Annotated in this window: 197 protein-coding genes, 7 pseudogenes and 1 CRISPR repeat array (2 of these 205 only partly in view); of the genes and pseudogenes, 148 read left to right on the top strand and 56 right to left on the bottom strand. The window is 52.7% G+C overall.

What is annotated here, in order from left to right; all coding sequences use genetic code 11:
* The 3 genes in view from FD19_RS05175 to FD19_RS05165 are tightly spaced (at most 13 nt apart) and all read left to right on the top strand, a layout consistent with a single transcriptional unit that may run on beyond the window.
* A protein-coding gene (locus FD19_RS05175; RefSeq protein ID WP_056969277.1) for a hypothetical protein crosses the window boundary here: on the top strand, positions 1 to 260 show its final stretch. Its footprint begins 349 nt before the window's first position; the window shows 260 of its 609 coding nt (coding positions 350-609); its start codon lies beyond the left edge, outside the window; it ends in the stop codon at positions 258 to 260.
* 13 nt (positions 261 to 273) lie between these two features.
* Positions 274 to 621 carry a hypothetical protein gene (locus FD19_RS05170; protein WP_054750987.1) on the top strand — a complete coding sequence of 116 codons (348 nt, stop codon included), beginning with the start codon at positions 274 to 276 and terminating at the stop codon, positions 619 to 621.
* Between the two features lie 8 nt (positions 622 to 629).
* A complete protein-coding gene (locus FD19_RS05165; protein ID WP_056969276.1) occupies positions 630 to 1,064 on the top strand; it encodes a protein-export chaperone SecB in 435 nt (144 codons plus the stop codon).
* 199 nt (positions 1,065 to 1,263) lie between these two features.
* On the opposite strand, the gene FD19_RS05160 is transcribed toward FD19_RS05165, so the two are convergent.
* Together FD19_RS05160 and FD19_RS10055 are read right to left on the bottom strand one after the other, a co-directional pair.
* Positions 1,264 to 2,193 carry an ISL3 family transposase gene (locus FD19_RS05160; protein ID WP_082619508.1) on the bottom strand — a complete coding sequence of 310 codons (930 nt, stop codon included), beginning with the start codon at positions 2,191 to 2,193 and terminating at the stop codon, positions 1,264 to 1,266.
* Between the two features lie 18 nt (positions 2,194 to 2,211).
* The gene (locus FD19_RS10055) at positions 2,212 to 2,526 is read right to left on the bottom strand and encodes a transposase family protein (protein ID WP_162259462.1); all 315 of its coding nucleotides are present in this window, start codon (positions 2,524 to 2,526) and stop codon (positions 2,212 to 2,214) included.
* Positions 2,527 to 3,100: 574 nt separating this feature from the next.
* On the opposite strand from FD19_RS10055, the gene FD19_RS05155 reads away from it, so the two are divergent.
* The 3 genes and pseudogenes from FD19_RS05155 (at position 3,101) to FD19_RS05145 (ending at position 6,208) form a co-directional block, all read left to right on the top strand.
* Entirely contained in the window at positions 3,101 to 3,349 is a 249-nt protein-coding gene (locus FD19_RS05155; protein WP_054750990.1) for a hypothetical protein, read from the top strand.
* 972 nt (positions 3,350 to 4,321) lie between these two features.
* Positions 4,322 to 4,708: pseudogene (locus FD19_RS10050) on the top strand (hypothetical protein); the annotation flags it as partial.
* Positions 4,709 to 5,689: 981 nt separating this feature from the next.
* A complete protein-coding gene (locus FD19_RS05145) occupies positions 5,690 to 6,208 on the top strand; it encodes an LPXTG cell wall anchor domain-containing protein (protein ID WP_056969273.1) in 519 nt (172 codons plus the stop codon).
* Positions 6,209 to 7,058: 850 nt separating this feature from the next.
* On the opposite strand, the gene FD19_RS09715 is transcribed toward FD19_RS05145, so the two are convergent.
* The 4 genes from FD19_RS09715 to FD19_RS10035 all read right to left on the bottom strand — a co-directional run bounded on the left by FD19_RS09715 (position 7,059) and on the right by FD19_RS10035 (position 8,361).
* A complete protein-coding gene (locus FD19_RS09715; RefSeq protein ID WP_268872337.1) occupies positions 7,059 to 7,286 on the bottom strand; it encodes an IS3 family transposase in 228 nt (75 codons plus the stop codon).
* A gap of 110 nt (positions 7,287 to 7,396) precedes the next feature.
* Positions 7,397 to 7,747 carry an IS3 family transposase gene (locus tag FD19_RS10045; RefSeq protein WP_156639621.1) on the bottom strand — a complete coding sequence of 117 codons (351 nt, stop codon included), beginning with the start codon at positions 7,745 to 7,747 and terminating at the stop codon, positions 7,397 to 7,399.
* A 197-nt stretch (positions 7,748 to 7,944) separates the two neighbouring features.
* Entirely contained in the window at positions 7,945 to 8,142 is a 198-nt protein-coding gene (locus tag FD19_RS10040) for a helix-turn-helix domain-containing protein (RefSeq protein WP_156321850.1), read from the bottom strand.
* A 3-nt stretch (positions 8,143 to 8,145) separates the two neighbouring features.
* Positions 8,146 to 8,361, bottom strand: a complete 216-nt coding sequence (locus tag FD19_RS10035; RefSeq protein WP_156639619.1) for a helix-turn-helix domain-containing protein — start codon at positions 8,359 to 8,361, stop codon at positions 8,146 to 8,148.
* A gap of 335 nt (positions 8,362 to 8,696) precedes the next feature.
* Between FD19_RS10035 and FD19_RS05130 the strand changes: the two genes are divergently transcribed.
* The 8 genes from FD19_RS05130 to cas2e are packed head-to-tail and all read left to right on the top strand — an operon-like array spanning position 8,697 to position 18,144.
* Positions 8,697 to 11,477 carry a CRISPR-associated helicase/endonuclease Cas3 gene (locus FD19_RS05130; RefSeq protein WP_056969272.1) on the top strand — a complete coding sequence of 927 codons (2,781 nt, stop codon included), beginning with the start codon at positions 8,697 to 8,699 and terminating at the stop codon, positions 11,475 to 11,477.
* Positions 11,474 to 13,186 carry a type I-E CRISPR-associated protein Cse1/CasA gene (locus FD19_RS05125; protein WP_054749693.1) on the top strand — a complete coding sequence of 571 codons (1,713 nt, stop codon included), beginning with the start codon at positions 11,474 to 11,476 and terminating at the stop codon, positions 13,184 to 13,186. Before FD19_RS05130 ends, FD19_RS05125 begins: the two co-directional genes overlap by 4 nt.
* 3 nt (positions 13,187 to 13,189) lie before the next feature.
* Positions 13,190 to 13,828, top strand: a complete 639-nt coding sequence (gene casB / locus FD19_RS05120; RefSeq protein WP_054749694.1) for a type I-E CRISPR-associated protein Cse2/CasB — start codon at positions 13,190 to 13,192, stop codon at positions 13,826 to 13,828.
* Positions 13,821 to 14,891, top strand: coding sequence for a type I-E CRISPR-associated protein Cas7/Cse4/CasC (gene cas7e, locus FD19_RS05115; protein WP_056969271.1), 1,071 nt, complete (start codon positions 13,821 to 13,823; stop codon positions 14,889 to 14,891). The genes casB and cas7e overlap by 8 nt, the downstream gene beginning before the upstream one ends.
* Positions 14,872 to 15,582, top strand: a complete 711-nt coding sequence (cas5e, locus tag FD19_RS05110; RefSeq protein WP_056969270.1) for a type I-E CRISPR-associated protein Cas5/CasD — start codon at positions 14,872 to 14,874, stop codon at positions 15,580 to 15,582. The genes cas7e and cas5e overlap by 20 nt, the downstream gene beginning before the upstream one ends.
* 14 nt (positions 15,583 to 15,596) lie before the next feature.
* Positions 15,597 to 16,289 (top strand): type I-E CRISPR-associated protein Cas6/Cse3/CasE, encoded by a 693-nt coding sequence (gene cas6e, locus FD19_RS05105; RefSeq protein WP_054749698.1) that lies wholly within the window; start codon positions 15,597 to 15,599, stop codon positions 16,287 to 16,289.
* The gene (gene cas1e, locus FD19_RS05100; protein ID WP_054749700.1) at positions 16,289 to 17,254 is read left to right on the top strand and encodes a type I-E CRISPR-associated endonuclease Cas1e; all 966 of its coding nucleotides are present in this window, start codon (positions 16,289 to 16,291) and stop codon (positions 17,252 to 17,254) included. The genes cas6e and cas1e overlap by 1 nt, the downstream gene beginning before the upstream one ends.
* Positions 17,251 to 18,144, top strand: a complete 894-nt coding sequence (gene cas2e / locus FD19_RS05095; RefSeq protein ID WP_056969269.1) for a type I-E CRISPR-associated endoribonuclease Cas2e — start codon at positions 17,251 to 17,253, stop codon at positions 18,142 to 18,144. The genes cas1e and cas2e overlap by 4 nt, the downstream gene beginning before the upstream one ends.
* Before the next feature lie 29 nt (positions 18,145 to 18,173).
* Positions 18,174 to 22,589: a CRISPR direct-repeat array (repeat unit 28 nt; unit sequence GTGTTCCCCGCAGGTGCGGGGGTAATCC).
* A gap of 28 nt (positions 22,590 to 22,617) precedes the next feature.
* On the opposite strand, the gene FD19_RS10030 is transcribed toward cas2e, so the two are convergent.
* From FD19_RS10030 to dhaQ, 5 genes are all read right to left on the bottom strand, one after another.
* Entirely contained in the window at positions 22,618 to 22,812 is a 195-nt protein-coding gene (locus FD19_RS10030) for a hypothetical protein (protein WP_162205173.1), read from the bottom strand.
* A 135-nt stretch (positions 22,813 to 22,947) separates the two neighbouring features.
* Positions 22,948 to 23,187, bottom strand: a complete 240-nt coding sequence (locus FD19_RS05090; RefSeq protein ID WP_054749702.1) for a hypothetical protein — start codon at positions 23,185 to 23,187, stop codon at positions 22,948 to 22,950.
* Positions 23,188 to 23,563: 376 nt separating this feature from the next.
* Entirely contained in the window at positions 23,564 to 23,941 is a 378-nt protein-coding gene (locus FD19_RS05085) for a hypothetical protein (protein WP_056969268.1), read from the bottom strand.
* A 177-nt stretch (positions 23,942 to 24,118) separates the two neighbouring features.
* Complete coding sequence (locus FD19_RS05080; protein ID WP_054749706.1) at positions 24,119 to 24,649, bottom strand: TetR family transcriptional regulator; 531 nt, start codon at positions 24,647 to 24,649, stop codon at positions 24,119 to 24,121.
* Positions 24,650 to 24,658: 9 nt separating this feature from the next.
* Positions 24,659 to 25,651 carry a DhaKLM operon coactivator DhaQ gene (gene dhaQ / locus FD19_RS05075; protein ID WP_056969267.1) on the bottom strand — a complete coding sequence of 331 codons (993 nt, stop codon included), beginning with the start codon at positions 25,649 to 25,651 and terminating at the stop codon, positions 24,659 to 24,661.
* Positions 25,652 to 25,804: 153 nt separating this feature from the next.
* Between dhaQ and dhaK the strand changes: the two genes are divergently transcribed.
* Genes dhaK through FD19_RS05055 form a run of 4 tightly spaced genes read left to right on the top strand, consistent with a single transcriptional unit; the run spans position 25,805 to position 28,492 of the window.
* Entirely contained in the window at positions 25,805 to 26,800 is a 996-nt protein-coding gene (dhaK, locus tag FD19_RS05070; RefSeq protein ID WP_054749708.1) for a dihydroxyacetone kinase subunit DhaK, read from the top strand.
* A gap of 12 nt (positions 26,801 to 26,812) precedes the next feature.
* The gene (gene dhaL / locus FD19_RS05065) at positions 26,813 to 27,403 is read left to right on the top strand and encodes a dihydroxyacetone kinase subunit DhaL (protein WP_054749710.1); all 591 of its coding nucleotides are present in this window, start codon (positions 26,813 to 26,815) and stop codon (positions 27,401 to 27,403) included.
* Positions 27,400 to 27,768, top strand: coding sequence for a dihydroxyacetone kinase phosphoryl donor subunit DhaM (gene dhaM / locus FD19_RS05060; RefSeq protein WP_056969266.1), 369 nt, complete (start codon positions 27,400 to 27,402; stop codon positions 27,766 to 27,768). Before dhaL ends, dhaM begins: the two co-directional genes overlap by 4 nt.
* A gap of 13 nt (positions 27,769 to 27,781) precedes the next feature.
* Positions 27,782 to 28,492, top strand: coding sequence for an MIP/aquaporin family protein (locus FD19_RS05055; RefSeq protein ID WP_054749712.1), 711 nt, complete (start codon positions 27,782 to 27,784; stop codon positions 28,490 to 28,492).
* Between the two features lie 624 nt (positions 28,493 to 29,116).
* On the opposite strand, the gene FD19_RS05050 is transcribed toward FD19_RS05055, so the two are convergent.
* The gene (locus tag FD19_RS05050) at positions 29,117 to 30,109 is read right to left on the bottom strand and encodes a hypothetical protein (RefSeq protein WP_054749714.1); all 993 of its coding nucleotides are present in this window, start codon (positions 30,107 to 30,109) and stop codon (positions 29,117 to 29,119) included.
* 212 nt (positions 30,110 to 30,321) lie between these two features.
* Here FD19_RS05050 and FD19_RS05045 point away from each other — a divergent pair, with 212 nt between their 5' ends.
* The 7 genes from FD19_RS05045 to FD19_RS05015 all read left to right on the top strand — a co-directional run bounded on the left by FD19_RS05045 (position 30,322) and on the right by FD19_RS05015 (position 36,983).
* On the top strand, positions 30,322 to 30,936 hold the full coding sequence (locus FD19_RS05045; protein WP_056969265.1) for a LemA family protein: 615 nt from the start codon (positions 30,322 to 30,324) through the stop codon (positions 30,934 to 30,936).
* A gap of 10 nt (positions 30,937 to 30,946) precedes the next feature.
* Positions 30,947 to 31,792, top strand: coding sequence for a TPM domain-containing protein (locus tag FD19_RS05040; RefSeq protein ID WP_056969264.1), 846 nt, complete (start codon positions 30,947 to 30,949; stop codon positions 31,790 to 31,792).
* A gap of 270 nt (positions 31,793 to 32,062) precedes the next feature.
* The gene (gene asnB, locus FD19_RS05035; protein ID WP_056969263.1) at positions 32,063 to 33,961 is read left to right on the top strand and encodes an asparagine synthase (glutamine-hydrolyzing); all 1,899 of its coding nucleotides are present in this window, start codon (positions 32,063 to 32,065) and stop codon (positions 33,959 to 33,961) included.
* Between the two features lie 201 nt (positions 33,962 to 34,162).
* Positions 34,163 to 34,618 (top strand): universal stress protein, encoded by a 456-nt coding sequence (locus tag FD19_RS05030; RefSeq protein ID WP_056969262.1) that lies wholly within the window; start codon positions 34,163 to 34,165, stop codon positions 34,616 to 34,618.
* Between the two features lie 240 nt (positions 34,619 to 34,858).
* Positions 34,859 to 35,422, top strand: coding sequence for a DNA-3-methyladenine glycosylase I (locus FD19_RS05025; protein ID WP_054749722.1), 564 nt, complete (start codon positions 34,859 to 34,861; stop codon positions 35,420 to 35,422).
* Positions 35,423 to 35,476: 54 nt separating this feature from the next.
* On the top strand, positions 35,477 to 36,385 hold the full coding sequence (locus FD19_RS05020; protein WP_054749723.1) for a DMT family transporter: 909 nt from the start codon (positions 35,477 to 35,479) through the stop codon (positions 36,383 to 36,385).
* 100 nt (positions 36,386 to 36,485) lie between these two features.
* Entirely contained in the window at positions 36,486 to 36,983 is a 498-nt protein-coding gene (locus tag FD19_RS05015) for a hypothetical protein (RefSeq protein ID WP_054749725.1), read from the top strand.
* Positions 36,984 to 38,634: 1,651 nt separating this feature from the next.
* On the opposite strand, the gene FD19_RS05010 is transcribed toward FD19_RS05015, so the two are convergent.
* Together FD19_RS05010 and FD19_RS05005 are read right to left on the bottom strand one after the other, a co-directional pair.
* Positions 38,635 to 39,366 carry a DUF4811 domain-containing protein gene (locus FD19_RS05010; protein WP_054749727.1) on the bottom strand — a complete coding sequence of 244 codons (732 nt, stop codon included), beginning with the start codon at positions 39,364 to 39,366 and terminating at the stop codon, positions 38,635 to 38,637.
* Positions 39,366 to 40,853: an MDR family MFS transporter gene (locus FD19_RS05005; RefSeq protein WP_056969261.1), complete on the bottom strand. Its 1,488-nt coding sequence runs from the start codon at positions 40,851 to 40,853 to the stop codon at positions 39,366 to 39,368. The genes FD19_RS05010 and FD19_RS05005 overlap by 1 nt, the downstream gene beginning before the upstream one ends.
* A gap of 114 nt (positions 40,854 to 40,967) precedes the next feature.
* Here FD19_RS05005 and FD19_RS05000 point away from each other — a divergent pair, with 114 nt between their 5' ends.
* The 13 genes and pseudogenes from FD19_RS05000 to FD19_RS04940 all read left to right on the top strand — a co-directional run bounded on the left by FD19_RS05000 (position 40,968) and on the right by FD19_RS04940 (position 52,950).
* Positions 40,968 to 41,414, top strand: coding sequence for a MerR family transcriptional regulator (locus tag FD19_RS05000; RefSeq protein WP_054749729.1), 447 nt, complete (start codon positions 40,968 to 40,970; stop codon positions 41,412 to 41,414).
* 47 nt (positions 41,415 to 41,461) lie between these two features.
* Positions 41,462 to 42,064: a uracil-DNA glycosylase family protein gene (locus tag FD19_RS04995; RefSeq protein WP_056969302.1), complete on the top strand. Its 603-nt coding sequence runs from the start codon at positions 41,462 to 41,464 to the stop codon at positions 42,062 to 42,064.
* A 133-nt stretch (positions 42,065 to 42,197) separates the two neighbouring features.
* Positions 42,198 to 42,686: a hypothetical protein gene (locus FD19_RS04990; RefSeq protein WP_056969260.1), complete on the top strand. Its 489-nt coding sequence runs from the start codon at positions 42,198 to 42,200 to the stop codon at positions 42,684 to 42,686.
* Positions 42,687 to 42,689: 3 nt separating this feature from the next.
* Positions 42,690 to 43,013 (top strand): lysophospholipid acyltransferase family protein, encoded by a 324-nt coding sequence (locus FD19_RS04985; RefSeq protein WP_156639615.1) that lies wholly within the window; start codon positions 42,690 to 42,692, stop codon positions 43,011 to 43,013.
* Between the two features lies 1 nt (position 43,014).
* Complete coding sequence (locus FD19_RS04980) at positions 43,015 to 43,848, top strand: glycosyltransferase (RefSeq protein WP_054749734.1); 834 nt, start codon at positions 43,015 to 43,017, stop codon at positions 43,846 to 43,848.
* Entirely contained in the window at positions 43,848 to 44,807 is a 960-nt protein-coding gene (locus FD19_RS04975; RefSeq protein WP_056969258.1) for a glycosyltransferase family 8 protein, read from the top strand. Before FD19_RS04980 ends, FD19_RS04975 begins: the two co-directional genes overlap by 1 nt.
* Positions 44,804 to 45,673: a lysophospholipid acyltransferase family protein gene (locus tag FD19_RS04970; RefSeq protein WP_054749738.1), complete on the top strand. Its 870-nt coding sequence runs from the start codon at positions 44,804 to 44,806 to the stop codon at positions 45,671 to 45,673. Before FD19_RS04975 ends, FD19_RS04970 begins: the two co-directional genes overlap by 4 nt.
* A 315-nt stretch (positions 45,674 to 45,988) precedes the next feature.
* Positions 45,989 to 48,712 (top strand): glycoside hydrolase family 65 protein, encoded by a 2,724-nt coding sequence (locus FD19_RS04965; protein ID WP_056969257.1) that lies wholly within the window; start codon positions 45,989 to 45,991, stop codon positions 48,710 to 48,712.
* Between the two features lie 19 nt (positions 48,713 to 48,731).
* On the top strand, positions 48,732 to 49,421 hold the full coding sequence (pgmB, locus tag FD19_RS04960; protein ID WP_056969256.1) for a beta-phosphoglucomutase: 690 nt from the start codon (positions 48,732 to 48,734) through the stop codon (positions 49,419 to 49,421).
* Positions 49,422 to 49,734: 313 nt separating this feature from the next.
* The gene (locus FD19_RS04955; RefSeq protein ID WP_056969255.1) at positions 49,735 to 50,073 is read left to right on the top strand and encodes an EAL domain-containing protein; all 339 of its coding nucleotides are present in this window, start codon (positions 49,735 to 49,737) and stop codon (positions 50,071 to 50,073) included.
* Positions 50,074 to 50,097: 24 nt separating this feature from the next.
* Positions 50,098 to 50,424: pseudogene (locus FD19_RS04950) on the top strand (EAL domain-containing protein); the annotation flags it as partial.
* Between the two features lie 457 nt (positions 50,425 to 50,881).
* A complete protein-coding gene (locus FD19_RS04945) occupies positions 50,882 to 51,565 on the top strand; it encodes an EAL domain-containing protein (RefSeq protein WP_054749743.1) in 684 nt (227 codons plus the stop codon).
* Positions 51,566 to 51,603: 38 nt separating this feature from the next.
* Positions 51,604 to 52,950, top strand: coding sequence for an FAD-dependent oxidoreductase (locus FD19_RS04940; protein WP_056969254.1), 1,347 nt, complete (start codon positions 51,604 to 51,606; stop codon positions 52,948 to 52,950).
* 73 nt (positions 52,951 to 53,023) lie between these two features.
* Here FD19_RS04940 and FD19_RS04935 read toward each other — a convergent pair whose 3' ends face one another.
* Positions 53,024 to 53,791 (bottom strand): Cof-type HAD-IIB family hydrolase, encoded by a 768-nt coding sequence (locus FD19_RS04935; RefSeq protein ID WP_054749745.1) that lies wholly within the window; start codon positions 53,789 to 53,791, stop codon positions 53,024 to 53,026.
* A 265-nt stretch (positions 53,792 to 54,056) separates the two neighbouring features.
* On the opposite strand from FD19_RS04935, the gene ndk reads away from it, so the two are divergent.
* From ndk to FD19_RS04910, 5 genes are all read left to right on the top strand, one after another.
* A complete protein-coding gene (gene ndk, locus FD19_RS04930) occupies positions 54,057 to 54,482 on the top strand; it encodes a nucleoside-diphosphate kinase (protein ID WP_054749747.1) in 426 nt (141 codons plus the stop codon).
* Positions 54,483 to 54,519: 37 nt separating this feature from the next.
* Positions 54,520 to 54,873 (top strand): DUF1801 domain-containing protein, encoded by a 354-nt coding sequence (locus FD19_RS04925; RefSeq protein WP_054749749.1) that lies wholly within the window; start codon positions 54,520 to 54,522, stop codon positions 54,871 to 54,873.
* Positions 54,874 to 54,898: 25 nt separating this feature from the next.
* Positions 54,899 to 55,498, top strand: coding sequence for a TMEM175 family protein (locus FD19_RS04920; protein WP_054749751.1), 600 nt, complete (start codon positions 54,899 to 54,901; stop codon positions 55,496 to 55,498).
* Complete coding sequence (locus FD19_RS04915) at positions 55,495 to 56,148, top strand: SDR family oxidoreductase (RefSeq protein ID WP_082383797.1); 654 nt, start codon at positions 55,495 to 55,497, stop codon at positions 56,146 to 56,148. The genes FD19_RS04920 and FD19_RS04915 overlap by 4 nt, the downstream gene beginning before the upstream one ends.
* 399 nt (positions 56,149 to 56,547) lie before the next feature.
* The gene (locus FD19_RS04910) at positions 56,548 to 57,042 is read left to right on the top strand and encodes a GNAT family N-acetyltransferase (RefSeq protein WP_054749755.1); all 495 of its coding nucleotides are present in this window, start codon (positions 56,548 to 56,550) and stop codon (positions 57,040 to 57,042) included.
* Here FD19_RS04910 and FD19_RS04905 read toward each other — a convergent pair.
* Positions 57,034 to 57,564 (bottom strand): NADPH-dependent FMN reductase, encoded by a 531-nt coding sequence (locus FD19_RS04905; RefSeq protein WP_162259461.1) that lies wholly within the window; start codon positions 57,562 to 57,564, stop codon positions 57,034 to 57,036. The two genes, FD19_RS04910 and FD19_RS04905, sit on opposite strands and share 9 nt — an antisense overlap.
* 130 nt (positions 57,565 to 57,694) lie before the next feature.
* On the opposite strand from FD19_RS04905, the gene FD19_RS04900 reads away from it, so the two are divergent.
* From FD19_RS04900 to FD19_RS04835, 14 genes are all read left to right on the top strand, one after another.
* A complete protein-coding gene (locus FD19_RS04900; RefSeq protein ID WP_056969252.1) occupies positions 57,695 to 58,177 on the top strand; it encodes a MarR family transcriptional regulator in 483 nt (160 codons plus the stop codon).
* Positions 58,178 to 58,196: 19 nt separating this feature from the next.
* Positions 58,197 to 58,907, top strand: coding sequence for an MgtC/SapB family protein (locus tag FD19_RS04895; RefSeq protein ID WP_056969251.1), 711 nt, complete (start codon positions 58,197 to 58,199; stop codon positions 58,905 to 58,907).
* Between the two features lie 469 nt (positions 58,908 to 59,376).
* The gene (gene tyrS, locus FD19_RS04890; RefSeq protein ID WP_054749763.1) at positions 59,377 to 60,645 is read left to right on the top strand and encodes a tyrosine--tRNA ligase; all 1,269 of its coding nucleotides are present in this window, start codon (positions 59,377 to 59,379) and stop codon (positions 60,643 to 60,645) included.
* Between the two features lie 459 nt (positions 60,646 to 61,104).
* Entirely contained in the window at positions 61,105 to 62,346 is a 1,242-nt protein-coding gene (locus FD19_RS04885; protein ID WP_054749765.1) for a C40 family peptidase, read from the top strand.
* 242 nt (positions 62,347 to 62,588) lie between these two features.
* Positions 62,589 to 63,191, top strand: a complete 603-nt coding sequence (locus FD19_RS04880) for a guanylate kinase (protein WP_054749767.1) — start codon at positions 62,589 to 62,591, stop codon at positions 63,189 to 63,191.
* Positions 63,192 to 63,467: 276 nt separating this feature from the next.
* Entirely contained in the window at positions 63,468 to 63,965 is a 498-nt protein-coding gene (locus FD19_RS04875) for a hypothetical protein (RefSeq protein ID WP_054749769.1), read from the top strand.
* Positions 63,966 to 63,980: 15 nt separating this feature from the next.
* The gene (locus FD19_RS04870) at positions 63,981 to 64,790 is read left to right on the top strand and encodes a DUF6681 family protein (protein WP_054749771.1); all 810 of its coding nucleotides are present in this window, start codon (positions 63,981 to 63,983) and stop codon (positions 64,788 to 64,790) included.
* An 82-nt stretch (positions 64,791 to 64,872) separates the two neighbouring features.
* Positions 64,873 to 65,613: an amino acid ABC transporter ATP-binding protein gene (locus tag FD19_RS04865; protein ID WP_156321855.1), complete on the top strand. Its 741-nt coding sequence runs from the start codon at positions 64,873 to 64,875 to the stop codon at positions 65,611 to 65,613.
* A gap of 12 nt (positions 65,614 to 65,625) precedes the next feature.
* Positions 65,626 to 66,450 (top strand): glutamate ABC transporter substrate-binding protein, encoded by an 825-nt coding sequence (locus FD19_RS04860; RefSeq protein WP_054749774.1) that lies wholly within the window; start codon positions 65,626 to 65,628, stop codon positions 66,448 to 66,450.
* Positions 66,451 to 66,452: 2 nt separating this feature from the next.
* Complete coding sequence (locus FD19_RS04855; protein WP_054749776.1) at positions 66,453 to 67,097, top strand: amino acid ABC transporter permease; 645 nt, start codon at positions 66,453 to 66,455, stop codon at positions 67,095 to 67,097.
* A gap of 13 nt (positions 67,098 to 67,110) precedes the next feature.
* Positions 67,111 to 67,767 carry an amino acid ABC transporter permease gene (locus tag FD19_RS04850; RefSeq protein WP_056969250.1) on the top strand — a complete coding sequence of 219 codons (657 nt, stop codon included), beginning with the start codon at positions 67,111 to 67,113 and terminating at the stop codon, positions 67,765 to 67,767.
* 250 nt (positions 67,768 to 68,017) lie between these two features.
* A complete protein-coding gene (locus FD19_RS04845) occupies positions 68,018 to 68,761 on the top strand; it encodes an SDR family oxidoreductase (RefSeq protein WP_054749778.1) in 744 nt (247 codons plus the stop codon).
* 92 nt (positions 68,762 to 68,853) lie between these two features.
* Positions 68,854 to 69,720 carry a DUF3737 family protein gene (locus tag FD19_RS04840; RefSeq protein WP_054749780.1) on the top strand — a complete coding sequence of 289 codons (867 nt, stop codon included), beginning with the start codon at positions 68,854 to 68,856 and terminating at the stop codon, positions 69,718 to 69,720.
* Positions 69,720 to 70,892: a MalY/PatB family protein gene (locus FD19_RS04835; protein WP_054749782.1), complete on the top strand. Its 1,173-nt coding sequence runs from the start codon at positions 69,720 to 69,722 to the stop codon at positions 70,890 to 70,892. The genes FD19_RS04840 and FD19_RS04835 overlap by 1 nt, the downstream gene beginning before the upstream one ends.
* Before the next feature lie 202 nt (positions 70,893 to 71,094).
* Here the strand turns inward: FD19_RS04835 and FD19_RS09830 are convergent.
* Positions 71,095 to 71,376, bottom strand: a pseudogene (locus FD19_RS09830) (tyrosine-type recombinase/integrase); the annotation flags it as partial.
* 44 nt (positions 71,377 to 71,420) lie between these two features.
* The gene (locus tag FD19_RS04830; protein ID WP_056969249.1) at positions 71,421 to 71,762 is read right to left on the bottom strand and encodes a hypothetical protein; all 342 of its coding nucleotides are present in this window, start codon (positions 71,760 to 71,762) and stop codon (positions 71,421 to 71,423) included.
* Between the two features lie 120 nt (positions 71,763 to 71,882).
* On the opposite strand from FD19_RS04830, the gene FD19_RS04825 reads away from it, so the two are divergent.
* The 5 genes from FD19_RS04825 (at position 71,883) to FD19_RS09575 (ending at position 75,260) form a co-directional block, all read left to right on the top strand.
* Positions 71,883 to 72,332 carry a MarR family winged helix-turn-helix transcriptional regulator gene (locus FD19_RS04825; RefSeq protein ID WP_054749785.1) on the top strand — a complete coding sequence of 150 codons (450 nt, stop codon included), beginning with the start codon at positions 71,883 to 71,885 and terminating at the stop codon, positions 72,330 to 72,332.
* Positions 72,325 to 73,143 carry a TMEM175 family protein gene (locus FD19_RS04820; RefSeq protein WP_054749787.1) on the top strand — a complete coding sequence of 273 codons (819 nt, stop codon included), beginning with the start codon at positions 72,325 to 72,327 and terminating at the stop codon, positions 73,141 to 73,143. The genes FD19_RS04825 and FD19_RS04820 overlap by 8 nt, the downstream gene beginning before the upstream one ends.
* A gap of 82 nt (positions 73,144 to 73,225) precedes the next feature.
* A complete protein-coding gene (locus FD19_RS04815; RefSeq protein ID WP_054749789.1) occupies positions 73,226 to 73,597 on the top strand; it encodes a DUF805 domain-containing protein in 372 nt (123 codons plus the stop codon).
* Positions 73,598 to 73,781: 184 nt separating this feature from the next.
* Positions 73,782 to 74,486 carry an MFS transporter gene (locus FD19_RS09580; RefSeq protein WP_054749791.1) on the top strand — a complete coding sequence of 235 codons (705 nt, stop codon included), beginning with the start codon at positions 73,782 to 73,784 and terminating at the stop codon, positions 74,484 to 74,486.
* 42 nt (positions 74,487 to 74,528) lie between these two features.
* Positions 74,529 to 75,260 carry an MFS transporter gene (locus FD19_RS09575; protein ID WP_082619506.1) on the top strand — a complete coding sequence of 244 codons (732 nt, stop codon included), beginning with the start codon at positions 74,529 to 74,531 and terminating at the stop codon, positions 75,258 to 75,260.
* A gap of 523 nt (positions 75,261 to 75,783) precedes the next feature.
* Here FD19_RS09575 and FD19_RS04805 read toward each other — a convergent pair.
* Positions 75,784 to 76,686, bottom strand: coding sequence for a DMT family transporter (locus tag FD19_RS04805; RefSeq protein WP_082383799.1), 903 nt, complete (start codon positions 76,684 to 76,686; stop codon positions 75,784 to 75,786).
* A 181-nt stretch (positions 76,687 to 76,867) separates the two neighbouring features.
* Between FD19_RS04805 and FD19_RS04800 the strand changes: the two are divergent.
* The 3 genes and pseudogenes from FD19_RS04800 to FD19_RS04790 all read left to right on the top strand — a co-directional run.
* Positions 76,868 to 77,377 (top strand): annotated as a pseudogene (locus tag FD19_RS04800) (ABC transporter ATP-binding protein); the annotation flags it as partial.
* Between the two features lie 201 nt (positions 77,378 to 77,578).
* Complete coding sequence (locus FD19_RS04795) at positions 77,579 to 80,191, top strand: ABC transporter permease (RefSeq protein ID WP_056969248.1); 2,613 nt, start codon at positions 77,579 to 77,581, stop codon at positions 80,189 to 80,191.
* Between the two features lie 81 nt (positions 80,192 to 80,272).
* Positions 80,273 to 81,433 carry a DUF4767 domain-containing protein gene (locus tag FD19_RS04790; RefSeq protein ID WP_082383800.1) on the top strand — a complete coding sequence of 387 codons (1,161 nt, stop codon included), beginning with the start codon at positions 80,273 to 80,275 and terminating at the stop codon, positions 81,431 to 81,433.
* Positions 81,434 to 81,540: 107 nt separating this feature from the next.
* Here the strand turns inward: FD19_RS04790 and FD19_RS04785 are convergent, their stop codons facing one another.
* Positions 81,541 to 82,023 (bottom strand): YbhB/YbcL family Raf kinase inhibitor-like protein, encoded by a 483-nt coding sequence (locus FD19_RS04785; protein WP_054749805.1) that lies wholly within the window; start codon positions 82,021 to 82,023, stop codon positions 81,541 to 81,543.
* Positions 82,024 to 82,276: 253 nt separating this feature from the next.
* On the opposite strand from FD19_RS04785, the gene FD19_RS04780 reads away from it, so the two are divergent.
* Positions 82,277 to 82,855 carry a PadR family transcriptional regulator gene (locus FD19_RS04780; protein WP_082383839.1) on the top strand — a complete coding sequence of 193 codons (579 nt, stop codon included), beginning with the start codon at positions 82,277 to 82,279 and terminating at the stop codon, positions 82,853 to 82,855.
* Entirely contained in the window at positions 82,845 to 84,416 is a 1,572-nt protein-coding gene (locus tag FD19_RS04775) for an MFS transporter (RefSeq protein ID WP_056969247.1), read from the top strand. The genes FD19_RS04780 and FD19_RS04775 overlap by 11 nt, the downstream gene beginning before the upstream one ends.
* Before the next feature lie 342 nt (positions 84,417 to 84,758).
* Here FD19_RS04775 and FD19_RS04770 read toward each other — a convergent pair whose 3' ends face one another.
* Complete coding sequence (locus FD19_RS04770; protein ID WP_054749807.1) at positions 84,759 to 85,745, bottom strand: TMEM175 family protein; 987 nt, start codon at positions 85,743 to 85,745, stop codon at positions 84,759 to 84,761.
* Positions 85,746 to 86,068: 323 nt separating this feature from the next.
* Here FD19_RS04770 and FD19_RS04765 point away from each other — a divergent pair, with 323 nt between their 5' ends.
* The 3 genes from FD19_RS04765 to FD19_RS04755 all read left to right on the top strand — a co-directional run bounded on the left by FD19_RS04765 (position 86,069) and on the right by FD19_RS04755 (position 90,450).
* A complete protein-coding gene (locus tag FD19_RS04765; RefSeq protein WP_056969246.1) occupies positions 86,069 to 86,914 on the top strand; it encodes a PRD domain-containing protein in 846 nt (281 codons plus the stop codon).
* Between the two features lie 144 nt (positions 86,915 to 87,058).
* A complete protein-coding gene (locus tag FD19_RS04760) occupies positions 87,059 to 88,951 on the top strand; it encodes a beta-glucoside-specific PTS transporter subunit IIABC (RefSeq protein ID WP_056969245.1) in 1,893 nt (630 codons plus the stop codon).
* Positions 88,952 to 88,980: 29 nt separating this feature from the next.
* The gene (locus tag FD19_RS04755; protein ID WP_054749814.1) at positions 88,981 to 90,450 is read left to right on the top strand and encodes a glycoside hydrolase family 1 protein; all 1,470 of its coding nucleotides are present in this window, start codon (positions 88,981 to 88,983) and stop codon (positions 90,448 to 90,450) included.
* Positions 90,451 to 90,972: 522 nt separating this feature from the next.
* Here the strand turns inward: FD19_RS04755 and FD19_RS04750 are convergent.
* Positions 90,973 to 91,653, bottom strand: a complete 681-nt coding sequence (locus FD19_RS04750; protein WP_056969244.1) for an EAL domain-containing protein — start codon at positions 91,651 to 91,653, stop codon at positions 90,973 to 90,975.
* A gap of 293 nt (positions 91,654 to 91,946) precedes the next feature.
* Positions 91,947 to 93,359 (bottom strand): C69 family dipeptidase, encoded by a 1,413-nt coding sequence (locus FD19_RS04745; protein ID WP_054749818.1) that lies wholly within the window; start codon positions 93,357 to 93,359, stop codon positions 91,947 to 91,949.
* Positions 93,360 to 93,522: 163 nt separating this feature from the next.
* Here FD19_RS04745 and FD19_RS04740 point away from each other — a divergent pair, with 163 nt between their 5' ends.
* On the top strand, positions 93,523 to 95,154 hold the full coding sequence (locus tag FD19_RS04740; RefSeq protein WP_056969243.1) for a peptide ABC transporter substrate-binding protein: 1,632 nt from the start codon (positions 93,523 to 93,525) through the stop codon (positions 95,152 to 95,154).
* A 108-nt stretch (positions 95,155 to 95,262) separates the two neighbouring features.
* On the opposite strand, the gene rhaD is transcribed toward FD19_RS04740, so the two are convergent.
* Positions 95,263 to 96,147: a rhamnulose-1-phosphate aldolase gene (gene rhaD, locus FD19_RS04735; RefSeq protein WP_056969242.1), complete on the bottom strand. Its 885-nt coding sequence runs from the start codon at positions 96,145 to 96,147 to the stop codon at positions 95,263 to 95,265.
* A gap of 419 nt (positions 96,148 to 96,566) precedes the next feature.
* On the opposite strand from rhaD, the gene FD19_RS04730 reads away from it, so the two are divergent.
* Positions 96,567 to 97,346 carry a class II aldolase/adducin family protein gene (locus tag FD19_RS04730; protein ID WP_054749822.1) on the top strand — a complete coding sequence of 260 codons (780 nt, stop codon included), beginning with the start codon at positions 96,567 to 96,569 and terminating at the stop codon, positions 97,344 to 97,346.
* Positions 97,347 to 97,611: 265 nt separating this feature from the next.
* On the opposite strand, the gene FD19_RS04725 is transcribed toward FD19_RS04730, so the two are convergent.
* The 4 genes from FD19_RS04725 to FD19_RS04710 are packed head-to-tail and all read right to left on the bottom strand — an operon-like array spanning position 97,612 to position 100,235.
* On the bottom strand, positions 97,612 to 97,842 hold the full coding sequence (locus tag FD19_RS04725) for a hypothetical protein (RefSeq protein ID WP_054749824.1): 231 nt from the start codon (positions 97,840 to 97,842) through the stop codon (positions 97,612 to 97,614).
* A gap of 9 nt (positions 97,843 to 97,851) precedes the next feature.
* Positions 97,852 to 99,417, bottom strand: a complete 1,566-nt coding sequence (locus tag FD19_RS04720) for a PTS galactitol transporter subunit IIC (RefSeq protein ID WP_056969241.1) — start codon at positions 99,415 to 99,417, stop codon at positions 97,852 to 97,854.
* A 25-nt stretch (positions 99,418 to 99,442) separates the two neighbouring features.
* Positions 99,443 to 99,754 (bottom strand): PTS sugar transporter subunit IIB, encoded by a 312-nt coding sequence (locus tag FD19_RS04715; RefSeq protein WP_054749826.1) that lies wholly within the window; start codon positions 99,752 to 99,754, stop codon positions 99,443 to 99,445.
* A 22-nt stretch (positions 99,755 to 99,776) separates the two neighbouring features.
* Positions 99,777 to 100,235 carry a PTS sugar transporter subunit IIA gene (locus FD19_RS04710; protein ID WP_056969240.1) on the bottom strand — a complete coding sequence of 153 codons (459 nt, stop codon included), beginning with the start codon at positions 100,233 to 100,235 and terminating at the stop codon, positions 99,777 to 99,779.
* A gap of 200 nt (positions 100,236 to 100,435) precedes the next feature.
* Between FD19_RS04710 and FD19_RS04705 the strand changes: the two genes are divergently transcribed.
* Positions 100,436 to 101,206, top strand: a complete 771-nt coding sequence (locus FD19_RS04705) for a DeoR/GlpR family DNA-binding transcription regulator (RefSeq protein WP_054749828.1) — start codon at positions 100,436 to 100,438, stop codon at positions 101,204 to 101,206.
* Between the two features lie 92 nt (positions 101,207 to 101,298).
* Here FD19_RS04705 and FD19_RS04700 read toward each other — a convergent pair whose 3' ends face one another.
* Positions 101,299 to 102,030, bottom strand: coding sequence for a GntR family transcriptional regulator (locus FD19_RS04700; protein WP_056969239.1), 732 nt, complete (start codon positions 102,028 to 102,030; stop codon positions 101,299 to 101,301).
* Between the two features lie 168 nt (positions 102,031 to 102,198).
* Here FD19_RS04700 and FD19_RS04695 point away from each other — a divergent pair, with 168 nt between their 5' ends.
* The 10 genes from FD19_RS04695 (at position 102,199) to FD19_RS04650 (ending at position 112,885) form a co-directional block, all read left to right on the top strand.
* The gene (locus FD19_RS04695; protein ID WP_056969238.1) at positions 102,199 to 103,188 is read left to right on the top strand and encodes an SIS domain-containing protein; all 990 of its coding nucleotides are present in this window, start codon (positions 102,199 to 102,201) and stop codon (positions 103,186 to 103,188) included.
* A 127-nt stretch (positions 103,189 to 103,315) separates the two neighbouring features.
* Positions 103,316 to 106,060 carry a sigma 54-interacting transcriptional regulator gene (locus FD19_RS04690; RefSeq protein ID WP_056969237.1) on the top strand — a complete coding sequence of 915 codons (2,745 nt, stop codon included), beginning with the start codon at positions 103,316 to 103,318 and terminating at the stop codon, positions 106,058 to 106,060.
* 198 nt (positions 106,061 to 106,258) lie between these two features.
* A complete protein-coding gene (locus FD19_RS04685; RefSeq protein WP_054749838.1) occupies positions 106,259 to 106,678 on the top strand; it encodes a PTS sugar transporter subunit IIA in 420 nt (139 codons plus the stop codon).
* Positions 106,678 to 107,151, top strand: a complete 474-nt coding sequence (locus tag FD19_RS04680; RefSeq protein ID WP_054749840.1) for a PTS sugar transporter subunit IIB — start codon at positions 106,678 to 106,680, stop codon at positions 107,149 to 107,151. The genes FD19_RS04685 and FD19_RS04680 overlap by 1 nt, the downstream gene beginning before the upstream one ends.
* Positions 107,152 to 107,186: 35 nt before the next feature.
* The gene (locus FD19_RS04675) at positions 107,187 to 107,993 is read left to right on the top strand and encodes a PTS mannose/fructose/sorbose/N-acetylgalactosamine transporter subunit IIC (protein ID WP_054749842.1); all 807 of its coding nucleotides are present in this window, start codon (positions 107,187 to 107,189) and stop codon (positions 107,991 to 107,993) included.
* Positions 107,994 to 108,011: 18 nt separating this feature from the next.
* A complete protein-coding gene (locus FD19_RS04670; RefSeq protein WP_082383806.1) occupies positions 108,012 to 108,851 on the top strand; it encodes a PTS system mannose/fructose/sorbose family transporter subunit IID in 840 nt (279 codons plus the stop codon).
* Positions 108,852 to 108,916: 65 nt separating this feature from the next.
* Entirely contained in the window at positions 108,917 to 109,897 is a 981-nt protein-coding gene (locus tag FD19_RS04665; protein ID WP_202813245.1) for an SIS domain-containing protein, read from the top strand.
* A 124-nt stretch (positions 109,898 to 110,021) separates the two neighbouring features.
* Complete coding sequence (locus FD19_RS04660) at positions 110,022 to 110,678, top strand: HAD-IA family hydrolase (protein ID WP_082619503.1); 657 nt, start codon at positions 110,022 to 110,024, stop codon at positions 110,676 to 110,678.
* A gap of 21 nt (positions 110,679 to 110,699) precedes the next feature.
* A complete protein-coding gene (gene rpoN / locus FD19_RS04655; protein WP_056969236.1) occupies positions 110,700 to 111,959 on the top strand; it encodes an RNA polymerase factor sigma-54 in 1,260 nt (419 codons plus the stop codon).
* Positions 111,960 to 111,976: 17 nt separating this feature from the next.
* Entirely contained in the window at positions 111,977 to 112,885 is a 909-nt protein-coding gene (locus tag FD19_RS04650; RefSeq protein ID WP_082383842.1) for a YitT family protein, read from the top strand.
* 324 nt (positions 112,886 to 113,209) lie between these two features.
* On the opposite strand, the gene FD19_RS10025 is transcribed toward FD19_RS04650, so the two are convergent.
* On the bottom strand, positions 113,210 to 113,632 hold the full coding sequence (locus tag FD19_RS10025; RefSeq protein ID WP_082383807.1) for a transposase: 423 nt from the start codon (positions 113,630 to 113,632) through the stop codon (positions 113,210 to 113,212).
* A 497-nt stretch (positions 113,633 to 114,129) separates the two neighbouring features.
* Between FD19_RS10025 and FD19_RS04645 the strand changes: the two genes are divergently transcribed.
* From FD19_RS04645 to FD19_RS04610, 8 genes and pseudogenes are all read left to right on the top strand, one after another.
* Entirely contained in the window at positions 114,130 to 115,101 is a 972-nt protein-coding gene (locus tag FD19_RS04645) for an SIS domain-containing protein (RefSeq protein WP_056969235.1), read from the top strand.
* Positions 115,102 to 115,128: 27 nt separating this feature from the next.
* On the top strand, positions 115,129 to 115,839 hold the full coding sequence (locus tag FD19_RS04640; RefSeq protein WP_056969234.1) for a GntR family transcriptional regulator: 711 nt from the start codon (positions 115,129 to 115,131) through the stop codon (positions 115,837 to 115,839).
* An 18-nt stretch (positions 115,840 to 115,857) separates the two neighbouring features.
* Positions 115,858 to 116,325, top strand: coding sequence for a PTS sugar transporter subunit IIB (locus FD19_RS04635; protein WP_056969233.1), 468 nt, complete (start codon positions 115,858 to 115,860; stop codon positions 116,323 to 116,325).
* Between the two features lie 14 nt (positions 116,326 to 116,339).
* A complete protein-coding gene (locus FD19_RS04630) occupies positions 116,340 to 117,134 on the top strand; it encodes a PTS mannose/fructose/sorbose/N-acetylgalactosamine transporter subunit IIC (RefSeq protein ID WP_056969232.1) in 795 nt (264 codons plus the stop codon).
* Positions 117,106 to 117,939, top strand: coding sequence for a PTS system mannose/fructose/sorbose family transporter subunit IID (locus FD19_RS04625; protein WP_225353456.1), 834 nt, complete (start codon positions 117,106 to 117,108; stop codon positions 117,937 to 117,939). The genes FD19_RS04630 and FD19_RS04625 overlap by 29 nt, the downstream gene beginning before the upstream one ends.
* Before the next feature lie 1,052 nt (positions 117,940 to 118,991).
* Positions 118,992 to 119,567: a restriction endonuclease subunit S gene (locus FD19_RS04620; protein WP_082383809.1), complete on the top strand. Its 576-nt coding sequence runs from the start codon at positions 118,992 to 118,994 to the stop codon at positions 119,565 to 119,567.
* Positions 119,568 to 119,832: 265 nt separating this feature from the next.
* Positions 119,833 to 120,384 (top strand): annotated as a pseudogene (locus FD19_RS04615) (restriction endonuclease subunit S); the annotation flags it as partial.
* Positions 120,385 to 120,485: 101 nt separating this feature from the next.
* Complete coding sequence (locus FD19_RS04610) at positions 120,486 to 121,403, top strand: site-specific integrase (RefSeq protein ID WP_420836028.1); 918 nt, start codon at positions 120,486 to 120,488, stop codon at positions 121,401 to 121,403.
* A 73-nt stretch (positions 121,404 to 121,476) separates the two neighbouring features.
* On the opposite strand, the gene FD19_RS04605 is transcribed toward FD19_RS04610, so the two are convergent.
* Genes FD19_RS04605 through FD19_RS04595 form a run of 3 tightly spaced genes read right to left on the bottom strand, consistent with a single transcriptional unit; the run spans position 121,477 to position 127,384 of the window.
* Complete coding sequence (locus FD19_RS04605) at positions 121,477 to 122,697, bottom strand: restriction endonuclease subunit S (protein WP_056969230.1); 1,221 nt, start codon at positions 122,695 to 122,697, stop codon at positions 121,477 to 121,479.
* Complete coding sequence (locus FD19_RS04600) at positions 122,687 to 124,297, bottom strand: type I restriction-modification system subunit M (protein WP_056969229.1); 1,611 nt, start codon at positions 124,295 to 124,297, stop codon at positions 122,687 to 122,689. The genes FD19_RS04605 and FD19_RS04600 overlap by 11 nt, the downstream gene beginning before the upstream one ends.
* Before the next feature lie 18 nt (positions 124,298 to 124,315).
* Complete coding sequence (locus tag FD19_RS04595) at positions 124,316 to 127,384, bottom strand: type I restriction endonuclease subunit R (protein WP_056969228.1); 3,069 nt, start codon at positions 127,382 to 127,384, stop codon at positions 124,316 to 124,318.
* A 160-nt stretch (positions 127,385 to 127,544) separates the two neighbouring features.
* On the opposite strand from FD19_RS04595, the gene FD19_RS04590 reads away from it, so the two are divergent.
* The 5 genes from FD19_RS04590 (at position 127,545) to FD19_RS09815 (ending at position 130,930) form a co-directional block, all read left to right on the top strand.
* Positions 127,545 to 128,456, top strand: a complete 912-nt coding sequence (locus FD19_RS04590) for a restriction endonuclease (RefSeq protein ID WP_056969227.1) — start codon at positions 127,545 to 127,547, stop codon at positions 128,454 to 128,456.
* Between the two features lie 128 nt (positions 128,457 to 128,584).
* Positions 128,585 to 128,959, top strand: coding sequence for a nucleotide pyrophosphohydrolase (locus FD19_RS04585; RefSeq protein WP_082383812.1), 375 nt, complete (start codon positions 128,585 to 128,587; stop codon positions 128,957 to 128,959).
* Between the two features lie 30 nt (positions 128,960 to 128,989).
* On the top strand, positions 128,990 to 130,177 hold the full coding sequence (gene coaBC / locus FD19_RS04580; protein WP_056969226.1) for a bifunctional phosphopantothenoylcysteine decarboxylase/phosphopantothenate--cysteine ligase CoaBC: 1,188 nt from the start codon (positions 128,990 to 128,992) through the stop codon (positions 130,175 to 130,177).
* Between the two features lie 348 nt (positions 130,178 to 130,525).
* Positions 130,526 to 130,777, top strand: coding sequence for a GlsB/YeaQ/YmgE family stress response membrane protein (locus FD19_RS04575; RefSeq protein ID WP_054749861.1), 252 nt, complete (start codon positions 130,526 to 130,528; stop codon positions 130,775 to 130,777).
* Positions 130,778 to 130,789: 12 nt separating this feature from the next.
* Positions 130,790 to 130,930 (top strand): hypothetical protein, encoded by a 141-nt coding sequence (locus FD19_RS09815; RefSeq protein ID WP_156321858.1) that lies wholly within the window; start codon positions 130,790 to 130,792, stop codon positions 130,928 to 130,930.
* A gap of 111 nt (positions 130,931 to 131,041) precedes the next feature.
* Here FD19_RS09815 and FD19_RS04570 read toward each other — a convergent pair whose 3' ends face one another.
* Positions 131,042 to 131,602, bottom strand: a complete 561-nt coding sequence (locus FD19_RS04570) for a hypothetical protein (RefSeq protein WP_056969225.1) — start codon at positions 131,600 to 131,602, stop codon at positions 131,042 to 131,044.
* A 90-nt stretch (positions 131,603 to 131,692) separates the two neighbouring features.
* Between FD19_RS04570 and FD19_RS04565 the strand changes: the two genes are divergently transcribed.
* The 6 genes from FD19_RS04565 (at position 131,693) to FD19_RS04540 (ending at position 138,604) form a co-directional block, all read left to right on the top strand.
* Positions 131,693 to 132,334, top strand: a complete 642-nt coding sequence (locus FD19_RS04565) for a Crp/Fnr family transcriptional regulator (RefSeq protein ID WP_056969224.1) — start codon at positions 131,693 to 131,695, stop codon at positions 132,332 to 132,334.
* 350 nt (positions 132,335 to 132,684) lie between these two features.
* Entirely contained in the window at positions 132,685 to 134,439 is a 1,755-nt protein-coding gene (locus tag FD19_RS04560; protein WP_054749865.1) for a PTS lactose transporter subunit IIBC, read from the top strand.
* A 27-nt stretch (positions 134,440 to 134,466) separates the two neighbouring features.
* The gene (locus FD19_RS04555; protein ID WP_054749868.1) at positions 134,467 to 135,336 is read left to right on the top strand and encodes a PRD domain-containing protein; all 870 of its coding nucleotides are present in this window, start codon (positions 134,467 to 134,469) and stop codon (positions 135,334 to 135,336) included.
* 25 nt (positions 135,337 to 135,361) lie between these two features.
* The gene (locus tag FD19_RS04550; protein WP_056969223.1) at positions 135,362 to 135,712 is read left to right on the top strand and encodes a PTS lactose/cellobiose transporter subunit IIA; all 351 of its coding nucleotides are present in this window, start codon (positions 135,362 to 135,364) and stop codon (positions 135,710 to 135,712) included.
* A gap of 18 nt (positions 135,713 to 135,730) precedes the next feature.
* On the top strand, positions 135,731 to 137,155 hold the full coding sequence (gene lacG, locus FD19_RS04545) for a 6-phospho-beta-galactosidase (protein ID WP_056969222.1): 1,425 nt from the start codon (positions 135,731 to 135,733) through the stop codon (positions 137,153 to 137,155).
* 87 nt (positions 137,156 to 137,242) lie between these two features.
* Positions 137,243 to 138,604, top strand: coding sequence for a PTS transporter subunit IIC (locus FD19_RS04540; RefSeq protein ID WP_156321859.1), 1,362 nt, complete (start codon positions 137,243 to 137,245; stop codon positions 138,602 to 138,604).
* 128 nt (positions 138,605 to 138,732) lie between these two features.
* On the opposite strand, the gene FD19_RS04535 is transcribed toward FD19_RS04540, so the two are convergent.
* Positions 138,733 to 140,523, bottom strand: a complete 1,791-nt coding sequence (locus FD19_RS04535) for a diguanylate cyclase (protein ID WP_056969221.1) — start codon at positions 140,521 to 140,523, stop codon at positions 138,733 to 138,735.
* 359 nt (positions 140,524 to 140,882) lie between these two features.
* On the opposite strand from FD19_RS04535, the gene FD19_RS04530 reads away from it, so the two are divergent.
* The gene (locus FD19_RS04530) at positions 140,883 to 141,698 is read left to right on the top strand and encodes a Cof-type HAD-IIB family hydrolase (RefSeq protein ID WP_056969220.1); all 816 of its coding nucleotides are present in this window, start codon (positions 140,883 to 140,885) and stop codon (positions 141,696 to 141,698) included.
* 422 nt (positions 141,699 to 142,120) lie between these two features.
* On the top strand, positions 142,121 to 142,906 hold the full coding sequence (locus FD19_RS04525) for a hypothetical protein (RefSeq protein ID WP_054749876.1): 786 nt from the start codon (positions 142,121 to 142,123) through the stop codon (positions 142,904 to 142,906).
* A 1,440-nt stretch (positions 142,907 to 144,346) separates the two neighbouring features.
* Here FD19_RS04525 and FD19_RS04515 read toward each other — a convergent pair.
* Positions 144,347 to 145,018 (bottom strand): Crp/Fnr family transcriptional regulator, encoded by a 672-nt coding sequence (locus tag FD19_RS04515; protein ID WP_056969219.1) that lies wholly within the window; start codon positions 145,016 to 145,018, stop codon positions 144,347 to 144,349.
* Between the two features lie 196 nt (positions 145,019 to 145,214).
* Between FD19_RS04515 and FD19_RS09690 the strand changes: the two genes are divergently transcribed.
* Positions 145,215 to 145,397: a hypothetical protein gene (locus FD19_RS09690; protein WP_156639613.1), complete on the top strand. Its 183-nt coding sequence runs from the start codon at positions 145,215 to 145,217 to the stop codon at positions 145,395 to 145,397.
* Between the two features lie 151 nt (positions 145,398 to 145,548).
* Here the strand turns inward: FD19_RS09690 and FD19_RS04510 are convergent, their stop codons facing one another.
* Positions 145,549 to 146,478, bottom strand: coding sequence for a LysR family transcriptional regulator (locus FD19_RS04510; protein ID WP_054749884.1), 930 nt, complete (start codon positions 146,476 to 146,478; stop codon positions 145,549 to 145,551).
* Positions 146,479 to 146,768: 290 nt separating this feature from the next.
* On the opposite strand from FD19_RS04510, the gene msrB reads away from it, so the two are divergent.
* The 4 genes from msrB to FD19_RS04490 all read left to right on the top strand — a co-directional run bounded on the left by msrB (position 146,769) and on the right by FD19_RS04490 (position 150,059).
* Positions 146,769 to 147,200, top strand: coding sequence for a peptide-methionine (R)-S-oxide reductase MsrB (gene msrB, locus FD19_RS04505; protein ID WP_054749885.1), 432 nt, complete (start codon positions 146,769 to 146,771; stop codon positions 147,198 to 147,200).
* 92 nt (positions 147,201 to 147,292) lie between these two features.
* Positions 147,293 to 148,249, top strand: coding sequence for an aldo/keto reductase (locus tag FD19_RS04500; RefSeq protein WP_054749887.1), 957 nt, complete (start codon positions 147,293 to 147,295; stop codon positions 148,247 to 148,249).
* 368 nt (positions 148,250 to 148,617) lie between these two features.
* Positions 148,618 to 149,421 (top strand): HAD-IIB family hydrolase, encoded by an 804-nt coding sequence (locus tag FD19_RS04495; protein ID WP_056969218.1) that lies wholly within the window; start codon positions 148,618 to 148,620, stop codon positions 149,419 to 149,421.
* A gap of 11 nt (positions 149,422 to 149,432) precedes the next feature.
* Positions 149,433 to 150,059: a histidine phosphatase family protein gene (locus tag FD19_RS04490; RefSeq protein WP_054749895.1), complete on the top strand. Its 627-nt coding sequence runs from the start codon at positions 149,433 to 149,435 to the stop codon at positions 150,057 to 150,059.
* 108 nt (positions 150,060 to 150,167) lie between these two features.
* Here FD19_RS04490 and FD19_RS04485 read toward each other — a convergent pair whose 3' ends face one another.
* Together FD19_RS04485 and FD19_RS04480 are read right to left on the bottom strand one after the other, a co-directional pair.
* On the bottom strand, positions 150,168 to 150,995 hold the full coding sequence (locus tag FD19_RS04485) for a dihydrodipicolinate synthase family protein (RefSeq protein WP_054749897.1): 828 nt from the start codon (positions 150,993 to 150,995) through the stop codon (positions 150,168 to 150,170).
* Between the two features lie 18 nt (positions 150,996 to 151,013).
* Positions 151,014 to 151,904 carry a deoxyribonuclease IV gene (locus FD19_RS04480; RefSeq protein ID WP_054749900.1) on the bottom strand — a complete coding sequence of 297 codons (891 nt, stop codon included), beginning with the start codon at positions 151,902 to 151,904 and terminating at the stop codon, positions 151,014 to 151,016.
* Between the two features lie 143 nt (positions 151,905 to 152,047).
* Here FD19_RS04480 and FD19_RS04475 point away from each other — a divergent pair, with 143 nt between their 5' ends.
* Positions 152,048 to 153,610: a gluconokinase gene (locus tag FD19_RS04475; protein ID WP_056969217.1), complete on the top strand. Its 1,563-nt coding sequence runs from the start codon at positions 152,048 to 152,050 to the stop codon at positions 153,608 to 153,610.
* A gap of 68 nt (positions 153,611 to 153,678) precedes the next feature.
* On the opposite strand, the gene FD19_RS04470 is transcribed toward FD19_RS04475, so the two are convergent.
* From FD19_RS04470 to FD19_RS04460, 3 genes and pseudogenes are all read right to left on the bottom strand, one after another.
* Positions 153,679 to 155,640 carry a PTS fructose transporter subunit IIABC gene (locus tag FD19_RS04470; RefSeq protein WP_056969216.1) on the bottom strand — a complete coding sequence of 654 codons (1,962 nt, stop codon included), beginning with the start codon at positions 155,638 to 155,640 and terminating at the stop codon, positions 153,679 to 153,681.
* A gap of 24 nt (positions 155,641 to 155,664) precedes the next feature.
* Entirely contained in the window at positions 155,665 to 156,579 is a 915-nt protein-coding gene (gene pfkB, locus FD19_RS04465) for a 1-phosphofructokinase (RefSeq protein WP_056969215.1), read from the bottom strand.
* Between the two features lie 18 nt (positions 156,580 to 156,597).
* Positions 156,598 to 157,270: pseudogene (locus FD19_RS04460) on the bottom strand (DeoR/GlpR family DNA-binding transcription regulator).
* Between the two features lie 384 nt (positions 157,271 to 157,654).
* Between FD19_RS04460 and FD19_RS04455 the strand changes: the two are divergent.
* Both FD19_RS04455 and FD19_RS04450 read left to right on the top strand, forming a co-directional pair.
* The gene (locus tag FD19_RS04455) at positions 157,655 to 157,933 is read left to right on the top strand and encodes an autorepressor SdpR family transcription factor (protein WP_054749905.1); all 279 of its coding nucleotides are present in this window, start codon (positions 157,655 to 157,657) and stop codon (positions 157,931 to 157,933) included.
* Positions 157,920 to 158,558, top strand: coding sequence for a DUF1648 domain-containing protein (locus tag FD19_RS04450; RefSeq protein WP_054749907.1), 639 nt, complete (start codon positions 157,920 to 157,922; stop codon positions 158,556 to 158,558). The genes FD19_RS04455 and FD19_RS04450 overlap by 14 nt, the downstream gene beginning before the upstream one ends.
* A 125-nt stretch (positions 158,559 to 158,683) precedes the next feature.
* On the opposite strand, the gene FD19_RS04445 is transcribed toward FD19_RS04450, so the two are convergent.
* The gene (locus FD19_RS04445) at positions 158,684 to 159,484 is read right to left on the bottom strand and encodes a hypothetical protein (protein WP_054749909.1); all 801 of its coding nucleotides are present in this window, start codon (positions 159,482 to 159,484) and stop codon (positions 158,684 to 158,686) included.
* Between the two features lie 320 nt (positions 159,485 to 159,804).
* Entirely contained in the window at positions 159,805 to 161,091 is a 1,287-nt protein-coding gene (hflX, locus tag FD19_RS04440; protein ID WP_056969214.1) for a GTPase HflX, read from the bottom strand.
* Positions 161,092 to 161,899: 808 nt separating this feature from the next.
* Between hflX and licT the strand changes: the two genes are divergently transcribed.
* The 14 genes from licT to FD19_RS04370 all read left to right on the top strand — a co-directional run bounded on the left by licT (position 161,900) and on the right by FD19_RS04370 (position 187,598).
* Positions 161,900 to 162,754, top strand: a complete 855-nt coding sequence (gene licT, locus FD19_RS04435; RefSeq protein WP_054749910.1) for a BglG family transcription antiterminator LicT — start codon at positions 161,900 to 161,902, stop codon at positions 162,752 to 162,754.
* Positions 162,755 to 162,871: 117 nt separating this feature from the next.
* Positions 162,872 to 164,788: a beta-glucoside-specific PTS transporter subunit IIABC gene (locus tag FD19_RS04430; RefSeq protein WP_056969213.1), complete on the top strand. Its 1,917-nt coding sequence runs from the start codon at positions 162,872 to 162,874 to the stop codon at positions 164,786 to 164,788.
* Positions 164,763 to 166,235 carry a glycoside hydrolase family 1 protein gene (locus tag FD19_RS04425; protein ID WP_054749912.1) on the top strand — a complete coding sequence of 491 codons (1,473 nt, stop codon included), beginning with the start codon at positions 164,763 to 164,765 and terminating at the stop codon, positions 166,233 to 166,235. Before FD19_RS04430 ends, FD19_RS04425 begins: the two co-directional genes overlap by 26 nt.
* A 337-nt stretch (positions 166,236 to 166,572) precedes the next feature.
* Positions 166,573 to 168,234 carry an APC family permease gene (locus FD19_RS04420; protein ID WP_054749914.1) on the top strand — a complete coding sequence of 554 codons (1,662 nt, stop codon included), beginning with the start codon at positions 166,573 to 166,575 and terminating at the stop codon, positions 168,232 to 168,234.
* A 157-nt stretch (positions 168,235 to 168,391) separates the two neighbouring features.
* Complete coding sequence (locus tag FD19_RS04415; protein ID WP_056969212.1) at positions 168,392 to 169,150, top strand: ABC transporter ATP-binding protein; 759 nt, start codon at positions 168,392 to 168,394, stop codon at positions 169,148 to 169,150.
* 12 nt (positions 169,151 to 169,162) lie between these two features.
* Positions 169,163 to 170,971, top strand: coding sequence for an FtsX-like permease family protein (locus tag FD19_RS04410; protein WP_056969211.1), 1,809 nt, complete (start codon positions 169,163 to 169,165; stop codon positions 170,969 to 170,971).
* A gap of 397 nt (positions 170,972 to 171,368) precedes the next feature.
* Positions 171,369 to 172,415, top strand: coding sequence for a BMP family lipoprotein (locus tag FD19_RS04405; protein ID WP_054749920.1), 1,047 nt, complete (start codon positions 171,369 to 171,371; stop codon positions 172,413 to 172,415).
* A gap of 431 nt (positions 172,416 to 172,846) precedes the next feature.
* Positions 172,847 to 174,388 carry an ABC transporter ATP-binding protein gene (locus FD19_RS04400; protein ID WP_056969210.1) on the top strand — a complete coding sequence of 514 codons (1,542 nt, stop codon included), beginning with the start codon at positions 172,847 to 172,849 and terminating at the stop codon, positions 174,386 to 174,388.
* Positions 174,378 to 175,619 (top strand): ABC transporter permease, encoded by a 1,242-nt coding sequence (locus tag FD19_RS04395; protein ID WP_082383823.1) that lies wholly within the window; start codon positions 174,378 to 174,380, stop codon positions 175,617 to 175,619. The genes FD19_RS04400 and FD19_RS04395 overlap by 11 nt, the downstream gene beginning before the upstream one ends.
* Complete coding sequence (locus FD19_RS04390; RefSeq protein WP_054749922.1) at positions 175,620 to 176,579, top strand: ABC transporter permease; 960 nt, start codon at positions 175,620 to 175,622, stop codon at positions 176,577 to 176,579.
* Positions 176,580 to 176,830: 251 nt separating this feature from the next.
* Positions 176,831 to 177,496, top strand: coding sequence for a histidine phosphatase family protein (locus tag FD19_RS04385; protein WP_054749924.1), 666 nt, complete (start codon positions 176,831 to 176,833; stop codon positions 177,494 to 177,496).
* A gap of 134 nt (positions 177,497 to 177,630) precedes the next feature.
* Positions 177,631 to 178,881 (top strand): MFS transporter, encoded by a 1,251-nt coding sequence (locus FD19_RS04380; RefSeq protein ID WP_056969209.1) that lies wholly within the window; start codon positions 177,631 to 177,633, stop codon positions 178,879 to 178,881.
* An 86-nt stretch (positions 178,882 to 178,967) separates the two neighbouring features.
* Positions 178,968 to 179,786, top strand: a complete 819-nt coding sequence (locus FD19_RS04375; protein WP_054749926.1) for a Cof-type HAD-IIB family hydrolase — start codon at positions 178,968 to 178,970, stop codon at positions 179,784 to 179,786.
* A 282-nt stretch (positions 179,787 to 180,068) separates the two neighbouring features.
* The gene (locus tag FD19_RS04370; protein ID WP_056969208.1) at positions 180,069 to 187,598 is read left to right on the top strand and encodes an LPXTG cell wall anchor domain-containing protein; all 7,530 of its coding nucleotides are present in this window, start codon (positions 180,069 to 180,071) and stop codon (positions 187,596 to 187,598) included.
* Between the two features lie 69 nt (positions 187,599 to 187,667).
* Here the strand turns inward: FD19_RS04370 and FD19_RS04365 are convergent, their stop codons facing one another.
* Together FD19_RS04365 and FD19_RS04360 are read right to left on the bottom strand one after the other, a co-directional pair.
* Positions 187,668 to 189,077 (bottom strand): MFS transporter, encoded by a 1,410-nt coding sequence (locus FD19_RS04365; protein WP_056969207.1) that lies wholly within the window; start codon positions 189,075 to 189,077, stop codon positions 187,668 to 187,670.
* Between the two features lie 214 nt (positions 189,078 to 189,291).
* Complete coding sequence (locus FD19_RS04360; protein ID WP_054749934.1) at positions 189,292 to 190,197, bottom strand: proline-specific peptidase family protein; 906 nt, start codon at positions 190,195 to 190,197, stop codon at positions 189,292 to 189,294.
* Between the two features lie 292 nt (positions 190,198 to 190,489).
* Between FD19_RS04360 and helD the strand changes: the two genes are divergently transcribed.
* The 3 genes from helD to guaA all read left to right on the top strand — a co-directional run bounded on the left by helD (position 190,490) and on the right by guaA (position 195,514).
* Positions 190,490 to 192,790 (top strand): RNA polymerase recycling motor HelD, encoded by a 2,301-nt coding sequence (helD, locus tag FD19_RS04355; protein WP_056969206.1) that lies wholly within the window; start codon positions 190,490 to 190,492, stop codon positions 192,788 to 192,790.
* A gap of 167 nt (positions 192,791 to 192,957) precedes the next feature.
* Complete coding sequence (gene coaA, locus FD19_RS04350; protein ID WP_082619499.1) at positions 192,958 to 193,881, top strand: type I pantothenate kinase; 924 nt, start codon at positions 192,958 to 192,960, stop codon at positions 193,879 to 193,881.
* Between the two features lie 76 nt (positions 193,882 to 193,957).
* Positions 193,958 to 195,514 carry a glutamine-hydrolyzing GMP synthase gene (guaA, locus tag FD19_RS04345; protein WP_156639629.1) on the top strand — a complete coding sequence of 519 codons (1,557 nt, stop codon included), beginning with the start codon at positions 193,958 to 193,960 and terminating at the stop codon, positions 195,512 to 195,514.
* 28 nt (positions 195,515 to 195,542) lie between these two features.
* Here guaA and FD19_RS04340 read toward each other — a convergent pair whose 3' ends face one another.
* On the bottom strand, positions 195,543 to 196,508 hold the full coding sequence (locus FD19_RS04340; protein ID WP_082619498.1) for a site-specific integrase: 966 nt from the start codon (positions 196,506 to 196,508) through the stop codon (positions 195,543 to 195,545).
* Between the two features lie 189 nt (positions 196,509 to 196,697).
* On the bottom strand, positions 196,698 to 197,351 hold the full coding sequence (locus FD19_RS04335) for a TetR/AcrR family transcriptional regulator (protein WP_054749936.1): 654 nt from the start codon (positions 197,349 to 197,351) through the stop codon (positions 196,698 to 196,700).
* 131 nt (positions 197,352 to 197,482) lie between these two features.
* Between FD19_RS04335 and FD19_RS09875 the strand changes: the two genes are divergently transcribed.
* The 5 genes and pseudogenes from FD19_RS09875 to FD19_RS04315 all read left to right on the top strand — a co-directional run bounded on the left by FD19_RS09875 (position 197,483) and on the right by FD19_RS04315 (position 201,919).
* A complete protein-coding gene (locus FD19_RS09875; RefSeq protein ID WP_338034387.1) occupies positions 197,483 to 197,695 on the top strand; it encodes a DUF2255 family protein in 213 nt (70 codons plus the stop codon).
* Between the two features lie 211 nt (positions 197,696 to 197,906).
* Positions 197,907 to 198,656, top strand: a complete 750-nt coding sequence (locus FD19_RS04330; protein ID WP_056969204.1) for an SDR family oxidoreductase — start codon at positions 197,907 to 197,909, stop codon at positions 198,654 to 198,656.
* A 349-nt stretch (positions 198,657 to 199,005) separates the two neighbouring features.
* Positions 199,006 to 199,200 (top strand): annotated as a pseudogene (locus FD19_RS04325) (maltose acetyltransferase domain-containing protein); the annotation flags it as partial.
* Between the two features lie 646 nt (positions 199,201 to 199,846).
* On the top strand, positions 199,847 to 200,827 hold the full coding sequence (locus tag FD19_RS04320) for an alpha/beta hydrolase (RefSeq protein ID WP_054749944.1): 981 nt from the start codon (positions 199,847 to 199,849) through the stop codon (positions 200,825 to 200,827).
* Positions 200,828 to 200,935: 108 nt separating this feature from the next.
* A complete protein-coding gene (locus FD19_RS04315) occupies positions 200,936 to 201,919 on the top strand; it encodes a zinc-binding dehydrogenase (protein ID WP_235804141.1) in 984 nt (327 codons plus the stop codon).
* 241 nt (positions 201,920 to 202,160) lie between these two features.
* Here the strand turns inward: FD19_RS04315 and FD19_RS04310 are convergent, their stop codons facing one another.
* Entirely contained in the window at positions 202,161 to 202,856 is a 696-nt protein-coding gene (locus FD19_RS04310; protein WP_056969202.1) for an NmrA family NAD(P)-binding protein, read from the bottom strand.
* Positions 202,857 to 202,932: 76 nt separating this feature from the next.
* On the opposite strand from FD19_RS04310, the gene FD19_RS04305 reads away from it, so the two are divergent.
* Entirely contained in the window at positions 202,933 to 203,499 is a 567-nt protein-coding gene (locus FD19_RS04305) for a TetR/AcrR family transcriptional regulator C-terminal domain-containing protein (RefSeq protein ID WP_156321861.1), read from the top strand.
* A 134-nt stretch (positions 203,500 to 203,633) separates the two neighbouring features.
* On the opposite strand, the gene FD19_RS04300 is transcribed toward FD19_RS04305, so the two are convergent.
* Together FD19_RS04300 and FD19_RS04295 are read right to left on the bottom strand one after the other, a co-directional pair.
* Positions 203,634 to 204,494: an aldo/keto reductase gene (locus FD19_RS04300; protein ID WP_054749948.1), complete on the bottom strand. Its 861-nt coding sequence runs from the start codon at positions 204,492 to 204,494 to the stop codon at positions 203,634 to 203,636.
* A 1-nt stretch (position 204,495) separates the two neighbouring features.
* Complete coding sequence (locus FD19_RS04295; protein ID WP_054749950.1) at positions 204,496 to 205,374, bottom strand: aldo/keto reductase; 879 nt, start codon at positions 205,372 to 205,374, stop codon at positions 204,496 to 204,498.
* A gap of 109 nt (positions 205,375 to 205,483) precedes the next feature.
* On the opposite strand from FD19_RS04295, the gene FD19_RS04290 reads away from it, so the two are divergent.
* The 6 genes from FD19_RS04290 to FD19_RS04265 all read left to right on the top strand — a co-directional run bounded on the left by FD19_RS04290 (position 205,484) and on the right by FD19_RS04265 (position 216,027).
* Positions 205,484 to 206,335: a LysR family transcriptional regulator gene (locus FD19_RS04290; RefSeq protein ID WP_054749952.1), complete on the top strand. Its 852-nt coding sequence runs from the start codon at positions 205,484 to 205,486 to the stop codon at positions 206,333 to 206,335.
* Between the two features lie 238 nt (positions 206,336 to 206,573).
* The gene (locus FD19_RS04285; protein ID WP_056969298.1) at positions 206,574 to 208,727 is read left to right on the top strand and encodes a Tex family protein; all 2,154 of its coding nucleotides are present in this window, start codon (positions 206,574 to 206,576) and stop codon (positions 208,725 to 208,727) included.
* 238 nt (positions 208,728 to 208,965) lie between these two features.
* Positions 208,966 to 210,909: a hypothetical protein gene (locus FD19_RS04280; RefSeq protein WP_056969201.1), complete on the top strand. Its 1,944-nt coding sequence runs from the start codon at positions 208,966 to 208,968 to the stop codon at positions 210,907 to 210,909.
* A gap of 184 nt (positions 210,910 to 211,093) precedes the next feature.
* Positions 211,094 to 211,498 (top strand): hypothetical protein, encoded by a 405-nt coding sequence (locus FD19_RS04275; protein WP_054749956.1) that lies wholly within the window; start codon positions 211,094 to 211,096, stop codon positions 211,496 to 211,498.
* 40 nt (positions 211,499 to 211,538) lie between these two features.
* Entirely contained in the window at positions 211,539 to 212,546 is a 1,008-nt protein-coding gene (locus tag FD19_RS04270) for an aldo/keto reductase (RefSeq protein WP_054749958.1), read from the top strand.
* Positions 212,547 to 212,838: 292 nt separating this feature from the next.
* Entirely contained in the window at positions 212,839 to 216,027 is a 3,189-nt protein-coding gene (locus FD19_RS04265; RefSeq protein ID WP_056969200.1) for a Cna B-type domain-containing protein, read from the top strand.
* A gap of 60 nt (positions 216,028 to 216,087) precedes the next feature.
* Here FD19_RS04265 and FD19_RS04260 read toward each other — a convergent pair whose 3' ends face one another.
* Positions 216,088 to 216,624, bottom strand: coding sequence for a DUF1697 domain-containing protein (locus FD19_RS04260; RefSeq protein ID WP_054749966.1), 537 nt, complete (start codon positions 216,622 to 216,624; stop codon positions 216,088 to 216,090).
* 342 nt (positions 216,625 to 216,966) lie between these two features.
* Between FD19_RS04260 and FD19_RS04255 the strand changes: the two genes are divergently transcribed.
* Positions 216,967 to 217,509 (top strand): helix-turn-helix domain-containing protein, encoded by a 543-nt coding sequence (locus FD19_RS04255; protein WP_054749968.1) that lies wholly within the window; start codon positions 216,967 to 216,969, stop codon positions 217,507 to 217,509.
* Between the two features lie 30 nt (positions 217,510 to 217,539).
* Positions 217,540 to 218,778: a helix-turn-helix domain-containing protein gene (locus FD19_RS04250; RefSeq protein ID WP_056969199.1), complete on the top strand. Its 1,239-nt coding sequence runs from the start codon at positions 217,540 to 217,542 to the stop codon at positions 218,776 to 218,778.
* Between the two features lie 321 nt (positions 218,779 to 219,099).
* Here FD19_RS04250 and FD19_RS04245 read toward each other — a convergent pair whose 3' ends face one another.
* The gene (locus FD19_RS04245) at positions 219,100 to 220,017 is read right to left on the bottom strand and encodes a class C sortase (RefSeq protein WP_054749975.1); all 918 of its coding nucleotides are present in this window, start codon (positions 220,015 to 220,017) and stop codon (positions 219,100 to 219,102) included.
* 533 nt (positions 220,018 to 220,550) lie between these two features.
* On the opposite strand from FD19_RS04245, the gene FD19_RS04240 reads away from it, so the two are divergent.
* Entirely contained in the window at positions 220,551 to 221,462 is a 912-nt protein-coding gene (locus FD19_RS04240) for a helix-turn-helix domain-containing protein (protein WP_156321862.1), read from the top strand.
* A gap of 97 nt (positions 221,463 to 221,559) precedes the next feature.
* Here the strand turns inward: FD19_RS04240 and FD19_RS04235 are convergent, their stop codons facing one another.
* Positions 221,560 to 222,360, bottom strand: a complete 801-nt coding sequence (locus FD19_RS04235) for a class A sortase (protein WP_054749979.1) — start codon at positions 222,358 to 222,360, stop codon at positions 221,560 to 221,562.
* Between the two features lie 2 nt (positions 222,361 to 222,362).
* Positions 222,363 to 223,193 carry a class C sortase gene (locus tag FD19_RS04230; RefSeq protein ID WP_054749981.1) on the bottom strand — a complete coding sequence of 277 codons (831 nt, stop codon included), beginning with the start codon at positions 223,191 to 223,193 and terminating at the stop codon, positions 222,363 to 222,365.
* A gap of 179 nt (positions 223,194 to 223,372) precedes the next feature.
* Here FD19_RS04230 and FD19_RS04225 point away from each other — a divergent pair, with 179 nt between their 5' ends.
* The 4 genes from FD19_RS04225 (at position 223,373) to FD19_RS04210 (ending at position 229,638) form a co-directional block, all read left to right on the top strand.
* Positions 223,373 to 225,022, top strand: coding sequence for a SpaH/EbpB family LPXTG-anchored major pilin (locus tag FD19_RS04225; protein ID WP_056969198.1), 1,650 nt, complete (start codon positions 223,373 to 223,375; stop codon positions 225,020 to 225,022).
* Between the two features lie 250 nt (positions 225,023 to 225,272).
* Entirely contained in the window at positions 225,273 to 226,913 is a 1,641-nt protein-coding gene (locus tag FD19_RS04220) for a SpaH/EbpB family LPXTG-anchored major pilin (RefSeq protein WP_056969197.1), read from the top strand.
* A 91-nt stretch (positions 226,914 to 227,004) separates the two neighbouring features.
* On the top strand, positions 227,005 to 228,939 hold the full coding sequence (locus FD19_RS04215; RefSeq protein WP_056969196.1) for a BspA family leucine-rich repeat surface protein: 1,935 nt from the start codon (positions 227,005 to 227,007) through the stop codon (positions 228,937 to 228,939).
* 48 nt (positions 228,940 to 228,987) lie between these two features.
* Positions 228,988 to 229,638 (top strand): hypothetical protein, encoded by a 651-nt coding sequence (locus tag FD19_RS04210; protein WP_054749998.1) that lies wholly within the window; start codon positions 228,988 to 228,990, stop codon positions 229,636 to 229,638.
* A gap of 103 nt (positions 229,639 to 229,741) precedes the next feature.
* On the opposite strand, the gene FD19_RS04205 is transcribed toward FD19_RS04210, so the two are convergent.
* Positions 229,742 to 230,686: the 3' portion of a dihydrolipoyl dehydrogenase family protein gene (locus FD19_RS04205; RefSeq protein WP_056969195.1), read on the bottom strand. It continues 384 nt past the right edge of the window; 945 of the gene's 1,329 nt are visible here — the last part of the coding sequence; its start codon lies off the right edge, out of view — the gene reads right to left on this strand; it ends in the stop codon at positions 229,742 to 229,744.

Below are 230,686 nucleotides of genomic sequence, written 5' to 3'. Positions count from 1 at the left end.
ATGCCATAAAAAATAAAATTTTCGACGGTGAAATGATACGTCAGTATCGTACTATATGTGTACAGTTCGCAGATTACTTGGTTGATCTGGCAGATTCCAGTGCGGATTTGGAGGACTATCCATATATTTTCGCCTACTCATTATGGATTATCCAGCAGTTTTCAAACGAAAACATTCAGGTAGTAGCCAGAACGTTTGGTAATGAACCTAAATATTTTTGTATACAGGATGATTCAGTAATTCAAAGCATTGCAGTTTAGGGAGGATCAAATTATGCGGCTAGAAACACTTACGGTTGAAGAATTTAACCGTTATTTGCAAAAGTCTGATTTTCACCCAACCGCTGAGTATGAGACTGAATTCAGAAAGCGTGTCTTTCGGAAGCTTATGACAAGTATGGTTAATGCTGCCTTCAAAAAGTTTTTCGAAAAATCAACCATTAAGCTCGATGTAACAATTGGCGATACTAAAGTGTCTGATAAAAATGAAGCAACATTAAATTTTAAAATTGAGACTAATGAACCTAGAAATGATTATAGTGACCACTTTCATGAAATTGACGTAAGCAAAACGTCTAAAATCACGAGTAATACTTCTCTTGATTTTGATCGTGCTGCATAGGTGAAGCGATGACAAAAGAAAATACTCCAATTATCAAGCTGAAAGGATATCGCATTGAAGATCTTCAATACTCCACTGATGCGGTAAAGTTGAAAGCTGCTCCGCGCGGCTTCCATATTGAGCCGACCATCGGAACCAATGAGTCACTTAATGTTGGACGTGTAACGCTTGATGTATCTCTAAAAGTAGAATCAGACTCAAACCAAGCTGATTCACGCCTTGTAAGGGTAAAGGTCAATGCTTTTTTTGACATTTCGGAAGAACTTACTAATAAAGATGACATTGGACGAGCCTTGGCCGTAAATGGAACTGCCATCCTCTTTCCATACGTGCGTGGCATCATTTCAATGGTGACTGGGTTGGATTCAGCACATACAATCCTACTGCCGACCATCAACACACAGGAAATGTTTGGAACTCCTCGGAATTCCAGTGACGATTAAAGTTAGTGTAGCCCAACAAGTTTAATTCAAGCTCATCCCCATATTTAAAGATGGGCGATCGTTGATATTTTAAAGGGTTCCGTCAAACTATAGTGGTTTCAATGTTTTTAAGGGTATCTGTCAAGCACTGTGGGTTTCAATACTTTCAAATTACGGATCTTCGTCAAATCGTATTGGTGATACTCTGTTGATAACACATTCACTCCGGTGAATGTGTTTTTTCCTCATGAATCAGCCGAATGCGGATAAACATGTTGTACTGATTTCGGAAACCAAAGCAGTTACGTTTCAGCGTCTTGATTTTTCGGTTGAGGACTTCAAGCAGACCGTTTGAATAGGAGTAGCGGCAGCTATTTAGCACTGCATTTTTGTTTTTTCTCAGCTTAGCGATGGTGGTGTCCATGGCGTTGCCACAATTCTTATAGATCTTCAGTAAATGGGCCAGTTTGGCTCCTGACTTGTTTTTTAGGGCTGTCATGATGGTTTGATATATTTCGTAGGCAGCTCGGAAGCGTGGGGCATGATCGAGACCGAGATTAACCGCGGCCTGCGGGACAATCCATTCGTTTAACCCCCGTAAATATCGGCTCTTGGCTCGTTCTAGTTCGTCTTCGTTGAGGTGAAATGAGCGCCACTGAGATTTTAGAACTCGATAGCGACGACTATGTTGGTCGATTTCTTGATGGAGCAGCCGTAGGCGCTCCTGATCAAGTGCCCTAGCCGCCAGTTGCACGATGTGAAAACGATCGATGATGAGTTCAGCGTTGGGAAACAAACGGTGAATGAACTGGACATACTGCGCGTTCATATCAATCGTGACGGTTTGTACTGTTCGTCTTTCTTGTAGTGAGTACCGCGCCTCAAAATAGTCGATAATGTCACGGCTTAGCCTCGTCGGTAAAGTAGTGATGAGCTGATGGCTCTCAGCGTCGCAACAGTCAAACGACATGCGATGACCGCAGGTACGAATCTCATCAAAGCAAAGATTAGGTGGTAAATGTTTGACCCGATACGTGAGATGCACGTTTTTATTTAAGACCCGTTGGACGTTACTAGCCGAGATACCTACAATTCGGGCAATCGTTGTGGTCGGTATCAGTTCTTTGGCCAAACGGATCACTTGATGAATAACCTGATGACTGAAGGTTTAATTAAACTTGACCAGCGTAGTCTGGGCACCACAGGTCGCCCCACAGTGATGACATAGATAGCGTTGACGTTTGAGATGAAGTTCATAACAACCGCCGGCTAAAGTACCTAGGCGTACTTTAGAGAGATGAGTACCGTTCTTGATCAACGCCTTAAAGCCACACTGAGGACAACGTTTAAGGGGATAGGATAGCGTCGCTTTGATCACATGGATCTTTCTTCCTTTCACTCGCTTTGGCTGGTTAATAGTGATTTCTGAGAGATGTGGGTCTGTCAATTCGAACAAGCTTAGGATAAAATCGTTTTGGGACATCATATTTTCTCTTCTCGATTAGGTTTAGGCGCTTAAATCGTAGCATGAGGGGACAGTGATGTCCTTTTGATTTTCCAAAATTAAAAAAATGGCATTGGCTTTCACCAATACCAGAAAGTGTAGACTCGTTTTTTTGTCGAGTTCTGTTGGTTTTAGCATTTTGTAATTGCCACGACTCTCCACTTTGGAGGGCATTTTGTTATCTAGGCGATCAGTTGATAGATGCGGTTGAAGAAGTTAATTTGGTCTTTAAAGCTAAAGCAGTTACGTTTTAGGGACCTGATTAGTCAGTTTTTTTCCCCCGCAATGGGCCATTACTTCTGGGGCTAGCAGCAGACATTGGCATACCCTGATTTTTTTGTTTCCGGGTGGTCATGCGAGTATCTAACGAAGTACTCATAGAGCAATATGTGTTAAGGACAGACCAAAGGGTCACGGTGTTGCCCAATATCAGGGCATTACGTAGCCTGAGATACGTTTCGTAAAAGGTTTGTAGCTATGGCTTATTGTCAAAGACAATGTCAAGTGTGTTCTGTTCAGTCATATATTCGTTGAGTCCGAAGGAGGAGTCAACATGACGGGTGTGAGGATCAGCCTTGTGGAACAAGCGCCCTTTCGATTTGAACATCTTGTATTGCCAAATATAGTGATTATCAAGCTGCGTAAGAGCGGCAATACGGGTTTTATCAGGTGTTCGTCCGAGCAATTGCACGATGTGGAAGCGTTCAACGATGATACGGCCATTCAGAAAATAAAGTGTTTGCAAGCTGCATTCGTGCTCAGGATGATGTTCGGGACTACCTGCCATTCATCAATGCTGTGATGAATAATGAAAAATTTCTTAATTGTGCGCTTAAAGTCGTCAAATGGTAGTGAAACTAGTTTGTGTGTGCCATCATCAATACAAATGAACGATCAACATAGTGTCGTTATAATAAAACTAGTTGAAACGAAGATTACGCGTTCGCGTAATCCATTGTCTGGGGTATTTTGCGACATTGGGACAGTTGTTTGGTGGCAGTTGACGCACCGTAGCGCTGTTTTCTGAGATCCAATAAGGTTGATATGTCAGTGCCACTTTGGCTACGGCTATGGGTCAAGGTGTAGCCCTATATTGTTGTAGACTTTCAAACCCACAATTGGGACGGGATGAGTGGATAAGAATGTAGACAGGAGATGACATGAACCTGGTGATCAGTACCGTGGATGACGCTTTTTGCATCATTTACCGTGAGTATGCGGATATATTAGTATCTGGTATTCCTAGGATGGACAGTGTAAGAATGTTTCGGGGTACTGATTGAATGTTGTTGGTTTGGTCGTTTATAGCGTCGCATGGATAGTGCCTCCTTCATTTTGCCAAAATTGTCACCAGAAATGTGTTCTACACTCGCTTCGCATCGATGGAAGTCAAAAGCAAAGTGTAGAACCGTTTTTCTACAGTTTGTTAGTTTAAGCTGACGTAAGTGGTTCCTGGTTTGCTCTTGGCAAATAACCTTGATAACTTGGCAAATGGTCGCGTACGTATTAAATTTTCAGTCCTCCAAATTACTTCGTTAGTAAAGATTTGCATATCGTGAATAGCTCACTCTTTGAATGTATTCAGTCATATTTGTAATTTAATAGTACAAACGGGCGTTTGATGGTCCAATCCAGGAAAATCTCGGTCCCGCTTTCATCCGCACCAAATCAACAAGAGCAGATACGCAAATTTCATTGTCTTCCTCAACGATAGGAATTACTCTTGTCTACGTAAAGTTATTATTATTAACTTTTTTCCTGAAGGAGGAAGATTATGATGAATGAACGCAATGGTGCCAAAAAGCTCTATAAGGCCCACAAAGTATGGTTTGCAGCTGGGGTTGCAGCCATCGGGTTGTTTTCTGCTGGTGCTTTAGGTAGTAACTCGGTTTCTGCTGCCACAACTGGTACGGAGCCAACTACTACCCAGGTAAAGGCAGGGAGTACAGCTACTGTCACGCAAACAAAGGCCGACAGTGCCTCCGCATCAGCTCAGTCCGCAGCTGATCAGGCTAACAGTAGCTTCAACGATTTCCAGCAGCAGCAGGAAACCAAAGCCAATGAAGCCGCAGCGGAGAAGAACAACACTCGTTTTGGTGGTGCGACGGTTTCTGACCCGTCCATGAAGACGAACACGTCGTTCAACGATTTCCAGCAGCAANCTACTGTCACGCAAACAAAGGCCGACAGTGCCTCCGCATCAGCTCAGTCCGCAGCTGATCAGGCTAACAGTAGCTTCAACGATTTCCAGCAGCAGCAGGAAACCAAAGCCAATGAAGCCGCAGCGGAGAAGAACAACACTCGTTTTGGTGGTGCGACGGTTTCTGACCCGTCCATGAAGACGAACACGTCGTTCAACGATTTCCAGCAGCAACAGGAAACCAAGGCTAACGAAGCCGCAGCGGAAAAGAACAACACTCGTTTTGGTGGTGCGACGGTTTCTGACCCATCAATCAAGACGAATACGTCCTTCAGCGATTTCCAGCTGCAGCAGGAAACCAAGGCTAACGAAGCCGCAGCGGAGAAGAACAACACTCGTTTTGGTGGTGCGACCGTCTCCGACCCATCCGTGAAGACGAACACGTCGTTCAACGACTACAAGCAGCAGGAAGACCAGAACCTGGCCGACAAAGTTGCTGGTGAAAAGGCTGGTTCCCAGTACGGTGAAACGGGTGCAACTTTGCCAAGCTTGGACGGTAAGTCCGACGCTTACAAGAACGCATTCTCTGAAGGCTTCACTAAGGGTGCTGCCGAGCACGCCAAGGCTTTGGCCGCTCCAGCATTGGCCCAGCAGCGTGCTGACGAAGCCAACCAGACCTTCAACGACTACAAGCAGCAGGAAGACCAGAACCTAGCTGACAAAGTTGCCGGTGAAAAGGCTGGTTACCAGTACGGTGAAACCGGCGCAACTTTGCCAAGCCTAGAAGGCAAGTCTGAAGCGTACAAGAACGCCTTCTCTGAAGGCTTCACCAAGGGCGCTGCAGTGCACGAAGAAGCTTTGGCTGCTCCTGGCTTGGCCCAGCAGCGTGCTGATGAAGCTAACGAGACGTTCAACGACTTCAAGAAGCAAGAAGATCAGGACCTGGCTGATAAAGTTGCCAGTGAAAAGGCTGGCTACTAGTATGGTGAAACCGGCGCGGTATTGCCAAGCCTGGACGGTAAGTCCGAGGCGTACAAGAACGCCTTTTCTGAAGGCTTCACGGCCGGTGCTACGGAGCACTTTAAGGCCTTAGCTGCTGAACAGCAGGCCAAGAAGAACGCCGACACGGCTAGCGAGACGTTCAACGAATTTAGGAAGCAGGAAGACCAGGCGCTGGCGGACAAGTTCGCCACTACTGAGACTTCGACTACTACTGCGAATGGTGCACAGAAGACTACTGGTGCGCAGAAGGCAACGACTGACACCAACAAGACCACGGGTACAGCTGCCAAGACCACGACCCCAGAGCCAAAGGCATTGGCCACTAAGACCACTGCTGCTGACACCAAGGCTGCCGCAACTACGGCCGCTCCAATGAGCCGCATGGCCCAGAAGGCCGCCGCTAAGGCATACCCAAGCACGGGTGACGACAACAATGTCGTTGCTTCTGCGCTCGGTGTGGTTGCCGTCATGGGTGCCCTGTTCGGTTTTGCCGGCACTTCCTTGAAGAAGCGGGCATAAAGTTAATAATAATGGTTCGGCTCGGCGGGCACTATGCCCGTTGAGATGATTAGTCCCCACGATCTGGGAAACTGGATCGGGGGGGACTTTTTGGATATTCTTATCCACCAGTTTACGCGATTAGGGAAACTACGCATATGTCATTCAGTAATTATTTACGATATAATGACGGGGGTGTAAATCATGTAAAAATGCCATTGGTCGTTTTTTAAATGCTACAGTGACGGGATTTGTTTAGTGTGTTCCCCGCGTACTTGTGTTCCCCGCGTATGCGGGGGTAATCCCATGTCACAAACAGCGCACACTACATTACACACGTGTTCCCCGCGTATGCGGGGGTAATCCCATGGGGTCGAAAATCGAGCAGGTCGGTGGTAAGTGTTCCCCGCATATGCGGGGGGGGGGTAGTTCTTTGTAGGGCTAAAATTAGGAATGCTGCTATTGTTCCGTGGCTGTGAACTGGAGGACCCAGAAAGATGCATGTGCACACAGATACCAGCGTGATAGAAAATTACATGTCTTCTCCCTAAGTGCGAAGGCAACTTACTTCGTCCAACTGGTTTTTCAATGATTACAGAGTTAACCATGGCTGGATATAAAAGATACCACTCGATGTTGATTGACCTCAGGCAGAAAGAAACCTTCCGGAATTTTCCTACTATTAGCGGAAATTAAAAAAAGCGCGCTAATTTATTTAGCACGTGATCTGCTGAATTTTACTTTAGGGGCTACCTACCGTGGAGAAATCACGATACTGTGATGGTGGGTGTTGCTTTAGTTGAGGAGCTATTTAGGAACGTTCAGACCTTAATGAAGTGCAATAGAAAAGTTAGACAATTTAGATTTTGAATTAAGCAATCATGGCTTGTTCCCGATACTCAACCGGGGTCAAGCCATTTTTGTTTCTAGAGACCCTGACATTGTTGAACCAGTCAACGTAACCGTTCACCAGCTTTCTCAAGTTAGTCAGGTCATCGATGCGATAGCGGTTCAAGCATTCACGCTTCATCAGGCTAAAGAAGCTTTCAATAGGTGCGTTGTTATGGCAGTTGCCTTTGCGCGACATACTTTGAACGATCCCCCATGTCCTTCAGGTGTTGCTTTGATCATTGCCTTATTGGGTGATGAACTGACGATAGTGGCCAGTACTTCACGACTGGCTTCGTCAGTAATGGCTAAGATATAACTTCATTCGCCATTATAGAGACGAACTTGTGTCACATCGGTGTGAAGGACAGTGAGCGGCTGTTTCGCGGCGAATTGTTGTTTCAAGATGTTGGGCGTGATCTTGGCGACTTTGCCTTTGTAAGAGTGGTACTTGGCAGTATGCTTCGAGTAAAGCGTGACCTTCAATCCCATATCACTCATGAGGCGGCGAATGGTTTCCTCGGCATAGTGTAAGCCGTGCTTTATTGCCTCATCATGGATACGACGATATCCATACGTCTCCTTAGAGCCATAGAAGTGTTGTTTAATGAACCGTTTAAGCTCTGCGTACTTATCGACCTTCTTATTACGCTTGAGCCGGTCATAGTACATTGCCCTAGATAACTTGATTTGCTTGAGTAATTCTGGGAGACTGTAGCGCGACCTTAACGAAGTAACGATGCCCGCCTTCACTTTTGTTAAGAGTGCTTCGGTGAGTTCTTCGTCAGGGTCGCGAGTGCTTTTAAAATATCACGGTCCAGTTCAGCCTCGTGAAGCTTGGCTTTAAGTTCTAAAATCTCCTGTTGATACTACTCCTCCTGTGTTGGTTCAAGTTTCTTGACTGGTTTGATCTTCTTGTGCTTACTCATGACTGGCCTTCCTTTGCGTGTAGTGCGCAAGCCAGCCACTCCTTGATCTCTCACAATACAACACCAGGAATTGACCTGACTGGGAGAGATGCTAAAGTGAGCCGCTGTTTTCCCACGACTTACTTGATGCGTCTGCACATACTATACCACGGCAATCTTGAATGTTTGAGAGTAGTCTATCCTTGTGCGCTTAACTTTCAGAGTATCGATACCGTGATCCCTAGCTTGGTTGCCCCATGTTTGGACAGTCATCTTAGAAGGCACTCCAAACTCTGTGCAAATGTCGCGATAGCTTATACCACCTTCAAGATACTGAGAAACAACCCTGGCTTTGAAATCACTACTGTATTTAGTCATAAGAAAAGCCCCGCAATCATTAGACTGCTTGTCTAACAATTGTAGGGCACTTCATAATTGGCCTGGACGTTTTTACGCTGAAAAAATTTAGTCCACAGTCAGAAAATTTATCCAATTTAGTGTTGTATTATTCTTCGTGAAAGCGTATTCTTTAGTGCGTAGAAAAAGTTGGCTGTAGGATTATAACGTTAGAAAAATATTGTTCCTCGCGGAAGCAAGGGTGCTCCAGTTATAATCCTTTTTATTGAAGTTGTTCCCCGCACTATTGCGGGGGTGAGTCACGTCTTATTGTTGTTATCGGAGCACGGTGGCACGATGTACAAAGGAGGCACAAATTGGACGATCAGGTAAAAAATCTCAGTACAGCTGTTAAATCGTTGTGGGCCAAAAAGACGGAGGTTGATAATCAGCCCCTCTGGTTACCGCTACTGACTCACCTTGAAGACACTCGTCGAACGATTAACATGCTCTTCAATACATGGTTAAGTGAGGGACAACGAACATCGATAAGGGGAGAGTTGTCCGATGAAGAAGCCCAACAGTTAGTACAATTCGTCGGTTTCATTCACGATTTTGGCAAAGCGACCACGGCATTTCAGACCAAGGAATCATATGTGGCTAGTCCATCGTTAGACGCTGAATTGGTTGAACAACTCGAGTTTGCGGGCTTTCATGACGTAACTGATGCCAATATTACTGCTAGAGGCCGTTCCCCACATGCGCTAGCTGGTCAAGCGCTTCTCGAACGGTTTGGGGTACCTATTTCCGTTGCAGCTATCATTGGGGCCCACCACGGGAAGCCGTGTGATACCAAAGAAAAGTCGAATATTATTGAATACACCGCTAATTATTGGCAACACGATAATGATGCTAATCAGCAAAAGCCTTGGCAAGATGTGCAGGCAGAACTTTTCGCCTTTGCCCTACAACGCTGTGGCTATGACACGGTTGAAGATATTCCGGTAGTCACGGAACCTCAGGCAGTGCTGTTGTCGGGCCTGCTGGTGATGGCTGACTGGTTAGCTTCTAGTGAAATGTTAGGTAATGATCCTAGTCGGCCACTATTTCCGCTTATTCAACTGGACCAAACTATTGATGATATCGACGAAGATGAACGCGCTAACCGTGCGTTCAACAACTGGTATGTCAGTGATGAGCTGGAACCACACCAAGTTAGCTTGGCGACTGACCCTTATTTCGAGCGTTGGGGTTTTCATGCACGGCCGGTACAAGCGGCAGTGACGAAAGCAATTGCGGATACGGTCGATCCTGGAGCGGTGATCATTGAGGCACCAATGGGCCTGGGTAAAACCGAGATTGCCTTATTGGCGGCGGAACAATTAGCCTATAAGTCTGGTCGCAACGGTTTGTTCTTTGGTCTACCAACCCAAGCAACGGCAAACGCGATGTTCACGCGTGTTGAGGACTGGCTTAACCAAGTGCAACCAGAGGATGCCGGCAAAATATCGATGCATTTAATGCACGGGAAAGCGGCGTTTAACCCGGCGTTCACTAGCTTGCCAGATGCGGTGGCGGTTGATAATGATGCTGAGGCCGCACGCGATGATGAGGCTGCCGTGGTCAACAGCTGGTTTAGTGGCAAGAAGACCATCCTGGATGAAGTGGATGTTGGGACTGTTGATCACTTGTTGCTGATGGCACTGAAGCAGAAACACTTGATGTTGCGGCATCTAGGACTAAGCAAAAAGGTCGTTATTATCGATGAGATCCATGCATATGACGCCTACATGAGCCAATATCTTGCGCGTGCGTTGGAGTGGCTTGGTGCGTACCACGTACCGGTGGTGATGTTGTCTGCTACTTTGCCCAAGCAACGGCGCAATGCCTTGCTGGCGGCCTATTACAGGGGCAAGTATCATCGGAACCTATTACGGTTACAAGATGTCGCACCACAGAATTGGCAAAAATCTGAGGCTTATCCGCTAGTGACCATTATGGACGGTCCGCGTATCCATCAAGTCACTGAATTTGCCAGTCAGTCGGATCAGCAACCGCAACTGGTTGATGTGCAACGGTTTGACGGGGATGATGAGGCGCTGGTTGAGTCAATTCTGAACGCAATCGATGCTGGTGGTATTGCGGGTGTGATTGTTAACACGGTCAGCAGAGCGCAAACGGTTGCGCAACTGCTGGCACCGCACGTTCCGGTCATTACCCTGCATTCCGCCTTCCTGGCTCCAGACCGGGTGAAACTTGAAGACACGTTGCAACGTAGTATTGGCAAAGATGACCAGCGGCCGCACAAGCTTGTCGTTGTGGGTACCCAAGTGCTGGAGCAGTCACTTGATATTGACTTTGATATTTTGTATAGCGATATTGCGCCGATAGACCTATTATTACAGCGGGTGGGGCGCTTACATCGGCATGTGCGTACCCGGCCAGCTGGTTTAATAAAGCCTAAATTAGTTGTTAATTACGGTAAGGAGGATGATGACGAATCGGAGTTTGGCAAGGCAAACGAAGGTATTTATGGCCGCTACTTACTGATGAAGACGGACTATTACCTGCCAGACCAGCTAAATATACCTGGAGATATCTCGCGGCTGGTGCAGTTAGTTTATGACGACGAGGTTGATCCTGAAATTGATGGATTGGAAGAAGCCAAGAAACAAATGGATGACAACTTGCTCCTTGAGCGAAAGAAAGCACACGTTTTTCTTCTCGATAAGCCCAAAGCAAGTAAGGACCTGCTTGGTTGGCTAGGCCATGCTGCGACTGGTACGGATACGGATGAACAGAAAGCCCAAGCTGCAGTACGTGATATTCAGCCAACGCTGGAGGTGATTTTACTACGCAGGACTGAGCAAGGAGTGGGGCTACTGGATGGTCGTTTGTTGTCAGATTGTCGGGACAGCCAAGTTGCGGAACAAGTGATTAGGTTACCACATGGGGTTACTTACGACGTGGACAAGGCAATCAAAAATTTGGAATTGAGTACGCGTAGTCAATTCCCCGAGTGGGCTGACAGCAAGTGGCTCAAAGGTGAATTGGCCGTGGTGCTAGATGAGAATTACCAAGCTAGTCTTGGGGAGTATCAACTAACGTATTCCCGGCAATACGGATTAAGTTATTCAAAGGAGGAGGACCATGGATGAATGAGCGACATTTCAATTTGGTGACTGATCCGTGGATCAAAGTGATCACGGATCAGTCAGGCACTATTAAAACGGTATCGCTAACTGACCTGTTTGCGCATGCGCAAGATTACCAACAACTTGGTGGTGAGACCGCCGCGCAGGATTTGGCGGTTTTGCGGTTACTACTGGCTATTTTACAAACGGTTTATTCACGCTTTAATGCTGACGATGAGGCTTACGATTGGCTTGAAGTAGACGAACAAACATTGCAGGCTACCCTTATAGATGACTTTGACAGTGACGATTTAGTGACAACGTGGAGTGAGCTATATTCTGCCGGTCACTTCTCCGAAGCAGTGTCCAAATACTTGCAACGTTATGCTGACCGATTTGACTTCTTCGGCCCACACGCTTTTTATCAGGTGACAGCTGAGGAGTATGACCGTTTTGTGCCAGCCAAAAAGCGCGTGGCAACAGGTTCGGGAACGGTAGCCATCAAGCAGATTAACCGGACTATCTCGGAAAGTAATAATTCGCCGGCTTTGTTTGCACCCAAGACGGACGAATTCAAAAATCAATTGGATTTGCCGGAGCTAGTGCGGTGGATCATTATGTATCAAAACTACACCGGCGTCACTGACAAAACCAAAATTGAGACCGATGACAAATTTTCGGTGGGAATGGGCTGGCTATACCGGTTAAATCCGGTGTATGCACGTGGCAATTCTTTGTTTGAAACGTTGATGCTGAACCTAGTCCTGGTAAATAAAGATGATGTTGATGATGAATATCACGCTCAGCGCCCAGTTTGGGAGTTTGGTGAAACGAGCAACTACATTCAAGAGCGCAAACGGCAGATACCACCTGACAATATCGCAGAATTATACACTGCATGGTCCCGGTTATTGCACATCGAGTGGGATGATGATGGGGTGCCGACCATATTTAGTGCTGGAATACCCCCGTTCAACCCGGCCAACCTGTTTGTAGAGCCAATGACCACGTGGCGTTACGACCCCAAGGCCAAGCCGCCTGAATTTAGGCCAGAACGGCTGCGTAAGGAGAACATGGATGTGGCCATGTGGCGGCACTTTGGGCGGTACGTGGATACCAATCGTGAAAAGAAGGGTGACGGACATCAGCCGGGGGTGGTGACGTGGCTCCAGCAGTTGCAGGAAAAAGAACTAATTCCTACGAACAAGATGGTAACGCTGCAAGCAGTAGCGGTCGTCAGTGATGGCAACGCCACCTCCCAATCGCCAGCAGCCGAAGTGACGGACGATATTACTATCGACGCCGGAGTACTGTTTGATACGGTTGGTGCAATACGGTGGCCAGTGCGTATTGAGGATCAAATCAACTTGACCCAAGACCTTGGACGCTTTTACTGGCGTTTTATTAATCGGGTCAGTCGTATCCGTGGTTTTGATGATACTAATTTAGCCAACGCTGAGGGAGCCAAGTTCTATAGCCGCCTGAATGAGCCGTTTAAAAACTGGTTGGCCAGCCTCCGACCAAATGATGATCGTGAAGGAAAGATTGCCCAGTGGCAGGCGCAGTTACGCGACCTTGTTATTGATAGTGCTAGAGCGTTTTCAGCCGCGCCATCGCCGCGTGACATTAGCGGTACCGTCGTTTCTGGGGACAAAGGTGAGCGTGTCGATAATATCTTTTTGGCCTTTAATTCTTTAGTGTATTCAGTTAACAAACGTTTGAAGGAAGGGTGATGGATGATGGTAGATAAAGTTGCTGGGCCGACCAGCAGGATTATTACTGCTCTGTATAATGATGGCGCAATTAACCGTGCCGCACTTGCTGGGTTACGTAGTGCTCCTACACTAAATAGTCCGCAGGCACAGGTGGCTTGGCCCATCATAATGCAATACATGAGTAGCAACCAGTTAAGTCATAATGGTGTGCCAACTTATGCTGAGGTGGCTATTTTTACGGCCGTTAAGTTGTACGCGCAAATGCAGCAAGGTGCCACTGGACGTGGAGACAAGGTGCCAAGTGTGTTTGGGTCACATTATGCGGAGAATGAGCACCAGCGTGGACAGCGTTTCTTTGAATGCCTGGCGCGGATGCGGCAAAATCCGGATGCACAAGTCGCCTTGGATCGGCGGGTGCGGGTGGCTCTGAGCACGACCAGTGTGGAAGGGCTAATCCACTCGCTCACGGGGCTGAACGCAATTATTAAATCGACGCTGGATCACCCCCGCATTGATTATGCTGATCTGGCCAGCGATATCTACGCATTTCAGTTTAGCTTTGAAAGCGCTAACCGGGTCCATTTGCATTGGGGTCAATCATATTTTGGTAGTGTAGTAAAGGCAAATAGCGATGAGAAAGAGGTAGCTAACAATGACTAAAAACTTGTATGTAGATGTTCACGTATTGCAGACTGTTCCTTCTTCCAACATTAACCGCGATGATACCGGGGCCCCAAAGACGGCGCTGTATGGTGGCGTTGTGCGTGCCCGTGTGTCCTCCCAAAGCTGGAAACGGGCAATGCGGCACGAATTCAATCATTCTGGGGCGCAGGTAGAAGGTATTCGTACCAAAGAAGTTTTGCAGCTACTCACTGATGCTATTGCTGCCAAGAATCCAGAACTGGATCAGGATGGTGCCGAAGGACTAGCTAATGACGTTTTGAAGACCGCCGGGATTAAAGTGAAGAATGGCCAGACTGGGGCCTTAATGCTTGTTAGCCGGGGCCAAGTCAATAAGATAGCTGAGTATGCACTGTCGCATGAGACTTTGGACAAAAAGGAACTTAAGGCAGTCTTTAACGGCAATCAGTCACTGGACTTAGCACTTTTTGGCCGGATGGTGGCAGATAATCCGGAACTAAACGTTGAGGCATCCGCTCAGGTGGCACATGCCATTTCGACTCACGCAGTGCAGCCGGAATTTGATTACTATACCGCTTTGGATGATCTGCAAAAGGACGACGCTACGGGCGCGGCAATGTTGGGGACGGTTGAGTACAATTCGTCGACCCTGTACCGTTACGCTAACGTAAACGTTGAGGAGTTGGCACAAAATCTTGGTGCTGAATCAGCCCTCACCGGTGTGCGGGAGTTTATCAAGAGTTTTGCACTATCGATGCCAACGGGTAAGCAGAACACCTTTGCGAACAAGACCTTACCTAGCTACATTCTGGTAACGGTACGGGACGATACGCCGGTCAACCTGGTATCTGCCTTCGAACAACCAGTGGAATCCAAGAACGGTTATGTACGTAAGTCAGTGGAGAAACTGGAGCAAGGGTTTGATGATGCCGCTAAAATGGTTGATCAACCCGTGATGACTGTGGTTTTGAGTCAGGTAGATTCACAGTTGGACGACCAGGCTACCAACATCAACGATTTATTGGATCAAGTCACCAACAAGTTGAGCGAGGTGATTGGCGATGAAGACACTAACGATTAATTTACGTGGGCCATTGCAATCGTACGGGGATGAAGCGGCGTTTACGCGGCGGACCAGTACGGATTACCCACGCAAGAGTGCTATCGTCGGCTTGTTGGCCGCAGCTTTGGGTTATCACCGGGATGATGCACGCATCAACGAGCTGAACAAAGTGCGGTTTGCAGTACGCGTGGACCAACCGGGCGAGCCCCTGACGGACTTGCACACGGTCGAGTGGAAGCGTAACAGCCGTAAGTTGACTTACCGGACTTACTTACAGGATGCCGTTTTTGTGGTGGCCGTTAGTGCGGATGACCAACTGATTGACCGCCTAGAACATGCGCTACACCACCCCAAGTTTCAGCTGTATTTGGGGCGGAAGGCCAATGTGCCGGCGGGTGTGTTGACGACCCACCAGTATGATGAGGGTAACCCCTTAACAGTCTTGCAGGGCCTGGAATGGCAAGCGGCGGCATGGTACCAGTTAAGGAAACAACGTCAGCGGCAAATTCGGTTGGATATCATTGCTGACGCTGGCCTTATTGAGGGCCAGCGCGAGTGGATGGTTGCCGATAACGTTGAATCATTTGATCAGCGGCACCGGAGCTTTAATTTCCGCGCGGTGAAGCAGACCGCTGTTGAGGTTGATAATCCTTATTACCAAGACAGAGGTACTGAGACTAGCCACGATGCGTTTGGCGCGTTGGGTTAGAAAGGGGAGTAGCTATGTATCTCTCAAGAGTACAAATTGATACTAATAATCGACGCAAGATTAAGGATTTAACCCACCTAGGTGCCTACCATAATTGGGTTGAGCAAAGTTTTCCTAATGAGATTAGCGGGCACGTTCGTTTACGTCACCTTTGGCGTATCGACCAACTGGGTGGGAAGCAATACTTACTAGTTTTGAGCGCGGATAAACCTGACCTGGAACAGCTCGAGGAATATGGTGTGCCGGGGACCGCAGCTAGCAAGGACTACGATTTGTTTTTGCAGGGCCTATCGCTGGGCGAGACATTAAACTTTAGGCTCACCGCTAATCCCACACACTCCGTTCCGCAAGAAGGGCAGCGGGGTCGCGTTTATCCACACGTCACTGTTCGCCACCAAATGGAATGGTTAGTGCAACGCGCACCGGAAGCGGGGTTCCGTATTAATGAATCCAGTGCACCCGCAATCGTGGCGGATGGGGCAAAGGATGTCGACAAAGAACTCAACCGTCTAGCATTTAATTTGGTTAGTCGTGACCAGCCCATTTTACGGCACAAGGGGATGCACGTGGTGCGGGTGCGGCGTGTGACCTATGAAGGCGTACTGACAATTACCGATTTAGATAAGTTTAAGCAGACACTCACCAACGGTTTGGGCCGTGAAAAGGCGTATGGCATGGGCCTCATGACGGTTATCCCGGTGAAATAATGGCCAAGTTACCAGGCGCAAAGAAGCCTGAGCTATCAGAACTAGGTCGGGTCCGTGACCGCATTAGCTTTCTATACCTTGAGCATGCCAAGATTAATCGGCAAGATAGTGCGATTGTGGTTACAGATAACCGGGGCACAGTGTTTGTACCCGCCGCCATGATCAGTGTGTTGATGCTTGGACCTGGCGTCGACGTTACCCATCGTGCGATGGAATTAATCGGTGATTCGGGCCTGAGTGTGATTTGGGTAGGTGAGCGTGGCGTGCGTGAGTATGCTCACGGGCGCGCATTGAACCACTCATCAAAGTTACTGGAGGCGCAGGCCAAACTAGTCTCTAATGTAAAGTCGCGGGTGGCAGTTGCCCGCAAAATGTACCAGATGCGGTTTCCCGATACGGATGTATCTGGTCTAACCATGCAGGAATTACGCGGTAAGGAAGGTGCGCGTGTTCGCAGAATCTATCGTGAACAATCGCAATTAACCAAGGTACCATGGACTAGACGCGAGTATGATCATGATAACTATGAGGCGGGGTCACCAATTAATCGTGCGTTAACTGCAGCCCACTCTGCTTTGTATGGTTTGTGTTATAGCGTGATTGTGGCCTTGGGTGCTTCGCCCGGTTTGGGCTTTGTGCACACGGGGCACGACTTGGCTTTTGTGTACGACTTTGCCGATTTGTATAAGGCGGAGGTCACGATTCCCATTGCGTTTGCGGTTACCGCGGAGTATGGGGATGACGACGACAACCAGGACGATTTGGGTCGCCGGACAAGGTTAGCCGTGCGCAATGCTTTCGCGGATGGCAAATTGATGGTCCGTATGGTGAAAGATCTAAAGACATTGCTAGGTGATGATGAACAGCCGGTCGATGCTGACATTGTTAACTTGTGGGATGACCGCCTGGGTCTGCAGAAGTTTGGCGTGTCCTACCGTGAATTTGATGGTGGTGATACTGCATGATTGTGATCACCTTAACCAAGGTGCCGCGTTCATTAAGAGGAGACCTAACCAAGTGGTTTCAAGAGATTCAGACGGGCGTGTTTGTCGGTAGTGTTAGTGCACGTATCCGGGACAAACTTTGGGATCGTGTGCAGGAAAACATTGGTAGTGGTCAGGCGACCATGGTTTACTCTGCAGCTAACGAATTAGGTTATCAGTTTAAGACCTCTCGTACTGACTATGAGGTGGTAGACTATGACGGCATACCTTTAATGATGCATCTTGTCACCAAGGGTTCGCCGGTGGGGCTGGGGTTTAGCAATGCTGCTAAATATAGGCGCGCCGCTAAGTTCAGTCGACGCGCACAGAAGAAACCCATACAAAGCAAAAGGGTGATGCCATTCGTATCACTGGACGTTGAGACTACGGGTCTTAGCGTCAGTGATGACCAGATTATCTCGATTGGTGCGCTTAAGAGTGATGGGCAAAATGAAACTGGTGCGTTTAAATGTCTCATTAACGTTAACCGTGGAATTCCCGAAGGCATCTCACGGTTAACGGGAATAACCAGTGCAGACTTGATAACGCAAGGTGTTCCGTTAGCTGAAGCGATGACCGGCTTACGTGAGTTTGTTAGCAATTGGCCCATTGTGGGCTACAACGTTAATTTTGATGACGGGTTTCTCTTGGCTGCTGCTCACGATGTGGACCAGCCCGCGATTAAAAATCGGATGATTGATCTTTTACCGCTAGTTAAAAAGGCTAATAGGTTCATGGATAATTATCGTCTCAGTACGGTGCTGGAGACTTATCAAATTACAAACGAGCACCCGCATAATTCAACGTCAGATGCGCGGGCAACTTTGCAGTTGGCATTGCAACTCATAAAAAAAGGTGTAAGCGTCTTTTGAAAAGGCTGAGACTATGGGATTTATTTACTGTGTTCCCCGCAGGTGCGGGGGTAATCCCCGACGTGACAGCCGACTTGGTGAGGTCAACCCGTGTTCCCCGCAGGTGCGGGGGTAATCCCCTAAGCGCTACGCGTTGGGCAACCGGGCAAGGGTGTTCCCCGCAGGTGCGGGGGTAATCCCTACCACATTCAACCTCTGTCTTGGTTCGTGTGGTGTTCCCCGCAGGTGCGGGGGTAATCCTTTTGCAAAGTGCCAACAAGCAGTATGTTTCCGGTGTTCCCCGCAGGTGCGGGGGTAATCCCCAACCAGTGACACACGTCCACCGGCATAGTCAGTGTTCCCCGCAGGTGCGGGGGTAATCCTCGAAATGGCCCCGAGCACCAATCCCTTTTTGTGTGTTCCCCGCAGGTGCGGGGGTAATCCTGGACGACTGTTGGTCGCCTTGGCCATTTAAAAGTGTTCCCCGCAGGTGCGGGGGTAATCCTTTTGGTGATGGTCGCTGCCAGACCGGTGATGTGTGTTCCCCGCAGGTGCGGGGGTAATCCTTTAGAGAAGCACGAGCTAGTCAACTATTTGATGTGTTCCCCGCAGGTGCGGGGGTAATCCCCCCAAAGGGGATGGCCAGTATCAGCACGCTAAGTGTTCCCCGCAGGTGCGGGGGTAATCCTATAACACCCTACCGACCAGCAGACAACACTTTGTGTTCCCCGCAGGTGCGGGGGTAATCCTTTACATGTTCCCCGCATAAGCCGGGTTTTTGTGTGTTCCCCGCAGGTGCGGGGGTAATCCTCAAGGCCCTACAGGCACAGGTCAAAAGTCTGGGTGTTCCCCGCAGGTGCGGGGGTAATCCTGCTGATTATTGGATTAAGTTGTACAGCGCCGGGTGTTCCCCGCAGGTGCGGGGGTAATCCTTAAGCCTCGTTATCAATTAAATCTTGCGTGAAGTGTTCCCCGCAGGTGCGGGGGTAATCCTACAGCCCTTACGAGCGGAAGATGGAAATGGCGGTGTTCCCCGCAGGTGCGGGGGTAATCCCAACGTCCAGAAAACGGCCGACGGTGACCTTCTGTGTTCCCCGCAGGTGCGGGGGTAATCCTTAAATCTTGCGTAAACGGGTCGTCATTGCCATGTGTTCCCCGCAGGTGCGGGGGTAATCCTGCCCAATCCTTTGCCAAGAAAAGAGATTTTATGTGTTCCCCGCAGGTGCGGGGGTAATCCCCCCAAAGGGGATGGCCAGTATCAGCACGCTAAGTGTTCCCCGCAGGTGCGGGGGTAATCCTATAACACCCTACCGACCAGCAGACAACACTTTGTGTTCCCCGCAGGTGCGGGGGTAATCCTTTACATGTTCCCCGCATAAGCCGGGTTTTTGTGTGTTCCCCGCAGGTGCGGGGGTAATCCTCAAGGCCCTACAGGCACAGGTCAAAAGTCTGGGTGTTCCCCGCAGGTGCGGGGGTAATCCTGCTGATTATTGGATTAAGTTGTACAGCGCCGGGTGTTCCCCGCAGGTGCGGGGGTAATCCTGTGCCGGGTCGCCTTGGTGACCGTCACCATCTGTGTTCCCCGCAGGTGCGGGGGTAATCCCAGGTCATAAAAGTACCCCACGAGGTCGCCCATGTGTTCCCCGCAGGTGCGGGGGTAATCCTGATGCTAGGTGGTGCCCATGGTGGATTTAGTGGTGTTCCCCGCAGGTGCGGGGGTAATCCTTAAGCCTCGTTATCAATTAAATCTTGCGTGAAGTGTTCCCCGCAGGTGCGGGGGTAATCCCGCTCGTCCGGCTAAGTCCAGCGAACTCCACCGGTGTTCCCCGCAGGTGCGGGGGTAATCCCCGCTCAAACACAGCTAAAAGCAGTCGAGTGGAGTGTTCCCCGCAGGTGCGGGGGTAATCCTACCAGTAGTGAATATCGTTGTCGCCGCTGTAAGTGTTCCCCGCAGGTGCGGGGGTAATCCCGACCGTGTTACGCTCATCGGCCATGCCAAACTGTGTTCCCCGCAGGTGCGGGGGTAATCCCATTACCGCACACAACGGGCTGAACTTGCGGATGTGTTCCCCGCAGGTGCGGGGGTAATCCTTTGCTAAATGGTTCTTGGCCGTGGCAGTGGTTGTGTTCCCCGCAGGTGCGGGGGTAATCCCTGAAACCGAAGTCACCCTAGCAAGTATTACGGGTGTTCCCCGCAGGTGCGGGGGTAATCCCTACGTACTCAACGCCATCTACTAATACAAGTTGTGTTCCCCGCAGGTGCGGGGGTAATCCTCGGTCATGTTATACACCGCCTTTCAGCAAGTGTTCCCCGCAGGTGCGGGGGTAATCCACCCCAGCGCTTTTGTTCACGTGAAGGTCGATGTGTTCCCCGCAGGTGCGGGGGTAATCCTGTTATATGCACTGGCCGCGTCGTCCCGCGCCTGTGTTCCCCGCAGGTGCGGGGGTAATCCCGAAGCACTCGGATCGTTTAAGTAGAAATCGGAGTGTTCCCCGCAGGTGCGGGGGTAATCCTGTCTGGTAAATACATTAAGGACAAACGTCCCAGTGTTCCCCGCAGGTGCGGGGGTAATCCCGACGACAGCATCGACTTGGACGAACACCCAGAGTGTTCCCCGCAGGTGCGGGGGTAATCCCTAACGGAGACGCAGAAGACGTACGCCATCAAGGTGTTCCCCGCAGGTGCGGGGGTAATCCTTGTTGTGCCCAATAATCTTAAAGCTGTGCTCAGTGTTCCCCGCAGGTGCGGGGGTAATCCCACTGAACGCGGCTTTGAAAAGCATGTTTGGTAGTGTTCCCCGCAGGTGCGGGGGTAATCCCGACGAACGCCCACGAACCGAAATGCCGTTAAAGTGTTCCCCGCAGGTGCGGGGGTAATCCTGGCGATTTTGACGTCGTGTGCAGCTCGCTGTAGTGTTCCCCGCAGGTGCGGGGGTAATCCCTGCGTCAATGCAGTGGTTGTAACTGTCGACTGGTGTTCCCCGCAGGTGCGGGGGTAATCCCACCGGCTGGCCCTGAGCCTCATCAACAATATTGTGTTCCCCGCAGGTGCGGGGGTAATCCACAGATCATCGTCTTCGGTGTCGTCTTCCCAGTGTGTTCCCCGCAGGTGCGGGGGTAATCCTTACTTTTGCTATAAGCTAAATGCCCAAAGAGAGTGTTCCCCGCAGGTGCGGGGGTAATCCTAGATAACTACAAATTAAGTAAAGCCCAAACTGGTGTTCCCCGCAGGTGCGGGGGTAATCCCAAAGATTTGGACGACGAGGCGGAATTACGTTCGTGTTCCCCGCAGGTGCGGGGGTAATCCTACAGCCCTTACGAGCGGAAGATGGAAATGGCGGTGTTCCCCGCAGGTGCGGGGGTAATCCCAACGTCCAGAAAACGGCCGACGGTGACCGTCTGTGTTCCCCGCAGGTGCGGGGGTAATCCCGACGAGGCCCGGGAAGCAATCTAAGCACGACAGTGTTCCCCGCAGGTGCGGGGGTAATCCTCAACGTTTTGCCCTTTTTGTTTTACTCTCGATGTGTTCCCCGCAGGTGCGGGGGTAATCCTGTGGTTTTTGTACATGCTGGCAATGGCGTATTGTGTTCCCCGCAGGTGCGGGGGTAATCCCGCGAGTCACGTGAACAGGATATTCGCGATGGAGTGTTCCCCGCAGGTGCGGGGGTAATCCCCCAGGGTAGTAATCTAGTGAACGCGTATCCCAGTGTTCCCCGCAGGTGCGGGGTTAATCCCTTCTTGCAGATAAGGCATTCCGTGGTCTACCCGTGTTCCCCGCAGGTGCGGGGGTAATCCTCAGATTCATTTTTATATGGACGACCAACCACGGTGTTCCCCGCAGGTGCGGGGGTAATCCTGGCAAACTGTGCTTCAACCATCAGGTGAGCACGTGTTCCCCGCAGGTGCGGGGGTAATCCTAGTGTTGTTGGTGTTGCCCAACGTCACCGCGTGTGTTCCCCGCAGGTGCGGGGGTAATCCTAAAAATCCAGCTCCATTAATAGCACCAAAACTGTGTTCCCCGCAGGTGCGGGGGTAATCCTTAAATCTTGCGTAAACGGGTCGTCATTGCCATGTGTTCCCCGCAGGTGCGGGGGTAATCCTGCCCAATCCTTTGCCAAGAAAAGAGGTGTTATGTGTTCCCCGCAGGTGCGGGGGTAATCCTATATATTGATTAGTAATGTCTTTAATTAAATCGTGTTCCCCGCAGGTGCGGGGGTAATCCCGCCTATAAATTTAAAGGTCACAACAACATCTAGTGTTCCCCGCAGGTGCGGGGGTAATCCTCATTCGTGAAAGTAATATTCAAGAAAACGTTGGTGTTCCCCGCAGGTGCGGGGGTAATCCTCTAAATAGTACGGTGCAGAGTTTTATTAATCCGTGTTCCCCGCAGGTGCGGGGGTAATCCCTCTTTTTCGTGCTTGCCATTGTACACGTAGAGGTGTTCCCCGCAGGTGCGGGGGTAATCCTGGCATGGTAGTTGCTGGTAAGGATGCTTTAGTGTGTTCCCCGCAGGACGGGGGTAATCCTGCGCTTTTGCAGCTTTTTGACAACTCCATCCGCCGTACTAGTGGATTGGGACTCATCAGCTTCGGTCTGTGCACCGGCCTTAGTCGCGTCATCGGTATGTTCATCAGCTTCGGTAGATTCAGTTGTCCCTGTTTGTGCTTCTGTGTCTGTCTCGTTGTCCATTTTGTGGGCCTCCTCGAATATGCAGTCATGGGAGACCAGTCTCACGCCGTTCTTTAGCGTCCGCGGCATAGGTTGAATGGCATAGAAAAAGCCCCAGTCTTAAGACTGAGGGTCAAAGAATTTAATGTTTATAATTTAGGGGATAATTTTGCTCCATTCCTCTGCTGTAAGCTCAGGAATTGGGGTGTTAGAGTCGATTGCTTCATTTACATCACGAGTCATGTCCTTAACGCCCTGTTCTAGCTCGTCCGGATGTTGCTCAATGTGCAATGGATCCCACCAGCCAATAATTCGTTCCGGAAATGGCGCACCAAAGTGGTCCTCGTAAGCCCGCTTAATGAGATTAATTTGTGTAATGTAATCCTCATTAATCATGTCCATCACCCCTTTAGAATTATGCCGATAATCAGGTCAAGATACTCCGGGTACTCTGTAATTTTAGTATACACCCCGGCCGTTAATGTAACTCGTTAACCGCCCGTCATCGGGCTCGAAAATACTCTCGAGGCCCATTGATAATACCTCTGTTGCGTTAGGATGGTCTTTGTCAATATAGGGATTAATGAATTTATCTTTTTTAGTGAATTCGTTTGGCCTTTAGCCAAAATTAGGAAATAAGTCAGAAATTTGTTCAGGGGTTTCGTCTTTCGTATGGCGCCCTATAAACTGTTTTTCAATGCGAACCAAGTCAGAAATAAAGCTATCAATCATGTGCCGATTTCGTGAAAGGGCGTAGTCTGTCGCTCACCATTCACATAAATACTAATGTCCTCGCCTGGGCTAGCTCCTCTAAGGTAGTGCTGTCCCTTAATATCAGCCAGCCCGGGACTGAAAAAGCTTCAGCTCTTAACGCGGGCCAAGAACCATTAGTTGTTATCCATGACATAATCAACCCATTGCTTAGGATAATATAAAATGCATCCTGAAGCTGATTCTTGACCTTGATACTGGAACGAGGATACCAGTTTTTATCTGGTATCCTCGCATCCATCTTCCGGTACTGTTTGAATGTGCTTTTCAGTGTTGCCTTATCACCCAGCATCCCCGCCATATTGTATTTAATGTTAAATGATCTACCCAATTCAATCAGATCTTGATTGCTTGCAGTGCCTAGGTTAACTGACTTCATACTCTCCCTTAATTTTTTTGTATTAGAATCGTAATTTTGCATTTGGCAAGCGCTAACCGACCCGCTAATATCACTTTGCTTGTCATTTGAATTGCCAATTAGCCGTACCTTGTATTCACAATAATCCTATTTATGTTTTGCTTACTGTGAGCTAGCCGCCGTTGAGTACAACCACATCTATGTGGCCCTTTGCCCCAATTCTTGTACCGCCTGCACCGTCGCCGCCACTACCACCTCATAGTCCACGGTTGTTATGCCGAGGATCTGGCGGTTCCACTCGGCGGCCACGCCCATGCACAGGGTGTGTAGCAGTGCGGCGGAGACGGGGGTGCTGCCATTCCCACCATTGGTCGGTTCCACATGCCGCACCAGTTGCTCCAAGTGGGTGGCTAGTCGACCCACAAAGTTGATTTCACGTTGCTCAGCCAATTGGCGGAAGATAATCTTTTTGGCGTCCAATTCGTAACCGGTCAGGTCGAGGATGTCCTCCCAGCGCAGGTAGTCAAAGTTTTGGTCGATGGTATCGCGGAGGGTGTCTTCGATGATCCATTCTGCCACCGCAAATTTGTCGTCGAAGTATTCGTAAAATGTTTGTCGACGTAAACCCGCCGCCCGCATAATGGTAGAAATTGCCGTATGCTCAAAGCCGTCGCGCACCAGGACCCTGGTGAACGCTACGGCTATTTTTTTGCGCGTAATGTAAGTCATCACAGCCTCCTACGCTTGCGGCCAACTAGGCGTCTGCACTGGTGCTTGCAGTAACTGCAACCATGACGGATCCACCAGGTGCAACAATGAGAGTGATAGGCCGTGCATGCCGTTGGAGCTGAGAAAGGTACCCACTTTGGCGAAATCAACGTGCACACCCGCCAGAGAGAGTAATTGGCGCACGTCGTTGGCAAATACGAGGGTCTCCATCGCGGTCGTACCCCCGAGGGAATCTACTAACACGGCAAAGTGGTCATCTGCACGCCAGTGGAAGTTGATTTGGAGCTTATTCACCAACTCGTGGGCCAGCATTTCCGAAGATTGGAATGGCTCTTCGTGGTACCCCGGCTCTCCGTGAATGCCCACGCCGTACGAAATGGTGTTTTCGGGTAATTTGAAGGAGGGGTTGCTGTGTCCGGGGATGACTGCGCCGCTCGAAGAGAAGCCAATTGTTTTGATTTCCGGCAGCAACTGGTCAGCCAGCCGCTGCAGTTTGTCCACCGACATCCCCTGCGCGGCTGCTGCCCCGATGATTTTATGTACCAACACAGTGCCGGCAACGCCACGCCGCCGTTGTTGGAAGTCGGTCCCGGCGACGGACACGTCATCGCGCACGATAGCCATACCCACATGCCAGCCGGCTTGACGCAATTCATCCCGGGCTGCGGTGAACTGGGTGACATCCTGCACAAAATTTTTTACGATGAAAAATGCCCGGTGCTGCTTGGTGGCTGCGTGTACGACCTTGATGATCTCTTTGGCGGTGGGTGGCATGAAGAAGTCACCCATGATGGCACCCGTTAACATGCCTGTCCCCACGTACCCCCAGTGTGCGGGGTCATGGCCACTACCCCCACCAGCAAAGACGGGAACGGTGGTATCCACAAAGGCGCGGTCAATAAACCCGTGCGTTGCCGGTACGGCCATTAGCTGCGGGTGTGCCCACGTGATACCGTCGCGCATCTCGGTTAAAGCGTTGCTGGGGTCATTTAGAATTTGCATGGTTGTGCCTCCGTGATCAGTAATCGATACTCCGATTATACTGCAAGGGTTGGTCAATCCTGAAAACGGACACATTACGCTTTCTGTCCCTGTTAATGTATCCGCTTACAATATAAAATAAGTACGAATAATACAAAAAGGGAGACGAAATTGATGAAGAAAATCATTAATGATCCAGCTAACGTAGTCGACGAAATGCTCGATGGCTTGGTCCGCGGGTATCCCCAGTATGTGGAGCGTATTCCTAACACGGGTGCCATCATCCGCAGCAACAAGGCGTCGATGCAGGGTAAAGTTGGCATCGTGAGCGGCGGTGGTAGTGGTCACGAACCGGCGCACCCAGGCTATGTGGGCAAAGGTATGCTCAGTGGCGCGGTTGCCGGGCAAGTATTTACGTCCCCCACGCCCGACCAAATTTATGCGGCGATTAAGGCCGTTAACACCGGCAGTGGTGTCTTTCTAGTCGTTAAAAATTACTCCGGCGACGTGATGAATTTTGACATGGCGAAGGACATGGCGGAACTGGACGACATTCCGGTGAAGTCGATTGTTGTGGATGACGACATTGCCGTCAAGGATAGCCTGTACACACAAGGACGGCGCGGGGTTGCCGGCACGGTCTTCATGCACAAAATTCTTGGCGCGGCTGCGGACCAGGGGGCCACGTTGGATGAACTCGATGCGTTGGCTCAAAAAGTGCTGCCAAACATCAAAACGATTGCTGTTGCCTTATCGGCTGCGACCGTGCCCGAAGTGGGCAAGCCCGGGTTCGAATTGGCAGACGACGAAATTGAGTATGGTGTGGGCATCCACAGCGAGCCTGGCTACCGGCGGGAAAAGTTGCAACCATCCAAAGCGTTGGTCGCGGAACTAGTGGGCAAAATTGATGATGAGCAACACCTGACTGCCGATAAACAGTACGCTGTTTTGGTCAACGGCATGGGTGCAACCCCATTGATGGAACAGTATATTTTCACGCACGACTTGCTCAATAATTTGGGTGACCGCGGGATCAAGCCGGCGTTTACCAAGATTGGCAATTACATGACCTCGATCGACATGGCGGGGATTTCCCTGACAATCTTTGAACTAGCTGATCCACAGTGGTTGGATTACTTGAACTATCCAGTAGAAACGATTGCTTGGTAAGGGGGCCTCATGATGACAAAATTAACGGTAACGACAGCACAGCAATGGTTAGATGGGTTTGCGGCTGCGATTGCGGCACACAAGGACTATTTAAGTGAGTTGGACACGCCAATTGGTGACGGTGACCATGGCAGCAATATGGCCCGCGGGTTGACCGCCGTGCAGGCCGCGATTGATGGCCAAGATTTTGCGGGGTTGAAGGACCTCTTCAAAGCTGTGGCGATGGCGCTGATCAGCAAAGTTGGTGGCGCATCGGGCCCACTGTATGGTACGGCCTTCCTGGAAATGGCTAAGTTAGGTGACCAGGATGCTGATTTGGGTCACCTGCTGGATGCGGCTTTAGCCGGCATTCGTAAGCGTGGTGGTGCGGCTCCTGGCGATAAGACTTTGGTTGACGTATGGACGCCGGTCGTTGAGGCCGTGAAGGCGGGTAGCTTGACCCAAACGGTAGTGGATGACGCAGTCAACAGTACCAAGGATATGGTTGCACGCAAAGGTCGTGCCTCGTACCTGGGTGAACGGTCGGTTGGTCACCTCGACCCCGGTAGCGTTTCTAGTGGTTACTTGTTCACGGCGCTGATTGCAACGGGGGTGTTTGCATGACCTATGGCATTGTCATTGCGTCACACGTTGCCGACATTGCCCGTGGTGTGGCCACGTTGGCCCAGCAGGCTGCGCCCAACGTGCCCATCACCTTTGCCGGTGGTACGGACGATGATGGTATCGGCAGTAGCATGAGCAAAATAAGCGCGGCCATCGACGCGAACACCGCCGATGAGTTGCTGGCATTTTACGATTTAGGGAGCGCCAAAATGAACCTGGACATGGCCGTTGAGCTGGCCGATAAACCGGTGCACGTTTACGACGTGGCGCTAATCGAAGGAGCATACAGTGCGGCGACGCTCATTGGTGCTGGGGTGGACTTGGCCGCGATTGAGGCACAGTTACAACCACTGAAGATTAAATGAGGAGGCGGGTGCCATGAGCGGATTCTTGGGTGAATTTCTGGGTACCATGGTACTAATTGTGTTTGGGGTTGGTAGTGGTGCTGCTACTAATCTAAAGGGTAATTATGCCCGTCATCAAAACTGGACGTTCATCGCGTTGGCTTGGGGCTTAGCGGTAACGTTCGGGGTCTATGTCGCTGGGCAGTTTGGGTCCCAAGGGCACTTGAACCCCGCGGTGACGATTGGGTTTGCGGCTTTTGGCTTCTTTCCGTGGCCGCAAGTTGGTGGTTACCTCTTGGGCCAATTTCTGGGGGCCTTTGTTGGTGCCGTCATCGTCATCATTCAGTACTACCCGCACTTTAAGTCAGCACGGCGGGGCACGGATGACGGTAATTCGGTCGGTATCTTCGCGACCGGACCGGCCATCAATAACCCGTTATTTAACTACCTGAGCGAAACGATTGCGACCTTCTTCTTCGTCTTTGTGTTACTGAACCTAGGTAACTTCACTACCGGGTTGAAGCCATTGATTGTGGGCCTGCTGATCGTTGTAGTTGGGCAAACGCTCGGTGGGACTACCGGGTTTGCAATCAACCCGGCGCGTGATTTTGCGCCACGCCTGGCCTACGCCATTTTGCCGGTGCCGAACAAGGGCACTGCCAACTGGACGTACGCCTGGGTACCAATCCTTGGTCCCCTGTCTGGTGGGTTGATTGCGGCTGCCCTGGAAGCCGTGTTGAAGTAGGAGCATAGACAGTAAGCACCGTGAGTGGCTTTGCTCACGGTGCTTTTTGCGCATGGACAAGTACTGTGCCCACGTCATCGCACCACGTTCATTAGTTCCACCTTATCCAACCCTCACGCAAATAATTATTGCAACCGTTTCCCGGTCTTGCTACTATTAACTCAAGGGGATGATGGTAGCAATCCCCCGCAGTTGCGCAAAGTCACGAGGGCGATGGGGGTTATCGCATTCGTGCATGGTTGCTTTATGATCGATTAACGGTGTAAGTGTTAGGTTGCATAGCGACAGGCGGTGCAACATCAGCACCTGTCTGTTGCCAAAGGAGTGGTGCCCATGAACCAACCCGGTAATACCCAGTACCGTTGGCCAGCAACTTATGGCGACGGTACTAGCGACGGGGCTGATACTGAGTGGCGGTGAAGCAAGCTCAAAATAAATGTCTCACCCTTAAACTTTTTTCTACACGCAGTTTTGCTTCAATCACTTGGTTTGTCAATGAGCGTGGTTGCACCGAACGGTGACCACGCTTTTTATGCTTTCCGCTTCATGCGTTGCCCCGATGTGGACATACAAAAAGCCGTGGCCACCCGTAATTACGGGTGGTCACGGCCGTTAAATTTGTAGTTAGTTACCATATGATGAAGCGACGACCTGCTGGGTGTAGTTGTTGACCAACTCACCCTGTGCGTTGACCGTGTAACTAGCAACGGTCGGGTTGGTGTTCGGGTCGGCGTTGTGCGCCTGCATGTTGCTGGAGCTGTGGTTCTCGGCCACAGTGACCGTGGCTTCACCGTCGCTGTTGGTGCCGAAGGTGAAGGTGAAGTCGTTTGGCGTGACGTTAAAGTTGTAGTTGGCGGCGGTGTGCTTGAAGGCCCACGCTTGGAGCTGTGCTTGCGTCAAGTTAGTCCCGCTGGTTTGGTTGCTGGTGGTACCGTCACTCTTGGTACTCCCGGTACTGCCATTGCTACTATTCGTGCCAGTTGTGGTGTTGGTGCTGCCAGAGTTCGCACTAGCGCTGTTGGCCGTGGTGCTGGTGCTGGTGGCTACCGCACTGCTACTGGAACTCGTATTGCTGGCGGCCTGACTTTGGACGGCTTTGGCCTCGTTGTCCTGCAGACTGTTGGACGTGGAGCCGTTCCCCTGGTGGGCGTGGTAGGTGTAGGCCAATGGGAAGTGTTTATTCAGGTAGTAGAACGTGCCCGCACTACGGAAGACGCTGACGTTGACGTCAATAAATAACTCCTTGAGGTCTACGTGCTTGCCCGGTTGGACCGTTACCCGACCAGTAGCCGCGGACTTGATCTTGTCGCCATCCGCCGTGCGGTCGATGAAGAATTTGGCCCGGTTAAAGGTGACGGCGTGCTTCGTCTTGTTCGTGATGCGTGCGTTGACGTTATACAGCGTGTCACTACCGCCGTCGCTCTTGGCCTGGAAGCGGAACCGCAGTTGCTTACGCTGCTTTGCGCCGAGGTTCTGGTACGCGACTTTGGTAACCTGTTGCGTACTGGTGCGACTACTGCTGCTGGCTTGACTGTCATCATGCTGCTTGGCACCACAGCCGCTCAGTACTAGCAAAGCGGCAATGCCCAATGTGAGTAATTGCTTCTTCTTCATCATGGTTATCCTCCTCCAGACGCTGTCCACGCGCTTGTGCACGGCAACATGTCCTTGTAACGTTATTGTAGCATGGTCCACGGGCAAAAACGGTTAAGAAATGCTCGCGATTTAACAAACGCTTGAACTCAGCCTTAGGACCGAGTATTTTCTGGCTGGACAGGGTACAATATAACTAATCAAAGGGCTGGTTGCGACCAGCCACACAAAGGAGAATGGACATGAAGAAGCTCAGTGGGGGTGCCATCGCCGGGATCATTGTGGCGGCGGTCGTCGTAATTTTAGCCATCTTTGGGATCAGTGCGTACAACTCGATCGTGAAGGCGGACCAACAGGTGACGGAGCAGTGGAGCCAGGTCGAAAACGTGACCCAGCGCCAGTATGACTTGATTCCTAACCTGGTCAGCTCGGTCAAGGGCAGCATGCAGCAGGAACAAAAGGTCTTTGGCGCCATCGCGGATGCGCGCAAAGACTACGCTAAGGCCGATACCACCAAGGACAAAGCCAACGCGACGGCCGAAATGACCAGTAGCGTTGGTACCTTGATCTCGGTCATCCGCGAAAACTACCCGACATTGAATAGTAACAAGCAGGTCAGCACCCTGATGAGCGAGCTCGAGGGCTCCCAGAACCGTATCAGCGTGGAGCGTCGCCGGTATAACCAGGATGTGCAGGCGTACAACAATAAGATCGTGACGTTCCCGAAGAACATCATTGCGAACATGATGGGCAAAGGCACGAAGGCGTACTTCAAGGCCGACAGTAAGGCCATGAACAGCACGCCGTCAGTAGATTTGGACACTGATAGTAGCAGTACCAGCGGAAAGTAGGTGCGTGCGCATGCGCAAACTCTGGGAGGCGGCGGTCGCCACCTTTGCGCTGTTTCTGGCGGTCGTGACGTTTGGGACGACGGCGGCCCATGCCGCTACGTTACCGGCGCGGCCAGATACTGATTACTATGACGGTATTGGGCTGCTGGACAGCCAGACGGAGACGCTGGTCACCAAGCAAAACGAGTATTACCAGACCACCAAAGCCCGGCCACAAGTGGTACTCGCGGCCATTAAGAGTACTGGCGGGGACGACATTGATAGCTACGCCCCCGACCTGTTCCAGAAGTGGGGCATTGGCCAAAAGGGCAAGGATAACGGGATATTGATCCTCTTTGCCAAGAACGGCGGCAAGAACAACGTCCACATTGAGGTTGGCTACGGCATGGAGGCCTACATGACCGACGCCAAGTCGGCCAACCTGCTCCAAGCGCACCTGACCGACCTGAAGTCGAGTGACCCCGCCAACGTGAACCGGGGACTGCGGGCCGTGTTCAAAGGTGTAGCCCGTGTCGTCAGCAAGCATTACGGCTACAAGACCGTGAGCGCCAACGGCACCCAAACCGCGGTGCCCCAGGAGCAGGTGCACCAAGACAGTGACGGGACGTTTAACCTGGTCATGAAGATCGTCTTTGTGTTGCTGGCCATGATCATTATCTTGGGCATCCTGTTTGGCGGCGGTCATGGCGGCTCCGGCGGCAGTGGTCATGGTTGGCCGTGGCTCTGGTTGCTGTGGCTGCTAGGCATGAGTGGCAACGACCGCAACCGCAACGTCGGTGGCTGGGGCGGCCCCGGTGGCTTCGGTGGTGGCGGCTTTGGTGGCGGCTCCAGCGGGGGCGGCGGCGCGTCCGTTTAATTGCGTGCAATTGGTGGTGCTCTTGCTGGGCGCCACTTTTTTTGGTGAGCAGTCATTGGTGAGCAGTCAGAAGTTACGATTGTGCTAACGCCCGGCCGGAGCCCGGCCCTAAACCTTGCGTTTGCCTGGGCTTTCTTGTACTATTTCTAAGGTATTGGGCCGCAAATATTTATGCCTCGGGCCCGCATCGTGTACGTTGATGCGCGGCCCCGGCCCAGAACGTTAACGGTAAATAAATGTGATCAATAGTAAATGAGGAGCTGAACGAATATGTGTGGGTTTGTTGGCGTTATTCATCAGGACGGCACCCCGGTGCAACTGTCTGATGTGAAGCACATGACTAAAGTTTTGACCCACCGCGGGCCGGATGATGAGGGTTACTACCAGGATGACGATATCACCCTAGGGTTTCGGCGTCTGAGCATCATCGACCTGAGCCACGGTGGTCAGCCACTGTCCCACGATAACAAGCGTTACTGGATCGTTTTCAACGGTGAAATCTACAACTACATTGAGCTGCGCGATGAGCTCAAGGCGGATGGCCAGACGTTCAGCACTGACAGCGATACGGAAGTCATTTTGGGCATGTACCAGAAGTACGGGGTGGAAGCTGCGTCCAAGCTTCGCGGTATGTTTGCCTTTATGTTGATAGACACGCAGACCCACGAAGTTTACGGGGCCCGCGACAACTTTGGGATCAAGCCGTTGTTTTACTCTGAGGCTGATGACGGCAACGTCTACCTGGCGTCGGAAAAGAAGGCGCTGATCAGCCTGTTGGACGACCGGTCAATCAACGACCAGGCGCTCCAGGACTACATGACCTACCAGTACGTACCGGATCCCGAGAGCTTGACGCCATCGATGCACAAGCTGGAGGCCGGCCACTACTTCACCAAGAAGCCGGGTGAGCCGTTCACGGTGACCCAGTACTTCAACCCGACCTTTGCTCCCCAGACGATGACCGATGAGGACAAAGTCGCGCGGGACTTGGCCGCGGTCCTGCGTGATAGTGTGGCGAAGCACATGCGCGCGGACGTCACGGTGGGTTCCTTCCTTTCTGGCGGGGTGGATTCGTCCATTATCGTTGCCCTGGCCCGGGAACTAAGTCCCAAGATCAAGACCTTCTCCGTTGGTTTTGAGCGTGAAGGCTACAACGAAATTGATGTGGCCAAGGAAACGGCGCAGCGCCTGGACGTGGAAAACATCAGTGAGGTGATCACGCCCGAAGAATTCGCCAAGGCCTTCCCGCGGTTTGTGTACGCAATGGACGACCCGTTGGCGGACCCGGCGGCCGTGCCGCAGTACTTCTTGACCCGCCTGGCGCGTCGGTACTGCAAAGTCGCACTAACCGGTGAGGGGGCCGACGAGTTCTTTGGCGGTTACACCATCTACAACGAGCCGAACTCCCTACGCATGTTCAACCACATGCCACAGCCGGTGAACCATGTGCTGCGTGGGGTATCGCACATGATGCCGACGGGGATGAAGGGTAAGAGCTTCTTGGAACGTGGGACCACGCCGTTGGAGAAGCGGTTTGTGGGTAACGCCAAGATCTTCAGCGAGGCCGAGAAGAGCCAGCTGTTGCAACACTACAACCCGGACTACCCGTACACCGAAGTGACGCGCGACCTCTACAACCGTAACGCGCAGCTGGACCCAATCACGCGGATGCAGGATATCGATATGCACACCTGGCTGGTGGGCGACCTGTTACTGAACGCGGACCGTACGTCTATGGCCGCCAGCCTGGAGTTGCGGACCCCGTTTATCGATAAGGAAGTCTTCAAGTTTGCCCGTACGATTCCGGCAAACTTGCGCGTGGCGCACGGTACCACGAAGTATATTTTGCGCAAGGCAGCGGAGAGCTTCACCCCCGACAACGTATTGTACCGGCGGAAGCTCGGGTTCCCTGTACCAATTCGGTTCTGGTTGAAGAACGAACTGGCGGACTGGGCGGACAACATTATCAATGAGGCCCAGGTGGACGAGTACCTCAACAAGGATTACGTCCGGCAGTTACTGGCGGACCACCGTGCCGGGAAGGCGGACAATTCCCGGAAGGTGTGGACGGTCCTGACCTTCATGGTTTGGCACCAAGTTTACATCGAGCACAAGTACCCAGAAGTATTTGTCGAAGATTTGGTCCAGACGACCCACGGCGAAGACTAAGTATATTAGTGAGGGAGCGGCCAACAATGGCGACTCCCTTTGTTATGTAATGCGGACCGTAACGCGCCGTAATATGGGGCGGGGACGCTGGTGGAATATGATGACAGCGCTACAATTTAATGAGTAAATGAAGCGGTTTCTCTTGTTTTTGTGCGGTAGCCGCCGTATGCTTAAGGTACAAACAAGTAGGGAGTGATTGGAATGGAACAAGAATACAAACGCTTATTAGTTCCGGTGGACGGATCCCAAGAGGCCGACCTAGCCTTTCAAAAGGCACTCAAGGTGGCCGTTGCCAACCACGCTCGGATGGATATCCTCAACGTCCTCGATACCAAGCAGTTCATTGGTAGCTATGGCGGCATGATTTCTGGTGACGCCATTTACCAGCTGACCCAGGACGCGCAAGAGTACCTTGAGGGCCTGGAAGCACGTGCCAAGGATGAGGGCGTCAACGACGTACACATTCACGTGCGTTTTGGTAACCCGAAGAACGTCATTGCCACGGACTTCCCCCACGAATACAAGTCGGACATCATTATTATTGGCGCTACGGGTCTGAATGCGTTTGAGCGCATGCTGGTCGGTAGTGTGACGGAGTACGTTAACCGTACGGCCCCATGCGATGTGCTGATCGTCAAAGGCGCACCCAAGGGCTAGTAGGCGACACCGCCGTTTAGAAAAGGATTGCGATAAGGGTTCCAGTTACCAGGCCACGTGTTGGTCTTGTGGCTGGAACTTTTTCGTAGCAATATTTTGCGCCCAACCCACCCGGGTCCACAACCTCCCGTTGCGGACCCGGGTTTTACATTGGGCCAATAAGAGCCTGTCCACGTAGTTTGCGACCGCCAGGCCGCGAAATTACCTTCTGTCATCATTACGTTAACGGAGGAAACAATTATGGATCAAGCAACCTTAGCCGCCGCCCCAGACTTTTGGCCCAACCGCTCGCCAGAATTGCGCCAGTACTACGCATCGGAATGGGGTGTGGCAAGTCACGACGACCGGTACTTGTTTGAGCTTCTAGTACTGGAAATTATGGCGGCCGGCTTAAGCTGGCAACTAGCCCTGCGTAAACGGGCGGGCATCAATGCCGCCTTTGCAGATATGGACGTGGACCGGATTGCCGCGTTCGGCACGGCGGACGTTGAACGCTTATTACAGGACGAACGTATTATGCGCAACCGTCGCAAAGTGACGGCGGTTATTACCAACGCCCAGGCGACGCAACGGTTGATTGCGGAGTGGGGCAGTCTGGACGCTTACGTGTGGCACTTTACCGGTGGCTGCCAGCAGGTGGGCCACTGGCAGGACTACCACGACCTACCGCGACGGTCGGCGCTGGCCGAGACTGTGAGCCGGGATTTGAAACAGCGCGGTTTCACCTTTGTGGGGCCCGTGCTCATCCACAATTATCTACAGGGTGCCGGTGTGATCGATAATCGCGTTGACACCAGCGGCTGAGTGCGTGTCTCCGCGCGTCAGCGTATAATCAGGTCTATAAATGGGGGCTTGGTTATGCAACGACAGAGGCTGTGGGGAATGTTTCTGGCCGGCGGCGCGGCGTGCCTGTGGGGCGTGTCGGGACCGTGCAGTCAGTATTTATTTCTGCACCACGTGGATCTATTGTGGCTGATTGGTAGCAAAATGTTGTTTGGCGGTCTGGTGTTAGGCCTCTATTGTTTGGTGCGCGACCGGCACGCCCTGATGGCCGTCTGGCATAGCCGTAAAGCCGTGGTGCACCTGCTACTGTTTACTATTTTCGGAATGGTTACCATGCAGCTGATCTACTTCCAAACCGTGGCGGTGTCGAACGCGGCCACGGCCACCATCATGCAGTACTTAGCGCCCATCCTGATTTTGGCCTGGGTGGCTGTTAGCACGCGAACCTGGCCGCGCCGGGCGGACTTCGTGACCATTGGGCTAGCGATGCTGGGCACGCTGCTGGTAGTGACCAAGGGTCAGATCACGCAGCTGGCCATTTCCCCACGCGCGTTGTGGTGGGGACTGCTTGCGGCCGTAGCGGCAGCGGGTTACACGCTGATTCCCCGTTGGCTGCTGGCTCATTATTCGGGTATTGCGGTATCCGCGTGGTCGATGCTTCTGGGCGGGCTAGGCCTGACGGCTTACCGCCCGTTTTGGACGGATGCGCCGCAACTCACCCACTGGATGTGGGTGGCGTACGCGTTTGTGCTTGTCTTTGGGACCATTTTTGCCTACGCGATGTATCTGATCAGCCTGCGCTACATCGCGCCTACGGTGGTCGGGTTGCTCGACGCCTTTGAACCATTGGGGGCCGTTGTTGCGGGGGTATTGTTCATGCACTTGCAACTGGATTTTTGGGAAGTAGTCGGCGGGCTCATTATTTTGGTGACGGTAGGTTTAATGAGCGTTTTGACCCCCCAAACGCCGGCCCCTCACGAGTAAGCGGCCACCCGTAAGTGACGACAGGGTAATGGGCGTTTGGGCCGGGCATTCTACGTGTGGTACAATACACGCAGATATAGTGCATTTACGGAGGACAAACATGGATCAATTTAGCGTGACGGCACTGGCCGACCAACTGGAGGCCGATACCGATAAGTTACTGGCCAAAGAAATGGTACTAAACGCGGATGCAATCAACGAAGCCGTTGATTACCTCGACGTTTTGCAGAACCCAGCGGCAAGTTATCCGGAGCTGAACCAAGAGGCGTACTCAGACAGCGAGTCTGACCACAAGTTGAGCCTGCTCGGGGATAACACCCCGTTGATGAACATTGATGACCGGATCATGGTCAACCACGTGGATGGTTCGATTAGTGGCGACAAGGTGCACTTTACCTATAATCACGAGACGCCGCTGGTGGATGGGCAATACTCCGCCAAGAAGGACCTGGAGATCATCAAGTTTGGTCTGGAAGTCATTGGCGCGGTGCTTGGTACGGGTGCGCACGATCAGGTCAAGGCACTCTTGTCGCCGGATGCAGTCGTGTCGTTAACGATTGCGGCGCACCGGTTACGTGCTTGGCAGTTAGCTGAATAATTTGCGTATTTTTGTTTAATGGGTGGCTACGTGCCACCTTTTTTTGTGTCCGCGCAGTGGCGCCGCCGGGGTGGCTGTCGTTCAATTCGGTTAGGGCCGCAGCACGAAGCCCGGAGATTATGCAGTCATGCCAGTGACGATAATTGTCCAGACAGCCTGGTAATTTTGTAATTTAATGGGGCCAAAAATAATATCAAAAATATTTTTGTTAGCGCTTGCAAAATCGTAGGCGGCAGGATATACTATGAGTGTAGTTAAGGAGGCGGTTCCCATACAGGGTTAGCCAAGTCCAACTTCTCATAGTCCGGTAACCTGTGGCAAGTGGTACCGGGCAGAAATCGAATGTTGTGCACCATGGTTTCGTGAAGTGAGGTGGTTATTTAATTGCCAAACGGATGGCGGCGCGGAGTGGTAGCCTGAAACAGACGTGAAGAAGTCGGTAGTAGGTAGCACCACGATGAGCATTTAACAGGTAGAGCAGAATAGTCAGTAGAACCGCGACCCGATGAGGGTTGAATGTGTCACGGCAAGCGTGTGAAGCGTAGCCGGCTGGGTAGATAAGTTAAGCTGTTGAGGTAAAGTTACGGAGTGAAGCGTAACGACGCCGCTATCAGGATCGTGAAGGCATCTTTGCGAAGGAAGTCATGAAGAGCACGACGAGCACCATAGTTACTTGTACCTCTAGTGTTACAGATCGAAACCAGAGAAACCAGTACGTGTTTAGTACCGAGACTTGGTACCATGTCAACGACCAGTAGTAATTGCAGTGGCAAGCTGGTCGCGGTCAAGAGGGGACTTGATTCCGATGCCAACAGTAGTTTGAGGTAACAGTTGTAGATGACCATTCATCACCGAGAGGGGTGTATGAAGCATAGTCAGCAAAACGTTTTATCCGGTTTGTTCCAAAGTGTTTTACCAGCAGCATTACCAACGTGGTGACGACCGTTAAGTAAACGGATCCTGTAGTGATCAAACGAAAACCAAGTATTTGAGGTCAACGGAAGTTAGCACGCAGGAAGTTCCAACCAGTTGAATAAAATTTGTTTAGAGGTGTAAGTATCACAGAATATCATATGTTACTAACCGTGTATGCAGCATCCTTAACTTAGAGCCTGGGTCTTGAGAAGTGCCCGGGTTCTATTTTTTTTGCGCAGGCTCTTAGCGCTTTAGCGCTTAGAGCCTACCACTCGGAGGCTGCGCGAAGCTCAGCCGAGAGACTGTAGTCCGATAGCAATGGGCAGTCAGAACGAGTGGCGTAACAGATACAGCCTCCCTCGCTTTAGCGCTTAGAGCCTGCCACTCGGAGACTGCGCGAAGCTCAGCCGAGAGACTGTAGTCCGATAGCAATGGGCAGTCAGTCCGAGCAGCGTAATAGATACAGCCTCCCTCGCTTTAGCGCTCAGAGTCTGCCACTCGGAGGCTGCGCGAAGCTCAGCCGAAAGACTGTAGTCCGATAGCAATGGGCAGTCAGCCCGAGAACCATAACAGATCCCGCTTCTCCGGCTTTAGCGCTTCGAGCCCGACATCCACCAAACGTTGAACCCATCCCCGCGTACCTTTGTGCTCCAACCGAGCAACTCTGACAACCGCAACAAAGAGCTCCCGCAGTCACGCTGCGAGAGCTCTCTTTACATACTATCTAAATGTGGTGTTACTTTTCCTGCACGGCCTTGACCGCCTTGGCAATTGCGGCTTGTTGGTACTTGGCCGTCAGCTGCTTGACCAGTGCTTGTTGCTGCGCTTGGGTCATGCTCGGATTCTTGGCCACAGCCGCGGCAACCTGCTGCTTAATTGCGGCTTGCAGTTGCGCCTTTTGGGCCGCAGACTGGTGCTGAGCCTTTTTGAGCTGCTGGGCTAGTTGCTTGGCTTGGCTGGTCGTCAGATCATACCAAGTAGTTGGAATCTTGAACGTGTTGGTCTGTTTGATTAGTTGATGGTTGTTCAAATCGTTAAACATTAACTTAGCAAAGTCGTTCTTGTACACCCACTCGTGCCTGGTGACTTGCAACTGGGCGACGTCCTGTTGGGTGGTTGTGACCCGGTTGTAGACGTCGTAGTCAGCTTTGGTGTGGTGGGTTTTGGCTTTGCTGCCAGACGCGGTTTTGTAGATGTACACGCTGTGCTTGCCGTTAGTACCGATGTCCTGGTGCAACAACAACGACAGCGCCTTGCTTGGTGAAGCCGAGTAGATTACCTGACTGGTGGTCGTGGTGACCCGCTTCATCCCTAAGTGGTCTTCGTCGTTTTCGTGGATGGCCCACACGGAGCCAACCATCAAGACGCCGGTAATGGCGACGAATAGGACTCGGTACCAGGAGCTACGCAGCGTCACAAAGGAGATGAACAACAGAATGGTACTAATGACTAAAATCCACAGAATCATTATGCGGCCTCCTTTGCTGAGTGGGAACTTTCGTCGATGATGTCAGCCGAGCTCATCTTCTTGTTGAGGAAGAATGCGAGGAGCCAACCTAGGGTACTGAAGCCCACGGCAATCCAGAAGGCAGCGTGGTAGCCGTCCAGGGTGGCGTTGAAGTAACTGTGTTTGTAAGCCAGTGGGTCGGCTTTGAGGAACGCGTGTACGGGACTGTGCTGATTGGTAACGTTGGTCAGAACGGACACCATGATCGCCGTGGTGATGGAACTAGCAATTTGCCGGAGTGTGTTGTTCACGGCGGTCCCGTGCCCAACTAGGTCCTGGCTCAGTGCGTTCATCCCGTTGGTGGTCAGTGGCATCATCGTCATGGAGATCCCAAACATCCGGACGGCGTAGAGTACCGTGATGTAGATGGATGGTGTGGTCGCGGTCACGAAGGCGTACGGGACGGTAGCAACGGCCAGCGTGAACAGCCCCATCTGGGCGAGGCGCTTAGCCCCGATACGGTCAAAGATGGTCCCGGTAATTGGGCTCATCACGGCCATCATCAACGCCCCAGGCAGTAAGGTCAACCCGGATTCAAGCGCCGACTTGCCGTGAATAATTTGCAGGTACAGCGGGATAACCATTTCGGCCCCCACCATGGCCATGTTCGCAATCGAAGCCAGCACGGTAGATAGGGTGAAAATGTGGGACTTGAAGACGCGTAGCTCCAGGAACGGTACGTCCATGTGTAGCTGCCGGTAGGCAAAGAGGGCGATGACGAGGATGCCAACCAGGATACTTCCGTAAACGAACGGTGAACCCCAGCCCTTGTCACCAACTTCCGAGAAGCCGTACAGCAGCGCGCCAAAACCGATGGTCGATTCGATTAGCGACAGCACGTCGAGGTGTGGGTTGCGTTGTGGTAATACGTCGCGCATGAAGAAAAAGGCTGCAATAATAACGGCAATGGTGATAGGAATTAACATACCGAAGAGCGTCCGCCAGCCAAAGTTGTCAATGACAAACCCGGACAGCGTCGGGCCAATGGCTGGTGCCACCCCGATGGCGATTCCGGCGACCCCCATGGCCGCCCCACGTTTGTTGGGCGGGAAGATCGTCAGCATGATGTTTTGTAGCAGCGGCATCGTGATTCCGACCCCGACGGCCTGAATGAGCCGGCCCGCCAATAAGAAGGCAAAGCTCGGGGCGGTGAAGGCCACGATGGTTCCTAAGAGGAATGTACTCATGGCAATCAGGTAGAGGCGCTGTGTAGGCACCTTTGAAGTTAAGTAGGCGGTCACGGGAATCATGATCCCGTTAACCATCATGAAACCAGTGGTCAGCCACTGCACGGTGGCAGTGGAAATACTGAAGGCCTTCATCAAAGTCGGGAAGGCCGTACTGAGAATGGTTTGGTTTAAAACGGTGGTGAAGACGCCGACAATCAGCGTGGCCACCAGGAGGGCGACGTTGATTTTGCGTCCGTTGTTATCGGTAATACTGTTCATTACGCTTCCCCAGCTTTTGATTTATTTTGCGACACGTTTATCATATTGTGTTACAATTACGATATTAAATGTTACAACTTGATTTTCAGAAAGTCAATGAACGGAGTCACGTAAATGGAGCAAATGGCAAACTTTGTTAAGAAAATGCGGTCCTTTGATTTTTCAATGGGTATCGGGGAAACCTGTCGGGTCAGTGGGGTAACGCCGGCTCAGATTCGGTATTGGGAACGTAAGGGCTATATCCGTTCCATTCGTCACGGCGAGGGCCAGAATAAACGTTACCCATACGGCAGCGTAGCCGCCATCGTGTATATTAAAACCAAGATGGATGAGGGCTTCACGTTGGCGCATGCCGCCGCTGAGGCCCAACGCCATTTTGACGACATGGAGGTGCTGAAGCGGATGTTGTACCGGGGTGAGATGAGCGTGGAGCAGCATGGTGATCACGCCGATGTCTGGTTAGGACATCTTGAGAATGATCCGCAGCACGACGTAGTGGCCCGGGTTGACGACGAGCACGTGGCGTTACGGTTAGCACCCCACGCAGAGGAGAATTTGTAATGCGGCCAGCAATTAAATGGAACAAACGGGTCCAATGGCGTGTCACGATGCGCGCAGATACCCGGCAACGGACGCCGCAGGAGCAGTTACGGGCGGCCATCATGGCAGATCCGCAAAACGCTGCGTATACGGCAGCGGGAATTGCCCCGCTGTACGTTGCCCACCCTGAGGCCCGCATCTTACTGATCAGCCAGGCACCGGGACGGCAGGCTCAGGATACCCGCCTGTTTTTCAATGATCCCAGCGGTGACCGTTTGCGGACCTGGATGGACGTCACCCGAGACCAGTTCTATGATCCGCATAACTTTGCGGTGTTACCACTGGACTTTTACTTTCCCGGTAAGGGTCAGGGTGGCGATCTGCCGCCCCGTAAAGGGTTTGCGGATAAGTGGTTGCCACAGCTGATGGCGCAGCTGCCCGCCGTGCAGTTAACGGTGCTGATCGGTAGTTATGCGCAACAGTGGTACCTCGGGCAACGGGCTCAGCGCACGTTGACGGCGACGGTCGCGCATTACGCCGACTACTTGCCGGATGTTTTGCCTATTGTGCACCCGTCACCGCGGAACCAGGCCTGGGTTAAGCACCACCCATGGTTCAGCACGCAGGTGTTGCCAGAGTTACGTAACCGGGTCCACATGGTGATCGATTAGATTAAGTGCGCCACAATTAAGAACAAAATGTCGATTATCCCGTAAAAGGTGACGTTGTTAGCGTTCCCACTGGTACGGGCATTTGTGTGGACTGCGCGATACCCTTATAATGACAAAATAAAGAGCAGGCTAGATGTACCGGCTGGCGACGGTTGACCGGATACGCGACGAGGGGGTGCTCATGGTGGCCCGAATGATTCGGTATTATGATCACTTCACGGATGATTTCGTGACCAGCGCCCACCAACAGGAACGTGTGACGGCGGACTACCAGTGGGAACACCCCAGTAAATGGTGGCAGGTCCGCCGACGGGTAGTCACCGCGGCGGCCCGGCTGTTCGGGGCCGTGTTGACCCACGGTATGTGGCACGTTCGGTGGGTCAACCGGGGAGCGTTGCGTCAGGCGGGGCCGGAAGGCTACTTCCTGTACGCCAACCACACCCAGCCGGTCGGGGACCCGTTCCTCGCGCTGTTGGCGGGCCGCCCGCGCGGTTTTGCGGCCATTGTGAGTGCCGCTAACCTGGGCATCCCGGTGTTGGGGCACATCCTGCCGTGGGCCGGGGCGTTACCGCTACCCGATGATTTACATGGATTGGCGCGGTTTAACCACGCCGTGGGGTAAGCAGTGCAAGCAGGACGGTACGTGACGATTTTTCCGGAGGCCCATGTGTGGCCCTACTATACGGGCATCCGGCCGTTTGGTGAGGCCGCGTTTCACTACCCGGTGGCCACCGGGAAGCCGGTGTACACCATGACCGTGACCTATCAACGTCGGCGCTGGAGCCGACGTCCGCGGATCACCGTGTTTGTGGATGGTCCCCTGCGGCCGGATGCGACCCTGACTCGTAAGGCGCAACAAGCGCAGTTGGCGGAGTTAGTCACGCAACAAATGCGGCAGCGGAGTGCTGCTAGTACCTATAGTTACATCACTTACCAAAGGAGGAGTTAGCATGGATGTCCTATATTGCGGTGATGCCAAAATGGCGGATGGCCTACTAATTTCGGTGTTATCACTATTGCACAACGTGCGGGAACCGTTGCACGTGCACGTTTTAACGGCCCATATTACCGTGGGCACCAAGGAGTACCAGCCCTTGAGTGATGACACGGTCGCGGTGGTGCGACGCCAAATGCGGCGAGTCAACTCCGCCAATACAGTCACTAAGCATGATGTGACGGCGCTGTTTAACATGGAACCGCCACTAGCGAACATGGATACCATCTTTACACCAAATTGTATGTTGCGCCTCTTTGTAGACCAGGTGCCAGACATGCCGGACCGTCTGTTGTACTTAGATACCGACGTGGTTTGTCGGCGTGATTGCGGTGAATTTTACCACCAGGATATGGCCGGTATCGAACTGGCTGGCGTATTGGATTACTACGGCCGGTGGTTTTTCCACAATCATGGTTTGCGGTTTGACTACCTGAATTCTGGGGTGTTGTTACTGAACCTCAAAGAAATTCGCCGGACGGGGCTGTTTGAACGGGCGCGGCGGCTATGCGTCACCACGCAAATGTTCATGCCGGACCAGTCGGCTTTGAACCGTTTGGTCACAGCTGCCCGCATCATGCCGCGGCGGTTCAACGACCAACGGCGGTTGCACGCCGACACGGTCTTCCAGCACTTCACCACGAGTTTTCGGCTCTGGCCGTGGGTGCACACCCTGACGGTCAAGCCGTGGCAGGTAACGGCTGTTCACGACCAGTTGAAGTTGCATGAATATGACGACTTGCTGGACGAATACGACCGTTTGGAACCCCAATTAAAGGATAAAAATTAATGACAACCACAATTCCGTTATTCTTCGCTGTTGATGACCGCTACGCACCGTACCTGGCGGTCACGTTGACCTCGATCATCCAAAACAGTGACCCGCAACAACAGTATGAAGCCATTATTTTGCATGACCACCTATCCACACCGCATCAGCAGCGGTTGGCAGCGTTGGCGACGGACAACGTCCACGTGCGCATCGTCCAGATGAGCGCCGCCTTTGCCCAGCGAATGGCTAATGACCACTCCCAATTGCGGTGCGATTACCACACGCTGACCATTTTTTTCCGGCTGTTCATTGCCGACATGTTTCCGGAATACCACAAGGGTATCTATCTGGACGCCGACCTCGTGGTCACGACCGACGTGGCGCGTTTATACCGGTTGGATCTCCAGGGTAACTACCTCGGGGGTTGTATGGACACCTACTTAGCCGACTCGCCCGTGACCGTCGCGTACGTCGAGGACGCGGTCGGCGTGCCGATGCAAAGTTACATCAATTCCGGGGTGTTGTTGATGGACCTGGACGCTCTGCGTGCCTGCAATCTAGGCGACCGGTTCCTGGCGTTACTGCAACAGTACGACTTTGACACGATTGCACCCGACCAGGATTACATCAACGCAATGGTGCACGACCACATCTTGCGGTTGGACCAGACCTGGAACACGATGCCGACCCTCCCGACCATGAACCAGGACCTGGCGCGGCCCCACGTAATTCACTTCAACTTGTTTGCCAAGCCGTGGCACTATGACCACGTGATGTACGCTGATTTCTTCTGGCAGTACGTCCCAGACTCTGGTTATGCGGATGAAGTGGCCCTGGCCAAGCGCAACTACACCCAGGACGATGTCGCCACGGATGATGCCAATGCGGAGGCCTTGGTGGATAAAGCCACTGTCTTAGTGGCCAGTCCGGACAACTTTAAGCGGACGGCGGCGCGCGGCGTCCAGGTACGCCTATGATTATTGGTGGAAACAAAGAGGCGGTAATCGCCAACATCCAGCGGCGCGTCAAGGCGGGGGAGTTTAACGCTAAAGTCGAGGTGGGCGATCCCCAGATGACCACGGCGGCACAGGTGGCGATTGCTGAACGCGCAATTGCACGGCACGACCGCTTGGACTACCGGTTGAATAACTTGGTGGCTCGTGGCGCAATGAACGTGGCGGCGCGGATTGTTAACCGGCACACGCACTACACGGGGATGGACCACTTACGGCGTTTACGTGGTGGGGCCATCATTACCAGCAACCACTTTAACCCCCTCGAAAATTTGGTCGAGCGACGGCTGGTACAAAAGGCACTCCACCGACGGATGTTCATCGTGAGCCAGGCCACGAACCTGGATTTTCCGGGCGCGTTGGGATTCCTGATGAACTACGCGGATACCATCCCCATTAGCCCCAGTACCCAGTACATGGCGCGAATCTTTCCGGACACCTTGGGTCGGGTCATGGCCGCAGGGCAACTGGTGTTGATGTATTCTGAGCAGGAAATGTGGTTTAATTACCGCAAGCCGCGTCCGGTAAAGCGGGGGGCGTATTATTATGCCGCCCGGTTAGGGGTCCCAATTGTGTCCTGCTTCGTCGAGATTCAGGATGTGGGGCGTCCCGATAACGATGAGTTCAACCAGGTGCGGTATGTGGAGCACGTATTGCCGCTGATTTATCCCGACCCGGCATTAAGTGTGCGCATGAACAGCGAGCAGATGATGCAGCAGGATTACCAGCAGAAGGTGGCGGCGTACGAGCAAGCGTACGGGCGGCCCCTCACGTACGACTTCAGCCCGGATGATATTGCGGGCTGGCGTCAGCCACAGCAGCAATCATAGTAGCAATAATATTCATATTCAGAGCGGGGCTATTTGGCCCCTACCAGGTGGTTATCCCTCAACGGGGTGACCACCTTTTTTCTTTGCAGCTGTACCGTTTTATTCACGATGTGTGGTCGGTGTGATTCCGGTATCTAGGTGTGACCCGTGGCGGGAGCTGCGACGCACACGCGCCAACACACCCACCGCCATTTTTGTTCAAACACGCAACAAATCTATAAATTTGATTATCATATTTAAAAGCATTATCCTATAGTTAAAAGGGTGTCGCCTGATTAGGGGTGTCCACCAAATTGAAAATTAAGGAGGAATTGCATGGTACCAATTGCGGTGAAAGTTGATGATGACAGCCTGGAGGTGCGTTATCCAGCGAAGGATCAAACGGACACCGAACCACCCATTGTCATCAAGTACAACCCGGAGCAGTCAATTGGCGCTAACTTGGAGAACCTCCGGATTAAGATGGCCGGAATCCACTTTGACGTCATTATTATTGATAACCCACTCAGTTACACGTTTTCCGATACGGTGGTCGGCCTGAACCACCAGCGTATTGATATTGGCTTGGCCCTGACCAACATGTTCAACGTGCCCGTGGTGGCCCGGCCTACGGTAAAGCAGCGGGGCCTGGAGACCGCGGTAGCCGACAAAACGACTTACGCCAGCTGGCACCTGGACTACTACGGTGAGTATACCGGTAAGCGTAACTATGGCCAGGAAGCGATGCTGACGGTTGGGAACGGTTATTACGGCCTGCGCGGGGCCTACGTGGAAGCTACGGCCGATGCGGATAATTACCCCGGGTTTTACGTTGCGGGGGTCTATAACCAGAATACGACCAACATTAACGGGCGGGACGTGGTCAACGAAGACCTAGTCAACCTGCCTAACGTGCAATACTTGTCACTGGGAGTGGATCACGGCAACCCGTTCCAAATTCGGCGGGCCGATATTCGTGATATTTATCGGAGCCTTAATTTACGGACGGGTCAGTTGCAAACGACTATGCTGATCAGCCTCGCGACGGGGCACCAGCTGGTGGTGACGACGACCAAAGTTGCGGATATGCGTCATTACCACCGGCTCGCCATTCGTTACGCGGTGACCCCACTTAATTTTGATGGTTCATTGCAGGTCTACGCGGCCATTGATGGCAACGTGCAGAACCGCAACGTGGACCGTTATAACCAGTTTGATCAACGCCACGTGGCGGTGGATGCCACCACGACGGACCACAACAACGCGGTACTCACGGGCCACACCCGTCACTCTCAGGTGCATTTTGCTATTGGTAGTCAAATTACCAGTCCTGACCGCGACCTCACGGCGGCGGTCCGCGGCACGCAGACCTCGACGGCGGTGCGGCAGACCGTTAACCTGACGGTGCATGCCGGACAGACATACACGATCGATAAATTGGTGGCTGTGGTTACCGACCATGATGGTGAGGAGACTGACACAGCGTTAACGGACCGCGTTAATGCCGAGTTACAGGCTGGCAGCTTTGATAACACGGCTGCGATGACCCAAGACTTCTTTGCCGACACCTGGCGGCGGGCCGACGTGGTCGTGACCGGCGACATTACCAGCCAGAAGTTGTTGCGGGTCAACGTGTTCCACCTGCTAGTTGCCGGCGCCGCCCTGGGTGCTGGACACCTTGACGCCTCGACCGGGGCGCGGGGACTACACGGTGAAGCTTACCGTGGCCACGTGTTCTGGGACGAAATGTTCTGCTTCCCGTTCTACGCGGAGCACTACCCGGCAATTGCTCGGGCGATGATCATGTACCGGTATCGGCGGCTGGATGCAGCCCGGCAGTACGCCGAGTCGGTCGGCCAGCACGGCGCGATGTTTCCGTGGCAGTCGGCGATGTATGGGGATGAGCAGGCGCAGTCCGTGCACCTCAACCCGCTGACGAACCAGTGGGATCCCGACAATAGTCGCCGGCAACGGCACGTATCACTGTCCGTGGCCTATGACGTGTGGTTGTATGACCACTTGACGGGTGATCACGACGTCATGCACCGGTACGGTTTGGAAATTATGTTGTCGGTTGCGCGCTTCTGGTTAGGCATGGCCACGCGCGACGAGGCCACGGGCCGGTACGACATCAACGGTGTCATGGGCCCCGACGAATTTCACGAGCAGTATCCGAACAGTAAGCTGGGTGGCCTAAGCAACAACGCGTACACCAACATGATGGTGGCGTGGTTATTCCAGACGTTAACGCAGCTGACCAAACAGCTGCCAGCAAAGGTGGTCCAGCAGGCCGCGGCCAAAGCCGGTTGGCGGGACCAGGATACAGCCCGGTTAACCGATATTGCCGCCCACCTAAACCTGGACATTAATGACGACGGTATTATCGGCCAATTCCAGGGCTACTTTGACCTGCCGCGCTTGGACTTTGACCAGTACCGCAAGCAGTATGGCGATATTGCACGATTGGACCGGATCCTCAAGTCTGAAGGTAAGACGCCCGACGCGTACCAGGTCGCCAAGCAGGCCGACGCGTTGATGGCGTACTACGTCTTGAACCACGATGACGTGGAGCACCTCATTCAGGGGCTGGGTTACCACTTACCCGTGGGCTACTTCACGCACAATTTGCAGTACTACCTTAACCGGACGACGCACGGGTCGACTTTGTCGCGCATTGTGTACGCGGCCTTGAACGAGCAGGATGGCAATTATGACCAGTCCTGGCAGCTGTTCCGGCAGGCATTGTTCTCCGATTACTACGATATTCAGGGTGGGACGACCGCCGAGGGCATCCATCTCGGTGTGATGGGCGCCACCATCAACGTGGTTACCAGTACGTATGGCGGCGTCAACGTTCTCGGTCCGCAGGTGACGGTGAACCCGCACTTGCCCCAGCGGTGGCGTGAACTCCGCTTTGCGCTGGATGTCCGCGGGGTCCGGCTCGCGTTCCGCATCACCCACCACCTCGTACACGTGCGCGCCGACCGGGCAACGACCATTCAGGTGTGCGGTCAGGACGTGTCGTTAACGGCGGCTGTGGTTCAAACGATTGACTATTAAGTAAAGGAGTGTTGTGATAATGACCAACTTTAATGATATTCAAGGGTTTGTCTTTGATCTGGATGGAGTGATCACCGATACGGCGCGGCTCCACTCGCAGGCTTGGCGGCACATTGCCGAGCAGGTCGGCACCCCGTGGTCGCAAAAGTTGCAGGATAGCCTGAAGGGCATCAGCCGGATGGAATCACTCGAGCTGATTCTGCAGGCGGGCAACCGTGAACATGATTTCACCGACGCTCAGAAACAGGAGCTAGCGACTGCCAAGAACAAGGAATACTTGCGGCTGGTCGAACAGTTGACGCCGGCGGACATTCTGCCGGGTGTCAGCGACTTTCTGCGGGACCTGTATAACCATGAGTACCGGATGGCGATTGCCTCGGCGTCCAAGAACGCGCCAACCGTCCTGGAGCACCTGGGCATTGCCCGGTACTTCCACAACGTGGTGGACCCGAGTACGCTTAAGCACGGTAAGCCTGATCCCGAGATCTTTACCAAAGCCGCGGCATTGATCAACCTCGATCCGCAAGTATGCATCGGGGTTGAGGATGCGGCCGCTGGCGTGGCGGGCATTAACGCTGCCGGGGAGACCTCGATTGGGATCGGTGATCCGCAGGTACTGTCTGCTGCTGACATCAACTTTACGAGCACGGAGCAACTGTCACTGGCCAACATCCGTCACGCGATGCGCCAGCCCGTTGCCAGCTATTAGCGAACGGTCTACGCTTAATTTGGCGTTTGCATACGTGATTACAACGGTTACCGGCCACTTTCATGGTGGCCGGTAACCGTTTTTTAATTCGGATTAATGCATAATGCTAGCCGTGAAACGGACACTTATGGGTGCATCTATGGTGAGTACTGGTTATTCTTATGCAGGTTGGTTCCAATTAGGGTGTCCAAGTAGTATGCTGGTTGGGTCTTATTAAATTTATCGAATCATTCGTATCGGTAGTGGTTTGTTAGCGCTGGCTAGCGGAATATTAATCAGTGTGCTGTGAGCACATGCGGATCGAGGTTTAGTAATGATCAGGTTTTGGGGGCAAGCAAAGTTTACGGCTAGCGACGGCAAGTTGGCGGGCTACGAGCTTTTTTTACGCGAGCGGAGTCAACGTGACGGGGAGTGGTACCTCCCGTCTGATTTTGGGCAGTTTAAGGTAAGTGCGTTGGATGACCTGCTGGGGGCAACTTTTGCCGGCATGCCGTCCGACTTATTGTTAGTGTCGTTGAACCTGGATGAAGAACAATTTGCTGACCCCGAATACTACACGCAGCTCGGTGTCTGTCAGCGCAAAGGTGGTCCGCGGTTGATCGTCGAGTTGACGGAACGGCTGGGCACGGGTGCTAACACGGTGACACATTAAGCGTTAGTTGATGCGGCTAAGGCGTACCAAGAGCTCGGTATCCAGGTATGTATCGACGATGTGGGTACGGGTGCCAACCTACCGGAGTTAGTGGATGCCCTCGACCCTTACGTGGATGAGTATAAGTACGCACTGCAAAACGTGCGTGGGACACTGACCCTTGAAGAAGTTCGTGCACAGGTGGCCTACTGGGTGGGACGCGCGCAGCAGGCCGGCCACTTCTTTGCCTTAGAGGGCATTGAAACACCAGCCGATTTGCCGCTGGTGCGGGAGTTTCAGCCCCAAATCGTGCAAGGCTATTACTTTGGTCGGCCGCACCCGCTAACCATTGCGGCGGATTTTGACCTGTAGTCCCGCCGGCTGGTTGTTTAATTATCCAATTAATATGAAAATAGTAGCCCGTTGATGTTTGTCCCGCGTCGCCATTCTTGGTGGTCAGGGTGATGAGCGCGGCGGGCTTTTTAGTGCCCGCCAGAGGGATAATTAGCATACCAGGCGTGACCATAGTGCTTTGAGCGCAACGTCAGGCACTTTTTTGTTAGTGACCAGACGTGACGTGGCGGTCCTGGCAGGGCGGGTGTTTGTCGTTTTGGCTCAAATTACGGGCCACCGTGCTTGCGTGCCAAGGCCGCTAGTCACATTAAGGACTGTGATCAACCCCAACGCCCGGCCACCGTGCACGCGCACAGGCACGTTATTATTCAGCGGGGCCGCCCCGGTTGGGGTAAAATGAGGGAGAATTGGTATGCGCGGGCGGTACTATTCTTACCGACCGGGTGGAGCCTACTTTGTGAATGGGAGGATACGCATGTACCGCTACTTTATCCAACCACAGTTGAATAAAATCAATCACACCCTGATTGGTTATGAACTGTTGATGAAGCAGTATACAAGCGATGGCTGGCGGCCGCCGCACTCGTTTGCGTCCATTCCGCCGCATACGATTGCGTCCGTGCTGGTCGCAACTACGTCTAAGTTAGCCCTGAAAATTGGGTCGGTCTCGGTGAACCTCAACCGCACCCAGCTGCTGAATGAGGAAATCAACCATTCATTGATGCGGGCACAAAACTACCTGCGGCCCCTCCGACTCAACATCGAGTTAACGGAGGAACTGGCAGACGCACCAATTACGATTGCGCAGATGCGGCCCATGCTGACGGCGTACGTGAACCGGGGCATGCAGATCTGCCTCGACGACGTGGGTAGCGGCGAGAACCAGCTGGACCACGTGTTGCAGCTGGTGCCGTACGCGAGTGAGATCAAGTTTGCCCTGCAGAACTTTAATGTGGGGTTGGATGACCCCAAGATGCGCGCGCAGGTCAAGTTTTGGCGCGACTTTGCCTACCAGCGTGGATTGCGATTTATCCTCGAGGGCGTAGAGAATGCTCACGATGATGCACTCGTCGACGCGCTGCGGGTCACGTTGCGGCAGGGCTATTTCTATGGCAAGCCCAAGTTGCTCAAACTAGACGTGAGTGATCCGGATCAATAAAACAATTAACGCAAGATTAGTTACTGGAGGAAGAGGCTATGAAGATTGTGGTAGTGGGGTGTACCCACGCCGGGGTGGCGGCGGCGAAGGCCGTGCGCCATGATCATCCGGAGGCGGAGGTCGTCGTGTACGAGCGGGATGACAACGTGTCATTTCTGTCCTGCGGGGTCGCACTGTACCTAGGTGGCGAAGTTAAGAACCTGGACGAGATGTTTTATGAAAATCCGGCCCATTTGCGGACTGAGGGCATCGACGTACGCGACAAGCATGATGTGCTTCGCATCGATAGCGACAAGCATACGTTAACGATCCAAAATCTGCGGACCACCGAGGTGTTCACCGATACCTACGACAAGCTGATTATGACGACGGGGTCCAACGTGGTCGTGCCGCCGGTGATGGGCGTTGATGACACCCGGGTGTTGATGTGCAAAGACGCACGGCAGGCCCAGGCCATCTTTGATTCCGCCCAAAATCACCACCACGTCTACATCGTTGGTGGTGGGTACGTCGGGGTGGAGTTGGCCGAGGCCTACGCAAATACCGACCACGCGGTCACGCTGTTACAGGCACACAACCAGCTATTGAACCGCTACATTGACGAGGAGTTATCAGCGCAGGTGGAGCGGAACTTGCAGGAACACGGGGTAGACCTACAGCTGAACACCCGTGTGGACAGCTTTGAATCCGATGATGACCACGACCAGGTGCTTATTCACACCAATGGGGCTGACTTTCACGCCGGGTTGGTTATCGTGTGCGCCGGCTTCGTGCCGAACACTGAGTTGCTGCGGGGACAGGTCAAACTGGATGCACGTGGGGCCATCATCACCAACGACTGGCTGGAAACGTCGAATCCCGATATCCTGGCAGCGGGGGATACGTGTGCCGTGCGCTTTAATCCCACCGGCAAGTTAGACTACATTCCGTTGGCGACCAACGCTGAACGGCAGGGGCGCATCGCCGGACGTAATGCGTTTGGACACGTGCAAAAATATCCCGGGACGCAGGGCACCACGGCGTTGCGGCTGTTTAGCGAAACGCTGGCAACCACGGGCTTAACGAGCCACGCGGCCGCGGCGGCGGGAGTGCACGCCGCATCCGTCATCTACCGGGACAACTACCGTCCCGTATTTATGCAGCCGAACGCACAAATCACCATTAAGTTGGTGTACAACGTCGACGACCATCGTGTGCTCGGGGCACAATTACTCTGTGCTCATGACATTAGTCAGACGGCCAACACCGTGTCGTTAGCCATTCAGAACGGCAATACAATTGAGGACTTGGCATACGTGGATACGCTGTTTAATCCCCACTATGACCAACCAGTCAATTATTTGAATCAGGTGGCGTTGCTCGCAGTCGCACAAACGAATGCGTAAGTGACGCGCCATAAAAAAAGTCACCGCGACTAACGGTGACTTTTTTATTGCGTGGTTGACCATTGGGGCCAAATCAAATTAGCCCAAAATGGCTCAGGCCTTGGGAAATTCCGTGGTTCATGTTGGTCGAGGTGACGTATTCGGCCAGGGCTTTGTCCTGGTCGTTGCCGTTACCCATGACGACGGGGTGGTCGACCATTGACAGCATCTCCAGGTCGTTTAGTTGGTCGCCGAACGCGTAGGTGGGTAACCCCTGCAGCCCCGTTTCGTCGAGGAAGTGGTTGATTCCGGTTTGCTTGGAGACCCCGGTCAGCATGGTATCGAGGCCGCGCGGGTTATTGCGAACGAGGCTGAGTTGGCCGGCGAAGTGCTGCTGGTACAGCCGTTCCTTGTCAAAGTTGAACACAAACATGAAGTTGACCTGGTGGTGTTGGTACCAGGTGGGGTCGACGTGCGCGTCCAGGTGCAGTAGCTGGTAATTTTCACGGGTGGCGGCATTGGCACCACTTAGGGCAAAGCCAGTGTTGTTGTACCAGCCGACCAGGTCGCCCTGCTCCCGGACGAAGGCGTTAAACTGTTCGATCAGCGGGACGGGGATGGTTTCCACGTGGAGCTTTCGGCCCTCGTACTGCACGTAACTACCATTGGCGCTGACGATGGAGTCGATCCCAGTTTGGTCCAAAACGTATTGGACTTCAAAGATGTTGCGGCCGGTGGCCACCACTGGTAATACGTTGTTAGCGCGGAGTCGGGCGATGGCCTTAATGGTGTCGTCCGCTAAGCTCTTGTCGTCTTGTAATAAGGTGCCGTCTAAATCAAAGAATACTACCGCTTGGTACAAATAGGTTCCTCCTTTGTACATATATATCAATTAGCTTATTTACATTATAAGGGACAATCATACTAACAGCAAAGTATGGTCGCTGGTGGGGACCGCTGATACCGGCGCGGATTAAGCGCGTTAAGGTTGATATCGCGGCCAATCTTCTGCATAATTGGGACGTAACGAGTAGCAAGTAGGAGGAACAGTTGGTGCCCGTTAATATGTTAGTTTGCGGGTGCCCGTTCCTGAACGTAGTGGCCAAAGAGAGAACGGAGAAGTGATTATGGCAGAAGAACGGACGTTAATTTTAGTGAAACCCGACGGTGTTGCGGCGGGTCACATTGGCGAAGTGATCACGCGTCTGGAACGGCGGCAGTACACAATCACCGCGCTGAAGGTCATTCAAGCCACACCGGAATTGTTGGCCCAGCACTATGCCGCCCACGTGGGCAAGCCGTACTACCCGGCGATGGAGGAGTACATGATGGAAAAGCCGTTGGTGGCCATTATTGCGAGCGGCAATAACATCGTGGCCCAGTTCCGCCGGATGGCTGGGAACACCAAGCCGGATGAAGCCCCGCTAGGCACCATCCGCGGCGACTTTGGTCGTAACTGGGGCGAGGGCCCGATTCGCAACGTGGTCCACAGCTCGGACAGCGTTGAGAGTGCGGATCGCGAAATGCGGATCTGGTTTCCAGAATTATTCTAAACAATAGGATTATTGACGGTTAATTGGGGTGATAGTGATGCCAAAGAAGCCGGTTTATCGTGATGTGGATGACTACATCGGGCACCAGGTGCCTGCCGCTCAGCCACTATTGGCGCGGTTGCGGCGCACGATTCACGAGGTGGTGCCGGACGTGACGGAGTCGTTGAAGTGGGGGCAACCCTTCTTCACAACGGCCACCCAACGTGCCAGCATTGCGGCTTATTCCGGGCACGTAAGCTTGCTCCTCAGTCAGGACGTGCCAGCGGCGTTAGTTAAGGACATTAAGGCTGCTGGTTATACGGCCGGGCAGAAGCGGTTGAACGTTAAGTTTGATCAGGAAGTGCCGGCCGAATTGGTCATCAAGTTATTGATGATGGAATTTAAGGATTAACGTGTCAACAAAGGTGGTATGGGCCATGACGAAGGGACGCTTAGAGGCTTTCAGCGACGGCATGTTTTCAATCATCATTACCATTATGGTACTGGAATTGGCGGTGCCGGCTGGGAGCCAATGGTCTGACCTATTTACGTCGCAACACCTGACCGCGCTGGTGGCGTACCTGATCAGCTACGTACTGGTCACCAGCTTTTGGGTCAGTCACCACAATATTGTGGTGCATATGCGGACGGTGACGCCCATCGATTTGTGGCACAACGCGTTGGTGTTACTACCGATCTCGTTATTGCCACTGATGACGGAGTGGTTTGACCGCTACCCGATGGCGGCCGCTCCGAGTGTGGCGTACGCGATTTTGTATATCGTCACGGTGATGGCATTGTACACGTTGGCCGCCCGGGTGGCACGTCAGATGCGACCCGGTTACCAGCGGGACGACTTTGTGCGCGTTAACCGCCACCGGCTTGTGTTCATGGCCGCCGGCGTGGTGGACATTGGATTAGCGAATTTTTGGCCGCCAATCACGTGGGTGATGGTGGCATTGATTTCGGGCTCGTGGATTACGATGTTGCTCGTGCGGGCGACGCGTAACACTAGCCATAAGGAGGACCAATCATGAAAGTATTTGTCATTGGTGCAACTGGTCGTGTGGGCCAGGATCTGATTACCGCGTTGACCCAAGCGGGTCACACGGTCACCGCTGGGGTGCACACTCCCAGCAAGTTCAAGCAGGGCGATTTGGCGACCCCGGTGGCGTTTGATTTGACCGCGGCTCCCGCCACGATGGCGACCATCCTTACTGGGTACGATGCCGTCTACTTTGTGGCGGGTTCACGTGGGCGTGACTTGCTTCAAGTGGAAGAGTTTGGGGCGATCAAGTCGATGCAGGCGGCTGAGCAAGCTGGCGTCAAGCGGTACGTCATGCTCAGTTCCTTGTTTGCTACGCAGCCAGAGAAGTGGGCGGGCATTACGTCGTTAGCCTCGTTGGCAGATTATAACGTGGCCAAGTTTGTCGCTGATAACTGGTTGATGCGGAACACCCAGCTGGACTACACGATCATCCAGCCGGGTACGTTGACCGAAACGCCGGCAACGGGTCGGGTGACATTGGGCGTGACGGATGGCGGCCAGAACGCCATTCCGGACGTGGCAGCCGTACTAGCAGCCGTGTTGGAGCAACACAACACCTTTGGCCAGGTGATCACCATGCACGCGGGTGACACACCGGTGGCAGAGGCGGTAGCCAACTGGTCGCAGGCGACGAAGTAAATGAACAACAATCGCCCACTCGTGACGGCGCGCACCGGGAAGGTGGCACTGGCACGGGCGGGCGTTTTTAAAACCAGAGCGGAACCCCGCGGGTAAAAGCGATAGCGTAAGGTGCTCCGGCCGCAGGGCCCGGGTTTGGCCCTGGGGTTGGAGTGCGTTACGCGGTAGCTTTTGCGAGGTGTAGCTCGACGAAGAAAACCAGAGCGACGCGGGGCGCCCAAAAACCGGCGTGTAACGGACTCTGGTGATGAAGCGGGGTTTTGGCTTCATTGCCAGGGTTGGTTACACAGAGGTTTTTGCCCCGTGTAGCTTGACGAACCAGAGCGAAACCCCGTGGGTAAAAGTGATAGCGTAAGGTAGTCCAGCCGCAGGATCCGTTAAAACATATGGAGGCTTCCAATGACATACACCTTTGCACCGGCAGTTCTGTCCCAACTTTCCGATATCATGGCCACTGAACGTGCCGGTTTTACTCCCGCGGAGGCCGCCACGCCGCGTGCAATGGCAGCGCGCATTGCGGCTTATCCCGAAACGTTTATCGTTGCGCAGGACCCGGACGGTGCGGTTGCCGGCTACGTGGTCGGTCCTGCCAGTGCAACGCGGTATCTCACCGATGACCTGTATGCACACAGCGAGCCCAACCAGCCAGGGGAGGCATACCAGACCGTGTTAAGTTTGGCGGTCCGCCCGGAGAATCGCGGTCAGGGTCTCGGCAGCGCGTTACTGGCACACTTGGCCACGACTGCCCGGCAGCAAGGACGCGTGGCCATCACGCTTACCTGCCTACAACGCCTGGTGCCGTTTTATGTGCGCAACGGCTTTGTCAACGAGGGGGTGTCGGCGTCGAGCCATGCCGGCGAGGTCTGGTTCAACATGGTGCGGCCACTAAATTAGCGCCGCAAATTCAGCGGCCATGGGTGGCACGAGCTCCGCAAAGGGGTCGAGGGTCGCCGCCACCGTCGTCGCGTCGTTACTGGCAGGGACGGGAGTCGCAATGTTCGTGGCCAGTTGGCGCATGCGCAGGCCGTTGATGACCAGGCGGATGGCGATGTCCGCTTGCATGGTGTGGTTACCGTAGATCAGGGTTGCGACGGGCTTACCCCGCCATTCCGCATAGACGGTGTCCAGCGCGTTTTTCAGGACGGCTGGGTAACCCCAGTTGTACTGGCCAAAGACGAGCACGAAGCCGGCGTACTGGTCGATGAGGTGGGCAAAATTACGCGTACTGGCGTGCGTGTAATGACCCTCTGCTGGGGGCTCAGCCTCGGGTAAAAAGGGCAGGTTGACCTGGGCCAAGTCGATAATGTCGGCTGCCACGTGCGCTGTGGCCAACTGTTGTTGCAACCACGCGGAGGCGGCGGGGGCAACGCGTCCCGGTCGGTTGGAGCCACTGATAATAGCAATTTTTTTAGTCACGAACATTTACCTCCACTAACGTGGGATTGACTGTTTTTTGATATTGATTCACCTGAATACAAATTGTAGTATATACCGTGTAAACGGTTTGTCAATATTTATTCACGTGCATTAAAATGGAGGGGTATCCTTGATCGATGACATTTTGGACTATTTGAACCAATTTATTGCGCGCGATGGCACCGACGACCTGGAACGGCGGTGGGTCGCGCAGCAAACACATAACGCGGCGGTACAAGCGCTGTTACCGCACTTACGGACACGTGATATTCGTATCGTGGCGGCGGTCGGCCAGCACCAACCGCTACCGCAAAAAAAGTTGCCGATGCTAGTGGGGACGTCGCAAGCCACGGCGAGTCGGGCAGTTTCACGGTTAGCTGACAACGAGCTGTTGATTCGTGAACGCATGCCCGATAATGCCAAGGAGTGGCAATTGCGTCTCACCACCAACGGGGCGGAGTTGGCGCGTTTGAAAGGCTTGCTGGACGAGCGGTTGCACCAGGCGGCTTTACAAGTGGCGAGCCATTACACGCCGGCCGAACTAACCCGTTTTAACCAGTTGCTGGGGGAACTTCTGCAACTGTCGAGTAAGACGTTTCAAGACATAGATTAAAATTTTTGAGGAGGACATTATGTCTGCATATTCAGTTGATATTACCCGGATCATTATCCGGTTGGCCATGGCCACGGTCGTTGCCGGAATTATCGGGTCCAACCGGGAGCACAATAGTCACCCGGCCGGGATCCGGACGCACATTTTGGTTTGTTTAGGGGCCTGCGTGATTGCCATGATCCAGCAGGAGATTGCTGCTCAAGCCATCAACTTTGCCCTGCACAACAAGGACATTTTTTCAGTCATCCGGGCCGACCCGGCACGGTTGGTTTGCCAGGTCGTTAGTGGGATCGGGTTCCTGGGTGCTGGGACCATCATCGTCACGCGGCATAACATTTCGGGTCTGACCACCGCGGCATCTCTGTGGGCCGTTGCGGGACTCGGGATTGCCATCGGGATGGGTTACTACACGATCGCGGTGATTAGTGCTGTCTTTGTGATTGTTGTCCTGGCCTTCCTCAAGCGCGCGTTCCGCATTACCCCGCCCATTCGGCGGCTGGAAGTGAAGTATGTCAATAAGGCCGAGACGCAGGAGTTCGTGAAGTCTTACTTTAGCGAGCACAAAGTCAACGTGCTGGCGACGGCGTTCAGCACCGAACGCACAAACGGTGAGGCGGTTTACAAGAACATCTACCGTATCGAGATTCCACGCAAAGCCAATTACGTGGACTTGATCGATGATATTTCTGCAAACGACAATATCCGCACGGTGCGCGTGGTGACCCGCTAACGTGGTATGTGCGTGGCGGCACCAATAGCGTAGACGGTCCAGTAGCGGTGTGTTACAATGGGCCCAATAAATGACGACCAGTGAACCTAGTAGTGGTCACGGATAACCTTCAGAAAGCCGGCGGGGGCTGCGAGCCGGTGCGACCGTGATGACGAATTACACTCACAATCAGTGTCCGTGGCGCAGACCATTATCACTGCAGAGAGGTACGGTGAAGACCGTACAAGCTGGGTGGTACCGCGGCATGTCCGTCCCGTAGCGTGAAGAGCGCTGCGGGACTTTTTTTGTCGGGAGTGCAACCCCCCGGTTAAAGGTACGCATGAGGTACTTGAGCTACAAGCCGGGGGTTCGGCCTTTGGTGCAAGTGGTATACGCGGTAGCTGTTGTGGGGAGAATCTCGTTGTGATAGAGCTCACTGCGCGGGGACTAGGGTACATGGTCGTCATCAGGTTAGGGAGGAAATAAGAGCATGGCAGATGCAGATAACATTATTGATGAGTTGGCTTGGCGCGGGGCGCTGAACCAGATGACTGATGAGCAGGGACTGCGTGAAATTACCGCGCACGAACACATCGGGGTTTATTGCGGCACCGACCCCACGGGGGATTCGCTCCACGTGGGCCACCTGATTCCGTTCATGATTCTGAAGCGGTTCCAGCAATTTGGACACCACCCCGTCATCGTTATTGGTGGCGGGACTGGCGCCATTGGGGACCCGTCCGGGCGTAACAGTGAGCGCGTACTGCAGACGATGGACGTGATCCACGAAAACGAAAAGAAATTGACCGCCCAGATGGTCAAACTGTTTGGAACGGAGAACTTCACCATCGTGAATAACTACGATTGGCTGAGCAAAATTTCCCTGCTCGACTTTCTGCGTGATTATGGCAAGCTATTCAGCGTCAACAACATGCTGAACAAAGAGGTGGTGGCCAGCCGGCTCGAAAGCGGCATTAGCTACACTGAGTTCACGTACCAAATTTTGCAGTCCGTGGACTTCCTGACTTTGTACCGTGATCACGGTGTGCACCTGCAAATTGGTGGTGCCGACCAGTGGGGAAACATTACGGCCGGGATCGACTTGATTCACCGGCTGGAAGGCCAGGATGCCAAGGCGTTTGGTCTGACCAACCCACTGATGCTCAAGAGTGACGGGACGAAGTTTGGTAAGTCGGCCGGCGGTGCCGTTTGGCTCGACCCGAAGAAGACGTCGCCATACGAGTTCTACCAGTTTTGGTTCAACCAGGATGACGCCGACGTGGAGAAGTTCCTCAAGTTCTTCACCTTCTTGTCCAAAGACGAAATTGCTGACCTAGTCCAGGCCACTAAGGACCACCCAGAAAAGCGGGCAGCCCAGCGGCGGTTGGCGGAAGAGGTCACGGAATTTGTCCACGGCCACGACGCCGTGGTTGAAGCCGAGAACATTTCCCGGGCACTATTCTCCGGTGACGTGGCAGACTTAACCGCTGACGAAATCGCGCAGGGCTTTGAGCACATGCCAAGTGCGACGGCACCAGCCACCCCCACCAACCTGGTGGAGTTCCTGGTCGACGTGACCCACATTGAAAAGTCGCGGCGCCAAGCACGTGAGGATATTAACAACGGGGCCATCTACGTCAATGGGGACCGCATCCAGGATGTGGACTTCACGGTGGATCCGGCTGCGCACTTTGATGGGCGGTTCGTCATCATCCGGCGGGGCAAGCGCAAATACTTCCTCGTCCACATTGGTGATTAGTGGACACAGTAATGTTACGTAACAAATAGGGGCAACACGCGACGGCGTGTGGCCCCTTTGCTTTGTCATCTTCGATTAGCGTTAATTCAAACCGGTGAGTGGTTGATTGGTACGGTTGCCGGTCACCGGTTACTCAGCAATGAGAACGGCGAATGGTATGGCCTTCAAGCTACGCCACTGCTCTAGTGCCTCGTGCTGATGGTTAATACTATAACGAGTGAGTGTGATGGATTTGTGGTGATTGGGCTAAGAAAACATTAAGCCGGTATGACGAAAACGGACCCAAAAGTGGGGAACAAGCGTTCAACCCGTAAGCGGTTACTTCCTTGAAATGTTGCAGATGGTAACGAATCGTAACGTGGATATTGCACGTTCGTAACAACCCTGTAATACTTTGAGCCTATACTTCATTACAGATTCTTAAAGAAGAAGAAGACATTAGGGACGGAGTGAACTGGTTTGAAGAAGTCAATTACAATTGCAACAATCGCTGCGGCGTTCCTGCTAGCAACTACTGCTTTTGGGGAAGCATCCAATGTTCATGCTGCGGATAGCGCCGATATTACCGCCAAGAAGTCCAGTAACGCCAAGCTGCTGGCTGAGTTACAGTCAGCACAGTCTAAAGTAGCTAGTTTAGACAACCAGGTGGCCAACAAGACCGTGGCCATCAAGGATGCCAACAACAAGATTACTGATACCACCAACGCAATCAAGAGTTACGACACCAAGATTGCGACCGCACAGAAGGAAGTCGCTGCACGTAAAGCGACGATGCGGGCCCAGTTGAAGTCACTGCAGAAGGAATCCGGCGACACCGTCACTGGTAACGTCTACGCCGACTTCATCCTGAACAGTGACAGCATTTCCGACTTGATCGACCGTGGTTTGACGGTGGGCAAGTTGAGCAAGGCTAACGCCGATGCTATGAACGACGTTAAGAATGCTGAAAGCAACCTGGCTAACCTGAAGCAGGAACAGCAGAACAAGAAGGCGACGTTGGAAGCAACCAAGGATAAGTTGGTTGCAGACCAGAAGAACCTGACGACCTTGAAGGACAGTGCCCAAAAGGCTGCCGACAGTTTGAACACCGAACTGAAGGATAACCAGTCCGCTTTGGCTAGTCTTGAAGCCGACGCGGCGAAGTCCGGGGCTAAGGCTACGGCGAAGGCCGTTGCTACCGCCGCTAAGGCCAGCGACTCCAAGGACAGCAAGGCAACGGCTACCGTTGCTAAGACTACTAGCAGTAGCAACAGCACCAGCAGCGATGCAACAACGGATACCAAGTCCAGCAGCAGCGCATCGAGCTCATCCAGTACCAGCACGGCCGCTACAACTTCATCCACGCCATCCGTTAGTGGTGGTAGCTTGATCAGCAACGCGGCTCGTTACCTAGGCACGCCATACGTCTGGGGCGGTTCCTCACCAGCAGGGTTTGACTGCTCCGGCTTGGTTCAGTACGCTGCCGCTGAGGCAGGTATCAGCCTGCCACGGACTTCGCAGGCACAGAGCACGGTTGGTACCTACGTCAGTGTATCTAACCTGCAGGCTGGCGACCTGGTATTCTGGGGTGGTGTTGGTTCTGCTTACCACGTGGGTATCTACGTTGGTAACGGGATGTTCATCCACGCACCTACTGAAGGCCAGTCGGTCAAGTACACGAGCATCAGTGCTTTCCGGCCAAGCTTTGGTCGTCGCATCTAGGCGGCAACAAATATTGTAATTGAGAATCTTCTTCAAACTATACGGCTATCGAGAGTTCACGGTAGTTGTCACGGCAAATAGCGTTGCGTAACCAATTGTCGGTTACACAACGCTATTTTTGCGTGTAGCGAACCCCGGGCGCCAGACCTGGTTGCGCGTGGTCAGGTCCCACAGAACTGCCGGTCAAGCGCCGCGGTGCCTGTGGTATGATTGTGTGTAACAGACGTGGAGGTACAGAAATAATGGCGACAACCAAACGCTTACTAGTTATCACAGGAGCAACGGGGACCGGTAAGACGTCCGTCCAGCACTATTTGCGGGCGCGGTACGGTATTGACCGCATCATTACGCACACCACGCGGCCACAACGGACCGGTGAGGTTGATGGGCGTGACTATTACTTTGAAGATGACGCGAGTTTTGGGCAGAACCATTTCATTGAACACGTGCACTACGCGGGGTATCAATACGGTTCTTCCTTTGAAGGCTTGGACCGTGCTTTTGCACAAGCCGATGTAGCCTCAATTGTGTTGGATACGGCGGGCGCGATTACGTACGTCCAGCGCGTCCGTAAGTACCGGGTGGAACCGATTTTCATGACGATTACGGACCCATCGGTGCTGGCAAGGCGGCTACAGCAACGTGGTGATGACGTGCAGATGATCAATCAGCGCATTGCAAGCGCGGAGTTTGAACGTGATTTGGCCTTGCCGCCAGAATTAGTAGGCAAGGCGCACGTGGTGGTGAACGATGATTGGGACCAGGCGCGGGCGGCAGTGGATGCGCTGTTGAACACGTGGGGAGTACACCCGCGTGCAGGCGAGGAGAATGTTACCGCTTCTTAAGCACTCAGGCATAGTTTGGGGACAAAATGAGGATAGAATAGAAGAGAGTGGAGCCGCGCGGGTAAAAGCGATAGTATAAGGCGCTTTACCCGAAAGGCCGGGTTTTGGCCTTTGGGGTGAAGTGACTTATACGGCAGCTTTTGCGGGGTGGAGCTCGTTTAAATCAAAGAGTGGCGTCCCGCGGGTAAAAGCGACCTGCCGGCTTACATTCCCCGCCACCGACCTTCATTAACGATAAAATCCAATGAATCAATCTTTCAACAAGGAGTACACAACATGGCATATCGGACTATTCCGTTATTATCACCAGCGGCAATTGTTTCCATTATTCTTTTGAGCAGTGCGTACAACGTGGTGAACACCATTAATCCGGTGAACCGGCCGAAGAGTTCGTCAGAACAGAGTAGCCTGCTGTCCAGCATTAGCGCCTCGAAGGCATCCTCAGCTGCGGCTAAGTCCGGCGGTTCCGCCTCCATTAGTAGCGCGAGTGCCACCCACCACAAAAAGTCTAAGCCGACAGATGACAGTTCTAGCGCCAGCAGTGCCGCCCAAAGTAGTGCCGCACCCGCAGATCAGAGTAGTAGTAGCGGTGCAGCGCAGAGCGCGGCTAGTGATACGAGTGAGCAGGGCCACACTAGTGAGTCTTCTGCTGCTAGCAGTAGCTCTTCGAGTGCGGCTTCTAGTTCCGCCGCGTCCAGTAGCGGGGCGGCCAGCGCGGCTGACAGTTCGTCAGCTACGAGTAGTGCCGCATCCAGCGCGGCTACGTCAAACTGATAGGGAGGCCAATACATGCTTACTGCACTAGACATCGTTAACCGGATCTTTGGTTATTTCAACATCCAGGATAAGCCGAAGGGCCGCGTGTTTACCATCATTGCCTTCTTTGCCAACTTCTACTTGCTGTACGTTGCAGTTGCCAACCTGCGTTATGCGGGTTACCGGATTCGGGGGGCACTCTTTCTCACGTTATTTTTGGTGCTGCTCTACTTTATCTACCTCAACTTCATGTATTACTTTACGAACAAAAAGGCACCCGCGGATATTTCGCCGGTGATCGAACGGGCGTTGGGTGGTAACGCCAAAGCGCGTAAAGCCGCGGCGCAAGCATTCGTGCAAAAGGAGACCCCAACAGCGGGCGTTTTTACAGAATCGCAACTACTGCCGACCACGTTGGTAATTGGTTCGCACCAGCAGCGCAACATTGACCGTTTGGCCAAGCGGATGGAGGAAACCGGCGTGATGACGCTGGATTACCAGGGGGTGAGTGACCGCGTGCTCAACGAAGTAGCCCAGCAGACGGCCCAGCCGGTGTTGGCTATGGGTAAGCCAGTCTTGCTGCCTTACTTTGAATTGGCCCAGCACGGCAAACGGTGGATTATTCGGGGCGGGCTGAACGAACTCGACGCGACGGAACTGGCCGAAGTGGTCACCGTCGGGCTGTCGCCCATCGCGGAAGCGCAGAGTCAGTTTAACCTCGCGCTGGCCTCAGTAACGTTGTCGGGCGGGCCCCAGAAGGAACCCGGTCGTTCGGGTCTGCGGGACGCCTTTGCTAAGTTTACAATCGAGGCCAAGGTCGCCTACGTAAATACGAATAAATAGCTGACATTATGAGAGCTTAGTTTGCTTTCTCCTAATTTTCAATGTAAAATTATTTAATACAAAGAAAACGGAGGCCGCGGTTATGTCCATGATTGAGTTCAAGCACGTTGAGAAGTATTATCCGAATAAATTCCACGCCTTAAAGGACATCAACCTCACCATCGATAAAGGTGAAGTGGTGACAATTATTGGCCCATCTGGTTCCGGGAAGAGTACGCTATTACGTACGATCAACGGACTGGAGAGCATTTCGCAAGGGCAACTGCTGGTGAACAACATGGACCTCGCGGACAAGCACACCGACATCAACCGGTTGCGTAAGGATGTCGGCATGGTGTTCCAGCACTTTAACCTCTACGCCAACAAGAGTGTGATGGATAACATTACGCTCGGACCGCGCTTGGTGTTAAAGACCTCGCGGGAGGAGGCGGAAGCCGAAGCACACGAGTTACTGAAAACTGTGGGCCTGGCGGACAAAGCTGACAGTTACCCGAGCATGTTATCCGGGGGACAAAAGCAACGAATTGCGATTGCCCGGAGCTTGGCGATGCACCCCAAGGCCATTCTCTTTGACGAACCGACTAGTGCGTTGGACCCCGAAACGATTGGCGACGTGCTGGCCGTTATGCAACAGATTGCCACCCAGGGAATGACCATGGTCGTGGTGACGCACGAAATGGGTTTTGCCCGGCACGTGGGTGACCGGATCGTGTTCATGGCGGATGGTCAGATTTTGGAGGATAGTCGCGATGTCAACGGCTTCTTTGATAATCCTCAGGAGCCGCGGGCAAAGGAATTCATCAGTAAGATCATTAACCACTAAGGGGGGAGCACTATGCGTAAGCGCATTATGAAGTGGTTGCTCCCCATGTTGCTGGTGTTGTTGACGGTGGGCTTATCGAGCTGCGGGAAGAACCTGGCCCAGCAGAGCGTACTCCACCGGGCGAAGCAGACTAACACCATCGTGTGGGGTGTCAAGGCGGACACGAACCTATTTGGGTTGTTGGACGTGAAGTCGAACACCATCAAGGGCTTTGATGTCGATATGGCCAAGGCCATCACCAAGCGGATCCTGGGCAAAAAGGGACACGCCGAGTTTGTCACCATTACTAGTGATACGCGGATGCCCATGCTGAAGGCGGGTAACATTGACGCCATCGTGGCGACGATGTCGATTACCCCCGACCGTAAAAAGCAGGTTGATTTTTCCGACGTGTACTTCAAAGCCGGCGGGTCGTTGCTGGTCAAGAAGGGCAGCAAGATCCACAGCGTGAAGGACCTTAAGAAGGGAACCAAGGTCATCGTGACCCAGGGTTCCACGTATGGGGATGAAATCAAGAAAGCCGCGCCGCAGACGCAGGTCTTGCAGTTGGCGGACTACGCATCGGCCTTCACCGCGTTGAAGTCTGGTCAGGCGGATGCGTTGTCGACTGATAACGGGATTCTCTATGGTATGTCGGCCCAGGATCACAACTACGAGTTGGTTGGTGGTACTTACACCAAGGAACCATACGGGATTGCGGTCAACAAGGGACAGCGGCCGTTTTTACGGCAAGTCAACCGGGCCATCAAGGACATGAAGGCCGACGGGGAGTACGCCCGTTTGGTCAAGAAGTGGTTTGGCGACATTCCTGGCTTCAGTTTGAAGGAGGTTGAGTGATTATGTTCTCAGTACTCTTCGATAACTGGGGGACGCTGATCAGCGGTCTCGGTTACACGGTCTGGTGCAGTATCTTGGCGTTGATTGGCAGCTGCGTAATCGGGACCGTCTTTGCCCTGATGGAAATTAGTGCCCACAAAGTCGTGCGCATCATTGGGCGCGTGTACGTGGAAGTCGTGCGGAACATCCCGCTGCTGGTTATTACCATGTTCTTCTACGTGGTTATTCCCAAGTACGTGGTGGCCATTGACGGCTTTACCGCCGGCACGATTGGGCTGACCATCTACACTAGCGCTTTCATCGCTGAAACCGTGCGGGCCGGTATCGAGTCCGTACCCGTGGGGCAAATGGAAGGCGCCCGGAGTAACGGTTTGACCTACCTACAAGCGATGACGCACATCATCTTTCCGCAAGCCATTAAAATTATTATTCCGCCATTAGGCAACCAGTTTATTAACCTAATCAAGAACTCCTCGGTCCTAGCCTTTGTGTCTGGGTTCGACCTGATGTATCAGGGTAAGCTGGTGGCGTCGGCCAACCTGCAGACGTTTGATACGTACCTGGCGGTGGGGTTGCTGTACCTGGTAATTACGATGCCGCTCTCGTACTTCATGCGCTATCTCGAAAAACGCTGGCAAACGGCTTAGGGGGTGAACTGATATGGACACATTCGTAAAGGCGTTGTCTTGGGTCAACCTCCGCTACTTGCTAGAAGGGTTCGGCATTACCATTGAGGTGTCGATCTGGGCCATTATTATCAGCTTTTTGGCTGGTTCATTGCTCGGGGTTGCGCGTTACATTAACGTTAAGTATTTCTCGGCCATCGTGGGCTTCGTTATTGATATTATCCGAAACTTGCCGTTGCTGCTGATTCTGTTCTTCGTTTACTTTGGCTTACCTGGCATTGGGATCCGGGTTGCTGTCGTACCGGCCGCGATTATCGCGCTTAGTATCTTTGAGTCGGCCATGCTCGCTGAAATCATTCGTAGTGGGATCAGCGCGGTTCCCAAAGGTCAAATGGAAGCGGCTCGTAGTAACGGGCTCACGTACGTGCAGGCCATGGTGCAAGTCATTATGCCCCAAGCGTTTCGTAAGATGATCCCGCCCATCGTCAGTCAGTTCATCAGCCTGATCAAGGACACGAGTTTAGCCACAATCATCCTGTTGCCTGAGGCAATGTACCGGGCAGAGATTATTTATGGGCAAAACGTTAACTACATGATTCCGATGTACGTGGCGTTAGCCGCCATTTACTTTGTCATTAACTACCTGTTGTCGCTGGCTTCACGGTACCTGGCCAAACGGCTGGCAATTTAACTTGGTGGTGGTTGAGCCACGTATTAAGAAGGGCGTCATCCGTGGATGACGCCCTTTTGGTGCATTATGGCCGAATCAGGAAAGGCTGCCAATCTATTCATAATACGTATAGTTGCTCATACAGCATAAGCATTAGACATGCTGCCCGCCGACGCCTATCATGGAACTTGTCATCAACGCTTTAAGTTGATATGTACAGTGAGTGGCGCCCAGCCGTTGTGACTGCGGCGTTCGCAGACGGAGGATATCTATGATTAAAGATAAAGTAGTTGTCATTACTGGTGCGTCCAGCGGCATTGGTGCCGAAACCGCTAAGTTACTGGCGAGTCGTGGGGCTAAAGTTGTGTTGGTTGCCCGTCGTGAGGCGAAGCTCCAGGCGCTGGTGGACGAAATCAAGGATGCTGGTGGGGAGGCGGCTTACCGCGTGACGGACGTGACCCGTCCTGAGGATAATGAACAACTCGTCCAGCTGGCCCAGAACACCTTTGGGCGCTTCGACGTGATGTTCCTGAACGCTGGGTTGATGCCTAGCTCCCCGCTGTCTGCGTTGAAGGTCGACGAGTGGAACCAGATGGTGGACGTGAACCTGAAGGGGGTCCTCAACGGGATTGCTGCGGCGCTACCGGTTTTCAAGGCGCAGAAGTCGGGGCACTTTATTGCCACGAGTTCCGTGGCTGGACTGAAGGCGTACCCGAACGGGGCGGTCTACGGTGCCACCAAGTGGGCTGTCCGCGACCTGATGGAGGTGTTGCGGATGGAAGCTGCGCAGGAAGGTAGCCACATTCGTACGGCGACGATTTACCCGGCGGCCATTAAGACGGAGTTGCTACACACCATCACCGACAAGGGTGCGGCGCAGGCCATGCAGCAGACTTATGACACCTACGAGATCACGGCGGACCGGATTGCCAAAGTCGTTGAGTTTGCGATTGACATGCCAGCTGATACTAACGTGAGTGAATTTACGGTGGGACCAACCGACCAACCTTGGTAGTGGGCACGTTTCATTAGAAGATAGCAGGGCCATCCCGTTCAAAGGGGTTGGCCCTGCTTGCGTTCATTTATTACCATTTAGAGGAGGAACACATGACGGAATATACAGATGCATACTTTGAGGGCGAACGCCCCTTGTTTGCGGAACACGACGCGACGATTAGCGGGACCGTGTTTGGGGAGGGCGAGTCTCCACTCAAGGAGAGTCGTAACATTCAACTGAAGGATTCAATTTTTAAGTGGAAGTACCCCCTATGGTACAGCCAGCACGTGGTGGCCGACCACACCACCTTTGAAACCATGTCCCGTTCAGGAATCTGGTACACGCACGACATTACGATTCGCAACAGCGCGTTGCAGGCACCCAAGTTGTTCCGGCGCAGCAGTCACATCCGGCTGGACCACGTCCACTTCGCCGATGCCAGCGAGACCATGTGGACTTGTGATGATATTCGCCTGACCAACGTGCAGGTGAACGGTGATTACTTTGGCAAGGACAGTAAGAACATCTACCTGGACCACGTGAACTTGGTGGGTAACTATTGTTTTGACGGGGCGCAAAACGTGGAGGTGCACAACTCCACCTTTATCGCCAAAGACGCCTTCTGGAATTGCGACAACGTTACTATTTACGACTCAACCCTTGATGGTGAATACCTGGCCTGGAACACTAAGCACCTAACGTTAGTGAACTGCACGATCACGAGTGACCAGGGCCTGTGCTACGTCGATCACTTGACGATGAAGAACTGCCGCCTACTCCAGACGGACCTGGCGTTTGAGTACAGTGCCCACATTGATGCGGACATCACCAGTACGATTACCAGCGTGAAGAACCCGCTCAGTGGGCGGATTCAGGCTCAGGGTATCGATACGTTGATTATGGATGTGACGAAGATTGACCCCGCGCAGACGGAGATTGTCACCGCAGCACCCGTGGGGGAAAGGAAGACGGCTTAATGTACGACTTTACGCACGCCCCGGATCGCCGGGGGACCGATTCGGTCAAGTGGGACGTCCAACCGGGTGAACTGCCGATGTGGATTGCGGACATGGACTTTGCTACGGCCCCGGAAATTGTGGCGGCGATGCAGCAGAAACTGACCCTTGGGGCTTTTGGTTACGAGGAGCCGCACGCGGATTACTTTCATGCCGTGGCGGATTGGTACGCGACGGAACACGGGGTGCCGCCCGACCCGGCATGGATGATTTTTACGACTGGGGTGTTGCCGGCTCTGTCCGCTATTGTCCGGCGGATGAGCCACGTGGGCGATAGCGTTTTGGTACAAACACCGGTTTACAATATTTTCTATAACTCGATTGAAAATAGCGGGCGGCACGTACTCACCAACGAGTTACGGTACGTGCACCAACAGTATGAGGTGGACTTTGACCAACTGGAACGGCAGTTGGCTTTGCCACTCACAACCATGATGATTCTGTGTAACCCGCACAATCCGGTGGGCAAAGTGTGGACGCGCGCCGAGTTAACGCGGGTCGCAACATTGTGTCGGCAATACCACGTGGTGCTGGTGTCCGATGAGATCCATGGGGACCTGGTATGGCGGGGGCCGGATTATACGCCGATTTTTGCGTTGCCCATCCCGCTGATTCAGCAAACCATTGCCTTGGTTTCGCCTAGTAAAACGTTTAACGTGGCGGCCCTGCACGCGGCCACGGTGATCGTCCCCAACGACCACTTGCGCGCACAGGTCAGTCGCGGACTGAATACGGATGAGGTTGCGGAACCCAACTTGCTGGCGATTCCCGGCACCATTGCGGCTTACACCCAGGGTCACGCGTGGTTAGCGGCATTGCGGCAGCAGCTGGCCGCCAACTTTGCCCAGGCGCGGGACTTTATTACACACCACATCCCTGCGGTGCACGTGGTCGCGAGCACAGCTACTTACCTGATGTGGTTAAATGTGGGCGCGGTCACTGACGATGCGGCGGCATTAGCCGCCAGCATACGGCAGGAGACCGGACTGATTGTGTCACCCGGGACGATTTACCACGGCAACGGCAATCGCTTCTTGCGCCTGAATTATGCGTGCCCACCAGCCATGCTGCAGGACGGCTTGCAGCGGCTCGACCGGGGCATCACGCATTACCTGCAGACGCGGCAGGATTAAGTAAACGTAGATTGAGCTGATGTAGCCACGGACGTTGTCGCCCGCGGCTTTTTTTGTGGCCAAAAAGGGCCTGCCACAATGGACAGACCCAATAACGATTATATATTTCCCGGGAACAATGGCATATCTCGCACCCGTCCCGTGGTATCAACGTTTCTAGCACCACCGATTTTACGGTGGCACAGTTTTGACCCTTTTCAAATTATTTTGGCTCATCGGGCACCTCCTTGGAGAAGATTCCGTTGAGCTTTTTTGCGACTTCAAAGTTACTGTTGGGGTAGAGATGACCGTAAGTGCCAAGCGTCGTTTCGATGTCTTCATGCCCCAGACGTTCCTTGATCTGGAGTGGGTTTTCACCGAGGCTGATCAACAGCGACACATGCGAGTGACGGAGGCCATGCACAGTAATTCGCTGAACCTTGGCCGTATCACTGTACGCGTCTACAATATGCGAAAACTTGCCCTCCGAGCACGGAATCCCATCACACGTTTCAGTAATGGTTTCATCTACGCCACCGCCCTTAGTGATTACTTGCTAGAATCCTTGTCGCTCCGACCGAAAAAATGACCAAATCCGGGTGCGCCTTCATGCGCATCGGTGAATTCCTTGAATTCGTCATCACTCAAATGATCGTGCAAATAGGCATCGCGTTCTTTGGTTGAAAAGCCAAATCCAGCGCCGCCGAAGCGTCCGAACGCCGCACCAGAAAAGCCACCAAAACCGCCAAAGAAGTTGGTTTTGCTATCGGAATCTTCTGGTTCGCCGTTTTCCTTAAAGAAAAGTTTGTCCAAAAATGGCCGTTCACCCTTGTGTGCTTGCCGGAATTGCTTAATTTCTTCGTCTGAGTAATATGCACCGAAAAAGTCCATAATGGTTGCCTCCTGATTGTTAGATATCTACGTTTCAACGAGTTCATCATAATAGTTAGAAATCTAATAGTCAAGCGTCTATTTTATTTTTTTGGTATAATCATTGAGGAGGGATCTCACATGAAAACAAATGTCGCCATGATTAACGACTTACTGCGTCAAATCATGATCAACCAACAGCACAGCTTACAAGACACATTAACGCTAAACGTCGGCCTCACCCCGCAGCAGACACGCACATTGAATGTCATTCAGCAGCAACCCGGGATCATTCAACGCGAACTGGCAGATATCTTTCACCGACGTTCAGCTAGCATCTCGAATCTGTTGCAGATTCTTGAACGTGATGGCTACATTGAGCGCAAAATACCCGCAGATTCCGGCCGAAGTAAGCAAATCTTCATCACCGATAAAGGCAAAAATGCGATCCAGGGCTTCGATCAGTATTTTGATGATGTCGAGAATCGAATGGTTGCTAACCTCACCGAAAAGGAGCAAGGACAGCTGATCACACTGTTGGGCAAGGTCGCAAGCGCCTATTCCGAAGAAAGCAGGCCTGCTGATGCTTAGCAAAAACATGAAGGCCCGTTTTGATACGTTTGTCGACGCCATCTTGGCGATCATTATCACGATCATGGTTTTGGAGCTGCCCAACACGATGACCGATGGCACTGCACTGCCACTGCATAAGCTGGTGGTTTCAATCTTAGTGTATGGGGTCAGCTTCTGCTTTGTTGGAAGTATCTGGTATCAGCTTGCACGCACCTTTGATGAAGTTGATGAAATGTCCAAACGGATGATGCTGTGGGTGTTAGTCTTGATCTTTATCGTTAGCCTGATCCCCAATCTCACCACCACTATGGTGAGCGATGCGAATAATGTGACGGTCACCGTGTATGGTGGGGTCGTGTTTATCAGTACATTACTGCTCCAATACGTGTCGTATAAGACCTTGCATCAACGCTATCCAGATACTGTGGACTTCATGCAGACATATTTGAGCATATATGGTTCGTTTGCCCGTACCACTTTGTTTCTGATCGTTGTTTCACTGATCGTTGGGTGGTTCTACCCGCAGATTGCAATGGTCTTTTACTTCGTGATCCCAGTGCGGACGTTCTTGACGATCGATGGTGAACAGTCAGAGATAGGCTATCTCAGTCATATGCCAGCTAGCGGACGGGAATCGTTCTTCAAATTAGACCTCAAACAAAAGCGACAACTGCGTCAACTCATGCGGCGATACGCGGTCAATAAGGACTTCTCAATACCAGCCGAGCAGATGACCAGCGATCAGTGGCAGGCCTTTATCACTGAAACTAGTCATGCACTAGGCCTACCGGAACAGACGATTACAGCCTGGTTTACCACCGTGCCATAATTATTAGCTTGAAAGCCATGCAAGACACTTGACAGTTAGATATCTTACATTTAAAATGTAAGAAAAACTTGGAGGCACATCAATGCGTCGTACTTACTTCGACTTTTTCAAACACTTGCTGGATTTCAAGGGTACCGCTGACCGGATGCAATACTGGGTGCCAGTGATTATCAATTACATGATCGGCGCTTTGCTCGTCATCTGCATCGCTTTACTCAAAGGCGACACCTTGCGATCAATCATGACTGGTGGTGCTGACATTCATCTCGTTGGTCGGCTGGTGTTGATGGTGGTGTGGCTGCTACTGATCTCTGTTAAAGTCCGCCGATTGCATGACATTAACCTGTCAAGCTGGTGGGTGTTGATCGATTGCCTGCCAGGAATAGGTGCGATCGCCATGACGGTGGTCGGGCTGATACCTACTAAGCGCAGTCGCTGGCGTGCAGTTCAATAACTTACAGGTGTGACGATGCTGCTTGAATAAATTTCAGGCAGCTTTTTTTTGCGGCGAATCAGGCGTGACCAAAGTGAACGCGGTAGTGTTATTTCGCGAGAAATGTAGGCACTTGACAGTTAGACCCTTGACAATCAATTTTCATGCCGTTACACTTATTGCTTGTATTCATGAAAACAGATAGATGGGAGTCTTCATTTCGCAAAAAGTTACGCAAGAAACACAAGCCGTTGCACACAGCCGCGGATTGTTGGTGGCAGTCGTGATTATCGGCGCATTCGTCTCAATGCTCAACCAAACCGTGTTGTCTGTTGCTCAGCCAAGTTTGATCAGTGCATCTGATATCAGCGTATCAACGGTACAGTGGTTGTCCACCGGTTACGCCTTGATCGGTGGCATATTGATCCCGATCTCGGCATGGATGGCTGATCTGTTCAACACCAAGCACCTGCTGTCGGTATCACTAGCCTTATTCTTAGCAGGAACGGTATTGGCTTTCACTGCCGGAAACTTTGCGATTCTGTTATCAGCACGGCTAATTCAGGCTGTTGGTGCAGGGATTCTATCAGGGTTGACCATGACCATTCTTTTCTCCGTATATCCTAAAGAAAATCGAGGCACACCGACGATGTTACTCGGTATTGTGTTCGGGATCGCCCCTGCTGTCGGCCCAACACTAGGCGGCTATATCGTTGATAACTTCGGCTGGCGGTATATCTTTGGTGTAATGGCACCAATCATCTTGATTGCCTTGATCATGTCAATGCTGTTCATGGCCGATGTTGTTCCACATAAGCCAACGCCGCTAGATTGGTTGTCGGTTGCTTCATCAAGCGTCGGCTTCGGCGGCATCCTCTACGGTGTATCGGTGGTCTCTGATGACGGCTGATCAGACAGTAAAGTAATTGCTAGTCTAATCGTAGGTGCTTTGATGGTAGCCGTGTTCATCTGGCGACAGCTGACGATCCCTCATCCGATGCTAGAGTTGCGGATCTTTACGCAAGGTAACTTCACAGTTGCTGCGGTGATTGCGGCGATCGCCCAGATCAGTATGGTTGACGTTGAGTTTATCTTGCCACTGTATCTGCAAAATGCTCGCGGATTGTCCGCAACGAATTCTGGATTAGCCCTATTGCCGGGTGCGGCTTTGATGTTTTTCTTGGCCCCAATCTCCGGCAGTTTAGTTGCTAAAAACAAAGGTCGTCAAGCGGTATTGTTCGGTATCACCGTCATGACAATCAGCACCTTAGGATTGACTTTCATTGGCTTGACCACCCCAATCTGGGTCGTAGTCGCACTGTACGCATTACGAAATGTTGGTTTGACGTTTGCGATGATGCCTGCTGGCACGATGGGTATGCACTCATTAACGCCTGAGTTGATCAGCCACGGCAGTGCCGGGAACAACGTTGTTCGTCAAGTCGGTGCGGCGATCGGTACGGCTGTGCTGGTTTCAGTATTGCAATCCGTATCGATGAATGATGCACCCAAAACGGCATTATTGCATACTGATAAAGCCGCTTATGCTCATGGCATACATCAAGCGCTTGTCAGCGGCTCACATGCCGCCTTGATCGTTGCGACGGCAATCGGTGCGGTCGGAATCGTGTGCGCGTTGTTCCTAAAAAACCCGGTTACGCATCAGCAAGAAAAAGCGGCATAGGAATCTTAAATCGTAGCACGGTCATGACTAGCAACACCCAACGCGCCGGCTTCAGGTGGTTTCCTAAGCGTGGTCTTGGGTGTTATGACTATGGCCTTTGGAATTTGCAAAAAAGGATCAACGAGTACGCAGGTGCATACTGCTTGTTGATTCTTTTTTTGCGTTAATTTCACTAAAGACATCGTTTTAACGAATGACGCGGTTGCTCACTTCGAAATTTTCAATGAAAATGAACGATTTGCTATCGCTATTGCAGCTCTTTTCACATTTGGTGTTGTATCGGTATTACTATACTAAATCCAAATAAATAAGACTGCCAAAGTAACAGCAGTCTTAATTGTTGAGGTGGCACATCAGTGGCACATTCCAGCAACAGTATATTTGATATTGGTACCGCAATACATTCCATGAATCGTATTGTAACTGGATTCTGTACCTTAGTCGTTCGAGAAACATATTTCCCGGGAAATGTTGTGCCGGATTCAGACAGGATGCACGCCTGATCTTGACGGGTAAGAGCCCATCACAGACGCTGCTTTTGGGGAATCCAGCTCATTAGGCAGACCGCCGTCAAGACGAGCACGATGCCGGTAAATTGCAGAAAATGAAAACCGAGGGCGAGGAAGATAATCGAGAGCACCGTGGCCGTGAGTGGTTCGAGGTTGCCGATCATACTGGCAGTAGCTGGGCGCAGGGTCTTGAGGCTGGAAACGTACAGGATGTAAGCGAGAAAGGTAGCGCCAAAGATGATGAACAGGATGGCAACCCAGCTCCATGAGTGCAACCCCGCCGGCATGTGCCAGAACGGGCTCAGGCAGTTCATGACTAAACCACCGATTGCCAGTCCCCAGGCCACCACGACTAGGGGTGGTTCGTGCTGTAGTAATGGCCGTGGCAGCAGCGTGTAGGCGGCGCCGGTCAGGGCCGCCACCAGTCCCCAAGCCAGCGCAAGGGGTGCCACGTGAAGTTGGGTGACGTTACCATCTGTAACCAGTAGGAAGACGCCAATGAGGGCGACAATGATGGCGATGGTGTCGACGGGGCGCGGCCACATTCGTTCGCGGACACACATGACCACGGTGATGATGGCTGGCACCAGTGACAACATGATGGTGGCGATGGCGGCGTTGCCGTAGAAGATGGCCAGTAGGTAGCTAAACTGGGCGAGCGCGACACCGATCAGGCCAAAGGCGACCAGGCGGACCGCGTCGGCGCGACGATGCCAGACATGGAAGAGAGGCTGGTGAGTCACCCAACCGTAAATCAACATGGCCAGCCCCGCCCAGGCCAGGCGCATGCTGACCAACCATGCGGGAGTGGCGTTGCTGGTGTTAAAGATGACGTTACTCAAGACGCCGCCGACGCCCCACATGGTTGTGCCCATGGCCGCACGTAAAGCGACGGTCCGTTTCGATGTTGTCTGCAATGACTTTGCCCCCAGTGACTGGTTGTTGGTGATGGGTACGTCGCCAGCCGATTCCCCTTAGTATAGCAATAAATACCGCCCGTGCAGACATTTTTGCGTGACCCATTTGCATTGGGGTGGGGCGGAGCGGGTTTCAACGCGGTATACTACATTATAAGTAACCAAAACGGAGGGCGAAGCGATGGCTTATATCGAAGTGCAGGATGAATCCAAAATTTACCAGATGGGGGAGACCAAAATTGTGGCTAACAACGCGCTCAGCTTTGAAGTGGAAGCCGGTGCGTTGACGGTCATACTCGGCCCTAGTGGTGCCGGTAAGTCGACGGTCCTGAACATTTTGGGCGGCATGGATTCGCCTACCAGTGGCCGGGTGCTAGTTGATGGCACCGATATTGCCCAGTTTAACGCCAAACAGTTGACGGAATACCGGCGTCGGGCCGTGGGTTTTATCTTCCAGTTTTACAACTTGATTCCTAACCTAACCACGCGTGAAAACGTCGAGATGGCGGCGTCGCTAGTGCCCGACGCGTTGGATGCCGACGAAACGTTGCGCGCGGTTGGCTTGGGTGCACGTCTGGACAACTTCCCCGCCCAATTGTCGGGTGGTGAACAACAGCGGGTGGCTATTGCCCGCGCGTTGGCCAAGAACCCGCAACTGCTGCTGGCTGACGAACCGACTGGGGCATTGGACTACCAGACGGGTAAGCAGGTGTTGCGGTTGCTGGCCGATGCTAGTCGCCGCGACGGCAAGACGGTCGTGATCATCACGCATAACGCGGAGATCGCCAAGATGGCGGATCGCGTCATTCGCATCAACGACGCGCAGGTCCGTAGCGTCACGGATAACCCCGAACCGCTGTCGGTCGACGCGGTTGAATGGTAGGTGGCGCGTATGTATCGCAAAATTTTGAATACCATGTTGGGCCGCAGCATTCGCCGTAGCCTGGGCCGCTTTGTGGCCATTATTTTAATTATTATGCTGGGCGTGCTGGCGTATGTTGGTGTGAAGGGGATTGGTCCCGCCTACACCGATTCCGCCACGACGATGGTGGACAAACAGCACTTGGCCGACGTGACGGTCACCAGTACGGCCGGCCTCACGCACAGTGATGTCCGTGCGGCCCGGCAGGTCAAAGGGGCACAGGTCATGGCAACCAAGAGCCTCTTTGCGTTGGCGCGCACGGATGATTCCGTGGTGGCAGTTAACGGGTACACGAATAACCGGCAACTGAACCGGCTGATGCTGACAAGCGGCCACCTGCCACGGCACGCGAATGAAATCGTGCTCGACGCACGGGCGCATGATTACGGGCATTACCGGCTGGGCAGCACCTACCGCTTTGCCAAGACCAGCCACTTGCAGCGGCGGACTTACCGCGTGGTCGGTTTTGCCAACTCACCACAGTTTATTGACTCCACGTATAATCAGGGAAACGCCAACATTGGCAACGGGCAGGTGGCCTACTTTGCGTACGTGCCGGCCCGAAACTTGGATCTCAACGTTTACACGAGTATCAGCTTTTACTTCCAAGGTTTAACTCACGGCAATAGCTTTAGTGACGGGTACAAAGTCCGTGCGGCACACAAAGTCACATTGGTGAAGCACGCCTTACGCGGGCGGGCGGCTACTCGGCGGCGGAGCCTGATCAAGACGGCCACCGCCAAAGTCGACGCGCGGTTGACGAAGGCGCAGACGGCGTTGACGCAGTTGGACCAAGCGGCTACGGCGGGGATGACCACCCCAGCCATGCAACAACAGCGGACGACCCTGACGGCTGTCGTGGCCAAATTACAGGCCGCCAAGCAGTCGGTTGCCAAGCAGGTACCGACGCCGCAGTTCAGCTACACGAAGCGTAGTGACCTGAGTGGCTTCGCGGACTACGGGGAATCGGCGCAACGCATTGCCGCTATTGGCAACGTCTTTCCCGTGTTCTTCTTCCTGATCGCGGCCCTGATTACGTTCACGACCATCTCGCGGATGGTGGCCGAGGACCGGAGCCAACTCGGGACCATGAAGGCGCTGGGTTACGGGACGGCGGCGATTAGCCGAAACTACTTTATCTACGCGTTACTAGCTGCCATCTGTGGCACCACGCTGGGGGCCGCCATTGGTAGCGAACTCCTACCACGCCTGGTGATCCAGATGTCCGGCAGCAATACTTCCATCGTCCGGACCGCCGTCATCAATTGGCAGTGGGACAACATTGGGTTGGCGCTAGCGTTTGCCCTCGTGGCGACGGTCGGGGCGGTCGCCATTGCCATTAGTACGGAGTTGCGGGCCAAACCCGCCGAATTAATGCAGCCCAAGGCCCCGAAAGCGGGTAAGCGGATCCTTCTGGAACGCATCACGCCACTCTGGCGGCGGTTGTCGTTCAACCGTAAAGTTAGCTACCGGAACCTCTTCCGGTTTAAGTCGCGTATGCTGATGACCATCATCGGGATTGCCGGCGGCGCAGGGCTGATTGTGACCGGCTTTGGGATTCGTGATTCGATCAATGCAGCGGGGACGCGGCAGTTTGACGACATCATCCGGTATAGTGCCGTCGTGACGTTGGGCGATAACGGTACGCCGACGACGGCGCGGCGGGTGCTGAACAAAGATGCGCACTACCAGCGCAGCACCACGGTCCTGTCCAACACCGTCAAAGCCCAACGTGCGGGCCATAACGTCAGCTCAATCAGTCTGTTTGTGCCCACCAAAACTAACAACCTGCACGGCTACGTGAACGTGGAAACCACCAAAGGCGACAGTATTAAGTTGACGGCCCGCGGGGTGGTCTTGACGCAAAAGGCGGCCACCATCCTCCACGCTCAGCGGGGGAGTCGGGTGCGGCTCAAGTTACCGAATGGCGCTCACGCCCGGGTGCGGGTCACGGGTATTGCGCAGAACTACACCGGTCACTTTGCTTACATGACACGGGCGGCGTACCGTGCTGCCTTTGGTCATCGGGCGCGTACTAACGCACTGTTGGTGCGGACGTCTACCCAGACTACCAAGCAACGGCGGCACCTGTCGGAGCGGCTATTACGTGACGGTGGGGCCATCAACACTAGCTATGCGGATGACCAGCGGACAACGATCCAACAAATGAGTAGCAGCATGGATACCTTCATCGTGATCATTATTGTACTGAGTGGTCTGTTGTCGTTCGTGGTGCTGTACAACTTGACCAACATCAACGTTTCGGAGCGGATGCGCGAGCTATCGACCATCAAGGTGTTAGGCTTTTACGATGGCGAGGTCACCATGTACATCGTGCGCGAGAACATTATCCTCACGATTGTCGGCATCCTCGTGGGCTTCTTGTTGGGCAACGGTTTGACTGCGTTTATTCTGAACCAGGCGGCGTCGGCCCAAATCATCTTCCCGCTGGTCATTCACTGGCCGGGATACCTGTTGGCAGCCGTCCTCACTGCTGCGTTTACCGCCATCGTCATGTGGGTCACGCACCGGCGTTTGCAGCGGGTCGACATGGTCGAAGCGTTGGCGGCGCGGACGGACTAAGGTGCTTGTTTTTACAATGTAAGCGTATTAAAATGCTCTGTTGTTATGTGTGTTATTTAAATTTGATGATGGAGTGATAATATGCGCAAGCATCTGGGAATTGCGTTGATAGCAATAGTTGCATTAGTACTCCCGTCATGTGGGCATACGGCTAGTCACAGTGCAGCTAACGGTACTAGTAGCTCCCGCTCTGCAAAAACTACGCGGGAGCAACACGTTAATACTCATTGGACCGAGGCGAAAAGCCACCACTTGGATCAATATATGAATCAATTTGGCACGGAAATGGGTCAGTCGTATGGGCGCGTTACCAAGAACGTGGAATTTCGCTGGTACAACATGTCAATTAAGCAGTACGTGACTAAAGGTAGCAATATTCTTGTTGGTGGTAAAGCTAGCAAGGTTGTTTGGTTCCCCAAAAAGAATCGTGACTCGCGTACAAAACTAAACGTACTGAGTAGTTACGTTGATATTACTAGTCATGTTTGGTACTTATTTACCTACTCAAGCAAAGACGGGTATCGAGTTTTGGTGACTCAAAAACGCGCCCGTGGTGATGGGCTGGTCCCCTTTGTCCAAACTAGTAATCAGCAGTTACGCAGTGCGTTTAAAAAGATTGTTAGGGGACAGACGATTAAATCCAGCAGTACCGCCAGTAATAAAACGCAGGCAAGTAGTAATGCCAGCAGTACTAGTTCGGGTGCTAGTGCTAGCTCGAACGGTACTACTGCCGTTGTGCCCGCTAAGCAAGAACCGCAGTTTCCGGCAGCCATGCAGGGTACTTGGTATAGTTACACCTCGGGGTCAGATTATGAACCGGCAGGGTACACCAAGGTGGTTATTAGTGGCAACAAGATGACCACGTCACAGGGTGACACAACTGAGTACACTGAACTGCACGATACCAGTGAATATACAGCAGCTGAGCGTCGATTTATGGATTGTGGTAATTATGATGGTTTTGTGATGGATGAATATAGGTCGGATCATTGGGGAAAAACGGACACCTTTGAAGCTAACGGTTACCAATGGTTTAATGTTCGTGGTTGGTATCAGAGTGCTGGTGACGGGGAAAGCTTTTGTGTGATCAACCGTTCGGTGGATGGACAAACTGTTCCGGTGCTGACGACTGGTTATGGCGCTGGTACCTGGGTTGATAAGCACATGTACCGGACCCCTGAACTTGCCCATCAACAGGCCGACGTTGACTATCCGGGCGACGTAGTGCAATCGGATGAGTAGTTGTTGAGACTCTGAATATTTAACGCCCGCATTATGTTTAATTTACAGCACAGGGGCCGGTATCCACTATCATTGGTGGATACCGGCCCCTGTTTGTATCTATTTATTTATTTATTGGCCGGACTAAATAGACCGGTGAGTGAACCATAACGTAATACGTGGCCATGGATGCTGCGCATGAAGTCGTGGTAACTGGCCCCGCTAGGTAAAGGAAGGCGGGTATCCAGCGCGTACACGGTGAATACGTAGTGATGGGTTACCCGGCGCAACCATGTTGGTTTGGGCCCACGGTAACCATGGCGGCCTAGAACATCGCCCTGTATGGCCCCAGCAATCTCGTTGACGTGGGCTCCGGGGAGAATGTGGCTGGGAATACGGTCACGGGGGTCGATATTCCAAATGACCCAGTGTGGTAGCGTACGGTGGCCCAGAACATCCGCGTCCACCATGGTGACGGCCATGGTGGCGGTTCTTGCCGGGATACCCATTACGTGAATTTCAGGACTTTGGTCACCGCCCCACGCCGAATTTGCGTAACGCATGGTATGACCATCACGAAAGTCCGGACTAGAAACAAGTAACGATGACACAACAACACCCTCTTCTATCATAATGATTGCCCTTACTGTACACCCAATCATGGTTGGGACAAAGGGGGTCCCACCAATTTTTTAGATGTTTCACCAAATAATGTAAGCGCTTGTATCGATAAAGGCCTGGTGCTGTGTTTTGTGGGGGAAATGTTGGGCTGATGATGGTTTGGGAGGTTGACTAATTGATGGTTGCACTATGTGTCGGAGTGACGTATAGTTAAACCTGTCGTTTCGACATATGGAGGGCTACATGTACGAGTTATTAATTCTGGGCACCCTGATGTCTGGGGATATGTCAGGGTATAAGTTACGGAAGATTTTAGGCATTGCTTTAGTACCGCGACGGAAAATCTCCAACGGGGTCATGTATCCGTTGTTAAAACGTTTGGAGGCAGACGGCTTCATTCAACAGCGGGCTGCACCTGGTAGTACGCGGGGCACCAAGGTTTCCCATATTACCGCGCGTGGTCGGGAACACTTTCAAGCGTTAATGGCTGCCCCCGTCACCACGGATGTTCGGCGTGAATCGGTCTACCAGTTCAAGGTGCGGGGCTTTGCCGACGTCCAGCCAGACGTTCAGCGGACCATCCTCACTGCCTTTGGGGACATGGTGCAGACGGATCTGGACGAATACCTCCGGGCGCGAAAGCACTTGGAGACCTTCCTAGCGACGGAAAATAATCCGGAGTCCCGGGTCGCCCACCTGGAGTGGACGATTCAAACCCTAGATTTGAATATCGAGCTGTCCAAAACCAAGCAACGGTGGCTGCGATGTTGCCTGCAGAAAATCAACAGCAGTACAGAAAAGGAAATGAACAATGGTAAATGATACACAAAAGCATCCCCACCGCTGGTTAGCACTAACCGCAATGAGTCTCGGCACCTTCATGGGTTTACTGGACGTCACCGTCGTGAACGTCGCGTTACCCACCATGGTGCGGCAATTTAATACGTCCTTTACGAACCTGCAGTGGGTGCTGAACGCTTACACGTTGGTTTATGCCGTTTCACTCATGATCATGTCTAAGTTGGGTGACATGTACGGGCGCAAAAAGATTTTTTTGGGCTCACTCATCCTCTTTGTCGTGGCCTCGGCTGTAAACGGAATGGCCTCCAGTTTATTCGTCCTCGATATTGGGCGTGGCGTTCAGGCCATTGGTGGGGCCGGGATGAATTCCCTAGCGATGGCCTTGGTGGCCTCGAACTTTGAAGGCCGGCAGCGGGGCACCGCGTTGGGGATTCTAGGTTCAGTGATTGGTATTTCGTCAGCGTCAGGGCCACTGATTGGCGGGTACCTCGTGGAGCACTTTGGTTGGCCGTCCATTTTCTACGTTAACGTGCCGGTGGGAATTGTCACGGTCATCATGACGATTATTTTCGTTCAGGAGACGCCCAGCTACGGTGAGAACGAGCGGGTCGACCTGTGGGGGATGTTGCTCTCAGCAGCCGGGCTGTTCAGCATTATCTACGGCCTCATCGTCAAGGAATCCCATCCTGGTTGGCCGTGGTTAGGGTTGCATGTCGGGGGCTGGTTGGTTGCCGGTTTGATCATCATGGTGATCTTTGTGGTGGTGGAAAGCCGCCTGCAGCAACCCATGCTGAACGTCGCCTTTTTCAAGGAGCCACATTTTATCGGTACCGTAATTGTGGCCTTTGCGTTGGGCGCGGGCATCTATTCGTTTAGTACCTTCCTGACGGCGCTAATGCAAAACTACATCGGTTATTCGGCGCTAGCTACCGGGGTACGGCAGCTAACGATTAGCATGTGGTCCCTGATCCTGGGGCCACTGACCGGTATCTTGGGCGCACGCTTTCCCAAGAAGCGACTCATTGGCTTCAGTTTGTTAATTGGGGCCATGGGTTTTCTCGCCATCGCCAATGCAGTGGGGCCGCAGGTTAGTTTTGCGAACCTCTGGCCCGGGATGGTGCTGATTGGGATCACTAACGGGATGGTCAACCCGCTGCTCAACACGGCCGGCATGGAAGGTGTCGCCCCACAGGAGATGGGAATGGCGTCTGGCTTGATCAACGTGTTCCGGCAACTGGGTACGACCGTGGGTGTCGTCGGGTTTGGCCTCGTTCAGGATACCCGCTATGAGCAATACCTCAGTGCTCATTTAAATGGTACGGGGATGCCGGCCAAAATGACTGCGGGGATTCACGCGGCGCTAGTGACGGCCGGGCCGTTTTCCGGGCACAGTATTGCCTGGTCAGCGCGCCTCGCACGGACCCCGTTTGTGCATGCGGTCTGCCAGGTCGTTTTGCGGGCATACGACCGCGGCATGGGTGCAGTAGCCCTGTGCGCTGCTGCAGTGGTAGTTGTCGGTAGTTTGGCCGCACTGCTATTAATGCGCGGACCCGTGGCTACGGATGCACAAACTAAAGATTAAGCACGATGGATCAGCTGATTAGCTGGTCCTTTTTTATTGCAGCGGGAGGACTGGTTGTGGTGGTGGTCGCAGGGCAAAGTAAAGCTGCAGGTACGCGATGAGTGTGAGCGATTGGTGGGGAAACGGCATGGGCCAACTCTCCTTTGCGTATTGCTACGGGGATGACCATACTATACCGAACAAATGTTTGTAGTGGGCTTTTAAAAACGCAGGGTTGGCTAATAGTTGCCGGTTTGCCCGCTGAATCGTCAGTTGACGTAGGTGGTAGACGTTGTTTGTGTTCCCGGTTTGTGGCGACACGACAAAAAAGCCGCCCTTGTCCGGACGGCAGGTAGATTACTATTAACGTTGTTGGGGCGTGTGGTGGTGATTGCGGTTGACATGCCGTTGATCGAACCACCGTTGCATACGTTGTGCGACGCGGGCCTCCATGGCGGCGCGTTGTTCTGGCGTCATGTTGGCAAAGCGAGCGTATATCTGGCGCTGCCTGGTGGGGTCAACGTTTTGGTCGAGCCAGGAACTAATGCTAGGAGGCACGCCGGGCGCTTGCGGCTTGGTTGCCTTCTCGGCGACGCCACTTGCGGCTGACGTGTTTGTGGCGTCTTTGTCAGTGGGCGGTTGACCATTAGTGATTGCTTCCTGGGCGTTACGCAGGAATTCACGCTGGGCTTTGCGAAAGTCGCGCAGGTCGTTCCCGGATAGTTGCGTGAAATCGTGCTGTTGCTCGGTGGGCAACGCCGCGACGTCGTACATCTCTTGGCGGGCGGAACTGTTCAGCAGAAACATGACGATGGGGTACGCCAAGAAGACAAATAAAGAAAACTCCGGTTGGACGAAGGCTACCACCAAGGTTGCTAAGCTGAGCGCGTCCATCACCCGGTTGGTGTTACCGTAGATCTTTTGGTACACCTGGCGCATCTCTGTAGCCTCGGTATATTGGAGGTGAACAATGGCTTTGGTGAGGAAACGGAACAGCAAGTTCACCACCAGTTGCAACGCGCCGTACAACACCACCGTGATGGTGGTAGTGTTGCTGGCCATCATGTTGGTCAGCAATGGCATCAGCGACAGCGGCATCAGGAACAGCATGTCCAAAATGACGATGCGGTAGGTCATCGTGGTGATTTCGCTAAACGCCGTCCCGTGCTGATACCACATATTAGCGATAAAAATAAAACTAATGAAGTAAATGCTGACGGACTTACCCAGTTGCAGGTAGTTATGTAGCGAATCATGCAATACTGGGGGAATGTTGAGTACCATGATGGTGATAATAATCGCGATGATTGCATCACTAAAGGCGTCCAGCCGATTCTTGAGTTTTTCCATGGTTGCTCCTTTTTGTAATTGATGCTGTTATTTTAGGCGTTAATGGGGGCGAGTACAAGGGCGGATACAGGTACATCTCGGGAGCGGCCATGGTGATAAAAAGGCCAGTAATTAGCAAAGCGCTACCATGGTTGATTGGCTGGGCACTAGCAACCCAATAAAAAATTTCAAAAATCAGTTGACAGCGCTTACTGAACCCATTAGTATGAATATTGTAATCAGACGGGATTGTCACTGGTTCGACCAGGCATTACCTACACGTTGAGGCGTATTGACGCTTCGTGCGGTGTAGGTATTTTTTTGCCATTGAGGAGGTTGTTATCGTGCGGTACATTAAAAAAATCAATAACAACGTCGCTTTGGCAAAAGATGAATCTGGTACTGAATGGGTGCTACTCGGGCGTGGAATTGGTTTTGGTAAGAATGCCGGTGATGAAGTGCATACCGATGAGGTTGATCGCCGGTTCAAAGCCGAGGAGGATACCGTGACCCACCAGAATCCACCCATGATTTTGGCCAACATTGATCCCGCCATATTACAACTAGCATCAAAGGTCAGTCAGGAAGCAGGGGATTTTCTAGGGATCCACTTTAGTAATTACAATTACTTGGCGATTGCTGACCACATTGCCTTTGCGCTGGAACGCACGCAGCGGGGTGAGGACTATCCCAATGAGTTTCGGTGGCAGGTGGGGCGTTTGTACCCCAAGGAGTACGCTGCGGCCAAGCGTGCTCTGGCAACTGTCAAAGCCGAAACGGGTGTGTCGTTACCAAAGTCGGAGTTGACTTTCTTTACCTATCACTTTGTGAGCGCGCAGAGTGACGCCACGCTGGTAGAGGACACCGTCGAAATGACGGAGTTGATTAATCGCGTGGTGGAAATTGTGAGTTACTCGTTCCAAATGCAATTGGATACTTCGTCACTAAATTATTCCCGGTTCGTGACGCATTTACGGTACTTCGTCGTGCGGCAGATCCATGGTGAAAGTGGTGGCGAGGAGTTAGACCCCACGATTGGGCAGGTGATCCGCATGAAGTATCCCAAGGCCTATGAGGCTGCGGGCAAAATTGCGGCCTATCTGGAACAAGCGCGTGGGTGGCACATTAGCAATAATGAAAAATTATATATTACGCTCCATGTATGGCGTTTAACACGCAATAATCATTGATATTTGTGGATTGTCACTGGTTCGACCAGGCATTACCCAAATATTGATAGAGCAGGCTGAGGTATTTAGGCTGCACTATCAATATTTGGGTTTTCTTTTACCCTGGGTCGCGCCAAATGGGTAAGAATGAATGGAGGAAACAATATGGCTGACAATGCGGCAATTGCGGCAGGTGTCATCAAAAATGTTGGCGGTAAGGATAACATCACCAACGCATGGCACTGTGTGACCCGCTTACGGTTCAACTTAACCGATAAAGATAAAGTCAATATGGATGCCATCAAGGGCATTAAGGGCGTCATGGGCGCGCAATTTTCTGGCGAACAGTTTCAGGTCATCATCGGGAATACCGTTAGCGACGTTTTCGATGAAGTACAGGCACAACTTGGTGGTACCGGTAGTGGCAGCGAAAGCACTGCAAAAGAAGGCATTGTATCCAAACTCATGGATGTCATCTCGGGTATCTTCACGCCTATCCTGCCCGCTTTAGCGGGTACTGGATTGATCAAAGGTGTGTTGGCACTGCTGGTCGCCTTTGGTTGGATGAACACCAAGGGAAGTTGGTACCAAGTACTGTACATGATTTCCGACAGTGTATTCTACTTCTTACCGTTCTTCGTGGCTGTTACGGCAGCGCGGAAGTTTAAAACTAGCGAGTTCTTTGGGCTTTCCGTGGCGGGTGTTTTGCTCTACCCAACGATGGTCAACGCGTATAACGCGGTTTCCGCGGGTAGCCACGTGGCCGCCATCAAATTGTTCGGGTTGTTGAACGTGCCGTACGTTAACTACACGTCCTCAGTAATTCCCATCATCTTGGCCATCTGGTTTATGTCCTACATTCACCGTTGGGTCAAAGGGTGGATGCCCGGTGCCGTGACGATGATGTTTACGCCAATGGTGACGTTAGTGATTACCGTTCCGTTCACTCTGGTCGTCTTTGGCCCACTGGGTAACTACGTCGGGACGTTCCTATCCGCGATCTTCGTTTGGTTGTTTGCCCACATGAGTGGGGTGGCCGGACTGATTCTGGGTGCGACCCTGCCAATTATCATCATGACCGGGATGCACTACGCGTTTGTACCAGTGGTCATGAGTAACTTCAAGACTTTAGGTTATGACCGGACCCTGTTACCGATCAACTTCATTACTAACATGGCCCAGGCCGGCTCCGTCTTTGCCGTTGCCGTCCGGACGAAGAATGCCGAAACGCGGCAGTTAGGTATTTCTACCGGTATTTCAGCCCTGCTGGGTATTACCGAACCCGCAATGTATGGGATCAACTTGAAAAAGAAGAAGCCATTTTACGCATCCTTGGCTGCTGGTGGGATTGCCGGCGCCATCGTCAGCGTACTGGGCGTCAAGGGTTACGTGATGCCTGGTCTGACCGGGTTGACCGCTTTGCCAGCATTCATCAAGGCCAACAACATGGCCAACCTGTACATTATCATTGGTGGTATTGCTCTTAGTTTTGTTTTGGCCTTTGTCTTTACGCTGATTCTCGGATTTGAAGATGACGTTGAAACAACTAAGCCAACGGCTACCAAGCAGCAGAGTGCACTAAGCAAGGTAACGACTGCCGCGGGTGTTTCCATCCTGGCACCAATCAAAGGGGACGTGGAAGCACTTGACCAAGTCAACGATCCTACCTTTGCTCAGGGCATTATGGGCAAAGGAATGGCCATCATTCCTAGCGATGGTGAAGTTGTTGCTCCAATTGCAGGGACGGTTACCGTCCTGCCCGATAGCAAGCACGCGATTGGCATTAAGGGTGACGACGGTACCGAGCTGCTTGTTCACATCGGTATCGACACCGTGGAACTCGGCGGCAAATACTTTACTACCCATGTGCACGTGGGTGACCACGTGGATGCCGGTGATGCGGTCATCTCGTTTGACCTCGACGCCGTGAAGCAAGCGGGCTACGATCCGACCGTCATGGTCATCGTCACCAACAGCGGGGACTTTAAGGATGTTCTGCCCATGAACGAAGAGGGCGTCATCTTCCCGCAGGAACAATTGTTAATGGGCATTCGTTAATTTAGGTATTTGAAAGGTAGGTTATCTGTATGTATCGAGAAAATGTTCCCACTGGCTTTAAGGATGGCTTTCTCTGGGGTGGCGCCACTGCCGCTAACCAGGTCGAAGGTGGTTGGAATCGCGACGGCAAGGGCCTAACGACGGCCGAAGTTGTGCGCAAAGCCGACGACCGGAAGAACTTTACCATGAGTGATGTCACCAAGGAGAGCATGGCGGAAGCTATTGCCGATAAGTCGGACGAGCATTACCCTAAGCGGCGCGGGGTCGACTTTTATGACCACTACAAGGAAGACATTGCCCTATTTGCCGAAATGGGTTTCAAGGCGTACCGGATGTCGATCGCATGGGCCCGGATCTTTCCACAAGGTGATGATCAGGAACCTAACGAAGCGGGCTTGGCGTTCTATGACCGGGTGTTTGATGAACTGGCCAAGTACAACATTGAACCAGTGGTCACCCTGTCTCACTACGAGATGCCGTTACACCTGACGGAAAAGCAAAACGGGTGGGCCAGCCGGGAGACCATCAACGATTTTCTACGGTTTACCAAGACGGTCTTCACCCGTTACCAGGACAAGGTCAAGTATTGGTTGACGTTTAACGAAATCAACTCCACGACGTTTGGGTTTACCGGCAGCGGGGCTATCGACGCAGGACTTTCCGAGCGGGAAAAGACCCAGATTCGTTACCAGTCATTACATCACCAGTTTATTGCCAGCGCCCTGGCCGTTCAGCAAGGCCACAAAATCAACCCCGAATTCAAGATTGGGTCGATGTTGGCACGGATGCAGACCTACCCGGCCACGCCAAATCCCGACGACGTGCGGGCGGCGCAACAAAGTGATGATGCCAACCTCTTCTTCACGGATGTGCAGGTACGGGGCGAATACCCAGAGTACATGAACCGTTTCTTTGCTGAACACGGCGTGAAAATTGCGATGGAACCAGGGGATGAGGCCATCCTGAAAGCAGGTAAGGTCGACTTTCTGAGCTTCAGTTACTACATGTCGACGGTCACGTCAGCTAAGCACGCTGGCGACACGACGATGGGTAACCTGGTCTTTGGCGAAAAGAACCCATATTTGCAGACCAGTGAGTGGGGCTGGCAGATCGACCCCGTCGGACTGCGGATTACCCTGAATACATTCTGGGACCGTTATCGTGTACCATTGTTTGTTGTTGAAAATGGATTAGGCGCCGAGGATAAGCTAACTGCTGATGGTCAGGTTCACGATAGTTACCGCATCGATTACCTGCGGCGACACATTGAGCAGATGAAGGAAGCCGTTAAGGACGGTGTTGATCTCATGGGATACACCATGTGGGGACCAATTGACCTGATCAGTGCATCCACATCGGAAATGTCCAAGCGTTACGGGTTCATTTACGTGGACCAGGACGATGAGGGTAACGGTACGTTAAAGCGTATCCGCAAGGACAGCTTCAAATGGTACCAGCGTGTTATTGCAACGAACGGCGAGGACCTGGGTGAAGAGTAGTTGCCTTCATCACCCCCTGTATCACCAACGTTACCAACAATGAAAACAATTTCACTAACATTGGTCTACACCCTTGCATTCGCTTACAATATGTGTAAAATATTATTTTGTAAACGTTTTTAAACAGACAAGCGCGTTTTGCTGACGTATCACGAGGACCTCCTGTTCACCGGCTGGGGGTCCTTTTTTTGTATACCAGAACGACTAGGCATAGCCCGGTATTTAATAGTGGTAGCGCCAAGTACTGTGGCCGTCAGGCCCGTTTTGGCCTCGGGGTTGGGGGTGCGTTACGCGGAAACTTTTGCGCGATGTAGTTCGGCGCAGAAAACCAGGTGTGGGCGGGGGACGTAGCTCGATGCCACTCCAAACATTTCACCCACAAAAAACGGGTCCCTACTTTCGTCGGCACCCGTTATACGCGTTACTTCGCGTTCCCAGCGTCTCTAGTGTACGCCTATCACTAACCAAAGTCGCCTGGTAACCGCGTATACACGGTACGTGGTTGCGCTTAGCAACCCGACCCTAGTTGACGTCGATCTGCGTGCCCAACAGCCGTGGCCGCCCCAGCCAGTAACCCTGGACCACGTCACACGGGTACTTCGTGGTAACAATATTCATTTCGCTTTGGGTTTCGATGCCCTCGACGGCAAAGGCTTTGTGCTGGCGCTGCACTTCGTTGTACCACGAAGCCAACAACGGTTCGATTTCTGGGAAGGTCTTGCACGGCCGGAGATCCTGGCAGGCAAACTTGAATTCGGCAACGGAATCCTCCATACCCGCAATTAGTTGCTCGTTGTTTTGGCCTACGCCCACGTCGTCAATGCAGACCAGGAGGTTGTTGTCGTGGAATCGCTGGGCGGCCGCCTGAATTTGGTCAAAGTTGACGCCGGGGTCGCGCCGTTCAGTGAGCTCAGTGAAAAGGTTGATTTTGGTACGTGCCTGAATCCGCGCGACCATTTCCATAAACGCAGGGTCAATAAATTGCTGCTCTTCCAGGTTAAAGGATAGGAGTCGAATTGATGACGACATGGTGTCGACGATATTGCCAAGCAAATCGCCAATCGTGTCGACGGTAATGGCGTTAAAGTCCTGGGGCAGCACCCATTCGTTGCCTTGCCGCTTACGGATGAATAATTCATAGCCAATCGGCAAGTTACTTGAACCATCGCCGGCAAACTTGGGTTGGCCAAAAAAACGGTACATAACGTTTCCTCCCGGTATGCCGCTCATGAAAATAAAAATGGCCCGTGCATGGTCTTTCACATGTACGGGTCGTGTGCCAAAAAAACTGGCCTGAGCAAGCAAATATATACATTATTGATGTACTAACAACTAATCGTTCAATTAGCTATTTCTCTATAAATCTAGCAGATTTATGCCATTATGACAATATCAAAGGATAATTATTCACTATTTATTTACATACGGTTTCATCCGCAGTACGACAAACGCACCGCCCGGTCGGGACGATGCGTTTTGATGGTGCTTGTGAATTTTTAGTCGTGCAAAGTGAATTGTAGCTTCATCCGTGGTGCGGCCAGTTTGAGCATCTGGCCCAGCAACTTAGTGGAGTTCTTCACGTTGATGGCGGCCATCTGGTCGTTGACACCAGCAAGATAACTTTGCAGGTCGTCCTGATCCGCAGCGGCGGCATCGGCCTGAATCTCCAGGTGGCGTGCGGCGGCGGTCGTGTTCTGTTCGTAGAGGTTTTCAAAGTCTTCGAACAGGGTAAAGTCGCTGTCGCCGAAGATTGCCAGCGTGTTTGCTAGCCAGTACATGTTGGCGGGGTCGTATTCGCCGGTCGTGTTCTTGTACGGCGCCGGCGTGTCATTGACGTTAGCGTAGAATGGCAGGACGGCGTTAAACGTGTTCGGGCCAAAGGCGAGCCAGTGGATACCGGCAATCGCGTCGGGCACATCGTTGCGAATCTGCAAAATGTGCAGCTCTTGGTTCCGGTTGATACCAATTGGCCGGTACAACTTCTTTTCGGCTGGGGTCCCGGTGGTACCATAAACGTCGTATGGCGTGTTCTGGTAGTGAGAGCTGAGGACGAACTTCACGTCTTCAATGCTGATTTTCCGGTCCGTCCGGCAGATGAACGGCAGGTCCTGGTCGATCGGCGTCGTGTCGAATTCGGGGTTGAAGTACTTCTGACCGTACCATGCCCGTGGGTTATTGTAACGCGTGTCCTTGATGGTTGCGGAGCCAAAGATATGGCGCAGGTCGTAACCTTCACGGTCTGGGTTGAGGTGGTACTTGTCAATCAGGTCCTGGAGGTCGGCACTGGCCATGTAGTTTTCGTGGTCATCGAAGTCAAAGTCGTCGATGTTAAAGCGGTTCGGGGCAACCACGTACGCGTCGTCCGGGATCCGGACTGCGGCCCAGTGGTGACCGGCGATGCTTTCAAACCACCATACTTCGTTATGGTCGGAGAAGCCGATACCGTTAGTTTCGTACGTTCCGTACTTCTCCAGCAGGCTGCCGAGCCGTTCTACACCCTCGCGGGCACTGTGGATGTACGGCAGGGTGATGGTCGGCATGTCTTCTTCACCGAGACCTTCTTCTACCAGGGGGTCGACGCCGAGAATGCGGCTGTTGGTCGTGATCGTTTCGGTGGACGTCATGGCAACGTTCTCGCTGTTGATACCAGCAGCGGCCCAGAGTCCGTGGCCGTCGACGGCTTCAGGAGTGGACGTGTAACGCAGGGGGTTGTCAGGCAGGTCAATGTTGAACTTGCTGAGAACCGACTGGTAGTGCCGGGGCTGGTCTTCTGGCTGGACGACCACGAACTTCTGTGGGTGCAGGGGCTCGTTACCGTCTTCGTTGCGGGCGATGATGGTGGAACCGTCAATTGACGCGTCTTTGCCGACCAGAATCGTGGTGCAAGAACCTTTGATGCGTTTGGTCATGGGATTACCTCTTTCTATTCATATGATGCCTTAATTGTATAGCTTGTGGTGGGGAAAGGCCAACGGGTACCGCCAATTTTTGTTGTGATTTGGTGGTCACTTGCACTATAGTTATTAATTGGTTTGTACCACGTACAAATGACATGAGTGGAGGAAACGATTGATGAAGAAAAAATCAGTATTGCTGGGTACCATGCTGACGACGTTAGTGGGCATATTGGCGGCCTGTGGTACGGGCAAAACCGCGCAAAAGCAGTCCACAGTCACGTACATGCAGACGGACGTGTTGCAGACAATGGACCCAGGCCGCGCCACGGACATTATCTCGGCGCAGAGCCTGACGGATGTTTATGCGGGGTTGTTGCGGTGGAACCACAACCGAATTGAGCCAGACATGGCGGCCAAGATGCCGACCGTGTCTAAGGACCAGAAGACCTACACGTACACTTTGCGTAAAGGCATCAAGTGGAGCGATGGGCATCCAGTCACGGCGGGCGACTTTGTGTACGCTTGGCGTCGGGCCGCGAACCCCAAGACTAAGTCGCAGTACGCCTACATCTTTTCTGGGATCAAAAATGCTGACGCCATCCTGGCGGGGGAGAAAGCCGCCACGACTTTGGGCGTCAGGGCACTTAGTCCGACGAAGCTGCAGGTCAAGCTGGACCGGGTGATGCCGTACTTTAACCAAATGATCACCCTGCAGACGTTCATGCCGCTGGAAAAATCGGTGGTGACGAAGGCCGGTAGCAAGTTCGGTACCAGCAATAAGACGCTGACGTTTAACGGGCCATACCGGCTGCACAAATGGACTGGTTCCGAGAACACGTGGACGGAGACCAAGAACCCGCGGTACTGGGACGCCCAGCACGTCACCATTAAGCAAATCAAGTATCAGGTCGTGAAGGAAAACAATACGGCTTACAACCTGTATAAGGACGGCAAAGTCGACGATATCACGCTGACCGGCAACATGGCCACCCAGGTCAAGCACAATAAGGGTTATCAAATCGTGAAGCAGCCGGGCACCGAGTACTTGGTCCCGAACCTGAAGCGCGTGCCCGCTTTCCGTAATGAGCAGGTGCGCCAGGCGCTGTCGATGGCGCTGAACCGGCCAGAATTCATCAAGCAGGTTCTGGGTGACGGCTCAGTGCCTTCGACGACGGTCGTGCCTGAGAGCATGATGTATAACGCGCAGGGCCAGGACTTTGCGACCGTGGCTGCAAAGGGCGTGACGAATAACCGCTACGACCTGAAGCGGGCCCGGCAGCTGTTTAAGGCGGGGATGCAGGCCAGTGGGCATTCTACCCTGACGTTCACCATTTTGGGTGAGGATACGGACCGGGCCAAGGCGACCTTGGCTTACCTCCAGGCAGCGCTAGAAAAGCTGTCCCAGGATGGTGCCCAGCTGAAGGTGCAGACCAAGTCGGTGCCGTTTAAGACCCGGCTTGCGCTGGTGCAAGCAGGCAACTTTGACATGGTTGCGGATGCTTGGTCAGCGGACTTCCCGGACGCCATCAACTTCTTGGAACAGTTCACGGGTGACGGCAACGATGCGGTCGGCGGTTGGCACGACGCCCGGTACGATGCATTACTGCACGCCTCCAAGACCACGGATGCCACCAACGCACAGAAGCGCTGGCAGGACCTGGTTGCAGCCGACCAGATTTTGGCTAAGACGGATGGCGTCATTCCGCTTTACCAGTCTGGTGCGGTCCACCTACAGAACCCACGGCTGCGGAACGTAAGCGTGAGCCCAAACAGTATGATCTACTGGGAATGGGCGCGGGTGAAGTAAGTACTAGCATGATGTAAACAACCATGAGGATGGATAATAAAATGCACCGCAACTAACTAGCCGAGAAAGGGCTGGTGGTTGCGGTGCATTTTTTGATTTAGGGGGATTCTATTCAGCCATCATGGTTGCTAAATCGTCACCATGCATGAATTCTGGCGTTGGTGTGAGATCGAAGCGCTTTGCAAGTTGTGCCAAGTTCTCATCGGTAATTTCATCGCGGATACGTCCACCCTGCGCGCGGATTGTAGTGAAGATGTTGGCCGCCTTTTCCACGGTTTCAATCAAACCAAATTCCTCATCAATTGAATCGCCAGAAGCAAAGATGCCGTGGTGTGGCCAGAGGACTAGACGGTACTTGGCCATTTTTTTCGCGGTAGCCGCACCGATTTCATTAGTACCTGGAGTCATGTATGGCAGGACGCCAATACCTTCGGGGAATACAACGATCGACTCAGCCTGCATTTTCCAAAGAATACGGCTGATAGTTTTTTCATCGAGTGGCATCGTGAAGGAAAGAGCAATTAAATTAGTTGGGTGGCAGTGCATGACCACGCGTTGCTTATTGTCGACCTTGAGACGTTCAATATGCGTCATCAAGTGAGCCGGAAATTCACTTGTTGGCAAACCACCATCACAGAACCCCCAGAGTAGGTCCACACTATGACCGTCAGGCGTAATACGTACCAGACCTGTATCGCGCTGTGGGTAGTCAATAATGTTCTTGAAGTAACGGCCAGTCCCCGTGACTAGAAAGTAAGTGCCAGCCAATGGGGAGGCATCAAAATCAATCGGGATGTTGCGCAATACTTTGTGCACGTCACCGTACGGTTTGACTTCATCCTCCGTCAACCGGTAACTGACGTTACCACCGTTACGCTCATCCCAGCCGTGCCGATACAGTAGCTGCGTAATTTTGGCCATCTGTTTCACGTAAGGAGACTCTACGAAACTTTGACTGTATTCTGGGTTAAGAAATTGTTGCTTTTCATCCATAATGTTTTCCTCCTCGTGTGATTCAAAAAATTCATAGGATTTGGTGAACTTTTTGGTTCACTTTCAACATCTATGATAAAGCAAGTCTGGACCGATGTAACCGCCTTCAATAACGTTGAAAATAGTTCATCCTGATGTGAACTATTCCTTGAGATTGTTCATAATACGGGCTTTCTTTGCGACTTATTACTACAAATCATTTATTGTGCTGATGATGCGGCGGTCAACACATTACTTGACGTTTTATGAATGCCTATATGAATTATTTTGAATTGAATTGAATGAAATTTTGAGTGCAAAATGGTGTTTTGCCAACAGTCATTGAATGCGCTTACTTGCCCGTATATCACGGTATAATGGCCTTGAAAGCTGATAAAGATAACTCAAATCAGTGGACATAACGAAAGGAAGCCAACATTATGGAAATGATGTTTGAAACAGAACGCCGTGATCTTGCGCACACTGTACGTAAGATGTTCGACCGCCAGGATACTAACGTAGCCGGTGGTAATATGTCGATTAAGGTGTTTGATGAACAAAAGCATCCGTATATACTGATCACCCCAACGTTTATGTCGGAAACTTATTATGCGGAACTACATCCAGCACAGATTTTGGTGGTTGATGCAGATACTGGTGAAAAGATTGATGGCGTTGGGGACCTTACTCGTGAGATTAATATGCACGAGCAAGCCTACCAAGCGCATCCCGGTATTCGTTGCGTTTACCATTCACACGCGCGGGAATCAATGTTCTGGGCCACTATTGGTAAGGACATGCCTAACGTTACCGAAGCAACTCGGGAACTGGGTCGTATCCGTTGCCTGCCATACGCGCCGGCTTGCAGCATGGAGCTTGCAAAAACGGTTCATGATGCACTGGTCACTATGGGAGACAAAGCTATGGAGAATGTCTTCTTGCTCAACAGCCATGGTATCCTCATCACTGCCGCTGAATTGCACATTGCGGCCCGCATTTTGGAGACCCTGGAGTGGAATGCACGCATTGCCTATCAGCAGTCAATCTTCATTAAGTTAGGACTACTGGATGATTATCAGTCCTGTGGGAAGAACTACCGCGAAGCATGTTCAGCGATTCCGCCAATCGCAGTCCCTGGAACTCCGGTTGAATCAACTCGTGTGCCGTTTCCTGAACACCTGACACGTCCAGCTGCAGAGATGCAGAAGGGCGAAAGCTAATAGTACGAATAAAGAAACAGAGGTTGGTTGCAGCTTTCCTTGAAGGCTGCGATCAACCTCTGTTTTTGTTTCCCCAGTGCGTTTCAGCTAAGGGTAATACGATGCCATCCGTTAAAGTTAAACGCAATCATATGTGCTGAGGTGAAAGGACAATGAAGCACTTGAGAGGACGGCCTTGTGTGGCTGAAGTTAGCAACGCTGCGTGGACACTAAAGCACCCACCGCCATTATGACGGTGGGTACTCAATGCTAATGCTAATTTTTGTTAATGACGTGCTGCATCACGCTTGATCATCTCTTGGCGACGCAGCTCGCGCTTACGCTCGCGTTCCTCTACATCAGCCTTAAAAAGTACTGGATATGACTTGAAGTACAAGCCTAAGGTAATGACGCCCATCACGATACAAAAGACGCTATTACCACTCATTAAGGCCACTCCAACGCCAATTACGTCGATGAACAAAAGTAATGAATAAATGATTTTCCGTGCGAGCATGCCATCCACCTACGATTTCTTGTGGTTCTTGTTAACGTCGCTGAAATCTAACCCGTCGATGTCGTCAAGGCTTGTCTTTTCAGCGTCCTTACCCGGCGACTTTTTACTGGTACTACCAAAGTCGAGACCGTCAATATTGTCCAAGTTTGTTGAGTCAGACGTGTCTTCTTCAGCAGATGAATCTGTTTCAGCAGCTACTGCTGAGGCAGCGTTACCAGCGACTGCAGGTGCACCATAACGTTGGCTTGGCAGAGGAATATGGGTCTGATCGTGGTACAGCCAAACGAATACTAGAAGCCAGATAATTGCCGCGGCGATAGCCCACCACTTACCGGCAAAGGCTTCACCGAAGAACATCCGAAAATCTGGGCCTTCAAAGGTGGACCAGGATAGTTGTTGGCCTGCGTGAACTTTAACCGCACCGGTTTGCTTTGCCAAGTTGGTAATAACTGGGGCAAAGAACGTACCACCATAGAGGAAAACTGGGGTGGTGATAAGACCCAAGACAATCATCCGTAGTAAGTTGGCACCAGTAATAAGTAGGGCGGCAACAACGAATGATAGGTTAATGATTCCGGCAAATGGAAGCACCGTGTTGTGCGGTAGGATCATGGCAAAAATCAGCATGACAGGAACCAAAATGATAACAGTTACCCATAGTTCACTACGGCCAGCAAGAATAGGCCAATCTAGCCCGATATAAACTTCACGGCCACTAAAGTGCTTCTGCATGAAGCCACTCATGGCGTCGGCAATCGGCTGCAACGCCTTCATGAATAACTTTGAAATCATTGGGAACAACGTCATGGCAGTAGCTGCTTGAACAGCCAAGTTCAAGGATCCAGATACGGAGTAACCTGCACCAAATCCAAGCAAAACACCAATGATTGCCCCCATGACCGTGTTGTCACCGAGAATACCGATGCGCTTTTGCAAGGCCTCGGCATCAAATGGTTTGTTGAAAATAGGAATGAAGTCCATTAGTCGGTTTAAAGGCTGAAGGATGACCGCAAATAGTGTAACGAAGTGTGGAACGGTAACCCCCGGCATGCCGGTTAGGTCTTCAATGTGGCGATGGAACATGTCACCAGACTTCAGCTCAAGAACAATTTGGATGCTGGCAACGATGAAACCCATGATGGAACTGTGCGTAAAGTACAGAACAACAACGTAAGTGAAGATTTTGTTCCACACGTTCCACATGTCCACGTTTAGTGTTTTCGTTAGCTTAAACGATAGCATGAGGAAGTTAATGATTAGTAGCAACGGGAAGAACAAGAAGGCTGCTTTATAGGTCCAAGTGATGGCTGCCACGCCCGGCCAGCCCATGTCAACCGCATTAAGGCTGAGGTGGAAGGCCTTCGACATAGCCTTACCGGCGGGTGCGATAGCATCGGTCATGTAATTAACAACCAGGGTCATCCCGGAAAACGCAACCCCCAGGGTTAAAGCTGCCATGATGGATTTCTTGAACTTTAAGCCCGCAATTAGTGCCAGAATAAACATAATCAGCGGGACAAATACGGCTGAGCCTAAATTGAGGACGTAATTAACGACCGTTTTTAGTATGTCCATGATATTTTTCCTCCTGAATGTTCAGTTAACTTTGCATGGCCTTTAACGCCTGAATAATCTCGCTGTAAGATTTTTCTGGATTGACGTTCATAAAGATGGGCATGCCGTTTACCATTGCGATGTTGTTCTTTTTAGCAATGTCTTCGAGCTCCTCGTTAGGCTTGGCAATCCAAACGTAAACATCGTAGTCAGGAAGAATACTTGGCAACTGCTTGAAATCCGTCGCCTCAACCTGAACGCCAGTAATGTTGTGCTTCTCGAAGAAACTATTGATCCGACCGACAGTAGCCTCACTGGATGCAACGCCAGACCCACATGCAACAATAATTTTTGCCATAATGTTCACTCTCCTTAAAGAATTAAATTCGCGCTGCGACTAGTTTGTACATGTCTTCAGGGCTGGTAGTCTTCTTAAAGGTGTTGACGAAATCCTCGTCCTGAAGCAAATCTGTAAATTCCTGCAGTAATCCAACCTGTTGACTAGAATCAGTGATTCCGAGGAAGAACATTGTATCCGCATTTTCCTCAGTGTTATAACCCATTTGAAGTACGCTGATTGGTTTTTTAATTTTGACGATTGCTAAAAAGGCCTTATTCACGTTTTCGGGATCTGCGTGCGGAAGCATAACATTGATCAGCGGGAAAACGATGCCTGTGGGAAACTCATCTTCACGACGATTTAGCGCATCTTCATAGGAATCCTTCACGTAGCCTTGAGCTTTGAGCTTAGCCGCTATCTGGTGGAATAAGTCATGCCGATCGGTGGCAGACACATCCAGGAAGATAAGGTCTTGGTTTAACATATCCTTATAACCCATAACGATTCCTCCTTATAATTTCAAATAAATTCAATGATATGAATTTTCTTGGCCGATTGGCCCTTGTTCAGTTTCATGTTAAAGCGCTTACAAGGCCTTTGCAACGCTTTTAGACCGTCAACCTTGTGTTGACAATGGTTCAGGTTGACCACTAGAATGTTCCCATAAAGGTTCAAGATAATTCATGGAGGTATTGCGGCATGCCACAGTCAAAAATGAAACCAGATCGCATCAAGGATATTTTGAATATCCTCAATAAAGAACATCATATTAGTATTGCTGAGCTTAGTAAACGTATTTTTACCAGCAAGTCCACGCTTAGACGGGATCTGATTTCACTCGAAGAAGATAACATTGTTAGGCGGCAATATGGCGTAGTTTATTTGCTGCAAGACAAGAATATTGAGTACACATATTCGCGTCGGGAGAAGGTTCAGGAAAAAGCTAAACGTTATATTTGCGAACTTGCCGTCAAACTCATTCCCAACAATGCGGCTCTCTTTCTCGATGGCAGTTCCACCATCATGTCAATGCCAGACTTGCTGACTGATAAAGTTGGACTACACGTTATTACAAATAATCTTTTTATTGCTAACCGCCTAAATCAAATGACGCCGATTGAAACGGTCATGCTTGGGGGGATTCTTTCACATAAATCGGGGTCGTCGGTTGGTTCTTGGACGATTGAGCAGATTTATAAATTTAAAACCGACTTTGCGCTTTTATCAGCCAGCACCCTTAACCTTGACGGGGTATACAGTGCCGATGCGGAGCAATCCACGCTTAAGTCCGCAATGATTCATAATGCTAAAACTGCGATACTGATGGTTGATCATTCCAAGTTTGACCACAATGACTACATCATGATGAGCAACTATGACGACATTGACGTAATTATTACCGATCAACGTCCAGCTGATAAATATGTCCAGCTGTTTGAGCAAATGGGGATTAAGTTGGTATACGATTAAGAGCCTTATGGATAGTTGCGACTGAACAAATAAAAATGCACCGCAATCACTAGTAGATTTTGCTAGTAGTTGCGGTGCATTTTGTGATCTAGTTACTGAATCAACACGTACTTATATTTATCGCTGCGGATAACTTGTCGCGAAATGTGAAGTGGATGATCGTTTTGGTCATATACAAAGTCACTAATTTGCATGAGTGCAGTTCCACGATCCACTTCCAGAAGAAAGGCCTCCTTGGTGTCTGCCTTTTTGATGTCGAATTTTTTTTGTCCACCTGCTGGGGTTTTACCAAACTTATCATGAAGTACCTGGTAAAGGGATCCGTTCAAATTTTGATTAGCAATTGATGCGAACTCTGGGGTGAAGTAAATGTATTCTACGCAGAACGGGTCGCCGTTCACGTAGCGTAGGCGGGTGACATTAATGAGCTGTGACGCATGGGTGAGGTTGAAAAAATCAGCTTGCTCGGGCGTTGCCTCGAGCTGCTGGATGTCGACTAGCTTAGTCGTGAGCTTGTCACCCATGCTCTTAACGTTGTTAGTCAGACTGAAAAATTGTGAACGCCTGGCTTCGGAACCCATACCCGTTTGGACGAAGGTACCCTTACCGTGAATTTTAACAAGAATGCCCTTATTGACTAGCAAGCGGAGGGCATGACGCACCGTACTGCGACTGTAGCCAGTACTTTGCTGTAACTCCATTTCTGTGGGCAACTGATCACCGGGCAGATACTGTTCATGGTTAATGCTATCAAGTATTTGATTGGCTAGTTGTTCGTACAACGTTAGTGAAGAAGAACTATTAATAACGTTTGCCTCACCCATTGATCACACCTCCACAGTTACTGTCGATAATTCCAGTATACAACAAACGTGGGCAAATTAAGCGCTTTAAAAATTATTCAAGAAAGGGCTTGCATTTTTTTCGCAAAGCGATTATTCTTACGGTGTTTCAAAAAGTTGTATGCTGTTGTATCTTCACGGGAGGACATCATGACTAAAATTCAAGAGGAAACAGATAACATTGTGTCAACAGTATTGAAGAGCAGCGAACAACCCATCACTCGGGTAGTATGGATTGGTGCCGGTGGGTCCTTTGGTGGTTTTTATGCGGCCCAGTACTTTATGACGCGTAACGCGATTGCGGTGACGTCAGAGATGTTTACGAGCAATGAATTTGTTATGTCGCCGCCAGCATATGTTGGCACCAACACGTTGGCTGTGGTTTGCTCGATGCGTGGTACGAAGGAGACTTGTGAGGCGGCCAAGGTTGCCAAGCAGTTAGGCGCGCACGTGGTGGCACTCTACGTGGATCCATCACCCTTAACGGAAGTTGCTGACTTTAAGATTAAGTACGAGAGTTTGGCGCTGGATGAAAGCCGTACCGAATTATCTAACACTAGTATTGCCCTGATGATTGCTATGTCGTTGGTTCAGCATACTGATGGTTATGATGATTACGATGTTGCTATGCAGGCCTTTGACAACGTGGATGCCATCTATCGTCGTGCCGTTGAAGCAACAACGCCGCTAGCCAAGGTGTGGGCTGACCGCAACGCTGAGCGCAAACCAATTTACGTTTTGGGTAGTGGCCCAGCATATGGAGCAGCTTACATTTTTTCTATCTGTAATATTGAAGAAATGCTCCAGATCCCTTCACCAACTACTAATAGCTGTGAATACTTCCACGGCCCATTCGAGACCTTGGACAAAACGACGTCAGTATTCCAGCTGGTATCGGTTGGACGGACACGCGCTGCAGATGAGCGGGCAGTGCGCTTCCTGAAGAAATATGGCGGTGACAATGTTTATATCCTAGATGCCAAAGAAATTGGCCTGAATGATTTGGATGATAAGGTATCTGAATACTTCAATCACGTTATCTTTGCACCCGTATTGAATAATGTATATATGCGTGCCCTGTCAGCACGAATTCAAAAGTCATACTTAACCCGGCGGTATATGTGGAAAATAAATTACTAAATTACGTTACGAGTGGTCGTTAGACCAATTAACTGTTATCAGCAGTCATACCCTCATAGTTGAAAGGCAATGTACCCTGTTGTATTCTTGAAATATAGAAGCGCTTTCAACAAAGGAGGGTTTTGTTGTGTCCGAAGATATTCAAAGTGTGATTTATGATAAATTAGTGTCCATGTGTACAACGGATAACCTTAGCTCTCTGGGCATCACCGCCGATGTTTTTTCAAAGGCACTATCAATCAAACGCAATACGTCGAGTCATTACCTCAACGTGCTGGTCCACGAAGGCAAGGTGATCAAGGTCAACACGCGTCCAGTAGTGTTTTTTGCCCGGTCTGCGGTAGAAAAATATCTAGGCCACCAGTTGAATGAGTCGGTTTTTCCTTCAGTTGACGCCATTTTTCAAGGCCATGATAGTCAAGTTGATCCGATGAGTGCTGTGATTGGATCCAAACAATCCCTCTTTTCACAAATTAAGCGGATGAAGGCGGCGGCTCGCTATCCTGGAGTGGGGCTGCCGGTATTACTAACGGGACCGACTGGTTCGGGGAAGTCCTATCTGGCGCGGGTCTACTATGATTATTGTGTTTATCAAGGTTACCTAGATCAATCTAGTTCATTTGTCCACTTGAATTGTGCGGAGTACGCGGACAACCCGGAGTTGCTGGCAAGCATTCTGTTTGGCTACAAGCGTGGTGCCTATACTGGTGCTGACAAGGATAGTCAGGGGTTGTTTGATCAGGCCGATAACGGAATGCTTTTCCTGGATGAAGTGCACCGTTTGGGCGCTAAGGGTCAGGAAAAGTTGTTCGAGTACCTTGACAACGGTACTATTTCTCCGTTAGGCGAAACCAAGTCAGGACACCAGGTAAATGTACGGCTGATTTTTGCGACAACTGAAAATATTCAAAGCAACTTTTTACAGACGTTCATTCGGCGTATTCCCGTGCAGGTTGAGGTGCCAGGTATTAATGAACGAACGCAGTTTGAACGTGAGAGTCTTACTAAACTGTTTTTCCTGAATCAATCCAAACGCATTAACCGGCCCATCCAGCTCAGCAAGCAAGTGCTAAGTATTCTAACGAGTCAGCATTACGATAGCAATGTTGGTCAGATGAAAAACTATATTACCCTCACGGTAGCGAGCGCTTTGTCCAAGGCGAAAGATGATGCAGGTCCGCTGAAGGTAGTTGTGGGGGACTTGCCGAGTGATATTTGGAGTAACAATGAAACTGAGGGCATCCGTCTACGGCTAAATGGTGATGGTACGTTCATCACGATTCGTCAGGAGATGAGCCTGCAGCAATTAGTCGATGATGATGCTGATCAGGACAATCAGATTCGTTGCATCTTTACCCGTATTGTTGGTTTGTATAATCAGCTGGGTATTTCAGCACAGTTTATGAAGGCCAGTACCGATCTCATCAATACGTTGAGCGACGAAATGATCTTTAGCAACGTGATTGATCGGGGTGAGGTACCACTAGATCTAATGAAGCGCATGATGCAGGCCAAACTTGATTCGTTGGAAGATAGCTTTTCCGTTAAGTTTTCTGGCAACTCACTAGTCGTTATCGCGTACTTCTTTTATTACCGGCAGTTTAACTACTGGGTACTCAGTGCACAAACCCATGCGGTGCTTAACGAAATTAGTACTAAGTTAGCTCAGGACGACGCACGTATCGCGACGTTCACCGATGAAATTATCAAAATGACGCGGTCAGCGTTATCACTGCCAGTAGATGTAGTGGACACATTGTTCTTGCAACTATACTTACATGAAGCCGTGAAGGTGACGAAGGATAATTCTATTCGGTGCTTGGTTTTGGCTCATGGCTATTCCACTGCTAGCAGCATTGCGAACGTCGTTAACCGGTTGGTGGGGTATACGGCGCTTGGGTGCATTGATATGCCACTGGATATTAGCGTCGAGACCATCGGACAAAAAGTTTCCGATTATATTGCTAGTAACCAAATTAGCTCGGGTCTGATTCTCATGGTTGATATGGGGTCACTGTCGGGCATCCACAAGTACATTCACGGGACAATCGATTTTCCTATCGGTATCATTACTAATGTGTCGACGCAATCAGCATTGTCGGTGGTCGACCAGGTGGCCCACCATAAGGCTATTGATGAAATTGTGAAGCACACGGCTCAAACAGTGTACACCGAGGGTCGCACCATTTATCCGCAGGAAGTCAAAAAGAACCTCATTATTACGTGTTGCAATACTGGGATCGGGACGGCCAATCAAATTAAGCAGTTATTAGATAGTAGCTTTGCGGAGAAAATTGACGTGGTGGTGAACGCCTACGAATATAGTTTAGTTAGTGATCCGAACCAGATGGCTGCCATCAAGCGGACATACAATGTGCTTGCCATCGTGGGCACAGTTGATCCGCATGCGGAAGGCATTACGTTTATTCCACTAGAAAAGCTCATTCTGGGTGAAAATTCGGAGGCGCTACTCCACGACTTAGGAGTCGTAGCGGATAAGCATGAAGTGGAGGACATTGTCACCACTATCTTGCACAACTTTACGATTGAACGGGTGCTTAACTCACTAACAATTCTTGACGCGACCGCTGTGATGGACGCAATTGATGTGGTGATGAGTCGGTTCGTCGAATTATCAGGGCAGGTTCTGGGTAATCCGCAACGCATGGCGCTGTACGTGCACATTAGTTGTATGGTTGAGCGCTTGATTCGTAATGAACCGATTACCACTTACGACTGGAAGCATGCCAATATTGACACTAATATTTTTCAGGAGATTAAAAGCGCACTTAGTGTCCTTGAAGCCAAATATAGTGTCACGGTGCCTAAAGCCGAGGTTGCCTATATCTATGACATTATTCATGGAAATTAGCGTCATGAAAGCGTTTTAACGACTTGGGTCCAAATAAAAAAGCGTGTCAGCAAAAACTGGCACGCTTTTTGCTTGTATATAAGTGTAAGGCAATGAGCTCAGGTGTGAGGAACTCACGACCACCAGTAGCACATCCTTAATTACTAGATAAGGGCTAGCGAAGAACGAGGCCCAATAACGACGAAGGGAGGTACGCTTATGCGGATCATTTTGGTCAGTCACGGACGTTTGGCGCTAGGCATGCAGGATACAGTGAAATTTATTATGGGGGACACCCCGAATTTATCAGCTTATGCCGCTTACGTTGATAGTGATGAGAGCAAATATGTTTATGACATTGAAGCGGAACTCACGCAGCATCCCGATGATGAGTTTGTTATTTGTACCGATGTGCTAGGTGGTTCCGTGAATACGACGATGATTCAGTTGTTGAAGGATTACCCAAACGTTGAATTGATTGCCGGAATGAATTTACCGCTGATTTTACAATTGCTGGCTGAAAACACGGTCAAGGACAAGGCAGAACTTGCCAAGGTTGTTGCCTCAGCACAGCAGGCGCTTGTAGATGTTAATAGTTTGTTGGTCGCACAGAAGAGTGGAGAGGAGGATGACTTGTAATGATTAAATTAGTTCGTATTGATCACCGTCTAATGCACGGACAAGTTGTCTTTTCATGGACGAAGTCGTTAGGTATCGAGCGCATCGTGGTTATTGATACCAACACCGCAAATGATGAGTTTAAGCGCATGTCACTCAAGCTTTCTAAACCAGAAGACGTTAAGTTGAGCCTATTTACGGTTGACCAGGCAATTGAGCGTATTCCCAAGATCAAGGCCTTGAAGGACAATACCATGTTGATCTTCGGCAATGTTGGCGAAACGTACACCTTCTTTAAGGCGTTCGGTCCGATTGATGAAATCAATTACGGTGGGATTCTCGATCGGCCAGGTGCTAAGCGCTTTAGCAACGCGATTTACCTCACTGATAAGGAAGTTGAACAAAGCCGCGAGTTGGCTGACATGGGTATTACCTTGTACATGCAGCAAGTACCAACTTCAAAGAAGGAAATTTTGAATAATAAGCTGTCATAATTGCGTTTTGATGTACGGAAAGGAGCGTGAATACCATGTTTATGAAGGCGTTATTGATTGGGATCATCAGTATCATCGCCATGCTCGATTCACGATTGTTCGGGCGTTCCAATCTTGAACGGCCGTTGATTGTTAGTACATTGGTTGGTCTCGTGTTGGGCGATGTCACCAAAGGGCTAATGGTTGGTGCCTCGTTGGAATTGATTTCCATGGGGTTGGTCAATGTTGGTGCTGCCGTAGCAACGGATATGGTGTTGGGTTCAATTATTGCGACTGCCTTTGCTATTCTATCGAACACCTCTGCTCAGGCGGCGTTGACCGTGGCAATTCCAATTGCGGTCTTTGGCCAGTTGCTGGGGATCGTGGTGCGGATGTTGATGTCATCCCTGTCACACATGGCTGAACGGGACATTGAAAAAGGTAAGTTCAAGCGTGTCCTTAGCTACCACATCGTCTGGGGGATGGTCTTCTATTCACTGATGTACTTCATCCCCACGTTTATTGCTATTTACTTCGGTACTGGTGTTGTTAGCGCCATTGTTAAGGAAATTCCGGACTGGCTAACCAACGGGTTGACACTTTCTAGTAAGATCTTGCCAGCATTTGGGTTTGCCCTGTTGATGTCAACGATGCTATCTAAAAAGACGGCGGTATACCTGTTCCTCGGTTTCTTCATCACGGCTTACGCCAACATTTCGGTTACCGGTGTAGCCATCTTCGCTGTATTGCTGGCTCTAGTGGTCAACGAATTCTTGCCGAAGGCTGGTAAGGGTAATGGTACAGCAGCCACGGCCGATTCCACGGATGATAGTGACGATGACGATGACCTTGAGGAACTATGAGGAAAGGAGTGAGCAATCATGGCAGATGAAACTAAAAACATGACCCCGGCACAACGCAAAGCCCTACGCAAAAAGTCCTGGTCGTTTACTTGGCGGTCTTGGGCCATCCAGGCCTCGTGGAACTACGAACGTCAAATGAACATGGGTTTTCTATACGGAATTGCGCCAACTTTGAACCGTTTGTACAGCAAGCCGGAAGACCTGGAGAAGAAGAAGGCAGCTTATCAGCGGCACATGGCTTTCTATAACTGTACGCCGCAAACAAGTTCATTTGTTCTCGGGCTCGTGACTTCGATGGAAGAGGAGTACGCCAAGGATCCGTCATCTCTAGATCCTGATTCTATTAACGCCGTTAAGTCCTCCCTGATGGGTCCACTGTCAGGTGTTGGTGACTCGTTCTTCCAGGGCACGATTCGTATCTTGGCCTTCAGTCTTGGGATTAATCTTGCTCAACATGGTAGCATCTTAGGACCAATCCTCGCGATGGTAATTTCCTTGATTCCATCGTTTGCCGTTACTTACTGGGGTGGTCAATTCGGTTATACCGCCGGCAAGAAATACTTGAAGATTTTGACCGGTGGTGGCTTGATGAACCGCGTGATGTACCTGGTTAATATTGTTGGTCTGATGGTTATTGGAGCGATGATTGCCAGCATGATTGGTATTACGACGCCAATCAAGGTTGGTACGGCCTTCAACCTGCAGAAGACGCTGAATAGTATCTTCCCGCAGATGATTCCGTTGGCCTTTACGTTCCTGATGTACTGGATGCTCCGGAAGAAGGTCGGTACTGGTTGGATTCTGCTCTTCTGTATCGGCGGCGGCATTCTGTTGAGCGTTCTGGGAATCTTTGCTTAGTTTATTTTCATTAATTTGGATGCGGTTGGTTAGAAACCAAATCAAAAATCTATAGGAGGAATTACATTATGAGTACTTTGTCACCTAAGGAAATTATTGCAGCTATTAAGAAGGACCACAGCGATATCAACCAAGTTTTGTTTGTTGGTTGTGGTGCGTCAATGTCTGATTTGTATCCTGGCTACTACTTCACCCTACACGAAACTAAGAGTGTGCGGACTGCGATTATTACCGCAAACGAGTTCAACTATGATGCACCAAAGAACATTGACGATAAGACCATCGTGATTACCGCTTCCCTTGGTGGTACGACTCCAGAATCTGTTGAAGCGACGAAGAACGCGACGAAGTGGGGTGCTAACGTCATTGCTCTTTCCAACAATCCTGACGCTCCAATTCTCAAGGCGGCTGAGTACAACATCCTCCACGGCTTCCACGAAAGCTACTCCGCTAAGGTCCAGAAGATGACTAACGCGTTGAAGTTAGCCGTTGAAATTAAGAACCAGTTTGAAGGCTATGATTACTATGACGAGGCCCAGACCGCCTTTGATGGTCTGTACGACCTGATTGATGAGCAGGTTAAGCATGTAGGCCCAGAGGCCAAGAAGTTTGGTGAATTGTACAAGAACGATTCCACGATTCACGTACTGGCCAGTGGTGCTACTTGGGGCGTTGGCTATGCAACTGGTAGCTTCCTGTTTGAGGAAATGCAGTGGATCACGGCGCCAGTACACAACTCCGGTGAATACTTCCACGGCCCATTCGAACTGACGGAAAAGGATGCGCCATACCTGCTGTTTGCTAACGATGGGAGTACACGGCCGATGGACATGCGGGCGCTGACCTTCCTGCAGCGGTTCGATGCCAAGATTACTTTGGTTGACGCTAAGGACTTTGGCCTGTCAGCTATCGCTGGTCCGCACGTCATTGATTACTTCAACCCAATGCTGTTGACTGGTGTCTTCCGCGCCTACGCTGAGGAATTAGCCGCAAAGCGTGACCACCCACTTTCCAAGCGTCGTTACATGTGGAAGTTAACTTACTAATAGCGGAAATTGATAGTGTTTCACCAGTCAAGGAGCGGCAACTGCCGCTCCTTCTGGTGGTTTTGGGGTCACATTGCTAGCACTCTGGGTACTGATTGTTTAAACGAAAGGAGAGGCTACGTGGATGCAGGCCACGTGGCGAAAAGTCTATATGTTTACAGGAGTTATTTTCGACATGGATGGCGTTCTGGTTAACAGCGAACAGTTCTACTTTGATCGGCGCATGCAGTTCTTTCGTGAAAAAAATCTGCACCCAGGTTCCACCGATATTCGGGACTATTTGGGCATGTCCAACGAACAAGTTTGGTCCGCGCTCGTACCTGATGATGAGCGGCGTCAGCAGTTGCATAAAGAATATTTGCCCTATCAGGCTAGCCACCCAATCGATTATGCCCGGTTTATGTTTCCGGGGGTTAAACCATTGTTACGGTATTTGAAGGGGCATCATGTGGCAGTAGGATTGGCATCCGCTGGCATTTACGGTGATATTTATCGTATGCTAGATGAATGTCAAATCACCCAGTACTTTACGGAGGTACTGAGTGGTGAAGAAGTACCGCATAATAAGCCGGAACCTGATATTTATTTGCGGATGGTGGAATTGTTGAGCATACCTGCAGCCAACTGCCTAGTTATTGAAGACAGTACCAACGGTATCGCGGCCGCCAAAGCTGCGGGGTTGACTACCTGGGCGATTGATCAGTCTGAGTACGGAGTGGATCAGTCGCGTGCTGACCGGATCGTTGGTAGCTTAGATGAGGTACGTAAGTCGTTGAAATAACACTAGCGAGGGGGCTAAACCATGAAACTAGAACAATCGATTCGACAGAGCCAGCGGTTGCTGCTGTCACAAACCATGCAGCAGTCACTCAAGGTGCTACAAATGGATGGGTTTAGCCTGCGTGAATACCTTAATGACTTAAGTATGAGTAACCCGTTGGTTGATGTGCCGGCATCTAGTGACATTGACGTTTCCAACTTTGAACCCGGTACGGCGTCAACCTACGACAATCTTTACGATTATTTGAACATGCAAGTTGAGTTGAGGTATAGCGATAAACCACTACGCAAAGTGGTGACGGCATTAATCCAGAATTTAGACCATGATGGGTTGCTACAGGTGGATGAGGAACGTTTCATTGCAGAACAGGGCATCAACCAGGTACAGTTTCTTGACGCCTTGACCCTCTTACAGTCGCTAGATCCGCCTGGTGTTGGCGGCCGTACACTCCAAGAGGTGCTGGTTGTTCAAGCGCGGATGTTACCGGACTGCCCACCACTAGTAACGGAGATTTTGACCAACCATTATTGGAATTTCCTGCATAATGATGTACACCGTATTCTAACTACGACTGATGCGACCGTGGATGAATTTCTGCAGGCTAAGGCGATCATTGGTGGATTTACTGCGCATCCCGGAGCCGGTTTTGGGGATGAGCAGACACAGTACCGTATTCCTGACATTAAGGTGCGTCCCAATGAGGGTGGTTATCGGGTTTACCTGACCAAGGCCGGTCGACCGCAACTGGTTTTTAATACCGATGAGTATGATGAACTGCGTCAGCGTGGGGACGAACAGTTACAGAGTTACCTGGGCAATTTGGCCGAGGAATATCACTCCGTCAAGCGCATCCTCCAACGCCGTGAAGACACCATCGGGCTGGTAGCCCAGTATGTCGTCGGGGTGCAATGGCCCTACCTCAATCGTGAGCAGGGTTTCATCAATGAGCTTTTGCTGCGTGATGTGGCAAGTGCGGTTGGTGCATCCGAATCGACTGTAAGTCGGGCTTTGAAGGATGAATATATTGATAGTCCCCGTGGTGTATTACCGATGAATTCATTACTGACCCGGCGTAGTACAAGCAAAGAAGAGCATTCGGCTGACAACGAACTCATGCATGGTATACGGACAATTGTTGAAGGTGAGGACCCCCAGAAGCCGTTGAGTGATCAAAAGATAGCGGATGCTTTAGAAAAGCAGGGTATCAAGATTGCTAGACGCACGGTGGCCAAGTATCGGGGCGTAATGGGGATTGCGGATAAAAAGATGCGCAAGAAGTAGTGGTGGCTAAAATGGCAATGATTAATCCAAAAGTACGGCAAGTAAAAATCTGGCGGAAATTAGCAATTTCGGTACTGTACGGGCTGAGCTTAAGTTTAGCGTTGAACTTATTTTGGCAACCGGGTCATATCTCGGCTGGGGGTGTAACCGGTGTAGCCCAAGTTATTGCGATCATCTTCCGTCGCTTCCTGAATTTTCGGGTGGCAGGGGTGTCGACAACTGCAGTGATGAATACTGCTAACCTCTTCTTTATCCTCAACGTTCCCTTAATTTGGATGGCTTGGAAAGAGATTGGTCGTGAGTTTACGGCCTTCACGTTGATTACCGTTGTTAGTTCATCGATATTGATCAATATGACGACTGGTCTAGCACCATTGACGCGCGACCCGATGATTTGTGCTATTTTTGGAGCAGTTATCAATAGTGCAGCAATCGGTCTGGCGTTGCGTAATGGTTTGTCCAGTGGTGGTACGGACATTGTGGGGATGTTGCTCCACAAGTATTACAACGTGTCAGTTGGGTCGGTCAGCATCGCGGTCAACGCGGTCGTTGTTATTGTAACGGGTTTCCTAGAGGGTTGGCCGCACGCCCTTTATTCGGTCATCGCTATTTTTGTCGGGGGTCGTGCTATGGACTTCCTGTACACGCGACAGCAGCGATTACAGGTCATGATTGTGACGGACCAAAGCAAGGCTGACGACCTACTAAAGGCAGTTCACCAAGAGATGCGCCATGGTATTACCGTGTTTAAGGACACTGAGGGTGGTTATAAGCACGAAAGTAAGACGGTATTGTTGACCATTATTTCACGGGCAGAGTTTCATGATCTCGAGGAGACCATTCGAGCACACGATCGGAATGCTTTTATTTCCAGCACTAAGGTGGTGGAAATGGCAGGAAGGTTTATTGAGCCAGCGGTGGAATAGAATAAATTAATATAAGGAGAAGGATTCGCGTAGTTAAGGCCTGACTGTCGATAATGGTAGTGAGGGGTCTTGCACGGATCCTTTTTGTGGGTCTCCGTCAAATGCTGTTGGTTTCAATATTTTCAAATTGCCGAGGTTTTCCATTTTGGAAAACCTTTTTGTTATCTAGGCGACTAGTTGGTAAATACGATCGAAAAAGTTTTGTTGGTTCTTAAAGCCAAAACAGTTACGTTTCAAGGATTTGATCAGGCAGTTCTCGCCCCCCAATCAGGCCATTGCTACAGGGACTGGTGGTGGCTACTAGCACATTCTGGCGTTTTTGTCTTAGTGTCGCCATCTGTCCACTGCGTTGCCGGTGTTGCGGTATGTATCCAGGACCCGCCAGAAAGCTATTGTATTGCCTGACATTAGAGCATTATGTAGATTGAGGTAGGCTTCGTAGACCGTTTGTAGTTGAAGCTGATGATCAAGACCAAAATCAAAGGCTCTCTGCTCGGTCATATATTCATTGATTCCGAACAGAAAGTGCAACCGTCGGGCGTCAGGGTCAGTCTTATGGAATAAGCGCCACTGGGACTTAAGCACCTTGTATTGCAAGGTGTGGGAGTCATCAATCTGTTTGAGGACCACAATCCGGGTTTGGCCAAGGGCATGACCTAGTAATTTCGCGATGTAAAAGCAATTAATAACGATGCGGACATTCGGAAAGACCGCTTTGATAAAGCGCCAGAATCGTGGGCATTTCAGTCGCTTCTGGGATCTTAACCCGCGTTAATTCATGCCCGTTGCGTTGGCGATTCGCAAACCCACAATTCTGACAACGTCTGGGCGGGTAAGATAGTTCACAGTAAATGACGTGGACTTGGCAGGTAACGTCCCGAGAGGATCGTTTTTCGTTACTTGCTGCAGTGACGTTGATGTTAGTATTTGGTATTCCTAGAATAGACAGTATTAGATCGTTTTGGAACATTGATCGATAGTTCGCTTGTTGTTTGTTTGATTGCATAGAGGGACAGCGTGGTTAGCCAATGGGTTGCCCTTTTATTTTGCCAAAATTGTCATTAAAAATAGGGCCCACACTCGCTGCGTTGGTAGACACCAACAGTAGAAAGTGTAGACCTTTTTTTGTTACCTACTCACTTATTGAATGTGTAAGCACTCAAAATACATGTTGACACGTTCTGGAAAACGGTTACAATAAAAAATGTAGTAAGACGTATTGAGACGTATTAAGGAGGAGCAAAATGATCAAGACAAGCGAAATTGTTAAACGGATTCTTCAGCACAACGAGGGCAAAATTAACTCAGTTTACTTCGTGGCAGCTGGTGGCTCATTGGTCGATATGTATGTTTCCTATTACTTCCTACAAGCAGAAAGTACCACACTTACAACGGGTTGGTATACTTCAAACGAATTTGTTCATGTTCAGCCAAAGCGTTTGGGCGCTAATTCAATCGTATTTGTTTGCTCGCACAGTGGTAGTACGCCAGAATCCGTGGAGGCAGCGCATGTTGCCCAACAAGCGGGAGCAGTCACAGTAGGGCTGACGTTCAATGCTAAGGCTGAGTTACTTAAGTATTCTGACGAAAAAATTGTTTACGAGTGGGGTAATGAACGCGAAGTTGTTAACAATCCGATGGCCATTATGTTGGACATGTCTGCACAAATTTTGGCTGGTCTTGAGGGCTACGACCAGTTGCCTGCATTCAGGGATGCTTTTGCCAAGATTGATACTATTGTGGACAATGCCATTGATCAAGTTCAGCCACGGACGAAGGCATTTGCAGATAAGTATGCTCATGAGAAAATGTTCTACATTTTGGGGAGTGGCCCATCCTTTGGGCATGCTTATGGCTTCGCAATTTGCAGCCTGATGGAAATGCAGTGGTTGGATGCAGCGCCAATTCACTCAGGCGAATATTTCCACGGACCATTTGAGGTTACCGACAAAAATAAGCCATATATTGTATTGGAAAGTGTTGGCCGTACGCGTCCGCTCGATGAACGTGCTCTCAAGTTCTTACACAAGTATGCTGAAAAGGTTGAGGTTGTTGATGCAAAGGAATTGGGCCTGGACATGATTGATAGTAAAGTGGCTGAGTTCTTCAACCCAATTCTCTTCTATACTATTCTCAGTGAGTACCGTGCAAAGCTGGCGGATAAACGTGACCATTCACTAGACGTTCGCCGCTATATGGGCAAGGTGCCATACTAAAAAAGGTTATTTGGGGGAACAATAATTATGAGCGCACGGGTGACGAAGTATGAGCAGGTAATGACTAGCATCCGGCAGAAGATACTATCAGGGGAATACTTCGTTGGTAGCCAATTACCAAGTGAGCCACAACTACAAAAACAATACGGTGTTAGCCGCGTGACTATACGGCTTGCGGTAGACGGATTGGTTAAGGATGGCCTAGTAGAGCGGGTTCAAGGCAAAGGTAGTTTTGTTCAAAGGCCACAACGGGTTAGTCGTCTGGTGCGCGAGAGTTCAGTTGAAAGCTTTTCCAAAGTGGCACTAGCAAGTGGCTTTCACCCACAAACAAAAGTTTTAAAGGTAGAGCGGGTAGTTGCTACCGCTGCATTGCAAAGTAAATTTAATGTTGATGTCACTGGTTTGTTGCATACTGTCCGGTTACGTTTTTTGGATCAAGATCCAATCTTTTTGGAAAATAATTATTATCCGTTACCGCGATTTGCCACACTAGGCGATTACGATTTAAATGGTTCCCTGTATGAAATTTTTCGGGAGCATTTTGGAATTACTAGTCTGGATTCTGACGATACCACTTTGAGTGTTGTGACAGCCGATGTAGAAACAGCCAAATTATTGCAACGTTCGGTTGGTTTTCCCCTATTTTCGATGAAGACTGAGATATTTGATCAGAATAAGAAAATTGTGCAATACGGTGAGCAGTTGATAGTGTCAGACAGATATCAATTCAAGATTTAGTAAAAGGAGGGATGACTAATGATTAAATTTATACGGGTGGACCATCGATTGTTACATGGTCAAACAGCCCTGTCGTGGTATGGTGCGACTCATGCTAATTGTGTATTAATTGCTAACGATGATGTGCCTAATGATCCTATTCGTAAAGCCACAACTAAAATGGCACGGCCAGTAGGGGCTAAGTTGGTCATCATGCCAATTCAAAAAAGTATTGATCAGATTAACAGTGGCATTGCCGATAAATATGACATCATGATTGTGGTTGAGAGCATCCATGATGCTTACCGTTTGATTTCAGGTTTGAAGGATAAGCCTGAAAGCTTAAATCTTGGTGGCACCAAGAAGACCGATGACACTGAAAACATTTCCACGGCGGTTAATGTGACCGCGCAAGATAAGGTTGAGCTTAAGAAATTGTCAACTAGTGGCGTCAAAGTATACATCCAACAAGTTCCCACGGCGGCTTCGAAAACCGTCGACTTCTGAAAGAGGTGAGCGAAATGCTTTTGAAGACACTATTAATTGGGCTGGTGGCCCTCATCGGCTATGGCGAGTATTACCTTACTGGACGTGGCCAGGTAGCGCGTCCAATAGTAATTGGTCCGCTCACTGGACTGGTGCTTGGCCACTTGACGACGGGTATTGAAGTTGGGGCTGCCTTGGAGTTAGCCTACATTGGCGTGATTGAAATTGGTGCTTCGGTTCCACAGGACATGGTTTCCTCTGGAGTTCTAGGGACGGTGTTTGCAATTTCTACTGGTAAGGGCATCTCGGCAGCTCTGACGTTTGGGTTGCCATTGTCCATGCTGGTTCTGTTGGTGCAAAACTTGGCCTATGTATTCATTGCTCCTCTGTATGTGGCTAAATGTGATCAATATGCACGTGAGGGCAAGCCCAGGAAGTTAAGCTTGATGGCTTTTTGGGGTGGCACGTGCGTCAATTTCGTTCCCTCAGCCATTTTAATTATGCTTGCTTATTACTTTGGTACCGGGTTTTCATCCGCCATTGTTGGTTTCATTCCAAAATTTGTTCAGGATGGCCTAGTGGTTGCCAGTGGGCTTTTACCAGCGTTTGGGTTTGCTATGCTAATTCAGCAAATTTTGCGTAAAGAAATCGTGCCGTACTTAATCCTAGGCTTTGTATTAGCGGCTTACCTTAAGGTTCCAATTATTGGCATCGCCATTATTGGTATGGTGATCATTATGATCATGTACTACAACGAGAAGAAAAATAAGGCTTCACAGCAGCAAGTTTTGGGAGGTTCAGATGATGAAGACGACACAGACAGCTTCTAATTCCCCAGTAAGACGAAGTCTACGTTCAGTATTTTGGCGCACCTTCACCATGGGCGCGTCATGGGAGTACACCCGGCAAATGGCAACGGGGTACGCCTATGCCATGACACCAGCACTGCGCGCAATTTATAAGGATGATAATAACGCAATGTCACAGGCGTTAACGCGACACATGCAATTTTTCAACATTACCAACGTTTTTGCACCCATTACCCTTGGAACATCCATCGCAATGGAAGAGGAAAATGCACGTAATGAGGATTTCGATCCCGCTCTAATTAACAACGTTAAAGTCAGCCTGATGGGCCCACTGTCAGCGGTTGGTGATTCCCTAATTCTCACCACGTGGCGCATTATTTGTACGGGGTTATCAATTGCCTTGTGTAAGGCGGGAAATGTTTTTGGCCCAATTCTATTTCTGCTGGCCTACAATGTGCCCACAACAATCATTCGGTATTTTGGTCTCAAACTGGGATATGAACAGGGAACCAACTTGATGCAACGAATGAGTGATTCAAATATCATTCAAAGCATTTCGGAAAAAGCCTCAATTCTAGGGATGATGGTTGTTGGTGCCATGATACCTAGTTACGTTGTGGTTAATTCGCCAATAACGATTGGCAGTGGGAAGACAGCCATGTCCTTGATCAAGACATTGAACCAAATTATTCCCTCACTCTTACCAGTTCTGGCCACATTGGCTGTTATGTGGATGTTAAAGAAGAAGTGGAATGTTGGTTGGATCCTGGTGGCAATTATTGCTGTCAGCATTTTGGGTACCTGGTTGAAGATTTTATCGGTTTAAAAGTGCAAATAGTAAAGCCTCGCCCTCCCTGGGCGAGGCTTTTATGTCCTCCGTATGTGTGGGGCAGCCCTTAGGGTGGCTACTAGTGACTACCTATTCAACGACTATCTATAAGGAGTGGGCTGTTCTAATAGTAGGCGCCAACCTTTGGTCAAAGCACGGGCGCGATTGTGCTGACTATCATATTTGTATTTAGTCTCAATTATTCGGGTTACTAACGTATTAACCCGTTGATGCTGATACCAAAGCTCATAACGGTTGCCCTGCGGGACTGCGGGGAGGTTGGTTGTGTCTGCAAAAGAGAGACAGGCTCGGTATTCTTGATGAACAAATTTATACAAACCAGCCGTTTGGCGAAGTAAAGGGGCAAGATGGTCTTCTTGCATCGTGGTGGTGAAAGCGATGGTACGAACGGCATTTATCTTGTTAAAATTTAGCCTTACGCGTAGATGGCGTTGACGATAAACTCCATGGTAAAAGCCGGTAGGTGACCACCGTGCACTTTGGATTGCATGAATACTGAACCAGGGTAACGGTCTGGATATGCAACTGCCTAAGCCCAAGAAACCATGATGATTGTCCATCCACGCAGTTACTTGATGCAGGGGTGGACAATTATCAGTAAAAAGCTCCGGACTCGCCAACAACCAGATGGCCGGATGTGTTAGTCCCGCCAATGAGCGGGTGTGCATTATTAACGTATTTGTACGGAGGCCACTGTAGTAAACCTGGCCGCGATCGTCGATGATGATACTGCAGTACCCGGATGACTTGGGTGCAGGTAATGTTGCGATGGTGGATACTGTCAGGTACTGGTGCGGCCATTGTGGTAGCTTTATTGGCAAACTACAGAGAAAATCTAGGGTAAAGCCGTTAATAACGTAACGATTTTTGCTTGCGATGAGTCTGTCCCTCCAAATGGAAATTTTGTGGTGGGCTGCCCTCACTGGTAGTTTAAATGGTGTTCGGGGTTTACGCATGGGGGGTTCTGATATGTGACTAATTTATTTTAGGGTTTTAGGGAGAAATTAGGTCGAAATTATTGACGCTATATTTATAAAAGGCGCAAATTAGCGCAGGACAAAATAATTGTTATACCTCATGATTGGGAACAGCGTAAGCTCGGAGATGCCATAAACAGTTTGGAGTCAGGGGTAAGTGTTAATTCTGGAGAAGAAGATACAGGCTATTATATTTTGAAAACATCAGCTATAGAGCTTGGCCATGTTGATTTAACGGAAGTGAAATCAATTGTACGTGAAGAAATCCTTCGAGCCAAAACTCCACTCAAAAAGGGGTGCATTTTAATCAGTCGAATGAATACTCCCGCTTTGGTTGGGGCGTCGGGCTTGAACACAGAAACACGGGCCAATGTATTTCTCCCAGATAGATTGTGGCAAGGAGCTGTTGCCTCCCACTTTAATCAAGAATGGTTAATAAGCGTATTGAATACACCAAGAAATATCAAACAGATTCAGTCGTTGGGGACAGGAACCAGCGGAAGTATGAAGAATATATCAAAGGACTCTATGCTGAATGTCGCTTTTGCCGTCCCTAGTTTGGAAGAGCAAAAAGCCATTGGAAAATTTATGGAGTTTTTGGAAAACACTATCGCTCTTCATCATTGATAGTAACGTAAGGGCTTGGTGGTCAGCTCATCATGTTTGATCGGGATCAGTTTATACTAATAAAAAATTACATCATGTTCCAATAAACAAATGTTAGTGTTTTGAAATGATGTTGTGTTTGGGTTTTAGTTTTAATGTTTTCTGAAACGTTGGCTTACCATTGAAATTTGTTCACAACTCGGTTCTTGTTACAAGTGGCCTTTTCAAGTGATCCTTTCTGTACTGAATGTCATAACGGAAATGCAGACTCGTATCTTTGTTAGAAATGGTTTTCTTAATCGAAAATAGAGCGTTTTCCCAGCGGAATAATGATTGGGAACAGCGTAAGCTCGGAGATGTGGCTAAAATTATTGGGGGAGGAACCCCAAACACGTCAATATCAGCTTATTGGAATGGCAATATCAATTGGTATGCTCCTGCTGAGATAGGTCAGCAGCGTTACGTCTCGGAGAGTAAAAAAAAGATTACAACTTCTGGATTATCTCATAGTTCTGCTCAATTGCTTCCCATTGGAACGGTGCTGTTTACGTCGCGCGCAGGTATTGGAAACACAGCTATACTTAAAACTGAGGCTTGCACGAACCAAGGATTTCAATCTATAGTTCCTGATTCAGCGCAATTAGATAGTTACTTCATCTTTTCTCGAACAAGCGAGCTCAAACGTTATGGTGAGATAAATGGAGCAGGATCAACCTTTGTTGAAGTTTCGGGAAAAACAATGGCTAAGATGCAGATTTTACTCCCTACTTTAAAAGAACAGATTCAGATTGCAGCTTTCTTTCGGAGCATAGATGATGCTATCGCTCTTCATCAACGATTTCGATTTATGTAGTACGAAATTCGTCTTCATTGCGAAATTTACCTGTGTGAGCTTAAATGCGCACGAATATTTGCAGGATGATGACGAAATTGCAAAATATTTCAGAAAACACTTTATTTCATCAGTATTTCAAGGAATGGTTTGAGTTATACAAGGCTGGAGCAGTTCGCGAAGTAACACTAAGCAAGTATTACATTAATTACAAGCGACTAGTGCAATTGGCACCAACACTTACGCTGGGGCACATTAATCGTAAAACTTATCAGCAGTTGCTGAACGATTACGCAAAAACTCATGAACGACAGACGACGATGGACTTTCATCATCAAATCAAGGGGGCAATTACGGATGCGGTCGATGAGGGATTAATCGATAGAGACCCTACGCGAAAGGCAGTTATTAAGGGAAAATCACCATCTCAGAAAAAGCCAAAATACTTGAATCAGTTTGAGTTGCATGCGCTGCTGAGTGATCTTGATTTAGGGCCCGTACCCAATTGGGACTGGATGTTGTTGCTTATTGCAAAGACAGGGCTTCGTTTTGCAGAAGCACTTGGTGTAACTCCAAAGGATTTTGACTTTAATCATCAAAGCCTAAGTGTCAATAAGACTTGGAACTATAAAGATGCAAGGGGAGGTTTTCAACCAACCAAAAACAGTTCATCCAAACGTAATGTACAGATTGATTGGCAAACGATCATGCAATTCTCTCAACTAGTAAAAACTCTTCCTGAGGAGAAACCGCTATTTGTACAAGGTCCGGTCTTCAATTCGACGGTTAACTATCAACTAGAACGGCATTGTCGGCGTATGGAGGTACCAGTTATTTCGATACATGGACTACGGCACACGCACGCATCCCTATTGCTTTTTGCGGGCGTTTCAATTGCGAGCGTGGCGCGAAGGTTAGGACATTCAAATATGACAACGACCCAACAGACGTACTTGCATATTATTCAGGAGTTAGAAAATCAGGATAACGATAAGGTTATGCGCTACTTAGCGGGATTAAATTGACTTATGCTCAAGTAAATGAGAAGCGCAGCTATATTGACCAGTTTAGTGGTCCATATGGCTGCGTTTTGTTGATTTATATGAAAAGTTTTTGTAGGTAGCCTTGCTTTAGTTTTTTGAGTTCATCTAACCTACGTTGATGAAGAGCGATGGCTTGATCAAGCTGTAGCATAAACTGTCCTATCTCTTGTTGCTCATCCTGAGAAGGAACCCCAATTGACCGACGGAGAAGGTCTTTAGTAACCAAATTAGTCATCATAGTTGATTTTTGGGTGGAGTGCCTTAAAATATCCCGCATTGAGTTTTCGTTGTGGATATAATACTGCCAAAAATATAAATTCAAACTAGTTTTCGGACGGAAAACATCAAATACATGCGAGACCAGCCCCGTTCCTAAAGTATTTTCAACAAATCTTCCGAAGGCAAAATTTTTACTCCTATTTCCCTCAAATGCGATATCACCCAAGCGGAAAACATTGTAGCTACGCATGTACTCATCAGTTGAATCATCCTTTACACTACCCCAGTGCATTTTTGCCACCGAGATAACTTTACTTCTAGGAATTGACAAATCGTTTTTTTCCGAAGCCTTAGCATAAAGCGTTCCAAACTTACGCTGTTCCCAATCTTCAGTGAACCCTTTGAAGCGTATTTCGGGTACTTTTTGACCTTTTCCGGGAAATAATTTTTGCAAGTAACCTTTCTTTAGTTTCAAAAGCAAATCATGCTTCCGCTGATGAAGAGCGATAGTTTGATCTAGCAAGGATATGCAAGATGAAATTGCAATTTGCTCTTCTAGGCTTGGAAATTTGACGACCACATCCTTGAGAGCCGAGTTTCCGAGATGCACAATAGATATTCCTTGAGCTCTGCGCACAAGCTCTGACTTCTGACGACCGTTTGATATTATTAACGCAAGAAATATGGGAGAAAGGTTGTTGCACGGAGTGATTATATTTAAGTCACCAGCTAATAGAACTCCTCGGGTAATTACCGCTGAGGCCCTTGCAATATCTTCTGCAGTTTCACCTGAGGCTGGTACAATTACCTCATTTCCAGCGCTTACTGTACCTTTAGAGTTTGTCGCCACGTACGTTGAAACTTTATTAATAATCGTGTGATAGTCGGTGTACATGCTTCCATACAGAATTACTGGTCTTCCTTCATCAATAAGATCCTCTTTAGAGAACCCAGACCCCTTAGTAAAAGTCGCCAATTCACCAAGCTTACGCTGTTCCCAATCGCCAGTAAATCCCTTAAACCGTAACTGGGGTACTTTCATATTTTTATTTTTCATCTTGATTCGTCTCCACCAGTTGTGACTTCATCTCATTAAATTCTTTTTCCGCGACGGCAATCTGTTTATCCAGATCGGCGAGTTCTTGTTCTACCGCTGAAATATCGATGGGAGGTTCCTCTTCAAAAGTGTCGACGTAGCGAGGGATGTTAAGGTTGAATTCATTTTCTTTGATCTCGTCCAAATCAGCTACATGGGCGAACTTATCGACATCCTTGCGTTCCCGGTACGCAGAAATAATCTTGTCGATGTTGTCATCGGTTAGACGGTTCTGTTTTTTACCCTTTTCAAATTCTTTGGAGGCGTCAATAAACAGAATATCTTTAGTGTTGCGCTGCTTCTTGAACACCAAAATTACCGTAGGAATGCTGGTGGAATAGAACAGGCCTGATGGCATTCCAATCACGGCATCCAGGTAGTTGTTTTCAATCAACGTTTGCCGAATAGTTGCCTCGGCACTGCCACGGAAGAGGACACCATGTGGCAAAATGATGGCCATCGTCCCGGTATTCTTCAGGTGGTAAATACCATGCAAAACAAAGGCGTAGTCCGCCTTGGTTTTAGGCGCTAGTTTGCCGTAGTTCTTGAAGCGAGGGTCCTTCATTTTATTGGCGTTATTGTCCCAGTGGGCGGAGTAGGGTGGATTGGCAACGACGGCGTCAAAACTTCGTGGATGGTCAATTCCGTTAATTTCACCATCGGGCCAGTCATTTTCCAGGGTATCCGCATTGTGCAGATCCATATTCTGGTATTCAACACCGTGCATCATCAGGTTCATGCGGGCCAGGTTATACGTAGTGGTGTTCAATTCCTGACCGTGGAAGTGGACGCGGCCCGCTTTGTGGCCATCTGGCAGCTGGTCTTGCACCGTTAATAGAAGGGAGCCAGACCCCATGGTTGGGTCGTACACGGTGAACTGTCCCTCAGTTGCCGCGTCCAGGGTGACTAATTTTGCCAAGACGATGGAAACCTCATGGGGCGTGTAAAACTCCCCGGCTTTTTTACCGGTATTGGCCGCAAATTCGGCGATTAGATATTCATACACTGTTCCCAAAATATCGCGGCCGGTTTCGTCCCGGAAGTCAAAGTCGTTGATCATCTTGACCACATCACTCAAGACCCGTGCCCTGGCTGCGGTACTGTTACCTAGCTGAGAGTCATTCAGATGGATGTTGGAGAACACACCACGGAAGTCCGCGCTGGCCTGTGGATTCAAGCTTGCGTTGCGTTCAAAGGCGTCTAACATGTCTTGGTAATCAGACGGCTTGATGTGTTCGTCGTTGATCTTTTCCATGATGGTGGCCCAGGTGAACTGTGGTGCAATGGCATAGCCAAGCGACTTGCTAATATCCTCCAGATAATCATCGAGGTCATCCGCCGCTTCGGCTGCGTAGGCAGCATTAACGCTTTGCCCCTCAGCCACGTCAATTACGTCCTCGTTGACCAGATAATCTTCCTGATGGTCTGACAGGTAGCGGTAGAACATGAACCCTAGAATGTAGTCTTGATACTGGGTGGCCGTCATGGTGCCACGGAGGCTGTTAGCCATGCTCCAAAGTTTATTGGTGATTTCGTGTGCGGTAAGCTCAGATTTTTTCATCGATTATTCCTCTTGGTATTAGTAGTTTTTCTTGATGTAATTTGCAAAGTTGGTGAGGGCTTCACGCAGCTGGTTGCGATACCTAACCTTCGCCAATTGCGCAACCTGCTCATCACTGGCATAGTCGCGATAATGCGTTTGCGCAATTTTTTGAATTTTCCGGATTGAACCATCTTCATCGAGGTCATCCTGTCCCGGTACGTGGCGGTCAATTAGTGTGGTGATGACTTCAGGCGTAATCTCCAATAGCCCCCAACGCTTCATAAACTCGCCAATTTCATGTGCCTTCGAAGTATTGTTGTGCGCAGTGATGATTCCCCGCGCATCCTTCGATTCGACTGGATAATGTTCTGCTTGTGCGGACCCATCCAGCAACCCGCTGGCAGTACGCTTAACTTGCAGGGCATAGTGCTCATCTTCCAGTTGATCAGCCATTTTGTTAACTTCTTTGAAGGTGCCTTCAGCAGCTTTAGTGCACCCTTCATGAACTTCGTTAGCTAGGCGCGCCACTAGTTCTTCCAGATAATCGTAGTTCACCTGAATATCACGTACGTGTTGCATTTCTAGTGTTAGGTCCGAATATTCGATTTCACGGTGTTGGGCAATACGACGCTTGAGGTCGTGCGCAAGCGAAGTGGTCAGCAGGGTTTCTTCGTCACCAGTGAGTCCAATTTGTTTGAGCAGCTTGTCCGGGTCTCGGTAGTCATATTGATCATCTTGCTTCAACTGGCTAATCAGGCGGTTATAAGTCTTTAAGTCCTCGTACATCTGGTCACGACCAGCCTCACTCTTGGGTAGGTCGGTGATATTGAAGCTAAGGGTGCGTAGTTCTGCGACACATTTTTGGGCTTCGGTGATTAGTGTGTCAAAGCTGGGAGCAATTACACCGGTATCATCTATCACCAGAGGGAGGTTCTCATTGGCTGAATCCCGATTAGCGTAGACGGCTAATGCTTCATTCATCAGCTTTTCGCTTTGTTCAGGCCAACGGTAATTGACAATGCGACCGTAGGGTTTGTGCACCATGTCTTGGATCCGGTTAGTCCGTGAGTAAGCTTGAATAAGGCCCGCACCGTGTAGTGTGCGGTCAACGTAAAGTGTGTTGAGGGTCGGTGCATCAAAGCCAGTCAGTAGCTGATCCACAACAATGACCAGGTCCAAATAACGGTCATCATTGATGGTGCGGTTGAGCCGAGCCACGACGTCTTCCGCATATTCAGTGGCGTTAGTGTCGTCGAAGTGATTACCAAACATGGCAGAATAATCCTTCATTGCCTCACTCAGGGCCGTGTTGGTAGTAATCATGTTGTCGCCATTACTATTGTCCTGTGAGAAACTAATGGCAATTTGTAATGGTCGCTCCAACGCTGCATTTTGCTTCTTAAATTCACGATAGTACATGACCGCCATCGGAATTGAGGCTTTGCCGCCACCAACGTGGGTAGTAAACAGGCCGCTATAACGATAGTCATCTGACCGGTTGCGCCACTTGTTGAGCACGTCCTTAACGACCAATTGTACGTGTGTCGGGTTCATGTCATAGACGCTGGGGTTAACCAGGTCGTCCATGTCTGCCGGAGATAGGTGGTCAATTTTGTTTTGAATGTCTTGTTGGGTCCACTGCGGATATTGCTTGGCGTAGAAGCGGGGCAAGTATTCGGTGCGCAGGCTATCTAGGGGAATGGTGGTGTTAAAGTCCACTTTGAAACCGAGGACGTTACCATCCGCAATGGCTTCACGAATCGTGTAGGTATGCAGCACGTCCCCAAACAATTGCCGGGTGGTGATGCCCTCAAACGAAGGGGTACTGGTGTAACCAATCCACGCCGAGTGTTTAAAGGCTTCCTTAATCCGTTGCATCATTTCACCCGCGGTTGAACGATGAGCCTCATCAACAATGAAAACGATATTCTTGTCTGGAGCCTTAAAACTCTTTCGGCGCACTAACCAGTCCATTTTTTGAATGGATGTCACAATGATGCCGTTCTTATTCTTCAACTTACGGTTGAGGTCACCCACGTTTTGGGTGTCACTAACCACGCCACCCTTGTTGCTGTCATCCGCATCTGGATCATAGGCTGCATAATTAGCTGCTGTTTGGTTGGTCAAGGCAATACGGTCGACCATGAAGACGACTTTGTCGACGTTAGGTAAACGTGAAGCTAACCATGCGGCCTTAAATGAACTAATGGTCTTACCTGAACCGGTAGTATGCCAAATGTAGCCCACTTCTTGCTTACCATATTTAAAATCGTGGGTGCGTAAAGCTTCAATAATGCGCCGGGTGGCATATACCTGATATGGACGCATGACCTTGATGGACTGCTTGTTGTGAGTGCCATCTAGAATCATGTAGGAAGTGGCCATGTTGTGTGCCATGGGAATGCTCAGAAACTGGTTGCTAAATTCCCGCCAATCACGAATAGTCGAGTTGTCTTTTTCGCGCTGCCAGTTAAAGGCAAAGGCGGTGTTGAATGTATCGCCGGTGGTGTTTGCCATATACCGAATGCTATTAGGAGTCATGCCCACCAGAATTTGGACGGTGGAAAAAATGTCAGAATATTGTCCTTCCAAAATGTACTGGTGCATCTGGTTAAGTGCTTCTTGCGCTTCGTGGGCAGTGGCTTTTTCCTCAATTTGAATGATGGGGAGGCCGTTGATCAGGAGGGTGGTGTCAAAACGTCGGTTTTCCTTGCCGGGCAGAACGTTGGGCCGCTTAATTTGATTCACGATTTGATATGTAGTGTTACCCGCACCGACCTCTGCCTGGTCAAATACCGTCAGGAAGGTGTGTTCACCGTTATCCAGATTGACCTCCACCTGTGAAATGCCATTAAAGCCATACAAAAACTGTCCGGCGGCATATGGTGTGTTGAGACGACTGATTTCCGCTTTGATCTGCGCAAACTCATCGACAGATAGTGGCTCTGTTAAACGGTTTTGGTTGTTGGCTTCAAGAATATGCTTAAAGTTAGCCCATAACTGGTTGGTGGTTTTTATCTGTGGCAAGTACTCCCACTGCTTTTGTCCACCTAAATGTTGCAGGTAGGTAATTAAATCTTTTTCGAATTGTAGTTCTGAGCCCATTTTTATTTCCTCACTCGTAGCGATACTCACCGACAAATAATTGCTTGATTACAAAATCATTTTACCCTAAAAATATGATTAGTAACCGTTATGGCGGTAGTTGAGTGCTTGGTCAGGTGTAAAATATCATGGAAAGTAAAAGCATTGGGGGAGAATCATAATGGCATATGTTCGGCGGGGTGCCCAAAAAGCAATAGTGCGTGCCTTACAGAGTGTTGGTGGTACGGCAACACGTGATGATCTCAAGGCTATTATTGCTGAGGATGATGATAGCGGTTTTTCGCACGATGATGTTTACGGCACGGTTATATCAAAGAATGGCAATCCATATATACCGTTTAATCTGGATTTTAATTTTGGTATTCGTGATTTAGCGGCTATCGGTTATATCGAAAAGCCAGTGCGAGGTGCGGCAATTGTTTTAACCGAACAGGGTCGTGCGGACCCGCTGACTAATTTTCCGAATAAGCAGCAATTAAAGACCATGGGAGATTATTGGTCCCGGACTACGGCTGCACGGCGTGCTAAGAATGCAAAAAAAGCAAAATTCCAGGCCGATGGAACGACGGTAGTTGAAGCTAACGATGACGATAATGAAGATCCGGAAGATTCGTGGAAGGCAGAATTGTTGGTACGGATCAAGCAGTTTTCACCTGCCAAGTTTGAGCAATTTGCACGTTTGTTGATTCACCAGATGGGCGTGCGAATAGACGCCAAGATGGGTAAAGTTATTTCTGGCGATCATGGTATCGATGGGTTTGGCTACTTTCAATCCGATGAATTTAGAACTTCGCGTGTAGCTATTCAGGCCAAGCGGTATGGGGATGGCCCCGTTGGCGAGCCAGAAATAGATAAGTTTAAGGGTGTCATGGATAGCTTCAACGCTGAGTATGGCATCTTCATTACTACTAGTCATTTTACTGACGGTGCTAAACGCAAAGCAGTACAGGGAGCAAAATCTGTTACCTTAATTGATGGTCAGGGCATTGTACAACTGGTGGAAAAATATCAACTGCACATTTCCCCTGTGCAGACCTTTGAGTTGGATGACTACTATACTGAGAAAAACTAGGCGTGGCTGAATACTTGTGGTGCTCTTTATGTATGAGTATGAAAGGCAAGCGTTAATGTGGTGTTGCTTTTCGTTGGTGTAAAATACAATTATTAACCATCACACCACCAACAAAGGAGTTCCTGTCCATGTCTTCCACCATCCATCCCATTGACCCTGACACCGTCCGCGTTGACGACGAGACCGCGCAACAGTATCGCGACGTGCTTAACGCTATCGTCAAGTTTCGCAACGGGCGCAACTGGGACCAGTACCACTCGTTGCAAAACCTCGCCAAGTCGGTCAGCATCGAGGCTAGCGAAGTACTGGAGATTTTTCAGTGGCTGGGATCCGATGACACCCTTGACCATGCCGCTGAGTCGCACCTGACTGAAGAATTGGCCGACGTGTTGACGTACACGTTCTTCATGTGCGACCGGTTGGGTGTGGATCCGTTAAAGCTGGTGGCGGCCAAAAATGAGATCAACAAGCGCCGCGACTGGTCCCATAAGACTAAGAATTAGTACGTTGGCCGTAATTAAAGGAGGCGCTTCATGCCAACCATCAAAAATATTGTCGTTCTGATTACTGGGGGCATCGCGGCCTACAAGGTGCCGTTGCTCGTGCGCAGCCTGATGCGTGCGGATTACACCGTGCGCGTGGCCATGACGCCCGCCGCGGCCACCTTTGTGACCCCGGCGACACTGGCGACGCTCACCAAGCATGAGGCGGTGACCGACGACCACGAGTTTGACCACCCAGAGCACGTGGTGCACGTGGAGTTGGCCCAGTGGGCAGACATGATGTTGGTCGTCCCGGCGACCGCCAATAGTTTAGCCAAGTTTGCACAGGGGCTGGCAGACAACGTGGTCTCGACTAGCTGGCTCGCCTTTGATGGCCCTAAGCTGGTCGTGCCCGCCATGAACGACAAGATGTGGGCTAACGCCGCCACGCAAAGTAATGTCCGGCGTCTGAAGGATATGGGTGTGCGCGTCTTGCCGCCCGCAGAAGGTTTCCTGGCCGAGGGTTACACCGCAGTGGGGCGCATGCCCGATTTGGACGTGATCCAGTTGTTTGTGGACACTTATCAGGCCAAGCAGCCGCTGGCGGGCAAACAGGTCCTAGTGTCGGCCGGCGGCACGCAGGAGCGCATCGACCCTGTGCGCTACATTGGCAATGATTCCTCAGGCAAAATGGGAACGGCGGTCGCCAACGCTGCGGCGGCCGCTGGTGCTGACGTGACGCTCGTGGCGACCAAGATGTTGCCGGTGCTACCGGCAGTAGACGCGGTTTACGTGACCTCAGCCGCAGAGATGCACGACGCCATGCTGGCCAATTTTGAGGGTGCCGACCTGGTCGTGATGGCCGCGGCGGTGGCGGACTTCCGGCCGACCACGGTCAGCGGTAATAAGATCAAGAAGCAGTCGGGTGACGACGCGCTACACCTCGATTTGGTGCAGAATCCCGATATTCTCGCCGAGATGGGCGCACAAAAGTCGCACCAGTATCTGGTCGGCTTTGCCGCGGAGACCAACGACCTGGTGGCCAACGCCCAGGCCAAGCTCGAGCGCAAAGGTGCCGACATGATCGTCGCCAATCCGGTTGGGTACGGTCAGGGCTTCAACACCGATACCGATACCGTCACCATTTTGCGGCCAGACCAGGCACCATTGGCCCTCGATGAGGCGGCGAAGACGGAGGTGGCCAGTACCATTGTGCGGCTGGCGGCCATGGCGATGTAACGGTGCCCGGACTAGCTGGTGCGAATTGTGCTGCCGGGGCCAGGCAGCGCTCACGGTCATGATGGTAGCCAGAGTGGCAGCACCTTTACCGTTGATAATCACGCATCAATCACCCAGCTTAAGTGTGGGTGATTTTTTGTTGTGCTGAACAATGATTCCATTAGCACGATTAACCAAAATTTTTGCAAATCATCCTTGCTTATGGTGGCGGTAGGCCCCGCCTTATCCCCGATATAAAGGGATTTTTAGCAGTTCACAAAATATTTCTTTACCCACCGTTCTGACCCCCGTACGCTAAGAATAAGGGCAGAGGTTCTGCCACGGAAGTGTGTAAAGGAGGACGACATCATGCATTTTCTTTGGGCGTTAATTATTGGTGCGTTAATTGGTGCCGTTGCGGGTGCCATCACGAGCAAGGGGCATTCCATGGGTTGGATTGCCAACATTATCGCTGGGTTACTGGGGTCCGCCGTTGGTGAAGCGGTGCTAGGCCACTGGGGACCACAGCTTGCCGGGATGGCGCTGATTCCGTCAATTATTGGGGCCGTGGTGCTGGTGGTCATCGTTTCCTGGATCGCCGGCCGCAGCCAGACAGATTAGGAGGGACACCCAATGGACACAGTTAAAACGGTTTTTAAGTTTATGGTCGCCAGCACCCTGATCGTCGGGGGTGTGTTGGTGGCCGGCACGGTCGTGGCCGCTAAGGGCATCGACGGTTTGGGCGACAAGTTACAACGGAAGTTACACGGCTAGTGACTAGCGCATGGTCGCCACGACGAAGTGAGCGTTGGTCACCATGCCCGTCAGCCATACTAATAAGGCCGCTCTCATCACGAGGGCGGCCTTATTAGTATGGTGCAGTAATTAATCGACGCGTTTGATCTTACCCACGGCGATCGGCAGGGTGACGTGGGCGTCGAACATCCCCACCATTCCCGCCACGCTGTCGGGCAGGTCCAAGCCGGCTGGTACGCCGTGAATGTAGATGACCCGCTTGTCGAGCTGCAGGTCGCGACTACCAAACGCTTGGGCAAAGTTGTCCTGGAGTTCATTGACCGGCACAACTTTGGTGTACGCAAAGTGGCCGTCCGCGTCGGCAACGGGGTAGCGGTCGTGCGGGATGTCCATGTGTTCCGGTGCGTCGTCGAACGGTACCATGGTCGTACCGGAGACGGATTCCGTTTCCATGAGATCGACGAAGCCGTCGCCGTTTGCGTCCTGGGCTGCGGTCGCAATCTGGGCGTCCTGGCCGTCAGGAAAGCCGTGGAAATGTTCCCAGTGCTCAATGTTAGCGGGCGTATCGAACATTTCAATGTTGATAGTCAACTCCGTGTCGGTCAGCTCCAGCCGGGCGGTCCCGTGGGCGGCAGTCCCAATTTTATCAGCGTTCAGTGGCACAATGTCTGCTTTGTATGTGGTCATCATCAAATCCTCCTCGTAATTGTTATGGTCAGTATAGCACCGTCCGCGTATACTGTAATTGACATTTATCAATTTTACGTGGAGGTACTGAGTATGCATGATCCGCAACAGTGTGTCGCCGGCGCACCCATCTTTGCCGGGCTGCCCGCCCCGATTATTGCGCAGCTAGCGCAAATCTCGACCCACCAGCAACCCGTTGCCAAAGGGGCATTGTTGTACGCGGCTGGCGAGCCGGCCGAGCGGATGTTAGTGGTGGACAGCGGCCGGGTGAAGGTGTTTCGTACCGCGGCGGACGGGACGGAACACATTATGTACCTGCTAGAGCCGCGGTCCGTGGATAGTGAAGCAGCGCTGTTTGCCGACGTGGCACACCAGAATTCAGCGGTAGCCATAACGGACGCCCGGGTTTGCTCAATTCGTCGGGATGATTTTCGCGAGTTAGTGGCCACGACCCCGCAGCTCGCGGTGAGCCTCCTCAGCGCCTTTGGCAACCGGCTGACCATGCTGGAAAACCGCAGTGCGGGGCTGGGTACGCTGACGGCACACGACCGGTTGTTACGGTACCTCGAAGATACCGGTGCCCACCTACGGACGAATTACTTTCGGTTGCCCATGAGCAAACACGACTTGGCGGGGTGGCTGAGTATCACCCCGGAAACTTTGAGCCGCAACTTGAAGCAGCTGGTCACGGAGGGGCGCATCGCGATGCAGGGGCAGATGGTGCGGGTGCTATGAATGTCACAGTATCAGCGCTCCAAACGTTATTTTTTGAACGAATAGTCAGCGATAATTTCTGGCCGTTTTAAATCTTCTCGTGCCGTTACGCCCAAACTGAGTGTTTTTTTACCCAGAAAGCGTTTACAAAACGGTACGTGCGGGTTATTATAGCTGTGTTGAGAGCAACAGCATAAACGGATCGTTACTACTAGACTAGGCGTGACCGTGGCTGAACAACACTAGATGATGCTAGTGTTGTACACCACGGTTATTTTTATGCCCAAAAACGGTGCGTCGATGCTTCCCGGGATGCTCCTGCAATTGCAATTATTTGTCGTGGTATGTTGATGCTGAAAGAGGGAAAAATCATGCAATTCATCATCAAACGCCTAGAGAAACATCAGAAGTTGTTCGAGAAGATTTCTCGTAACATCTACCTGATGGCCATCAAGGATGGTTTTATTGCCGCCATGCCGATCATCCTGTTCTCTAGTATCTTCATTTTGCTATCAAACGTTCCACCGCTCATTGGGATCAAGATCCCAGTTGATTTGAACGCGTGGTTCAATAAAATTTACAGTTACACCATGGGCTTTGTGGGGTTCTACGTTGCCGGGACGACCGCCAAGGCTTTGACCGGTTCCATGAACCAGCGGATGAAGGGTGGTCGCTTCATTAACAACACCTCCACCATGATGGCGGCGATGGTCGGCTTCATGTTGCTGGCCATCGGTACGACCAAGGCTGGCAACTACATCCCCGGTTTCTTCGGGACGGATGGTATTCTGTCCGCATTCGTAGCCGCCTTTGGGACTGTTTGGGTTTACAAGTTCTGTGTTTCTCGTGATTTGACGATCAAGCTACCAAAGGAAGTGCCCGGGGCGATTTCCCAGACTTTCCGGGACATCATTCCGTTCGGGATGGCAACCCTGATCTTCTCCCTGATTGATGTTGCTGCCCGTGCTTGGGTCCACGTACCATTTGCCCAGGTTATTCAGACCGTCCTGGCACCAATCTTCAAGGGTGCCGACACTTACCCTGGGATCATGTTCGTCGAGTTCCTGATTCCGCTGTTCTGGTTCATGGGCATCCACGGACCATCCGTGGTCAAGCCAGCGATCGAATCTGCGCTGTTCGGGAACACGACCGCTAACCTGGCACTGTTCAAAGCGGGTCACTTCCCAATTCACGCTTTGTCCGAAAACTTCCTGAACTTTGTTGGTGAACTTGGTGGTACTGGTGCCACGTTCATGGTACCAATTCTGTTCCTGCTCTTTGCGCGTTCCAAGCAGTTGAAGGCCATCGGGACCGCTTCTGTGGTACCCGTTATGTTCGCCGTTAACGAACCACTGCTGTTTGGTGCACCAATCGTACTGAACCCGTACTTCCTGGTTCCATTCGTGCTGTCACCAATGATCAACGTTGCCATTGGGAAGATGTTCGTTGATCTACACCTGATGCGTGGGTTTATGTACGTGCTGTCTTGGGCGCTACCTGGGCCAATTGGGGCGTTCCTGGATACGAACTTCCAGTGGAGTGCACTGGTATTGATGGCGATTCTGTTAGTCATTGATTCGTTCATTTACCTACCATTCATCAAGGCGTACGACGCGACGTTGGTACTGCAGGAAGCGAACAACGCTGGTGCCGCCGTTGCTACGGCTGGCGCTACCGCTGCTCCTGCTGGCACGACTACGACGACCGTTGAACCAGCCGCTGCAGCTGTCACCGACAACGCAGCTGACAGCACCACTGATCAGCCCGTTAAGAAACTTGATAAGCAGTTGAAGGTCTTGGTTCTGTGTGCTGGCGGTGGTACTAGTGAACAATTAGCCAACGCGCTGGTTGAAGGCGCGAAGGCCACTGGTGAACCAATCGTCGCCACGGCGGGTGCGTATGGTTCACACCACGATATCCTGCCCAACTACGACCTGGTTGTTTTGGCACCTCAGGTACGGACGTATTACAGTGATTTGAAAGCTGATACGGATAAGTTAGGTATTAAGTTAGTTGCTACCAAGGGTCAGCAGTACATTGAGTTGACACACGATCCGGCTAATGCTGTGAAGTTCGTGCTGAACGCCGTGAATGAGTCGGAGGACCCAGAAGCACCTAAGAATTAGTGACGACGTTGAAGTAGGAGGGACACCATGAAGTTAGTAGTTCGGCAGATCTATAACAACAACAGTGCCCTAGTCGCAGTTGGTCAAGATAAAGAAGCCGTCGTACAAGGCAAGGGCATTGGCTTTGGTAAGCGCAAAGGTGATGTCATTGACGCCAGTGCGGCCACGAAGATCCTGTACCTCGACGATAGCCGCGTCCGTGGGCAGTTCGCGAGTTTACTCAAAAACATCCCCATCGATATCGTAGTGACCGTCTTTGGGGCGGTGGACCGGGCTAAAAGTCAGTACCACCTACAGTTACTCAACTACGTTTACATCACGTTGACGGACCACGTGTTCCAAATGTATCAACGGTTGATGGCGGGTCGCTACCAGCCGAGCGTGGTCCCGGACATTCATGAACGTTACCCAGTTGAGTATCAGGTGGCACAAGATACGTTGGCAGCCATTAATACCAGCCTGAACGTGCAGTTTCCGCAGGCGGAGGTCAAGAGCCTCGCGTTGCACTTTATCAACGCACAGGGCGAGGAAAATGATGACGAGGCGCAGGCGGACACCAGCGTGGATATGGTCAGCGTGGTTAACGACACGGTGAAGGCCGTATTCAAGGAGTACCATATTCAACGCAACGTGGCCAACCAGAACTACTTCGATCGCCTTATGATCCATTTGCAGTACATGGTCGAGCGGGTCAAGGAAAACGCGCAGGATGCTGAGCCGCTGGGTGCAGATATTTACCAAGAGTACCGGCAGAAGTTTCCGCACTCATACGGTATTGCTTCGGAAATATCCCAGCAGCTGGAGCAGCGGTTACACGTGCAGTTAACTGAAAATGAGCGGTTGTACTTTATCATTCATATTCAGCGCTTGATTCACGAAAACGACGTTCAAAAATAAAATAGTCGCAGGGGGTAAATTGATAATGGCAACAAAAAAAGAGATCTCAATGACGGGGTTTGACATTGTGGCGTACGCGGGGGATGCCGAAACGGACTTGCTGGACGCACTGGATGCGGCCCATAAAGGCGAGTTTGATCACGCACGTGAATTGGTCAAGTCCGCCGAAGAATCAATTAACCTTGCGCACAATACGCAGACCAAACTCCTGAGTCAGGAAGCCGGCGGCCAAGAAATGGACGTCACGTTCATCATGGTCCACGCGCAGGATACGCTGATGACAACCATGATGTTGAAGAACGAAGCTAAGTACTTCATCGACGAATATGAGCGGCTGCACAAGTTGGAAGAGCAGTTTGCCAGTCAGCAACACTAGTACTGGAGGAGAACAAAATTGGCATCTTTGTTGAATCGCGTTAAAAAATTACCAGCCGGCTTTGTTTGGGGCGGCGCCACCGCGGCCTACCAGGTCGAGGGTGCTACCCAGGCGGACGGTAAGGGGAAGACGATGTGGGATGACTACCTGGCCCAGCAGGGTCGCTTCAGCCCGGATCCTGCTAGCGACTTTTACCACCTGTACCCGGAGGATATCGAGTTGGCCAAGTTGTACGGGCTCAACGCCATCCGCGTGTCGATCGCCTGGTCCCGCATTTTCCCCAGCGGGACGGGTGAGCCCAACGCGGCGGGGGTGGCCTACTACCACCGTTTGTTCGCCGACTGCTTGGCGAACGGCATCACGCCGTATGTGTCCCTACACCACTTTGACACCCCCAAGACCCTGTTTGACGCGGGGGACTGGCTGAACCGGGCCACAATTGATGCGTTTGTACGGTACGCCGACTTCTGCTTTGGCGAATTTACCGAGGTCAAGAATTGGTTCACCATTAACGAACTGATCTCCCTGGCATTTTCGCAGTACATCCAGGGCAACTTCCCGCCTAGTCACCACTTTGACGTGACTAGCGCTATCCAGGCTGAGCACAACGAGTTGCTGGCCCACGCGCGCGTGGTCAACCTGTTCAAGGACAAAGGTTACGCTGGCCGGATCGGCCTGATCCACGTGTTGGAGCCGGTCTACGCCTACCCGGAGACCCCGGAAAATCAACACGCGGCGGCACTGGAAGACGCGTTCATGAACCGGTTCCTGCTGGATGGGACGTTCAAAGGTGAGTACACCGACGACACGATGGCGCTCATCAACGAGTTGCTTGACGCTAATGATGCGCACCTGACGATTGAGCCGGGTGACATGGATATCATTAAGGCGGCGGCCACCCAGAACGATTACTTTGGCATGAATTACTACCAGCCGGCGTTTGTCGCTGCGTACAGCGGCGAAAGCACCAACCGCTTTAACGGCACCGGCGAGAAGGGTACCAGTGATTTCAAGTTCAAGGGTGTGGGGCAACACGTCAAGAAACCCGGCGTGGACCAAACCGATTGGGACTGGAATATATACCCCGAGGGGATGTACGACATGCTCAAGCGGGTCGCCCGTGAGTATCCGGAAAGTAAAACGATTTACATTACCGAAAACGGTCTAGGTTACAAGGATGAATACCAGGGTGTCGGGCAGCTGATCAACGACGATAAGCGGATCGACTTTCTCGACCGGCACGTGGCCGCCTTGCTACAAGCGCGTGCTGCAGGTGTGAACGTCCAAGGTTACTTTGTTTGGTCATTGCAGGACCAGTTCTCCTGGGCCAATGGTTACAACAAGCGTTACGGCCTGTTCTACGTCAACTTTGATACGCAGGCCCGTGAGATTAAGAAGAGTGCACTCTGGTTCCGTGAGCTGGGGCGGACCATCGGTAGTTAATCACCCCGACTATCGGTGATGGTCTCGTGAAGGGTACAACTGATCGTATCGGTTGTGCCTTTTCGCGTTGTAGACGAGGGGGAATTGATGATGAACGTAATTTGGGATTTTGTGCGGGCCAACCCCACGGTGGTGATGGCCCTGTGCCTAGCCGCGGCAGCCTGGGTGAGTGGTGCCCACTTCAGCAAAGCCGTTGCGGGCGCGGTCCAGCTAGCAATCGCCATCACCGGGATTGTCGCTACGGTGGGTGTGCTGACCACGGTCTACCAGCCGGCGTTACGCGCCATGGCTCAGCACACTGGCATTGACTTACCGGTGGCGGACGTTGGCTGGGCGCCCATTGCGACCATTACCTGGTCGTCGCCGTACACCCTGCTGTTTCTGGGGCTGGCGTTGCTGGTCAACGTGGCGATGTTTAAGTGGCACCGGACGCGGACCATTGATATCGATATTTTTGATATCTGGCACCTGGCGTTTACGGGGTTGCTGGCCCTGTATGTTGGGGCGCCGGTAGTGGTCGTCTTGCTCTTCATCGTGTTGCTGGTCGTATTAAAGTTGATGAATGCCGACCTGATGAAGCCAACGTTTAACGACCTTTTGGGTGATACCAGTAGCTTGATGACGACCACGCACCTCAACTACATGATCAACCCCCTGGTGATGGTGCTCGACCGTATCTATTCGCGGTGTTCAGGTTGGCTGGACCGCTACGACATTGATGCGGCGGCACTAAACAACCGGATTGGCTTTGCGGGGAGCCGCTTTGCCATTGGGATGTACATTGGTATTTTCGTGGGCCTGCTGGGGCGGCTAGGCGTGGGGCCGATGCTGGTACTGGGATTCACGTTAGCCACCACGCTTGAGCTGTTTAACATCATCGGGGGCTGGTTCACCGCCGCCGTTGACCCGCTGACCCAGGCGCTCACCGACAAGCTGAACGCCCACTTTGCCGGTCAGCCGTTCAACATCGGCTTGGATTGGGCGTTTCTGTCCAGCCGGGCCGAGGTGTGGGCGACCGCCAACATCTTGGCGCCCATCATGTTGCTGGAAGCACTGGTGCTGCCCGGCAACCGGATTCTCCCCCTCGGCGGAATTATGGCGATGGGGGTGACCCCAGCATTACTAGTGGTGACGCGAGGCAAAGTCATCCGCATGGTGGTCATTGGTGCGGTCGAACTACCACTGTTTCTGTGGGCTGGGTCGCTGTCCGCGGGGTTTGTCACGCACGCGACCAACGCACTGGCCGGTTCGCAACACCTCATGGCGATTAGTGCGGCCACCAAGGAAGGGCCCATCGAACAGTTTTTGGCCATCACGCTGGGGCGTTGCCACACCGGTGATTGGCGGTGGCTGGTCATCACGGTAGTGGCGTTTACGGTCTACCTGTTACTCTTCGCGTGGTACGCCCACGCGATGCGGCGCCGGAACCGGGATTACACGGAGTCATAATGAAGGGTATGCAAAAGGGACAGGATCAACGGTCGTGTGACTGTTGATTCTGCCCCTTTGGTTGTACGTGCAGTTGTTAGTTATACCGCTTCATCAACGCCCTTTTCCGCAGGTGCCGGCCGGCCAAATTAGTAGCCCTGCTCCAGCTGGACGCCAAAGTGGGAGTGGTCGAACGCCATCTCGTACTGGGTTTCGACTCCCTCGAGAATAAACTCCAGGTGGTTTTGCTGGGCGATACCAGTCCAGAACTTGATGCGCTCCGCCATCTGGTCGAAGGTCGCGGTCTTGCGCAAGTTTTGCATGGCAAACTTCACGCCGTCGACGTACGGGAAGAGCTTGTGAACGAGCTCAAAGCTGTTGTCACTCCCCACGTCGTCGATGTAGATTTTGACCCCGCCGGCGTGGTAGATGCTACTGATTTCGCGAACAAAGTTGAGACTAGGCGCGTCCATGATCTCCACGATCAATTCATGGGGACCCTCTGAGCGCTGATGGAACAGGGTCAAAGCGGTAGCCACCGTTGCATCGCTAAACTCGTCAGCCGTCAGGTTGAGCGTCACGGACTTGCAGGTAGCGTAACGCAGAAACCGGCGCAACAGGTCGATCTGAGTGCCAACGCCAATGTCAAAGCTTTCGGGCAGTACCCAGCGGTCGTGGTTGGCATCGTACTGACGCAGCAATAGTTCGTTATGGACGATTTGGGGGTCGCCACCAGTTACGTCGTAGATACCCTGACCAAAATAGGCCAGTTCGGCGTGGTGGGCGCGGTGGTGCTGGCCGTACACCTGCCCGTCAACGGTGATCACGTCGCGTCCGGAGCGTTTACTCTCTTGCAAGTTGATTGTGGCGCGCTGGTAGGTGTCTTCCACCGACTCATCGCTTGGCTGCATAGTGGTGACCCCGACCGAGACGGTGATGGCTATCTGGTCGTCTTTGTATTGGAACGGGTGCGTCCGGACCGCCTCCCAGCAAGCGACGATGATTGGCATTGCGTCGTCCGCCGTGACGTCCTTAACGACAATCATGAACTCCTGACCACCAGTCCGTAAAATTTCCGCCGCGTCACCATATGGGTGTAACGTGTCCTCCAGCAGCTGGGTCAACGCCAAGAGGATGCTATTGCCCCCCATGTGGCCGTAGTTGGCATTGATGCGGGTAAAGTGGTCGATATCCAAGACGGCCATGGTGAAAACGCCCGCGTGTCCCTGCGAATAGTTGAAGGCGTCGGTCATGTGGTGCTCATAGCGTTCATAGGTGTCGGCGGTGGTCAACACGTTGTTTTTAGCCGTCGCGGCTTTGGCCCGCAGGTGTTCCAGGTACGTCCAGTACAGGCTGAGGATGGCGGCCATGGCAATGAGGGTCCCGATGGCTAGTACCAAACTGGTGGGACTACCGGCCGGGCCCAATGGTGACCGGGCTGGCAGGGTGAGCCAGAAGCCAGCGGCCCCCACTGCGGCCAGGCCAACCGTCAATGCCGGGTTATGGCGAATCATGTTCGTATACCGCCGAATCCCAGTCAGGGCCGCAATCAGGAGCACCGTGGCAATAATAGTGTTGGCGCTGGTGATGTTGGACCAGTGGGCGGTTAACCAGACGATGAGGAGGCCATCTACGCGGATAGCATACTCGGTGCGGGTCGTGGCGGTATCAAAAAGGACGGCTGCCAGCATGATGAGCGCGCCGTTAGTGTAGGTAATTGCGTTGTACTGGCCCACCATCCGCGCGGTCACGAATAGCACAATGCCCACGGCGACAATACCGAGTGAGAGCAATAGCCGCGAAAATTGGCCTTGCGGGTCGGTGCGCCGTAACGTGACGAGGCGGTGCCAGTAATTAGCGTAGAAGCCGATGAAACTAGTGATAAAAAACGTCATGACCACGAGTTGAACAATTTGTGGTTGGATTTGGTTGATGGACATGGACAGTACTCCCCAAATGCGGTTCTTGGTTAAGCCCATGTTCCCCCGAAGATGGGCCTAACGCTGGTAACGATCAGCTACAAACGGTGCCACCAAAATGCCTGGGACTTTGATGTTACCACGAGTGCAGTAGTGCAATAAACGTACAATAAGCAACGGATGTTTGCCTATTTATCTACGTTCAGTTTATGTCTTCATCCGCCAATCTACAAGCAAATTAATCAATCAGTTATGGTAACGTAATACAACTATTGGGCAGTACTAATGCTGGACTAGTGAAGATGTGGAAATTGTGGTGTAAGCGCTATTCAATGGGGCCAATCGTGCTAAACTGGGGATGATGAATGGGGGTAGTCATAATGGCAAAGGTACGACTGATCATGAGTGATATCGACGGGACGCTGGTCAACGATGACCACGTGATTCCCGCAAAGGTTGTGACCACGATCCAGGACTTTAAGGCGCGCGGTGGCCGCTTCGTGTTGGCCTCGGCCCGCCCACCGTTGGGAATGACGGCCTTGGCCGACCAGCTCGGCTTTGACGTGCCGCTGGTCAGCTTCAACGGTGCGTACATCGCCCAACGGGATGCGGACGGCGTGCTTGCCCCCATTTATGAGGCGCCACTAGCACCGGGCGCGGCCCGGACGGTATACCAGGTTGCCCGGCAACAGGATCCCGGCTTAAGCATCAACGTCTTTTCCGGCCAGCACTGGTTTGTGGATGAGCAGGAGTACTGGGAGACACAGGAAGCGGACATCACGGGCTTCCCGCCGGAGGTCCAACCGCTACACGAGGTGTTGGCGGGAGAAGACCCGATCCACAAGGTGCTGGTGATGGGTGAAGAGCCCGACATCGACGTGTTACAGGCGACGCTGGCAGACCGGCCAGAATTAGACCTAGCCCTCTCTCGTTCCAAGCCGACCTATTTGGAAATCACGCACCGCGGCGTTACCAAAGCTGCGGCGTTGGCTTTCCTGCGCGACTACTTCAAGGTGCCGTTAGCCGCCACGCTAGCCATCGGCGATGGGGGTAATGACCTCCCAATGATTCAAGCGGCCGGGGTTGGGGTCGCTATGGGTAATGGCGCTGCGGCGTTGCGGCAGGCGGCGGACGCTGTGGTCGCCGATAATAATGCTGGTGGGGTCGCGGAAGCAATCAACCGCTTCGGTATTTAGTTAAATTGATATCAGTATGCCAAAAGATGCATGTCGGTCGGCAATCCTTATTTGATTGCCGACCGATTTTTTTATTTGACGTTAAATAATATATTTTCCAGGTGATGGTAATGATAACGCCACTTTTATCATAACCATGTTGCGCCCTTTAAATATCAGCATTGGGCACGATTGTATGTGTGTGAGAGCGGCAAAACATTGGCCGTTCTTACCAAGTTGCCATAATTTGAAAAATAAATTTGCTGTTATTCCAATTTAGGCAAAGGTACTGGTTGGTAGAATGAAGGCGGCTTCACTAGCATGTACAAAGGTATTTATTGGGTAAAAGTTATCCAAAGATAAGGACGTGCCAATGATTACCGGCTATTATCACGTTATTGAGTGTAGGTTGTTACTAGGTTTTTAAGTTTTGGGGGATACTTTTGAAAATTAAATATGTATTTGCTTCTGTAGCAAGTGCGGCTTTGTTGGCAGTTGGCGTCCTGGGGGGGACACCAAGTCAGTCAGGCAGTGCTAATGGTGCAGTGCGCTCTTCGCAGTCAACTTCGGCCCACAAAGTGGTGAAGAAGGATACTGCCAAGAAGTCTACGGCCAAGAAGAGCAAGGACACTGCTGCTAAGACGGCCAAAAAGGACCATCAACAGGCAGCAGCTAAAGCGGCTAAGCAGGCTAAGGTTGCTAGTGCGTCCAGCGCTAGCAACACGAGTGCCAGCCAGGCGAGTGCGACCAGTACTAGCAGTAGCCAGGCCAGCCAGGCGGCTAACAGCACCAGTACCACGAGTACTGCAGCCAGTGCAAACACTACGGCCGCGGCACCAGCAGCCAAAACCAGTCAACCGGCAGCTAGCCATGCAACCACGCCAACCACAGGCTTCACGATCGGTGGCTCCACGTACGCCATCCGGTCCTTTAGTGGTAGTGGTTCAGTTCCAGCCGACAGCTACGTTTACCAGTGGACTGGCATGAGCAACCACTACCTGTTCGAACGGACGGGGGTAGCGTTTGGTTCTTTGGCTAGTGCTGGTGTTGGTTCGACCGTTGCCGTTAACGGCCACCAGTACACCATCCGTCAGGTGCTGTACAACCAGAACAACACGACCGACGCGGCGTATGACGCGTTGATGGCTGGTAAGGCTAAGTGGGGCGGGATCAGTTTCCAGACCTGTGAAGCTACCAATGGTTACGTACGTCTGTACTTTGCTAACTAGTTAGTATTACATTCATAGGTACATAAATAGACCCGTTAGTTGCGGACACGTAATTAACGGGTCTATTTGTATGGTGAAGGTTGGGATATCTTAATGGCACCTTAAGGGAATTGGCAAAGAAGCGTAACTCGGCCTGCACAGTTTCTTCACACTTTCCCGGCATACTAATCAACATAGAAACGAGGTACCCCAGAACCTCGCTCCTAAACTTCTTCTTCATAATCGTGATGTGGTTTCCCAGAATCACATTACCCTCCCTCATTGAGGACCCTCCGTGTGGACAGCGGGGGGCCTTTTTTTGTTGCGTGAAGTGGGACACGGGTTGTGGGTGGGCGAATATTATCATAGATAATAGGAAGTTGAAAAGAGCGGCGGTGGTGGGATGCGTTTCGATTTCCGTTACTACCTATAATTATCGGGCTGCAGTCTCTCGGCTGAGCTGACGCGCAGCCTGCGAGTGGCTGGCCCGAAGCGCTGAAGCGCAGTGGTGGTAATCTGTCACTGAACTCGCTCTGACGTCCGATATGTATCGGGCAACAGTCTCTCGGCTGAGCTGGCGCGCAGCCTGCGAGTGGCTGGTCCTAAGCGCTAAAGCGCAGTGGTGGTAATCTGTCACTGAACTCGCTCTGACGCCCGATATGTATCGGGCAACAGTCTCTCGGGCTAGCTTTGCGAGCCCTGCGAGTGGCTGGTCCTAAGCGCTAAAGCGCGGTAGTGATAATCTGTCACTGAACTCGTTCTGACATCCGGTATGTATCGGGCTGCAGTCTCTCGGGCTAGCTTTGCGAGCCCTGCGAGTGGCTGGCCCTAAGCGCTAAAGCGCTAAGGGCCAGCGCAAAAAAAGAAGCCCGCATGGGGAGCCAATGTCCCACTTGCGCACTTCTTCCTGGTAATCCTGCTGAGGCGTGCCCCACACGCAGGCAACGCAGGCACCCAATACTCCACGGCCCCCACCGTGGCGCCTTCGCGAACGTTGAATTGCTTCAACAAGTATCGGTAACCATACGTTCAGTTGCTAAGTGCTCCGTCCATTTGGTCCGCAGCGTACCCACAACTTACACTTTACAGATGAAACTATACATTTTTTGTATATACTTGTCCATTATCGCAAGATAAACAAACTTATATTTCGACAAAAAAGGTCTGTTATTTAGACCAATTAGCGCCTGGGCTTACGCAATCAAGGAAATTAGCCGTACCAATTGGCGTTAATCATGGCAAATGTTGGGTGACGGTAGCACAAATCTCTGAAAAATCGGTATGCTTGCGCTTATGGTAACGATTGACTTTGCCACTGTCGGTCATAATTCAGTCCGTGTTTACATGAACGCATTTGGTTACGGCGACCACTTGGTGCGCGCCGTGCTCGACCTGAGTATATGGAGTTATTCACGCCATACAAAAAGGCGGCAGCCACACGCTACCACCTTCTGGCTGACGTTAAATTGTAATTTCTTCGATCTCGCCCAACTGCCGCAGCTTTTCGCGCTGCAGCACCTTAATGCCGTTGCGATCCGTGGAAATCAGCCCGAGTTGCCGGAGCTTTTTCATGTTGCGGGAGGTGTTGACCGGGTTCAGCACGACCAGACTGCCCATTAGTGATTGGCTCACGTGGACCGTATCATCGCTGGGTTCGTATTCGTCCAGGTAGCAGGTCAGGTAGTATGCCAGTCGCTGCCACCCCGTACTGGTCAGCAACAACTCCTTTTTGCGGATCAGGTAATCGATGTTGCGCTGGTAGCTGAGAATGAGTTGATGATTAAAGTCGCGGTTGTTATACACCAGTTGGTCGATCTTATCATGGCTAATTGCTAAGACGTGGGCTTCGTGAATTGCCACGAGGCTGAGCGTGCTCTCTGGGCTGGTGCCTTCGGAACGGTACACTGGTGTAAGTGTGTCGTGACCGCACAACAAAAGACCGTGCTCCAATCCCGACTTGAAGAGTACCGAGCGCATGATGAGACCGTCCTCAATGTAGTAGTAGAAATGGCGGCCATTGGTGTCTTGCAGGCGTTCACCGACGTGGACGGTGATGCGTTTAGTCGCAAGACCAGTAAGAAGGGACTTAAACTTGGCGTAGTCCCCGTTGACGTAGAAGTTTAATTTGTTCATTGTTGCATCTCCCCGGATGTCTGCGGATGGTGACCGGCGGGTGCATTCGGCTTGCCATGGTATGTGAATACTACCTGAGGGTCGACGTGCGCATTCGGTGTGACCGATGCCATCATTCCCCAATTATATGCGTAGAATTTACACACGAAAATATTCGTCGATAATTAACAGTGTTAATTTTATGATGTTATAAACCATGCATCTGATTCAAAAAAATAATACTGGCACCTTGATGGCGGGCCGCTTGCCGTCGAGGAGGGTGGAAGGTGTTGCAAAATATTCCGGTTGCTCTGACACCCTTATTTTACTTGGTTTACATAATGAAAGTAAAGCAAAAAAAGCATTGGTGCTAGTTATATGTATGCGCGGCGCCAACTAGTCATAGATAACACCAAGCATTGGCGCCTAATCACGCGGTGGGGTGTTATTGTGTGGCGGTATCGGTGTTATGGACGCTAACTGAAGGTGAGGCAGTGCGATTGTGCAAGGCACCAGTGACCTGTAGACGTGTATGTGCAGTGTCCCCGCGATTACGGCATCTTGGTGGGGTCGAAAGTCGCTTGCGCCAACGTGAGAAATTCCTGGACGGGTTCACTGAGGGGCATACCAACTTTGTAGGTGATGGCCACATCAGCCTGAAAGTCGGTTACGGGCAGCGGCACAATTTGGGTGTCACCCTGAAGGGTGGTGGCCGTCAGTAGGGACGCCGGCACAATCGTGGCACCCAACCCGGCGTTGGCCAACTGGACCGCGGTGGTCAGGTTAGGGGTACGCAAAATGATGTTGGGGGTCGCCTCGTTTTGGGCGAGGAAGCTGGTTACAAGGTGCTGAAAGCCCGAGTCGTCAGTTTCGGCGATGAAGTCTTGGTCGTGAATCAGCGTGGCGATTCCGGGAGTGGCGTTGGCGTCAAAGTCGGGCGGCAATAGGCGGCTGGGCATGATCAACGCTGCGCTATCCGTGAACAGACGTTGGTGCTCCAGTGCTTCGTCGTAGGTGCGGCCAATCCCAATGTGCATATCGATGTCGCCAGCCAGTACGGCTTGCGCCATGGCGACTGCGGGTTGTTCAAAGAGGTGGATCTGCACCTGGGGAAAGCGCCGATGAAATTCCGGTAAGAGTTGCGGCAAAATGACTTGGGCGAGGGACGGGTTAACGCCCAACGTGATGCGGCCGACGTCGGTATGGGCGTAGGCTTTGAGGTTGTTGCTGACCGTCTGAAAGGAGCGGACCAGTTGCTGCATCTGGCGGAGGTAGTATTCACCCGCGTACGTCAGGCGCAGCGGGTGCTGGGCGCGGTCAATCAGCGCGACGCCGTACTGTTTTTCCTGGTTGCGAATCAGCTTGCTGACGGTGGGCTGCGTCATAAAGAGGTTGGCTGCAGTCTGGGAGACACTCCCGGTCTGGCTAATCTCGGTGAGGATGTTAATGAGCTGACGTTCGTGACTTAGTGGTGGTGTCATGAGCGACCTCCTTTTGTAACCGTAATCTAACCTTATCATTAGTCAGTATGCGCCCAACGTCAATGGGGTGCAAGTGTGGGGTGTGTTGGCCAGTCCCATGGGTACTGTTGGGGTAGGAGCGCGTAGTACTAATAATATAGTAGAAAGTGGCACCCAATGGCGGTCGGTATCCGTGCTAATTACCCAACTGCCGCCGCTGGACCGCTGTTGGCAGGTAATGGTGTTAGTGGTATTCTAACCACAAGCACTAACAAAAAGTAACGGTATCCGGACAAAGGGGGATGTAACCATTGGCAGACAAAGATGATGAGGCGTTGCGGCGCCGGTTGACGCCCGAACAGTACGCGGTGACGCAGGAGGCCGCGACTGAACGCCCGTTTAGCGGCCAGTACGACGACTTTTACCAAGCGGGTATTTACGTGGACGTTGTGAGTGGCGAGCCGCTGTTTTCTTCGCAGGATAAGTATGATGCGGGCTGTGGCTGGCCGTCATTTACGCGGCCAATTACCAAATTGGCTGAGCACCGGGACCAGAGCTTCGGCATGGAGCGGACGGAGGTGCGGAGCAAAAGCGCCGGGTCGCACCTCGGCCACGTCTTTTCGGATGGGCCGGCCGCGGCGGGTGGCCTGCGGTATTGTATTAACTCCGCAGCGTTGCGGTTTATCCCCGTGGCGGACCTTGAGGCGGCAGGTTATGGCGAGTACCGGCAACTATTTCAATAAACAGGTGACATTAGGCCGCCACGACTTGACGTTCGTGGCGGCTTGTTTTACTTTTAAAAAGGAAACGATTTCATAGAATCGAGGTTAGCAATATGCATAAAGTACAATTAGGCAATAGTAACTACCAGGCATCCGCCGTAGCGTTAGGCGTGATGCGGATGAACGCGTTGTCTGTACCCGAGGCGGCGACCGTGCTGGACACCATCAAGGACGTGGGCATCAACTACATTGATTCTGCGGACATTTATGGTGCTGGTGACTCCGAGCGGGTCCTGGGCCAGGCACTCAAGCGTGCGGGCGCTAACCGCAACGACTTTTTCATCCAGTCGAAGGTCGGAATTGTTCAAAGCAAAGGTGACTCCCCGTTAGGCGCGGCTCCGTATGGTGGGCGTTACGACTTCTCGAAGCGTCACATTCTCGAGGCCGTTGATGGCGTCCTCGAGCGTCTGCAAATTGACTACTTGGACGCATTGTTGCTACACCGGCCCGACCCACTGATGGAAATCGATGAGGTTGCCGCGGCGTTTGATGAACTGTTGGCTAGCGGCAAGGTGCGCCACTTTGGGGTATCAAACTTCAACCCACGGCAGGTCGACTTGTTGCAGTCGGTAGTGAACCAGAAGTTACTGATCAACCAGCTACAGTTTGGTGTGATGCACACGGGTCCGATTACGTTCGGGATGCACACGAACATGACGGATGACGGCAGTATCAACCGTGATGGCGGTGTGATCGAATACTCACGGTTGCACAAGATGACGATTCAGACGTGGTCACCATTCCAGTACGGTCAGATTGAGGGTACGTTCATTAACAACCCGGCCTTCCCGGAGGTCAACCGGGTTCTGGACGTGGCCGCTAAGAAGCACGGTGTATCGAAGAATGCGATTGCCACGGCATGGATTCTGCGGCACCCGGCCCACATGCAGGTCATTATCGGGACGATGAATCCGGATCACATCCGCGACAGTGCGGCTGGTGCGGACGTCGACCTGACCCGGCAGGAGTGGTACGACATTTACTACGCTGCTGGGAATGATATGCCGTAATGGTTTGCGGTTAGGCGTGATTTGGTAAAATATAGCTTCCCCAGAAGGACGCGTGGCGGTCTTCGGCGGGTGGCTATTTTTTTGCCAATTTGGCGGGCGGGCAACATTAATTAGAACTTACGCTACTTGCGCTTGGGCCTGGGTTCGTGGTGGGTTGAATATCACTAGCACTGTTTACCCTCAGTGGTCGGTTGGGGGGTGTGGAACCCGCCGTGCACCCAAGCTGGGCCCGTCAGCCGCAGTCCCACTACCAGCTGCAGATTCTGCTCTCCTAATCTTGTCCCCAATCATGCGCCGGATTAGAATGGGGTTATGTAACAGACACCAGGGTTGGCGCCCTGGTGTTACTTAACTTTGGGGGTAACCGCATGACCGACATTCAGCTAATTGCATCTGATATGGACCACACGTTGTTGGAGGAGGATGGCAGCGTGCCCACCGGCCTCTTTGACCGGATTCGTGCCCTTCGTGAGCACGGCGTGGAATTCGCCGCGGTGAGCGGACGCTCCATTGCCACCCTACAGGGACTCTTCGCTCCCGTACGCAAAGCGGTGACGTTGGTCGGCGACAATGGGGCCGTAATTGAGCGGGGCAGTCGGCGGGTGTACACCAACGCCCTGCCGACGGCGACCCAGCAGCACTTAGTTGTGCATGCCCAGCGGCAGCGCGCGGGGGTGCCCATCCTGTCAGGCGTGGACGCAGGGTACATCGATGCGCGGGATCGGCGCTACATTGCCCAGTTGGGTAACTTTTTCAACGCCGTGCGCGTGGTGCCCCACCTTGAACAGTTCCAGCAGGATGTGACCAAGTTCACGGCCTTCTATCCGGATGGGGATGCGTACGACCGGGTGGAGAAGGAGTTTGACCGGCCCTTTGGTAGTGACCTCTCCGTGACCGTCGGCGGCGTCCACTTTGTTGACGTGATGAATCCCGACGTGGACAAAGGGGCGGCGATTCGCCAGATCGGGTCGGCGTACGGCATTCCGACCGCCCACATGATGGCGTTCGGTGACGGCGCCAACGATGTACCGATGTTACGGACGGTGAAGTACAGCTACCACGTGCTCAACGCCCTGCCGCCCGCTGCTGCGGCGGCGCGCTTTACCACGGCGTCCAACCGACGCCACGGGGTTTTGCGGATCATTGATAAAGTCTTAGCGGACATTATTTAGGGGGCGAGCAGTTGACCTACTTATACTTGGTGCGCCACGGCCAGACCGTCGTGAACACAGAGGGGCGCTTTAATGGCGGTGGGGTGGACGGCCCACTGACCGCCAAGGGTGTGGCGGGGGCGCAAGCCGTCCACACGTTGCTACAAGGCATCCACTTTGACCGCATTGTTAGTTCGCCGTTGCCCCGAGCGGTCGCGACGGCACGGCTAGTGACGGCGGCCGACGCGCCAATTGAACTCGACGACCGCCTGCGCGAGATGAGTCTCGGCGATTGGGACGGCCAGCTGTTGGCGCCGTGGATGGATGACCCCGAGTTCATTAATTACCGCCACCACATGGAACACTGGAATTACCGGGCGGTGCACGCGGAGGGTTACCAGGCATTGCTGCGGCGCACGCGCGCGGCCTTCAACGATCTGGCTGTGTCGGTAGGACCAACGGGCCGGGCGTTGGTCGTCAGCCACGGTATCGTCTTGACGGTGACCGCCAACGTGCTGACTGGCGTGCCGCTGGACCACGCTCGGGATACCGGTGAGGTGGCCAATACCAGCGTCACGGTGTTGCGGACGGATGGGCAGACTTGGACCAAAGCAGCGTGGAACGTGAAACCGGGTGCGGGCCAACCGCTCAACTTCTAACTAATTATCGACCAGGGGTCACCGTAGTGGGTGGCCCCTTTTTGCGTCCCAAAAGGCCGCTAATCTGCTAGTCAGCGGCCTGAATGTGACGATATAATCAAATTAGCCTTACTCGGCAAAGTTACCTAGTGGTGTGCGTGGTTGGCCCATGGGGGTTCCCTCCTGGGCGGTGATTCGCGCCTTAACAAAGGTGAGGGTGCTGCCGCTGTGGATTGCGGCCAGCCGGCGTATCATCAGGTCATCGGGCCCCTGTGTACCGGTGCGTAGGTGGTCAAACCACGTGTGCATGTCTTCCGAGTACAGGTTGGCGCTGATTGACGATAGGTGGTTATAACCCAGCGCCAGGCGGTGGCGTAGGTCCGTTTCGTTACCAGTGTAAATGGGCCAGTCATTACCCATTAGCTGACGAATGGCGGGTACGCGTTCAGGGTCACCCGCTTCTTTGAGGCCCACCACTTGCGGCGAACGGACAAGTTGCCGCAAGGTGGTTAGCTCCAGGTTGAAGCCCGTACGGTGCGGGTCGTTGGCGAGAATGGTGGGACGCTGGGCGGCGGCCATGATGGCACGGACGTAGTTAGCCGCCTCCTGTTGCGTGGGCAGAATGTACGGTGGCAAGCCGAGCAAGATCCCGCTGATACGCGGTTGGGCAGCAACGGTGGTGGCGAGGGCGACGGCTTCACGTTGCTGGATGCTAGCAACACCAAAGATGATTTCGAGGTCGTCGGGGAATGACGCATTATTAACGGCCACCGCGAGGGCCTGCTTTTCGGCCAGGGTCAGACTATGCTGCTCACCGGTGGCGCCGCTGACCAGCACGCTGCGAATCCCGTGGTGAGCGAGGTACTGGATGTGCGCAATGGTGGCGTCCACGTTCAGGGACTCGTCGTCGTTAAAGGCGGTGGGAACCGCCGCCTGGAACGGTTGTAATGTAGTCATGGGCATGTCCTTCTATTGTTATGATTGCGCCAGCGCGGTTAACTCCTCCGGCTGGTAGTTGCCAGTTTTCAGCCAATTCAACTCCACGCCATAAGGTGGGTGCATGTGGCGCTTGTCCGGCCCGACGTATGGGGTCTCGAGAATTTTCGGAATATCCGTGAGTTGGGGATGGTGGACGATGGCGTAGAGCGCGTCGAAGCCAATGGTACCAGCCCCAATATTGGCGTGGCGGTCTTTATGGCTGCCACGAGGATTCTTGGAATCGTTGACGTGAATAATGCTCAGTTTGTCGAGCCCCACCACGTGGTCGAATTCGTTGAGGACGCCGTCAAAGTCGTCGCGCACGTTGTAACCCGCGTCACTCATGTGGCAGGTGTCCATGGTGACCATGACTTTATCGTTATTCGTGACGCGGTCCAGAATGGCAGCAAGTTCCTCAAAGGTGCGGCCGACCTCCGTGCCTTTGCCAGCCATGGTTTCCAGCGCAATGGTGACGTGCTGGTCCGCCGTAATGATCTCGTTGAGTCCGCGCGCAATTTGGGCGATGGCCGCGTCGGCGCCGGCCCCCACGTGTGCACCGGGATGGAACGGCATGCTGTAGGCGTGGAGGGCCTCGGCACGGGCGACTTCGGCCCGCATAAATTCAACGGCAAAGTCGTAGTTGCCCGGTTTCTTGGTGTTGCCGAGGTTGACGATGTACGGCGCGTGGATTACCAGGTGGCTGAGGCCAGCCGTCTTCATGGCGGCCAGGCCCTCGGAAATCCGCATGGCACTCACGTCCTTGCGGCGGGTGTTTTGGGGCGCACCGATATAGAACTGTAGCGTCGTCGCCCCATAACTGACGGCTTCCGCGACCGCACCGGGGAACATTGCTTTGCCCGACATACTGACGTTTGCACCAATTAACATACTGTCTTCCTCCTCGTCTTGGCTACTGGCCTTAGTGTAGCACAGGCGTTAGTTGGTGGTGCGAATCTGGGGTTGGCAACCAAGAAGCAACCAAACCTGGTAGAATGACGGTAGGTACGAACGAATAGGGAGGTACAGACGGGATGGAGTACATTATCGGGGTGGACATCGGGACAACGAGCACGAAGGTGATTCTGTATGACGACCACGGCACCCAACTAGCCCGGGCCAACAACGGCTACCAGCTATACCAGGATGCGGCTGGCATGGCCGAAGAAGATCCTGACGCCATTTACCAAGCGGTGCTCACGGGTATCGCTACCGTCGTGGGTGCGGGTGGCATCGCGCCTACCGCCATTGCGGGACTATCGTTCTCCGCGGCGATGCATAGCCTCCTGTTGGTGGACGCCCACCTGCAACCGTTGACACGATTGATGACCTGGGCTGATACCCGGGCCCGCGGCGCCGTTGCCACCATCCAGCGGACTATTGCCAGCACCGACTTCTTTGCCCATGTCCCCATCCCCGCGCACCCGATGACGCCGCTAGCCAAACTTATGTGGCTGCACCACCGGCGGCCCGACTTGCTCCAGCAGGCCCACTACGTACTGGGCATCAAGGAGTACATACTGGCCCGGCTGACTGGCCAACTGGTTGAGGATTACTCGATTGCTAGTGCCACCGGACTGATGGACGTGCGCAGTTTGTCCTGGTACCCAGCTGCGCTGAGTTTAGCCGGGGTGCGTTTGGACCAATTACCGCCGTTGGTGGATACCGGCTACCAGCTGCACGGTTTGACCCCAGCCGCAGTCCAAGCCACAGGACTATCGCCGCAGGTCACGGTGGTGGTGGGCGCCAGCGATGGGGTGTTGAGCAATCTGGGCCTCGGTGCCATCAACCCCGGGGCGGCCGCCATCAACATCGGCACATCCGGCGCCGTCCGGGTCATGACTGACCGGCCGCTGGTGGCACCACATCATGACCTGTTTACCTACTACCTGGCGCCGCACCAGTGGGTGGTTGGCGGTGCCACGAGCAACGGTGGTAACGTGTTGCAATGGCTCCAAACCGCCCTCTTCCCGCAGTTGCCCGGCGCGGCCGCACAGGTTGGTAGCACCAGTACCGCAACGTTATTGCGGGCGTTGGCGAACATTCCCGCTGGTGCCGCCGGACTACTGTTTGTGCCGTACCTGCACGGTGCCCGCGCCCCTTTATGGGACGCCAACGCGCGGGCGGCGTTCCATGGGCTTAACGCTGAGCACTCCCGACTACACATGGCCCGGGCGGCGTTAGAGGGGGTTGCGTACAACCTCAAACGGGTGCTGGCCACCGTCATTAACGTGACGGGCCCGGTGACCACGGTGGCTGCGGCTGGCGGCTTTGCACGCAGCCCGTTATGGTGTGGAATTCTGGCCAGCGTCCTGGACGGACCGTTAGCCATTCCACAGGGCGTCGACAGTTCGGCCCGCGGTGCCGCCATGTTGGGGTTGCGTAGCCTTGGTGTGACCACCCAGCCGCTGATCGATAACTTACAACAACATTTCCAGATGGTGCCACCACAGTCTGCGGACGTGGCGGTTTACGCGCAACTGTACCCGCTATGGTGCCAATTGGTGGACCAAACGCGGGCCGTGGACGATCAGTTGGCGACTTTCCAGACCCTCCATGCCGGCAAAGCCGGTGCGGGCGATTATCACGGGCAATAAACACTGCATGGGTAACAAAAAAACGGTGTACCGCTAGGGTACACCGCTTTTTGTATGCAAATCTGGCCTTAGGCGTTTTCCTTTGCTACTGGCCGCCAGATGCCGAGAATCAAACCAGCAACGACCGCACCGACAACCAAGGAAACGAGAAAGCCGAGCTTCTGGTTGGTCAGGGCTAACGCCACGATCCCACCATGAGGAGCAGGAACATTGACCTTGAACAGTTGAGTCAGCGCACCAGCAATGGCTGAACCAATAACGGAACTACCAATGATGTGTACTGGGTCGGTCGCAGCAAACGGAATGGCACCTTCAGTGATGAAGGTCAGACCCAACGCGTAGTTGGAGAGGCCGGACTGACGTTCCTGTTCCGTGAACTTCTTGGGGAAGAACGTGGAAGCCAGGGCGATGGCCAGTGGTGGAATCATGCCCCCAACCATGACGGCAGCCATCCAGCGGCCATCCGTGTAGTTGGATGCGGAGTAGATCCCGATGGCGAAGGTGTAAGCGGCCTTGTTGAAGGGGCCACCCATGTCGATACTCATCATCGCGGCGAGGATGGTGCCGACCAGCACGGCGTTACCAGTGCCCATGGATTCCAGGGCACCGATCAGCGCACCGTTAATGGCGGCAAAGATCGGGTTGACGATGAAGAACATAATCAAGCCCATAATGGCGAGTCCAATCACCGGATAGATCAGGATGGTCTTCATCCCGTCCAGGTTGTGTGGCATGCCGGCAAACAGCTTCTTCAGACCGACGACCATCCAGCCGGCAACGAACCCGGCGACCAGGCCACCCAGGAAACCAGCGGGGTTCTGGGCCTTAACGAAGGAAGCGGCGGTCAACGTGGCCATCCAGCCACCGACGAACCCAGGCATCAGGGCGGGGCGGTCACCAATCGATACGGCAATGTAAGCGGCCAGGACTGGGACCAAGAAACTAAAGGCGTAGTTCCCCAGGTTGTTCGTGAACGTGAACAGCCCGGAGTGAGCACCAGCGTAACGTTCAAAGATGAAGGAAATGGCCATGATGATACCACCACCAACAACGAATGGCAGCATGTTCGAAACACCGTTCATCAGGTCTTTGTAGATGCGGTTCCAGAGGGAGCCAGTTTCTTCCTCGTCTTCGGCGCCACCAGCACCGTTACCGTGGAAGATGGGGCCTTCGTCGTGCAAAGTCGTGGTGATCAATTCTTCCGGCTTCTTGATCCCATCGATTACGGGGTGGTTGATCAGGTGTTTGCCGTCAAAGCGGTCCATGTCGACCTTCTTATCGGCAGCAATGATGACCCCCTGCGCGCGGGCAATATCGTCGGCGGTCAGCTTGTGCTTGACCCCCTCAGAACCGTTGGTCTCGACCTTGATGTCGACGCCCATTTTTTCGGCTTGTTCCTTCAGCGCGGCTTCGGCCATGTAGGTGTGGGCGATGCCAGTGGGGCAAGCCGTGACGGCAACGATGAACGGCTTAGTGCCGGTGGTTGCGGTCTGGGTGCTTGCCTGTGGGGCGGCCTGGTCGGCATTGGTGGATGCGTCAGACTGAGCGTTTTCCGCTGCCTCTTTGGCTTCCTTAGCTTCCTGCGCTGCACTGAACAAGTTGACGACGTCGTCTGGCGTCTTGGCGGTCTTCAACTGAGCAACCAGTTGCAGGTTGATCAGCAGGGAGGACAAGGCGGCGAGGGCGGCCAGGTGCGTGTTGTCGGCGCCTTCCGGGGCGGCAATCATGAAGAACAGGTGGACCGGTTGACCGTCGAGGGCGTTGAAGTCGATCCCAGCGTCACTCTTAGCAAAGAGGACCGTGGCCCGCGTAACGGCTTTGTCCTTCGCGTGGGGCATGGCGATTCCGTCACCGATCCCGGTGGTGGACTCACCCTCACGCTTGCGGATATCCTTGGCGTACAATTCGGCGTCGGTAATGATTCCCTGCTCGGCGTACTTGGCGACCATCTCGTCGATGGCTTCCTCCTTCGTCGTGGCTTTGAGGTTCATAATCATGACGTCTTTTAATAGTAATTCGCGAATGTCCATGATATTTACTCCAATCCGTATGTTCTACAATGCTTCGATGCTGACGGTGGCCAGCACAGCGTCAATCTTTTCTTTATCGGCGAGGTCCGTGGAGAACGCGGTGGCGCTTCCGCAGGCGATCGCGGTTTTGAAACTGGTTAAGGCTTCGTGGGTCTGGGCAAAGGTGCCGGTAAAGCCGGCCAACATGCTGTCGCCCGCACCCACGGAGTTTTTAACTTCACCCTTCGGTACGGTGCCGTGCCAAGCATGATCCTTGGTGATCATCAACGCACCGGCGCCGGCCATGGATACCAACACGTGTTGGGCACCCATTTCCAGCAGGCGGCGACCACGTTCCACCACCTCGTCCAGGTCGGTGTACTCGGCGTCGTCAAAGAGGGCGGCGAGTTCGTGGTGGTTCGGTTTGACGACCAGTGGGTGCTCCGGCAGGGTGTCTAGTAGTGCCTGACCCGTAGTGTCGATCACGAAGTCGGCACCGTGTTGGTGAATTAGCGGGATCAGGTCGCGGTAGAACGAGTCACCCAAGCCTTGAGGAATGCTACCCGCCATGACGACCACGTCGCCGGGCTGGAGGGCGTCAAACTTAGCTTTGAAGGCGGCCACGTTGTCGTCGGTAATTGTTGGGCCCGCGGCGTTGAGTTCGGTTTCGCTTTCAGCTTTGAGTTTCACGTTGATGCGCGTGTCGCCGGCGGCTGGGGCAAAGTCGGTGTGTAGCCCTAACTGGTGCAGGCTATTGGTTAGGTATTCGCCGGTGGCGCCACCATTGAAGCCCCAAGCGGTGGTCGGAATATCGAGCGCCTGCAGGATACGGGAGACGTTAATGCCCTTGCCCCCCGGCAGCTTGACGGCGCTGGCCAACCGGTTCACGGCCCCCAACTCGAGGTGGGGCAGGCCGATGACGTAATCGATGGCCGGGTTTAGTGTCACTGAGTAAATCAATTGCTGTACCTCTTTCTATTACTGGCGGACAGTCGTGGCGCGTAGCGAATCCACAATGTTGCGGCATTCGTTGTACGGACTGTTCAGGGTCTCAATATCTGTGGTAATGATCGTGTTGGCGCGCAACCCCACGATTTGGCTAAAGCTGGCCTGGTCGAACTTACTGTGGTCAGCCAGGATGAACGTGTCCACCGCGTGGTCGATGGCCAGGCGCTTGATGGCCGCTTCCTCCGGGTCCGGCGTGGTCACCCCGTAGTCGGGATGAATGCCGTTGGCCCCGATAAAGGCGATGTTGAAGCGGAAACGTTGTAACTGTTGCGCCGCTTCCGCCCCGATAACGGCCTTGGTGGTCGGCGAGGAGGGAAGCATTATCAACCCCCGGGGTGACCACGGTAATGTCCGGTACGTCATGGAGCAACGGCACCAAGTGCGCGGTAGTCGTGCCGGCGTCGAGGAAAATCAGGTCGCCTGCTTTGACTGCCGTCACCGCCGCCCGGGCGATTTGCGCCTTGGCGTTGGTGTTTTGGTTTGCCTTCACGCGGACGGTGGGTTCATCGCGTAACCCGCCGCGACGTTTGGCGCCACCGTGGATCCGTTCGAGTAAGCCCTCGCTCTCGAGGTCGGCCAGGTCCCGGCGGACGGTCGACGGCGACGTGTTCATGTCGGTGCACAGGTTCTGTACCGAAGCCATGCCGTCGCGATCAAGCACGTGTAGGATGTGGCGTTTGCGTTCGTCTGTAAGCACTTTCATCACCTTCCGACATTTATTATACACGCTAAACGGTCATTAGCAACCATAAACGCGCAAAAACATGCAAAAATTGGATGGACCAATTGTCAAATGCCGGTATTATCGGCTTTACGACGTAAAAAAATTGACCATTATGCCGAATCCTAGCTAATTTGCGGGGTGATTGACGCGGCATTTTGGTCAAATGATCCGCAACGTGCGCACTTTTGGCGGGTCGAGCGTCCCAGCCATATCGAAAAAATTCTAAATAGTGCTGTATTTATCACCCACGTGGACTTATAATCTATTTAGAAAGATATCTAAATAGTTAGGAGGCGAGTCCGGGTGGCGATGACAGAAACGTTAAAGGCGATTGCCGATCCGGTACGGCGGAAAATTTTGGAGCTATTAAAGCAGCAATCCTATTCTGCCGGGGCGATTGCCGATCACTTTGACCTTAGCCAGGCGACGGTCTCATACCACCTCAAGCTGTTGAAGCAGGCCGGTCTCGTGGCGGAACGGCGGGAGAAAAATTTTATCTACTATGATATTAACGCCAGTGTTTTTGAGGACGTGCTGACGTGGATCTACTCAATGGGAGGACATCGCGATGAAAAGGGCTAGCAAAATCATTCCGTTTAGTTTTGTGGTGATCTGGGCACCGGTACTGTATGGTTGGTCGCAGTACACTGAGCTACCCAGCCGGATGGCGACACACTGGGGTGTCAACAACACGCCGAACGGGTGGCTACCCAAAGCGGTGGCCATTTATGGTATTCCGGTACTGATGACGGTGCTGCAGTTGATCGTCGTCGGGGCTTCACGGCTAAGCGCCCAGCGCAAAGGGGCGGTGTCGCGCTTCGAACGGATGTGTTATGCCATTATCCCGCTAATGATGGTGGTGTTATACTTTGCGACCATCCAGGCCAACCTCGGGCGTACTGTCGATATCCGTCGGGTGGCCATCCTGGTGGTAGCCTTGCTGTTTATGGGGATGGGTAACTTTTTGCCCACCGTGCCGGCAGGGTCCAACACCACTTTGAACGGGATGCGCACCGCCGCTGCTAATCCGCACACCTGGCCGCGGGTGGCCCGGCGGTTGGGGTATACCATGGTCGGTGGCGGGGTGGTTTTGCTGGCGAGTCTTTTAACGCCGCCTATGGGTTCGGTGGTGGCCCTAGTTGTTGCCATTGTGGCGCTACTCGGCGTCACCTGGTGGGGCTACCGGGTGTCAACCGAGGATAATTGATGGTGAATTCAAAAATAGAGCGGAGCAACCCTCACGCGTGCTTGCGACCCGCGGAGTGCTGCTCGCTACCAAAAAGGAGCGTACCCAGACGAAACTGGGTACGCTCCTTTGTATGCATGCTGCGTTTAGCTGTCTTCGCCGATACTCCGAATTTCCGCAAAGGTCAGGAGCAACCATAACCGCAGGCTACTGTGCTGAATTGAACCTTTCGGGGTGATGCGGGCCATGATCAGGTGTGCGGGACCACTTTGCGGTTGGTAATACACGGCCACGTCGTCGCCATCGCTGGTGGACCACAGGTAGGGGATGGTGTTGGTAGTGTTGATGAATTCGTAGACCCGCAACGTGGTGCGAGCCGCCAGGAAGCGGCGGATACCCTGATCATCATACCCGGTAAACTGATGCCCCGACGCGCCACTGTGGTGACACCGTTGGGCGGTGAGGTCCTTCCACAACACCCGGTCGGCGTCGGATAGGTTAGCAATCACCTGTGGTACGGGCAGCGCGTCATTCGGTTGGGAGTAGGTCATCGCGATGCGGCCGTTGATCCGCAATATCTGTGCAAGCACCACCGTGTCGGGGTGTTGTTGAATATTTGCTGCCACACGGTGCGAGCGGAAGGTCCGGATGCCCAGCCGAACTAGCTCCAGTACGCTCAGACCCAGTAGTGCTGCCCACGGCCAAAACAGGACGATGTTGCCCGCCCAGAACGCCGGGGTGGTGAGTTGGTACCAGTACAGGACCCGTAGTGTGGGGTCCGATAGGTAGACAAAAAGGCTGAGCAGCGCCAACAACGCCGCGGTGACCCACAGAATATCGAGCACCGTAGCCCAGATGTTCGCTGACCGCATCGTGGCGCGCACAGTGCGCGTACGGGTCAATTGGTGCTTTAACTGCGCAATGAGTTGTGCTGACGTCCTTGCCATGCGGATTAGCCTCCAGAAGTGCAAAAAAAGATTGCACACGTTGCTGTTATTATATCAAAGCTGAGCGCTGGTGGGGTAATGATTGGGGATGAATGCCCTTACGCGACACCATTTAGCCACAAGTGGTGTGTAAATGCTCGACCTGCAGCACACTGATCAGTTGATTCTGACTGCACGCAAAAACCACCAGCCTGGGGGTAACCAGAGTGGTGGTGGGGTGTCATCAAACTATGACTGGTTAGAACTGTAATGACGCGGACCGCCTAACCTAATTTTGCTGGTTACTTGCGACCATGTTGATTAGTCGCCGTCAACGGTGGTTAGTCCTCGTCCAGGTAGCGTGCCAGGCGTCCGGCCTGGGTGGCATCGACAGACGCAGTGATGCGGGTGCCGGCGTCGGTGTACTCCGTGGCGTCGATCTTCAGGTGGTCGTTAATGTAACTAACCACTTGACCATCACTAAACGGAATCAGGTAGGTGTGCGTCTCTTCATGAGCAAACAGCTTGGCTTCAATGAGTTCAGCCAGCTTTTGTAGCGACCGCTGATCGCGGGCGGAGAAAATCAACTCGGAATCACCCACCATTTCGGGGTAGGTGGTGTCGGGACGGAGGTCAGCTTTGTTATCGATGATAATGGTCGGCACATCGTGAATGCCGATGTCGGCGAGGGTAGCCTCGGTGACCGCCATCATGTCCTGGTAGTGCGGGTCGGCGTAATCGACCACGTGGAGCAGCAAGTCGGCGTTCTTGGCCTCAGCCAGCGTGGCCTTAAAGGAATCGACGAGTTTCGTGGGCAACTTGCTGACAAAGCCGACGGTGTCGCTGAGCAGGAAGGCGCGGTTACTTGGCAACTCGATTTTGCGGACGGAGGTGTCGAGCGTGGCGAACAGCATGTCCTTTTCTTCCACGTTTTTAGCCTCACCCTGCTCGGCAAAGAGGTTGAGCAGGCCGTTCATGGTCGTGGACTTACCCGCGTTAGTGTAACCAACCAGGGCAACGGTGGGCAGGTGGCTCTCGTTACGCTGGGCACTACGGGTTTCTTCGTCTTTGGCTTCGTCAGCGAGCTCCTGCTTGAGGCGGCTGATGCGCTTGGTCAGGCGCCGGCGGTCCAGTTCCAGTTGGGTTTCACCACTACCACGGTTGGCAAGGCCGGCCCCGCCAGCCCCGGTCCCGGCGCTTTGCTGGTCAAAGTTGGCGTTGCGCTGCCGTAGACGGGGCAAGGCGTACCGGAGTTGGGCGATTTCGACCTGCGTCTTAGCTTGCTTGGAACGGGCACGGGTGCCAAAGATATCGAGAATCAGTTGCGTGCGGTCCACGACATCCACGCCGATAATCTTTTCCAGGTTACGCAACTGACTGGGGGTCAGTTCGTCGTTAACGATGACGGTTTGCGCGTCTTTGAGGCGGGCCAGTTCGCCGAGTTCCTCGGCTTTACCCTTACCAAAGTAGGTGGCGGCGACGACCTGGTCGGCGTTTTGCCGCACGGAGTCGACCACCACGTAGTTGTTGGCGGCAGCCAGGTTGGCCAGTTCCGTCATGGTGTAATCAAAGTTGGGTTGGCGCCGGGTAATGCCGGCGACGATAGCGTTAGTTTGTGTTTCGGGCATAAAATCCTCCTTGATCAAATAATGCTTGCGGTGTACCCCACAATGCGGTGGCTCGCAATTATGGGTGGCGACAGGCATGAAAAAAGGGCCGCTGGGGCCCTACAGGTGCTCGGTTACGGGCACACGTATCAGTCAGCGCTCTGTTTCATTAACCTGCCAAAACAACACTTTTAATACGCATGTCAGTGCACCCTCTTTCCGTCAAAGTTGCCATTATTGTAACATATTAGCGCCGTTATTTGTCGGTTTAGCGCGGTCGGTAGTTGGTGGGCTGGTTCCGGCGTTGGCGGGGGGTGACTGCGGTTGACGCGGCCTACGCCACAAATTGCTACCACCCCCACGCTCCGGGCCACGATGCCTTCGTCCCCCACCAGCCCCGGATTTCCGTTACGGTGAAAGGCGCAGCCAAACAAATTACGGCTTGATAGTAGTAATCACTACTACATAGGTGGGCGAGCGTGGCCTAGCTATTAATGTGCAAATATTCACACTAGTTGCCGATATTTTTTGTCGAATTTCTAGCAACTCATTTCAACAATGAAAACTTCCGTAGTACCGGGCTTGGACACCGTCCGGGAGATGCCCTTATCCATCTAGCTTTTCATGGAAAAACAATTTATATAATCAAGAATATAATGAAACCCCTTGCATTTTTTTGCTTGGTCCCCTACACTGTTTCTTGTAGACAAGGATTGTAACCGCTTCAGGTAGTGGGCAAAACCGAATCGCCATACTTGCTTGTGATGGGGTATGCGCGGGTTCGGCTTTTTATTTTCCGTCTACAATCACTAGAAACGGGGTGGGGCGCGTGCAGATCAAAAAGATTTTTAACAACAACGTCGTTTTAGCCACTTCGGGTTCTAGAGAACAAGTGCTCCTTGGACGTGGTATTGGTTTCCAAAAGCATCCCGGTGATACGGTTGACCAAAGCAAAGTCGATCAAGTCTACGCGCCGACTACCGAACAGTGGCTGAGCAACTTCAAAACGTTGGTGGCCGATATCGACCCCGAGTATTTTGAAGTTGCGGGCCAAATTATCACCATGGGCAGTCAGCAACTGCAAACGCAGTTTAACGACAACATGTTGATTGCGCTCGCCGACCATATCCACTTTGCCGTTTACCGCCACCAGCACGGGATCGACATCAAAAACGAGGTTCTGTGGGAGATCAAACGAATTTACCGGCACGAATACTTGCTTGGCCAGCAAGCCGTGGACCTTATCGCTAGTCACTTTAAGGTGCAACTACCGGACGATGAAGCCGGCTTCATCGCAATGAAGTTTGTCGAAAACAGCCTCAACGACAAGCTGGGGGAACAGAGCGAACGCGTCATGCGCCTGATCAACGGTATCCTCGATATTGTGAAGTACCAGTTGCGGATCACGTTCGACGAGGATGGCCTGAACTACCAGCGCTTCCTCGTGCACCTGCGCTTCTTTGCCCAACGCGTCACCGCAAATGATGCGCATCCTGGGCATGACGACGTGGATGGCGCGCTGTTCCAGCATATCGTGGGCCAGTACCCGACGGCCTACGCGTGCGTGCAGAAAATTGTGGTGTTTGTGGCGCAACAAACTCAACGCCAGGTCACACGGAACGAACAAATGTATTTGACGATTCACGTTCAGCGAGTGCTGGACGAGGTCAGTCATCAGCAATAATTTCATAATCAATCTAGAGATTGTAACTATTCAATTAGGCAAGACTCAAGTGTTGGTCAGCACGGCGACGTGGTGGGCATCCTTGGGCCTTTTATTTTATATTTTGGGGTGATATTAATGGATTATGCAACAACAGCACAGGGTGTGTTGAAGCACATCGGTGGTCGTGACAACATCAAGAAGGGGTGGCATTGCGCTACCCGGTTGCGGTTCTACTTAAAGGATGAAAGCAAGGCCGACGTGGATGCCGTCAAGAACGTTGATGGCGTGATCACCGTCGTGAAGAGTGCCGGCCAGTTCCAGGTCGTCATTGGTAACTCCGTGGGTAACGTGTACGACGCGCTCGTCAACATTACGGGCCCGCTGGACGCCGATGCGGACGCTGATAACGGGGCCGCACAAACTGAGAGCGGCAAAAAGGTTAACATCATCAGCCGCTTCATGGGCTTCATTGCCGGGGTCTTCACGCCGTTCCTTGGCGCTTTGGCTGGTGCCGGGGTGTTCAAAGGTATTCTGGCACTCTGCACTACGTTTGGCTGGCTATCCGCAAATAGTGGGGCTTACAAACTCTGGTACGCCGCATCCGACGTGGTCTTCTACTTCCTGCCGATCTTCCTGGCCTTCACGGCGGCTAAGCAGTTGCACGTGGACCAGTACGTGGCAGCCACGTTGGGGGCGGTACTAACTTATCCCAGCATTGTAGCTTTGGGTAGTAAGAGTGTCACCATTCACTTCTTTGGTATTCCCGTGGTGCCAATGAGTTACACTTCAACCGTGATCCCAATTCTACTGGCCGTATGGGCAATGTCCTACCTGGAACCAGTGTTGAACCGGATATTGCCGGGTGCACTAAAGACGTTCCTGACGCCACTACTGTCGTTGGCCATTATGGTGCCGCTGACGATGATGGTCGTTGGGCCGTTGGGGACTGTCATTGGTAACGTTCTGGCGGCCATTATCCTGTTTATTTACAAGTACGTGCCGGCCGTTGCGGGGTTACTGTTGGGCGCCTTCTGGCAGGTCTTCGTTATCTTCGGTGTGCACTGGACCTTCGTACCAGTGATCATGAACAACTTATCCAAGTTGGGTGCTGACCCAATTCTGCCCATCACCGCAGCCGCAGTGCTAGCTCAGGCTGGTGCGGCTCTGGGGGTCTTCTTCCGGACTCATGATCCGAAGATGAAGAGCTTGTCTGGCTCTGGCTTCCTGTCCTCCATCTTTGGGATTACTGAACCGACCGTTTACGGGGTAACGTTAGCCCTGAAGCGCCCATTCTACTGCGCTATTATTAGTGGTGGTATCGGTGGGGCCATTGCCGCTCAGCTAGGGGCCCACAGTTACTCTTACGCTTTTGGTAGTGTGCTTGCCATTCCTACCTACATGGGCAAAGGCTTTATCGGTGCCGTACTGGGGCTGGCCGTTGCGTTCGTCGCCGCCTTTGTCAGCACGTTACTGTTCGGCTTTAAGCGTACGAGTGATGTCGACACGGCGGGTACGACTAAAGCCAGTGCCGCTGACAGCACCACAAGCACTGCCATCGTGGCTCCCGTTGAGGGGACAATTATTCCACTATCTAGCGTGAACGACGAAGTATTCTCTTCCCAAGCTATGGGCCAAGGGTTGGCCATCGTCCCAACTAGTGGTGTGGTTAAAGCTCCGGTTGACGGGACGATTACCGCACTGTACCCAACTGGACATGCGATTGGCATTACCAGTGATAGTGGGGTGGAGATACTTATTCACATTGGTATCAACACCGTTGAACTGAACGGTAAGCACTTTGAAACGCTAGTCAAGCAGAATCAGCACGTCCACCAGGGCGACACTTTGGTCAAATTTGATTACGCGGCCATTCAAAAGGATGGTTACGATCCAACCGTGATGGTCGTGGTCACCAACACCAATGAATATGGTGCGATCGAAACGACGACCGCCACGGCCACGGATGACCAATGGTTCTTAAAGGCGGACGCCAAAACTGATGATAGCAAGGAAGGAGTTTCGACAAATGTACAAACCGGATTATCCGACTAAGTTTCCTGAAGGCTTTTTGTGGGGTGGCGCCACTGCCGCCAACCAGGTCGAAGGGGCCTGGAACGTTGACGGTAAGGGCCTGACCACCGCAGACGTGGTGCGCAAGGCGGACAACCGCAAGGACATGGCGTCCGCGGATGCGGTCGACCAGGAGAGCCTCAAAGTTGCGCTGGCGGACCAAACGGACACCCACTACCCGAAACGGCGCGGGGTCGACTTTTACCACCACTACCAGGAAGACATTAAGCTGTTTGCCGAGATGGGCTTCAAGGTGTACCGTTTCTCCATTGCCTGGTCCCGGATTTTTCCCAACGGCGATGAAGCGACTCCGAACGAGGCTGGGCTCAAGTTTTACGACCGCGTGCTGGATGAACTGGCCAAGTACAACATTGAACCGTTGATCACGCTCTCCCACTACGAGATGCCGATTGGGTTAACGATCAAGCAAAACGGGTGGGCGAGTCGTAAGACCATCGCCGACTTCAACCGCTTTACTGAAGTTGTCTTCAAACGTTACCGTGGGCGGGTCAAGTACTGGTTGACCTTTAACGAAATCAATACCTCCACGTGGGGCTTCCACGAAACCGGGGCGATTGACGCGGGGATGACGCCGGAGCAACAAATGCAGATTCGCTACCAGTCGGTGCACAACCAATTCGTGGCCAGTGCCATTGCCACCAAGCAGTTGCACACGATTGACCCGCATGCGCAAATTGGGTGCATGCTGGCGCGGCAACAGACGTACCCCAAGACGCCCAATCCGGTCGACGTGGTCGCAGCCCAGCAGGCGGATGACCTCAACCTCTTCTTCACCGACGTGCAGGCTCGGGGTGAGTACCCGGAGTACATGAACCGCTACTTTGCTGAACACCACGTGCACATTGAGTTTGGTGAACACGATGCACAGGTGCTGCGGGAGAATCCGGTGGACTTCATTAGTTTTAGCTACTACATGACCACCGTGACGTCCGCCAATGAAGATGGCAACGCAGCTGGTAACATGGCTACGGGGGGTCGGAACCCATACCTCAAGGAGTCTGATTGGGGTTGGCAGATCGACCCGGTTGGCCTGCGGATCACGCTCGATGAAATGTGGGATCGCTACCGTAAGCCACTGTTCGTGGTCGAAAATGGCCTAGGTGCGGTGGACAAGCTCGAAGATGGGCACGTGCATGACGGCTACCGCATCGATTACTTGCGGCAGCACATTGAGCAGATGCGCGAAGCGGTCAGCGATGGCGTCCAGCTGATGGGCTACACGATGTGGGGGCCAATCGACCTGATCAGCTTCTCCACCTCCGAGATGTCCAAGCGTTACGGGTTCATTTATGTGGACCAGGACGACGCGGGGCACGGGACGTTGAAGCGGATTCGCAAGGATTCGTTCTACTGGTACAAACAGGTGATTGCGTCGAATGGCGCTGACCTCAGCGACATTCCGTCTTAATGTATGATGTGGCTTCCTGCCGGCTTAGCTGGCAGGAAGCCTTTTTGGTGGCCGCATTTGGGTGGACAAGCGCATCAGCCACGTAGATACCCATTGGTTGTAGCCATGCCCCCGTGCAAACCGGGGCGGAAAACGGAAAATTTGGGTCCGGTCACCCACATTTTGCTGGCTTTGCGTGCCGGGGGAAGTCTGGTACCATGGTCAAGGCGTATTGCCAACGCAGAGTTTCAGTAAGCATACATAGTGAGGACCGGCCGATGAACCGTTTCAGTAATAAGTCACCCGGACAACAGTTGCGTCGTTTACTGTAAACACTAAGCTGAGGGCAAAAAATCTTATGAATAATCAACAACCGCAACAATGTTACATTCCCTGGGTGATCGTGGGCCTGATGGACTTTGTGACCGTCATTGGGTTCGACGACATCATCTACAACTTCCAGAACCAAGGGCTCGTTGCCGTCTTTACCTGGATCGTCATGACGGTGCTTTACGTCATTCCGTATAACCTGATTGTCGCCCACATGGGTTCGCAGTTCGAGGACCGTGGCGGCGGGATCACATCCTGGATGCGCGCCGTCAACGGGGACAAAGTCGGCTACTTTGCCGCCTGGTTTTACTGGATCACCGGCTTGCCGTACGTGGTCGACGTGGCCAACTCCGTCGTGGTGTCGCTCGGGTGGATCATGACCGGCAACGGGAATATCCAAAGTCACCTGGGTAACGCTTGGTTTGGCATCCTGACCGCCGCCATCTTTGTCGGCTTTATCTGGTTTCAACACCTGTTCAAGAACCGCTCGCTCGAAATTCTCAGTACCATCGGTGGTGGGGCGATGTTCCTGATGACCGTCCTCTTCGTCGTGATGACCGTTGCCGGGTTGACGTCAGGCAAACCGATTGCCACGCACCCGTTTAACCTGCAGGCGTTCCTGCCGAAACACTTCGACTTCCGGTTCCTGGCCACCTTTGGCCTGTTCGTTTTTGCCATGAACGGTTCCGAAATTGCGGCGCCGTACACCAAGGACATGCGGCACCCGTCCCGGGACTTCCCCAAGGCGCTGAAGATGATCGCCATCATGACCATGTTCCTGACGCTGTTCGGAACGTTCAGCCTGGGCGTCTACTTTAACGCCCACCACCTGCCCAACGACCTGAAAATGAACGGATCTTACTACGCCTTTCAGGCTATTGGACGGCAGTACGGCATGGGTAACACGCTGATGTATGTCTTTGCCGTGGTGCAGGGGATCTACATGTTGGCGCAGCTGGCCGTAATTCTGGACGCGTCCACCCGCATCTTCCTTGGTGACGTCGCCAAGCAGTACATGCCTAAACAGCTGACCAAGTTGACTAGCGATGGACTGCCCATCAACGGTTACTGGCTGACGACCGCCATCTGTGGCATTATCATGGCGCTAGCGGGACTGTTGCCGCAGATCAACGATATCTTTAACTGGCTGCTGAACCTGAACGGAATCGTCAGTCCGGCCAGCACCCTGTTCCTGTTCTGGGCCTATATCATGGTCCGCAAGCACGACGACCAGTACCATGGTGGCGAGTACGTGTACCTCAAGCACCGTTGGGCCGGTCTGACCATGGGTTGGTGGATGTTCGGTATTACCGCCTTGTTGGCCGTGTTGGGCTTCTTCCCGGTTGACGCCGTTTTTGGTACCGGCAAGTGGACGATGGAGATGATACTTAACATTGGCGTTACCCTGGGGATGATCGTCCTGGGCTTCGTGATGCCATGGGTCGCTAAACGCCAGGCCGCCGCGCGGGGCGGTATCGCCTTTGGTCGCGGGACTTGGTACGTGCTGACGGCAGTCATGTTGGTGGCACTCATGGGGTTGACCTCGTGGGGGTTGCTGGAGTCACTACTACCGGTGACGCTCGGCATCGGGCGGTGGCTGATCATGCTGGTCGTGGACCTGGTCATCTTTGTGATCATCTGGGGGATGACCCGTGACAGCCGGACGCAAATCAGTAGTTATCAAGAATAGTTAATTGCTCGGGGGACACGCCGCGTTATGGGCGTGTCCTTTTTTCAGCCTTCCGCCCGATGGCAACGGGGGTGCCGCCCGGCTACTATAATAAGTATTCCGCGGCTAGCAGTAGTGGTCGCGTTTAACTGGGACGTAACCAAATGGGAGGTACATTATGGTGGAGCAAAACGTCGTGTCCGTACGCGACCTCACGAAAACATACGGGAAGAAGGGGACCAAACAATATCAAGCGCTCAAGGGCATCAGCTTTGACGTGGCCCCCGGGGAGTTTGTCGGCATCATGGGCGCCAGTGGGTCTGGGAAAACCACGTTGCTCAACTTGTTGAGCACTCTGGACCGGCCGACAAGCGGCACCGTCACCATTAACGGGACGGACGTGACCCAGCTCAAGGGTGACCAGTTGGCCGATTTCCGCGCGCAAACGATTGGTTTCATCTTCCAGGACTTTAACCTGCTCGAAACGTTAACGGCCCGTGAAAATATCGCGTTGCCCCTGGCGTTACAGAACGTCCCGTCCGGGCGCATCACCGAGGCTGTCGACGAGATTGCCCAGCGCTTGGGTATCACCCCCATTTTGGATTCCTACCCGAGCGCCATCAGTGGTGGCCAAAAGCAGCGTGTCGCCGCCGCGCGGGCACTAGTGCACAAACCAGCCATCCTCTTTGGTGACGAGCCGACCGGCGCTTTGGATTCGCAGAGTGCCCGCGAGTTGCTAGAAACCATGAAGATGCTCAACACGGAGCAACAGGTCCCCATTCTACTGGTGACGCACGACCCGTTTTCCGCCAGTTACGCCCAGCGCATCCTGCTGATCAAAGACGGCGTGATTGGTCAGGAGATTAAGCGGGGCGATTGTAACCGTGAGGAATTTTACCGCGAGTTGCTGGATGTGCTCGGCACGTTCCAGAACTAGGGGGTGGGTTAGATGCTGAACAAATTAGCCTTGGCGGGCATCAAGAGCCGGCTCCGTGATTACCTCGTGTTGTTCTCCGGCCTGGTTATTGGCAGTGCCATTTTTTACATGTTCATGGCACTGGCCACCAACGATGAGTTCCAGAAGGCCAATTCCACGCTGTCGGCGACGCCGCTGATTTTCGGCTTTGGCGCGGTGTTACTGGCAATTATCACCTTTGTCTACATTATCTACGCTAATTCCTTTCTCCTCACGTTACGGCAACGGGATTACGCTCTGTTCATGATGCTAGGGGCAAAGTCGCGTAAGATCAGTCGGCTGATTTTTACCGAAACGCTGGTATTGGGCCTCGGTGCGACGGTGGTCGGTACCACTATTGGGGTGGGACTGACCGCCGGCGTGAGTCAGCTATTGCGACAAACGCTCGACGCCCCAGCGCGGCACCTGGTCAGCCTATACTGGCCGGCGGTCGCGGCGACCATCATCTTCTTCGCGGCACTCTTCTTGCTGGCCGCACTAGTGAACGCCCACAAGATGCGGCAAACGCCCGTCCTGGAACTATTGCACGCGGACGCTCAGCCCGTTGTGATTCGGCGGCACCCGGTGCGAGACCTGCTCCTGGCCGGTTTGGGGTTGGTCAGTTTGGGTGTGGGTTACTGGGCCATGCAGGCCATCAACGACTTACAGTTGCTGAGTATTCCCATCGCCCTGGTGACAATCGTACTTGGTAGTTTCTTGTTGGTGGGGGCAGTGGTGACTTCTATCGTGGGCGCGTTGCGGCGTAACCACCACTTTGCCCAGCAGAACCTGCGCAGCTTTACCCTGGCGCAGATTGGTTTTCGGCTGCACTCCTACACGGCGATTCTGGCAGTTGTGTCCATCCTCTTTGCGTTGGCGTTGGGGGCCATTACCGTGGGGATGAACTTCAACCGGGAGACGCCCTTGATGACCAACGCGTTGACCACGTATGACGTGGTGGTGCATAACCCGGACGCCGCTACCAAACGGGCGACGCGCCAACTGACCGGCGTGACCAGCAAGCAGACTTACCACGTGAAGGTCGCCAAGCACCGCGTGTCCTTCCAAACGGCGGAGGTGAGCGCCCAGCCAGTCTTGGACGTCAAGGCGGACGTGTCCAAGACCAAAGTGGTCAACTACCGACGCTACCGGGCCGACCCGGCACGCACTGACAACCTCACGTACCAAAATGCCTTTCTCAGCTTGACGACCGCTAATATTACGGACGCCACCAAGTTGCAATTTGTGTCCGCCCAGGATTTTGCGCGGACGGCGGGGCAACCCGAAACCATCGTCACTTACCGCGTGCGCGACCTGCGTGCCAACATACCCGTGCTGAAGCGAATTCATCGGCGTGAGATGCGGCGTTACCCGCAACTAGCGACCCGGGTGTTGCCAGATAAGTACCTGGTCTACCGCATGATGAACGGGATGAATAGCGGCTTTGCCTTTATGGGCTTTTTCCTGGGGCTGGCGTTCCTCGCGATGTTGGCCAGCACGTTGATGTTCAAGATTCTGTCGGGTGCCGCCGCCGACCGGGCGCGATACCGCATGTTGGCACGGATGGGGGTGCGGCCCCGGTTGCTACGCGGATCGATTCGTACCGAGATTGGGGTGCTGTTCGGGGTGCCCGCCATCTTGGGAGTAGCCCACGTATTGTTCGGGCTCCAGCTCTTTAAGGCGCTATTGCTCAATCCGTATACGGGCATTTGGATTCCGTTTGTTATCTTTGCCGTCTTGTACGCCCTGTACTTTGGACTCACCGTGCTGCTGTACAATGGCATTGTGCGTCCACGTGCATAAATACGCGTTCCTGGATTTCCGAACAATGTCTCACGATTGGTTGTGGGTTGTACACATTTTTTGTGGGTTATGATTTTCGGCGCAATTTGTGCGTGCAATTTGACTGGGAATAGAGGATAATGAACGTGTAGTTCTCATTTTAACGGGTATAGACCGCGTCACGGCGCTTATTAATAGTCGTTCGGACAGGCGGTCACCAAACCAATAACATGACAAATTGACGTGTGCGTTTGCAACCAGGTTGCTGACACACACGTTTTTTCGTGTAAAAACAATACCAATGCGGGTTCGAACAATTTGTGAAAAATGTGTGGCGATTGTTCTTGTTTTACGTGAATATCAGTGGTATCTTTTTGGTAGTCAGGGAACGGACCCTTAAAACAGAGGAGGACTTGTAGTGAAATTCACTAAGGTAGCGACTGTGGCGGCGGCTGCAGCATTAACGTTGGTTTTAGCGGCGTGTGGTTCGAATTCGTCCAGTTCAGGCAAGACGAGTAAGCACTCGGTAGCGTTGGTCACTGATGGTGGTGGGATCGACGATAAGAGTTTCAACCAGTCTGAATGGGAAGGCTTGCAGGCTTGGGGCAAGGCTAACGGTTTGAAGAAGGGCGTTGGTGGTTATAACTACGCCCAGAGTGATTCCGAAGCCGACTTTACGCCCAACGTTAACAAGATGATCCAGGCTAAGTACGCCACCATTATTGGTAGTGGCTATAAGCTGAGCAAGACCATCAAGGCGGCAGCCAAGAAGAACCCGAAGACCAACTTCATCATTATTGACTCCGTTGTTAAGGAAAAGAACGTCGCTAGTGCGACGTTCCGTGACAACGAAGCCGCCTTTCTAGCTGGTGTGGCCGCAGCTGAAACCACCAAGACCAACAAGGTCGGCTTTATCGGTGGTGTGCACGGTGCCGTGATCGACCGGTTTGAAGCTGGTTTCCGTCAGGGTGTTGCGCAGGTCAACAAGGACCAGGGCAAGAAGGTTACCGTTGACGTGAAGTACGCCAACAGTTTCAGCAAGCCAGATGTTGGGCAGACGTTAGCCCAGACGATGTACAACAACAATGAAGACGTGATCTACCAAGCTGCCGGTGGTACTGGTTCCGGGGTCTTCTCCGCAGCCAAGAACGCCATCAAGTCCAAGAAGGTTTGGGTCATCGGTGTTGACCGTGACCAGACTGCTGAAGGTAAGTACAAGGGTGGCAACCTGACTTTGGCTTCCACCGTTAAGGGTGTGGACACTGCCGTTAAGGACCTCGCAACTGACGCCAAGAAGGGCAAGTTCCCTGGTGGCAAGACGATTGCTTACGGCCTGAAGGGCAATGGTGTTAAGTTGGCCCGCGACAACATGAGTGCCTCCGTCTGGAAGGACGTTCAGAAGTACCGGACTGACGTCATCAACGGCAAGATCAAAGTTGCTGAACGGCCTAGTGAACTGAAGTAATCCTGAATTGACAGTTTGACCAAACCGGAGCGTAATGGCTCCGGTTTTTCTATACAGTTTTTGTGCTGGCTGGGGTGCGTGGGACCATCGCTTACACACACGTCTAGTATTGACTGTGAGCTGGTGTTAGTAATGACAGTCACCACCCAGTGCCACTGTTCGTTATCAATGTCATCGTTTACAACCCGAACGATTGGAAGTGAAAGCGTTCAACGTACGGAAAATTGCAATTTGTCGTATCCGCATGCACAAAAACACGGTAATATATTAGTTAGGTATTTTGGTGGTCACCGCTCAACACCCACAACTGGTAGTATGATAGACACCAGTGGAGGCGCATACATTGTGGTTGACCGCCGCCTACATAATGCAGAGGAATAATTCATTTTTGGTGTGCGTGGATAGTAACACGCATGCTGGGGGACAGCTATATGCCTACAGCAGCTATTGAGATTAAGCATTTAACCAAAGCTTTCGGTACTTTCAAGGCCAATGATGATATTTCCATTTCGTTTTACAACGGCCAGGTACACGCATTGCTCGGCGAAAACGGGGCCGGTAAGTCGACCCTGATGAACATGCTGTCGGGAATCCTCCGCCCAACGAGCGGGGAGATCAAGATCAAGGGCCAGGTCGTGCACCTACACTCCGCCAAAGACGCGACGGACCTCGGTGTCGGCATGGTGCACCAGCACTTCATGCTCGTCGAGGCCTTCACCGTCCTGGAAAACATTATCTTAGGCGCTGAGCCAACTAGTGCGGGTCGCTTGGACAAGCGACAGGCACGCAAAAAGATTCAGGCCATCCTTGATCAGTATGATCTGGAACTTGACCTAGACGCTAAGGTCAGCGACATTTCCGTGGGGATGCAACAGCGGGTAGAAATTGTCAAAATCCTGTTTCGTGAAGCGGACGTGCTGATTTTTGACGAACCCACCGCCGTGTTAACACCGCAGGAAATTACCGAGTTGTTGAAGATTATGCGTAAGCTCGCAGATGAAGGCAAAGCCGTCATCCTGATCACGCACAAACTGGAGGAAATCCGCCAGGTGGCTGATTACACGACCATCGTGCGGCGAGGACGCGTCATCCGGACGGTGCGCACCGCGGATGAATCTGCCGAAGATCTAGCCACGATGATGGTTGGACGTGCCATCAACTTTGCGTTGGATAAGGCCCCGTATCATGACGGTCCGGCTATCCTGCAAATTGAGCACCTCGACGTGGTTGACCATAACAAGGTGCACCGCGTCCGTGACTTTAACCTGACCGTCCACGCCGGCGAAATTGTCGGGCTGGCAGGGGTCGATGGTAATGGCCAAAGTGAACTGGTCAAAGCCCTGACCGGCTTGATGCCCGTGACCGGTGGTAAGGTGCTGATCGGTGGCAAGGACACGACACACTCCAAACCGCGGCAAGTGATTGAAGCGGGTGTGGGGCACATTCCTGAAGACCGGCAACGGTTTGGGTTAATTATGCCGATGTCCGAAATTGATAACATGAGTATGATGCAGTATTACCGGCCACCACTGGCGCATCATGGCGTGCGGGATGCCAAAGCGGCCGCGGAAATGACGGCACGCTTGAACAAAGAGTTCGACGTCCGTATCGCCGATATGCATAATTCGGCCGGCTCCATGTCCGGTGGTAACCAGCAAAAGCTGATTATTGCCCGGGAAATGAGTCGGGACCCACAATTAATGATTGCGATGAACCCGACCCGGGGGTTGGATGTTGGTGCCATTGAGTTTATTCACCAACAGATTCTTAACGCCCGGGCTTCAGGCCACGCGGTGCTGCTGATTTCGTACGAACTGGACGAAATTCGTCAGCTTGCGGACCGGATTGCGGTTATTCATGCTGGGCACCTAGTGGCGACGGAGGATGCAGAAAACTTGACGGAACAACAAATTGGTTTGATGATGGCCGGCTCCGGCCAGACGGACAAGGAGGCCACTACCAATGCGGATTAGTAAGACGTGGATTCGTAGCATTTGGATTCCTATCATCGCGGTCTTCCTGGGCCTGTTGGTGGGGGCAATCATCATGCTGCTGTCGGGTTTCAACCCGATTCAAAACTACAGTAATATGTTCATCGGGGCCGTGGGAACGCCTAACGCCATTGGTGAAGTACTGCGTACCGCAACCCCATTGATTTTGACGGGGTGTGGCTTTGCGATTGCCAATTCGGCGGGGTTCTTCAACATTGGTGTTGCTGGTCAGGCGCTCCTGGGCTGGGCCGGTGGGGTCGCCTTTGCCCTCTGGTTCCCCAACCTACCGCGGATCATCATGTTGCCTGGCGCCCTGATCGCTGGTGTCATTTGCGGGGCCGTTTGGTCCGGAATTGCCGGCTTCCTGCGGGCATTCTTCGGGACTAGTGAAGTTATTACGACGATCATGTTGAACTACGTGGCGTTGTACGGCACCAACGCGTTCGTGAAGGGTGTGCTGGCCAAAGGGGATAACGACTACTCCCCGACGGTGCCCGTGGCGGCACGGTTGCGGACTCCATTTCTGGAAAGGCTAACACAAAACTCGACCTTCCACTATGGTCTGTTTATTGCAATTATCGCGGCCATCTTCCTGTGGTGGCTGATGAAAAAGACGACGCTCGGCTTTGAAATTCGGGCCGTCGGGATGAACCCCGATGGTGCCCGTTACGCCGGGATGTCCGACAAAAAGACGATCATCCTCTCGATGCTGATTTCCGGTGCCTTTTGTGGCCTGGGCGGTGCGGTCGATGGTCTGGGTAACTACGAAAACATTATTGTGAATGACGCAATGCCAAGTATCGGGTACGACGGGATGTCAGTCTCCCTGCTGGCAGGTGGCTCAGCCATCGGGATCATCTTTGCCGCCGTCCTGTTTGGGCTGTTAAAGATTGGTGGGTTGAACATTTCTATCATGTCCAACACGCCGTCGGAAATTGTCGACATCGTTATTGCGGCCGTCATCTTCTTCGTTGGGGCGCAGTACATTATCCGGTACGCGCTGAACACGAGTGCGCGGCGGCAAGCAGCTAAAAATGCCGCTCAAGTGGCGGCGACAACGGTAGCCACGGCCGGGGTCGATTCCGGGCCGGGTGACGGAGCACCGGACCAACCGCGTGCGGATGCGATTCCGCCACGTCAACGGGGGCAGAAGCAGCCGCCCGTGGAGCAAGCACCAGACCACCACGATGATGATGATGGGGAGGCGAAATAAATGGACTTACAAGTTATCTTATTGACGTTGGTTTCAACGACGCTCGTTTATTCCGCTCCACTCATTTTCACCGCGATTGGTGGGGCCTTCTCGGAACATTCCGGGATCGTCAACGTGGGTTTGGAAGGCATCATGGTCATGGGCGCCTTTGCTGGGTCCGTCTTCAACCTCACCTTTGGTCACCAGTTGGGCAACTGGACCCCGTGGGTCGGGTTGCTGGCTGGTGGTGTGGTCGGTGTACTGTTTTCACTGATCCATGCCGTGGCTACCATTAACTGGCGGACGGACCACATTATCAGTGGTACGGTGCTGAACCTGATGGCACCGGCACTCGGGGTCTACCTGACCCGGTTGTTGTACGACGGCCGGGGGCAAACGGCCATTCTGCAACACCCGCTGTCAACGATGACCATTCCGGTGCTATCCAAGATTCCGTTGATTGGGCCAATCTTCTTCACGAAGACGTCCTTGGTGGCTTATCTAGGTATCATCATTTCCATTTACTGCGCATGGGTTTTGACCCACACGCGCTTTGGGCTCCGGCTGCGGTCAGTCGGTGAGCACCCCGAGGCTGCGGATTCCGTGGGGATTTCGGTCTACAAGTACCGCTACATGGGCGTGATGTTGTCCGGGTTCCTCGGCGGGATCGGTGGTGCCGTCATGGCAGAATCCATCACGTTAAACTTCTCGGTGACGACCATTGTGGGGCAAGGGTTCATGGCCCTGGCTGCCATGGTTTTCGGTAAGTGGCACCCAGTGGGCGCGATGGGCGCGGCCGTCTTCTTCGGCTTTGCACAGAGCCTGTCGATTGTCGGGGCGTACATTCCGTTCATCAAGTCGATGCCGGACGTCATCTTCAGTATCGCGCCGTACCTGATCACCATCATCGTGCTAGTTGCCTTCGTCGGGAAGTCGGCGGCACCCGCAGCCGATGGGTCGACCTTCGTTAAGGCAAAGTAGTAGTTATAGTTGTACAGTTAACAATAGCCTCCACGTGTGTGGGGGCTTTTTTGGTGGATTGCGTGAGACCGAATGTTGGCGCTGTGTGATGCTGCGGTTTTGTAGGTCACTTCCTAACGATTGCAAACCGGGGCGCCAAACAGCCAGTTACGATCACCACATATGCTGGGTTAACCCGTTAAGAACCGTACGCCAATCAACAGTGATAATGGTATGATGAAGGTAAATAAGACACCATAAGGAGGTCCATTATGGAACCAGTAACCGTCTACCTTGTGCGTCACGGTCAGACTTACCTGAACAAGTACAACCGGATGCAGGGTTGGTGTGATTCACCGCTGACCGCTAAGGGCGAAGCCGACGCCGATCGTGCCGGCCGCTACCTGCGTGAAGTGCACTTCCAGCGGGCGTACTGCAGTGACACCATGCGGGCACGGAACACGGCCAAGCACATCCTGACCGCTAACTTGTATCCGGGCACCTCCCTGCACCTGACGGAAAACTTTCGGGAGCAAAGCTACGGCTACTTTGAGGGTGATGATTCCGCCCGTACTTGGTACGTGATTGGGATGCCTCATGGTGGCTTGCGCACCTTCCACGAGATTATTAGGGAACACGGGATGGACGCCAGCAAGGACTTTATGGCAGCCGCCGATCCGTTTGGCGACGCCGAGGATGCCCGGACTTACTGGACGCGGTTGATGCATGGCTTTAAGGAATTACGCGAAGATAATCCCGATGGTGGCGACGTTCTGATGGTCAGCCACGGGACCACGATTCGCAGCATTGTCGACAAGTTTGGTCGGCACGACGGTTACGACGTGTCCGTGGGGCCGAAAAATGGCAGTATTACCAAGATCCAGTTGACCGACGCAGGCATCAAGGTTCTGAGCTATAATTTTGTACCAAAAGCTTAACACGTTGATTGACTGAGACCACGGTTGCGGCCGTGGCCTTTTTGTTTCAGTACGAATATTTTCTGGGACCACATCATTCTGGGGGAATGTCAATATAAGCGGTTGGGTTAATAACGATTAAGGTGGCGGTTAACATGCACTTTTTTGATAATACATTTTCATCACTCATTCACTCCAAGAACTTCCGGTACTTCTGGATTGGGCAGTGTGTGTCAGTGATGGGTACCTGGGTGCAACGGACTGCCCAAACGTGGTTGGTTTACAAAATGACCAACTCGGCCTTTTTGGTCGGGTTACTGGCGGCGGCGCAATTTTTGCCAATTTTACTACTGACGCTTGTGGCGGGAACGTTGATCGACCGGTACTCTAAGCGATTGATCCTCATTATTACGCAGAGTGGCTTCTTGCTCCTAGGGGTCGTTATGACGGTGCTGGTGTACACCAATATTGTGCAGTATTGGGAAGTCGTGGCCATTGCCCTCGGTTACGGGGTGTTGCAAAGTTTTGATACCACAACGCGGCAGTCGTTTGTTGTGGAGCTGGTGGGGCACAAAGACCTACTCAACGGGATCTCCTTGAACTCGACGATTTTTAACCTCGCTAAAATCGCGGGACCGTCGTTAGTCGGACTCTTGATGGTTAAGTTCAGCCTGGGCTTCTGCTTCCTGGTTGACGCCATTAGCTACCTGGCCGTGCTGTTGGGCCTCTTCCTGATCAAGCAGACGCACCCACTAGCCACGCCGTCCAAGAAGCACATCTGGGCGGACGTCAAAGACGGGTTGCGCTACGTGTGGAGTCACGCGGAGATTCGTCTGAGTGCGGAAATGATGATCATTGTTTGCACGTTGAACTACAACAATAACGTCATTATCCCTATCTTTGCCAAGGAGGTCCTCCATTCCGGGGCGCAAACGTACGCTAACCTACTGTCGGCGACTGGGGTCGGGTCACTCATTGCGGCGATCCTGATGAGTTATTTGTCCCGCTTTGGCCTACAGCGCAATATTTACCTGTCCGTCGGGGTCGGCACCGCAGCGCTGCAAGCAGCGATGATCGTCATCCGGTCGTACGGGTTGGCAATGATCCTGATGGTGGCCATCGGTTTTTGCAACATGATTTTCCTTAACCAGTCCAACGCCGGATTTCAGTTCAAGATTCCTAACGAACTGCGTGGCCGCGTGATGAGCGTGTACGTCCTGCTCAATCAGGGGACTACGCCGGTGGGTAGCCTGTATTCCGGTGGGGTCATGGACATCGCCGGCGGCATCTGGGGGTTCCCAGCCTGTGGGATTCTGGCGTTAGTATTATTGATTCCGGTCCTGTTCAATCAGCGGCACTTGGTGGCCCAATGGTGGCATGGCGGCGAGCAAGCGGTCGACGATTAGGGTGCAAAGATGGTCCCCCAGCACGTCTTCACCGCAACCGCTTTCTATGCTATTCTGGGGAGGCATGATGAAAGTGGGGCAGGGATATGTACAAGTTAATTGTGAGTGATCTGGACGAAACGTTGTTGCGTGAAGACGGGACGATTTCGGCGGCTAACGTGGCGGCCATCAAGGCAGCGCGGGACCGCGGCGTGAAGTTTGTTCCCAACACGGGGCGCAGCTTTACGTCCGTACAGGATTTGCTGCACACGCTGGGCCTGGCGGGGCGCGATGACCAGTACGTGATTGCTTACAATGGTGGGGCGACCGTCAGCAACGACCACAACCGCGTGGTCGCGGTCAACCCTATGGCGTACGATGTGGCCCGGCGCATCTTTGCGATTACCAAGACCTTCCCGGAGACCGATACCCACGTGTACACGTTGAACGAGGTGTTCCTGTACAAGCCGCGGGCCGACGACATTCAGTACATGCAGACGCGGGGGGCGGCGTACACCGTGATGCCAGATGACGACTTTAGCCGCTTCCAGAACTTACAGATCATGAAGGTCATCGCGATGAATCCGGACCCCGCCGTGCAGAAGGCGATTGCCGACCAGGTGATGTCGGCGCTCGACCAGCGGCTTAACCTGACGTTCTCGAGCGGCATTTATACCGAGTTCAACCCGCTGGGAGTGGACAAAGGTGTTGCGGCACTGCAGTTGGGCGCGGCGCTCGGCATCAAACGTGACGAAATCATTGGCATCGGTGATAATCTCAACGACCTGGCATTGTTACAGCAAGTGGGGATGCCGGTGGCGGTTGCCAATGGCCGGCCCGAAATTAAGGCCGCCGCAAAGTTAGTGACGCAGGCCGACTACGAATCTGGTGTTGCGGAAATGATTCACAAGCTCATCTTAGACTAGAAAATAACATTTTGGCAGTGACGTGTTAACGGCGTCACTGCCTTTTATTCACCCTGGAGAGTTTAATAACATTACGAAATAAAATATTCTATACGAAGTTGCACGGATAGAATACTTTTTGCATGCGGAAATATGTTAAAATTTGGGCAAGAGGGTCGTACGTTGGTACCGTCAGTATTTGGGGATTGGGGGTCGTAAGACGCAGGGCCATGGGAGCGTGTAAGCAAAGGTTCACTATAGGTTAGCTGGAGTAATCGGGCCAATTTAAAGGGGGACTTTGCAATGAATAAACGTGATGTGGCGCGCTATGCAGTAAATGAGCGCGAACATTATAAGATGTATAAACAAGGCAAAATGTGGGCCTTCGCCCTAATCACGACGTTTGCTTTAGGGGCGGGCGCCACGTCGTTGGGTCACACCACCGTGCGGGCGGATGTCAATAGTCATACCAGTGCGGTGGCTACCAGCAGGGCTGCTACGAATGCTACCCACGGGACGGTTCAGGTTGCTGCGACGCAGAGTAGTAGTACGAGTGCTGCTGATAGTACTGCATCTAGCAGCACCGCGGCAACTAGCAGCGTGGCTAGCAGTAATAACACGACGAGTGCGGGCACTAGTCAGTCATCCCCAGCGGTAGGGTCCAGTAGTGCTAGTGTTGCCACCTCGAGTAACGGTAGCGGTGGGGCTAGTGTCGCAAGCAGCGCGACTACGATCAGTGCTGCGGTCAGTGCGAGTGTGGCCACTAGTACTGTAGCTAGTAGTGCGGCCCAGGTGGCAAGTTCCGCCGCCGCTTCGAGTGCGGCGACGACGCTTGTTGATCCGTCACCAGCTTCGTTAGCCGCGGCTAAGTCCAGTGCGACCGCCCAATATCAGGCTACCGGTCAGACACAAGCTATCCGTGCCGTGGCTGGACTCCCAAGTGACACCACGAAGGTCACCGTGACGAAGTCGGCGGACACTGTGGGATACGGGTCAGGCTTAAGTGAATTGGATTTAAGCGTTAATATTACTAACCCGACAGCGGGGGATGTGTACACAATCACCATTCCGGGTGACGGGGCCGTCTTTAAGTACCAACGTACTGCGGCGCTGATTGCTGGGGGTACTACCTACGGGACGGTGACGGACAACACCATTAACGCGGACGGCACCCGCACCATCACGGACACTATGACCGCTAGTTACTCGGGGGTGTTGGTACAACAAATCACAATTGGTTTAAATAGTAATTATGGCGCTCAAGCCACACCAATGGCGGATATTGGGACAACCACGAAAACGATTCGCTACACCGTTAATGGTGTCGAGCAGGCGCCACAGACCATTACCCAAATTGTCACCCCCGCGGCCGTTATGAATGATATGTACATGACCTATCCGGAGGGAAACAGCGATACGCCAGTGGTGAGCGGTACAGAATACGTTTATACCTACCGCGTGGATGAATCCAACGGGGTGTTCGATAACCAATATCAGTCGGAACGGGTCAACTCAGCGGACAATTATGGTTCGACGTTAACTATCCCGGTACCCGCTGGCTTTGTGCTGGATCCAGATACCACCAGTGCGTTGAACGACTTTGAAGATGAAACCACCATTACCCAGCCGGGCGGTGCGGGTACCGATATCGTTATTACGGTCCCGCGTGGGTCCGGTAATCAGGGCTTTCAAAATGCTGGTGGGTATCGCCTCGCTGGTAAGTTTACGGTAGCCCCCGCAGCCGATACGACCAAGTACACCGCTAGTGGCGTAGCAACCCTGACGCAGCAGATCGATGATGCGGGAACACTCTTCACGGCTGTGGGCCAAAACCCGTGGGCAGTCTCGATTGCGGGCACCAACACTGCCATCACGCCGGCTGCGCAGATCACCGTCGACGGTAACAGCACGACCGCGGGGGACCAGCTGGTCCTCGACCAAGATACAACGGATGATCCGACCTTCCTGGCGCAAATCAAATTTAGTAACAACAGTGTGGTTGCCCTAGATCACCCGCAATTTCAAATCACCATTCCAAGTGGCATCGTGGACACGTCCATCTTGCTACCCAAGGGTGAGGTCACACCGATTAACTATTTGCCGGGGACGATATCGTACAGCTACACATTAACCCTTGCTGATGGCACCACGGAAACCGGTACTGCGGCTAGTGGTGATACGATTACCAGCCAGTCGGGTAGCGCTATTCGGCAGGCTGACATTACCATCAATAATCTGGCTGCTGGGGCGGCTTGGGATACTAATGGTGAGCTGGATAAGCACGATACGTTTACAATTTTTGGGCGTCTCAATGACACCCTTGATGACGGTACCACGATTGCTGAAGGGGATGTCCTGACCTTTGATGCTGCCCTGGCGTTGGCGGGGAGTGTTACCCCATTGAGTCAGGCTAGCATCGGGGAGACGGTCACGATTCCGTATGATACGGTCCATAGCTATTTGTACCAACCTAACCAAACACCAGGAGTAACAGACGCTGGCGTGATGGGGACGATTGGTTCTGGCGGTTACCAGCATACGACGGACAACATCTTTGAACCGATTCTCTACTACGTCCTACCTGCGGCTGCTACTTTTGACGGGCTCAATTGGAATGAACCTGACGCCCAAGTGTCCGAATTTACTGCGGATGATGGGCGCACGGTGGTTAAAATTGACTACTCGCACACCGGTGTGTCGATCAACACCGCACTGACTGGTTACGAGATTAAGCTGAACAATAAAATTGATGCCTTACCAGGAGACTATCCGTTGGCATTGTACATTTATTCGCCAACAACGGTACTGACGAATAATACTCCGGTAGAGGACACGTCATTCACGGATGGTAATGCCGATGCGGTTGCGTACATTAAGGACCTGGGTGGCTGGATTTGGCACATTAGTTCGGTGGGCACCTTCACCGACTATACCCTCGCGCAAGGTACTCAGGACAGTGATGCGTCCAATGTCGGGACGACCAATGCGTACGCTACGGCCGACTCACACTTTTACGTTTCGCTGGTCAATACGGTCAAGGATAATGGCCAGCATGATGGTCAAGTGATTGTTAACCTGCCTGAAGTGGGTGATGACCAAGGCTCACAGTTCACCTTTGAACTGTCCGGCCCTATTACCGTTCCCGCCAACTATACGGTTACGGAGGGGACCGGTGGACCGATTGACGCCACCGTCTTGTACTCCACACAGCGCGCGCAGGTAGTTAACAACCAGACGACGGTTGACCTCAGTGGTTACATGACGGCCGACCAGCTCGCAGCGGCAGGTATTGCCTGGGCTGACGTGCGTTCCGTCGCCATTTCCATTAACGACATTGCCAGTTTGACGTCCACCGGGCGCATTGACCTGGCGGGCCAGGTGGCCGACGCGGTGAATCACTTAGGCGACACCGGCTACCTAGAAACGGCGTTTGCCGTTGATGGCGGTGCGTACTCGGTGCAGGGCAAGGGCACGACCGCACAACTAACGGTGCAAAGTTACTCGGACATTCAGGCGCGGTACCACTACGTTGACAGTGATGGGCAAGATCAGTACATCAACTTACCCGACCTGTCGAAGACGTTGGTCAACGACACCGATACGGTGCCGGTTTTGCCAACGACGCAGGCTGATATGTCTACGCTGGACCAGAACCTGATTCCTGACGGTTACGAAATGGTCGATGGGTACACCGTGTTAGCGGCTGACGGGCAAACCCCTGGCCAAGCGGTATCTGGGGCCGTGGTCAATCACAATATGAACGGTGACATCATCCAGTACGAACTGCAAAGTCAGTACACGGTGACCTTCGAATACGTTGATGACGCGACCGGCACGGTGACACCGGGGACGACTGTCCGGGCACCAGCCGGCCAGCAAGTGACCTATGACCTTGATGTACCAACGGGTTACACGCTGGCAACCAAGCAAGATACCGGTGTGAATATCAATGGCAATGAACTCGACTACACCATGACGCCGGTAGCTACCACCACGGTCCAGATTCACATTATTCCGGCTAAGGAGACCGGCACCGCCACGACGACACGGACAATTACGTACAAAGTGGCGGGCGATGCCTTTGCTGCTCCCACTGCAGTGACGCAGACGATGGAGTGGACCACGACCAAGGATCTGGTCACGGGGGTTATCACGGCGGTGCCGCAGGGCAACTTTGCGAGCGTTGATTCGCCGTACGTTCCGGCAACTACCGTTGATGGTGTCCAAACAGCTTGGCGTCCGGATGTGGCGACCGTTCCTGGTGTCACCCTGGCCGAACAAACTGGCATGCCCGAGGATGCCGATGACGTGATTGTCACGTACCAGCCGTACGCGGAAGTGGACACGGCGCCAGCGGTGCAAACCAAGTCGCAGGTCGGCGAACCACTGCACGCAGTGGCCACTACGATGCAGTACGTGGATGATGTGACGGGTGAGCAGGTCGGAACCACTACGACTCATGTGGGTGAACCAGGACGCACGTTTGATTGGATGGCAGTGGTGCCAACCAACTATCGCCTGGCAGACGGTCAGGCGGCTAGTGGGACTTACACTTTTGCCGAAACGGACAATGCGCCCGTTGTCATTCACCTGACACACCAAGTTGTTGACGGTCAGACTGAAACCACGCGGACGATTACGTACAAAGTTGAGGGTGACGCGTTTACCGCACCAGCCCCGGTGACGCAGACGGTCACCTGGAAGACGGCAACAGATTTGGTCACGGGTGATGTGGTTGCTACGCCTGCAGGCAACTTTACGAGCGTCACCTCACCGTACGCGCCGGCAACCACTAATGATGGCGTGCAGACCAGTTGGCAGCCGGATGTGGCCACGGTTGCTGGTATTGAGCTAACGCCAGTCATGGGCACACCAACCGATCCGGCAAGTGTGACCGTGACGTACCGGCCGTACGCACAGATTGATACGGTTGAAACAACTCCCCAAACTAAGACGCAGGTCGGCGAACCACTGCACGCAGTGGCAACCACGGTCAGTTACCTGGACGACGTCACGGGTGAGCAGGTTGGGACCGCCACGACTCACGTCGGTGAACCCGGACGGACGTTTGATTGGACGGCAACGGTGCCAGCCAGCTATCGCCTTGCAGACGGTCAAGCGGCTAGTGGCACCTACACATTTGCCGAAACAGATAATGTGCCCGTTGTCATTCACCTGACGCACCAAGTTGTTGACGGTCAGACCGAGACCACCCGGACGATTACGTACAAAGTCGAAGGTGACGCGTTTACGGCACCAGCCCCAGTGACGCAGACCGTGACCTGGAAGACGGCCACTGACCTCGTCACGGGTGACGTGGTCGCTACGCCTGCAGGCAACTTTGCGAGCGTCACCTCACCATATGCGCCAGCAACTACCAGTGATGGTGTGCAGACTAGCTGGCAGCCAGATGTGGTTACAGTTGAGGGTATTAAGCTGACGCCAGTTACGGGCACACCAACCGATCCGGATAATGTTACCGTGACGTACCGGCCGTACGCACAGATTGACACCACCGGCACGACTCCTGAGGCCAAGACGCAAGTCGGCGAACCGCTGCACGCAGTGGCAACCACGGTCAGTTACCTGGACGACGTCACCGGCAAACAAATTGGTGCCACTACAACCCAGGTTGGTGAGCCGGGACGGACCTTCGACTGGACGGCGACGGTACCAGCCAACTACCGTTTGGCAGATGGTCAGGCGGCTAGTGGGACGTACACCTTTGCTGAAACGGGCAACGCACCCGTCGTCATCCACCTGACGCATGAAGTTAGTGATGGCACTGCCGTAACCTCACGGACAATTGATTATCAGGTTGAAGGTGATGCGTTTACCGCACCAGCACCAGTGGCACAGACGGTCACCTGGAAGACGACTACCGACCTGGTTACGGGTCACGTAGTTGCCACGCCGCAGGGCTCCTTTGGCACCGTGACCTCGCCGTACGTTCCCGCAACGACGGCGGATGGCGCTCAAACTAGCTGGCGGCCGGATATTGCGACGGTGGCGGGCATGACGCTCACGCCACTGACCGGGCTGCCAACCAGTCCCGAGAACGTCACCGTTACTTACCAGCCGTACGCGCAGGTTGACACGGGCGACCCAACCACCCAGACCAAGACGCAGGTTGGCGTGCCGTTACATGCGGTGCAAACGACGGTCCAGTATGTGGATGACGTTACGGGTGACCAAGTTGGTTCAGCCACAGTGCATGTGGGTGAGCCGGGACAGACGTTTGATTGGGCGGCGACGGTACCAGCCAACTACCGTTTGGCCGACAATCAAGCCGCCAGTGGCACGTACGTCTTTGCCGAAACGGACAACGCGCCGGTGGTCATTCACCTGACGCACCAAGTCGTTGACGGTCAGACCGAAACTACGCGGACGATTACGTACCAAGTTGATGGGGATGCCTTCACAGCCCCGGCGCCAGTGACGCAGACGGTCACCTGGAAGACGACTACCGACTTAGTTACGGGTCACGTGGTTGCCACCCCGCAAGGCAGCTTTGCTAGTGTCACCTCGCCGTACGTGCCCGTAACCACGGCCGATGGCGCCCAAACCAGCTGGCGGCCGGATATTGCGACGGTGGCGGGCATGACGCTCACGCCACTGACCGGGCTGCCAACCAGTCCCGAGAACGTCACCGTTACTTACCAGCCGTACGCGCAGGTTGACACGGGCGACCCAACCACCCAGACCAAGACGCAGGTTGGCGTGCCGTTACATGCGGTGCAAACGACGGTCCAGTATGTGGATGACGTTACGGGTGACCAAGTTGGTTCAGCCACAGTGCATGTGGGTGAGCCGGGACAGACGTTTGATTGGGCGGCGACGGTACCAGCCAACTACCGTTTGGCCGACAATCAAGCCGCCAGTGGCACGTACGTCTTTGCCGAAACGGACAACGCGCCGGTGGTCATTCACCTGACGCACCAAGTCGTTGACGGTCAGACCGAAACTACGCGGACGATTACGTACCAAGTTGATGGGGATGCCTTCACAGCCCCGGCGCCAGTGACGCAGACGGTCACCTGGAAGACGACTACCGACTTAGTTACGGGTCACGTGGTTGCCACCCCGCAAGGCAGCTTTGCTAGTGTCACCTCGCCGTACGTGCCCGTAACCACGGCCGATGGCGCCCAAACCAGTTGGCGGCCGGATATTGCGACGGTGGCGGGCATGACGCTCACGCCACTGACCAAACTGCCAGCCAGTCCGGAGAACGTTACCGTTACGTACCAGCCATACGCGCAGGTCGACACGGATGATCCGATCACCAAGTCGATTGCGCGGGTTGGCGAACCGGTCTACGCGGCCAAGTACATGGTCAACTTTGTCACTACGACGGGCAAAGTGGTCGGCACGCTCAACCGTGTTGGTGATCCGGGCGACCGCTTCACGGTCAGTGCGCCCGCTGGCTACCACTTCGTTTATGGGGATGCCGGGCTGATCACGCTACCGGAAAGCAACGCGGCAGCCATCAACGTATTAGTGACCACCGATACGACGCACAACGGTGGCACAACGCCAACACCGACCCACCGGCTGCCAGCCACCGGTGGCAACCCAATGATGACTACGCCGCAACGGACTGCACCGACAAGTGGAGCGCCGACTAACGCCGCCCGGACGACAACCGTCACGGGGGCGATGCGGACCTTGCCGACGACCGGCCATGCGGCTGCGCACCGGCTTCCGGGCACTGGTGCCCGGACACTCCCACAGACGGGCGAGCAGCAAAATGCTTGGACCGTCGCCGGGTTAGGTCTGTTGACGATGGCTCTCGGTTTGTTCGGCTGGAAGCGCCGGCGTCATGATGCACGGTAATTGAGGGTATACAAATGGCCCTAGGATCGACCAGTAACTTTGGTTATCCTAGGGCCACTTTGTGTCTATTTATTTATGATCTGCCTGGACGGGGTAGGCGAAGTGTGCATACAGCGTCGCCAAGAACAGCCCGAATCCGAGCACGAGTAGGAGGGCAAAGTCGACTTTGGCCCCTAAAACCGTAGCCCTGGTGGCCGTCATGGTTAACGTAAACGCGGCGATGATGGCGGACATCACGCTGGTCCCCAGGGAGCCGGCGTACTGTTGCATCATGCTGAAGAGGGAGTTTTGGTCGGCCTTTTGCCGGCCGCTGACCTGCATACTACCGTCGGAAATAGCAACCCCAAAGCCGGAGTTAAAGCCGATTCGCAGTATCACGTAGAGGATGGCAATGCCGACGACCGTTAAGCTGTCGGTCAGCACCCACAGTAATACGAGTGCGAGGCACGCCATGACGCTACTGAACGTCAACGGAATCGTGGCGCCCACGCGGTCGTACACACGTCCAGCGATTGGGGCGCAGACGGCGCCGACCAACGCGCCCGGCAGTAACATGAGGCCCGCGCTCATCGCTGAAGCCCCCAGCACGGTTTGGGCCAATAGTGGCAGGACGAGGGAGAGGCCGATGTTAATGAACTGCAGACCAAAGTAGGTGAACAGTCGTAGTCGTAGTACCGGCCGACGCAGGATGCGGTAGTCGAGCAGCTTGCGGGCACCATGCCGCGCGTAGAACCAGAACACGCCGGCCACGACGATACTACCGGCCACCCAAAACCAAAAGTGACCGTTAGCCCAGCCATTGGTACCGGCACCGTTAAATGCAAAGACGATGCCGGCGAACAGGGCGGCCAGGATGATCATACCGAGGTAGTCGAACCGTAACGACCCGACCCCCGCGGCTTTGCCCTTGATCGTGGTCCCACCCAGAATGGCAATGATGGCGAGCAGCGGTACGATGCCAATGAAGATCGCACGCCAAGACCAGAGGCTGGTAAGAACACCACCGTACGTCGGGCCGAGCGCTGGCGCTAGCGACACGATGACGCTGGCAAAACCGGTGTAGACGCCCAGTTGGGTGCGCGGGACGCGGGTCAGGATGATTTGGAACATCAGCGGGGTGGAAATCCCGGTAGCGACGGCCTGCAATAGCCGTCCCGTTAGTAGCATGGCAAATGTGGGTGCGAACAGGCACATCAGGCCACCAACCAGGCAGATGCCGACGGCGCAAAGGAAGAGTGGCCGCGGGTTGAAACGTTTAAGGATGTACGCGGTGGTGCTCATGACGATGGTGACCACCAACAAGTAGGCGGTGGTGAGCCATTGGACGGTGTCGAGGGAAACCCCCATCGTTTTGATCAAGGTAGGGAAGGTAACGTTCATTGAGGTTTCAACCAGAATGCCGACGAACGACAGCATTCCGACCGCCGCAATGGCGAGTTTGGTACTAGTGGGAACGGTAGTTGGTTCAACGTGTTGCATAATATGGAACTCCTTTATGTTTACTATTTATAGGCGGTGGCGCCTGAAGCAGTTAGTGGTGTGCTGTTATCGCTCTCCCTCTGACTGCCAATATGCATCGGGCTGCAGTTTCTCGCACTGTGGGACACGGCGACCACACCTGCTGGGAATGCTGCTCACAAAAAAAGCCGGCGTGCTGGGGTTTTACGCCCCACCAGGCCGGTTTCTATCATAGTTAGTCGTTAAAATTGCCTGATTCAACGTCGCGGATGAACTGCTTCAGGTGCTTGAAGTAGACCGGGGCATTGTCAATCATGTGGTGGTGTCCACCATTAGGCGTGGTGACGAGCCGGGCGTGGGGGATGACTTCAGCCATCCGCTGGGCGGACTTCATTGGCATCGTTTCGTGTTCCCCAAAGGTCAACAGGGTGGGCACGGTGATGTTGTGAATCTGGTCACGCAGGTCAAAGTCCTTCAGCTTACCGGTGACAACGAACTCGTTGTCGCCCTGGAAGACGTTGTAGACGTCGGTAGCCATCGTGCTGATCAGGTGGCTGATAGCTGGCGGCTGCTTGCGGTCCACGTAGCCGGCGTTGAGGATGTCAACGTAGTGCTGATACTGGGGATCGTCCCAGTTGCCAGCAGCTTCCTGTTCCTTCATGTACTTCACGGCTGAAGGTGGCAGGGCTTCTTCGCGGACCAGGTTGATGTGTTCCACGTATTCTTCGATGTTATCGGTCATGGAACTGATAATGGCACCCTTGAGGTGTTCGCCGTACTTTAGGGCGTACAGCTGGGTGAGGGCCCCACCCCAAGACTGGCCGATCAGGTAAAAGTGGTCCAGGCCTAGTTTCTGGCGTACTTCTTCGACTTCGTCCAGGTAGTAGTCGTAGGTCAGGTACTTAGCGGCAATTTCTGGGTCGGAGTAGTCCGGCTGGTCCGAGTAGAACGAACCGAGCTGATCGTACATATGTACTTGTACACCGAGGTCAGCGAGTTCTTCGCCGAAGTTTTCCCAGTATTCATGCGTGCCACCGGGGCCACCGTGTAGGCAAAGCAGGTGGATGTCACCCTCGCCTTGCGTGTTGGTCCACAGGTGGTACCCGTTATCAAGCGTGATGATAGTTGTGCCTTGCTTCATGTGTGGGTCACCTAGCTTCCTAAATAAGATAGTTTCATTCTATCACAATCGGGAGTGGCGGGTTTATGGCGTCGGTCACGCAAGCTGTAGTCATCGTCAACAGGCCTAGGATGCTCACTACTAAGTAAATTACAATATAACTACAATTATCGGAGCAACAGAAACAACCAAAACACCAGCAATTATCGCGCGCTAACGGCGATGAGAACGGGCGGAAGCGCTTGAAGAACATTTCTAATAGTGGTAACATATTACAACGATAATTTTTTAATACGGTTAAGGGGGTTGGGCCTTGGAGGACTCAGAAAAGCAGTACGAACAACAGCACCTAGATGATACGGTGTGGGAGCTGCACGCCGCTGACAAGCGGCTGACGCAGGAAATTGCCAAGACACAATCCGAAGAAAAGAATATCAGTGACAACTTCTTCAGCGACTTTTCCATTAACCTGACCAACGATGACGAAATCATCGAAACGGCCGCGTCCGTGCAGCAACAGCAGCAACTGCTTGATGAACGGGCCAACGCTCACCGGCAGTCGACCGTTCAGTTGGGTACGGTCAAGCGCTTGTTGAGGAATCCTTACTTTGCACGGATTGACTTTCAAGAAGCTGGTGAACAACCCGAAACCATTTATATTGGGCTGGGTAGCTTTACCGACGCCAACGGTCACTTCCTGATCTACGACTGGCGAGCACCAATCAGTTCCATCTATTATGACGGCAAGCTGGGGCAGGTCACCTACCAGACCCCGGACGGCCCGCAACGGGTGGAGTTGAGTTTGAAGCGCCAGTTTGTGATCAAAGACGGGACGAAGATCGAGACCATGTTCGACACCGCCGAAACGATTGGTGACCAGATGCTGCTGGAAGTGCTGGGGGAGAAGTCTGACACCCAGATGAAGAGCATCGTCACCACGATTCAGCGTGAGCAGAACCAGATTATTCGCGACACCACGGCTGACCTGCTGTTTGTTCAGGGGGCAGCCGGTTCCGGTAAGACCAGCGCGGTACTGCAGCGGGTGGCGTACCTGTTGTATCGGTATCGGGGCAACCTGACCTCCAGCCAGGTGATCATGTTCTCGCCCAACCAACTGTTCTCTGACTACATCGGCAACGTGCTGCCCGAAATGGGTGAGCAGAACATGGTACAGTTTACCTACTACCAGTACGTGACGCGCCGGACGCCGGGGATGCACGTGCAGAACCTGTTCCAGCAGTTTGAAGCCGACCAGACGCCTTTGCAGGCCAAAGTTGCGGCGCTGAAGGAAAGTGATGCTTTCTTCCACGCCACTGAAGCGTACGCTGAGCATTTGCGTAGCGCCGGGGTGCGGTTCAAGGACATTCGGTTTCACGGTGGCGTCTTCTTTAGCCGCAAGAAAATTGCGGAAATCTTCTATAGTTATAACCAGAATTACAACATGAATAACCGGGTACAGGCCACTAAGGAACGGTTGACCTCGATGCTGAACCGCCGGGTAGGCTCCGAAACCCGGGCCAAGTGGGTGCGCGAGGCCGTTGAAAACTTGTCCGAGGAAGAAATTCGGGACCTGCAGGCACAAAGTCATCCTGGTGAATTTCAGGATAGCAACAGTGAGTTCCAGTTCTACGCGCGCCACATCGTTACGGAGGCCTTTGCCGAAATCGATGCAGCCATCGTGCGCAACCGGTTCCTGAACGTTCGGGCCCAGTACGTCGCGTTCTTGCGCGCCGTGCCGGACCTGCTGGATGTGACCAAGTTTGGTATTACGCCGAGTGAGTGGAACCAAAGTGTCGACGAATTTGTTGAACAATTCCGCCAACGCAAGCTGACCATGGCCGACGCGACGCCATACTTGCACCTGTACGACTTGATGATTGGTCGGCATGGTGACCGCAAGATGCGCTTTGTCTTCATCGACGAAATTCAGGACTACACGCCGTACCAACTGGCGTACCTGCAGAAGAACTTCCCGCGGGCCAAGTTTACCTTGCTGGGTGACCTAAACCAGGCCATCTTTACCGGTAGCAACGCCCGGAACCTGATGGGTTCGGTCACCAAGTTGTTCGATCCGGACAAGACGCGCGTGGTGCAGTTAACGCAGTCATACCGCTCGACGGCCCAGGTCACCGAGTTCACGAAGGCCCTGCTCAAGAGTGGCCAGAAGATCGTGGCGTTCAACCGGCAGGGCGACTTGCCACAGGTCTTGGTCCGCGCGACGTCGGCGGACGCCTTTAATACTTTGACCAAGCAGTTGGCTACCAACGCGCAGGATCACGACACGACGGCCATCATCACGCGGTCGTTGGGTGACGCTGCGGCGCTGCAGCAGCAGCTCCACGATGCGGGTCAGCGGTCGACGTTGATTCGCTCAGAGAACCAGCGGCTGGTGCCGGGCGTACTCGTGGTACCGTCGTTCTTGGCCAAGGGGCTCGAGTTTGACGCCGTGGTGGCGTGGAACGTGACGCCAGCAAACTTTGGCGCGGATACGGACCGGGAACTTTTGTACACCATCTGCTCTCGGGCGATGCACCGCTTGACGGTGATTGCCACGGGTGCGGTATCTCCGTTGATCACGGCGGTGGACCCTAAGCTGTACACAACCGAACAGTAATATTGCGAGCGACTACCAGTGAGGTGGCCGCTTTTGGCAATTGTCGCGCTGATTGGCCAAGCAATGCAGGCCACTGGCTACTTGTTGGTAGTGTCATCGGCCGCAAGCAATAATTGTGGTAGAATACTGCCATTAAGACACGGGACGATAATTTGGAGGCAAGAATAGTGGAAAAAGCTGCAGGACAGTACCGGACGTTTGACCGGGCAACGTGGTCCGCAATGGGTCCCGCCAACGGCACCGACATTACGCCGGCTGAAATCGAACGGGTCCGGTCCCTCAACGATAAGCTGAGCATTGATGATGTTCGCGACGTCTACATGCCGCTGGTCCGGTACCTACGTATGCGGCGGGACAATTATTTGCATACTGAGCAGGCCAAAGCTAACTTTTTGGGCACCGACGACCGCGTGGCACCGTTTATCATCGGCATCAGCGGCTCGGTCGCGGTCGGCAAAAGCACCTCAGCGCGCTTGCTCCAACTGCTAATGAACCGGGTGATGCCGGACCTCAAGACACAGATGCTGACCACCGATGGCTTCCTGTACCCCAATGCCGAGTTGGAGCGGCGCGGCATCATGGCGCGTAAAGGGTTCCCCGAAAGTTACGACATGCACGCTTTACTCCAGTTTTTGATCGACATCAAGTTGGGGCGCGCGGCGCAAGCACCGGTGTATTCGCACGAGGAGTACGACGTGGTGCCCGGTCAGTTCACGACCGTGGACCAGCAGGACATCGTCATCGTGGAGGGCATTAACGTCCTGCAGACGGGCGGTGATGAGCCCATCTTTTACTCCGACCTCTTTGATTTGTCCCTCTACGTTGACGCCGCTGCGGATGATATTGCGCGTTGGTACGAGGAGCGTTTCTACAAGTTACTCAGTTTGGCCAAGGACGACCCGGATGATTACTACTATAGTTACGCGCACGGCGATCCACAGCGGGCGGCGGACCTGTGCCACTGGGCGTGGAACGAGGTCAACTTGCCGAACCTGGAGGAGTACATCCTGCCGACCCGGGCGCGGGCGGACGTCGTCTTGCACAAGCGCGCAGACCACACGATTGATCAGGTCTCGGTCCGCCGATTCTAGGTGATTGACCGGCTTTGTAAATACCGGTAGAATTGTTACAACGATTAAGACGTTAATAGCAAAGGAGTGTGACATGGTGGCAACTGCGCAAAATAAGGACTACGACAAGATTATCGTGCTCGACTACGGTAGCCAGTACAACCAGCTGATTACCCGCCGGATTCGTGACTTCGGCATTTATTCCGAACTTAAACCGCACACAATTAGTGCGGCGGAGGTGCGGGCCTTGGCACCAAAGGGGATTATCTTCTCTGGCGGCCCCAACTCGGTTTACGATGAGGGTGCCCTGGGCGTGGACCCTGAGCTGTTTGAATTGGGCATCCCGATTCTCGGGGTGTGCTACGGCATGCAGCTGATGGCTAAGGAACTGGGCGGCCGCGTTGAACCGGCGACCGAGCGTGAGTACGGGCACGTCGACATTGATGTCCTGACCGACACGGACCCCGTGTTGTTCCGCAATTTGCCAGCCCACCAGACTGTCTGGATGAGCCATGGTGACTTGGTGCGCGAAGTCCCGGATGGCTTTGTCACCACCGTCACCAGTAAGAACTGCCCAATTTCGGCCATGGCGGATGACGACCGCAAGTTCTACGGCATTCAGTTCCACGCCGAGGTGCGTAACACTCAGTATGGTGAGCAGATCCTGCGCCACTTTGCCTTCGACGTTTGTGGGGCTACAGCTAACTGGAACATGTCGGACTTCATCGAGGACCAGGTGCATGCCATCCGCGCCGAAGTGGGCGACCAGCAGGTGCTGCTGGGCCTCTCCGGTGGGGTCGACAGTAGCGTCGTGGCGGCGTTGTTGCACAAGGCGATTGGCGACCAGTTGACGTGCATCTTTGTTGACCACGGCCTGCTGCGCAAAAACGAGGCCGACCAGGTCATGGCCAGCCTCAGCGGTAAGCTGGGTGTGAAGATCATCAAAGTCGACGCAGCCGACCGCTTCCTGGGTGACCTCAAGGGCGTTACCGACCCCGAGCAGAAGCGGAAGATCATCGGGCGGGACTTCATTGAGGTCTTCAACGATGAGGCGCGCAAGTTGCATGGCATCGACTACCTGGCGCAGGGCACGCTGTACACCGACGTGGTGGAGAGCGGCACGGATACGGCGCAGACCATCAAGAGTCACCACAACGTCGGCGGCTTGCCGGATGACCTGAAGTTCAAGTTGATCGAGCCACTGAATAAGTTGTTCAAAGACGAAGCGCGTGAACTCGGCGAAAAGCTGGGGATCCCGCACGACCTGGTTTGGCGTCAGCCATTCCCTGGCCCTGGCCTGGGTATTCGTGTCCTGGGTGAAGTTACCGAGGACAAACTGGACATCGTGCGCGAATCCGACTGGGTCCTGCGCGACGAAATCGCGAAGGCCGGCCTGCAGGAAAGCATTTGGCAGTACTTCACCGTCCTGCCAGGCTTCCGTAGTGTTGGCGTCATGGGGGATGGCCGGACGTACGACTACACCATCGCCATCCGGGCCATCACCAGCGTGGACGGTATGACCGCCGACTTTGCCCGTATCGACTGGGACGTACTGCAGAAGATCTCGGCTCGCATCGTCAACGAAGTCGGGCACGTCAATCGCGTCGTGTATGACATTACGAGCAAGCCGCCGGCAACGATTGAGTGGGAATAGCAGATTAGAGGATACAAACGTTGATATGTCAACGTTGCGACACCTTGTCACTGTCGGATTGCAACTTTTTTGCAACTTTTGGGAGGGTGCCATGAACGCTTCCGTTGGGTTGCACGTTGGCCACGTCGTCAGTTGCAAAATCTATTGCAACTAGACCATTCAGTCGTTTTGCCGCTGCTAAATTCATATTCGGATATAAATGTCCGTATGTGCCTAGCGTGGTTTGAACGTCTTCGTGGCCCAACCGCTCTTTGATCACCAGCGGGTTTTCACCCAAGCTGATCAATAGCGAGGCGTGTGAGTGGCGCAATGCGTGAACCCGGATGCGGTGTACTTTGGCGAGTGCTGCATGCCGGTCGATAATGCGACCCACTAAGTCTCGACGAACTGGCATCCCGTTGTACGAAACAACAGAATCCGTCTTACATTCAGACGCTTGAGCTTCTTTCCATTTGGAGAGGATCTCAAGCGTCTTTGCGTCTGGCGGGATAATGCGGTTGCCGGCAGGGGTCTTTGGTGCCGAGAAGGTGTAGATCTCGTAGCTGCGCAACCATAGCGTCTTGTTAACGCGGATTGTGCCTTCTTCAAAATCTATGCCTTCCCATTGAAGCGCAGTTGCTTCGCCGATACGCATGCCGGTCATGAATTGAAGCCAGAGAATCATGAAGCAGAAGTGTTGGTAGTAGTCTTCAATGTAAAACGTCTTGATGACGGCCTCGAATTCTTCTTTCGTCCAAAACCCAACTTCGGTTTTCTCTTTGCGAACATTGCCAATGGTCTTGGCTGGGTTTTCGTCCATGAAACCAAGTGCGATTGCACGTTGGAAAATGCGTGATAGGTAGCACTGAACCAAGCGAGTATAACTTTTACTTACTTGACTATTTTTGACCCCATACGTTCGTTGAACTGCCCTTGCGCTCCAGCCTTCTGCTTGAACTAGGCCAATATAGAAGAGCTTCTCCTCAAGCGTGTATCTTGAACCTTTCCGGCCCATACAAAAACTCCTTCCTAGGAAGGCAAGCTTTAATTATTTGCTTGTCTACCCAAGAAGGAGTATAGCCTTTATTCGTGACGCGATTAAATCCCTTTTTATAACGTGATGGTGGCTGTGGTGAAAGGGGGTGGAGTAATCGTCAGAATTTTTCATGGTAACAGCTAAGTGCGACCTACTGAAACGAGACCACTACAGCACACTATTGATCACATTGCGAATGTTTGTCAGAATCCAATCGTCAGGATAATGGCTAGGATTCACAACAAGTTGTTGCTTTTTCATGAGGTAATAGTCTTCAATGCTTTTTGCGCTCAGATTATTTTGCATCAAGAAATGAGAGTCAATCAGCCTGCAAATCGTAAATTCAATCTCTAGTTCAAACAATTCCGCGTTTTGTTGGGTGAACTCACCGGCGTTTGAAGCTGCTTCAAAAACTTCTACAATTTTACGCCGACGCATCTTGTTTGCATTATCGATTATTTCGGCCAATGCAGGATAAGTTACGCTCAAATCAGCCATGAACGGTTCGAACTCGTAGGTGGCGATGGTCAAACTTTTGAGAAATATTCGTTGGAATCGATCTGGATAAGAAGCGTTCACTGGAATTTCGATTTCAGAACCAATGTATTTACTAATTTGATCAACCATCAATGTCAACACAGATTCTTTTGAATCAAAATGCTTATAAAACGTCGCCTTTGAGATATGCATCATCTTCGTAATATCAGTGATCCGACTCTTTTGAAACCCATCTACTCGAAAATAAGCCATCAACGTATCAGTTAATTCTTGTTTTGACGCATCTGTTTTATAGCGTCCCATATCACGACTAACGTTTGTCATTGGAATCACTCCTCTACATTCAATTTTACCTTAGCAAACACAATAAGTGAACAGGATAGACCAAAAAGGCATTTTTGGTTTACATGGTATTTAATGTGGAGTACACTTATTTTTGGTAAATGAATTGAATTTTGGAAGGAGCGACTGCTTTGAAGTTATGGAGTGATTCTGAGTTAAATGATTTTTCGACATCAAAAGATATTTTCGTATCCCCATTTTATAGTGATGGCAAGACTTTCGGGACCCCGACCAGGATTTCTGGTGTCGTGGTTGATGGACATTTCTATATCCGCCCGTACAATGGTACACATTCTAGTTGGTATCGATCAGCGGTGACGCAATAAGCAGGCAAAATCAGGATCGATGGCAAGGATTATTTATGCGGGTTTCGAGCAGCTGGCAATGATGGTGTTGACGATGCTGTTAACAGCGCCTATCGAAAAAAGTATGCTTCGAGTCCATATATGCCGCACATGTTATTAACTCAGCCTGATGGTCCAGTGAAAGCGACGGTTGAAGTGTTGCCACAAGTTATTGCGTAAAGGAGTGTCGAAGATGTCTAACCAATATATTAATAACAAAGTTGTGATCATCATGGGGGCCTCAAGCGGTATTGGGGAAGCAACAGCTCGTCGATTAGCTGAAGATGGTGCCAAAGTGATCATTTCCGCGCGTCGAGAAGATCGATTGAAAAAAATAGCAGCGTCATTATCAGCCTATGAGGTCAACTATCAGGTTGCCGATGTCCGGGTGTTCGAAGATGTACAATCAGTAGTTAAACTGGCCATGACAAAGTATGGTCGTGTTGATGTTTTATATAATAACGCCGGGATCATGCCGCTCAATCCTTTATCACAATTGCGCTTAGACGAATGGCGGGCAATGCTTGATACCAATATTATGGGGGTATTGAATGGAATTGCCGCGGTATTACCGATCATGGAAAAGCAAGGCGGTGGACAGATTCTGGCAACTGATTCTGTAGCCGGCCATGTGGTTGAGCAAACTTCTGCGGTATATGCCGGCACTAAATTTGCAGTGCGTGCAATCATGGAAGGCTTACGTCAAGAGGAAAAAGATCAAGGCATTCGTTCGACCATCATCTCACCAGGCTTGGTGGATACTGAACTTTATACGACGGTTGATGATGCCGAGACGCAAGCCTACCTCAAGCAGAAAGCGAAGATCGATGGGCTGGGCTTAAATCCAGAAACTGTTGCCAATGCTGTCGCATTTGCAATCAATCAACCTGCTGGCGCAACCGTAAATGAAGTCTTGATTCGCCCAACTAAGCAGGAAGGATGATGAATCGGTGACAAAAACCGCGCTATGCAATAATCATTTTGTGGTTGTCAGATAAAATACAATAATTTACCTGCTGATTATGGGGGCATCATCGTAAATCCCCGAACAAATTTGATTTAGATTTTTGCCTTAAACTAATTGAAAAGTTGACGCAAGCGGTCGCGTAAGAAGGGATTGAATCGCATGTCTCATTCTCCTCACCGGGATAATCTGATTCTCAAAAGCTGGTTGCTAATTGCGTCAATACTAGGCGTTGATACCCGGGCACCCTCCTAAGCTTTTTGTCGTCAGCGTTCTTGACTTAAACATAGGTTCGTATGCTAGGTTTAACGGCGAAAGGAATGATTAGATGCCATCAGAATTAGATAAATTGAGGGCCGGGGAGTGGTTTTGCTTTACCGACGCAGAGGTCGCCGCACGCAAAGCCCACGCGGCGAAGCTCTGTCAGGAGTTCAACGCCATTCCCGCCACGGAACCGAAAAAACAAACCAAGAAGATGCAGGAGATTCTGGGCAGTTACGGTCCGAATCTGTCGGTGCCGGCCAAGCCAATTCGGCAGTTGAGCGAAGAGTAGCAAGGACGTCATCGCCTTGAGGAGCGGCGCCGACCTTGTGGCGACCGACTAACTGTTCTGTTTGTGGTGGTAAGCATATGTATCACTGACAGATGAAGTGCAATAGAGAAGTTAAGCAATCTAGATTTTGAATTAAACAACCATGGCTTGTTCCCGATACTCACTTGGGTTCAAGCCATTTTTGTTGTGGGGGTAAATTAGCCATTGTGCACCGGACCAGTTCTCAACCAGTCGAGCAGAATCGAAAGCGAGGTTATTACGGGTTAAAATTAGCCCTGGATTGAATTTTATCGAGCAATGTCAGCAACGTTTGCTTTTCTTCTCGGGTAACTGGTGCACTGACGCGTTTTTCCAGGTTAACAAAGGTTTCGTGCACAGACTGGACCAAAATTTGGCCGTCCGGGGTCAGAAACAATTGCTTTTGGCTGGAAGTGGTAAAGTGCCCCACAATTGCTGGCTTATTTGCCTAGCGATTGTGGGGCATTTCAATTTTAGCGGACTTCTTTGCGCCAATTTTGCGCAGTGATTACCTAGCTTTTGTAACCGTTGACATCAGCCCGGTGGACTAGCCATAATAACCGGTATAGTTATAGTTAACATCGAGGCGGAGATTAATATGAAAGTCACAACCACGATGATTGCACCGGAACTCAGGCATTCTGGAGAGGTTTTCCGGCATTTGGTGCCGTATTTTACCCCCAGGGCATTTAAGTTGAGTAACTTGTTGATCAAACCGCTGAAAGGCCTCTTTAGTCACGACATGCGGGTAACGCAGGTTGATATTCTGCGGCCCGCTGGTAGCAGTGTTTCTGGAGATTTGCGTCTGTGCGTTTACCGGCCGCTGCTGCAACCGACCGCGCAACCGGGGATGCTGTGGATCCATGGTGGTGGGTTTGCGCTGGGGGCGCCGGAAACGGAAACGGGCTTTATTCGCAAATTTGTGGTTGAACGCGGTTGTACGGTGGTGGCACCCGATTATTGCCTCTCCACGCAGGCACCGTACCCGGCGGCTTTGGAAGATTGCTACCTCGCGCTGGTCTGGACGCAGCAACACGCAACCGAACTGAACATCAGGTCCAACCAGCTGATGGTCGGCGGTGATAGTGCCGGCGGTGGGCTCACCGCCGCCGTGGCCATTCGTGCCCAGGACCGCGGACAGGTCGCCATTGCTTACCAGATGCCACTGTACCCGATGCTTGATGACCGCATGACCACGGCCTCTATGCAGGACAACGATGCGCCGGTTTGGAATTATAAATCGAACGACAACGGCTGGAAACTTTATCTGGGTGATTTGTTTGGCACGGACCAGGTGCCTGCTGACGCCGCACCGGCACGGGAACAAGATTTTCGGGGCCTGCCACCAGCGTTTACCTTCGTTGGTAGCATTGAGTCCTTCCGCGACGCGACGGTGACCTACATGCAAAAACTGTATGCCGCTGGTGTGCCGACTGAATGCCACGTGCTGAAAGGGTGCTATCACGGATTTGACATCATCGCCCCGAATTCGCCCCAGGCGCAGTATGCGCATCGCTTAATGATGGCCAGTTTTGACTACGCAACGAGGCACTATTTTGCGGAACAACCAGGGCGTTGATTAGTGCAAAGTAGGTGCGGCAACTGCTACCCGGTGTAATCCGCATTTGGAATTTGTGCAAGATTTTTTGAAGCTTGGTGGAATTTCGTCAAGGAGGATGGTTCGATTATGCCAACAATGCAAGCTATTCGGCTCACGCAGCCGTGCAGCACCGCGCAAATGGTGCCCGTCACCGTCGCGCGGCCGACGTTGAAGCCCGGGTATGTTTTGATCAAAATCAAGGCTTTTGGCATTAATCCGTCTGAGGTCATCAGTCGCAGGGGCCAGTCAGATCCGGATTTTTCCTACCCCCGAATCCTGGGTATCGAGGGCGTCGGTGTGGTCGCGGCCGCCAATTCTGGCAGCATGTTTAAAGTCGGTCAGCAAGTGGCGGCCTTAATGGGCGGCCTGGGTCGTGAAATCGACGGGACCTACGCGGAATACACGTTGGCCAGGGAAAATGGTGTGATTCCGTTTACCAGTGCTTTGGACTGGGATGTTTTGGGTGCTTTGCCGGAGACATTGCAGACCGCTTACGGGTCGCTGCGGCGAGGGCTACACCTGCACACTGGGGATGTGCTACTGGTCCACGGTGGTACTTCAACGGTGGGGTTGATGGCGACCGCTTTGGCTAAACAGGCTGGCGCTACGGTGATTGCGACCACCCGCAACCGGCAGAAGTTAGCCGCGATCACCAAAGACGGGGCAGATCACGCGGTACTTGATGACGCGCAGCTGGCAGCGACGGTTCGGCAACTGGCTCCAGACGGCGTCGATAAGGTGTTAGAGCTGGTCGGGGCCGACAAACTGATTGATGACATGCAATTGCTGAAGGAAGGCGGACGTGCTTGCTTGACGGGGTCGCTGGACGGCTGCTGGACGTTGCCAAACTTCTCCCCCTTTGCGATACCAACCGGTACTTTCCTCACTAGCTATGGTGGTGCAGCCAGCGACCTGCCGGTAGAAGTTTTGGCGGCTGTGCTGAGCAAAGTCGAAGCAGGGCAGATACCGGTGCAGATTGCTAAGGTGTACCATGGTCTAGCTGAGGCTGGCCAGGCGCAGGCGGATCTGGAATCCAGCCAGGATGTTGGCAAGCATGTTGTGGTGCTGTGATTGCAGGTGCAGTGAAACGAATTTTTTTTCGCGGGCTTATCCCAGCACTAAAGGATCTGGGTCAGTATGGTTAGACAACGATGCTAACCGTACTGACCCAGATCCTAGGAACACGGATAGAAAACCAAAAAATCGCCAATGGGGCTGATACCCCATTGGGGCGCTGGTCCGCGCCAACATGCGATTGGTGGCCCTTTGTGTCGTTCTTACTAGTAATGCGGCTAGTTGGATTGGTTGACGACTATTGCAGCAATTCCTTGATGGCGTCCGCAATTGGGGTCAGCGGATGGCCGAGAATTTTTTCAAAGGTGATGGGTGATAGTGACGCCTCACCGTTGTTGCCCTGCAGCGTGTAATCCTGGTACGAAGTGGCTAACATGGCTCCCTGTTCACTGATGTCCCATTGCGCCATGATGTGCGTAAATTCCTTCCGGCTGACTGCGGTTGACTGTAAGTCGCGGCCCACGGCGGTGCTAGTGGCTTCGGCGAGCTGCTGGTAGGTGATCGGTTCCCCAGTGAGCGTGACAACTTCTAGTGTTGTGGCCGTGGCAATCACGCGTGCGCCGGCTTCGGCGTACTCACGTTTTAGGGCCCACGCAATTTGGCCGTGGGTGGCAAAGTATGGTGCCGTGTTGTTTTTAGCGGCGGCGGCCAAGTAGTCTTGCATTAACTCCAAGTACCAACCATTGCGGAGAAAGGTGTGCGCAATGCCGGAAGCGGCAATGGCCACTTCCGTTTGGTGGTGGTTGTCTTGCAGGCCAAATTTATTGTACTGGGGGTCAGCGATACTCGTGTACGCGATAAACTGCACGCCGGCAGCTTTGGCAGCGTTGATGACGACTTGCTGAGCCGCGGGGTTGGAGATGGAGACGAATAAAAGTCGGTCAATTCCCCGTAACGCGGCGACCATAGCGTCGTAATCCGTATAGTCGGCCACGCGTAACCTTATAAAAATAGCATTTTATAAGGATACCTTATACAATGTCCATGGCAACAACATTGTGGGGGTGGACATGATGCCAAAGCAGATGAAGCAGGTGTTAGCGGACGGTTTAGAACAAATGTTGACAGAAATGCCGTTAAGCAAAGTGCGTGTGGTCACCTTGTGCCAACGTTGCGGGGTGACACCGCCCACGTTTTACTACTATTTCCACGATAAGTATGAGGTGGTAGCGTGGGTGTTTATGGGCGACTTTACCCAAGCTTTTGCGGACAAGGCACCGGCGTATTCGGTCACGCGCATCAAGCAGGTTTTGACCATTATGGCACGACACCGCGATTTTTACCGGGCCGCCTACGCCGAAAATGGGCAAAATGATATTAACAGCTATATTCAGGCCTTCAACGTCGATCTGGCAGCCAACGCCTGTCGGGCAGCGGGAATTCCGTTTGATAATCAGCGCCAACTGGCGGTGACATACCATTCGTACGGCATGATGGGCCTATTTGTGGAATGGTTACGTGGTGACGGGCAATTTGAGTTGAACGATTTGGCTTCGTTTCAGTTTCAGCACACGCCAGCCTTCTTGAGTCAGGCGCTCCAGCAGTACGCTTTTTCCAGTCAGCAGTTGTTGCAGTAATTGCATCTAGGTTAGTGGTGGGTACAACGTTCATAGTAAGTACCAATATAAAAAGAACCTTGCAGATCCCAGTTATGCGGATCTGCAAGGTTCTTTTTCTGTTTCTACACTGTCAGGTCAGACCAGCGACTAGTCTAGTCGTTGGCGTGCACATCAAAGGCACTGAGCAGCATTTGCTCCACACCGGGGGCTTCCGGATCATGGCTGCCTTTGCCAGTGTCCAGGGCGCGTAGACTGGTCATTTCTGCAGCGGTGAGCGAGACATCAAAAATCTCGCGGTTGGTTCGCATGCGCTGAGGATGAACCGACTTAGGGAGCACCACAATACCCTCTTGGTTCAAGAAGCGCAGAATAATTTGGCCTGCATCCTTGTGGTAGCGTTCAGCTAATGTGGTGATGGCGGGGTTAGTGAGCAGGTCAGTGTTGCCATGACCCAGTGGCCCCCAAGCTTCAATGGCGACGTGGTCTGATGCCAACAGTTGCCGCAGCGGTTGTTGCTGGCAGAAGGGGTTACACTCGACCTGGTTGATTGCTGGCTTGGTGGCAAATTGCGGCACGTAGCGTTGCCACAGCTTGGGGGTCATGTTGGACACGCCAATGCTACGAATTTTACCGGCTTGTTGAGCCGCTTCCAGAGCACGCCAGGCACCGGTAACATCCCCATATGGTTGGTGCAACAGGTATAGGTCCATGTAATCGATACCCAGAGTCTGCAAAGATTTGTCGATGGCTTTGCTGGCGGCTTCAAAACCGTAGTCCTGCAGCCACAGCTTACTCGTCACCCAGATCTGGTCACGGGGTACGGCGGCGTCGCGGATGGCCCGGCCCACTTCGGCTTCGTTGAAGTACGCGACCGCGGTGTCGATGTGCCGATAACCGGCTTGCAAAGCCGCGGTGACGGCCTTGTAGGTACTACCATCATTGGGAATTTGGAACGTACCAAAACCGATGGCCGGAATTTGGTGACCATCATTCAATGTCAATGTTTCAGGCATACTAATTACCTCCTTGTTGAGCTTGGCGCAGACTGCTACCAAAAATTTGTTCAATCGTATCGGGATCGCGGTGATCAAAGAACTGGCTGACACCCTGGTCGAGTCCGGTGATGGTGGTCATTTCGTCGGGTTGCAGGGTGAAGTCAAAGACGTCCAAGTTTTCCGCCATCCGCGCGGGGTGGACGGTCTTGGGAATCACGGTGATGTCACGCTGCAAGAGCCAACGTAAGATGACCTGACCGGTGGTTTTTCCGTGAGCGGCAGCAATGGTCTGCAACTTCTGGTTGTGGAAGATACCATTTTTGCCCTCTGCGAACGGTGCCCACGCCTCCACGCGTACGTTTTCGCTTTGGTTAAAGGTCACTTCTTGTGGCTGTTGGTACCACGGGTTGACCTCAATTTGGTTGATGGCCGGAGGAACTGGCATGCTTAACTCGAGGTTCTTTAGCTGGTCGGCGTAAAAGTTGGACACGCCGATTGCCCGCAACTTACCGGCTTGCTGGGCTTCCTGCATTGCGCGCCAAGCCCCCATCACGTCGCCATACGGCTGGTGGAGTAGATATAGGTCCAAATAATCAAGGCCCAGGCGTTGCAGCGAGGCGTCGATCCCGGCTTTGGCCCGGGCATAACCGTAATCGGAAACCCACAGCTTTGAGGTCACAAAAATCTGGTCACGGGGGACGCTGCTTTTGGCAATGGCGGCGCCGACCGCCGTTTCATTGTGGTATGCGGTGGCGGTATCGATGAGTCGGTAGCCAGCGGATAAAGCGGCGCTAACGGCAGCTTCGGCGGCGGTAGCGTCAGCAATTTGGAAAACACCAAAGCCTAATGTGGGCATGGTGACACCGTTATTCAATTTAATGGTCGGAATACTTGTCATGAAATTACCTCCTAATGACAGTGTAGTGCGGTCGCGTCGGTTTGAAAATTGTCCAATAAGCATGTTAGTATACGCATAACGCAAGCTAAAAAAGGGGGGGGATGGTCATATGATTGATGCCTACTTACTGGAGGAATTGGTGGTGTTTGCCCGGGTGGGCACCCTCGCAGCCACTGCCGCTCAACTCAATATTACGCAACCGTCAGTGTCCCGTGGCTTACGCAAGCTGGAGACCATGATTGGCGTGCCGTTGTTTCGGCACGAACCTAACCGCTTGGTTCTGACCACGACCGGTCGGTTTGCCGTCCACCAAGCGGAAGAGTTGTTGGCACGCGAGCGTGACTTTGCGACCACGGTGGTTAACTTTGCGCATCAGCAGCACAGGGTGCGCGTGGGGATGACGATTCCGGGCCCCTTGGCGGTGCTGCGACGATTGACCTTGCCGGACAACGTGGAGGTCGTGGACACACTATTTGCTCCGACGGCAGTAACCACGGTGTTGCGTCAGCGTCAGTGCGCCGTGATGTTGAGCACGGCACCAATCACGGCCACGGACATCGACACGACTACGATCGGCGTGGAGGCCTTGCGTGTACACCTCGACCAATTTTCGTCCCTAGCCAACCAGACCAGTGTAAGTTTTGCTGATTTGGCGGGTGAGAGCTTTATCGTGCTCGGTGCGATTGGTCCATGGCGTGACCTAATCCAAACCGACATTCCCCACGCCAAGTTTATGTATCAAAGTCGGGATGCGTTTACGGAACTGATCGCACATTCACACTTTCCGTATTTTTCAACCAACGTCACGATGTCGTCCGTGAGCTCAGTGGATGACCGGGTCGCCGTGCCCATCAGTGATGCTCAGGCGCGGGTAACGGTCTACGCCCACTACTTACGCGATAATGCGAACAGCGTCGCGTCGGTGGTCGACTTGCTTCGTCACCATTGGCCGTCCGCGTAACTAACCGATTCATTCCCACCAGCTATATATGTATTTGGAGGCTGCTGATAAACAGCCTTTTTGGTGAATGAAACGGCTATACCAAACAAACTTTTAGCCTAATAATCCAGCGCAAATACTTTGGTCGGCTGGTGACCATTAGCCTATATTGATGTTACCGACCATGGTAAGATAAAATCAGTTTTCACATCAAAGGAGTTCAACATTGCCTACAAACCAACCAACAACCATTACGTTAATGCGGCCAGACTTGCCAGGTATCAGTGCTCACCAAATTGAGCAGGTCCTGGCCCTGATGGCGGATGGTAACACCGTGCCGTTTATTGCGCGGTACCGTAAGGAAATGACTGGTAGCCTGGATGAAGTACAAATTCAGGCCATTGAAACCGCACATGCCCGCGTGGTGAAGCTCGAAGAACGCAAAGCCGCGGTCCTCAAGAGCATCGACGAGCAGGGCAAATTGACGCCCGCGTTGCGGCACCAGGTAACGGCGGCGACCCAACTACAGGACGTGGAAGACCTGTACTTGCCGTACAAACAGAAGCGGCGGACCAAGGCCATGATGGCTCGCGCGCACGGGCTGGCCCCGTTTGCCGAGTGGCTCCTGCAGTTTCCGCAGGGGTCAGTGGAGGCTGAGGCCGCCAAGTACGTTGATCCCGCTCAGGCGGTCACATCGGTGGCGGACGTGCTGGCCGGGGCGCACGAAATTTTGGCCGAGACCTTCAGTGAGCTGGCGCCCATGCGAACGTGGATTCGCAGGTACACGCAGCGGACCGGGAGCATCCAGGCCCGGGTGCGTCCTAAGGGTCGGGCACTAGACGAGAAGGGCGTGTACCAGCAATACTACGACTTTGCTGAACGCATTAACCGAATGACCGCGACCCGCACATTAGCGCTGAACCGGGGCGAGCGGGAGAAGGTGCTGTCGGTCAAAGTGACGGTGGATACCGGCGCCATCATGAATTATTGCCACTTCAAGTTGGTGGGCCAGCACCCCCACACCGCGGCTACGGCGCTCATCGAAGCGGCGTACACTGATGCTTACAAACGGTTCATTGGGCCAGCCATCGAGCGTGAGGTGCGCGGTGCGTTGACCGCTACCGCGGCGGCGCAGTCCATTAAGGTGTTCGGGCAAAACCTGTACAATTTGTTGATGCAAGCACCCATGCAGGGCCAAGTAGTGCTAGGTTTTGATCCGGCCTACCGTACCGGCTGCAAGCTGGCAGTGGTGGATGCTAACGGCAAGTTGCTGACCACGGCCGTGATTTACCCGCACAAGCCGGCTCCGGCCGCCCAGCGCGCGGCCGCCACGCAACAGTTGCTGGACCTCATCGCGCAGTACCAGGTGACGATGATCGCCATTGGTAACGGTACGGCCAGCCGCGAGTCGGAGCAGTTTGTGGCCGCAACTTTGCAGCACCTGGATCGCGACGTCTATTACGTAATTGTCAACGAAGCGGGCGCGTCGGTGTACTCCGCTAGCCAGGTGGCGCGCGACGAATTCCCGGACCTGCACGTGGAGCAGCGTAGCGCCATCAGCATCGCCCGGCGGTTGCAGGACCCCCTGGCAGAGTTGGTCAAAATTGACCCGGCCGCGATCGGCGTGGGCCAGTACCAGCACGACTTGCCAGCCAAAGACCTGGCGGCGGAGGTCGACGCGGTCGTGGAGCGGGCGGTCAACCGGGTGGGCGTCAACCTGAACACGGCGAGTGTGCCGTTGTTGACGCGTATCTCGGGGCTGTCGGCGACCATTGCGACCAACATTGTGCGGTACCGCGACGAGCACGGGCGTTACAATCGGCGCACGGAGTTGCAGCACGTGCCGCGGTTGGGGCCCAAGGCTTACGAGCAGTCAGTCGGCTTCCTGCGCATTATTGGCGGGCACCAACCGTTGGACAATACCGATGTGCACCCGGAAAGCTACCCGGTAGCGCGGCAGATCATGGCTGCGGCGGGGGTAACGGGTGACCAGTTAGGCACGCCGGCCGCTAACGCCCGCATCCAGGCAGTAGACACCGCGCCGATTGTGGCGGCGGGCGTGGGCCCGGCCACGGTGGCTGACATTGTGGCGAGCCTGCAGCGTCCGGGACGCGACCTGCGTGACGACATGCCGGCGCCGCTCTTACGGCACGACGTGTTAACGATGGCTGACCTTCAGCCGGGGATGCGGCTCGAGGGTACGGTGCGGAACGTGGTCGACTTTGGGGCGTTCGTCGACATCGGCGTCAAGCATGACGGGTTGGTGCACGTATCGCGCATGGCCAAGCAGTTTGTCCGCGACCCGAACACCGTGGTGGCGGTGGGCGACATCGTGACGGTGTGGATCGAGTCGGTCGATTTGCAGCGCGAGCGGATCCAACTGACGATGGTGCCCCCAGTAGCAAAGCAGTAATACCAAGATAGCTCCAAGCAATCTGCCCACGTCGGTGCGTGCGGATTGCTTGGAGCTATTTGTGTGTAGGCAGGAGTTGCTATCAATATGGATGCGCGTCTTGTCCGGGGTTGCGTAAGGCCCACGGTGTCGGGCACGGGCACCACCAGTTGTCGGTACCGCAGTGGGTCAGTGGTTAATAACCAACGTATGCTACAATGGAAGCGCTTCACAAATACATATTGCTGGGAGGACAACCATGTTTCAATATTCGCTCCGTTACACCCTTGACCCACGGACCAACACGCCGACCCAAGACGCCAAGTTATACGCCTTCGTCCAGGCGGCGCAGATCGACAACGTGGCCTTTTTTATCAATCCGGAGGAACTCAACGAAAGCCACCTCAACGCTGCCCAAACACAAGTGTGGCTAGACGCGATTCGCCCGGTGGCAGCCCGGCTGGCCCAGCTGGGGGTCAGCACGAGCCTGAACCCGTGGACGACGATCATGCACTCGGACCGGGGGCACAGTGTGGATCCGGCCTTGGGTATCCACACGTTGGTTGATATCAACGGACGCCAGGCCACTGAGATTGCGTGCCCCGATGATTCGGGGTGGCGCCAGTACCTAGCCGACCGGTACGCACAGTACGCCACCCTGCATCCCCGCGAACTGTGGCTGGAGGACGATTTCCGCCATTATAACCATACGCCGCTTAAACTGGGTTGCTTCTGTGACCACCACATGGCCATCTACCAGGCCAAGCTGGGGCATCGGGAAAGCCGGGCGGACTTTGTCGCCGCCATGTTGGCACCCGGCACGCCGACACCGGAACGCAAAGTTTACCTGGATACCGCGCGGGCGGAGATGCAGACGACTGTCCGTCTGATCGAACAGCGGGTCCACGCGGTTTCACCGACGACGAACTTGGCGCAAATGACGTCCTTTCCTAACTGGCACGCCGTGGAGGGGCGCGACTGGGCGGCGCAATTCGACGCGCTGTCCGGTGCCGGTCATCCCCGCGTGGCCCGGCCCCACCTGCCCGCGTATAACGAAATTGCCCCCCTGAGGTACAGCCGCGTCTTTGAGGACTACACCCGGACGACGGCCGCGTACCTTGGGGATGACGCGGAGTTGTTTCCGGAATTAGAGAACTACATGTACTCGCCGTTTGCGAAGTCGGTCGCCTTCACGCAGTTTCAAATTGAAACCGCGGCGTTAGTGGGTGCCCGCGGCATCCTGCTCAACCTCTTTGACATGATGGGCAACGGTATTGATGACGATTACCACTATGCCGAAATGTTGGCGCAAAGCAAACCGTTTCTGAACCAGGTGAGTGACCACCGGCTACGGATGAGCCACGCCCGCGGCATTCAGGTGTTGGTGGACCAAGATTCGGCGTACACCATCCACACCACCGCTGGGCAAGATCCGGCTGAGTTGTTGCCGCACGAAACCAACTGGGCGGCGCTACTGGGTACAATGGGATTTGCGACCACGATTACGCCGGTGGGGCCGGACGTGCATCTTCGCGGACGGCAGTTAGCCATCAGCGGCCAGTTACTGCGCAACTTTGATCCGGCGACCACGCGGCAGCTCCTGACGGATAACGTCACGTTGCTCGACGGGGAAGCTGTGCAAGTGGTGCTGGATCAGGGACTGGGTAGTTTACTGGGTATCACCAATGCCGAGTGGCACGGGGTGCGTACCGGCTACCAATCTTACGAAGCGGCCGACGGGCACACCGTTGAGGGCGTCGTGGCGCCGCGGGTGACGATGCTGCAACACACTGGTGACTACCTGCAGCTCACGTACGCGTCGGACGCGCAGGTGGACGTTTGGAGTCATGCGTACAACGCCCACGGCGACCAGCTGGGTAACGTGATGGTAATCATTAACGGCCAGACCATCGTGATGCCAATGGCAGCGGATCCCAAGTACGGCTGGGAGTCACAGTTTGTCGGGTTCAAGCAGGGCTTGTACCAGCAGATGCTGGCGCGGGTGACCAAAGTCGACTACCTGGTCGGGGCACCGAACGTGAAGTTTGTGGTCACCCAAGACGACCGGCTAACGTTATGGGCGGCAAACTTTACGCTTGACGACTATGACCAGCTGGTTTGGCAGCCGGCCGCACCGGTGGCAGCGCTGACCGCCACGGTGGTCAGCCGTGCCCGGCACGCTGCGGGTAACGTTACGACGTGATGGTGACCGGATCCTGATTCCGATACCGTTGCCGCACCTACAAATGGTACAAATTCGCCTCGATTAGTATGGCCTGGAGGCCTGGAGGTATGCGTATTTGGTAATGCTAATTGGTGATGGCCGGGCTTATACTGAAAGCAAACAGCACTGTTGGTATTGATCACCATAAGGAAGGGGTGCCTGTATGGGGGTTAACCAAATTGATGTGTTTGCCCACGTATTGCCGCCCCGGTTTCTGGCGCAGATGTTGCAACTAGCGCCGGACGCCCTCGACCGTAATGCCTGGATGCGGCACCCGTTATTAACGGACATGGCGGCACGAGCGGTAGCGGTGCCAGCTGACGAACGGCAGGTAATTTCCGCGGCGGTACGCATGATCGAGGACGACGTCGCCACTAACGACCAGCTGATGGGCATTCAGCGGTTTACACGTGCGTTGGGGCGCTCGCGGTCGACTTTTATGGCGTTGACCACGTATTGTACGGGACCGATGCACCGCTGGGGATTGCGCCCAATGGTGCGGGGGCCACGATTCGGGCGGCCATTGCGGCCACGTCTTTGTCTCCGGTGGATCAGCGACGCATATTAATTGGTAATTGGCAGGATATGATGAAAGGTGGTAATTAAGTATGGAGTATACAGAAATTGGCCATACCGGCATTAAGGTCGCCAAGTTGTGTGTCGGCGCCATGAGTTTTGGCAAGGCGGGTACGATGCATGACTGGACGTTGGACCAGGACCAGACTGACGACGTGGTGGCCCACGCGTTGGCGGATGGCTTCAACTTCTTTGATACGGCGAATACCTACTCAGCGGGGACCAGTGAGGAGTACCTAGGTCGCGCGTTGAAACAGCACACGACCCGGGACAAAGTTGTGCTGGCATCCAAGGTGTACTTCAATCCGGGGCGGCTGTCCAAGGAGGCCATTAACCGTGAAATTGATGGTTCGCTGAAGCGGCTAGGCACTGATTATCTGGACTTGTATATCATCCACCGGTTTGATTACGATACGCCGATTGAGGAAACGATGGCAGCGCTGGACGGTTTGGTCAAAGCCGGCAAGGTGCGGGCCATCGGGGCGTCCGCAATGTATGGCTACCAGTTCTACAACATGCAGCTGGCGGCGCGGGACAACGGCTGGACGCAGTTTTCCGCGATGGAGAACCACTACAACTTGTTGTACCGGGAAGACGAACGCGAATTGATCCCGATTTGCAAGCAGATGGGCGTTTCGTTGATGCCGTACAGTGCCCTAGCTTCAGGGCGGTTGGCCCGGCCTAACTGGACGGCCAACACTAAGCGCAGTCAGACGGACCGCGTGGCGCGGGGCAAGTATGACCACACTAAGCAGTACGACGTGAAGATCACTGAGCGCGTGCACGAGCTGGCCGATAAGTACGGCGTTAAGATGGCGCAGATCAGCTTGGCTTGGCAGTGGGCCAAGGGTGTGGCTTCACCGATTATTGGGGCGACAAAGAGTCGTTACCTCGATGATGCGGCGGGCGCATTCGATGTGCACCTCACCCCTGAGGACATTAGCTATCTTGAGGAACCATACGTGCCACACAAAGTGGTGGGTGCCATTGACCACAATCCGGCGCAAGGCGTGACCTTGTTGGATGCAGATCCTAAGTAAATTGCAGTTTAGAAAGGCTACGGTGCTGAGCACCGTAGCCCTTTTGCGTTTACTCTTTGCCGCTCAAAGACGCGTACCACGTAGATGAACGCAGCGACCGGCGCAATTTTAGCCGGTGGCGGTGGTCGCCAGTGCGAACGTCGGAAAATCGACCCTAATGCCCAAGCAATTCGCCAAAACGTCAGCCGTTAACCCGGGTAACCAATGCTATAATGATATCAGAGATAAGCCCACATTTTCCTGGGTATAACTTGTGGGTGCATGAATATTGGTAAGTTGGGGGTTATCGATAATGAAAAAGCACATTAATGGTTGGCGCCGACTGTTTACTACCGTCATGAGTTTGTTGCTGATTGTGGGACAGTTGTTGATGGTTGCCCCGACCAACGTTGGGGCGGTTGATACCGCCCGGGAATTGCCGGCGCAGGGACTAACGGCTGACGACGCCACCGTGAAGGACCAAAACGGGACGGTGGTGCAGAATCCCGATCAGTTAACGTTATGGGACAATGTCTACGTCCAGTATAAGTGGTCGCTCGCTGATAATGTTCAAGTCCAGTCAGGCGACTATGTGACCGTAACGCTACCAGACGGCGTAGCATTTAATCAAGTCCAGTCCTTCCCGATTGTCGATAAGCAAACGGGTGAGACAGTGGGCTCATTTTACGCTGCCAAGGGTGCCACAACGGGCCGCATCACCTTTAACACCTTTTACCAAACCCACCAATACGGCAAAGCGGGTACGCTGGAATTCTGGGCGCGTGGCGAAAAGAATACTGGCGGTTCCGCGGCGGGCAACCAGGACTACGCGCGCAAGTTAGGCTGGCTGATCGACGAGTCGTTTGATCAGCAGACTCAGCGTTACCAACAGGTGCAGTGGCAGGTAGCCATTGATCCGAACGCACAACACCTGAAGAACGTGCAGCTGGTCGATACGGTAGATACTTCCAACCAAACGATTGCGACGGATACCATTCGCGTCACCGCGGCAGATTCAGGGCAGACAATCCCGACTAGCGATTATACGGTGAATGTCAACGGTGGGAAGATTACGGTGACGTTCAATCAGGATGTGACCCAGAGCCTGAACCTACTTTATGCTACGAACATTACGGATAAGGATTACATTGCCAGCGGTGCGGCCGCCATCATGAACAACAGTTTTACGATGACGGGTTCATTGGTGACCGCAAATGGGGATGTCCCCTTCGATAACACCACGGGTTCGTACGCTGGTTCCGCACAGGTGCGCGTTGGTGGTAGTGCCACTGGCGGCGGCATTGAAGGGCGCACCACTGTGACTGGCCACAAAGTGTGGGCCGATAACGATAACCAGGATGGGTTGCGCCCAGCGACCATTCAAGTGGGTGTTTTTGCCAACGGTGGAACTACACCAGTACAGACACAAACCGTGACGACTCCCGCCAGCGACTTTACCTTCACGAACTTGCCGGAAGTTGATGCCAACGGGACGCGCATTCATTACACCGTGAAGGAACTGAACGTCCCGACTGGCTATACCAGCACCGTGGACAATAGTACCAATACCATTACGAACACACACACCCCGGCGACGACGACCATTACTGGTACCAAGACGTGGGCTGATCATAATAATCAGGATGGCATCCGGCCGAATGCGGTTACGGTGGGGCTATTCGCTAACGGCATCCAAGTGGCAACACAGACGGTGACGGCTGCGCAACAGTGGCGGTACCAGTTTACCAACCAGCCGCAAAAAGCTAATGGTCAGGACATCAAGTACACCGTGAAGGAGCTGAACGTCCCGGGTGGTTACACTGACAAAGTTGATGGATTCAACATTACGAACACGCACACCCCGGCGACGACGAAAGTCACGGGCACGAAGACGTGGAATGATGGTAACAATCAGGATGGTTTGCGGCCCAGCCAAGTAACGGTTGGTTTGTATGCTAACGGTTCGCAGGTCGCGACGCAGACGGTGACGGCGGCGGATCATTGGCAGTACAGCTTTGATAAGTTGCCGGTTAACAAAGATGGTCAAGCCATTAAGTACACGGTACGAGAAGTAAATGTTCCCCAAGGGTATACGGCTCAAGTGAATGGGTTCAACATTACAAACACGCACACCCCGGCGACGACGAAAGTGACGGGCACCAAGACTTGGGACGACGGTAACAATCAGGATGGTTTGCGGCCTCAGCAGGTGACGGTCGGTCTGTATGCCAACGGTCAGCAAGTGGCCACGCAGACAATCACCGCAGCTGATCACTGGCAGTACAGCTTCACCAAGTTGCCGGAGTATGACCAGGGTCAAAAAATCAACTACTCTGTTCAAGAAGTTAACGTTCCGCAGGGCTATACGGATCAGGTCAGTGGGTTTGATATCGTTAATACCCACACCCCGGTAACCACGACGATAACCGGGATGAAGACGTGGAATGATGACCATAACCGTGACGGCTTGCGGCCAAGCCAGGTCACGGTGGGGCTCTTTGCCAACGGCCAGCAACTGGCTACAACGACGACGAACGCCCAGCAGGGGTGGCGGTACCAGTTCAGCAACCTGCCGGTGAATGCCGCCGGTCAGTCAGTGCTGTACACGGTCAAAGAGTTGAACGTGCCTAAGGGTTACACGGCCAAAGTTGATGGGTTCAACATCGCGAACACCCATACGCCGGCGACGACAAAAGTTACGGGCACCAAGACCTGGGACGACGGCAACAACCAGGATGGTTTGCGGCCAAACCAAGTCACGGTGGGGCTTTACGCGAATGGTGAACAGGTGGCCACGCGGACGGTAACCGCTGCCAGCCACTGGCAGTACAGTTTTGACAACTTGCCCACAAAGAGTGCCGGCCAAAACATTAAGTACGCGGTCAAGGAACTGAATGTACCCACCGGCTACACGGCTAAGGTTGATGGGTTCAACATTACGAACGTACACACGCCAGCCACAACTGCAGTGACCGTTAACAAAATTTGGCAGGATCACAACAACCAGAATGGTATGCGCCCGACAGCCATTACGGTCACATTGTTGGCTAATGGTCAGCCGGTGGCTACGCACCAATTAGATACTACGCATAATTGGCGGTATACGTTTGCGGACTTACCAAAGTTCGAAGCTGGGGCCAAAGTCGAATACACGGTGCAAGAATTGAAAGTGCCTGTGGGCTACACGGCCAGTGTTGACGGATTCGATATTACGAATACACTCGTGCCGACGACACCGACGACACCGACGACACCGACGACACCGACGACAACGCCAACGACTTCAACGAAAGCGGTGACGCCGGGACAGCCGTTCAATCCGGCGACACCAACGACATCAGTCACGCCAGCGGCAGTACCGCAAGCACCGCGAGCCCAGGCTAACCCGCAGCACCGGGTATTTCCAGCTACAGGTGATGAAATTGCTCGGGCGGCCGCAGTGGTGGGGCTACTGTTCCTCGCTACTGTCAGCGTTTTGGGTTATCGCCGTCTACATGGTTAGTTGATATAAATAAATCCTCTGGTTACTGCCAATTTGCAGTAACCAGAGGATTTTCTTTACTTAAATTCGTGCAGTAATCAGCTCCGCCAGCTTAGTAGTGATCAACTGATTGCGGATGATTGCTTGATTACGCCGGGCGCGAGGCACGAGTGCCCAATATTCCTGGGCTAGGTGCGGACTATCTGCTGTTACTAGCAGTAGCGGGCCCACCATCGAGCTACGGATCCGCATTGCGGCTGGTGTCAGCGTTTGGAGAATGAACGGGGCGGTTTGCGGTTGGCCCATGAAGAATGCTTCACTGACGCAATTTGGTGCTGGATGGAGCCACCAGGGCGGTGCTGCCGCCACGGCGTCCACGACGGGAGTTGCGGGGGTGACCAGCAATGGCACGGACAGGTGCCAGGTTGCTAGTGCCTCCCGGCAACGGGCCATCACGACCGCTTGCGGCCGACTGCTAGTGAAAACAACGTTGCCGTTGCGGGCATATGAACTTACGTGGTCAAACCCTGCGGCCACAAAGGCAGTACGCAATTCTGTCATGCTGATACGGTGCTTGTTACCCATGTTGATTCCGTGTAGTAGGGCCAGGTACTCCATTGTTGTCTCCCCCTCGACTATTTGCTGATATTTTATCATGTTTCCACATTGATTAGTTATTTTATGTAGTGATACGTGCGTGCAATAACAGGCCAATAGCGATTTAGTGAGTTTAGCCGGTCAAGCATCGACGGTATTTTAATGTGCCTCCCATACCAAATTCTGGAGTTGCCAGCAAATTGACGCGTCCCTTGCAAAAGTGCAGATATGCAAATTTGCTTCCGTTAATAGTTAACGCCCAACATAATGACTTTGTAGCAACACTAACGTTATTGCATCGACCCAAGAATGGGTACGGCCGCCGGGTAGCGGTATGCGGCAATGACGTATGGAGGGGTCAATATGGGTAGTACGACAGGTAACAACAATCTACAGGCGTTAGGGAAGTTCTTCCACGAGTACCGCGTTGGTCGTGGGTTAACCTTGAACGAAGTTAGCGGCGAATGGTCTGCTGCCACACTGTCGCGCTTTGAACGTGGTGAACTGGATATTAGTACGGACAAAGTGTTGGGGTTAATGGCCCGTTTGGGGATCGACGAGTTGGATTTCATCAGCTATTACATTACCGACTGGAGTAACTTACCGTTGGATCTGCAAGAGCTCATACAGCTGAATGATGTCCCCAAATTGCGGAAACGTGAACAGGAGTACTTTGCGAACCAACCGCAGACAACGAACGTCACGGAGTTGGTGGCAATTTTGTTCCGTGCCGGTAAGTTCTGGCCCCGGGCCCGTTGCCGCCTGACCGATGAGGAGGAGCAGCGTTTGGCGGATTACCTCAACAATCCTGGGCAGTTTGGGCTGATCGAGGCGGAGTTCTTCAAGGCCATTGTGGGTCCGGCGAGTCATGAATTACTCGTGTTACTCGCACAACGAGCGCGCTAAGTATCACAAAATTGGAGTGGTGCGCGGGAAATGCAGTTACTGATGATTTGGCTCGGTGCCTTGATGGACCGCGATATGGACTTGGCTGACGCCATCGCCCCTGAATTAACCAGTAGCTTTAAGGTACCCCGAGTCAAGGCAGCCCTCACGGAGTTTCTGCCCAACTGGCAGTTCGGCCAGGCGGTGTACCGTTGGTTGCACGTACCCACTGCCGACAATAGCCAGCGCGTGGTGAAGATCATCCAAGCGCTACGGGATTTAGGGGTCGAAACCGACGCCCACTGGTTTGAGTTAATGTTTAACCGGGTTCAGGTTGGCAAAGTTTACCACAACCAGCACTTGGTTGATCACGGGGTGCACATTCAGCACGGAGACACGGCGGCCGCGGTGGTCCACAATCGCCGGCTGCAGTTGCACCTCAGTATTCGTGAAGTAGCCCGTGCTTCCAGCACCTCCGCCATTCGTCGCTTTGAGAGCGGCCAGACGCGTCTATCCTTTGGGTCATTGGTGCGGCTGACCGGCGAACTCGGATTGTTAGTCTCCCAGGTACTTGCAACGCCCGTGCCAGCAGGCGATGGTAGTCCGGCACTTCTTACGCTGCGCACAACGTTTAAGCGGGTGAATGGTTTGGACCGGGCGCGGGCACTACCAATTATTGAGCAATTCTTGCAGCAACAACCGTACATGCCGCAGAAGACTGAACGCGCTGAACGGCTGATCCTGTTAGCGGCAACCAAGCAGGGGCTAGTTGATGATGCCGAGACCCAGCAGGAGGCTACCGAATTGGCTAAAGGCATGTTGCAAATGAATTTGTGGGGTTCTTTGGAGACTCATGCCACCATTCCGTTGGCGACCATACTGCCACCGGCCCAATTATCCTTGCTGTTTAAGAAAGGTTGGCGGGTTTTGGCCCGTCATCCGTACACAGTGGGGGCGAATTACTATTTCTGGGGTATGAGCGATGCCATCAGGCGGATCGTGCGTAATTTCGATGCTGAGGCGGCGAAGAATTTTTTACGGACGTTTGATTGGTTGCCCAAAATTGCTGATCCGACGCCGATGCGCTGGCAGTCAGTAGGTATGTGGTACGCCGCCCGTTACGTGTTGGAACCGACGCAAGAACATTATCAGCAACTGGAATTGTTCGTGCACCAGACCGTCCTGACGGGTCACACTGATACTTTGGCCTCCCTGAAAACAGAGTGGGCTGACAAGTTGCCGGCTGGTACGTTTGATGACGCGGCGGTTGAGGAGCACGACCACGCGTAAAAGCAACTAATAATGGTCATACGTATTAACGAAGAGGCAGATATGCAAATTTACTTCTCTTTATCATTATTACTTTGCATAATGTAACTATAAGGTAGTCTTGGTCTAGTTGAGTTTGAGGGATCAGACAGTCTATGGAGTAAGATCATGGGTAGTGTAGTTAGAACCATCTGAGACGGGCGGTACTTGAAGCTGGGGTTGCAATTGCTGGGTAACAATTGTAAGCACCCAGTCGGTTAGTACAGGCATCTGCCCGTTCGTATTCAAAAAGCTCCAGTAACCGGGTAACGGTCGCTGGAGCTTTTTGGTGTCTATTTGTAACTAGTCGGCTGATTCTTCCGTGTTTGTTGCTGCGCCTTGTTGTCGCTTTTTGTCCCTGTGGTCTTGGTACCACCGATAGAGCCACCACAGTAGCAGTAGCACCAGTAACAGAATGATTGCGTCCCGCCACAAGTTCATTGGGCTAAAGGCGTCTCGCGGAATGGTGTGGGTTTGCTCTGCTTCCTTGATGGGTACCTGTTTGCCATATACCAGCAAGCGGTGGTCGTTGATACCAATTGGCGTACAAGTCATCAGGATGGCGCGATTCTGTCGTCCCTGGACGTAAAAGTGTGACACGGCGTCGGGACTTTGCGGGTCAATCACTTGCTTGCGGTAAACCTTGTAGGCGAGGCGGTGGGCAAAGACGTCTAGGTAGAATACGTCGCCTTTCTTCATGTAACGAATGTTATCAAAGAAGATTTTATTAGCCATCCCGGTGTGTCCAGTAACTGATGAGGTAACGTAGTGGCCCTTGGCAGGAAGCGAGGTAAACGGCATAACACCAGTGCCTTTTGCCAGGACCCGGTCGCTATCCCCATAGTAAATTGGCATTCCCTTTAACTTGATGCTGGGAATGGTGATGTTGCCAATTGCGGCGTGGGGATGGCCATTCATGATCTGCTTGATAGTGACTTGGTGGTAAGGCCGCACCCGGTGTTGCTGGGTAGCATATGCGTTAGCGTTGTAATGACGAATTAGTTCATCACGTTTTGCGTCGGCCGGATAGAGATGCTTGCGGTAGGCTTCTGCCAAGTGCATGCGCTGGTTGGCCTGTTGGTGTTCGTAGATCATGGGGGCGAAGAAAATGATGGCTCCCAAAACGACCATGGTCCCGAAGAACCACTTCAACCAACCGTGTCGATGCGACTGGATTGTCGGGCCTTGGGGTACTGCGGTGGTACGTGGCTTGGTGGACACGGTTTTCCCTCCTTTACATATGTACAAAAATGTGGTGTCAGTACTAACCCGGCAACGTTTGGTGAAGACAATGCACAGCTTGGGGGGCGGGCGGCGTCTAATCACATACTGGGGTTTATACTGGGCACCACTAAGTATGATGGCACGACGCGCATGTACGCAACATTTTGGGAACGCGTCGTACCGTCAAAAACTATCATAATCATTTTGATGGTGGCTGTGAGCAAAGGGGACAAATGTGACCTGGACAGAACTGACCTGTTAACCCCTACTAATCCTGCTAAGTGATGGGTGACTATTTTGTAGTGCCTACCGATGCACCAACCATATCAACTTGCTCATCGTCGCACAAGTTTACGTCAATCTGGTGAGAAGCGCTTCATAATAAGGACACAAGTGACCACCATTTGCTATAATAATTGTATTAGAGGGGGCTACGAAGACAGCCTGGTGCACAAAATCACTGGTTGTACAACTTGGTGATTAATGGTTTACAGGTAGCGTGGCGAACGGTAAATATTGGGGGGCCAATCATGGCTGTTGATTTTGAAGCGGTAGGACGGTATATCGAGGAGTTACGCTTAGCTAAGCACATTCCGCGGCACCGCTTAGCGCAGGATTTGGGCTGGTCGCAAAAGACCCTGCAACGAATCGCGCAGGGGCAAGTGGACATGAAGCTGAGCCAGTTCATCCACCTGTTGTCCTACCTGACGGCGGAACCAGAGGAAGTCGATGGCTTAGTAGAAGGTCACACCTGGTCGTTTGATCAAGTTGACGGTCACATTATCAACGCGGGGGCAACGGGTGACACGAAGCAGCTTGAAGCCACCAAGGCGGAATTGACCGCTGCGATGAAGAAGGAATACCTGCCGTGGATGAAAAGCGAGATTTTGACCTGTGACATCATGTTGTGCGAGCTGCGTGGGGATGATGATGGCGCCCACCAGGCAGCCAACCGCCTGTTTCACCAGCTGGCTAACTACGAGCAGTGGACGGCCTTTGATTTCCGCGTGGTGAGTCGGGTCGTCAGTTACGTACCATATGCTGAACTACGCGACACGTTCAAGGGGCACGAACTTAATGAACGGGCGTTGGGCTGGACGCGGTTGGATGACCAAGCTGACGCTGTACTGGATAGTTTCTACATTGGTTTGATCGATAGCGCCGTGGATTCGGGTAAGGTGGACAATGTTTTGGAGGTTTGTGACCTGATTCGCCAGCGCGTGGTGTTATGGAGCAACTACTATTTCCGAATGTATAAACGGTTGTGTGTTGCCATTGTGGAGTTGCTCACGGGCGACCAGCAGCAGGCCGTTAAGATGAAGGATGACTTGCTGGCCAGCGTCGGTGGGTTCATTCCACACAACATTTTTCAGCGTGACCATGATGGTATTGAGCAATTGTGGCGCAACGTGGAACGCCTGCGGGCTGGCGCCACTGAATAAAATACACGTTCATGTTCAGAGCAAGCAAACAGCTCCTGACCAACTGGGTAATTACATACCCAGTTGGTCAGGAGCTGTTTGACTGTCATGACGATCATTACCGCTTGGTGGCGTAAAATCCGTGGTAGGCATAGGCCAAGAGTATGATAAACACAATCAAGAGTGTGGCGATGAGTGGTCGGTTGAGGTGGTTATTAGCTAGTGCACCTGTTAGCCGTTGGCCGCGGCGGAGCAAGGTTTGTGACGCTTGTTTGCGTGGAGCGTGGTAGCGAGTGACTTTGCTCAAGCGAGCAATCACCACGCGGCGAAACGGGGTGTTGAGCGGGCCTTCACAGTGGATAAGGGTGATACGGCGCTCGCTGGTCTGGTTCAACACCGTCGTTTCGGTTTCGCGAATGACCCGGTTGTAGACTACGCGGTAATGGTAAACGTGTTGAAAGTCAGTTTGCGCAATCTCGTCACCGTGATGTAAGTCCTTAGTGCGATTTAAGAGGATATCTGCCCCCACCAGGTTGTGGGACGCGTAAACGTTGTTGCCACTACCCATGCGGCGGTCTGGAAAGTAGCGGGCAACCCCGGTCGACAGGGTGGCGTTGTTGACTACTGAGTAGATGGTCAGGTCCGTTTTAATGGCGGGAATTCGCAGTTCGCCCATGCCGTATCGCCGTTGCAGCGCACTGGCGTGGGCTTGTGCGTGGGCCAAAGTTGCGGTGTCGACATCATTGATTTTGGTGTAGTGGCCTGCCTGCTTGTGCGCGTTAATGGCTGCCTGGGCCTGCCATTGCTGCACGGTTATGGGGACGTCCTGGGTAATGATCAGACCGCCAAGCCACACTGCAGCGGCGGTCAACAAGAGGAGTAAAAGTGGACTCCAGAACCAGCGAATAAAGTGTTTCATAGTTAGTGCGTCCTTTGGTTGTTTTGGTGCGACCAGTTACGCACCACCCACCAGGTAATGGCAATGACAGCACAGAGGGTCACTATTGCCACAACGATTGTGAACCAATGGGGAAGGTTAGCAGTTACATGTTTGTTGGCGTTGGTACTTATAGTGGTTCGCGCCGTGATTGGGACACGACGGCCAAAAATTAACAAGCGGTGCGAGTTGATAAAAATGGGAGTGCACGTCAGCAGTACCGTGATGTCTCGACCCGGTTGGATTGTCGTTGGTGCCAGTGCGTGATGACTGTTGGGGTCCACAACGATTCGTTTGTACACCCGGTAGGCGTGGCGTGGTTGGCCCAGTGCGGTGACGTAGAACCGGTCGCCATTGTGTAGGTGTCGAATATTGTCAAAGATGATTTGGTTATTGAAGCCAGAGTGTCCAGAAATTACGCTCAGGGTTGACCGGCCACCAATGGGCAGGCTGGTACCTGGCATCACTCCAACGCCGTGGCTAAGGGTGGTGTCGTCATCACCGTAGTAGATAGGCTGGTTAATGAGGTGGATGCGGGGGGCCGACACGTAGCCAATCACGTGGTGTTGTTGGGCCCGGGTCAGCGGTAACACAGGAGCTTGGTGTCGTGCTAGTGCTTGGTTATACTGGCGCAAGGTCCGCGTTTGTCGTGTCTGGTTGGACTGTTGATGCTGGTAGACGGTGACCTGCCGTTGGTAGTGTTGCTGCACCATGTGGGAGTATACAGTTGGTGCCAGAAGCAGTGCGAAGCCCACAATAATCAACCCAATGTAAATGCTGATGGCCCAATGGTCCTGTCGCCGTCGTGGTTGCATACCAATTCTTACCTTTCTTAGTGTATTGATGTGTTAAGCATACCATCTGGCAGCAATACTACGCATGATTAGTGGTCACTTCTGACCGGGCCACTTCTGTCCGGTCCAGCGTTATCCTGCACTAAACATGCTACATTAGCCTCATATAGGAAATTCGGTAACTTGAGGAGCCCTAGAGAATGAAGAAGATAACGATTGTTCGGGGGCTGTTGGCGCTCGGTTTGGCTTTGGGTTTGGTGAGCACAATCCTTACAGCCGGTACCAACCAACCGGCTATACCCGTAGTGGCCGCCACGGCGGAGGACAACACTTCGGACCGCACCATTACTTTACACAAGTATACAGAAAGTGCGACGCCTACCTCAGCACAGGCGACTGGTACTACGGCCGATGCCAGCAACGTACCCGCGGATAGCAAGCCACTGCAGGGCATCCAGTTTCGGGTCGAACGGGTGGACAAAGTGGCGGGCAAGCCACTCGATGCTAGTGATAGTAGCACCTATGCCGTTGATAATAGCTTTCCCGCCAAAACTACCACGACGGGTAGCGATGGCAAGGCTCAGTTGACGGTCGGGACGGGCAAAGACGCAGATGGGTATTACCTGGTTACGGAAGTTGCCAGCAAGCTGGTGGCAACGGCTACTGCTCCGTTCATTGTGCACTTGCCACAGACTACTAAGAATGCCAGCACAGGGGATATGACCCTACTCTACGATGTAAACGTGTACCCTAAGAATAAGGTGGACGACAACGCGGTGGCGCTCAATCCAGAAAAATTTGTGACGAATGATACTAGTGGCACCGGCACGACTGCGACGTCGGTCATGCAGGGTGGCTTTGCCATTTGGAACTTGGTAGTGACGCGGCCAGCCGATATCAAGGCCACAGACGACAATGGTAATATCACCTACGCCAAGGAGGTTGCGTTTTCGGATCCGCTCGTGACTAGCAATCTCAAGTATCTAGGTTACAATACGCCATACTTCAAGGAACCTGATGGTACAAAGATCAATTTGGACACGAGTGATTACGACGATAGCGGCGCCCAACTCAATAGTTTGGTGACGGATGGTAAGTATTCTGTATTGACGTTTAAGTTGAAGGCAGCAGGCATTCAGAAATTTGCTGCCGAGCCGGCGGGAACCAAGCTGACGGTACCAATTGGTACCACGGTTAATCCAGACGTCACCGGGAAAATCATCAATACCTTTGATACCTTCTACCAGGGGACGGCAACCAATACTATAATTCATGAGCATTCAGGTACCACGGATCCACTCAAGGACGGCGCAAGGGATGTGGACAAGCCGGTTCTGCCAACGAACGCGGATACTGGGGCACCAGTTATTTATACCGGAAACGTCGATATTCATAAGACGAATGAGAACGGAAATAATGTGGCACACGCCACCTTCAAATTATATAACAGTAAAACTGACGCTGAGGCTGGTAAGAATCCGGTGCAAACCGGGCCGAGTGCGGATCCGTCCGTACCGGATCACGACCTGACGGCGGTATCAAATGCACAAGGTATTGCTGAATTTACCGGACTTAAAGTTGACCCGACTACTCAGCAACAAACCTACTGGGTGGTAGAAACGGATGCTCCGGTGGGCTACGACCTCAACGGACAGGTCTTCGAGGTAACCGCCAAACGTGATACCACAGTAGACGCAACCGTTAAGGATCACGATAACGTTCTACCCAACCTTCCACTAACGGGGCGGGACGGGCGGCTACTTCTCTATGAGGTGGCGGCCTTGCTTATTGGCACTGGTGGTCTCGGCGTAATCTTCATGAAACGGCGCCACGCTGCCCCAACTAAATAGTGTGTCAACGGAACAGCCACACGCCTGTGTGGCTGTTTTTAGCGCGATATTTGGGCGCAAATTTGCCTGTCATAAATAGGTACTGCTAGTTGCCGCTCTAATTAAAAATAAGGGGTCAGAAGTGGCCAGGACAGAACCGGCCACTTTCCACACCAGGTAAATGTTGGGTGCTACTATGAACCCATAATGTTAGACGTCATGGGGGTGTCGCCTAGCGAAATTCAGGTTACTTTGTTGGAGGAAGAAAATTATGAATAAGTCGAAAATTGTCCACATTGTCGGAGTTTGCGGGTTAGCCCTCGGCGCGTTGGGTGCAGCGAGCGCCCCAGTGATTGAAAGTCACTTTGCAACTGTGACCGCAGCGACCACGAAAAACGCGGTGGTTGCCGATGACACATCTACACGTAGTATCACGTTGCACAAGTACACCGGTCAGCCAGCCAAGAACACGGATGGTAAGGAACCCAGCGCCGATGATGTCCCAGCCGATGCCAAACCGCTGGCAGGGATCAGCTTTACGGTTCAGAAAGTCACCAAGGTGGCCGGCAAGACCTTTGATGCCAGCGATGCATCGACTTACACCGTGGATAGCAGCTTTACTAAACAGACGGCTACGACTGATGGGGATGGTACCGCGAACATTGATCTGGGTGTGGGGACGTCTGCGGATGGTTACTACCTGGTTACTGAACTTCCGAGCGACGCCGTCAAGACGGCAGCCGCACCATTCATCGTGCATGTACCAATGACCCACGTAGACGCTACGACTGGGGACAAGTCATTGCAGTACGATGTGAACATCTATCCTAAGAACGAAGTCGACACTGACAGCATGAACTTGAACCCAACGAAGACCTTTGACGACGGCACCACTGAAGACAGCGTCAAGAGCGGCGCCGCTGTATCCTGGGACTTGTCGATTGACCGGCCATCCGATATCCACGGTTCCGGGGTGGAAACGGCTGGTAATACCAGCAGCACCGTCACGAACGCGGATGGGAGTACAACCACTACGGATACCACGACGTACAAAACGTATGCCAGTGAGTTGAAGATGACCGATAAGTTGGATGACGACCTGATGACCTACAAGGATGTTTCCAAAGTGGTCATTAGCTCGCCTAACTCCAATGGTGGCATGACGGACACCGCTTTAACAGCCGACACGGATTACAAGGTCACCACGGCCAAAGCCGACGGTAGTACCACCGTCACGGTTGAATTGACTGATGATGGGATCAAAAAGCTGGCCGCCGCACCAAAGGGTAGCAAGTTGACCGCCAAACTGGAGACGACTGTCAAGGCTAATTCCGATGCCAAGATTGAAAACCACTTTGATACCTACTACAAGGGAACTATTACACCAGGTCAAGAACAGCACCAGACAACTACCCCTGGCGAGCCAGGCACAGATAACACGCCAGTGCCAACGGTCTACTTTGGTAATGTTGACCTGACTAAGACTGATGAGGACAACAAGCCGTTGGCAAACGCCACCTTTGAACTGTACAACAGTGAAGCCGACGCCAAAGCCGGGACTAACCCCGTTACGGATGCCAACGGTGACCCGCTAAAGGTGACGACCGATGACCAAGGTAAAGCTGAATTTACAGGCTTGCAGGTTAGCAAGGATGGGAATCACACTCAGAAGTATTACCTAGTTGAAACAGACGCACCTGTAGGTTATGACGTTGACCAGCAGGTTCACGAAGTTACCGCGACGCAGGATGAAAAGAACGATGCTACTGTTGTTGACCACGACAACATGCTGCCAAACTTGCCACTGACTGGTGCGCAGGGCCGGATTCTCCTCTACGCCTTCACGACCGTACTGATTGTTGCCGGTGGTACTGGGGTCTACGTTATGAAGCGGCGTCAGCGTAACGCCTAATTGATATGGTAAAACTACACGACGGGCGTAGCGAGGAATCGCCACGCCTCTTTGTAGAAATGGGTTCACGCTAACCTAAGGGGGCGGAAAGATGGCACCAGCAGCAACAAGACACCAATCAAGCCGGTGGTGGCAACTGGCCGTAATCCTTTTGCTGGCCTGGCTTGTTAGTTTAGGCCTGTGGGCAGGTAATAATACCCAGGATGTGCACGCGGCGTCGACGTTCAATAACAGTGCCTATAACGCAGCAACCAAGAAGGGGCAGTGGCTCCTACAAGGTGGCAACGGTCAGGAGTACGCCAAGATTTATATTGATAGTAACAACACCTTACACATGTCAGCAGCCAACGCCGCGTCGGCACTGGACGCTTCAGGCACTCCGTTGAATGGCAACATCAGTTTAGCTGACCTAAAAAGTGTGACTGCCGTCAGCATTGAGGGTAAAAACTATTTTAACGACAATTCCGCAGGGTTCGTTCAGAAGTTTGCTAACCTCACCAAAATTACGGGGTTAGACAACGTGGATACTTCGCAGTTAACCTCATTGGCATACTTCTTTTCCTACCAAAGTAATAGTGTTGTTGGGAGCACTAACACCAATGCCAAGTTGACGGATATTGAAGGTTTAGGCAGTTGGGATGTTAGCCACGTGACGACGATGGATCATGTTTTTGCCGGGCAAAAGAACCTGTTAAGCGTACCCGGCATTGACAAGTGGAACGTCGCGAACGTCACCAACTTTAATTCCGCTTTCTATGATGATAACGCATTGGCAGCTCTTCCGGACTTGAGTGGTTGGAACACCGCAAAGGGGCAAGACTTCCACTACATGTTTGCGAATATGTACCAGCTCACTAATTTGGCGTCAATTCAAAATTGGCCGACACAACTGGCGACCAACATGTCCTATATGTTTGAAAATGACTCCCAGCTCAAGTTTAATGGCCGGCTCAATTGGAATGTCGGGCAGGTCACAGATTTTAGTGGTATGTTTCATAACGATACAGCCGTCCAGTCACTGGATCTAAGCAAGTGGAATGTGGCTCAAGCAACCCTGATGCCCAGCATGTTTCAAGGTATGACAAACCTGACTAGTCTGGACATCACGGGCTGGCAACCAACCGCGGTGACGAATACTGGCAACATGTTCCAGGACGATGCTAAACTGACGGATTTGCCTGGGATTGCCAACTGGACATTGACTAACATTACGAACCTGACAAGTATGTTTCAAGGTATGACTAGTATTAAGAACTTGCCAGTAGCTAAATGGCAATTAAGTACGAACGGGAATGCCAACATTACCCAGATTTTTTACCAGGATTATGCCTTAACCACCCTGGATTTATCGAGTTGGCGCGTGAAGGGTGCGTGGTCAGCCGGTGACAAGGTGTTTCCGACCTATACCTACACTAATAGCGCAGCACAATCGCAATTAAAATCGATCAAGTTTGGTTCAGGATGGACTGGCAAAGTAGTCTTGCCTACGTTCCAGCTCTCCGCAACGGAATACGGCACTTGGCGTGGTGAGCAACATGACAAGCAGTACGTTAGCGGTGCGGGAACCGTCAAAGAAACGTACCAGCCACCAACTGACGCAAGCGCCCGCACCGATACGTTCCGCTTTGCTTACGACGTGATTGCAAAACTGGAGGATAACCAGGGCAACCCAATTCAGCTAGCCGGTGTGCCGATCATTGTGCAGGATAGTAATGGCAAGGAAGTCATGCGTGGCACGACCGGGGCCGACGGAACGGTCACGGTGCCCATTAATGCGACTGATGGTGACTATACCGTTAAACTAGGTGATTTGCCGGGTGGCTACGAAGCTGTCACGGATACGCGCACCGCGACAATTAATGGTGATGATGTCACCGTCACGTTGGTGGTGGACAAGCAAAACGACAGCAACTTGATTAAGCAATATCCCCACGCTGGCGGGCACGGTACGTTTTTGACTGTGGTAGCCGGAGCGTTAGCAGTCGTGTTGGGCACGACCGGCATGCTGGCGCGGCGGCGTGCTTAGCTACTGCGTGGCAATTGTTGATTTTTCAATGAGAAAGGAGGGACCCCTTTGAAGAAACTAGTGTTGGTGCTCATTGCATTTCTGGGGATTGTGTGCTGGACGCACGGTCAGGTGGTGAGTGCAGCCACAGATACAGGTACGTTAAATATCAACAAGCGCGTGGCCGCTAGTGGCGAGGGTGTGTCCCAACAGACGGTGCCGTTGGGCGGTGCCCGTTACCAGGTGACCCGCATCGTCGCACGCAGTAGTGTTCCCATTAACGCGCAACAGCCACGGACTTATCGCGCTTTGGCTGGTAGACAAGCTTTTAGTATAGTGGTGACCACGGATGCGGAGGGTATGGCTCAAGTTGACGGGTTGGCCCTGAATGCCACTTATTTAGTCCAGGAACTAAGTGGACCGGGAGTGGTTACACCGGCAGGCCCGGTAGCGCTAGTGTTTAACACGACGCACCTCATGTACACCTACACTCCCAAGTCAGGCTTAATGGTGCCCACTACTCCCAGTGAGCACCGGCTGCCGAACACCTTTGAGCCCGTTGGGAACGGTGGTCATCTTCACAAAGGAGCGCACATCCTGCAAACGGGTGGGCAATACCGAACGCCAGGCTTACTAGTGTTAGTAATGATGCTGGTCCTTATGGGCATGCCATTGCTGGTACGTGCAGTTTGGCACAGGATGCGTACAGTCAACGATTGATGATAAGCGAAAGCCCCTATCCTTGCTTGGGCAAAGGTAGGGGCTCTTTTGTGTGGACACATGCACCACCTTGTTTCGGCATGGTGGTGTGTCATGGAGGACTTTATGCGCGCGGCAACTGCGTGCTTAACAGGTCGATAATGCCGCTGTTCGCACTCGGAAAGGCAAAAATCTGTTGTTGAAGCTGGGTGCTGGTGTAGTGCCCGTTGATAATCAGTGTCAGCAGGTTGATCAGCTCCTCGGCATCGTCAGCGTACACGCTGGCGCCGGCTAGGTAGCCCTCATGGTCGAACACCAGTGTCATTTCGGCGTCCAGCGCGTGCTTGTACTCAAAGGCGAGTTGTTGGCCGAACGGAATGACCTGGGTGCGATAGTTGTCCGTATCCTGCGCAGCAGCGCTCGGTGTGACGCCGACTTGTGCGATCCGGGGCATGGTGAAGACCACGCTAGGGATGGCCGGGTAGGCAATCGGGGTGGAGTTACCCAAAATAGTACCGGCAATGTAGTTGGATTCAAAGGTGGCCGTTGGGGTCAACTTTGGTTGTACTTTATTGATGACGTCGCCACTGGCGTAGATGTTCGGTACAGCCGTCTGCAGGTGGTCGTTAACGGTAATGCCGCGGCGCGAAGCCTCAATGCCCAACTGTTCCAGACCGAGGTTCTCTACGTTAGCCACGCGTCCGGTTGCACCCAGCACGTAGTCGGTCTCAATGGTCAGGCCACTCTTGGTGGTGACCGTCAAGCCCTGCTGGCTGTGGGCAATGCTGGTGACGGCTTCACCAAAATGGAACTGCACGCCCTGCTGGGTCAGCTTAGCTTGCAGTTTGGCCACGTAGTCCGGGTTAAATCCGTTCAGGGCGTGGTCACTAAATTCAACGATGTGGACGTCCCGGCCCATGGTGGCGGCCATGGCGGCGAATTCCATGGCGATGATGCCAGCACCAATAAAGGTGATGCGCTGTGGCATGTCTGGCAAGTCCAGGAAGGCCCGACTGTCGTGAATGTATTCTTTACCCGGAATATCTAGCGTGGCGGGACGCTGACCCGT

It is taken from the genome of Lacticaseibacillus thailandensis DSM 22698 = JCM 13996 (assembly GCF_001436135.1).
In the GTDB taxonomy this organism is placed as follows: domain Bacteria; phylum Bacillota; class Bacilli; order Lactobacillales; family Lactobacillaceae; genus Lacticaseibacillus; species Lacticaseibacillus thailandensis.
The sequence above is the reverse complement of the archived record's forward strand: the minus strand, read 5'-3'. Positions and strand labels throughout refer to the sequence as shown.

Bases quoted from the DNA above. Each gene is read 5' to 3' on its own strand.
- FD19_RS04470 (WP_056969216.1), bottom strand. From the start codon at position 155,640: ATGGACATTCGCGAATTACTATTAAAAGACGTCATGATTATGAACCTC.
- tyrS (WP_054749763.1), top strand. From the start codon at position 59,377: ATGGCAGATGCAGATAACATTATTGATGAGTTGGCTTGGCGCGGGGCG.
- FD19_RS04485 (WP_054749897.1), bottom strand. From the start codon at position 150,995: ATGACTACATTACAACCGTTCCAGGCGGCGGTTCCCACCGCCTTTAAC.
- FD19_RS04570 (WP_056969225.1), bottom strand. From the start codon at position 131,602: ATGATGACCACATACAAAGCAGACATTGTGCCACTGAACGCTGATAAA.
- FD19_RS04475 (WP_056969217.1), top strand. From the start codon at position 152,048: ATGGAGTACATTATCGGGGTGGACATCGGGACAACGAGCACGAAGGTG.
- FD19_RS04970 (WP_054749738.1), top strand. From the start codon at position 44,804: ATGATTATTGGTGGAAACAAAGAGGCGGTAATCGCCAACATCCAGCGG.
- FD19_RS04855 (WP_054749776.1), top strand. From the start codon at position 66,453: ATGTTCTCAGTACTCTTCGATAACTGGGGGACGCTGATCAGCGGTCTC.
- FD19_RS05030 (WP_056969262.1), top strand. From the start codon at position 34,163: ATGGAACAAGAATACAAACGCTTATTAGTTCCGGTGGACGGATCCCAA.
- FD19_RS04925 (WP_054749749.1), top strand. From the start codon at position 54,520: ATGCCAAAGAAGCCGGTTTATCGTGATGTGGATGACTACATCGGGCAC.
- FD19_RS04480 (WP_054749900.1), bottom strand. From the start codon at position 151,904: ATGTTAATTGGTGCAAACGTCAGTATGTCGGGCAAAGCAATGTTCCCC.
- FD19_RS04920 (WP_054749751.1), top strand. From the start codon at position 54,899: ATGACGAAGGGACGCTTAGAGGCTTTCAGCGACGGCATGTTTTCAATC.
- FD19_RS04650 (WP_082383842.1), top strand. From the start codon at position 111,977: ATGATTAATCCAAAAGTACGGCAAGTAAAAATCTGGCGGAAATTAGCA.
- FD19_RS04515 (WP_056969219.1), bottom strand. From the start codon at position 145,018: ATGAACAAATTAAACTTCTACGTCAACGGGGACTACGCCAAGTTTAAG.
- FD19_RS04295 (WP_054749950.1), bottom strand. From the start codon at position 205,374: ATGACAAGTATTCCGACCATTAAATTGAATAACGGTGTCACCATGCCC.
- FD19_RS04670 (WP_082383806.1), top strand. From the start codon at position 108,012: ATGGCAGATGAAACTAAAAACATGACCCCGGCACAACGCAAAGCCCTA.
- FD19_RS04330 (WP_056969204.1), top strand. From the start codon at position 197,907: ATGTCTAACCAATATATTAATAACAAAGTTGTGATCATCATGGGGGCC.
- asnB (WP_056969263.1), top strand. From the start codon at position 32,063: ATGTGTGGGTTTGTTGGCGTTATTCATCAGGACGGCACCCCGGTGCAA.
- FD19_RS04730 (WP_054749822.1), top strand. From the start codon at position 96,567: ATGGAAATGATGTTTGAAACAGAACGCCGTGATCTTGCGCACACTGTA.
- FD19_RS05080 (WP_054749706.1), bottom strand. From the start codon at position 24,649: ATGACTTACATTACGCGCAAAAAAATAGCCGTAGCGTTCACCAGGGTC.
- rhaD (WP_056969242.1), bottom strand. From the start codon at position 96,147: ATGGATGAAAAGCAACAATTTCTTAACCCAGAATACAGTCAAAGTTTC.
- FD19_RS04400 (WP_056969210.1), top strand. From the start codon at position 172,847: ATGCCTACAGCAGCTATTGAGATTAAGCATTTAACCAAAGCTTTCGGT.
- FD19_RS04225 (WP_056969198.1), top strand. From the start codon at position 223,373: ATGAAGAAGATAACGATTGTTCGGGGGCTGTTGGCGCTCGGTTTGGCT.
- FD19_RS05015 (WP_054749725.1), top strand. From the start codon at position 36,486: ATGGATCAATTTAGCGTGACGGCACTGGCCGACCAACTGGAGGCCGAT.
- FD19_RS04420 (WP_054749914.1), top strand. From the start codon at position 166,573: ATGAATAATCAACAACCGCAACAATGTTACATTCCCTGGGTGATCGTG.
- FD19_RS04395 (WP_082383823.1), top strand. From the start codon at position 174,378: ATGCGGATTAGTAAGACGTGGATTCGTAGCATTTGGATTCCTATCATC.
- FD19_RS04895 (WP_056969251.1), top strand. From the start codon at position 58,197: ATGTCTGCATATTCAGTTGATATTACCCGGATCATTATCCGGTTGGCC.
- FD19_RS05155 (WP_054750990.1), top strand. From the start codon at position 3,101: ATGACGGGTGTGAGGATCAGCCTTGTGGAACAAGCGCCCTTTCGATTT.
- FD19_RS04720 (WP_056969241.1), bottom strand. From the start codon at position 99,417: ATGGACATACTAAAAACGGTCGTTAATTACGTCCTCAATTTAGGCTCA.
- FD19_RS04850 (WP_056969250.1), top strand. From the start codon at position 67,111: ATGGACACATTCGTAAAGGCGTTGTCTTGGGTCAACCTCCGCTACTTG.
- cas7e (WP_056969271.1), top strand. From the start codon at position 13,821: ATGACTAAAAACTTGTATGTAGATGTTCACGTATTGCAGACTGTTCCT.
- FD19_RS04940 (WP_056969254.1), top strand. From the start codon at position 51,604: ATGAAGATTGTGGTAGTGGGGTGTACCCACGCCGGGGTGGCGGCGGCG.
- FD19_RS04290 (WP_054749952.1), top strand. From the start codon at position 205,484: ATGATTGATGCCTACTTACTGGAGGAATTGGTGGTGTTTGCCCGGGTG.
- cas1e (WP_054749700.1), top strand. From the start codon at position 16,289: ATGGCCAAGTTACCAGGCGCAAAGAAGCCTGAGCTATCAGAACTAGGT.
- FD19_RS04710 (WP_056969240.1), bottom strand. From the start codon at position 100,235: ATGGGTTATAAGGATATGTTAAACCAAGACCTTATCTTCCTGGATGTG.
- FD19_RS04965 (WP_056969257.1), top strand. From the start codon at position 45,989: ATGGTACCAATTGCGGTGAAAGTTGATGATGACAGCCTGGAGGTGCGT.
- dhaK (WP_054749708.1), top strand. From the start codon at position 25,805: ATGAAGAAAATCATTAATGATCCAGCTAACGTAGTCGACGAAATGCTC.
- FD19_RS04445 (WP_054749909.1), bottom strand. From the start codon at position 159,484: ATGGCAAGGACGTCAGCACAACTCATTGCGCAGTTAAAGCACCAATTG.
- FD19_RS10030 (WP_162205173.1), bottom strand. From the start codon at position 22,812: ATGGACAACGAGACAGACACAGAAGCACAAACAGGGACAACTGAATCT.
- FD19_RS04725 (WP_054749824.1), bottom strand. From the start codon at position 97,842: ATGCTCGCACGGAAAATCATTTATTCATTACTTTTGTTCATCGACGTA.
- FD19_RS04550 (WP_056969223.1), top strand. From the start codon at position 135,362: ATGGCAACAAAAAAAGAGATCTCAATGACGGGGTTTGACATTGTGGCG.
- FD19_RS04845 (WP_054749778.1), top strand. From the start codon at position 68,018: ATGATTAAAGATAAAGTAGTTGTCATTACTGGTGCGTCCAGCGGCATT.
- FD19_RS04565 (WP_056969224.1), top strand. From the start codon at position 131,693: ATGCATGATCCGCAACAGTGTGTCGCCGGCGCACCCATCTTTGCCGGG.
- FD19_RS04285 (WP_056969298.1), top strand. From the start codon at position 206,574: ATGCGGCCAGACTTGCCAGGTATCAGTGCTCACCAAATTGAGCAGGTC.
- FD19_RS04760 (WP_056969245.1), top strand. From the start codon at position 87,059: ATGGCTGACAATGCGGCAATTGCGGCAGGTGTCATCAAAAATGTTGGC.
- FD19_RS04300 (WP_054749948.1), bottom strand. From the start codon at position 204,494: ATGCCTGAAACATTGACATTGAATGATGGTCACCAAATTCCGGCCATC.
- FD19_RS04675 (WP_054749842.1), top strand. From the start codon at position 107,187: ATGTTTATGAAGGCGTTATTGATTGGGATCATCAGTATCATCGCCATG.
- FD19_RS05045 (WP_056969265.1), top strand. From the start codon at position 30,322: ATGGACATGAAGAAGCTCAGTGGGGGTGCCATCGCCGGGATCATTGTG.
- FD19_RS04825 (WP_054749785.1), top strand. From the start codon at position 71,883: ATGAAAACAAATGTCGCCATGATTAACGACTTACTGCGTCAAATCATG.
- FD19_RS05010 (WP_054749727.1), bottom strand. From the start codon at position 39,366: ATGATTCTGTGGATTTTAGTCATTAGTACCATTCTGTTGTTCATCTCC.
- FD19_RS04575 (WP_054749861.1), top strand. From the start codon at position 130,526: ATGCATTTTCTTTGGGCGTTAATTATTGGTGCGTTAATTGGTGCCGTT.
- FD19_RS04530 (WP_056969220.1), top strand. From the start codon at position 140,883: ATGGCAAAGGTACGACTGATCATGAGTGATATCGACGGGACGCTGGTC.
- FD19_RS04305 (WP_156321861.1), top strand. From the start codon at position 202,933: ATGATGCCAAAGCAGATGAAGCAGGTGTTAGCGGACGGTTTAGAACAA.
- FD19_RS04375 (WP_054749926.1), top strand. From the start codon at position 178,968: ATGTACAAGTTAATTGTGAGTGATCTGGACGAAACGTTGTTGCGTGAA.
- FD19_RS04250 (WP_056969199.1), top strand. From the start codon at position 217,540: ATGCAGTTACTGATGATTTGGCTCGGTGCCTTGATGGACCGCGATATG.
- FD19_RS04430 (WP_056969213.1), top strand. From the start codon at position 162,872: ATGGATTATGCAACAACAGCACAGGGTGTGTTGAAGCACATCGGTGGT.
- FD19_RS04865 (WP_156321855.1), top strand. From the start codon at position 64,873: ATGTCCATGATTGAGTTCAAGCACGTTGAGAAGTATTATCCGAATAAA.
- FD19_RS04880 (WP_054749767.1), top strand. From the start codon at position 62,589: ATGGCGACAACCAAACGCTTACTAGTTATCACAGGAGCAACGGGGACC.
- FD19_RS04915 (WP_082383797.1), top strand. From the start codon at position 55,495: ATGAAAGTATTTGTCATTGGTGCAACTGGTCGTGTGGGCCAGGATCTG.
- FD19_RS04600 (WP_056969229.1), bottom strand. From the start codon at position 124,297: ATGAAAAAATCTGAGCTTACCGCACACGAAATCACCAATAAACTTTGG.
- FD19_RS04860 (WP_054749774.1), top strand. From the start codon at position 65,626: ATGCGTAAGCGCATTATGAAGTGGTTGCTCCCCATGTTGCTGGTGTTG.
- FD19_RS04975 (WP_056969258.1), top strand. From the start codon at position 43,848: ATGACAACCACAATTCCGTTATTCTTCGCTGTTGATGACCGCTACGCA.
- FD19_RS04235 (WP_054749979.1), bottom strand. From the start codon at position 222,360: ATGAAACACTTTATTCGCTGGTTCTGGAGTCCACTTTTACTCCTCTTG.
- FD19_RS10055 (WP_162259462.1), bottom strand. From the start codon at position 2,526: ATGTCCCAAAACGATTTTATCCTAAGCTTGTTCGAATTGACAGACCCA.
- FD19_RS04680 (WP_054749840.1), top strand. From the start codon at position 106,678: ATGATTAAATTAGTTCGTATTGATCACCGTCTAATGCACGGACAAGTT.
- FD19_RS04595 (WP_056969228.1), bottom strand. From the start codon at position 127,384: ATGGGCTCAGAACTACAATTCGAAAAAGATTTAATTACCTACCTGCAA.
- FD19_RS04780 (WP_082383839.1), top strand. From the start codon at position 82,277: ATGTACGAGTTATTAATTCTGGGCACCCTGATGTCTGGGGATATGTCA.
- FD19_RS04365 (WP_056969207.1), bottom strand. From the start codon at position 189,077: ATGCAACACGTTGAACCAACTACCGTTCCCACTAGTACCAAACTCGCC.
- FD19_RS04795 (WP_056969248.1), top strand. From the start codon at position 77,579: ATGTATCGCAAAATTTTGAATACCATGTTGGGCCGCAGCATTCGCCGT.
- dhaM (WP_056969266.1), top strand. From the start codon at position 27,400: ATGACCTATGGCATTGTCATTGCGTCACACGTTGCCGACATTGCCCGT.
- FD19_RS05005 (WP_056969261.1), bottom strand. From the start codon at position 40,853: ATGAACAGTATTACCGATAACAACGGACGCAAAATCAACGTCGCCCTC.
- FD19_RS04255 (WP_054749968.1), top strand. From the start codon at position 216,967: ATGGGTAGTACGACAGGTAACAACAATCTACAGGCGTTAGGGAAGTTC.
- FD19_RS04700 (WP_056969239.1), bottom strand. From the start codon at position 102,030: ATGGGTGAGGCAAACGTTATTAATAGTTCTTCTTCACTAACGTTGTAC.
- hflX (WP_056969214.1), bottom strand. From the start codon at position 161,091: ATGCCCGAAACACAAACTAACGCTATCGTCGCCGGCATTACCCGGCGC.
- FD19_RS04220 (WP_056969197.1), top strand. From the start codon at position 225,273: ATGAATAAGTCGAAAATTGTCCACATTGTCGGAGTTTGCGGGTTAGCC.
- FD19_RS04750 (WP_056969244.1), bottom strand. From the start codon at position 91,653: ATGTACCGTTTTTTTGGCCAACCCAAGTTTGCCGGCGATGGTTCAAGT.
- FD19_RS04535 (WP_056969221.1), bottom strand. From the start codon at position 140,523: ATGTCCATCAACCAAATCCAACCACAAATTGTTCAACTCGTGGTCATG.
- FD19_RS04910 (WP_054749755.1), top strand. From the start codon at position 56,548: ATGACATACACCTTTGCACCGGCAGTTCTGTCCCAACTTTCCGATATC.
- FD19_RS05055 (WP_054749712.1), top strand. From the start codon at position 27,782: ATGAGCGGATTCTTGGGTGAATTTCTGGGTACCATGGTACTAATTGTG.
- FD19_RS04590 (WP_056969227.1), top strand. From the start codon at position 127,545: ATGGCATATGTTCGGCGGGGTGCCCAAAAAGCAATAGTGCGTGCCTTA.
- FD19_RS04815 (WP_054749789.1), top strand. From the start codon at position 73,226: ATGCGTCGTACTTACTTCGACTTTTTCAAACACTTGCTGGATTTCAAG.
- FD19_RS05165 (WP_056969276.1), top strand. From the start codon at position 630: ATGACAAAAGAAAATACTCCAATTATCAAGCTGAAAGGATATCGCATT.
- FD19_RS10035 (WP_156639619.1), bottom strand. From the start codon at position 8,361: ATGACTAAATACAGTAGTGATTTCAAAGCCAGGGTTGTTTCTCAGTAT.
- FD19_RS04585 (WP_082383812.1), top strand. From the start codon at position 128,585: ATGTCTTCCACCATCCATCCCATTGACCCTGACACCGTCCGCGTTGAC.
- FD19_RS09815 (WP_156321858.1), top strand. From the start codon at position 130,790: ATGGACACAGTTAAAACGGTTTTTAAGTTTATGGTCGCCAGCACCCTG.
- FD19_RS04955 (WP_056969255.1), top strand. From the start codon at position 49,735: ATGATCAGGTTTTGGGGGCAAGCAAAGTTTACGGCTAGCGACGGCAAG.
- FD19_RS04335 (WP_054749936.1), bottom strand. From the start codon at position 197,351: ATGACAAACGTTAGTCGTGATATGGGACGCTATAAAACAGATGCGTCA.
- FD19_RS04875 (WP_054749769.1), top strand. From the start codon at position 63,468: ATGGCATATCGGACTATTCCGTTATTATCACCAGCGGCAATTGTTTCC.
- FD19_RS04770 (WP_054749807.1), bottom strand. From the start codon at position 85,745: ATGGAAAAACTCAAGAATCGGCTGGACGCCTTTAGTGATGCAATCATC.
- FD19_RS04775 (WP_056969247.1), top strand. From the start codon at position 82,845: ATGGTAAATGATACACAAAAGCATCCCCACCGCTGGTTAGCACTAACC.
- FD19_RS05090 (WP_054749702.1), bottom strand. From the start codon at position 23,187: ATGATTAATGAGGATTACATTACACAAATTAATCTCATTAAGCGGGCT.
- cas5e (WP_056969270.1), top strand. From the start codon at position 14,872: ATGAAGACACTAACGATTAATTTACGTGGGCCATTGCAATCGTACGGG.
- FD19_RS04835 (WP_054749782.1), top strand. From the start codon at position 69,720: ATGTACGACTTTACGCACGCCCCGGATCGCCGGGGGACCGATTCGGTC.
- FD19_RS04605 (WP_056969230.1), bottom strand. From the start codon at position 122,697: ATGAAAAATAAAAATATGAAAGTACCCCAGTTACGGTTTAAGGGATTT.
- FD19_RS04660 (WP_082619503.1), top strand. From the start codon at position 110,022: ATGCAGGCCACGTGGCGAAAAGTCTATATGTTTACAGGAGTTATTTTC.
- FD19_RS04380 (WP_056969209.1), top strand. From the start codon at position 177,631: ATGCACTTTTTTGATAATACATTTTCATCACTCATTCACTCCAAGAAC.
- FD19_RS04630 (WP_056969232.1), top strand. From the start codon at position 116,340: ATGCTTTTGAAGACACTATTAATTGGGCTGGTGGCCCTCATCGGCTAT.
- pgmB (WP_056969256.1), top strand. From the start codon at position 48,732: ATGACCAACTTTAATGATATTCAAGGGTTTGTCTTTGATCTGGATGGA.
- FD19_RS04260 (WP_054749966.1), bottom strand. From the start codon at position 216,624: ATGGAGTACCTGGCCCTACTACACGGAATCAACATGGGTAACAAGCAC.
- casB (WP_054749694.1), top strand. From the start codon at position 13,190: ATGATGGTAGATAAAGTTGCTGGGCCGACCAGCAGGATTATTACTGCT.
- FD19_RS04340 (WP_082619498.1), bottom strand. From the start codon at position 196,508: ATGGGCCGGAAAGGTTCAAGATACACGCTTGAGGAGAAGCTCTTCTAT.
- FD19_RS04695 (WP_056969238.1), top strand. From the start codon at position 102,199: ATGACTAAAATTCAAGAGGAAACAGATAACATTGTGTCAACAGTATTG.
- FD19_RS04635 (WP_056969233.1), top strand. From the start codon at position 115,858: ATGATTAAATTTATACGGGTGGACCATCGATTGTTACATGGTCAAACA.
- FD19_RS04415 (WP_056969212.1), top strand. From the start codon at position 168,392: ATGGTGGAGCAAAACGTCGTGTCCGTACGCGACCTCACGAAAACATAC.
- cas2e (WP_056969269.1), top strand. From the start codon at position 17,251: ATGATTGTGATCACCTTAACCAAGGTGCCGCGTTCATTAAGAGGAGAC.
- FD19_RS04820 (WP_054749787.1), top strand. From the start codon at position 72,325: ATGCTTAGCAAAAACATGAAGGCCCGTTTTGATACGTTTGTCGACGCC.
- FD19_RS04625 (WP_225353456.1), top strand. From the start codon at position 117,106: ATGATGAAGACGACACAGACAGCTTCTAATTCCCCAGTAAGACGAAGT.
- FD19_RS04320 (WP_054749944.1), top strand. From the start codon at position 199,847: ATGAAAGTCACAACCACGATGATTGCACCGGAACTCAGGCATTCTGGA.
- FD19_RS04560 (WP_054749865.1), top strand. From the start codon at position 132,685: ATGCAATTCATCATCAAACGCCTAGAGAAACATCAGAAGTTGTTCGAG.
- FD19_RS04275 (WP_054749956.1), top strand. From the start codon at position 211,094: ATGGGGGTTAACCAAATTGATGTGTTTGCCCACGTATTGCCGCCCCGG.
- FD19_RS04715 (WP_054749826.1), bottom strand. From the start codon at position 99,754: ATGGCAAAAATTATTGTTGCATGTGGGTCTGGCGTTGCATCCAGTGAG.
- FD19_RS05025 (WP_054749722.1), top strand. From the start codon at position 34,859: ATGGATCAAGCAACCTTAGCCGCCGCCCCAGACTTTTGGCCCAACCGC.
- FD19_RS04870 (WP_054749771.1), top strand. From the start codon at position 63,981: ATGCTTACTGCACTAGACATCGTTAACCGGATCTTTGGTTATTTCAAC.
- FD19_RS04495 (WP_056969218.1), top strand. From the start codon at position 148,618: ATGACCGACATTCAGCTAATTGCATCTGATATGGACCACACGTTGTTG.
- FD19_RS09575 (WP_082619506.1), top strand. From the start codon at position 74,529: ATGGTAGCCGTGTTCATCTGGCGACAGCTGACGATCCCTCATCCGATG.
- FD19_RS04840 (WP_054749780.1), top strand. From the start codon at position 68,854: ATGACGGAATATACAGATGCATACTTTGAGGGCGAACGCCCCTTGTTT.
- FD19_RS04360 (WP_054749934.1), bottom strand. From the start codon at position 190,197: ATGAAGCAAGGCACAACTATCATCACGCTTGATAACGGGTACCACCTG.
- FD19_RS04370 (WP_056969208.1), top strand. From the start codon at position 180,069: ATGAATAAACGTGATGTGGCGCGCTATGCAGTAAATGAGCGCGAACAT.
- FD19_RS04425 (WP_054749912.1), top strand. From the start codon at position 164,763: ATGTACAAACCGGATTATCCGACTAAGTTTCCTGAAGGCTTTTTGTGG.
- FD19_RS04315 (WP_235804141.1), top strand. From the start codon at position 200,936: ATGCCAACAATGCAAGCTATTCGGCTCACGCAGCCGTGCAGCACCGCG.
- cas6e (WP_054749698.1), top strand. From the start codon at position 15,597: ATGTATCTCTCAAGAGTACAAATTGATACTAATAATCGACGCAAGATT.
- FD19_RS05000 (WP_054749729.1), top strand. From the start codon at position 40,968: ATGGAGCAAATGGCAAACTTTGTTAAGAAAATGCGGTCCTTTGATTTT.
- ndk (WP_054749747.1), top strand. From the start codon at position 54,057: ATGGCAGAAGAACGGACGTTAATTTTAGTGAAACCCGACGGTGTTGCG.
- FD19_RS04230 (WP_054749981.1), bottom strand. From the start codon at position 223,193: ATGCAACCACGACGGCGACAGGACCATTGGGCCATCAGCATTTACATT.
- rpoN (WP_056969236.1), top strand. From the start codon at position 110,700: ATGAAACTAGAACAATCGATTCGACAGAGCCAGCGGTTGCTGCTGTCA.
- FD19_RS04385 (WP_054749924.1), top strand. From the start codon at position 176,831: ATGGAACCAGTAACCGTCTACCTTGTGCGTCACGGTCAGACTTACCTG.
- dhaL (WP_054749710.1), top strand. From the start codon at position 26,813: ATGACAAAATTAACGGTAACGACAGCACAGCAATGGTTAGATGGGTTT.
- FD19_RS05050 (WP_054749714.1), bottom strand. From the start codon at position 30,109: ATGATGAAGAAGAAGCAATTACTCACATTGGGCATTGCCGCTTTGCTA.
- FD19_RS10045 (WP_156639621.1), bottom strand. From the start codon at position 7,747: ATGTACTATGACCGGCTCAAGCGTAATAAGAAGGTCGATAAGTACGCA.
- FD19_RS04740 (WP_056969243.1), top strand. From the start codon at position 93,523: ATGAAGAAAAAATCAGTATTGCTGGGTACCATGCTGACGACGTTAGTG.
- FD19_RS05170 (WP_054750987.1), top strand. From the start codon at position 274: ATGCGGCTAGAAACACTTACGGTTGAAGAATTTAACCGTTATTTGCAA.
- FD19_RS04685 (WP_054749838.1), top strand. From the start codon at position 106,259: ATGCGGATCATTTTGGTCAGTCACGGACGTTTGGCGCTAGGCATGCAG.
- FD19_RS04745 (WP_054749818.1), bottom strand. From the start codon at position 93,359: ATGACCAAACGCATCAAAGGTTCTTGCACCACGATTCTGGTCGGCAAA.
- FD19_RS04830 (WP_056969249.1), bottom strand. From the start codon at position 71,762: ATGGACTTTTTCGGTGCATATTACTCAGACGAAGAAATTAAGCAATTC.
- FD19_RS04280 (WP_056969201.1), top strand. From the start codon at position 208,966: ATGTTTCAATATTCGCTCCGTTACACCCTTGACCCACGGACCAACACG.
- FD19_RS04990 (WP_056969260.1), top strand. From the start codon at position 42,198: ATGTACCGGCTGGCGACGGTTGACCGGATACGCGACGAGGGGGTGCTC.
- FD19_RS09690 (WP_156639613.1), top strand. From the start codon at position 145,215: ATGCATCTGATTCAAAAAAATAATACTGGCACCTTGATGGCGGGCCGC.
- FD19_RS04945 (WP_054749743.1), top strand. From the start codon at position 50,882: ATGTACCGCTACTTTATCCAACCACAGTTGAATAAAATCAATCACACC.
- FD19_RS04390 (WP_054749922.1), top strand. From the start codon at position 175,620: ATGGACTTACAAGTTATCTTATTGACGTTGGTTTCAACGACGCTCGTT.
- FD19_RS05125 (WP_054749693.1), top strand. From the start codon at position 11,474: ATGAATGAGCGACATTTCAATTTGGTGACTGATCCGTGGATCAAAGTG.
- FD19_RS04500 (WP_054749887.1), top strand. From the start codon at position 147,293: ATGCATAAAGTACAATTAGGCAATAGTAACTACCAGGCATCCGCCGTA.
- FD19_RS04705 (WP_054749828.1), top strand. From the start codon at position 100,436: ATGCCACAGTCAAAAATGAAACCAGATCGCATCAAGGATATTTTGAAT.
- FD19_RS04790 (WP_082383800.1), top strand. From the start codon at position 80,273: ATGCGCAAGCATCTGGGAATTGCGTTGATAGCAATAGTTGCATTAGTA.
- FD19_RS04410 (WP_056969211.1), top strand. From the start codon at position 169,163: ATGCTGAACAAATTAGCCTTGGCGGGCATCAAGAGCCGGCTCCGTGAT.
- coaBC (WP_056969226.1), top strand. From the start codon at position 128,990: ATGCCAACCATCAAAAATATTGTCGTTCTGATTACTGGGGGCATCGCG.
- FD19_RS04995 (WP_056969302.1), top strand. From the start codon at position 41,462: ATGCGCGCAGATACCCGGCAACGGACGCCGCAGGAGCAGTTACGGGCG.
- FD19_RS04555 (WP_054749868.1), top strand. From the start codon at position 134,467: ATGAAGTTAGTAGTTCGGCAGATCTATAACAACAACAGTGCCCTAGTC.
- FD19_RS04980 (WP_054749734.1), top strand. From the start codon at position 43,015: ATGGATGTCCTATATTGCGGTGATGCCAAAATGGCGGATGGCCTACTA.
- FD19_RS04450 (WP_054749907.1), top strand. From the start codon at position 157,920: ATGAAAAGGGCTAGCAAAATCATTCCGTTTAGTTTTGTGGTGATCTGG.
- dhaQ (WP_056969267.1), bottom strand. From the start codon at position 25,651: ATGCAAATTCTAAATGACCCCAGCAACGCTTTAACCGAGATGCGCGAC.
- FD19_RS05020 (WP_054749723.1), top strand. From the start codon at position 35,477: ATGCAACGACAGAGGCTGTGGGGAATGTTTCTGGCCGGCGGCGCGGCG.
- FD19_RS04240 (WP_156321862.1), top strand. From the start codon at position 220,551: ATGGCTGTTGATTTTGAAGCGGTAGGACGGTATATCGAGGAGTTACGC.
- FD19_RS04645 (WP_056969235.1), top strand. From the start codon at position 114,130: ATGATCAAGACAAGCGAAATTGTTAAACGGATTCTTCAGCACAACGAG.
- FD19_RS04755 (WP_054749814.1), top strand. From the start codon at position 88,981: ATGTATCGAGAAAATGTTCCCACTGGCTTTAAGGATGGCTTTCTCTGG.
- FD19_RS04265 (WP_056969200.1), top strand. From the start codon at position 212,839: ATGAAAAAGCACATTAATGGTTGGCGCCGACTGTTTACTACCGTCATG.
- FD19_RS04270 (WP_054749958.1), top strand. From the start codon at position 211,539: ATGGAGTATACAGAAATTGGCCATACCGGCATTAAGGTCGCCAAGTTG.
- FD19_RS04640 (WP_056969234.1), top strand. From the start codon at position 115,129: ATGAGCGCACGGGTGACGAAGTATGAGCAGGTAATGACTAGCATCCGG.
- FD19_RS04215 (WP_056969196.1), top strand. From the start codon at position 227,005: ATGGCACCAGCAGCAACAAGACACCAATCAAGCCGGTGGTGGCAACTG.
- FD19_RS04540 (WP_156321859.1), top strand. From the start codon at position 137,243: ATGATGAACGTAATTTGGGATTTTGTGCGGGCCAACCCCACGGTGGTG.
- FD19_RS09580 (WP_054749791.1), top strand. From the start codon at position 73,782: ATGGGAGTCTTCATTTCGCAAAAAGTTACGCAAGAAACACAAGCCGTT.
- FD19_RS05040 (WP_056969264.1), top strand. From the start codon at position 30,947: ATGCGCAAACTCTGGGAGGCGGCGGTCGCCACCTTTGCGCTGTTTCTG.
- FD19_RS05085 (WP_056969268.1), bottom strand. From the start codon at position 23,941: ATGAAGTCAGTTAACCTAGGCACTGCAAGCAATCAAGATCTGATTGAA.
- FD19_RS04510 (WP_054749884.1), bottom strand. From the start codon at position 146,478: ATGACACCACCACTAAGTCACGAACGTCAGCTCATTAACATCCTCACC.